The organism is Mesorhizobium sp. WSM4844, assembly GCF_055811775.1.
In genome coordinates this window covers 1-224,935 of record NZ_JBVVQB010000004.1, presented here as the reverse complement: position 1 = coordinate 224,935, position 224,935 = coordinate 1, and the positions used below count along the sequence as shown (strand labels likewise).

Genomic DNA, 224,935 nt, shown 5'->3' with positions numbered 1-224,935 from the left:
CCGAATGACCGGCTTCCATCGAAAAGCCTTTCTCATTCGACGGTGTCCGCAAATACAATCCGAGAGGGGAAGAAGGAGAAGATAGCGAACCTGAGCTTGAGCGAGAGGCATGATGCCTTTGAGTGCCTGACCTAAGAGCGCGACGGCGTCCGACTGACTTCACTCGCAAGCAGAGTGGCGAGGACGCCGAAGTCGGACTGGCTGGTTGGTAATCGGCATGGAAGTTCGACCGGCTCGAACGTGAAGCCAGGCCTCTGATCAAAGCGGAACTGGCCGATATCCTCCGGCAGCGGAGGCCGATAAAGACGAACAGGAAGCGCGCACTCTATCGAGAAACAAAGGGATCATGCAGTCCTTCAGTGCATTCGTCGTCAACAATGTCCGCTGGCTCGCGGGCGCCTTTTTGCTGACCCTCGTCTCGTCCTTCGGGCAGACCTTCTTCATCGCCTTGTCGAACGGCGATATCCGCGAGACGTTCGGGTTGAGTCACGGCGAGTTCGGCGGGCTTTACATGCTGGCAACGCTGCTTAGCGCGGCGACCCTGCCGTTCCTGGGGCGGCCGCTGGACCGGTATTCGACAATGACCATGGCGATCGCGACGATGCTCATGCTTGCCTGCGCCAGCATTGCGATGGGGTTCGCCGGGTCGCTGCCAACGCTGCTCCTTGCGCTCTATTTGCTGCGCCTTTTTGGCCAGGGGATGATAACCCAGACGGCTCTGACGGCGACTGGTCGCTGGTTCGCCGCGAACCGGGGCCGCGCCGTCTCGGTCGTCACGCTTGGCTTTCATTTCGGCGGCGCTCTGCTACCTTTCCTGTTCGTCCTCGTGGCCGGCCTCGTCGGCTGGCGGGGAAGCTGGTTCGTCTGCGCAGCCTTCATCCTGGTCGTGGCCTTGCCTCTGGTTTGTGCGCTGGTCCGGAAGGAACGCAATCCGCAGAGCGAGGCCCAGCCGAGCGCGCAACGCGCAGTGAAGCACTGGACGCGGACTGAAGTCCTGCGCGATCCGACGTTCTACGCCATCTGCCTGGGGGTTCTGGCTCCCGCCTTGCACGACCATCTTCTTTCACCAGGTCTATCTAACCGAGCTCCGGGGCTGGCCGCTGCAACTCTTCGCCAGCGGCTTCGCCGTCCTGTCCGCCACGACGATGGGTTTTGCGCTTCTGGCCGGGTGGCTGATCGACCGCTTCTCGGCGGTCCAGCTGCTGCCTCTATTCCTTCTGCCGCTGGCGCTGGCATGCTTCGCGGCTGCCTATCTGACGGCGCCTTTCGCCATCTTCGTCTTCATGGCGCTGCTTGGCATCAGCTACGGCTTCTCCTCGACCCTGGAGGGCGCCATGTGGCCGGAGATCTACGGCACCGCGCATCTCGGTGCGATCCGCTCGGTTGTGGTGGCCGTGATGGTTCTGGCCTCGGCGATGGGTCCCGGCATCACCGGATATCTGATCGACGCCGGCGTCGACTACTCGCTGCAACTGGCCTTGATGGGCGTCTACAGCCTGGCCGCCGCCTTGCTGATGTGGAGGGTATCGCGGAAGCTGACGCGAGGCCTGTCTCGCGGCTGGAATCTTTCCAGCTCCTGATCGGTCCTGAAATCGTCGACACCAACATTTATGTCGCTACCTGCGGAATGAAGTGCTGGTCCGCGTCAGGCTGCTAATCGGATAAGGTGAGAAGCAAGATGCGAATTGGACGTCGGCGATTTCTTGTCCTGTCGCTCGGAGCGGCTGCCTTCGGCACGGCCCAAGCCTCCGGGCCACTCTGGGCAGCCCTGCGATCCGGAGAAGCCATTGCGCTGCTGCGCCATGCCGCGGCCCCAGGCTCCGGCGATCCGCCTGGCTTCAGGCTCGGTGACTGCAGCACCCAGCGGAATCTGTCGGAAGAAGGTCGTGCGCAGGCCGGCGCGATCGGCGACCTGTTCCGTGCGAACGGCATCTCGTCGGCAGCCGTCTATTCGAGCCAGTGGTGTCGCTGCCTGGATACCGCTCGCCTGCTCGGGATCGGCGACGTCGTGCCTGTTGAGCTGCTCAATTCCTTCTTTGGCGACAGTTCGGCCGCAGAAGTGCGCACCGCTGCCCTTTTGGCCTGGCTCCGCGGGCAGCGTTTCGGCTGGCCTGTGGTGCTTGTCACGCATCAGGTCAACATCACCGGTTTGACCGGCGAGGTGCCGGATAGCGGCGAAATGATCATCGTCCGTATTCATGAAGCTGAGCCCGTGCAGGTCATCGGGCAGGTTGCCACGCCGGCTTGAGCATCATGGCCATCGACCCCATCTCGTGCAGCACCGCTTCAGTCGCGGAACAACGACGTGCGAGGAGAAATTAAAGGGAGTGACGGCATGGCTATCGATTTCAACCATACAATACTGCCGGCCCGCGACAGCGAGGCGTCGGCAAAATTCCTGGCGGAAATGCTTGGCCTTCCAGCCGCGAGGCGCTGGGGTCCTTTCCAGATGGTCACCACCGAAAACGGTGCCAACCTCGACTATATGGATACCTCAGGCGAAATCAGGCCGCAGCATTACGCCTTCCTGGTCAGCGAAGCCGAGTTCGACGAGATCTTCGCCAGGATTCGTGAACGGAACCTCTCGTACTGGGCTGATCCTGGCCGGACGCAGCTGGGCGAGATCAACCACCACGACGGCGGCCGCGGCGTTTATTTCGAGGACCCGAACGGTCATCTTCTCGAGATCATTACCCGTCAGTACGGCAGCGGCGGATGGAACCCGTGATCGCTCGGTGGTGTAGTCAGGCGGCGAACGTTCTGCGAGCCTTGTCACGGTGTTCTGCCGCAGCCAGCTGATCAGTCTGCTGAAATCGCGTCCAAAACTCGTCGCGGTCGTGACCCGCTCGGTCGAAGCGGTCACCGTGTGCCAGGCAGGTGCTGTGGAAGGCTTCCAGTGCGCGCTCGACATCGACACCGGCGTGCACCGATGATGCCGGATAAAGGGCGGCGAATAACGTCAGCAGGAAGCGAGGCGACATTTCACGCTCCGAGCCAGCTCAAAACGGTCGACACCTTTCAAACGCTTTGCCGCCGCGATCGATCCCTCCTGGCTAAACGCCCCAAACCGACAAGGCTGGCCTCACCGCTCCTCTGGGGGCTTCAAGTGCCGGAACTGCAGCAGCAGCAGCAGGTCATAAATGATCTTCAATGCACCGCAGATGAGGAGGGGCCAAGCTCGGAAAGAGGCAGCAAGCAGAGCGCCCGCCAGCGCCGGACTGGCTGCCGCGGCCAGACTGCGCGGGACAGATGTGAAGCTCGCGGCCGCCGCCCGCTCCGCTTCCGTGACAACGGCCATGACGTAAGATGAGCGCGTCGGGACGTCCATCTGCGAAAGCGCAGCGCGGACCAGCAGCAGGGCCAGTGTCAGAGGTAGCGTCGGCGCAAGCGCCGCCAGCATCAGGGCGATGCTGGACGGAATGTGTGTGAACACCATCGTGTTGATGAGTCCGATGTGCCGGGACAGCCAAGCTGCAACGGGGAATGAGAACGCCGAAAGCACGCCGGACCAGAAGAAGAAAAATCCCGCTTCCGAAAGCGACAGGTCGAATTTTTCGAACAGCCATAGGGCAAGCAGCGACTGGACGACAAAGCCGCCGGCGAAAGCATCAAGGCTAAAAAGAGCCGCAAGCTTGAGAACGATATTGCGCGAGGGGCCGAGCGCGGACGCGGTACCTGTGTCCGACGTGGGACGGCGCTGCGGGATCCGCGCGTAGAAGAGGCCGCCGAGCAGGCCGAGCAACGCGTAGAGCACGAACATGGCCTTGATGCCGGTGAGTTGGTCGAGGCCGGATGGAGCAACAAGATCAGGGGTCGCCGAAGCGAGTGCGCCAACGGCGCCTGCAAGCGCGCCCACCAAGCTGTAACGCGCGAACATCTTGGTCCGGGCTGCATCAGTGACTTCGCGTGTGAGCACGGCATGCTCTAATGGCACGAACACGCTGACGCTGCCGGCCGACGGGTTGATGGTGCCTGCGAACGCGATCACCAAAAGCAGCGCGTAGTCATGAACCAGGGCAAAGGCCACACCCGTGGCGACCATCAGACTGGTGGCGGCAAGCAGGAGACGGCGGTGATCGTGTCGGGCACCAAGGACTCCGACGGCGATGGTCAAGAGCGCTGAACCGAGTAGCGATGCGGTCGCGATGATGCCGACCTGCAGAGGCGTGAAACCCAATGCGAGCAGGTAGACTGGCAACAGAACGGCCACGAACCCATCGCCCATATCGCGCAGGGCTCGGGCCGCAAAAAGAAAGGTCGTCGGGTGGATCCGCTGCACTGGCCTAGCCTACTCTCATGACCTGCGTCGGCGTCACCGCGCTCGGCAGCGACGCTCGGCAAGGCGGAAAGATCATGACGGAGTCGCGTTAGATATTCCAGCGAGGCGAGTATCGGTTTTGTTGGACTGGAACAGAGAGAACCTGTTCCGGGTAGATGGACGGGCGTTTGCGGTACGGATGGATGGATGAAGGAACTTGTTAGGGCCCGTGAGCTCGCGCGGTCACTTCATCGAACGGCCGATGCCGAGCGCGTCCGTTTCGCGTGGGCACCTTCTCGCTCGCTCCACGCCTGCGAAATCCGCGGCAAAAATGGTATCAGACCGATTGGTGCTCCAATATGGACATGTAGAGTTGTTGTCTTCGAGCGTTCCGTGAGAAATGGCATCCAGGCAATGACAGACTGCCAGAGGGGGAATAAATGCGTCGCATCGCTCGGATCTCGCTTGCCATCATCCTTTCGCTGGCCGTCGCAATCCTGACTGCCTGGGCCGGACTTGCCATGTGGTATCGTCTGCCTGTGGCTGAGCTTGGACGGGCTCTGGCCGGCGTCCTGTTCATCTTGTTCGGCCTCGCCACTATCATCGCCCTCTTCAGCCGGTTTCGCATCAGGGCGCTTGTCCTGTTTGCGGCTGCGTTAGCTGTGGTTCTGGTTTGGTGGAGCACCATCAGGCCTTTCGATCACGCGGACTGGGCGCCCGACGTCGCCCGTCAGGTAACCGGCACACGCGACGGAAACCTGTTGACGCTGACTGATGTGCGCGACTTCGAGTGGCGTAGCGCTACTGATTTCACCGAACGCTGGACAACGCGGACCTACGACCTCTCCAGCGTTCAGACGGTGGATCTCTTCATGTCTTATTGGTCCGGGACCAAAATCGCCCATGTCATCATAAGCTTCGGCTTTGCAGGAGGCGACTATCTTGCCTGGTCGATTGAGGTGCGGCGCCATGGAGGCGGCAAGTTTTCACCCATGGCAGACCTGTTCAAGAGCAATCCCCTGGTCATTATTGCGGCTGATGAGCGAGACGTCGTCGGCGTCAGGTCAAACGTTCGCGGAGAGGATGTCCAAATCTATCGGCTAAAAGTGTCACCGGAAGCGGCCCGGGCGCTCTTGCTGGAATACGTCTTGGACGCAAATGCACTTTCCACGACTCCAGAATTCTATAATTCCATCACGACGAACTGCACGACCACGATCGTCAAGATGATGCGAGCCGTCGGTGACGTGGTGCCTCTTGACTGGCGCCTCATCGTTAACGGCTATCTTCCCGAATATGCGTATGCACGGGGTGCGCTCGATGTCAGCTTGCCGATGTCGGTTTTGAGGGAGGCAGCCCACATTGACGGCCGTGCGCGGGAGTCGGGCCTTTCGCCAGATTTTTCGAGATCGATCCGGATTGGCGTGCCATCCCCCGGTCCAATTTATTGATCTCTGGAACCATGTTTGGAAACGCTGGGCGGTTCGAACCGGATCTCATCCCGGCTTCACGGCGCACTTCTACTTTCTCCACCTGTCGACTCGCATTGGCGGACGCCGCGCCTAGATAAGCACTGCGCTGGGCGGAGCGATGCAGAAGGACCTGAGCATGCCTGAACAAATTACCCTGACTAAAGCTGAGCAGATCACATTGAACGATGGCTCAGCCATTCCCCAGATCGGCCTTGGCGTTTGGCAGGTCGATCCAGCCATTACGGCCCAAGTCGTGAGTTGGGGAATCGAGGCCGGCTACAGACTGATCGACACCGCCGAAGGCTACCAGAACGAGGAAGGCGTCGGGCAGGCGATCCGCACGGCTGGCGTGCCGAGGAGCGAACTGTTCATCACCTCGAAACTGCGCAACGGCGCGCATCAGCGTGACGCCGCCCGGCGGGCTTTCGACGAGACGATGAACAAGCTCGGCATCGAACAGATCGACCTGTTCCTGATCCACTGGCCGGTGCCCAGCCAGGGCAAATATGTCGAGGCGTGGAAGACGCTGATCGAACTCAGGCAATCCGGCCGGATCAAGTCGATTGGTGTTTCGAATTTCAACCAGGACCATCTGGAGCGGATCATCGGCGAGACTGGTGTCACACCCTCAGTCAACCAGATCGAACTCCATCCCCGGTTTCAACAGCGCCAGACCAGAGAATTTCACAGCACGCACAACATCCGCATCGAAAGCTGGAGCCCGCTGGGCAGCGGCCGGCTGTTGAGCGACCCGACCCTCGAAAAGATCGCCGGAAAACACCGCAAGTCCGTGGCGCAGGTGATCATCCGCTGGCATCTTCAGGAAGGGCTGATCGTCATTCCAAAGTCGATCCACCAGGATCGGATTGCCGCCAATTTCGACGTCTTCGAATTCGAGCTGGATTCAAAGGACCTCGAGCTCATTCGAGGCATGGATTCATCAGACGGCCGTACGGGCGCGAACCCGGCCACGGCTGCGTTCCTGTTCTAAGCAAGCTTGAAGAGAAGGAGCCGACGGGCGAACTGCCAATCTCCCCCACTTGGGGGGAGATTGGCAGCTGTGACGATCGCGCTCAGCCTCATATCCCCGATCCATCCAGCAGCGGGACATCTTCTTCGTCCCAGGGGCTCGGCAATGAACCCTTGCTCAGATTGGCTGTCGGCAGTGGCATCCAGCATTTCAGCTCGGGCTCGGCGTATTCAACCACGCGTCCGGGCGACGAGTCGGAAGCGCGCCAGCCTTCGCTGCCGAACTGGTCGGCTCGAGACCAGTAAGCCAGGTCGACTTCCGCTGGCCCCTGCTCAGACGGCCGAACTGTGACCAGGATTCGGCTGCCATCCCTTGGCGCGCTCGACATGTGACGCCAGCGATCGGGCTCGTCCATCGTAATCTCCTCGCGCAATCTGCATCTCGGCTGTCCAGACGAATAGTCGCTTCGCGCACAAGGCCGGTCAACCCGAACTTTGCGCCGGCAGTCTATGATTGGCCGCCTGCCGGTTTGGCGCGACATGGCTGCCGGTCATCAGCGCACCTTCGCCTTGACTGCCCAGGCTCTGGTTTTCAGGGGAATGGACCCGCCCTCGCCGCGCGGCAGACTGTCGCGGAGCCTCTCCATCAATCTCTGGCGAGCTGCGGGGTCGAGACTCATGCAGTAGCCGGGCGCCGGTCCCGCACCCAGGGTGAAGGGGCGCCAGTAGTCCTCAAAGTCCTTGAACACGGCCGGCATTTCAATCCGGGTGGAGTCGATGGAGCCCAGGCCTGCCTTCTCCGCGAGATCGGTCAATCCATCTTGTGTGCAAAATGGAAAACGCCTGTCTTCGGTAAGGTCGATGGCACCGGGGTCAAGCGCCGTCGCAGCGGTCCAGAAGGCCCGCATGAATTCCACCCCGCCGCCGGGATAATCCCACACATAGAATCCAATAGTCGCTCCAGGGCGGGCCACCCGCCGCATCTCGGCGAGCGCCTTTTGCCTGTCGGGAACGAAGTTGAGAACGAGCGCCGAAACGACCATGTCCATGCCGCCCGATTCGACTGCCAGGGCCTGCGCATCGCCTGCGAAAAACGCGACACGTTCGTCCGGCACGTTCGCGCGCGCCTTGGCGAGAAAGCCCTCCGACAGGTCTATGGATACCAGGCTCCTGGGATTGCAGCGCGCCAGGATGGCTGCCGACAGCGCCCCGGTTCCGCAACCCACCTCCAGCCAGTCCAGACCCTCCGCCGGATCGAGCCAAGCCAGGAACGGTGGAGCGATCTGACGGCTCCATCGTCCCATATAGAGGTCGTAGCTATCCCCGGCCTGCCAGGCGTCGTGGCGCGTTGCCTCAGCCATCGCAATCTCCTCCCCTGATGATTTCGACCCGTCGGACCGGGAGAATACGCCCGCCGCGCTCCCGGGAACAGGGGCCAGGAAGGTCTGCCCGGAATCGTACTCGGATGCCCACACGCTCGGCCGAAACGGGCCGGCAAGGCAGACGATCCGCGTTCTTGCTCAGCCTGCCCGGAAGGCGAGGCTCCGCCTCATCAGTTGGATGCTGAGCGCCAGGTCTCCGCTTCCGATGAACCAGGGCGACAGTATCCGGGACGATCTCAGTCCGCGATAGAGCAGATAGGGAAGTCCGAGCGACAGGGCGATCAGCACCAACTCGGAAGACATTCCGAAGTCCCGCAGCGTGAAATGAACGAACTGATGGACGAACATGATCACCAGGGAGGCTGCGCCGATTTCCGCCAACGGAGCGATGCGCAAGCTCGGCATCGCCATGAAGCGGACGAGGCCGAGGATAAAGGTCGAGATCGCCAATGCAACGAGCAGGCCGAGAAGCGGCGGGCCGAAGATGGCGTTCTTCATGCTGAAGGTAAAGTCGGAACCCGTCCGCGCCGCCGCGAGCGCGACCCCGGCAACCGCCACGACAAACACCGCCGACCACAGCGCGCTCATGCCGCGTTCGCGCAGGAAATGTCCGAACCAGAATGCGCCGATGGCGAGCGGCACGTTCGTCAGAGCCAGCGGCGCGCGCACCTCCTGCCAGTAGGCCTGGATTGAATAGGCGAGGCCGACGGATGCGCCGACAAAGATCAGCATGCCGGGATCGGTCGGTCCGCTGGTCCTGATCGCGACCTCGTTGTAGACGAGTTGCGTGGCGACGAGGCAGGTGACGAACCAGAACACGCCGAGTTCGCGCGTCAGGTGCCGTCCGCCCAGCAGCGCGTCGGTGATGAGTTCCCTGATCTGCCAGGGCGCCGGGGTGTCGCCGCGCAAAAAGTCCACAACGAGCACGCTCGCCATGATCGCGCCGAGAAACATCACATAGGGAATGAGCAGGCCCTGGACGCGCTTCCGGAAAAGCGCCTTCCTCTCCGTCACGGCAAAAAGATAGCCTGAAATGATGAAGAAGAACGGCATGAAGAACAGCGATGCCGTAAAGTAAATCGGGTGCGCCCAGCGCCAGGTGCTGTGGTCGAGGACGTGGGCCATGACGACGAGGGTGATTCCCAAGCCCTTGGCAGTGTCCAGCCAGGTCTCACGTATGGGAAGGTTCAACTTCAGCGTTTCCTGGATACGGCTTATCGGCCGGCCCGGTCCTTCGGTTTCGATGGCGATTGTGCACCGCATCATACTTTGTGGCAAGCGCGAATTGGCTCGGATGCTCCGGATTGCCGATAGTCCCATTCAGTCGGGCGATACCATTCGGCTTCTACGCCTACATGTTCGTAGGGGGCGTCAACATCCGGAAAGAGCCCTTCCGAGACCTTCGGGGGCCGTTTTCCGTTCAAAAATCCGACATGCGCGCGACCAGCGCTGCTGACCCGTTGGCGACATTCAAGTTTCGGAGGCAGAGCAAGTCGCGACCCCAATTCGGACGTCGGCGAGGCTCCACAAGCTGTTGTGATGTCGATGCGGCCGCGGAGAGTCGGATCCTGGCGTTCGCGCGGGATCTAAGTGGCTACCTCCACACGCCGGAATACTCCCTCGACGCACCATCGGCCGCTGAGCTGCCTTTTGCCATCTTGAACCGGAGAAAAAGTTAACCTTCTACGGACTAATGGCCGCCGCGAAGGCGCGCTCACCATCCTGTTCGCGATATCCTCAAAAGGTCACGAGCGTCCGGATGCCTTGGACAGGACCACTATGCCGCAGGCTTCCATAGTCGTACACAATCAGCCCATGCTAATCCTCGAAGCGGTGGCTTCACTTAAGGCGCAATCCCTCGCCGACTGGGAAGCCATTCTCGTTGACGACGGGTCAACCGATGGAACACCCGCCGTGCTTCAGAATCTCGCGTCCCATGACCCCAGAATTTCGCTCTGGTTGCAGACACAGCGAGGTGCTGCTTCGGCCAGAAACACAGGGGCGGCAAAAGCAAAGGCAGATTGGTTGCTTTTTCTCGACAGCGACGACTGGCTCGCTCCTAATGCCCTTGGCTCCCTATTGCGCGTTGCCGGCCAGGATGTGCATCTTGTGCACGCCTTAGGCCTTCGCGTGTGCGGGAGCCGCAGCCAGGATCGATCGCAGGTACACCTGCCCGGGGGCGACTTATTCCATCGCCTTGCATCAACGGCAACGTTTATGGTCCATGCATGCATTTTGAAAAACTCGACCTTTCACGAGCTTGGCGGTTTTGATGAAACATTGATGGGCTGCGCAGACTGGGATCTCTGGCAACGTGTCATCCGGTATGGCGCCCTCTGCGGGGGCGTTGATGAGTTCGTGGCCTTTTATCGCCAAACAGAATCCTCGCTCAGTACCTATTACGAGCAGGAGTTTCGAGACGGTCTCATCGTCATCGCCCGCGGGCACGGCCCCGATCCCCGAGTTCCAAGACCCCATCCCATGTATGCCGAAGGCGTATCCCCTGCAGAGTTCCCCGCTGCGGCATATCGCTTTGCCAGTTGGTTGGCGGGTCTTGCAATCGCACGCAAGCACTCACTCCAGGGCGTCTTGAGAGGAATGCAAGTTCTTCCTGCCGAGCCCTTGGCAGCTTCTGATATCGGAGCAGCCTTGTTCGACGCCATTCCCATCGGATTAGGCGACTTCAGGCCCAATTGGGAAACCTGCTGGCCTACACTGAAACCTCACCTTCAAGAGTTCATAGAAAAAATTGGCACGATTGCTCACTGCGGGCCTTCTTTCGTGAACGACGTGCTGGACCATACAGAACGTCTCGCCGCTACCGCTAATGCGTCCGACATCATCGGCATTGTTGGAAGTGTGGCCCCGCGGGTCGTCCGAATTCCCGGAGCCATTCCGCAGATCAATCTTGGTCCAGGCATCAGGTCTTTCATTGCCGTCGTTCGCTCCGATCGAGCCGAGGTCGAACAATTGAAGTCCTCGTTGACCAGAATTTCTCTAGTGCACGTGTTAGGGAGATGAACATCGAGCGATACTTACGAGAGGTGTTGTTGACTTATTTCAAAAGAGCTCCGTTTTCTATGATTTTTGGAACGACCCCACATTTAATCGTTCAGAAGATACTTATCTCATCTTTTCCAAAGTTTCTACGAGAGCGCTCGGTGGGCCCTTTGCTCAAGAAGCAGATCTGCCAAGCCTTGATGGCGCAGAATTTCGTACTTCCGATCGTGGAGACTGGCGTGACCTCGACCCGACTGAAGGCCAGATCACGAGCTGAACAATGACCCCGCGACCGCGCTCGCCGAACATGGGCTTATGCATCAATTTGCGTCCAGATATCCGACAATGCTCTTGTTCGTCATCATGATCCGCGGCAGCACCAGAGGGAGGTCCGTGTTCGCCACAGGTCTGGGGTAGGCCGACACGGCGCAAACCAGCCCCGACTCTTTTGCGCATTCGATGGTCAGGTCGGAATAGTCGCCATAGGGGTAGGCGAATGTGGTGCATGGGCGGGACGACAGGTCCTCGCACGTCCGGCAGCTTTTTTGGATCTCCTTCAGCTGGATGTGCCGATCCCACAATGGGAGGGAAACGTGGGTGTCCGTGTGACCTGAAATGTCCAAGCGCGACCTTCGCGAGAGCATTCGGGCTTCATCAATTGTCATGGGTCGGTGGCTGGTTCGAGGTGCCAAGTCACTGCCGACCTGGCGAGCGAGTGATTCGATTGCTTGGTACTGCACATCAAAAGAGGCCGGCTTCAGAACCTTCCAAAGCTTGAGATAAGCCTGTTCGCGCGCAGTTCGGGGCGGCTCATGCATAGCTCGCCAACCTCGGCCCAATTGGTAGTCATCGGCCTGTTCACTCAGATCAACATGAGCATCGCGACCGGCGACGACGATGGAGGCTGGTCCTGCGGCCCTAGGATCGAAGATAACCCGTTCGAGAGCATCGTTCCAGAACTCGTCGGTTTTCCCGAGCATGGACGTTACCAGAAAGAACGTAGCTGGAAGACCGAGCGTTTCCAGGACAGGCGCCGCGATTAAGGCATTGCACGCGTAGCCGTCGTCGAAAGTAATGGCTGCAGCGTCAGGTGGAAGGCTTCCTTCAATGTGCCTCGATGCGAGTTCGCGCAACGGCAGCACACGTCTCGTCTTTGCGAGGTCCCGCACCTGCTTCTCGAAATTGGTTGGCGAAACGGCGAGTTCCCACGGGTCCAAGTCCGTTGCAGCGATGCGATGGTACATCAGGATCACCGGCTTGAAGACGCAGCGACGTAAAACGCGGCGCAACCTTGTCTTGAGCGTCCAAGCCATTCTATTAGCCCTTTGTGGCGCATATCCCGATGGTGACAGGAAAGTGATGATCCTGCTCGTGTAGCATTTCTGGCTTGAGCTCTTCCGCAGCAATACCTTCGAGAAAGCATACCGCAGAGCAGACGTTTCCATAGACAGCAATATGCGTCGAGTCCGCCCCAAAGACATCCGAGAACAATCGGCGAGCGGAAGCTTCCGTCAGCGACCAATACCAGGTTTCATATTCCTGATGATGATCAATGGGCGTCAGGCCTGGCACCGTTACAAGTACGGTTCCACCGCTCTTGAGGAGCCGGAAGAGCGCAGAAACGGCCTTCTGCAGATCAAAGATGAGATGCAGAGTCTGGGTCAGTACGATCGCATCGAACTTATCGTTCCATTCTGCGCCCAGGCTCGTGAGGTCGCCAACGATCGTCGCGCGGGTATTTTCAGGGCGCAAGTCGACGATATCACGCTGTGTCGTTCTCGGTCCTCCGAAGCGAGCCGTGTAGTCGTCGTCCACGACTTCAAGCGTTCTACCGTGGATGCTTGACGCGTGTTCCGCCAGAAATCTTTCGATGTAGATACGATCAATTGGTGTTCCGCGATCATACCCGAAATTTCGACTGATCGGATCGGTCCGCTCAAAGTCGCCAAAGCGCACCCTTCCGACGCCGGGTCGGTCATATCTCATCAGCCGCCTCAATCGTTTCTTGACGATTTTCGGCAAGAGGCGATGGGCAAATATCCTACATTTTGCGTAGCGAACTCCCCAGGCGCTCTCAGGCATCACATACTGTCGGGTCCTGCCAAATGGTTTCACGCCTTGGCTTCGCGCTACTGGGGCTGCTGCCCTCTGAACGGTGAGCACCGTACCTTGGTCATCGACCTAGCTCCCGAGGGATGCGAACTCGGCATGACCACCTTTCGACGTGATTGCAACCCCATGTTACGGGTGTCAGTCGCGGGGCGCAAGACCTTCGTAACCTGGCGAGTACCCCGCGCCTCTCAGGATCACGCCAAGCTGGGAAAAGATGTTGCGATAATACTCCAGCAGCTTTTCACGATGGCGCATATCGTGGCGCACGCTGTGTGCCACACGAATATTGACGATCAGCGAAAGGATCAGGAGCCCGGCACCGACCAGGATGAAGCCGCCGATGAGGAAATAGCCATGGCCAGAGTTGAAATCCATGCGTATGCCGCGTCCCTGAACCCCAGACCGCGCAGACTAAAATTCAGCATTCCGCTTGATTTTTCGCCGATCCTCACGCATTGTTGCACTGCACAATATCGGGACAGTGCCGATGTGTCAGTTCAAGGCCTTTCGATAGGAAACGTTGACCGGCACCGGTTACCGTTATTGCGAAAGGCAGCGGGCTGTTGAAATCGATCGCGCTTTGACGTCGGATCGACCAGGTCCGTACCAAGCAGCAAAGGACCAAAATGCTTCGCGACTTGTCCGCCTACAAGAAAATGTTGATGCTCGGCATTGTCGGGCTGGTGCTCGTCGCTGCCTTCGACGCCTTCAGCAACCTGCCCGTCGTTTCCGGCTGCGGGTTCTACAGCAATTGCGCGATCGATGGCTCCGGAGAAGCACCGATCGAGACCAGTCAGGACGCGACGGTGCAATGAAGTCCCCCGGCAAGACGGCGCTTATCGTCTATGACGGCGACTGCATCTTCTGCCAGAGCTATGTCCGCTTTGCCCGGCTGCGCGACGCCGTCGGTCCTGTCGAGCTGCTCGACGCGCGCTCCGGCGATCCGCGCGTTGTCGGGTTTCAGCGCCAGGGCTTCGACCTGAACGAGGGCATGCTCTTCGTTTTCGAGGACCGCGTCTACCACGGCGAGGAAGCCATCAATCTCCTGGCGATCCTCAGTTCCTCTTCGACGTTTTTCGGCTGGCTCAACCGCAGGATTCTCTCAAACAGGACGGCCGCGCGGCTGATCTATCCGGCGCTTAAGCTCGGACGCCGGGCCACCCTGAGGCTTCGCGGCCGCTCGCTGATCCCTGCAGACCTCGAACGGCGCTAAAGCATGTCGCCCAAAAGCATGCCCTCGGGCCCTGACCCGAGGGTGCGCAGCGGTTTTGCGATAGCGACCATGGACTTAAAGCGGCGCGTTAATCTTACAGGCGCGACGCGCTTTGGACATTTCCTGACGAAATGGATGGCTTAAGTCGACGGCCCGGCGACATCTACCAATTTCATTCGTGAGAGCGGCGTTCAGTGGGTGCAGGCCTTCGGCCGCGAGAAATCCACCAACTTGAACACAAGCAGCTTGCGTTCGAGGAGGCTGGGCATTTCGCCTGCGAAGGTCGAGGCGTTGGCGCGGGTAATCGTCTCGCCATCCTTCACGTAAGTCACCCAAGCCTCGGGCTTCCGGCGCAGTTGTTTCTTCACATCGAGGAGGACGTGGTAATTGCCCGCCCGCGACTGCCGGACCAGATGGGGCTCCGAGGAATCAACGATCTTCACCACCTCGTTCTGATAGTTGAACAGGTATGGTGGCTTCGGAAAGAGCAGATGGTTGGTCTGGCCGGCTTCCGTGTGCAGATTGCTGAACATGTTGATGGAACTCTCCGTCTTGAGCCCGACATAGGGTGACAGGCAGGAGAGGAAGAACAAGCCCGGCACCAAATAGACCCAGAGCGGCTGGCGCGGCGAGGAGACGGTCCGGCAAGGCAGGTTCTGCAGGGCCACATGGGACAGCACGACCATCGCCGCGCCGCCCACTACCGCCCAAATGAGGATCCAGACGGAGTGGACCATCATGTCGAAGGAGCGCCCGGGAAAAGCATAGGTGAGCAGAATGACGAGAGTGACCGCCAACAGCATCATGGCCGCGCCCGGCAGCAAGATCCCGACCCGGCCGAACGTCTCGCGCAGCGGATTGGTAAACTCCAGCGAGCTGCGATAGAGCGCTTCGCTGGCGGGCGTAGGGATGCTCAGCACATACAGCGCGAACACTAGGCTGGAAAAGTCCATGTACCAGGAATAGGCCGAGATCGGAATCACGTAATGGAAGACGAGTGCGAGAATGAATCCCACGGCGAAATAGCGCTTCCAGTAGAGAGACACGATCGCGATCGCCTCTATGACGAAGGTTGCGAAGATCGCAAGATACCGGCCGAAAAGATTGTCCTCGAGGCCGAACGGACGAGCCAGAGGAGCGTAGAGGCCCACCGCGCAACTCACGGAAGGATCGAGGAAATCGGTGTTGATCTTGTGGAAGATGCCGTAGAAATACATGATGGCGAGCAGCGCCCGGGCGACGACCCGGATCTGCTGGTAAAGGGCCATCCGGTCCAGGGCGGCGCCGCGGCCGGCGGCCCGTAGATAGAGCACCGCTGCGCTGAGCAGGATAGCCCCATTCATCACCGCCGTGATCGTCTTATTGTTCGAAGCGACCGGCATGCGCAGCGCGTACAGCACCAGCGATACCATCACGAGCCCCATCAAAAGCTCGGTTCGCCGCGGGTACAGCAGGAGTAGCAGGCTGAACAGGACGACCGACCAGCTCAGGGCGGCAAAAAGCGGCCCCTTGTAGCCAAGCATGGAATAGATATCACCGGCGATACTGAAGATCGCCGCCATTGCCCAGAAAGGGGCAAATGCGGACAACCCGTCAAATGTGGTGTCCCGTCCGCTGACTTTCGTGATCTTGCCGAGACCAACGTTCCATAACGGCGTCGTGCTCGAGTACTGTGGCTGCCCAATAAACACCAGTTAAGCCCCCTCAAGTTCCCCTGCAGGTTCTTTGGCGTCCAACTGGGGACCACTTGCCGCCTTCGGAACCGTTGCTCTATGTTGCACTGCAACATCAGCACGGGCGCAGAGTAAGAGTCAATCCGGCGTTGTCGGTAGCTCCTGCTACCGAGCATCAGCCATTGGGAGAGGGTACGGCGGACCCAAAGCGGTATGCGTTTGATTTGAACTGGCCATCCCGCTCCATTTGTTTCGCCCGCACCTGCATGTCACCCAAGGCATGCCCTCGGGCCTGACCCGAGGGCGCGCAGCAGTATCAAGACAACGACATGTCAAGAAACAAGAACTTGAAGCGGCGCATTAATCCTGCGGATGCGCCGCGCTTCGCCGACTAACGCTGCTTTGCCGTTCTGGGAAATTCCACCACGTCCGCGGGCGGGCGCTTGTACTGGGCTGCGACGATTGCATCGATCAGGATGTCCAGGGCGGCGCGCGCCGCGCTGCTCGTCTCGTCATCGCCGCGCAAATAGTGGCAGGCTCGTTCAAGATGGAGGTGGGCTGCGGCAAAGTCACTGGTCATGGATTCTCCTTTTGCCCGCCGCTGGACAAGGATGGCCCATTTCGATTTACCCAAAGGCGAACATCCACAGCTGGATTTGAATCAAATATGGCGGGTTAACCAGATCTTCAGCATCGCGAGGCGACCTTGCGGCTGCGGACATGTGTTGAGTTCCGCCTCAGGCAACAGACCCGCTCCGGAGACCGGGGCGGGTTTTTGCTTGAATGGTGCTTCGGGTCGAAGCCGGCACCCGCAATCGGCGCAGGCAGGCGTCGGTTGCGGTTCGACAGAAGCGGATGCCGAACTGCTGATCCAAAGCACCCGTGGGCGTGCGCGGCAGAGCGACGAACCCATTACCACCGTAGGCCTCGGTTCCCAGGCCGGGGTCTGCCTGCACCAGGCCGCTTTACGCTGCGATTTCCATGCCTCGTGGTGCTTGCCCCAGGCCGACATGACTGTCACCGCATCGTTCAGGCTAAAGCCGAGCGGCGTGATCGAGTATTCCACGCGAGGCGGCACCTCGTCATAGGCGCGCCGGCTGATCAGCCCGTCGGCTTCCATCTGCCGCAATTGTTGGGTGAGCACCTTTTCGCTGACGCCAGCCAACAAGCGGCGCAGTTCGGCAAAGCGGTAAGGCCGCAGGTGCAGTTCCCATAGCAGCGAGGTTTTCCACTTTCCGCCTATGGCCTGCAGCGCGGCAGCAAAACCGCGGCTGTCTGGTTCCTTGCGCCTCATTTGGCAGCTCCTGTCATGATGGCGATAGCTTACCTCAAGGTGCGTACTCTCAGGGAACGAACGGAAGTTCTGAGTACTCGCGCCCTATCTCAGAAATGTACAGGGCCAGGGCGGCGGTCGAAATATCGCTGAGGGAATGTCGCCGCTCAAGATCTTCGAGTATATGGCGCACGGCAAACCGATAGTATCCTCCGACCTGCCAGTTATCCGTGAAGTTTTGAGGGATAGAGTTAACAGCCTTCTGGTGTCCCCAGACAACTTGTCGGACTGGGTCAAAGCCCTTCAGCGCCTGCGCGAAAACAAGGTGTTTCGGGATCAGATTGGGCTGCAGGCGAAGACGGACTTTCTGGCCAAGCATAGCCGCATCGCACGCGCAACCAACATATTAAAGGAAATCGAAAAGCGGATGCCGTCGAGCGGAAGCTTATAGGGCTGCACAGTTTGTCTTGTTTGGCGGCCGTTGATCCAAGTGTCGGGCATCGCGCCTGCAGTCAATGTCGTCTGCTACGCCATCAAGTCCATTGCGGGCAGCGAGATTTCGAACGAGGTTGCCGAGGTCGCAATGTCGTCTTTTCGATAAAGGATCTCGTGGACGGAGTGGACCGACACGCCTGCGGCTATGGCTACCAGATCAACGTCAGCCAATTGATGCACTCGGGCAGCGGCGAACCCTACCGGATCGCGATCTGCGGCGGCGAGTCGACGGAACCGTGGCCGGAACCGACGTCTCCGGTCGAGGCCGGCCTGCGCGAGAAGGCGATGGACTTGGTCGGGTGGAGCTACGAGGAAGCAGGGCTGAGGCCGCAGCCGGACCTCGAAGTCGGCGGAACGCAATGTCCCACCTGTTTGTTGCACTTGACCTGGCTTCCGGAGGGGCTTACGCCGTGGCGATGGCGAGCAACGCCTAAACGCGACCAGAGCGGACCGTAAACCCTCTTCACCGCGAGGAGTCCCGTCATGGCTAGAGAACAGTTTCTGAGAAGATCGACATCGGTGTTGACTAGGGCTCGGCGGCTCGGACGAAATATCCTGCGCTGGCTGGAGGGAGACAGCCGATCCCAACAGCTCAGCGACGAAGTTCTGTTTTGGAGACACTGGTTCTCCACTCAGGGATCATTCTGGCCAGAGGACTACAAGCAACGTCTCTTGACCCCAATTTACCAATTCAGGATCACGTTGGTCGATATGTCGACAGGTTGATGACCAACCCAGTTTGCATACTCGATGTGGGCGCTGGCCCCTTAACGAAGCTCGGCAAAGTGCATGCCTCGAAAGAGGTGATTACTGCAACTGACCTGTTGGCATCAGAATATGATCAAGTTCTGAGGGATTTTGGGATCCAACCTCTTGTGCGAACAGTCTTTGGTGACGCCGAAAACCTTAGCAGCCAATTTGGAGATAACAGTTTCGACATCGTGCATGGACAGAATTGTATAGATCACACGGCTAGTCCACTCAAGGCAATACAACAAATGCTCTCGGTCACAAAACATGATGGTTTCGTCGTGCTTTATCATGCTGAAAACGAAGGAAAGACGAAATCGTACAAGCAGCTGCACAAGTGGGACTTCACATGTGAGAAAGGACATTTCGTTATCAGAGGGCCTGGACCGGGCGGGGAGTCGGTCGATGCCACTGACGCGCTGGCCGCGGTAGGTTCTGTTGAATGTAGCTTGGATGACGGCGCGGTGCTTGCTGCAATCCGAAAGCATCCGCAAAGACGTCAGTGATATCTGGTCAACTTGCTCGCAGGCGGCCTCCTATTTCGGGGGCATGGGTTCAGATAGCGGTCACCTGAGGTATCGCGGGGTAACACTTCGGTTCCGCTTCGCTCCACCTCCAATCCTTGGCACCCACTGCACGCCTAGTTGAGGAGACCACACCAACTTGCTATAATGGTTAGCCTGCTTTTCCTGGACTGCCAACGGGATACTACCCCGCATTCGGGTATTGGACCCTCTCCAGGATTGAGGCACTTCAGAAATGTCGAGCATAACGCCACTTGCCAAACAGGAACGGAAGTACTTGGTGGAATCGCATCGTCCCCTGGTCTCGATCATAACCCCGTTTCTAAACGCAGGTTCCTTCTTACAGGAGGCAGTCGAGAGCGTGTTGGATCAAACTTACACAAATTGGGAATTAGCCCTTATTGACGACGGCTCTACAGATGAGAGCACAGACGTCGCCAAACGTTACGCGGAGCAGTCGCCGGGTAAAATTCGATACTTAGAGCATTTCGGGCATCGAAATCTGGGGGCGAGTTCATCGCGCAATCTAGGGCGCGAACATTCGTCAGGCGAGTACATTGCATACTTGGATGCCGATGACGTTTGGCTTCCAGATCGACTGGAGCAACAATTATCAATTTTTGAAATGATAGCAGAAGCCGGTATGGTGGTTGGGTCGACGGTATATTGGCATCGGTGGACGGGTCGCGCTGAAGACAAAGACAAAGATGAGTTTGTGCTCGTCGGTGCACCTCAGAACAGCTTGGCGCGGCCTCCTGCTCTGCTCTCAGCGTTGTACCCTTTGGGCGAAGGCGCGTCGCCGTCGATGAATTCTGTGCTGGTGAGATCGGATGTTGTCGACCGAATTGGGGGTTGGAACGATGAATTCAAACGGGTATTCACAGACCAAGTGTTCCTGGCGAAGGTATACACCTCGACGCCTGTTTACGTTTCCAGCGCCTGTTGCGACTATTACAGACAGAGGTCTACGTCGAGCAGCCAAATCGTACGCCAAGAAGGTGAGTTTCATAAGTGCCGGCACCAGTTTCTCGTTTGGTTGGAAGGTCATATGATATCTGTTGGGATGGAGCAATCAAACGAGTGGAGAAAACTTCAGCGCGCACTTTGGCGGTATCGGCACCCAGTAATGGGTCGAGTCGCGAGAACGTTGACCCGCGCGTACAGCAGTCTGACGAGCTCGAGCGCGCCGTGAATACGAGGTGCGTCTAGAGATAGAGAGGAAGCTTACCGTGGGCGAGCGGGATCCACTCGTTAGTATTGTTATCACATGCTTCAACCACGGCACCTTTTTGCAAGATGCCTTTCACAGTGCTCGACGGCAAACCTATCGAAATGTCGAGATACTGGTGGTTGACGATGGGTCGACTGACAACTCGCTTGAGGTGGCGAACAAGTTAGAACATGCCATTGTTCTTCACCAGAGGAACGCCGGATTGCCGTCAGCGCGCAACGCCGGGTTGCTTAAGTCGACTGGTGCCTACGTGACGTTTTTAGACGCCGATGATATTCTGTTGCCCAATGCAGTCGAGCTGGGCGTGGCCGCACTCATCACGCGGGCTGGATACGCGTTTGTATGTGGCGGGCACCGTGGGGTGTCGCTGGATAGAGTTGCCCTGTGGGAACGGTCGCCCGCATACGAAGGCGATCCTTATAAAGGATTTCTTAGGGGCAATTTTATCGCGATGCACGGTACGGTACTCTACGATCGCTCTATCCTGGTTCGGGAGGGAGGTTTCGATCCGGGATTGGAAGCCTGCGAAGATTATGACGTTTACCTGCGCCTTGCTCGAAAGTACCCGATCGAAGTGTACAGCGAAATAGTTGCCGAGTACCGCCAGCACGACTATAACATGTCACGTAATTACCAAAAGATGCTGCGGAGCGCATTGTTGGTTTTAAGGCGCCAAAAGATGCACACCGGCAGCGACCGATCCTATAAAGCAGCTTATAGAGACGGCATAGGCTTTTGGAAAAGATTGTACGGTAGGCAAATGATCAAGGCAGCTGTGCGGGATCTAAACAGAAGCGGGAAATTCAGGAGCGCAATTCTGACCCTTGCGTGGGCTGGCCAGCACGCGCCGGCTGCTTACATCGATCTGATAGCATCATCACTAGGTTATCCCCGGGGACCCCATTGACGTGCTGAGCAGGTGGCGTCAGGTGCCGCGCCTCTCGCAGGCGACTGATTTGCTAGGTCGGAGCTTCTAAACCAATACCAGGGCAGGGAAGCCAGTGAATTGTAGTGTGGTTTTGGATTTGAATTTCCTGAACGCTGATGTCACCAAGATGGCAGCAAACTATCACCACTAGATTCAGGTGCGGTTGATCCATGGCCAATCTGAGTGATGAATCCGCTGCGCTAGTATCCGTGGTGATACCGGTCCATAATGGCTGTGGGTTCGTAGAAAACGCTGTTCGATGCGCAGCGGAGCAGACATGGCCCTCAATTGAGATCATCGTGGTTGATGATGGGTCGACGGACGCCACCGCCAGCGTCGTGCGTGAGTGTGCTGCTCGCGACAAGCGAGTGCGATTGATACATCAGGCGAATGGAGGCGTCGCTGTCGCCCGGAATGCCGGGATCGCGTCTGCGCAAGGCGATTACGTTGCTTTCCTCGACGCGGATGACCTCTGGCACCGTGAAAAGATTTCTAAGCAGATGGAGGTCATGCAGCGCGGGGGCGCCGACATTGGTATAGTCTACTGCAGGTACCGAGAGGTCGATTCCGATGGAGCGATTATAAATAGCCCACACTTCCCACCCTATGAGGGGTACGTTTACCCATTGCTCGTTTTGTTCAATTTCATGGGCGGGGGCAGCGCGGTATTGGTAAGGCGGAAATGCCTGCTGGAGATAGGAGGATTTGATCCCAGTCTTCGGGCCAGGGGAGCACAAGGGGCAGAGGACACAAGGGCGTTTCTCGCCATCTCGGAGCGATACACGGTACGAATAGTCGATTCCTATCTCATGGGGTACCGCCTCTCGGATGGCAGTATGTCTAGCAATATCTTCAAAATGTTTAAATCGCGGCAGATTGTCCTGCGCGAAGTACGGAATCGGCACCCCGAACTCCCGGCCTTTCTCTTCCGCTGGGCGGTGGGCGAGAACGCTAGCTGGCTAGCAGAGGGGTCGCTGCGTGAAGGGAAGTTTCGTCAAGGCCTGGCGCTTCTAGCGAGAACGATATTGATCGATCCTCAATCCGCATTAAATTTGAGAATAGCGCGATCGTTGACGCGAGGGATTTCGCGCCGACTGAAAGATTGGTTCGGCTGGACGTCTTCAGATCACTCCGTCAAAAGCAAGAGACAGCATATCCGCCATTTTCATGAAATATCGCCGGAGGAGGGATTGCAGACTGAACCGCGTATTCCGGATAGGCACGACCGACGCCGGGCGGTAGCCGCACGATTGGCCGTTGCTGGCGTGGTACCGACATCGTGAACCACGCCTACGCATATTTCCTAAGATCCTTTCTGAGACCACACTTGTGGGCATTCCCAACACTGGTCATGCTCGGCGTAGCTTCTGCTGCGGTTGAGGGCATCGGGGTTGCGATACTCGTTCCGCTTATATCCTACCTGTTTCGATCGCCCGATGTGGCTGTAGTATTCCCTTTACTTGGTCGCGCAACGGATATTTGGCCGGCAGCTAATCAGACAACCGTTTTACTATCATTGCTATTTGGTGTATTACTCCTGTTCGCAAGCAAGGCTGCTATTCAATACTTATATTCTTTTGTTGCGCTAATTATCAGCAAAAAGATTGTTTTAGACCTGCGTGCGTCACTATTTGACAGTTTGCTTCGCGCCGATTTTCAGTTTGTCAGCAGTAGCAGTTCTGGCCGAATGTTCAACATCGTCCAGGGAGAGACGTGGCTCGCAGGTGAGTTCGTGGTTGCAGTAGCGAAAGGATTAGTTAGCCTGTTCTCCATTACTGCATTTTGCGTAATTCTATTTCTTCTGTCTCCGCGACTGACTGTAGTCTCCCTAGCTGGTTTAGCGCTCATTGGTGTTGTTACTATCATTCTTACTAGGAGAGTGAGGCGTCGAGCCGCTATCGCAAAAGAAACCAGCGCAGAGCTCTCATCGAGGCTGATCGAAACGTTGGAGGCTCTAAAGGTAATTAAACTATTTTCTCGAGAGAAGCGGGAGTTTAGAAGATTCGCTAATATAGCAGCGCGTGATCGTGCAGCGTCAGTTGACGTGGAAAAAGCTGCCGCGATAATAGGCCCCATTACAGAAGTTCTTTTTGCGCCGCTCCTTTTGGTTATCGTAGCTTATTCCTGGAGCATGGGTATCCCCGCGGGTACGCTAGTCGCCTTTCTCGTCCTTCTGTACCGACTGCAGCCTCACGTTCGAATGCTGAATCATGTGCGAGTCGAATTGTCCCGAGCTTTGCCGACGCTGGATCATATCAGGGACGTGCTTCAAAAGCCGGAGGAATCAAGCGGGTCACGGGCATTCAGTGGGCTGGCCAGGAGCATTCGATTTGAGAACGTGAGCTTCACCTACGTGGGTAGCGACACGGCAGCTATTTGTGACGCAAGTTTTGAAATAGTGAAGAACCGTCTGACTGCATTCGTCGGCTCTTCTGGATCTGGAAAAAGTACTGTGGCAGCTCTGTTGTGCCGTTTTTTTGACCCCACCCGGGGTACGATGTTGGTCGATGAGGTAGATGTTCGTTCCATTAGATTAACAGACTGGAGAGAGCGGATCGCATTTGCCGGGCAGGACGCTGAACTTCTTGGGGACACTATTTTAGATGTGATAAGCTATGGAGCAGAAGATTGGGATCGCGACAGCGTGCAAGATGCCGCGCGGGCTGCGCAGGTTCACGAGTTTGTTGCCCTCCTTCCGGATGGGCTTGATACTCCAGTCCGTAGGCGAGGTCACCGTTTTTCAGTAGGTCAGCGACAGAGAATCGCTATTGCCCGAGCATTGAGAAAAAACTCAGAAATCTTGATCCTGGATGAGGCGACAAGCGCCTTAGACGCTGCTTTGCAAACAGCAATAGAGACTAGCATAGACGAGCTAAGGGGCAAAAGGACGATCGTTGTCATCGCACACCGTCTCAGCACGATACAGTCTGCCGATCATGTTATTGTTCTGCATCAGGGCCGAGTTATTGAACAGGGGTCTCCTAGAGAATTGCTCAGCGACGAAGACAGCTCGTTCTACCACATGTGGAAGTTGGAGCATGCCGGCGCTTCGCGCTAACAGGTATTGGAGTTCTTGAACGCAGCGAGAATTTATATCTTCCGATCGAGCGCGCCGAACATAAAACGGACCCTCGTCGAAAGGGCCATCAGTCTATCGGAGAAGTAATTATGACATCGAATGTCTGCGTGCTCGGCGCGGGCCGAATGGGCTCGTCCATTGCTCGAACGCTGCTCGATCGCGGCTATCCAACATGGGTCTGGAATCGGACCGCGGCAAAGTGCGATCCATTGGCGGCCCTTGGCGCGAAGGTAGCCCCTTCAGTGGAGGATAGGATCCGAGCGGCCGACGTCGTGATCATCAATGTTCTCGACTATGCCGCCAGCGACGCTTTGCTGAAGCGGGTTGGCATCGCTTCGGCATTGGCCGGCAAAGCCGTCGTGCAACTCACCTCCGGCTCACCGCGTCTGGCGCGGGAAGAAGCCCGGCTGGGTGGAAGCGCATGGTGCCGGCTATCTGGACGGAGCGATCATGGCCACTCCGGACTTTATCGGCAAATCAGAGACCGCACTGCATTATTCGGGTTCCCGTGACGTTTACGAGAAGCACAAGCCCCTGCTTTTCGCACTCGGCGGCGCCACGAGCTATGTCGGGGAACTGCCGGGTCAAGCCTCAGCGCTTGATACCGCTCTGCTCACGCAGATGTGGGGCGGGCTCTTCGGAGCACTCCAGGGCATGGCCGTCGCCGAGACCGAAGGTCTCGACCTGGCGACGTTCAGGAACCATCTTTCCGGATTCAAGCCTGTTGTCGATGCCGCTCTGTTCGACCTGGTGGATAGAACGAATGCACGCCGTTTTGCCGGCGACGACGCGACGCTGGCGTCGTTGGGCGCCCACTACAGCGCCTTCCAGCATCTGCTTGAGGCATGCGAGGAGCGAGGGCTCGACGCGGCTATGCCGCGCGCCATGGATATGATCTTTCGACAGGCGCTTTCGCTCGGGCGCATAGAAGATGATTGTGCATCTCTGGCACCCCTGTTTCGAAATGGCTCGTCGCGCCACAGCCGGGAGACAGCGGAATGCATAGCGGCAACACAAAGCGAACCGCAACCTGCTCATGCCGGAGCGTGGAACTTGTCCTCGCCGGCGAGCCGCGACGCGTCTATGCGTGCAGTCGCATGGAGTGCCAGCGCTGCACCGGAACGGCGTTCTCGTACCGGGCCATCTACGCCGGTTCTGCCCTCGTCGACCAGAAAGGCGAGACCAGATCCTGGCGCAGAACCGGCTCGTCGGGACAATGGCTGGAGCAGACATTCTGCACCACATGCGGCTCGGTCGTCTTCATGCGGGCAGAAGGGCTCAAGGATGCGCTGTCGGTATCGGTCGGCTGCCTGGAGGACCGGGAATTCCCACCCCCGATAATGCTCCATGGCCTCAAAGAAAGCATGGATGGCTTTGTTTGGAAGGCGTGCCCGAAGCAGCCGCCTCTTGAGGAGCGGATCACCAAACGATGCCTGGCTTGCAGCAGGCTCGGCATCGTGAGTTCGGCAACGTCTCCTTCGGCAATCGATTTCCGTTCAAGACGGTCCTGATTGGGCGGATAGCTGTCGCGGGCGACTGCGAATCCCAAGGCTCCCTCGCAGCACTCCTTGCAACACTTTGCGCTCCCCGACGTTCTCCCAAGGCACGCTCCGAAGCCGATTGTCGCGGCTCCAATGGCAAATCCAATTGCTGGAGCGAGGGAGCCATAACGGCTTCGCGGCTGGCCACGCCACCCCGCGGGCGGTGGCGGTTCGGCGACCTACTTCGATATGACGCTGGAGGAGACGCCATGGACATGGGCAACAGGAAGACGCAGTTCAATATCTGGTACTGGATCGTCGCCTTCGTCGGGCTGATGATGTTCCAATATGTCTACACTGCCACGCAGAATATCGCGCAGATTCCCTACAGCCAGTTTGAGACCCTGCTGCGCGACGGCAAGATCGCCGACGTGCAGGTGTCCGATCGCTTCATCCAGGGCCGCTTCAAGGAACCGCAGGACGGCAAGCCGCTGTTCATCACCACGCGCGTCGAGCCGAATCTCGCGCGGCAGCTGCAGGAACACGGCGTCACCGTCACTGGCCAGATCGAAAGCACCTTCCTGAGCGACCTGCTCTCCTGGATCGTCCCGATCCTCGTCTTCTTCGGCTTGTGGATGCTGCTGATGAGGCGAATGGGTGGCGGTTTGATGCAAATCGGCAGGAGCAAGGCCAGGGTCTATGTCGAGGCCAATACCGGGGTCAGATTCGAGGACGTGGCGGGTGTCGATGAAGCCAAGGCCGAGTTGCAGGAAATCGTGGATTTTTTGAAAAGCCCGCAGGAATACGGCCGTCTTGGCGGGCGCATTCCCAAGGGCGTGCTGCTGGTCGGACCGCCCGGCACCGGCAAGACACTGCTGGCGAAAGCCGTTGCAGGCGAGGCAAAAGTTCCGTTCTTCTCGATCTCGGGCTCAGAATTCGTCGAGATGTTCGTAGGCGTCGGCGCCGCCCGTGTGCGCGACCTGTTCGAACAGGCACGCGCCAAGGCCCCAGCGATCATCTTCATCGACGAGCTCGACGCGCTGGGCCGCGCCCGCGGTGCGAGCCCGATGATGGGCGGCCACGACGAAAAGGAGCAGACGCTCAATCAACTCCTGGTTGAGCTCGACGGTTTCGATCCGAAGATCGGCGTCGTGCTGCTCGCCGCGACGAACCGCCCGGAAATCCTTGACCCGGCACTGCTTCGCGCCGGCCGTTTCGATCGGCAGGTGCTGGTCGACCGCCCGGACAAGCAAGGCCGCGTCCAGATACTCCAGGTCCACATGAAGAAGGCGAAGCTGGCAGCGGATGTCGAGGCCGAGAAAGTTGCCGCGCTGACGCCGGGCTTTACCGGCGCCGACCTCGCCAATCTGGTCAACGAGGCGACCCTGCTTGCCACGCGCCGGAAGGCAGATGTCGTGACGATGGACGATTTCAACAATGCGGTCGAGCGCATCGTGGCGGGGCTCGAGAAGCGCAACCGGCTGTTGAACCCGAGGGAACGTGAGGTCGTCGCCTATCACGAAATGGGCCATGCTCTGGTAGCCATGGCGCTGCCCGGCGTCGACCCGGTGCACAAAGTATCGATCATCCCACGCGGCGTCGGCGCGTTGGGCTACACGATCCAGCGGCCGACCGAGGACCGATTCCTCATGACTCGCGAGGAACTGGAGAACAAGATGGCGGTGCTGCTCGGCGGCAGAGCGGCCGAGCAGATCGTGTTCGGGCATCTGTCGACGGGGGCCGCCGATGACCTGGCCAAAGTGACCGATATCGCCCGCGCCATGGTTACGCGTTATGGCATGTCGGAAAAGCTCGGCCAAGTGGCGCTGGAAAAGGACCAGCGCTCCTTCCTGAGTCCCAACCCACTCGCCGGCGGTCCGTGCGAGCACGATTACGGCGAGGCCACCGCCGAAGCTATCGACGCGGAAGTTCGCAGCATCGTCGACACAGCTTTCGCGCGAACCGTCGGCCTGCTCACCGAGCGACGGGATCTGCTGGAAAAGACGGCGCGCAAGCTGCTCGAAATCGAGACGCTCAGCGAGGCTGAACTTGCATCGCTCGTCGGAAACCTCTCGGCACCGGATCGTGCGACAACGGAGGCATCCGATCCGCAATCGGGGAAGCGACCGGTACGACGAGGCAAGGCTGCGGCGACAAACGTCTCGCGCCCGGCCGAGTGATGACCTTCCTCGTCCCAACGTGGTCCCCAGGTCCCAACCACCGCTCGTCCAAAAGCCCGATACGGGCTGCAAGATCGCCGTACATCGTCATGTTGCAGCCCAGGACAAAGCCGCCGGGATGGACATCAGGGTCAGTCGCTCGCGGACCGGCGACCGTTTGATCGTGAACGGCAGATCGCTGGCATCGCCAATCTGGACGCGGCCTCCCAGGTGACCCGTTCCCAGTGGCATAGTGTCGCTGCCAATCACTGAGATAGTCGCCGAGGACCTGGCAATCATCAACAACGAAGACCGGCACGGCCTCTCGCACGCGCCCGGCCGGCGTTGCGGGCCGCCGCCATTCGGCGCCGCGCGGCGGCGCCGGTTGACCAATAAGGCAGCGTTACGCGACCGATCCTTGTCTGTTTTTCGGATTTGGCATTGCTTCGTCAAGGTCCGAACCCGTCAGCTACGATAGGCCAGGCTGAATGACCGATATCATTTGCCTCGAATTCGCCCCGATCTGCGATGGTTGACCCGCCTTGATGGCATGTTCGCTTTCGTGCTGGCGACGCCGGAGCGGATCATCGCGGCGCGCGACCCACGCGCGGCATCAAGCCGCTCTACGTGGCGCGGCTCGGAGAGGGGCTCGCCTTCGCGCCTCCGAGTTGAAGGCCTTCGACGGGATCGGGGTCGAGCCCGTCGAGGCAATCCCGCCCGGCGCCCTGCTCGACAGTCTTCACGAACCGCGGCGCTGGTTCGCACGCCCCACGGCGATGCCGAGGGGACGGGGTGTATTGGCAGCTTGGGTCGACATGACGTTGAAGCTTGCCCATTCCCAGGCCAAACTCGATCACCCTCGCCCCAGGTAGCACTAACCGGGCAATGATTTTCGTCCTTTCCTCCCAGTCCTCGAATTCCGATGCATCGGTCCACCGCTCAAAGTCGGTCTTTCCGAACAGCTTGCATCTGAGCGCTTTTAGTCTTGTCGACCAACTGTTGTATTCCAGCATGGCGGCCCCTGATTCAGCCTTGGTCCCCGATCGCGTCGCGAATGCGACGGTAAGCGGTATGGCCGGCAGCGATTTGAGCTTCGGCCCTGGCCAATATCGCCGGGCGAATAGCGGGCGCCTCTTCCCACAGGCGCCGGAGCGCCGATCGAAGCTTCTCGGCAGAGTTCGGATGATCGAGTGCCACCATCTCGCAGCCCGTGCCGAACATATCGGCGAGGCCAAGGAACTTGTCGACATAGTAGTCGGATCTGGCTAGCCCGATCGTCGGGATACCGTTGGCCAACGCGAAAACGCCGGCGTGGTAGCTGCCAGTGACTACGACCCGACAGCGCTGGATTTGCCGAATGAGGTCGATCGGTGTGCGGATCGCGAGTGCCCGGTTCAGCTCGGTCTCATCGGTGGGCATCAGTCCACGAATTGCGTCGATGTCCGCTTCGCCAGGCACCCATGAGACTGGAACGGCGATCAAGGGTGCCTCGAGCGAATCCGATGTGGCGCCTAAGACATGTCGCAGCCCTTCGAGAATATCCGCTGATACTCCTGAATAGGAGGAAAGACGTAGATTGACGCCAATGCCGGTGCCAAGCTCATCCACTCGCATCTCATGCGCCATTTCGATGGCGTCATCGCCGGTTGCGCAGATCCTGTCCTTGGAAACACCCAGCTCCGCGAGCAGAGGAAGCCCGGCTCGCGTTTCGCGAAGCGCGATCAAGTGGAGCCTTGGCAATATGGCCGATGCACGCGCTTTCAGCTCGGCATTGGCAAGCGGGCCCATCCCCTGGCCGACCATGACCACCGGCCGTCCTTTCCTTGCAAGCGCGAGATTCAGAGTTTCGAGTACCGACAGGGCATATTCTGGGAAAGCGTCTGTGATTCCGCCCATTCCACTTACAAGCACAAGGTCTGCCCTGTCCACAGCATCGGTGAAGCGAAGAAGTGCCGCGCGCGCATCCGGCATGTGCCTAAACTTAAGGCGCCAGAACAGAGAAACGAGCCTCGGCGCGTGTCGGCGAATGCGATCGGGCCAGTGCTTGGGCACGAACCGCTTCAACTTGGCCGGCCTGAAATCAGGCTTGAGCCATAGGGCGCGCCCTTCGGCGGACAGGGGGGTGGCAAAGGGACAGAAGCGGCGAAGGGCGTCCGGATCGTCAGTCAGAACGTTGATCGTCGAATTGTCGCACAGCCGCGCAAGCCGCTCCGTGGCAGCATAGAGCATCGCCATGTCACCGATATTACGCAGCACATAGTCGCTCGGCTCTACGAGTATCTGGATTGGGCGATGATTAAAGGGCATCCTTTTCCCCTAGATCCGAGTGGGGACCGAAGGTTAGCACAACGTCTGAGGCAATCGAGCCCATTTGCGCGACGCCGGATTTTACTGACACGTCTGCTTGGATCAGATCACGATGATGCTTGCGCCGACCTGAAGATCCGCTCTTGATATTCGAGGCCAGAAGCGGCGGGTCTGCTACCGGCCCCAAATCTACCCCAGAGCTGTAGCTCGGGCATTGTTCGTTTCTCCATCGGCCAATCAACGCCAAGGAGAACGGAAATGGGTTACTCTCAATACGATCCTGCAATTCAAGGACGCGCTGCTTGGAATGCCGGAAAGTCAGTAGGCACGAAGCGGCCTTTCACACAAAAGCAAATCTGGGCGATCCGCTTCTTCCTCGATCGCGAAGGACGCCTTCGTGACCGGCCGCTGCTGTCACGCGATCGAACTGAACGCAGCCTATGTCGATGTCGCGGTGCTGCGTTGGCAGGACTTCACCGGCCAGGCAGCAGTGCTGGAGGGCGACGAACCGACCTTCGCCGAGATCGCTGCGGCAGAGCTGGAGGAGTGGCATGACCAGGAGGGAGCTTGCCCGGGTTTGGCCACCGACTCGCGATGCTGCTGGCCTTGCCGGCCATAAGCCAATGAGCCCGGTCGAAGCGATTCGACGAGAGTGCCTGGACTGCTCAGGCCAGCATCTGGACGAGGTAAAGCTCTGCGAGACGGTGACCTGTCCGCTCTGGCCATTCAGAGCCGGCCGCCATCCCTACACCAGAATGTGCCTCCTGGAGGTCAATTCTGAGCAACGGCCCTTTCACCGGCACTCCGGTGGCCCAAAATCGCTCTTCGTCGGGAATTGGCCTCCAGCAGCATGATTGCCGGGAAGGCGAGGCCAAGGCAGGCTAGGCGGCGAGTGTGGTATCTGGTGAGGCAGGCTGATGGCCCACCCCAGCCATCAGCCCGATGCTTTTCATCGCCGTCAGGTAGAGGCGCTGGCAGGCTAGGGGCAAGGTTGCACGCCGGCTCAGCCGGTTGACCCAGGTCCGCAGATTGAACACGTCGACTGAACGGCATCAGCCGAACACCCCGACTACGAAGGTGATCGCGGATCCGCGGAGAAGGTTGGATTTCAGGTCCTCTCCCTCCGCAACTCGTCACATTTCGCATTCCATCGACACCAAGTACCCGGAAAACCGCGCGTATCGGGAGCGAAGCGATCATGACAGCGTTGGTTGATGCGCCTGTTCAGGGGGAACTAATATTGCCTCGGGGCGCGGCGGATCCGCGCCGCGTTCCGGATCCCGGCCGGACAAGCAAGGCCGCGTCCAGATACTCCAGGTCCACATGAAGAAGGCGAAGCTGGCGGCGGACGTCGATCCCGAGAAGGTTGCCGCGCTGACGCCGGTTTTTACCGGCGCCGACCTTGCCAATCTGGTCAATGAGGCAACCCTGCTCGCCACGCGCCGGAGGGCCGATGTCGTCACGATGGACGATTTCAACAATGCGGTCGAGCGCATCGTGGCCGGGCTCGAGAAGCGCAACCGGCTGTTGAACCCGAGGGAACGCGAGGTCGTCGCCTATCACGAAATGGGCCATGCCTTGATAGCCATGGCGCTGCCCGGAGTGGACCCCGTGCACAAGGTATCGATCATCCCGCGCGGCGTCGGCGCGTTGGGCTACACGATCCAGCGGCCGACCGAGGACCGCTTCCTCATGACCCGCGAGGAACTGGAGAACAAGATGGCGGTGCTGCTCGGCGGCAGGGCGGCCGAGTGGATCGTGTTCGGGCATCTGTCCACGGGGGCCGCCGACGACCTGGCCAAAGTGACCGATATCGCCCGCGCCATGGTGACGCGTTACGGCATGTCGGAAAAGCTCGGCCATGTGGCGCTGGAAAAGGACCAGCGCTCCTTCCTGAGCCCCAACCCACTTGCCGGCGGTCCGCGCGATCACGATTACGGCGAGGCCACCGCCGAAGCTATCGACGAGGAGGTTCGCGGCATCGTCGACACAGCTTTTTCGCGAACCGTCGGCCTCCTCACCGGGCGACGGGACCTGCTGGAAAAGACGGCGCGCAAGCTGCTCGAGATCGAGACGCTCAGCGAGGCCTAGCTCGCATCGCTCGTCGGAAACGTCGCGACACCGGATCGCACAGCGGCATCCGAACCGCAATCAGGGAAGCGACCGATACGGCGAGGCAAGGCTGCGGCGACAAATTTTTCGCGCCGGGCCGAGTGACGGCCTTCCTGTCCCGACGTGGTCCGGAGTCGACTGCCGAAAAACCGCAGCCCCACATCAGAGATACTGCCTGCGGCGGGAAGGCGACCGCGGCAAGCAGAATCGCAATCCCTCATCAATCTATTGATTCATGCTGGTAAAGCTCATCCATGCTGAGCGTCGCCAGAGCTGCGAAAGGCGCCTGCTTTTTCACGCGACCGCCGCTGAGGATCACCACGTCGTCGCAGAATGAGATGGTGCTGTGATGATGACTGATCACTATGGTCGTGCGGCGGCCTGCCCTCGACTTCAAGGTCTCGACAATTGCCGCTTCCGACAGTCCGTCCACCGCATTGGTAGCTTCGTCCAGGATGAGGATATCGGGATCGCGCACCAATGCTCTCGCCAGTGCGATCCGCTGCCGCTGTCCGGCTGAAAGATTGACGCCCCTGTAGCCGACGACCGTCTGGTAGCCTTGCGGCAGATGTTCAATGAATTCATGCGCTTCGGCCAGCTTTGCAGCACGCTGGGCGTCGCCGGCCGAGGCTGCGTCCTGCCCGTAGATTATGTTCTCAAAAATGGTGCCATCCACCAGTTCCAAATCCTGGCTGGCAAGTGCGATATGCCTTCGCCAGTGGCTGGGATCGATCTGGTCGAGGGGTGATCCATCGACGAGAATTCTACCGGCATCAGGCTCGACGAAGCGGCACAGGAGATTGACGATCGTCGTCTTGCCTGCGCCTGAGCGGCCGATGAGCGCCGTCGAGCGGCCGCTGCGGATCTCGAATGCCGCCGAATGCAGCACCACCGCACGCTGGTCCTTGCCGGAATAGGTAAAGGTCACGTCATCGAACTTGATCCCTTGCGCCAAGCCCTGGAACGGTCGGTGTCCTCGCGGAGGTTCGGGCTTGTCGGTCGGGTCCAGCATCCAGACCACCTCTTCAAGCGATCCGCTCAAGCCTTGCAGCTGGCTCCAGGCCATTTGCAAGGCCCGCATATACGGCTGCAGCCTGTAGAGCAGGATGACGAACGCGACGATCAGCGGGAAACTCACGCCCACGAACCAGGCTCCGATCACTACCGCCAGAAACAGCATCGCGTGGAGAATCTCGGTCAGCGGCGGCAACGCGCCCTGACGCGTAAGCAGGACGAAAGCAGCCCGGCGAACCGCGTCCGACGCCTGATCGAACGTCGCCTTCTCGCGGCTCTCCTGTCCGAAAATGCGGATCAGACGCCCGGCATGCACGAGGTGGAGCATCTGCGATGCAAGATCGCTGTTGCGCGAGGCGACGCTGCGGCTGGGCGCCTTCAAATTGGCTGACAGCACGGCGTGCGCGATCTGAACGACGACCAACCCCAGCGTGACCAACAGTGTCATCTGCCATGAAAGCAGCAGCAGAAAAGCCAGCAGAATGATTGCGGCCGATGCGCTGACGATGGCCGTCAGCATGATCTGGATCGCATCCGATGCCCGCCAGGATTCGTTGGAGATGATGTTGAGCAGCCGTCCGGGACTTTGCTGCAGGAAGAATGGATAACCGACCCGCAGCAACTGCTCCGACAGTGCGCTGCGGATCGAATGGCTGGCCTTGCCATAGATTAAGGTCGTCAGCAGCGTGTTTGCGAAGGCGAAGACGTTCTTCAGGACGATCGAGCCGAGAATGGCGGCCGAAATGACGATCAGCCGTTCGCGCTCGCTCAGGTCAGATCCGAAATGCTGGAGCACGGCAGAAAAGCCGGCCATTCCGGTTTGATCCCCCTGGCCCATGATGATGCCCAGCAAGGGGATGATCAGGCCTATGCCGAAGCCTTCAAGAGCCGCGCTGACAAGACCCAGCATCACCACGGCAGGAAGCAGCCGCAGTTGCTTCCTTCCAAGCGCGCGGCGCAGCATCGGCAGGCTCGGCGGTACCAGTCGCATTATGGCGTATTCACCCTCGCCTCGGCATTTGCCTGTTGATGCTGTGCTTGTTGATCCTGCCGCACTTGCGGCGCCTCTGGCCGTCTCGCCAACGAGAGAACCGCGAACTTGGCCGCGCCGAGCAGATTCATGACGACGATCGGCCAGTGCGACAGCTTGAGTTCGCAATCGAACCGAGGCCCCTTCACCAATTCCCGGAAAGCCGATCGCACGGCCCAGTAGAAATGGCGAAGCAGCCAAGGCGCATGGCGAACATGTTTCAGGCACAGCCCGCCATTGCCCAGGCAGTAGTCGCGGTGGAGCTTTTCGATCGCCTTGTGATCTCGCCGGCCGTGATGGTGGAAAATCGTCATGTCGGGCACATATTCGACCGGGATTCCGAGCAGCACCGCTCGCACAAGATAGTCCGTATCTTCCGCGGAGCGCAGCGGGCCGCCTGCGCCGAACCGCTCGTCGAAAAGGCCGATACGGGCAGCAGCATCGCGGTGCATCGTCATGTTGCAGCCGAGCACAAAGCCGCCGGGATGAACATCCGATGTAAGCCGCTCGCGGACCAGCGATCGCTTGATCGTGAACGGCAGATCCCTGGCATCGCCGATCTCGACGCGGCCTCCCCGGACGACCCGTTCCCCGGTCCCATAGTGTCGCTGCAAATCACTGAGGTAGTCGCCATGGACCTGGCAATCATCATCGACGAAGACCAGCACACGGCCCCGTGCGCGCGCCAGACCGGCGTTGCGGGCCGCCGCCAATCCGCGTCGTGGCTCGCAAACAGCCGTAAATGGCATGTCCGACAGTTCGGCGATGCTGGCCAGGCGTTCTGCCGTGCGGTCAGTCGAGCCGTTGTCGACAACCACGAGTTCGGCCGCGAAGGCAGGATGGGCACGGCACGCGGCCTGGATCGACTTGATGCAAGGCTCGAGCACCGCAACGCGGTTGCGCGTGCAGACGATGAAGCTGACCTCCGGCGCCGGGCCGTGCTGCGGCCGGGGATCGGCCGAAATGGGCGCAAGCATACTCGAGCGACTGTGCTCCAGAGGCTGGTGGGATTTGACTGTCATTCTAGCTCGACCCAAGGGAAGGCAGAACCGCCGCGGCCGGCACGGATTGCAAGTACCGCGACAAGGCGTCTACCTGCCTGGTCGCCGACATCGAGACGAGACTGAACCGCGGCGCGTAGGCGCCGGCACGCAATGCGTACCGCTCGCGACGCCGAATGCGGTCCCATTTGGCAGTCCGCGTCAGGAACTCATGCGTCAACAGCGGTTGCATCTCATCGCCTACGAGTTGGTAGAGGAAATAAAACAGGTTCAGCGTGCCGGCCTCATAGCTCGGCCTCGTTTCCGCCGGCAGTCCGGAAATCCTCTCCTGCAGCGCAAGCATCCAATCGGCGGCACGGCGGACCGTGTCCATTGAGGCAGTATCACCGATGTCGCGGAGGTCCCGCGCGTTTGGCGCGAGGCCTTCCCGCTCAAGGGTTTCGGCCACGATCTTCAAATGCGTCCTTCGCAGCTCCCGCTTGTGCCGGTTCGTCACGCTGTCGCCATGGATACGATAGGCGATCAGGTTTTCGGGGATCATAGCCGCCGGGTAACGGTCGGTGAGCCGTCTGAAGAGATCGAAATCTTCGGCATGGGTATAGCTCTCGTTGTAATATAGATCGCCGTCCTTTATGGCGTTCCTATTAAAAACTACCGTAGGATGCATGAATATCGTGAAGAACATTGATAATATGCCCAAGATATTTTCCTGAAGAACTGGATCAGGCAGGCCTTTGACGATGCGTTTGCCAAGCAGGAAATCGACACCTGCGCCGCACAGGGCGAGGTCGGGCCGCTGGTTGAAGAGTGCGACCTGACGCGATAGGCGCCAGGGATAGGCGATATCGTCGGCGTCCATCCTGGCGACCAGATCACCCCGAGCCACCGCCAGCCCTTCATTCAGGGTTGCGATGAGGCCCCGGTTTTCGCGTGAGACGATGGAGATGCGGTTGTCAGATCTGCGGAAATTCTGCAGGATCTGCAGGGAATTATCCGTCGATCCGTCATCGGTCGCGATGATCTCCAGGCGATCGTAATCCTGCCGCAGGATGCTGGCGAGCGCGGCAGCCAGATAAGGTCCGGCATTATAGATCGGCAGCAGAACGGACACCAAGGGAGCAGCCATGGTCAGCTCCGATCCGTTCGCGGGAGGTCGCGTGCCAGGGATGCTTTGCGGCCATCGAGCGGGCCGCTGAAATAAACTCCTGTTGTCCTTCCAAGCCACCCGGCGTCATTCGTTTTGGCACCTGCCAGGATGACGGCGCCAGTTCCTGGAGCAACATAGGGGAAGTAGCGCTTGAGGCTGTTGAGCGGCTTTTCGAAAAGCAGCCATGAGACCGAAGCCACGATGATGGTCGCCGCTCCCGCAACCAGGAATCGCCCCGGCCCTTGCTCAGAGACGTTGAACGGAATCCAGGGCTGGGACATGACCGCGAGCGACAGGACGATGGGATGGTAGAGATAAACGCCGTAGCTGACGCGACCAAGGGCCAGCAGCGGTGGCAGGTTGAGAAACTTCCCCCGATAACCGCCAATGCCGGAGGAACAGCTCGCAACGACCACGACCAGCGGCGCGAGAGGCAGGACTTCCAAGAGCAGCCAGCGGACCCATTCCTGCACGGAATTTGCCGGCGTCGGAGCAAACCACTGCAGGACGAAAAAGGCGGCCGCGAGCGCCGGCCAGCCAAATCGCAACCACTGCGGCAAGACAGCGGTTCTGGTTCGGTAGACTGCAAGCAGCGCACCTGATGCCAGCGCGTCCATCGATGCCTGCGGAAGCAGGTCGCGCGCGAGGTCGGGACTTCCGGTGATCGGCCAATAAAAGCGATACGACAACGACAACAGGATGACGCCGATGCAGATCGACTGAAGACGCCGGAGCGGCGCCAGAAAAACGATCAATGGCCAGACGATATAGAACTGCTCCTCAATGCTCAGGCTCCAAAGATGGGCGAGGACCCAAGGCGTCCATTCGTTGCGCAGTGCAAACCAGAAATTCGACAGATAAAGCGCATGCCAGACCAGCGATCCCCTCGACTGCTCCAGGTCGACCAGCCAAACGAAAGCCAACACGGCAAAGTAGGGAGGGAATATACGCAGCGCCCGCCTGATGTAGAAGGATTTGAGTGCGGGTGCGGTTTCGAATTCAGCGGCCGCGCGCGCGTCCAGAAGAAGCCGCGTGATCAGAAAGCCGCTCAGTACGAAGAACAGTCGCACGCCGATGTGGCCCCAGAAGGAAGACCCTCCCGCCGCAAAGAAATGCGAATGCATTACCATCGTCACGGCGATGGCCCTCAGCGCGTCCAATTGCGTGGCGCGTCTCATCGGCCGCTTCCGCCAGTTGGATGTCTCCGATGACATCGTTGCCGCGGGTCGCCGCTGCTCACTCTGCGGACAGCGGCGCCTGCGCAATGCGGCTGATCGTTTTCGCTCAAAGCGCTGCGTCTCGCGCGGGCTGCGGAGGTTCGGGCGGAGCGACCAAATGGCTCTGCGCCATCCCCCGCCAGTGGGCCCACCAGATTGCAGATTGCCTAAACACCACGGAATCTCTTCACGCCATCGAATGCCCCAGCGCGACGATAGGAAAAAAATGCTGCGTCGCAACACAAAATGTTAACGCGTTTGAAATAGTCGCGTGAGGCACGGCCTGAGAAATGCGCGAAATCCGCCCGAATCTGGCCATTTTTGACAGTTTTTGACCGAAGCTCGGACTTATTCACAGTTCATGTTGGCGCGACTGTGCTGCATTGCAGCGTGATCGATCGATAATAGGGATGACGTAATACTCGCCTAGGAATATGAATACACCCGGTTTGATGCGCTCGCCTGGCTGGCGCGCAGCATGCACATTCCCCTACACATTGTCCGGATCGAGGCGATCGCCCGGCAGGCATCGCTTCGCGCTTGCAGCGGCCTGATCGTCGCATCGGCTGCTGAGCGCGAACGGCTCAGCAAAGCCTACCCGCGCATTCGACTCGACATGGCCAATATCGCCAACCCGATCGACGTCGAGGAATGGAAAGCGATCGCACGCCAGGAAGCGCGGAAAAGCCTCGGCTTGCCGAGTGAGACGTTTATTGCCGCAATCACGGGCGCATCGACATCCGCCGGAAAGGGCTCGATGTGCTCTTGAAAGCCTGTCTTCCTTTTTGGGGACGCGTCATCCGAACTGGTGATAATCGGCTCCGGTCAGGACCGAGATATATTTGCCAGGCTCTTGTGCGAGGCCGGACTGCCGAATGTGAGATGGCTTTCCGATTATACTACGGACCGGTCGCTGATCCGACACTGGCTTTCGGCGGCGGATGCCTACGTCACGACGTCCCGCATCGAAGGCATGCCGGTCGCACCGCTGGAGGCGATGGCTTGCAGTCTTCCCATCGTCGCCACCGATGCACAGGGGCTTCCCGACATTTGGCAAATGGCCGAGAGTCGGGTGGCCTGATGGTTCGAAAGGATCGCCCGGACGAAGTCGCGCAGGCCCTGAAGCGCCTGAAGCACGATCTGCACTTGCGGGAACGCCTTGGTCGGGCGGCCCGAAAGCGGATAGAGGAAAATTTTTCGCTTGCCGCAGTCGCCGCCGCTCTCGATTGCTTGTTTGACCATGCGGTAGGGCTCTTCCGCAAAAAGATCCTCACAACTGGCGGCGATACCAGGTCAGCGCCGTTTCGACGATCCGGTCGATTCCGGATTGCTCAGGCCTCCAGCCGAGTTCCCGGCTCGCCTTCCCGGCCGCGGCTACAAGCGCAGGCGGGTCACCCGCTCTGCGCGGACCGTAGGCTACGGGAAGGCGCGTTCCCGAAACCCGGCTCACCGCATCGACCAACTCGTTCACCGTCGTCCCGGTTCCGGTGCCGAGATTGTAGACGTGGACTCCCGGATCGCGCAGAAGCTTCTCCCCCGCCAGAACGTGCGCACGGGCGAGATCGGTGACGTGGACATAGTCCCGCACCGCGGTTCCGTCCCTTGTGTCGAAGTCGGTGCCATTAATGGTAAAAATCCGGCCCGATCTAACCGCCGCCTCGATAGCGAGCGGAATGACATGCGTTTCCGGTTCATGCCGCTCACCGACCTCGCCGTCCGGATCACATCCGGCCGCGTTGAAATACCGAAGCACAACCGCGTTGAGGCCATGGGCATCCGAAAGATTGTCCACCATTCGTTCTACAATGAATTTCGACCATCCATAGGGATTGATGGGCGACTGCGGATGCGTTTCGTCAATCGGGGAACGAATCGGAACGCCGTAAGACGCGCAGGTGCTCGACAAGATCAGCTTGTCGACGCCGATCTTCAGCATTTCCTCGAGCAAGACCAGCGTCCCAAAACTGTTGTTTCGGTAGTAGAGTTCCGGGCGCTCGACGGACTCGCCGACATAGGCGTAAGCGGCGAAATGCGCCACCACATCCGGCCGATACTGGTGCAGCGCTGCTGCCACCGCTACGCGATCGCAAATATCGCCCTCGACAAGCGGTCCCCATTTGACCGCATCGCGCCAGCCGCGCGAGAGGTTGTCATAGGCAATGACCGACCAATCGGATTCGGCGAATGCCTTGCAGCAGTGTGAGCCGATATAGCCCGCCCCGCCAGTGACCAAGACTGTTTTCATTCGGCTGCAGCGGACCGAGCGTATCCCGACGAGACCAAGCCTTCGAAATAGGCAATAGTCGTGGCGAGACCGTCGCGCAATGCGATTTTTGGCTTCCAATTGAGCTGGCGCAAGGCACACCCGATATCAGGCTTTCGCTGCCTTGGGTCATCGACGGGCAAAGGTAAAAACCTGATCTTGGATCGGCTTCCGGTAAGTTCGATCACGAGATTGGCAAGTTCGAGCATCGTGAATTCGACCGGGTTGCCGAGATTGATTGGGCCGGTAACATCGTCGGCCGTGTGCATCAGGCGAACCAGACCGTCGATGAGATCATTGACGTAGCAAAATGAGCGTGTCTGCTCGCCGGTGCCGTACACGGTTATCGGTTTGTTTTGCAGTGCCTGCATGATGAAGTTGGAAATGACGCGGCCGTCGTCCGGACGCATCCTCGGACCGTAGGTGTTGAAGATGCGCGCTACCTTGATCCGCAGCCTGTGCTGCCGCCAATAGTCGAAAAACAGGGTTTCGGCACACCGCTTGCCTTCGTCGTAACAGGAACGGGGACCTATCGGGTTTACCCTGCCCCAATAGTCCTCGGTCTGCGGGTGAATCTCGGGATTTCCGTAGACTTCAGACGTGGACGCCTGAAGGATCTTTGCGCGAACCCGCTTGGCGAGTCCCAGCATATTGATCGCCCCATGAACGTTGGTCTTTGTCGTCTGGACCGGATCGAACTGATAGTGAACCGGGCTTGCCGGGCAAGCAAGGTTGTATATTTCATCAACTTCTACGTAGAGCGGAAATGTCACGTCGTGGCGAATGATCTCAAAGGATCTGTTGTCGAGCAAATGCGAGACGTTTCTCCGACTTCCTGTGAAGAAATTGTCGACGCATACAAGCTCGTGGCCTTCAGCAAGCAACCGCTCGCATAAGAACGATCCCAGAAAACCTGCGCCCCCCGTCACCAAGACTCGCTTTGCCTGCGGCATTTTTGGGATCCTCACGCCAGTTCTTCACGCAATCGAATGCGCAAAGCCCTGGGGGGAGGATAGGAAAAAAATGCTGCGCCGAAAACACAAAATGTTAACGGACCTGAAATAGTCGCGTGAGTGCGCGGCGCACGATCCATGAAAAAGCCCCTTTTGCCATTCTTTGACGGTTTTCGTCCGAACCTCAGCCTACCGGCAATCGACATTTGGACGTGAATGCGCTGCGTTGCATCATGATCGTAATAAAGGGAGATGGGTCCTGCACAGTCTTGACCCGGCTCCTATCGCTGCCGATGAACGCCTCGCAGCTTGGGGGTCAAAAGCTGACATAGCCGATGTCCACTTTCGACCTCTGCGTGCTCCTTCGCCAACCCTACGCCGGTTTCAATTGCCTGCGCGGCAGCCGCGGGAAGGCCATCGCCACCGCCACCGCGCCGAGCCCGACAAGGGCCGAGCCGATGAACAGCCAGGAATAGCTGGCATAGGCGTCGAACACCATGCCGCCGGCGAGCGGGCCGAAAGCCATGCCGATGCTGGACAGCATGGTTACGGCACCAAACACCGTGCCGAGGATGCGCTGGCCGAAATATTCGCGTGCCAGCACCGCATAGAGCGGCATCACGCCGCCATAGGTGGCGCCGAAGATAACGGCAAGCGTGTAGAATTGACCAAGCTCGCTGACGGCGAGATAGGCAGCGATGACCACCGACTGTATCGCCAGTCCGGTAATCAGCACCGGCTTGACCCCCATCCGGTCGGCAAGCACGCCGTATAAAAGCCTGCCGCCCAGCCCCGCCAGGCCCTCGATGCTGTAGATGCTGACCGCCGCCATCGGCGCTATGCCGCACAGCATCGCATAGCTCACCATATGGAAGATTGGCCCGGAATGCGCCGCGCAGCAGGCAAAAAAGGTCAGTGCCAGAACGATGAATTGCGGCGAGCGCAGCGCCTGTGGAACCGACATGCCGGTATCGTCGGCGGCAAGATCGGAGGCGGCGCCGTCCGCGGCAGGCTTGGGCGGCTGGCGCACCAGCAATGCGGCCGGCACCAGCAGCGCCCACGCCGCGATGCCGATGACCAGCATGGCGGTGCGCCAGTCATAGGCCGAGATCAGCCAGCGCGCGAAGGGCGAGATCGTCATGGGTGCCACGCCCATGCCGGCCGAAACCAGCGAAACCGCAAGGCTGCGGTTCTTGTCGAACCACGCCGTGGTCAGCGCGATCATTGGCGCAAAAAAGGCGCTTGCCGCGAGGCCGACGAGCACGCCATAGGTGATCTGGAAGACAAGCAGCGAGCCGGTGCGGCTGGCCAGCACCAGCGCCAGCCCGAGCAGCATCGCCCCTGTCACCACGACAATGCGAGCGCCGTAGCGATCGTAAATGGCGCCCCAGGCGAAACCGCCGAGACCCATCACTAGGAAGTTCAGCGTCATCGCGCTCGATATGCCGGCGCGCGACCAATCCGTGTCGAGCGCCATCGGTTCGAGGAAGATCGCCAGCGAGAACATCGCCCCGAGGGCGACGCAGGTCATCAGGGCGCCAGCCGCGACGATGATCCAACGATAGGAAAGGCTCATGCTTTTTCTCCCGAGATCGTTTGGACACGGCGCGACTTCGTTCGAACTTCGTCACACCGCTTGCGTCCGAAGGACGATGCCGACATTTCCAATCCTACAATCCGGTTGCATTTTTTATCCAGTCGCGAAATCGCGCCACTCGATTGCTCCAATGCCTACTCGATTGGTCCATTGCATTGACCGTGCGCCGCCCTGAGCTAGATTTCCAACCTGGCGATCAGGAGCTATCAGGCATGGAACTTCATCGCGGCCGTCTCATCGACCACGTCCAGCTGGTGGTCAGCGACCTTGCGGCAAGCCGGCGCTTCTACGAGGCGGTTTTCAAGGTGCTCGATGTTCCCATCGGCGGCAGCGCCGAGGATTATTTCTGGGCCGACGAGCTATTCGTCTCCAGCATCGACAGTCGGGCGGCCAGCGGACAACTGACGGGGCGCCACCACCTTGCCTTCCAGGCCAAGGACCGCGCGATGGTCGACGCCTTCTACAAGGCCGGCCTCGACGCCGGCGGCGCGGACAACGGCGCGCCGGGTGAGCGGCAGCACTACCATCCCGGCTACTATGCCGCCTTCCTGCTCGATCCCGACGGCAACAACATCGAGGCCGTCTTTCACGGGCCGGCCAACCGCAGCGCCGCTTCGGTGGAGATTACGTTTTAGCTCGATGACAGGTATTCTCGTTACGTCGCGCCGCGCCAACGCTTAATATTCAACTTCAACGCAGCGACGCTCAAAGGCTACCGCATGGCCATCGACGAAGCGCCGCTGTCTTTGCCACGGAGCTCCCGCCCTATCGCGTCAGCGCCGCCATCCGGCCCGCCAGGAACTCGACGAACAGCCGGGCGCGGACCGGTAGCTGTCGCCCATACGCATGGACGATGTGCACCGGCATAGTCGGCATCGCCACCTCGGGCAGAATGCGGACCAGACGGCCGGTGTCGAGATCGTCCTGCACGGCAAACTGCATCAGATGCGCGATGCCGGCTCCGGCCAGCGCCGCTTGCCGGATGGCGCCGCCGTCGTCCGTATCGAGCCGCCCGTTTGGCACGATCACCGCGCCGTCGGCTAATGTGACGGGATAAGGTCGGCCGGCCGTCTGGTAACGGACGAAGTCGTGGCTCTGCAAATCCTCGATTGAGGCCGGCCGGCCGCGCCGTTCGACGTAGGTCGGCGATGCCACCAGCACGATCGGCAGATTGGCGATCTTGCGCGCGATGAGCCCGGTGTCCGACAGCGTCCCCATGCGCACCGCTACATCATAACCTTCGCGGATCAGGTCGGCGTGACGGTCGGTGACACTGAGCTCGAGTTTCACTTCGCCGTGCTGCGCCAGGAATGCTTGCGCCCATGAGGCAATCAGGCCGCGCCCGAGTTCGACGGATGCCGTGACGCGCAGCAGGCCGCGCGCAGTATCCGCCATCTGGACGATGTCCTCGGCATCGTCCAGCGCTCTGAGCAAAGGCGCGGCCCGCTCGTAATAGGCGAGGCCTTCGCTGGTCAGTGCCAGCCGGCGCGTCGAGCGCTGGATCAGCCGCACGCCCAGCCGCCACTCGAGCCGCGCCACGCTCTTCGACACCGCCGACGGGCTGGAGCCGACCAGCCGGCTGGCGGCATGGAACGAGCCGGCATCGACCGTGCGCACGAAGGCGACGAGACCGGCGGTCTTTTCGAGGATGGTGGTCATTCAAGAATTCCAGGCACGAAAGAACCGATCGAGGTGATCCTAAATACGCTATCCGATCACCATTAAATACCGCTCATCATCGACAAAGGAGAGATTTGATGAGCAAGCTGAACGGCAAGGTCGCCATCATCACCGGCGCCTCCAAGGGTATCGGCGCCGGCATCGCCAAGGGTCTTGCGGCGGCCGGTGCCGCCGTGGTCGTCAACTATGCCTCGTCGAGGGAAGGTGCGGACCGCGTCGTTGCCGAGATCAAGGACGCAGGCGGCCGAGCCGTTGCCGTCCATGGCGACGTGTCGCAAGTGGCCGACGTGCGCCGCCTGTTCGAGGCCGCCAAATCGTCGTTCGGCGCGGTGGACATCCTGGTCAACAATGCCGGCGTCTTCGCATTCGAGCCGCTGGAAGCGGTGACCGAGGCCGAATTCCACCGTGAGTTCGACACCAATGTGCTGGGCACCATCCTGACCATCCGGGAAGCGGTGAACCATTTCGGCGCCGGAGGCGGCAGCGTCATCAACATAAGCTCGGTCGCCAGCCTCAACCCGCAGCCGAGCTCGCTGGTCTACGCCGCCACCAAGGGCGCAGTGGATTCGATCACGCTCTCCATGTCGAGAGAGCTCGGCGCCCGCAACATCCGCGTCAACGCCATCGCGCCCGGCGGCGTCGACACCGAAGGCCTGCAGCGGATCGGCATCGTCGGCAGCGAGTTCGAGAAGCAGGTCATCGCCATGACCCCGCTCGGCCGCTTCGGCCAGCCCGACGACATCGCCCGCATCGCGGTGTTCCTCGCCTCCGACGACGCATCCTGGCTGACCGGCGAGCGCATCACCGCCTCGGGCGGTTGGAGATAGGCATAGACCTGCCGTTTCACGGACCATCCCACGCAGCGCGACGTCGATAAAACCCTGCAATCGATGACGAGAGCGATCTGAGCCCTATGTTGCGGCGATGGAGGAGCGCCGTGCGGTATCGATGACGGCGAGAAGCCAGGGAGGCAACGGATGACGGACGACGAAAGAGCAATCCGAAAGCTGGTCGAGACGTGGATGGATGCGAGCAAGCGTGGAGACACCGCGACCGTCCTCAGATTGATGACGGACGACGCGATCTTCATGGTTCCCGGCCGGGAGCCCTTCGACAAGGAGATCTTCGCGGCAGCCGCGCAGGAGATGGCCGGCGTTCATGTCGACGGCACGAACGAGATCGTTGAACTACAGCTTCTTGGCGACTGGGCCTTCATGCGCGGTCGTATCGATATGACCGCAACGCCGCCGAACGGGAAGCCGGTGCGTCAATCGGGATATACGCTGACGCTCCTGCGCAAGGAGGCTGATGGTGCGTGGCGGCTGGCCCGCGATGCGAACCTGCTGACCGCGCAAGGCTAGAGCCGGTCTCCGGCATCTCTGCACCGGAAGGCGCGCCAGGGAGCGACAGGATGGCGAAGATGCGTGCAGGTCGCCCTGAACAGCGTTCCCCTCCTCCACTGATCACACCGGCAAGAGGGCGTTCGGCTTGACATCGGCGATGGAGGCGAAGGTGTGCGTTTCGCGCACGCCGGGCAGTGGCAGGATGACCCGCTGCAGGAAATCCTTGAACACCGCCATATCGGCGATCCGCGCCTTGACCAGATAATCGAAACCGCCAACCACCATATGGCACTCCAGAACCTCCGGGGCCTTCGCCACGGCTTCGGCGAAACGGTCAAAGACATGCGGCGCCGTGTGGTCAAGCCGGACCTCGATGAACACCAGCGTTCCCCTGCCGACCTTGCGCGGATCGAGCACCGCCCTGACCGCGGTGATGAACCCGTCGCGGAACAGGCGCTTCACCCGCTGGCTCGTTCCGGTCGGCGACAGCCCGACACGCCCGGCAAGATCAAGCGTCGTCCGGCGCCCATCCTCCTGCAGCAGCCGGAGCAGGCTGCGGTCTATCTGGTCGAGGTCGTCCATTTTCACAATCCACTCTATCTCAGGGATTTGTGTGCTGATTTTACGCAGAGATATCAAAATCAACGTATTTCATCACATAAAACCTCGCAATAGCCTGCGCTTCCCTCACCCACTCAAAGCAACCGTGGTGAGCCGATTTCGGCAAACAAAAGGAGTGCAAGATGACCAAGGAAGCGTTCAGCCCAGCCGGCAGGAGTGCGGCGGAAATCAGCAAGGGAGCGACCGAGATCCTGGTGCTGAGCGAAGTCGACGTGATGGCGTGCATCGATCTCAGCAAGCTTCTCGATGTTCTGGAAGACGGCTTCAAGGCGCTGTCACAAGGCAGGGTCGTCAATCCACCCCGACCACAGCTCAACATCCCAGGGGCCGGCTACAGCCTCGCCATGCCGGCCTGGATGGAGGGCATGAACCTGACCGTCAAGGTCGTCAACGTCTTCGAAGGCAATTTGGCCAAGACCCTGCCCAGCCACCTCGCCACCATCAGCCTGTTCGATCCGCTGTCCGGCCTGCCGGTCTGCATCATGGACGGCACCTTCATAACCGCGGTGCGAACCTCCGGCTCCGCCGTGCTGTCGGTGCGCGCGCTCGCGCGCCGGGACGCCAGGATAGCGACAGTGGTCGGCGCCGGCGTGCAGGCCAACCAGCACCTGCATCTGTTGCCGCTGGTGCGCGACTTTGCCGAAATCCGGGTCGCTTCGAAGAGCTTCGACGATGCGGCAGCGCTTGCCCGGCTGCATCCGTCGGTGGTGGCGGTCGCCGACCTCGAGGCGGCAGTGCGCAGTTCCGACGTGGTGTGCCTGGCGACGCATTCCTACGAGCCGGTGATCGAGGCAGACTGGGTTCGGCCGGGCACGCACGTCTCGTCGGTCGGGGTGGCACCACCCGGCGGTGAAATGGCGATCGAGCTCATCGGCAAATCCAGTCTTTTTGTCGAGACCAGGGATGCGTTCAAACCGACCCCGGTCGGTTCTTGCGAGCTTGCCGGCTTCGACCCGGATTTCGGCACCGAGCTTGGCGCCATGCTGCTCGACCGCGCGCCGGGCCGCGTTTCGGATCAACAGATCACCACCTACAAGGCGATGGGCATTGCCATGGAAGACATGGTCGCCGCCGATCTCGCCTATCGTTGCGCCAAGCGTCTGCACAAGGGAAAGCTCATCGTGCTGTAGGCGTGCCGCGAGCCAGGCGGGATCGACGTTGCTGACAATGGCGCTTTCGCGGAAGCGGCCGGGCTAAAGGGCGGTCCCTCAGCCCGGCACACGCTTCAGCGCCTGCGCCATGCAGTGGATGCCGCCGCCGGTCTTCGAGATCTCGCTCATGTCGATGGCCGCCACTTCGAAGCCGCGCGCCTTGAGCTGGCCGATCAGCGTCTGGCTGGAGGTCGGCGCGATCACCCGGTCCTTGCCCAGCGACATGAAGTTGCAGCCGAGCGCCATCGTGTCCTGGAACGGCACGTCGATGATCTCGTGGCCCTTGCCCTTCAGCCAGTCGACGATGCCCGGCTCGGTGCAGGCGAGGCAGACGGCGGTCAGTTTGTCGGCGATCGGCACCACCATCAGGTCGATATGGACATAATATTCGTCGATGAAGGCGATGCGGGTTTCCCAGCCCTCCTTGTCGAACCAGGCCTGGACCTGGCGCGCGCCCTCCTCCTGGGTGCGGGCGCCGCCACAGCCGATCAGCACCACGCCGTCCTCGATGACGTTGAAGTCGCCGCCTTCGAAAGTGCCCGCGGTGACCATGTCGTAGATCGGGATGCCGAGCTTCTCATAGGTGCGGATCGCCGCATAGTTCTCGCCGCGCCGCCACCATTGGGACATCGCGGTGATGATGGCGCCATACGGCGTCATGACGCTGGAATCGCGCGAATAGACCTGCATCGGCAGCTCCGGCGTCGGCTCGTGCCAGTGGATGTTCACGCCGAAATGCTCATAAGCGGCGACCAGGTCCTTGTGCTGCGCCTGCGCGATCTGGACGTTGCACGGCGCCTCACGCAGATGCTTGCGCGACAGCGAGCTGGTCGAGAGATGGCGCAGGAAATTCGACGAACCGAGCAGCACGTCGGTCAGGACGTCGGTCTCGTTGGCAAAGCCCCAGGCGGTCAATGGCTTGGTGCCGCCGGTCGGGTTGCGGCGCTGCAATGAAAACGGCTCTGCTACGATGCGGTCGTGAACGGTCATGGCATTCTCCTGGCTTCGAGTGATCACGCGGCTTGCGGGTTGCCTGGTATCCACCAGTCCCGTCCGCGCGGGGTGGTGACATATTCCGGCCAGCGGAAATGGATCGGCGGTTCGTAGTCGCAAAGCGGCGCCAGCCAATTGCTGCCACCAATGCCGCCGCCGGTGCGGGCGACGAATTCGTCCATCGCCGCATCGCGGGCGGCCTTGTCTTCCAGCAGGCGAAGAGCTGCCAACGCAATCGTCTTCGACGCGCAGGCAACCATCGGATCGATGGTGGCGGAAATGCCGCCCAGCGCATTCATCGCCCAGGACGGATATGCCTGGCCGTTTTGCGAACGCAGCGCCGGCCGGGCGACATAGAACCGCGCCGTCGGCGTCTGCCACGACATGTCGGTGTAATCGTCGGAGGTCGAATTGAGCTGCGACGGCGGCAAGTCGCGACGCAGCAACGCCTCCGCCTCCTCAGGCGCAATCAGCTGCTCCAACTCGGCGATGAACGGCTCGCCGGTCGCCGCGCCGCCGGCATTGACCTGGATTTCGCGGGCAATCGCCTTGGCCGTCTCGTCCCAGCGTGGCGGCCCAACCGTCGACAGCGCATCGTAGGCAATGTCAGCCATGGCATGATTGGCGAGCCCTGGCCGCGACTTCGACACCCAGTGCCGCTCATGGCGGCAGCCGCTCATCGTCGCGGCGGCTTCGGCATTGCGGTCGAGCACGGCGGTGACCTGCTCGGCCATGGCAAGCGTCGGCACGCGGATCATGTACTGGATCTCGGCCAGTCCGGCCGGCAGATTGTCGGCGGTCGCCTGCCCCGCGGTCAGGATCGCCTCGCTGATCGACCAGCCGCCCTGATGCGGCAGCATGGAATCACGCAGCGCCTTGGACGCCATGTACATCATGACAAGCGCGTCGTTGGCGCCGGGCGCCCGCACCGCGGAATGCGCCTGCGGAATCGGTGCACAATCGCTTGCGCGAACCCAATTTTCGGGTTCGTCGCACACAAAGCGATAGATCATCGCATAGGCCGCGCCGCAATGCGTGTCCCAGCGCGCCGTGTTGCAGAGCGGCAGCATGTAAAAGGGATGGAAGGAGATCATGCCGGCGAGGCCATCGTAGTAGCCCTTTGCGGCATGGATCGGCTTCGACCCCCGCACCTTCTCCGCCGGCTCGCCGGTGAAGCGCAGCGTGCCCGATATGCCGTGGCGCTGCATCGCCGCCTTGGTCGCCAAAAGCCCGCCCAGGCTGGCAATGCCGAGGCCGGAATGCGGATCGGTGTGGCCGCCGGCCTCAGCGCCGAGCCCCGGGCGCGGTCGCTTGACGGTCGCCGCATCCTGGCAATTGCCCGGCACCGCGTCATACTCGGCATACATGCCGATCGTCGGCCCGGCGCCGTTGGTCCAGTGGGCGCAAAAGGCGGTCGGCATCCCGCCGGAGCCTTCCTCGACCGAAAAGCCCTCGTGCTTCAGACGCTCGACATACCAGGCGGCCGACTGGTATTCGCGCCAGGCGGTCTCGCCGAAATCGAAGATCGTCCGCGTCCACGCCGACAGCGACGGCTGGATGTCGTCCAGGCAGGCAAGCGCGGTTGCTTGGGCCGAGGTGGTCACCGGATCCTCCATCGGTCAAAGAAAGCAGTGAAGCGCCTCGCCAAAAAGTGATATGTTTTCCCGGCTCATGCAAATTCGGTTCACCTCTTGAGAATTCCCTCGACGCAGGCGCTGCGCGCCCTCGACAGTTTCGCCCGCCACGGCAGCGTCTGGCGCGCTGCCGACGAACTGCATCTGACCCGCAGCGCGGTCAGCCACCAATTGCGGCTGCTCGAACGCGATCTCGGCTTCGACCTGCTCGAGCGCATCGGCAAGGGCGTGGCGCTGACGCCGCGCGGCCAGCGTTACGCCAGTGACGTGCGCAAGGCGCTGACGGTGCTCGGCGATGCGGTAACGCGCCATGCCGGCACCGGCGTCGGCGGCTCGTTCAGCGTCAGTTGCACGCCGGGCTTCGCCTCGCTGTTCCTGTGCACGCACATCGGCGAATTCCGGCAGATGTACCCCGATGTCGCGCTGCGCATCCTGACGCCGCGGCGGCTGGACGACGTCAGCAATGCCGACGCCGACGCCTTCATCGCCTTCGGCGTCGGCAACTGGCCGAACCGGGCGGTCGAGCTGTTGTGCGAGATCTCGTTCACGCCGCTGTGCAGCCCGACGCTGCTCAACAAGATCGGCGGCTTTTCCAGGCCGGCCGACGTGCTGCGCGCCAATCTCCTGCATCTCGGCGACACCGAGGACTGGGCGCGCTGGCTGGCGCTGTCGAAGGTCGAGAATCCCGACACCGAGGGCGGCATCTTCTTTTCCGACATGAACCTGGTCTTTTCGGCCGCCATCGCCGGCCAGGGCATCGCCATGGGCGACGAACTGACCAGCCGCCGGGCGCTGAGCGAAGGCCGGCTGGTGCGCCCCTTCGACATCGCAATCAGTTCGCCACGCTCGTATTTTCTCGTTTCCGAGCATGCCAAGGCGGCGCATCCCGTGCTGGAGGCGTTCGGGAGGTGGCTGAGGTCGAAACTGTCGGAGATTAGCTAATCTCCCCCCTCGAGGGGGAGATGTCGCCGAAGGCGACAGAGGGGGTCGCCGCGCGTGAAGCCCCAGCCTCCATCTGCAGCAGCAGGCCGAGCCCAGTCGGACCGACCCCCTCTGGCCGCTTTGCGGCCATCTCCCCCTCGAGGGGGGAGATTGGCGCCATAGATGAATCAAATTTGCCGATCAGGCGAAAACTATTCGGTTGCGGTGAGCCGCGGGCCTGCCTACGATTTCAATCACATTGAGGACAAGGCAGGATGCAGCAACCCGGCCGTGCCGCAGAGATCAAGGCAATCGGGATCGGCAAGAGCTTCGGCTCGTTCCGTGCGCTGGACGATCTGACGCTCGATATCGGCCGCGGTGAGTTCCTGACCCTGCTCGGGCCGTCGGGTTCGGGCAAGACCACCTTCTTGATGATCCTTGCCGGTTTCGTGCAGCCGACCGACGGCCGCCTTTACAGCGACGGCGTCGATATCACCGAGCGGCCGGCCGAGCAGCGTGCCGCCGGCATGGTGTTCCAGGGCTATGCCCTGTTCCCGCATATGAGCGTCGAGGCCAACATCGCCTTCCCGCTCAAGGTGCGCAAGAAGTCGGCGGCCGAGATCAAGCGTCGCGTCGGTGAGATGGTCGAGCGCGTCGGGCTGAAGGGCCACGAGAAGAAACTGCCGTCGCAATTGTCCGGCGGCCAGCAGCAGCGCGTGGCGCTGGCGCGTGCCCTGGTGTTCGAGCCGGGTGTGCTTTTGCTCGACGAGCCGTTCTCGGCGCTCGACAAGGGCCTGCGCGGCCAGATGCAGGCCGAGATGAAGCGGCTGCACCAGGAAACCGGCACCACCTTCGTCTTCGTCACCCATGATCAGAGCGAGGCGCTGGCGCTATCGTCGCGCGTCGCCATCTTCAACCACGGCAAGTTGCTGCAGGTCGGGGCGCCTGACGAGGTCTACGACCGGCCGGCCAACCGCTTCGTCGCCGAGTTCCTCGGCGAGATCAACATGCTGCCGCTGAAGGGCGTGCGCAACGCCGACAACGGCGCCACCGGCCTGTGCGAAGACCGCACGATCACCCTGCGCGGCAATGCAAGCGCCGTCGGCAGCAACGCCATCCTGGCGATCCGGCCCGAATACATGTCGATCGCCCCCGAAGCGACAGCCGGGGAGAACGGCATCGCCGCGACTGCGGTCGCCTCGACCTATCTCGGCGCTGCGACGCGGCTCGATCTCACCACGCGCCAAGGTGCCAAGGTGACGGTCTCGGTGCCGAACGAGGTCGCCGCTTCGGCACTCAGCAAGGGCAATTCCGTATGGCTGACATGGCCGGCGGAAAAAGGTTTCCTCCTTCCGGACGGAGGATGACGACCAGAGTGACGAATGCAAATTCGCACCGACTACCGGGATAAAAACAACGACAAAAAAGGGGAACTGACATGACAAACAATTCAGAGATGAGCGAAACCAGGAAACACGCCATCGAGACACTGTCCGCCAGGGCGGTGCGCGGCGAGATCTCGCGCCGGCAGTTCACGCAGCTGGCTGCGCTCGTGCTGGCCGGCACGCCGATGCTGCTGCGCTCGACCGGCGCCTTCGCGCAAGCCAAGGAACTGGTGCTGGTCAACTGGGGTGGTGACGCCATCACCGCCTATGACGCGGCCTATGGCCAGGCGTTCACCAAGGAGACCGGCATCACCGTCAAAATGGACGGCTCCGGTCCGACCGAGGGTGCGATCGCCGCACAATTCAAGAGCGGCGCCCCGACCTGGGACCTGGTCGACGTCGACCCGTTCTCGGCGATCACGCTCGGCGCGCAGGGCATGCTCGAGCCGATCGACTATTCGATCGTCGACAAGAACAAGATGCGGCCTGGCTTCGGCTGGGAGCACGCCGCCTCGACCTATTTCTTCTCCTATGTCATCGCCTATGATTCCGAGAAATTCGGCAGCCAGGCACCGACCGGCATGGCCGACTTCTTCGACGTGACGAAATTCCCGGGCAAGCGCTCGCTCTACAAATGGGGCGTGTCGAGCTGGGAAGCGGCGCTGCTCGCCGACGGCATCGCGCCGGCCTCGCTCTATCCGCTCGACCTCAAGCGCGCGCACGACAAGATCGCCGCCTTCAAGGAGAATGTCGTTGCCTATTGGGGCGGCGGCGCCGAGAGCCAGAGCGTGCTGCTCGACGGCGAGGCTTCGATGGCCATCGTCTGGTCGACGCGAGCCTCGCTGATCGAGCAGGATTCCGGCGGCAAGATCAAGTTCATCTGGGACCAGGGCCTGATCTCGCCCGGCGCGCTCGCCGTGCTCAAGGGAAATCCCGGCGGCAAGGACGCGGCGATGAAGTTCATCGCCAGCGCCCAGGATCCGGAGAAGCAACTGATCATGTTCGACAAGCTCGGCCAGGGCCCGGCCAATCCGGCCACCGACGCGCTGATCCCCGCCGACAAGAAGCGCATCAACCCGGTCGACCCCGAAAACATGAAGAAGCAGATCCCGCTCGACATGGAGTGGTACGCCAAGAACTACGGGGCCGCACTCGACGAATACACGAAGATCATCTCCGCCTGATAGACCGGGATAACCGGAGCCGAGATGAAAGCATATCTCTCCGACAGGATGGGCGCGGCGCTGCTGATGGCGCCGCTGCTGCTGTTCCTTGGCGCCGCCTACGCCTGGCCATTCTTCGGCGTCGTCAACTGGAGCTTCACCCTGCCCGAGCCGGGGCTCGGGCAATATGGCACGCTGCTTAGCGACCCGCTGGTGCAGTCGGTGTTTGTCCGCACGCTGCGCATCGCTGCGATCGTCACGATTGTTTCGGTTGCCGCCGCCTACGCCATCACCCTGGTGTGGGTGCGCGGCACGCCGGCGCAGCGGGTGATCGCCGAGTTCTGCATCCTGGTGCCATTCTGGATCTCGGTGCTGACGCGCGCCTTCGGCTGGGTGGCGCTGCTTTCCAATCGCGGCCTGTTCAACACCTGGCTGCAGGCGATCGGCTTCATCTCGGAACCGCTGACGCTGGTGCGCAACGAATTCGGCGTCATCGTCGGCATGACGCATTTCCTCATTCCCTTCGCCGTGTTTCCGCTGGCGTCTTCGATGCGCAGCCTCGACGACCGCGTGCTGCTGGCGGCGCGCGGGCTCGGCTCCAGCCGCATGCGCACCTTCTGGTCGGTGTTCGTGCCGATGACCCGCTCCGGCATCATCGGCTCGGCGCTCATCGTCTTCGTCTTTTCGCTCGGCTTCTTCGTGACGCCTGCGATCCTCGGCGGCGGCCGCAGCGTTATGGTCGCCGAGCTGATCTATCTGCGCATCTTCCAGAGCCCGGACTGGGGCCTGGGGGCGGCGATCAGCGTCGTGCTGGTGCTGTTCGTCGGCGCGCTGATGGCGCTGCTGTTCCGCTATGTCAGACCGAAGCAGCTGATCTGATGCCGACCTACCGCCCCGGCCCCGTCTCGCTGGTCCTCGCCGCCCTGGTGGCGCTGTTCCTGCTGTTGCCGCTGCTTGCCGTGATCCCGGTGTCGCTGACGCCGACCCGCATGCTGGCGATGCCGTCCGGCGAATTGTCGCTGCGCCACTACCGGGCGCTGATCGAGGATCCGCGCTGGATCAATTCGATCCTGCTCTCGATCAGGATCGGCGTCGTCAGCAGCGCCTTTTCCACCGTGCTGGCGCTGTGCTTCAGCCTCGGTGTGTGGATGTTCCAGCCGCGCTTCACCGCCGCGCTGGTCGGCTTCGTGCTGCTGCCAATGGTGGTGCCGCCGGTGGTCTCGGCGATCACGCTCTACTTCCTGCTGACCTCGATCTCCGGCGTCTCTTCGTTCTTCGGCTACGACACCTGGCTCGGTGTCGCCATGGCGCATGCGGTGATGACGGTGCCGTTCGCAACGGTGCTGATCCTGGTGTCGCTCAGCCAGCTCGACCGGCGCATCGACCTTGCCGCGCGCGGTCTCGGCGCCACCGTGTGGGAACGCGCCACCCGCATCATCATGCCCAACATCAAATTCGGCATCGTCACTGCCGCCCTGCTGTCCTTCGTGCTGTCCTGGGAAGAGATCGGCGTCACCCTGTTCATCACCTCGGTCAACGCCATCACGCTGCCCAGGCTGATGTGGATGGGCCTGCGCGACAACATCGACCCGGCGATCGCCGCCCTCTCGGTGATCCTGATCATCATCACGGTGCTGGTGCTGGCGGCGCGCAGTGCCGTGGTCAAGCTGCGCGCGGGGCAGTAGGGCGACCAAAGCGGTGCGCATATCCGCTCGACAGTTGGCGGGACAGCGCCCCCTCTGGCCTGCCGGCCATCTCCCCCACTTGGGGGGAGATCGGCAGCTTTCGGCGACGGCTCCCTCCTTCGGCGGTAGTGATTGGCGAAAGCGGAGATGACGGCCAATCTCCCCCCAAGTGGGGGAGATGTCCGGCAGGACAGAGGGGGGCGCGAAGGATTGCCAACCTTTGAAAGCTTCTTCTACCCCATTGCATGGCGGATTGTCTTCGACAGACGGCTCAGGAATGCCGGTCTAGACGATGCGTCGAGCTTCCACGACAGCACCGCCGTCGCCAGTTTCCGCGGCAGCACCCCGACCGACAGGAACCAGGCGGCAAGGACGGCGCGCCGGCGTAGCGATGCGGTCATTTCGAGGCTGGCGACGGCGCCCGCTGCCCCAAGCGCCAGCCGGGAATCATTGGCCACGGGGTGCCGGCGCCTGTCCGCGCACAGCGATGCCAGCCGCTCTTCCAGGTGGACCGGATCGTGGCGGACAGCCTCCGACGGGACGATGGTCAGGCCGATCCCGGAGGCTTGGTCCGACAGCGCCTGCATGCGGCGGAAGTCGTGGGTTACCCGCCAGCGTGCCCGCTCGGCGAGCTTTTCACCGAACACCGAATGGTTGGCGCCGTGGATCCGGTAGGCGCCGACGCATTCGTCAATGGACTGGACGTGTCCGTACATGGGCGCCAGCGTTACAAGGTAGCCATCGGCGCCCTGGCGGAACTCCGCCTCCGGTATAGGCATGATCGATTCGAGGGTTGTGCGATCAAAGGCCAGCCCGCTGGTCACAGTCGTCTGATAGCGGCCCTTGTGCAGGAGTTTCGGCATGACGTCACCGCTGTCGAAGGGCAGTTCGGGCGGCGGAAAGACGTCCTTGACGCGTTGTCGTTCGTCGACGATATGCAGCCTTGATTGCACCTGGGCGGTTGCCGCATCCCAGGTGTCGACGATCTTGGAAACGGCGGTCGGATAAAGAAAATCGTCGGCGTCGAGGAACAGGACGATCTTGCCCGAGCTTGCCGCGAACCCGGTGTTGAACGCCGCCGCATGCCCGCCGTTTTGCGCGCGCGGGCAGGCGAGGATCCTGTCCCCATATGATTTCATGATTGTCGTGGAATTGTCCTGCGAGGCATCATCGACGACGATGACTTCGACATCCGCGTAGTCCTGCTCGAGAGCGCTGTCGATGCTGCGTTTGAGGAAACGCGCGTAATTGTAATTCGGGATGATGATCGATACCGGAATCCTCGGGACAGACTGCATCGCATTTGACCTCGCATCTTGCTTTGGTTTCAGCAAACCCGCGCGCGGGCCTGGTTCCTCCTCAAGCGCGTCCCACGAATTCCTGGGAGAAGGCTCGCGCCTTTCGTCAGGACGGGTCACGTCTCTTGCTTTGCGACTTCATTTTGAGGCCGCCATTGCCTTCAAGAGCTGCCGCCGAGATCATGGTCGACGGCAGCAAGGGCTCCGACGGTTCGGCTCGGATGACACGACAACCGAGCCTGACGGAAAGGCTTCGGTCGTGATCAGGTCGGGATCGAAGCGGACAGGCACCTTGAAGGCATGGCGGATACTGGCCTTCAAATGCGGCTGGAGCAAGCCCCACGCCAAGACCAAAGGCTCACAAGCCTGTTACGTCTCAGGCGGCATGCAGCGTTGGAATGGCGCTGACATCCACTTCGCGCTCCGCGTGCCAGGCATCATACGCGGCCGCGACCATCGGCTTACAAGGCCAATCGTCTTTTCCCGGAGCCGGCGAACCGGCTCCGGGCCGTATGGGGGCAGGCCTGATCAGTCACGCAGCCTGCAGCCCCGGCAGCGACAGATCGGCTTCCTCAGGCAAGTCGCCGGCCATCGCGGCAGCGAACCTGGTCTGGTCGAGTTCCCCTTCCCAGCGCGCCACGACCACGGTCGCCACCGCATTGCCGATGAAGTTGGTCAGCGCCCGGCATTCCGACATGAAGCGGTCGACGCCGAGGATCAGCGCCATGCCGGCGACCGGCACTGCCGGCACGACCGAGAGCGTCGCGGCCAGCGTGATGAAGCCGGCGCCGGTAATGCCGGCGGCGCCCTTGGAACTCAGCATGGCGACGGCGAGCAGCAGGATCTGGTCGCCGAGGGTGAGCGGCGTGTCGGTCGCCTGGGCGATGAACAGCGCAGCCAGCGTCATGTAGATATTGGTGCCGTCGAGGTTGAAGGAATAGCCGGTCGGGACGACCAGCCCGACCACCGAGCGGTTGCAGCCGGCGCGCTCCATCTTGGCCATCAGGCCCGGCAGTGCCGCTTCCGAGGAGGAGGTGCCGAGCACCAGCAGCAGCTCTTCCTTGACGTAGCGGATCAGCGCCAGGATCGAGAAGCCGTTGTAGCGGGCGACCGCGCCGAGCACCACCAGCACGAACAGCAGCGAGGTCAGGTAGAATGTGCCGATCAGCATGGCGAGGTTGGCGATCGAGCCGATGCCGTATTTGCCGATGGTGAAAGCCATGGCGCCGAAAGCGCCGATCGGCGCGGCCTTCATCAGGATGGCGACGAGGCGGAAGATCGGCGTGGTCAATGCCTGCAGGAAATCGACGACCGGGCGGCCGCGATCGCCGACCGCGGCAAGTGCGAGCCCGAACAACACCGAAAAGAACAGCACCTGCAGGATGTCGCCCTTTGCGAAAGCGCCGGTGATCGTGTCGGGGATGATGTTCATCAGGAAACCGACGATGCTGGTGTCGTGGGCTTTTTCGGTGTAGGTCGCCACCTTTGTGGCATCGAGCGTGGCCGGATCGATATGCATGCCGGCGCCCGGCTGGACGACGTTCGAGACGACAAGGCCGACGACAAGCGCCAGCGTCGAGAAAGCCAGGAAGTAGATCATCGCCTTGCCGGCGACGCGGCCCACCTTCTGCAGGTCGGAAACGCCGGCGATGCCGGTCGCCACCGTCAGGAAGATCACCGGTGCGATCACCATCTTCACCAGCTTGATGAAGGCGTCGCCGAACGGCTTCATCGCCTCACCGGTTTCGGGATAGAAGTGGCCGAGCAGCACGCCGGCGGCGATCGCCGCCAGCACCTGCACATAGAGATGCCGGTAGAACGGAAGTTTGCCGCGCGGCGCGGCGGCAGCGAATGCTGTCTGCATGACGTCCTCCATTGTGCTCCGATCGAAAGCTCGACCTCCCGGAGCGTTTGCATTTGACCCAGCAGCCTCGCGACCGCTGAAGTCGTGTCTGCAACTGCCGTGCCAAGTGCGCGGAAAAGAGCCTCTCCCTTTGATTTTATTGAGTATTCCAGAACTGGCAGTTCGTTTCGCACACACACAAAGTGCGGATGTTCGCATGGCCGAATTGTGCTTTGTGCGAAATCATGCACAAATGGGCGATGCTGCAACGCCCCGCCGCTGCCTTGCCGTCGACGCCCGAGCAACTCGGCAGGCGAGCGCGCCGTGCCTGGCTGCTGTTTGCGGCCATCGCCCTTGCGACGGCCACGGCCGCACTTTACGGCGCTGGTCTCTATGGCCGTACCACGGAGCTCAGGGGACTGGCGGCGCAGGGCCGCACCGACGCCAATCTGAAGGTCGCGCTATTGCGCGCCGTTCTGGAAAGCCCGCGCGCCCTGCCCCTGCTTTTGTCGGAAGACCAGCAGGTGCGCGACGCGCTGGCGCAGAAAAGTGCTGCTGCAATCGATGTGCTGAATCGCAAGCTTGAAGGGCTGGTCTCCGGCACCAAGGCCTCGGTGCTCTATGTCATCGGCACCGACGGGCTGGCGATCGCCTCCAGCAACTGGCGCGACCCGAGCAGCTTTGTCGGCAACGACTACCGGTTCCGCGACTATTTCTCCGCGGCGATGCAATCTGGAACCGCCGAATATTTCGCGCTCGGCAATGTCAGCAAACGCCCAGGCCTCTACATCTCGCGGCGCGTCGGCAACGCCGCCGCACCGCTGGGCGTCGTCGTCGTCAAGGCGGAGTTCGATCAGCTCGAGGCCGACTGGCACGAGGTGAACCGCCCGGCCTATGTCAGCGACGAGCGTGGTATCGTCCTGATCACCAGCGTGCGGTCCTGGCGCTTCATGACGACGGCGCCGCTTGCCGCGTCTGATCGTGCCGCCATCCAGAACAGCCAGCAGTTCGGCGATGCACCGCTGATGCCGTTGCCGATCACGCGCCCGCAGGCGCTCAGCCCGGACGTGTCGATCGTCCACGCGGTGACGCCCGGCGGCAGCGACGCGGAATATCTGAGACTTTCAGCCCCGGTTCCTTCGACCCCCTGGCGGCTCGACTATCTCGTCCCGGCCGAGGCGCCGATCGCCGCCGCGGCCCGTGAAATGCGGCTCCTTGCGCTCGGCGTCTTGGTCCCGTTGCTCGGCCTTGCTGCGTATCTGTTGTGGCGCCGGCAGTCGGGACAAATGCGGATCGCCGCCGAACAGGCGGCGCGCACCGAACTCGAGCGCCGCGTCGTCGAACGAACCGAGGATCTGAGCCGTGCCCGCGATCGGCTGCAGGCGGAGATATCAGACCATCGCAGCACGGAAGCCAAGCTGCAGGTTGTGCAGCAGGATCTGGTCCAGGCCAACCGCCTCGCCATCCTCGGCCAGGTCGCCGCCGGCGTCGCCCATGAGATCAACCAGCCGGTTGCCACCATACGCGCCTATGCCGACAACGCCCGCGTCTTCCTCGACAGGAAGCAGACTGCGCCCGCCGGGGAAAACCTCGGTGCCATCGCAGCACTGACCGAGCGCATCGGCACCATCACCGAAGAATTGAAGGCCTTTGCCCGCAAGGGCCGCACCGCCGCCGAGCCTGTCGCATTGCGCGGTGTCATCGAGGGCGCCGTCGTGCTGTTGAGAAGCCGCTTTGCCGGCCGGCTCGACGCACTGGCGATCGACCTGCCACCGCCGAGCCTCAAGGTCATGGGCAACCGGGTCCGGCTCGAACAGGTGCTGATCAACCTCTTCCAGAACGCGCTTGAAGCGCTGGACGGCCGCAACGACGCTCATGTGCGGGTTGCGGTCGAGGAGACCGCGGACGGCGTGATGGTCGGCGTGTCCGATAACGGACCTGGCATTCCGCCAGGGATTCTCAAATCGCTGTTCACGCCGTTCAATACATCCAAGGAAAAAGGCCTCGGTCTTGGCCTTGTCATCTCGAAGGATATCGTCGCCGACTACGGCGGACGCATCGAGGTTTCGAGCGACGGCAGCGGCACCCGCTTCGCCATCCATCTCTTGAAAGCAGCATAGTGGCCAAGGCAGCATGACGAACGACGACGCAGCGCCGGTCATCTTGGTCGATGACGATAGCGATCTCCTCAAGGCCACCGCGCAGACGCTGGAGCTTGCCGGCTTTTCGGTCTCGGCTTTCTCGGTGGCGACCGAGGCGCTGGCCAGGCTCGACACCGGTTTTGCCGGCGTGGTGGTGTCGGATATCCGCATGCCTGAGATTGACGGCTTGCAGCTTTTCAACCGCATCCTGCGGCTGGACCCGGACATCCCGGTCATCCTCGTCACCGGGCATGGCGACATCGCGGTTGCCGTCAAGGCGATCAAGGACGGCGCCTACGACTTCATCACCAAACCCTTCGCCGCCGACCGGCTGGTGCAGAGCGTGCGCCGCGCCGCGGAAAAGCGCCGCCTGGTGATGGAGAACCGCGCCTTGCGCGAGGCGGCCGGAGAGGCGCAGGACGGCCTGCCGCTGATCGGCCAGACGCCGGCGATGGAAAGGCTGCGCCGCACGCTGCGCCAGATCGCCGACACCGATGTCGACGTGCTGGTGACCGGCGAGACCGGTTCCGGCAAGGAAGTGGTAGCCAGCCTTTTGCATCGCTGGAGTCGCCGCGCCAAGGGCAATTTCGTCGCGCTGAATTGCGGCACGCTGCCGGAGACGGTCATCGAGAGCGAATTGTTCGGCCATGAGGCAGGCGCCTTCACCGGGGCGCAGAAGAAGCGGATCGGCCGTATCGAGCACGCCAGCGGCGGCACGCTGTTCCTCGACGAGATCGAAAGCATGCCGGTCTCGACACAGGTGCAGATGCTGCGCGTGCTGGAAATGCGCGAGGTCACCCCGCTCGGCACCAACGAAATGCGGCCGGTCGACCTGCGCGTCGTTGCGGCCGCCAAGGTCGATCTCGGCGATCCGCGCCAGCGCGGCGCTTTCCGCGAGGATCTCTATTACCGGCTCAACGTGGTGACGATCTCCATTCCGCCGCTGCGCGAGCGCCGCGACGACGTCGCACTGCTGTTCTTCTACTTCGCCGAGCGCGCCGCCGCCCGCTTCCGGCGCCCGTTGCCGGCGGTGCCGGCCGCGGTGCACCGCCATCTCAGGGAGCATGACTGGCCGGGCAATGTGCGCGAGCTCGCGCATTTCGCCGAACGCTTCGTGCTTGGACTCGAGGAAGACGCAGGAGTGGCATCCCCTGCCCCAGCCGAGCCGGATGCCGCCATGAAACTGCCGGAACGGCTGGAGCGCTACGAGGCCGACATCATCCGCGAGACGCTTAACCGCAACGAGGGCGACGTCAGGCGCACGATCGAAGCGCTGGGGATTCCGCGCAAGACCTTTTATGACAAGCTGCAGCGCCACGGCATCGTGCGCAGCGAGTTTTCGAGGTAGAGGCCAACAGGCTAGGGCTGCCCTCATCTGCCCTGCCTCCAGCGCTGGTGGTTGGCGAAAGCCGAAGCGGCATCCAATCTCCCCCCTTGCGGGGGAGATGCCTGGCAAGGCAGAGGGGGGTGCTGTCCCTCCGACCTGCCATGCCCTTAGGCTGTTTCCGGTTGAGAATGGCTGAAGTCGAGGTTGGTGATCCTTCCCACCCCCCTCTGTCCTGCCGGACATCTCCCCCGCAAGGGGGGAGATCGGCAGCTTCGCCGATGGCGCTACGCTGAAAGCCTTAAGGTAAGGCTGCAGCAGAGGGATGAGGGGAAGCGCCAACGTCTGCAAACGTCGCTCCCGCAGCAACTCTCCTGACGCGAACCGATTCCGGTTTTCGCCATCCTGCGCTACACTTGGTCCACTTCAACCGGACCACTCTCATGATTGTCCAGACCTGCATCAATGGCGCGCGCAGCGCCGATTTCCATCCGCAGCTGCCACTCGATCCTGAAGCCATGGCGCGTGACGGCGCGTCCTGCGTGGCCGCCGGTGCGGCCGAGCTGCATATCCATGCACGCGGGCTCGACGGCCGCGAAAGCCTTGCCCCGGCGACGATGGACCGGACCGTGTTGGCGCTGCGCGGCGCCTGCCCGGGAACGCTGATTGGCGTGTCGACCGGCGCCTGGATCGAGAACGACGACGAGCGCACACTTGACGCGATCGCCGGCTGGAGCGAATTGCCTGACTACGCCTCGGTCAATCTGAGCGAGAAGGCCGCGCCCGAGGTCATGCAAAGCCTGCGGCAGCGCGGCATCGGTATCGAGGCCGGGCTCGCCTCCGTCGCTGATGCCGAGCGCCTGGTCCGCCTCGACCATGGCAACCAGGTGCTGCGCATCCTGATCGAGATTTCCGAGCAGGCGCTGGACGCGGCGCTGGAAGCCTGCGACGGCATCGCCGCCGTGCTCGACCGCGCCGGACTGCGTCGCGCCATCCTGCTGCACGGTGCCGACGCCACGGTGTGGCCGTTCGTGCACCGGGCGGCGGAACGCAACTGGTCGACGCGCGTCGGGCTGGAAGACGGCAAGGCGCTTCCGGACGGCACTACGGCATCCGGCAATGCCGCACTGACGGCTGCTGCGGTTGCGATCTTCCGGGCCGGTCGTTGATTCATCCCGTCGGCTTCGGGCGCCTTGCCGATCTTCTCGGGATGCTGCGTCAGGCCACGTCCCGCAAAGTCGAACGCGGCGTCGCCGATTTCGCGGTTGCGCGATCCTCGTGAAGCGCAAACCCTGCTGCGCCCGGGTCGCCCAGCTCAGAGCGGAGCTGCATGCTCGGGATGTGGTAGTCGCCGCCATTCTGCTGCCGGTAGGGAATGGGGCGGGTTGTCTCGAGCGTCCGCATCCTTTCGCGCAGGCGCTCCGCGACAGGCTCGAAATCGGCCTCCCCAAAACGATCCACTCTGTAGACGACGAACGGCGGAAGCACGTCATAGCCCGGATAGTAAAGGATCCCGTGATTGATCGGGAACAGCAGGTCGTCGATCGGGCCGTTGACGCCGCGGGCGGAGTAATGCTCCTCCCAGCCGCCGGCGGTCACGATCAGCATCGCGCGCTTGCCGGCGAGCGTTCCCTCGCCAAAGCGGTCACCCCACCGCTTGTCGCTATGCTCGCCGACCCCATAGGCGAAGCCGTAGGCGTACACCCGATCGACCCAGCCCTTGAGGATTGCCGGCATGGCGTACCACCACAGCGGGAACTGGAGGATCAGCGTGTCGGCCCACAGCAGCTTGTCGATCTCTGCCTTAACATCTTCGGTTAGCGTGTTGGTCGCAAAAGCATTTTTGGATGCCACAGCCGGCAGGAAGCGTTCTTCGGGCGGCCACGACGGAAAGTCGGCACGGTCCACCTCGGATTTCCAGCCATCGGCATAGAGGTCCGATATCAGCACTTCATGGCCCTGGGCCTCGAGTTCCCTGATGGCGACGTCACGCAGTGCTCCGTTGAGCGAACGCGGTTCAGGATGAGCAAAAACAAGCAGGACTTTCATGGGGCCACTCCGATGAAGGATGATGGCACTGAAGGTAGCTAGGCCGGAGATGATCCGCTATATCTGAGCAATGCATAAGATTATGCCGAATAATGGATAGATCTGATGTGACCCTCGAGCGCATGCGCACCTTTGTTCGCGTCGCCGAGCGCGGCAGCCTGTCGGCGGTGGCGCGCGAGCTCGGGGTTGGGCAGTCGACGGTCACGCGGCATTTGCGCGAGCTCGAAGACGCCGTCGGGGTGCCCTTGCTCAGCAGGACCACCCGGCGTGTCACCATGACCGATGAAGGCAGCCGTTACTATGCCGACAGCGTTCAGATCCTGCGCCTCGTCGAGCAGGCCGGCGACGAGGCGCGGGGCACACGCGGCGCGTCGGCCGGCACGATCCGGATATCCTGCACGGCGGCGCTCGGGGTCTTGCACGTCAGCCGGCTGATCTTCGCCTTTCAGGACCGCTATCCCGACATCGGTGTCGATCTCAGCCTCACCGACGAGCGCATCGACCTTGTGCGGGAGGGCGTCGACATCGCGCTTCGCCTCGGTCCGCTCACCGACAGCTCGATGAAACTTCGGGCGCTCGGCCAGTCCCGGCGTCTGCTGGTGGCGGCACCGGCCTATCTGGCGGCGCGGGGCAGACCGGCCGTCCCACAGGACCTGCCTGGCCACGAAGGCATCCGGATGTCGAACATCGCGGGAAGCGACACGCTCGCCCTGGAGGGGCCGGGCGGCGAACGCCACGCGGTGCCTTTTGGCGGCCGGTTTCGGGTCGACCATGGGCTTGCCGTGCGCGAAGCCCTCGTCGCCGGGCGCGGTATTGCACCTGCCCATCACTGGCTTGTCGACGATCTCCTCGCCGCCGGCCGGCTGGAAGTGATCCTGCCGGACTACGCCCCGCCTCCCATTCCGCTGAGCATGCTGATCGTCCCGGAGCGCGCCGGCATTGCCAGGGTCCGGCTGCTGGTCGATTTTCTCGCCGAGCGGATCGGCGGCATTCCAGGGATCGAGAAACCGCGTTAGTCGGCATGCCCTCGGTCGGCTGCGGCTGGCAAAACCCTTCTGTCTTCCAGGATGCGGCCTTGTTGACAGCGCCGAACGCTCTTGCGATTTAAAAAGATACACCCTAAGCTGTTTTCATATCAGAAAGAAAAGTCGATAAATTCTTTCCATTTATGAAAGCCTGAGTTTTTGCGGGAACATCTCGATCAGACCGACCGGCGACTGGTCAAGCTGCTGTCGCAGGATGCGCAGCTTGGCGTCAATCGCCTCGCCGAGAAGATGGCCGTCTCGGTGCCCACGGTGCGCATGCGGCTGCGCAACCTGCTTGACCGCAACCTGCTCAAGATCGTCGGGCTGCTCAACCTGACCGAGCGCCCAGAATTGATCTCGGCGATCGTCGGCATCAATGCGCAGGGGCGCGGCCGCGCCCGGGAACTGGCGCAGCGCATCGCCGAACTGCCTTTCGTGAACTCGGCCTCCGTCGTCACCGGACGCTTCGACATCATCGTCGACGTGACGGTGGCTGGCGATGTCGCCGATCTCTATCGCGTCACCAGCGAGCTGATCCCCGGCGCCGGCGAGCCGGGCGAAGTCGTGCGCAGCGAGACATTCGTCGTCATGGCCTCCTGCAACAAATGGGTCAGCCTGCCGGAAGGCTGCTGGTCGGACGAGACCAAGCGCGACGAAACTGGGCGCGAAGAAACCGGGCGAAAGGAAATACCATGAAGATCGCGGTTCTCGGCGGCCTCGGCCTGCAAGGCCGGGCGGCGATCGCCGATCTTGTCGCCAGCGCCGATGTCGAAGAGGTCGTCTGCGTCGATACTGCGCCGAATGGGGCAGCCCGGCTTGGCGGCCTGACCGACCTTGCCCGCGTGCGTTTCGTCGTGCCCGAAGGCGCGATCGCCCCTGTGTTGGCGAGCGTGCTGGCGGGTGTCGACGCCGCCATCGATCTGTTGCCGCAGCCGCTGATGCGCGAGGCGGTGCTGGCCGCGATCGCGACGCCCACGCCGCTGGTCACCACCAATTACGGCAAGACGATCGCCGACCTTGCCCCCGCAGCGGAAGCGGCCGGCGTTTCGATCATGACCGAATGCGGGCTCGACCCCGGCATCGACCTTGTGCTCTACGCGCGCGCCGCAAGGCAATTCGACGCCATCACGGCGATCGATTCCTATTGCGGCGGTATCCCCGAGCCGAGGGCTATGGCCAAGCCGCTGTGCTACAAGGTGAGTTGGAATTTCGACATGGTTCTGATGAGCCAGAACCGCGACAGCGTGCTGGTCGAGAACGGCAAGCGGGTCGATGTGCCGGCCGGCCAGCAACATGAAAATCGCTTTATCCACGAGATCGAGGTCGCGGGGCTCGGCAGGCTGGAAGCCTTCCCCAATGGCGATGCGCCGCATTATGCCGGCATGCTTGCCGCCGCCAAGGGGCTGCAGCGCTCCGGCCGCTATTCGTTGCGCTGGCCGGGTTGGTCGGCGTTCTGGGCGCCGCTGAAGGAGCTTGGCTTCCTTTCCGAGGACAAGGTGCCCGGCGTTGGCGCCAGCCCACGTGAATTTCTCGGCCGGCTGCTCGGTCCGCAACTGCAATACGGCGCCGGCGAGAAGGACTTGTGCGTGATGCGCAATGTCTTTACCGGCACCCAGCATGGCCGCCGCAAGACGGTGATGTCGGACCTGGTCATCGAACGCGACCTCGCCTCCGGCCTGTTCGGCATGAGCCTTGGCGTCGGCTATCCCGCCAGCATCGTGGCGCAGATGCTGGCGCGGGGCGAAATTACCGAGCCCGGCCTGCTCAATCCGCTGCTGCATGTGCCCGACGGCCGCTTTCTCGATGAACTGGCCAGACGCGGTATACGCGTATCCGAAACGATCGACTGGGACTGAAGGATTTTCGAACGGTGGCCGCCGCCGGCAACGGCGCTGCCGCTCAAAAAGCACCCCCAAGGGTGGGACAACAAAGCGAAAATAACAAACAACAACAAGGAGGAATGCCCAATGACTATTGCCAAGCTTTTCATCGCCGGCCTTGCGCTCGCCGGCCTCACTGCCGCGGCCAGTGCCGGAACGCTCGACGAGATCACCAAGCGCGGCGAGTTGCGCGTTGCCGTGCAGACGCAGGGACCGCCCTTCTCGCTGGTCGGTGCTGCCGGCGAGCGCACCGGCAGTTCGGTCGAGCTTGCCGAACTGATGGCCAAGGAAATGGGCGTCAAGATCACCTTTTTGGATTTCGATTGGGACGGCCTGATCCCGGCGCTGCTGTCGGGCAAGGCCGATCTTCTGGTCGCCGACATGACGCCGACGCTGGCGCGGGCGATGAAGGTCGCCTTCACCAAGCCTTACATGTACACCGGCAGCACCGTCTTCACCAAGGCCGACGGCAAGTTCAAATCCACCGAGGATTGCAAGGCCAAGGGCACCAAGATCGCCGTGCTGCTCGGCGCCACTGGCGAGAAGGAGGCCAAGAAGGCTTTCCCGGACGCCGACATCAAGAGCTACAAGGGCGGCGGCCCGCTGCTGCTTGACGCCGTCAACAACGGCCAGGCCGATTGCGGCGTCAACGACGTCTCGGCGGTCAAGGGCCAGTCGACCGCCTACCCGGCCGGCAGCTTCACCATCATGCCGGACATGCTGTCGAAGGAGCCGCTGGCCTTCGCCACGCGCTATGACGAGCAGGACCTGCTGACCTGGATGAACCTGTTCCTCGACCAGGTCAGCCTCGACGGCCGCCTGCAGAAGAACCTCGACTACTGGGTCAATTCAGACGACTGGAAGAAGGATCACTGAGCATAGTGAATAGTGAATAGTGAATAGTGAATAGTGAGTAGTAAATCGCTACTCGCTATTCGCTAATCCCTATTCACCATTCACTAATCCCTATTCACCATTCACTATTCACCATTCACCGCCCCACCCATGCTCGAACATTTCAGCTTCCGCACCATTGTCGAATATCTGCCCCTGTTCGGGCAGGGCCTCGTCACGACCGTGTGGCTGTCTGTCCTCGCCTTTGCCGGCGCGCTCGCCGTCGGCATCGTGCTCGCCGCCATGAACCTGCAGCGCGGCCGGCTGTTCCGCATGCCGGCCAAGGCCTATATCGACGCGGTGCGAGCAACGCCCTTGCTGGCGCAGCTTTATTTCCTCTATTTCGGCCTGCCGCGGCTCGGCATCATCCTGCCTGAGCTCGTCGTCGGCATCCTTGCTTTGTCGCTGAACAGCGGCGCCTATGTCGCCGAGATCATCCGCGCCGGAATCCTGTCGATCCCGCGCGGCCAGGTCGAGGCCGGCGTCGCCTCCGGCATGACCTACATCCAGCGCATGCGCCTGGTCATCCTGCCGCAGGCGTTCAAGGTGACGATCCCGCCGCTGCTCGGCCAAGCGATCGTGCTGGTCAAGGATTCGGCCCTGCTGTCGCTGATCGCGGTCGCCGAACTGACGCGCGCCGGGCAATTGCTCGCCTCCGACCGCTTCATGCCGGCGGAAGGTTTCATCACCATCGCCGCCTTCTACCTGCTGCTCTATTACGGGCTGAAGGGACTGGCGGCGCTGTCCGGGCGCTGGCTCGGCCTCGCGGGGGCACGGACATGATCTGGCAGCAGCTGCAAAGCATAGCCGGCAGCTATCCCCTCGCCCTGCGCGGCCTCGGCATGACCGTGATGCTGTCGCTGGTCAGCCTGGTGCTGGGCACGCTGATCGGCTTTGGCCTCGGCATCCTGCGGACCGGCGGCAACCGGCTGATCAGCGGCGTGATCGGCGCCTGGGTCGACCTGATCCGCGGCACGCCGTTCCTGGTGCAGATCTTCCTGATCTTCTTCATCCTGCCGGAACTCGGCATCGAGCTGGATGCCTTCACCGCCGGCATAATCGCGCTGACCAATCTGGCCGCCTGCTTCATCTGCGAGATCGTCGTCGCCGGCATCCGCTCGGTGCCGACCGGCCAGGTCGAGGCGGCGCTGGCGTCCGGCCTGTCGCGCTGGCAGCACATGCGCCAGGTGGTGCTGCCGCAGGCGATGCGCATCGTGCTGCCGCCGCTGGTCGGGCAATATGTGCTGCTGATCAAGGATTCCTCTGTTGTTTCGGCTATCGGGCTCACCGACCTCACCCGCGTCGGCTGGCTGGTGGTGCAACGCGTGCCAAACGGCCTGCTGGTCTTCTTCCTCGTCGGCCTCGGCTATTTCATCGTCTGTTATCCGCTGATCCTGCTGGCGCGCCGGCTTGAGCAGCGCATGGGTGCGGCCCATGGCGAGGTGCAGATATGACGTTGAACCTCAGCAAAAATGGTACCGGCATGATCGAGTTTCGCGGCGTCAACAAATGGTTCGGCACGCTCAATGTGCTGAAAGACATCACGCTCAGCGTCGAGCCGCGCGAAGTGGTCGTTGTCTGCGGCCCGAGCGGCTCGGGTAAGAGCACGCTGATCCGTTGCATCAACGGGCTGGAGACGATCCGCGACGGCGACCTGGTGGTCGACGGCCAGCGCCTCGGCGACCCCGCCACCAACATGACGCGGCTGCGCACCGAGATCGGCTTCGTCTTCCAGTCGTTCAACCTCTATCCGCACAAGACCGCGCTCGAGAACGTCACGCTGGCACCGATCCACGTCCGCAAGATCCCGCGCGCCGAAGCCGAAAAGGCCGGGCGCGAGCTGCTTGCCAAGGTCGGCCTTGCCGACAAGGTCAATGCCTATCCCGCACAACTCTCCGGCGGCCAGCAGCAGCGCGTGGCGATCGCCCGCTGCCTCGGCATGCGCCCCAAGATCATGCTGTTCGACGAGCCGACCTCGGCGCTCGATCCAGAGATGATCTCGGAGGTGCTCGACGTCATGGTCGCGGTGGCAGAGGAAGGCATGACCATGATGGTGGTGACCCACGAAATGGGCTTTGCCCGCAAGGTCGCCCAGCGCGTGGTGTTCATGGATGCCGGCGCCATCGTCGAGAGCGGCACGCCGGATGAATTCTTCTCGCACCCCAAGACCGACCGCAGCCGCGCCTTCCTGAGCAAGATTCTGCGGCATTAGAGTCAAAACTCAACCAGCTGGCTGTCGCCAATGGCCGAGACGGGTGGAATGCTGCCATTCGTCTCGTCGATGGGAACGAGCAATTAGCGCCATGTTCAGACATTCGCGGTGCTTCTCCAGAGCGGACGTTAGCTCATCGGTAGGAGGCGACCTGCGGACCATGCCTGATGGTAGATGTAGGGAACGGCGTGACCCCCATGCGATGAAGCGGCGGTAGGCCGCCGCTCCGAATTTGAGCGGCCCGTCCGGCGCTATAATTGACCGGCAGGGGACGTTATTCGACGACGCAAATCAGAGCCATGACTGAGCAGGACGTGCCGTCGGTATCGCTGCTCATTGGAGAGTCTTGGCGCAGGACGTACTCGCCAATCATGGGTGCCGAGACCGCGGCCTTGATTTCGGATGAAGATCACACGCTGCAGCGGATTGCGGCGGAACTGACAGACACCAACAAAATGTCGTTCGTCGCAGAACGGCCAGACGGCTCGATTGCCGGCTACGCGATGGCTAAGATGAATGAAGCCGGCGACGTCATGCTTGACCGGCTCCACATCGATCAAAGCGAGTACGGCACCGGGCTAGCCGCTAATATATTGCACGCTGTCTTTGCCGCCCATTCCGGCATCCTGAGCATCCCACTCGAAGTGCTCGAGGGAAACGACCGGGCAATGGCCTTTTACCGCAAACATGGTTCGAAGTGGCCGCGTTGCACGGTGCAGAAGGCCATGCATCGTTGATTATGCGCAAACTGCTATCGCGCGCCTAGTCGGAACTCGCGCATCGAACAGTACATCACGTCTTCCGTCCCCAGCGCACCGGCGGCCTCCCCGTTCGCAATCCAAATAGACGTCTTTCAGCTGTTTGATTGGCATGTCAGCGTGAGCGAGCGCGAGGGACTTAACAACTGACATGATCATTTTGAGATCCTCCCCAGTTCCCGTCGGTCAACATTCAGTCCTTGGGGTCGCAGGTATAGTGCCGTTCGAAGGTCCCGTCCGCGCGCCGCTGCTTGTCGAAGCCGCGATGTAAGGCTCGGTCGCGCGCTCGTGGACCAGCCAAAGGGGATCTCGGCCGAGGCGTAGCTGCTGCCGGCGGCCAACCGTTTCGGGATCGAGGCCGGAGCGATCCTGGTGCGCTCGATCGTCGTGCCGGCCGCGCCTGCCTCCGCATGACGGATGGCGCGGCTTCGCAAAGCGCACATGATTTCGTCACGTGAGATGCCGATGTCGACAAGAACGTCATCGGGTAAACGGCTCAACTGGTCCGTTGCCGACAAGAGAGCTTTTCGCTCGGCGCGGAGGCGTAACCACCTGCGAAATGGACCGATGGCGGCAGCATGAATTATAACCATGATCAGATCGTACCTTCATTGATCTGAATTGACCGGTACGGAACGGCGCGAACGGCACTCCGGGCGAGAGCGTCAGCCGTCCGCGAGGCAAGTTAGGCGTAGTGATCGATGGATTGGTTTTGCCGCGGCGTGCCCGCATGGCGGGCGGTGGCTGGCCCCGGGCCACGCATATAATAAAGCTCCGGCCGGTAGCGCGGCGCGGCGAATTTGCGAAACGCCGCAGCAAGTTTTGTGACGGGAGCCAAGAATTTCATGACCGTTCCCTTTCCCTTCGCCGGCTTGAACACGAGCCGGCAGGCCTGGATGTTTGCAAACAAGGATATGCCAGTCGAACCAGGCTCGGCTGTGGGAATTCCCACACCGGGAAAACATTGGAAAAATCCGCTCCCAGTTTGCTTTCCGGAAAGCGGGGCCTGCGGCCATCAAATTTCCTTGGATAGGGAGTAAGATGAGGTACACCTGATTGAACAAGAGGCTGTTGTGACAGGCTCTCCGGCCTTCATCTCAAGACTTTGCGATGCCGACCTCGCCGCGCTGACCAAACGGTGGCACGAGCGCAGCTATCGACACAACGAGCTGATCATTTCCCACGGCGACACTGGTCGCGATGTCTTCTTCCTGCTGGAAGGACGGGCTCGCGTGACACTGGTTTCAGCGGACGGCAGGGAGATAGCGTATCGCGATGTCGAACCGGGTGACATTTTCGGGGAGCTCGGAGGCATTGACGGGATTGCACGCTCTGCCAGCGTAGTCGCGCTGGAGGCAACCCGCGCTGCACGGCTGTCCGGCACAGCATTCCGAGATATCGTGATGACCCACCCGACTTTTGCCTGGATGCTGCTTGAGCATCTGTCTGCCCAGCTCCGGCGCATGACCGAGCGGGTATTCGAATACAGCACTCTGGTCGTGCGAAAACGGCTGATCGTCGAGCTCCTGCATCGGGCGGAGAAAGCCGCACTCGTGGACGGCGAGGTGTCCATAAGCCCGGCACCGACGCATTCCGAGCTGGCGGCAACGATGAGCACGCACAGGGAAGCGGTCTCGCGCGAAATGAGCGACCTCGCCAAGAGGGGCCTGATCGAAAAGCGCGGCAGCAGGTTATTGCTGCATGACGTCTCGGCACTACGGGCGCTGGTCGACAAGAAGGAATAGCGAAGGCTGTCGCTGCGGCGGGGGGCACCGCACGTTTCATACTCCTCGGCCGCAAGTGATTATTCCTTCCGGCAAACCGGGCAACCTAGCGTGCCAGCGCGCGGGTCGGGCTTTGATCGCTTCACCCCTTGCAAGAATCATGACTCGGCTTCTTGATGCGGCACGGAACGTCGATCGACCCGATCTCTCTCGTCGTCTCGCGATAGTCCACCAGCCACGCAAGCTGCCGCTGGTGCTGAGCGCCGAGGAGGTAGCGCGGCTGCTCGAAGCCGCGCCGGGGCCGGAATACAATGCGGCGCTCGGCACGGCCTATGGCGCCGGGCTGCGGGTTTCCGAGGTGGCGGCGCTCAAGGTGACCGACATCGATTCGGCGCGCATGCTGATCCGCGTCGAACAAGGCAAGGGCCGCAAGGATCGCCACGCCATGCTGTCGCCGCAATGTGACGAGCATACCATTTCGCATTGAACCGGGCGACCTGCAGCCGCGATACATCACTGAACGCGAACGGCCTCCGCAAAGAGGCTGTTCGATGCATGGGCTGCTTTTCCGCGTTCCACCCGGCTGAGATGTTGAACGCTCTTTGCCTGCGCGGCTTAGGCGAATGCCTTGGCCGGCTCGGTAGCGCCATATGCGGACGTCGCTCAATGCCGGATTAGGTCTGCTTAGGACGCCGTTCGATGCCTGTGGCCGCGAGGGACTCTCAAGGTCGGGCGAGGACAGGAAGTTCAGCAACTGTCTAGCGGCGCCTGTGTTCGTGGCGGCACTTATGGCGAGGTCGAAGTCGACGTGGCTCTGGAGTTGCACAGGGAAAGGACCAATGAGAATAACGTCAGGGGCGGCAGCGAGGATGGAGGTTACCGGAACAACTGCCAACTCGGCTTCGCCACGAGCCACGCTGGTCGCCGTCTGCCCTCCCAATATAGGCACTAGTTTTGGCCTCACCTCAGCCGCCAGTCCCAGCCGTTCGAGCAGGCCGGTGAAGTAGCCACCGCTGGTTCCGTCGCTAGCGTAGGCGATCGACTTGGCATTCTTCAGGGCGTACTCGAACGCTTCGATGGAGTCGACGCGGAACGCACGGCCGCCCGCCTTTGCCGCCACGCCCATGCTGATCCGGCCAAATGGCACTTGGCTCCCCGCCAGCACCCATCCGGTTGCAGTCAGGTCCCGAACTAGATTCGGATTGGTGATGACCAAGTCGAAGGGCTGTCCTCGTTCGATCTGAGCCTTCACCGTCGGGTTGAGTTCCCACTTGTTCGCTACGCTGAGCCCAGTCGCCGTTTCGAACGACGCGATGATAGGGAGGACTGCCGGCCGGACCGCAATGGCTCCAAAGAGCTGGATCTCATCGCCCATTAACGCGCCCCTTCTGCGCTGGATGCTCTCTCACCATATACGGAATGTCCGCATCGGGTCATCAGTGCTGGTTGCCGCGAATGTCGGCTATCGGGTAGCAAAACGGGTTGATGAAGGTCGGCTTGGGGTCAGAACTTGCCGTAGAAGTTCTCCGAACGAAGGGCAGACAAGGATTGAACTCGGTCGTTCAGAGTGATTGGATTCTGCCCTAGTCTGGAAAGAGCAGGCCGGCGTCTTCAGCCGAATGTCGCCAGAGGCTCAGTGCGAACCTCAACCCACTTGCCGTCCTAGTTGGCCTGCTAGCCGGCCTGCCTGCATCCCTCAGAGCGTCGCCAGCCGCGAATTTGTCATGGCCGTTCCATAGGCTTGCCGCAGCGTCCGCTTCTCCTCCAGCGCAATGATGACGCTTGTGGCAAAATCCGTCTTGTACATGACGGCGAGCCGTGTCAGCCCGCCTGGCGTGAAGACGTTGATCTCCAGAAGCTTGTCCCCGACGATGTCGAGCCCAACCAGAAACATGCCGTCATTGATCAATTTGGGGCGCACCATCTCGGCAATGCCCAACATCGTGCCTGTTACCTTGACTTTGCGGGCTGTTCCGGCGGCATGGATATTGGACCGGACGTCGCCCTTGGCTGGAAGGCGGCGAAAGGCTGCGTAATTGCCGTCGCGCACCAGCGGCAGACCGTTCATCAGGAAAAGACGCACGTCACCAGCCTTGGCCTCCGGAATGTAGACCTGCGCGATGAGATAGCCGTCACCGCTGGCCGCTTCGAAAATCTGGTTGAGGTTGGAATCGGTGGGCGTTGCAATATGGAAGACGTTCTTGCCACCCGATCCTTGGAGTGGCTTGACGATGCAGCCCTTCGAGTGTTTGTCGATAAATGCGCGGATCTCGGTAATGCTGCGCGATATCAGGGTAGCCGGCCTGACCGCCTCGGGAAAAGACTGAAGGTAGAGCTTGCTCTGCGCCTGTCCCAGGCCATCCGGATCGTTGACGACAATCGCGCCGCGAGCCGCCGCGAGCCGCCCGAACATAACGCCTGCGTTGGCGGCCCATGGCCGATCGGTGGCGTCCAGCGATGGATCGTTGCGCAGAAACACAATGTCGATATCGCTTATCGCCAAAGTCTTTTTCTGCTTCGCTGCATCCTTCAGGGCAGCATGCAGTCTGTCGGACGTCTTGTAGGAAGCATCCGGCAGAACCGCTACGCTGACAGCCAGACCGTCATCCGGACGCAGTATGAAGTCGCCTGGTTCAACATAGACAACGGAATGGCCGCGCTGGACGGCGGCCAGCGCCAACGCTGTCGTCGTGTAGGCGGGCGTCTCGCTCTCAATGGAATTGACAAAGAACGCAATGCGCATCGAGGAGACTCCGCTCAAGTTTCAACCATATCGATCGGACCGATTCCCGCCATCGCTTTCTTGAGACGCGGACGCGCCGCGTCGGAAGAGAGGAACGCGGGCTCGAGGCGCGGCGCCCGCAGCAAGCCGCGCGCGTTGAGTTCCTGGATCGCTCCGAAATGCGCGGCGGAGATCTTGCCGATCCAGAACGGCGTGAGGCTGCCGCCGTCCTTCAGATGATCGAGGATCTGCACCATGCCCCGCAGATAGATGGCGTCCTTTGCAAGGCCCCCGCCTCGATAGACACGCAGAACGACGTTGAAGGCGCCGCGATCATCGAGACCGAAATCCCTGTGGAGGATGCGGAAGGTCTCTTCGAATGTTGCTCCGTCGAGCATCGCCTGACAGGCGATAACCCTGGCCGCGATCAGCCTCAACCGCGCTGCGGTCATGCCGCCTACCAGATATTCCGCCAGCACGGCCAGTCCCTCCTGCATGCCCTCATAGCCGGCGAGTCCGTTGCGGAAAATGGCGAGCCCCTGCGCATCGCCGTTGAAATAGGTCAGCAGATGGACACCGATCTCGTGACTGAGCAGCGCAGTCAGACGCTCCGGTGGAAGGTTGGTATCGCGTGAAACCAGCAGCCGGTTTCGAGAGACGAGGAGGCCGGCCGGCAGGTCGCCGCGGATCTCCACGGAGGCATCGAATTCGGGATAGGCTGCCCGGTAGCCGGCGATCATGTCTCGCGCGGCCGCGGCGACAGCGTCGGCGCCCAGGCCCTTCTGCCGGGTGGCCGACGCAACGCTAGGCGCCTTTTCGAGAATGGCGCGTGCTCGCGCCGCCAGGCTCGGCTCGACGCTACCATAGAGAGCTCGTCCGAGTTCGACGAAGCGAGGCGTTTCGCGCGCCGCGAGCATCGACAGCTGGAGATCGAGTTCCTGCTGCTTTTGCGAGAGCAGCGTGGTCAGCAGCGGATCTTCCAGATGATCGAGCGAGACCGAATAGAGCTTCCGTTTCTGGCCGGCGACCTCGAACTCGAGCGGCCTGTAGAGCAGTACGGGCACACGCTCGAAGGCGCCTGCCTGGAATTCCAGCCAGGCTGGTTCGGCATTGATCGGTGTGACGGCAAGCAGAAAATCGAATGTCGACGCGACGTTGTCGATCGCCCGATCAGCGCGCACCACCGCGTCGATATAGGCGCGCCGCCCCAGCGAACGATGGGTTGCCGGCTGTTCCAGCCTTGATGCCTTCAGGAAGGCGCTGACGGCCTGAAGCGCGGAATCGACCATGTTGGCGACGACAAGGTCGTGGAGTTCGGGGTAGACGCGCTTGGTTCCAGGCACCCGGTAAATCGGTGCGAAACGTACCGTCAAGCACGCCGCATCGCCGAGATCATCCAGAAGCCGTGCTTCGGCGCGTGTCGTGGGGTTGAGTTCGTCGACGCGGGGCGTGCGGTATTTTGCTTCGCGTGCGGACGCAGCGGTGGCGAAGCGCTTCAGTGCCGCCTTCTCCGCCGCCGTGTCACCGCAGGCCAGCGCAATCTCGAAGGGCGGCAGGAACGGAACATCTTCGGTCAGGAACCGGTCTTCGGCCAACTCGCCGATGTCCAGCATGAGGAAGGCGCCGCAGTGATCGCGCAGCCTTCGCACCACCAGCCGCGCGGCCTCGCGGGCGAGGCCGATGTCGGCCGCGATCAGATAGGACGCGTTGGCGGAGACGGCATGGAATGCCGCATCCTGATGCGACCCAACATGGACACACAGAAAGGGCAGCGGCCGATCCATGTGCAAACGGTTGCCATTGCCGAAATCGCGGCGGATTGGCTTGCCGTCCCGCAAAAGCGCGTCCAGGTCCGATTCGATTTGCGCCAATGGAGGCGCGGGCTCAACGAGCTTGGGCTTCATCGCATGGCCCGCAGCGCCGACTCCAGGACGGGCACCGTAGACGCCAGCATGGCGCGCAGCCGCTCGATTGTTCCCCAGTCGGGTTCGCCACTCCATTCGTCCATGAAAATCTTCTTGAACTCGACGGCGATGGCACACCCGGTTTCCGGAAAATTGGCATGGACGAAACGAGTCTGTTCGCCCTTGCCCTGGAAGGACACATTCTCGCGCACATCGATTGGCTCGCCGTTGAGACGCTGGCCGCGAAGCGTCTCGATGAAAGCGTCGACGACCGGTGCCCAGCGCTCGCGGTCCATGGAAGACGTACCGATGTTGATGTCGGGCGCGACGTCACGGGACGTAGGCATAGCCTCCCGTCCGTCGCGCCGGTGATTATAACTATGGACGTCGATGAGAACGAACCCGCCATGGCGCTTCTCGATACCGGCAAGGACACGGTTCAGCTCACTGTAGAAGGCGTCGTGAAAGGAGAGAGACTCCGTAACGATGTCCTCGTCCGGCTGCTCTCGCCAGACTTTCAGGCCCCAGGACTGGTCCGGCGACCGGTAGACCGCAGCGTCTCGCGCACGGTTCAGATCCACTTGGAAGCGTGACCGATGAACGATGATCTGGGTAGGAAAATCGGCGATGAAACGCTCGGTGAACGGGTCCTCTTCTCGACGCCGGTCGGGATCGGAGAGACACATGAGCGATCGACAAGCCCTGCCAACGTCGGTGCCGCTGTGGATAGCTGTACCGACTATAGGCGACTCTCCGAGCTTGATCGTCCAGCCTGCCGGTGATCCACCCGGATCATTGTTGCCCGGATCATTGTTGGAAGTCATCGTGTTCACAGTCCATCGAATGCGTGGAGAGTGTGGACGGTTCCAATTCATCGAACAAGCGATCGTTGGCTCGCCCTGGATCAGCAGGCTGAACCGTCCAAAAACGTCAGCCGAAGGTGGCCGACGGCTTCAGCCGAACGTCGCCAGAGGCTCAGTGCGGACCTCGACCCACTCGCAGCGCCGGCTGTCGTGATAGAACGACAGGAAGGGCCGCGGGAACGATGGGTCGGCGAAAGCCCCCACCGGAATGGCGATCAGACCGGGCTGGACATCGATCCGGTAATGGACAGTGGTGCCGCAATCCGGGCAGAAACTGTAGATGACACGGCCGCCTTCGTCGCCAACGCGCGTGAACTCCGCCGCTCGTCCCTGGATCGACACATCATTCTCCGCAAACCGCGCATTGAAGCTGAACGCGCTGCCGGTGCGCCGCTTGCAAGCCAGGCAATGGCAGACAGAGACGCGTACAGGCTCGCCCGAACAGGTGGCTGACAGCTGACCGCAGGAACATTGGGCGCGGCGCGTGACCATGGCTGGCCCCTTTCAGCGAACATCAATGGGTTTCGGCATGGGTCCTGAGCTCAGCCCTCTTCTGGTCGGAGACGACGGCAAGGTCGAGCACCTTCTGCAATTCGGCCGCGTGGCGGAACGACGGCTCGGCCTGGACGCGGTTGCGCACCGCATCGACAAAACGCTGGTAGTTGGTCGGCACCGTTCCGGCATCGAGAACCTGCCATTTTGCGTTCTCGATGTCCTCGCCCATGCACGCTTTCAGTTCCGAGTTGGTCAGATTGTGCACGACCTCGATCCCACCCTTGTCGCCATAGATGCGCAGCCGCAATTCGTTGAGATGGCCGGTTGCCCAGCGGCTGGCATGGACGACGCCAAAAGCGCCGTTGCTGAAATCCAGCGCCATGGTGAAACTGTCGTTGGCGTCGAGCTCGTACTCGCCGATCCGGTTGCCGGGCGCCTTGTCGAAGGACCTGAGGCGGCAGAACACATGGTCGATGTCGAGCGCCGCGCCATAGCTGGCGAAATCGAGTATGTGGATGCCGACATCGCCCAGCACGCCATTGGAGCCGTGGCCGCGCGACAGCCGCCACAGCCATTTCGGATCCGTGCGCCAGTCGCCCCAGAACTTGGAGACCAGCCAGCTCTGCAGATAGGATGCTTCGACATGCCTGACCTGGCCGATCTCGCCGGCAAGCACCATGGTGCGCGCCCGCTGCAGCGGGGCGACGTTGCGATAGGTCAGGTTGACCATGTTGATGATGCCGGCTTGCTCGGCGGCATCGGCCATTTCACTGGCCCGCTGGTAATTTTCGGCCAGCGGTTTTTCGCACAGCACTGGCTTGCCCGCCGCGATCAGCATCATGGTGGTCGGATGGTGGATGCGGTCTGGCGTCACGTTCGCCACCGCGTCGAACTTGTCCCATGCGAGCGCGTCTTCCAGCGACGCGAACCTGTTGGGGATTGCGTAGCTGTCCGAAAACTTGTCGACACGCGCGCGGTCGAGATCGACGGCGCCGACCAGTTCGACGCCTTCGATCCTGCTGAACTGCCTGGCGTGTTCCTCCGCCATCCAGCCGGTGCCGAGTATCAGGAGACGCATGATTCTTATCCTTAGGATGAGGCCTTATCTTCTTGTTCGATCATGGTTTTTCAGAACCGAAGGTTCGCGACAGCGGTCTAGCGAAAACCGGCTTCGCCCGCGGCATGGAGCTTTCCGCCGCGCTCGACGATCGGCTCGAGCGCCTTTTCCACCGGCACGTTCGGCGCATCGAGGATGGCTGGATGCGCGCCCTGCGGGTTGTGCGCCCATTTCACCGCATTGCGCAGCACCTTTTGGACATTCGCGTCGTGATAGGTCGGATAGGTCTCGTGGCCGGGCCTGAAATAGAAGATGTTGCCGGCGCCGCGGCGCCAGGTCAGCCCCGACCGGAACACTTCGCCGCCCTGGAACCAGGAGATGAAAACCGTTTCCAGCGGTTCCGGCACGGCGAACTGCTCGCCATACATCTCCTCGTTCTCGAGCTCGAAATACTCGCCGATCCCGGCGGCGATCGGGTGGTTGGGGCTCGTTACCCAGAGCCGCTCGCGCTCGCCGGCCTCGCGCCATTTCAGCGTGCAGGGCGTGCCCATCAGCTGCTTGAAGATCTTCGAGAAATGGCCGGAATGAAGCACGATCAGCCCCATGCCTTGCCAGACGCGGCGCGCCACGCGCTCGACGACTTCGTCGGCGACGGCGCCATGGTCCTTGTGTCCCCACCACACGAGGACATCGGTTTGCGCCAGACGGTCGGCCGGCAGGCCATGCTCCGGTTGCTCAAGCGTCGCCCACGATACGGAAATTTCGGGGTCGAGCTTCAGCGCGTCGGCGATCGTTGCATGCATGCCCTCGGGGTAGATCCCCGCCACCACCTCATTGGTCCGCTCATGGATATTCTCGCCCCAAACGACAGCGCGTATCGTCATGACATTCCTCTTGATCGGTTGAAGCCGCCGCCCCGGTCAGGTCAGTCATAGTATCCTCGGCCGGGAATGAAAACGGTTTCGAGGCTGGCTGCTGACAATTGGCTGGAATTCCGGCGGGACAGCGCCCCCTCTGTCCGGCAGGACAGATGGGGGCGCGAAGGAGCGCTACATCAGCGGCTTGCTTAGCCGCGCACGACGAGGCGTTTGATCTTGCCCTTCTTGAACGCGGCGAGGAAGCTGGCGTAGTCCTTGAAGACGACGCAGCCGCTCGATTCCCCGCGGCGGCCGCGCAGCAGGTAGGTGTGCGCAAGAAAGCCGTCCCGGCCAAATTTGTTCTTGCCGTCGATAGGAGTGAGACGCAGCGCCTCCACCCCATGGAAGCGCGATTCACGCAGCCTCAGATCGTAGGTGTGGGGCGGCGTCGGGCCGGCATTCTTCCGGTTGGCGTAGCGCGCCTGGTCGGCCATCGAGCCCAGTCCCGAATGCGCCTCGAGCCGCGAGCCGTCCGGCATATAGACGGTTTTCGCCGAGATGTCGTAGACGGCGACGCCGCTGCCGGGCTTGGTGAACAGGTTGCCGAAGACCCCGCCGCCCCCCGCCGGGCTGTCGGGTTTGGCATAGGCCATCATGTCTGCGGCCTTCGATCGCTTGGCCGGCTTGCCCGGCTTGCCCGGGCTGCCCTGCATGTCCTCTTGCATGCTTGGTTTCGCCGCCGGTGACGAACTCCTCGGCGACAAGGCTGGCGCCCGGGGCATCTCGACCTGCGGCGCGGCGGCGGTCTCCACCCTGTTGGCTTTGGATGGCTGAGACTGGGCTTTGGCGGCCTTCGATGCCTGGACCTTGGGCGCATTGGCCTTGGGTGCCCTAACCTCGGGTGCCCTAACCTCGGGTGCCTTGACCTCGGGCGCCTCGTCTGACTGATCGATTTCCGCCTGCGGACGCCAAGTCGGCAAGGGAACGCTGCCGGGCATTGCGTCCTGCGGCGGCAGCGACGCCATCTGCACCTCGCCCTCTTGCGTGGCAGCAGGATCGGCCGTCGTCGCCTGCGGCAGCACGTCGATCATCGCTTCCGGCAATGCATTCGCAAGCGCCAGCGCCAGCCGGGAGGATCGGTCGATTTCCGCAATCTCGGGCCCGAAGCGCACGGACGCGGGACCATGCTGATCGGCCAGGCGCACCGGCTCCGCAAAGCGCTGGTCCGTCGGCAGACTGACGACCGCAAACCGCGCGGCCCCGCCGGAGGCGCGGGCAAAGGCAGCAGCAATCTTTTGCGGCGATAGCGCCGCTTTCGCCACCACGCTGTCGAAGCGCGATTGCGGTGAGATTTCGGCGACAAGCTGCACAGCATCCGGCCGCGCTAACGGCTTGAGACGCCCTACCTTGTCTTCATGCACGAAGCTCGCGGCGGCCTGCGCGCAGCCGGCATTGCATCGGCCGAGCAGCGACGCCTCACGCTGCCGGCTTGCCAGTGACGGCGCCCACGAATTGGCCCGTGGATTGACAAGTGTGTGTCGGGGATCGGCGAGCGCCATGGAGCGCGGCGCGAGCAGGTTTTGCGGAAGACTGCTGGAGGCGGCGGTGAGCGAAGTTCCCACCGAATGGAGGCCGGCCACGGTCGCAGCCGACCACAGCGCGATCGCAGCGCCAACAACTGGAATCGCGACCCAGCGCAAGCCGGGCCTCATCGAGGGCAATCCACTGTCAGGATTGTCACCCCGGTTATTAAAACGCATCAACGCCATACAACCAAACCTCAATCGGCCTTGCGGCATGCGGGCTCGCAGCCGTCACAATCACAGTCGCCTGGTGCCCCCCGGCACGCTTCACGTCTGTTGCCGATTGAATCAAAAGATGGACAAACTTGGTTAACCAATCCCTCTACCGATCGCCGATTGGGCGAAGGTCGATATCAAAAAAAGTTCCCTCCAAAACTATGAAAATGGCGGAAATGCCCGCCGTATCAGGCTTTGCTGCCCGTTTTTGCCGGTCGAGTCAAGAAACCGAAAGGATTAGACCTTGCCTGGCCGGCCAACTGAAGGCCGTTTCGGGATAAAAAAGCCTCGCATCACCATGGTCGTCTCCGCGGAGGCCCAGTTGCCGGCGCCGCCTTGCATACAGGTAAATTCGCTTGTGCTAATATACTTCGGTCATGCACATTTGTGCGTCAACAAAGGGAGGATGCGATGGAAACCATGACTCGCAGGTCTGCAATTGCGCTCGGCGTCACGGCCGCCGCGGTAACGCCATTGTTCGCTTTGGGGACGCCTGCAAGTGCAGCCAAGCAATACGGCCCGACTGAAGGCAAGGAGGTTGCGCCCGGCGTCAGAGTGGTGGAGGTCGGCACTGGCAACTCCGACATTCCCGCTTACAAGAGCATCTCAATCGTCGACTTTGTCTTTCAGCCCGGAGCAGTGGCTCCTGAAGAGGTCATGGACAACGACATGGTCTGCACGATCGCTGCCGGCGAATTCACGATCAAGAAAGCAGACAAGGAGTTCAAACTCAAGGAAGGCGACATGTACACTTGCGCCAAGGGCAAGACCGACGGTGCCACCAACACAAGTGCCGTGGTCGGCGTGCATCGAATTGCGATCTTGATACCTGCCTAGAGCAATTCCAGGAAAAGTGTGCTACGGTTTTCCTGGCAAAAGCGCATAGCGCTTTCCCTAGGGAATTGCGAAAAAACAAATAGCTAGAGCGGTTCAGCGAACGGCTCTAGCGCATGATCCGAAACGAGGCCCGCGTCCTCCGTTGGAGGCGCGGGCCTTGTCATGCCTGCGCAGACTATGCGGCACGCTGCGCTTCCATCGGCCGCAAATTCTGGTTCATGCGGAACAGGTTCAGCGGATCATATCGCTGCTTGATTTCCAGCAGCCGCCGATAGTTGCCGCCATAGGCTGCTTCGACCCTGTCGACCTCGTCCCCGGGCATGAAGTTCACATAGGCCGTACCGGCGGCATAGGGCTTGGCTGCTTCATAGAGACCCCGCGCCCAGTCGATGCAGGCCTGGTCCATTTCCGGTTCGCGCCAGCGGGCGTGGACATTCATGACGTAGTGCGCGCTGCGTTGCGGAAACGCCGTTGCATCCGCTGTCACCCGGCCCGCGGCACCGCCGACATGGCCAATGAAAATCTCGCATTCGGGGCCGGGAAGCCTGGGTATCGCCGCCGTGACGACCCCCACCGCGCTGTCGGAAAGCTCGGTGAAGTCATGGCTCTTCCAATAGTTGCGGGCGCCAGGCGTCAGCAACGGATCGAATGCCTGCTGCCAGCCGGTGAACGGGTTGGGACCGACCACGTCTGCAATCGGTGTGCCGATGGCGCGAAGCGTCTGTGTCGCCTTCTCACCCTCCTCAAGGTCGCCGCAATAGCACATGGCCAGGACCAGCACCTCCTTGCCATGCCATTCGGCCGGCAGGAACGGCAGCGGCGGCGCCTGCCGCATGACCACCCAGCAGGTCAACTCATTGGGCGCTGCTTCGAGCGCCGCTCGGTATTCCCGCAACACGTTTTCGGCATCGGCGAAGGGATGAACGACAAGCCCCGACAGCACCTGCGGACCGACTTGGTGGAGCTTGAACTCGAAAGCCGTGACGATGCCGAAATTGCCGCCGCCGCCGCGCAGCGCCCAGAACAGATCCGGATTTTCGGTCTGGCTGGCGCGCAGCAGCTTGCCGTCGGCGGTAACCACATCGGCGCAGAGAAGATTGTCGATGGTCAGGCCGAATTTCCGCGTGATCCAGCCGAAGCCGCCGCCCAGCGTCAGGCCCGAAATGCCGGTGGTCGAGTTGATGCCGGTCGGCACCGCCAGTCTGAAGGCCTGTGTCTCCGCGTCGACGTCGGCGAGTGTCGCGCCAGGTTCCACCCATGCCCGCCGCGTCGCCGGATCGACCCGCACCGACTTCATCGGCGACAGATCGATCATCAGGCCGCCGTCGCAGACTGCGCTGCCGGCGATGTTGTGGCCGCCGCCGCGAACCGCGACGAGCAGCCTGTTTTCCCTGGCAAAATTCACGGCGGCGATAACGTCGGCGGCACCGGCGCAGCGCACGATCAGCCCGGGACGCCGGTCGATCATGGCGTTCCAGATGCTGCGTGCCTCGTCATAGGCGGCGTCGCCTTCCCTCAGCACGGTGCCACGCAATTGCGCCGAAAGCGCCTCCAGGGCCGCGGCATCGACCGTCGTCTTGCCGGGTTCAAGCGTGGTGAGGCTCATACTGTCCATGGCTTTCCTCCCGATGTTTTTGAGCCGTTTTTCCCTACACCCGTCTCGAAGTGTGCCCTTATATTAGAAGCCGCGCAAGTTCCTAGTCGCTTGCTGAACGGTATCGCGCAACGCGCATAACGGTCAGCTCTCATTGAGGTAAAAAGCCGGGCAGGCCAGGCCGAGATGAGTGCTGGATCGCTGTAGACGATCTCGTCGGTTCGATCGGAGGAACTACGCAGCGGTCGGCGGAGTTAGGCGTATGAGCAACCAATGCAGAGGAGAGCTCTGATGGCACCGCGCAAAAAACCCGACGTTTCGCCCGAAGGCCCGACCATCGAACAGCAGGATTGGGACGCGATCAAAGGCGGTAAGATTCTGCCAGACAGCGTGCCGGGAAACGGCGACATCCGTTACGACCTCGAGAAGGAGGCTGAACTGCCCGAGGAAGACGACGACAATCCGTACCAGGAGAGCGACGAGGCGCTGCCGGACGACGAAGAGGAACGCGCCCTCTCGCGCAACCCCTCGAAGCAGGATATCGACGAGCCGTGAACGGGGCAACATTCAATAGCGCGGCCAGCCGCGCGGTTCCGGTCCAAATTCCGTGAAAGTTCGCTCCAGCGACAGAAAAGGCCCACGGGGAGGAAGCGCGGGGCCTTTGTCCGAATGCCGGTGCGAACGGCATTCACAGTCGCTGGAGTAGAACGACTGCGCTTCCAACCGTGGCCGGCGGATGTTTGTTCCATCGAAACCGAAAAGAGATGGTGCTCGTTCGCTGTTTCGCCAGCATTGCTGCCCAGCATTGCTGCTTGGATTGCCATCGGCCCCGACCCGTCGATCACGATTTCTGTCTGACGGAACAACTCCAAAAAAAGCTCGTTGGATAATCATGATCGCGCCCAGCGATGCAACTCCAATGGAGAGCCACCATGATGAAAAAAATTCTTTCTGCAACCGTACTCAGCATCGCCCTTGCCACTTCCGCGATGGCGCAATCAGACGGCACTGGATCCGGCACCACCGATCCGGGAGCGGCCACCGGGACAGGCACTGGCACCATGGCTCCCGGCACCGATAATGCAACTCCTGCCGATCCGAACGTAACCGGTTCAACAACCGACGGCGGCGACGGCATGGGTGATCGGTGCAAGGAAACCGCAGGCGCCGATGCGAATACAAACTCCGCCAGTGGCACTGCAACTGCAGACATGGAGAATTGCCCCAAGTGAGCTAGCGCTGTTGAGGTCGCGACTACCCTTGGGAGCGGACGAACCCGCACCACCTGTCAGACAAAGCCGGGAACCGGCTTTGTCTTTCCGCTCAGTTGCGCGCCTAAGGTCAGCGCTTGTGGGAAATTCCGGACAATCGCCGCCATCCAGGTTGCGCTGCCTGGACTAACGGCAATCCCGGCAAGTGCGGCGGCGGCGTAGACCCGCGTTGAAAACAGACTTTTCCAGGCCGCCTCGTAGCGTCTGCCGGCCATCTCCCGCCCTGCGCGGCCGTCTGGCGCGCAAGAGAGTTCGCAAGCCAGCAGCCAGCCGGACTGAAGCGCCATCGAGATGCCCTCGGCGATGACAGGGTGAGACTCTCCGGCTGCATTGCCGACGCGAAAGATGTCGCGTTCGTAGCCGGAGCGAATTCCCGGCCGGATCGGACCTGCGGCAAGCCACGGCCCGTCGACGTCAGCTGACTCTAGTGCATCCCTCACGCCCCGACAGGATTCCATCAGATGACGGGAGACCGCCTCGGCGGCCGACAAATGGCTCTGGTGGCCGGGGTGTTTGCGCAACTGTGCGAGCATATCGCGACGAATGCAGCAAGAGATCGACAGCCGGCCATGATCCGCCGAAACCATGCCGCCATAACCGCCAGGAAATATCAGCAGGGGCATGAAATCAGGCGCCAGGGACGACCCGGTGAAATGCGCCTTGAAGCCGAACAGGTCCGAAGGGCGGTTGGTCTTTCCAAGCTGGCTGGGCAGCGGTCCTGGCTCCCAGGAGCCGTGTGCGGCGACAATCACCGGCGCGCGCAACATCGTCGTTTCAATTTCGGCTTGAATTCGCACCAATTGCGCCTCGCCATCTGGGTCGATGGCGACGGCGCGGCAAGGCTGAAAGATCTCGACGCCAGCCGATCGCGCCGCCTGCAAAAGCAGACAGTCGAAAACATCCCGGCCGAGCGCCCTGCCGAAACCATCTTTTTTCTCGCGGCGCCCATCCTTTGCGGGAGGCCCGTCTTTTGCAGGAGGCCCGTCTTTTGCAGGAGGCCCGTCTTTTGCAGGAGGCCCATCCTCTGCGGGAGGCATTGGCGCCTCGGCGCAGGTCTCGCCGGAAAACAAGCCGACGCGGCGGATTTCGGGGCCGGCATTGGCACGCCAGGCATCGCCGATCTCCAGCTGGTCCAGAAGCGCAAGATTGCTTGCCGATATATATTCGCCGCAGACCTTGCGGCGCGGGAACACGCTCTTTTCCACAATAGCCACGGCCCATCCGCACCGGGCAAGCGTCAGCGCGACGGACGTGCCCGCCGGGCCGGCGCCTATGATGATCGCGTCATGGGTCGACAATCGCGTCATAGAACATGACCGGCGCTGGCGCCGACGAAAATGTGGGAAAAAAGGCCGGCGCGCCGTTCCTCGACCGGTTTGCCGTTTGCCGCGAGCCAGAGACCGGAAAGCTCGTTGCCGCGAAAGCCGGCACGCACACTTTGAGCCGCGTCGTTTCGTGTGACGTCATTGGCGCCGATCGCCGGGAGAAGACGGGTCGCGGCCAATGCGAATTTGGCCCGCAACGGTTCTGTCGCCAACAGCAGCGGAGCCTTCGGCGCCATCAGCGAAAACAGACGCACGAGCCCGGCATCGTCGAAATGATGCAGAAACAGATTGACGGTGATCGCGTCGAACCGCGTGCCCTCATTCTTTCTCGCCCAGTCGAAGACATCGGCGGCGACGCCTTCGACCGTCCATCCCAGCCCGGCGAAATCACCACGCAATTGCGCGGTGATGAGGTCGACGCGGTCGAGCATTACCAGTTCGACCCCAGGCCAATGCCCGGCCATGCGCCGCGCCAACGCCAGCATGAAGGAACCATCGCCGGCGCCGATCTCCAGAATCCGGCGCGGCGGCCCTGGCACGAATTTCCTGAGCAGCGACGCCATGATCCTGGCCTGAAACATCAGCGCGTTGATGCGGCGGAGGTCACGACGCGCCGCAAGCGCTCGCGGATCGTCGGCCGCAAGCCCGTCGAGGATTTCCGGCGCAAGCTGGCGGTGCTCCAGGCTGCTCATGACGCCGTTCGGAAAAGCATGGTTTCGGCCGCCAGCCCGGGTCCGAACGACATGCCGCAGCCGAGCATGCCTGGTGGCGCCTTCAGCATCTCTTTCATCACGAACATGACGGTCGCCGACGACATGTTTCCATATCGGCGCAACACCTCGCGCGATGGCTCCAGCGCGCTGGGCGCGAGTTCCAGGGCCCGTTCGACGGCGTCGAGCACCGAGCGTCCCCCCGGGTGCACGGCCCAGAGGTCGATCGCCTCGCTCGGCCGACCACCGAGGATGGCGTCGTGATTGCTCCGCAATGCTTCCTGGATTGCTGCCGGGACCTGGCCGGAAAGAACCATTTCGAAGCCGTGGTCACTAATGCTCCAGCTCATCAGATCCCGCCGCTCGTCCGCCACGATGCCGTAGAAGCTTTCGAGCTCGATGCCGTGCGGCTCGGCAGTGACGAGCGCAGCCGCACAGCCATCGCCCCAGAGGCAGAACGACAGCAGCTTTTCCAGTTCGCTGGTTTCCCGCAGGTGCATCGTGCAGAGTTCGATATTGACCAGCAGGACCCTGGCCTGCGGGTCGGAGCGGACGATGTGGCGGGCAAGCTTGAGGCCGTTGATCGCCGCGTAGCAGCCCATGAAACCGATCATCGTGCGTTCGACCGTGTCCGGCAGGCCGCATCGCGCAACCAGCTCCAGGTCGATGCCTGGCGCTGAAAAACCGGTGCAGGTGGTAACGATGAGATGGGTGATGCGGGAAGCGCCGCCACCAAGCTCCAATCCGTCGACGCCTTTTTGCGCGAGAACAGGTGCGGCATGACAGAACATTGCCATTCTCTCGGCCGTTCCAGGAAAGGCGCCCCGGATGAACTTCCCGGCCAGATCTGCTGATGGTCCTTCGGGGTCGCCGGCAGGTGCAAAGCAGGAATAGCGGTGCTCGATGCCGGCAACGTCAACCATGCGTTCGAAAATTCTTCGGCGATCGGCCGCAAGCATGGAGGCGGCGAAACGCAGATAGAATTGATGAACCTCGTGCTCCGGCACCGCTGTCGCGATCCGGTTAATATACGCTTTGGCCGGCATATTCGGTCTCCTCGGCGTCGCGCACGGTATTTTTCAGGACCACCACCGGAGGTGCTTGGTCATCGGCACCAGGTGTCGGGCAACAGGCATTGAGTGTTGTTGATGAACGTTTCTGAGAACTGATTTCATCCCACCTGTGCTGTTGCCAGGCGATGCTGCGGTTCGCCGGCATGTAGGAACATAGGCTCCATCACCGAGGCATCAACCGAAGTGCCCTCGCTTCGGGCCGCGGCGCCATTGCTTCCGGCCCTCGGTAGGCACTGTCTTTTTGCTGATCGATGGAACATTAGCGAATACTAACGATTGTAGGATGACAGCGAGTATCTCCCGGATATTGGCTGCTTGATCGGGCCCCCGGTCGGCCCGCGCTCCTCCAGAGGCGCGGGCCTCCAGTCCAAAGAGTAATTGGCGGCTTAAGGCTCAGTTTTGGAACGAGAATGCCGTGAGGGCGTTCGCCATAATTATCGCGAGCTGCCACAAGGCTCGCGGCAAAGAGAAGGAGAGCTGTCATGAACAATATCATCTGGCTGGTCGGGGCCGTCGTTATCGTAATTGCGATACTCAGCTTCCTTGGGCTTCGTTAGGTTTCGCCTTTAGCGACGCCTACGCCGAGCAAGTCGTAATTTGGGTCGTCTCTGGAAGCCTGAGGTTTGCAGGCGCAGCAGCTATTGGCGCTAACGAAACGACCCCGCTCTTTCACCGGCGAAGTTCCCTGCCCGATCCATACTCTCCCAGACCCAGCGCTCACGGGGATGAGCGGCGGCAGCCGGCTTGGCAAGCGGCCGGTTACGGTTGCTGCAGGACCAGATTGCGACTGGCCGGGTGCGGCGCCGATTGACGTTACTGTGCCTTTTCTTCATTCTCATACTGCTGCCTGCTCCGAGATTCAGCAATGAAGCGCAGTCTCGTTTTCGGTGTGATTGTGATCGCCGTCGTCGGCTTGCTGGGCGGCGCCGCACTTTTGATTGCCGGCCAGTCCAGAGTTTCGCAAGACGCGATCCAGTCGTCGGTTACCCGCACCGCTGAATTGATCGACAGCGCTTGGAAGCTGCCCGTGGCTGCCGCGTTCAATGCCGACGTCACATGGCAATCAAACGGATCAAGGTGTGGCCCGGCAAGTGTCGCCAACACATTCCGCTCCATCGGCGAGGAGGAGACAACCGAAGCCGAAGTCCTCGCTGGAACCGGAAAGTGCTGGACCGGCTTTTGCATCATCGGGCTCACGCTGGACGAGCTTGCCGAGGTCGCTCGAACGAACACCAAGCGGAAAGTCTCCGTGCTTCGGGATCTGAGCGCCGATGCATTTCGCGAGCACATGAAGCGCGCCAACGATCCCGGCCGCCGTTACATCGTCAACTTTACCCGTGAGAAGATTTTCGGCGCCGGCGCTGGCCATTTTTCCCCGGTCGGAGGATATCTGGAGGCCGAGGACATGGTTTTCGTCCTCGATGTAAACGAGGACTACAAGCCCTGGCTGGTCGAGCGAGAGCGCCTGTTCTCAGCCATGGACACAATCGATAGCGATGGCGACAAGAAACGCGGCTTGCTGCTGATCGAGTAGCATTGTCGCAAGCAGTGTCGATTGCCTCGCCTTCAATCGACCAGCACGGCGACCACGGCGGTGCAGTCGCCCGCCTTGACCAGTCCGGGGAAATGGCGGGCAGCCAATAGACCCGACATCCTTGCCTTGATCTCCTGAGGTGCGGCACCGGTGCGGCCAATGGAGTGGATGCGCGCCAGGACCTGGCCCTCCTCGACAGGCTCGCCGAGATCGATCATCGTTTCGATCATCCCGTCGTCCTCGGCGAACGAGAAGCAATCGCCCGACGGCATGTCGAGCCAGCGGGTCGGCTGCATCTCGACCGCACCGGCGACGATGCCGGCATGGCGCAGTACATTGAGCACGCCGCGACGGGCGATCCGCACCGTTTCCGCGCGCGAAGTCCCACCGCCGCCAAGCTCGGTGGTGATGAACAGCTTGCCCATCTCTTCGGCGGCAGTGTCGAACATGCCGACCGCATCGATCTCCAGCATCTTCATCGACCACGGCGCCGAGAACGCTTCGACCGCGGCGAACCCCTTCGCCTCCAACTCCTTGTCGGGCCGGATATGGGCGGCGCAGAACGGCACGAAGTCGAGCGTCTTGCCGCCGGAGTGGAAGTCGAGCGCGACGTCTGCGCGGGGGAGCAATTCTCGTTGAAAATAGTCCGCGATCTTCTCGGTCACCGTGCCGTCGGGCCGGCCGGGAAAGCTGCGGTTCAGATTGCCCTTGTCGATCGGCGAGGTACGGGTGCCGGCGCGGAACGCCGGATAGTTCATTGCCGGCACGATGATCACCGTCCCGCTGACTTGCTTGGGATCGAGCGTGCGGGCGAGATCGTAGAGCGCCAGCGGCCCCTCATATTCGTCGCCATGATTGCCGCCGGTGAGCAATGCGCTTGGCCCGCTGCCGTTGCGGATCACGCAGATCGGGATCATCACCGATCCCCAGGCGGAATCGTCACGGCTGTACGGCAGGCGCAGGAAACCGTGCTGCACGCCGTCGCGATCGAAATCGACGGTCGGCGTGATTGGCGATGGGCGAAGGCTGGACATCGGGCTCAATTCTTCACCACCAGTTTGCGCGGCACATTGGCCAGGCACTCGACCCCGGTCTCGGTGATCAGGATGGATTCGGTGATCTCCAACCCCATCGTCTCCAGCCACAGGCCGGTCATGAAATGGAAGGTCATCCCGGGCTTCAGCTCGGTGCGGTCGCCGGGGCGCAGGCTCATCGTGCGCTCGCCCCAATCCGGCGGATAGGAAAGCCCGATCGGATAGCCGGTGCGGTTGTCCTTGACGATGCCGTATCTCTTCAGCACCGCGAAGAAGGCGTTGGCGATGTCCTCGCATATATTGCCAGGCTTTGCCGCGGCCAACCCCGCCTCCATTCCCTCCAGTGTCGCCTTTTCGGCATCGAGGAATTCCTGCGTCGGCTTGCCGAGGAACACAGTCCGCGAAAGCGGACAATGGTAGCGGTTGTAGCAGCCGGCGATCTCGAAGAAGGTGCCCTCGCCCGATTTCATCGGTCGGTCGTCCCAGGTCAGATGCGGCGCCGACGCATCGGCGCCCGACGGCAGCAGCGGCACGATCGCCGGGTAGTCGCCGCCAATCTTTCCCTCTGGCCCGTCGACGCCGCGCGTGCCCGCATCATAGATCTCGGCGACCAGATCGCATTTGCGCATGCCGACTTCGATCTTGTCGACGATGCGCTGGTGCATCGCTTCGACGATGCGGGCGGCCTTGCGCATGTAATCGATCTCGGTCGGGCTCTTCACCGCTCGCTGCCAGTTGACGAGTGCCGTAGCGTCGACGAAGCGGGCGTTGGGCAGGTGTTTCTGCAGCGAAGCGAAGGCGGCGGCCGAGAACCAGTAATTGTCCATCTCGACGCCGATGCTGAGCTTGCCCCAGCCGCGATCGGCCAGCACCTGCGACAGAAAATCCATCGGGTGGCGTTCGGTCGACTGCACATAATGGTCGGCATAGCCAACGATGTTATCGTGCGCGAGATAGGCGGTGCGCTTGGCGCCGTTGGCGTCCTGGCCGCGCCCGTACCACACCGGTTCGCCCGACGGCGGCACGATGACGGCCTGGTGCACATAGAACGACCAGCCATCATAGCCGGTCAGCCAGGCCATATTGGACGGATCGCTGACAACAAGCAGATCGACGCCCTTGGCTTCCATGGCCTTCCGAGTCTTGGCGAGGCGATCCGCATATTCGCCGCGCGAGAATTTCAAATTGGGCTGCATTGTTCTTGGTCCTCGTTTGTTGGGCCTTGCGGCCGGTATCAGCTTTCGAAAATTGTCCCGGTGTTGGCCGCCTGGGCACGGTCGCGGGCGAGCGTGGCGATCGCCGTGTCCTGCACGCCGGTGCCGGTGAGGTCCGCGATGGTGATGTCGCTGTCCGAACGGCGGCCATGTCTATCGCCGGCGATGATCTGGCCGAGCTCTGTGATCTCGGCATCGGCTGCCATCACCCCCGTCGCGATGGCATGATGCAATTCGCCCAGCAGCCGCGTCTGCTTCGCGCTGTCGGCGACGTAGAGATCGGCCATGCGCAGGATCGCCGGCGCGATCTCGTTCTTGTGCTCGGCGTCCGAGCCCATAGCGGTGATGTGCTGGCCGGCCGAGACGAAGCCGGCCTTGATCAGCGGTTCGGTCGACGGCGTCGTGGTGACGATGATGTCGGCGCCGGCCGCCGCCGTGGCCGCGTCGGGCTCGGCGCGCACGACGATGCCCAGTCTTTCGCGCAATGCATCCGCCGCGGCTTCGGCCTTGACGGCGTCCCTGGCCCAGATGCGGGCCTCGGCGATCGGCCGCACCAGCATAAGCGCCTCGAGCTGCAGCCCCGCCTGGACGCCGGCGCCGAAGATCGCGGCGACAGAGGAGTCGGTTCGCGAAAGATGTTTCGCCGCGACCGCTCCGGCCGCCGCCGTGCGGATGTCGGTCAAATAGCCATTGTCGAGCAGCAGCGCCTCGACCAGCCCGGTTTTTGACGACAGCAGCACCATCATGCCGTTGACGCTGGGCAGGCCGAGCTTCGGATTGTCGAAGAAGCCGGGACTGATCTTGATGGCAAAACCGTCGATGCCAGGCACGTAGGCGGTCTTGACGTCGACCTCGCCGCGATGCTCGGGAATGTCGAGCCGCAGGATCGGCGGCATCGCCACCGGCAAGGTGGCAAGCGCTCGGAACGCATTTTCGACGCAGGCGACGGCATCGAGATCGAGCTTCACGATCGCGCGCAATTCGGCTTCGGTGAGTATCGTCATCCGGCTCATGCGGCGCTCTCCTCAATTGCTTCGCGACAAACGACTTTCCTGTGCAGCGTCATGTCGATGTTGCGGCCCGACAGAATGAGCACAGTGGGGCCGCTCGCCCCGACCTTGCCGGCAAGCACGGCGGCGATGCAAACCGCGCCGGCGCCTTCGACGATCTCGCGCTCCTGATCATAGGCATGGCGGATGCCGGTGGCGATCTCGTCCTCGCTGAGCAGGATTACGTCGTCGAGCAGGTCGCGGCACATCGAGAAGGTCAGCCGGTTGTCGAGGCCGATACCGCCGCCGAGCGAATCCGCCAGCGTCGGCAGTTCCTCGACCAAAACCGGATGTCCGGCATCGAGACTTGCCTTCATCGCCGCACCTCGCGTCATCGAAACGCCGATGACCCTGGTGCCGGGGCTGACGCCCTTCACGGCAACGGCGACACCCGCCGCCAGCCCACCGCCGGACAGCGGCACCAGCACCAGGGCGGCGTCCGCAACCTGCTCGATGATTTCCAGCCCGAGCGTGCCTTGCCCGGCGATGATATCGGGATGGTCGAAGGGCGGCAGCATGATCAGGCCGTCTTCCGCGACCAGCCGGTCGACCTCTTTCTGCGCATCGTCCTGGCTGTTGCCGACGATGCGGATCTCGGCGCCGAGCCGGCGGATTTCGTCGAGCTTATTCTGCGGCACCAGTCGTGACATGCAGATCGTCGCACGCATGCCTTCGAGCTTTGCCGCATGAGCCAGCGCCCGGCCGTGATTGCCGGTCGAGGCGGCGACCACGCCGCGCGCCTTCTCCTCGGCGTTCAGCGAAGCGATGGCGTTCGAGGCGCCGCGCAACTTGAAGCTGCCGGTCGTCTGCCGATGTTCGAGCTTGAGATAAACGGGCGCGCCCAAGTGCCCGGAAAGACTCGGGGAAAGCACGGTCGGCGTGCGCTCGACCTTGCCTGCGACGCGCTCGCGGGCGGCGCGGATATCGGCAAGGGTGATTGAGGTAAATGGCATGAGTTGGCGCTGCCCCTCACCTGCCTGCCGGCATCCTCTCCCCGTGAACGGGGAGAGGGGTGCTCTCATCGACGGCTTCGCCAACCAATGACGTCGCAGAATAGAGTGCGAAGCAGCAGCCAGTCCCCTTCTCCCCGTTCACGGGGAGAAGGTGCCGGCAGGCGGATGAGGGGCGGCGCTGACTTATCAAGCCTGACCTCCTCGCTTCGACATCTCACCTTCTGGCAACGGCAGCGTCATGAGACGGCCGAATTCGGCGCGCCGCTCCTCGTCGCCGCAAAGCCGCAGGCAGTTCCAGGCCGTTGCCTGATTGCTGGTGACGACCGGGCGGCCGATCGCCTCCTCCATGCCGACGACGGCAAGTGCGGCCCGCAACGCCGTGCAGGAGACGAACAGCGCGTCCGCTTGCGCGTCGGTCGTATTGGCTGCCAGATCGACCAGCGTGGCCGGTGCAATCCGCGCCATCTCGCGGTCGTCGTCGAAGCCGAGACAGGTAAAACTGGCGATCTCGAAACCGTGCGCCGCGAAATAGACGGACATCGGCCGGCTGGTCTCGACCGTGTAGGGAGTAAGAATACTGATCGTCCTGGCGCCCAGCGCCTTCAAGCCGTGCACCCCTGCCATCGGCGGCGTAACCACGGGTACGCCGGGCTTGGCCGCCTGCACCGCCGCCTCGATCTCGGCATCGCCGATGACGACCGAGGCTGAGGTGCAGGAATAGCAGACCGCGTCGAGCGGCTCATCGGGCAGGATGAGCGCGGCGCCCGCCGTCAGCGACGGCTGCATCTTGCGCAAATTGTCCGGCGTCGTCGGATTGGCATAGGGAATGCGCGCGACATAGACGCCGATCCGGTCGCTTGCCACCATGCGACGAAAATCCGGTTCGGTCGTATGGTCGGTGGCAAGGATGATCAGGCCGACGCGCTTTTCCAGCGGACGCGCGTCGAGCGCCGGCCGTGTCGAGTGCAAGCGGATGTCGACTGCAGCGGTCACCATGCGCTCCTTGCCAACGGTTTGGTCGAAGGAACTGTCATTTTTCAATGCGCCCGTAGCGGCGTTCCAGCCAGCGCAGCAGCACGACCGAGAACAGGCTGATGACGAGGAAGAAGGCGCCGACCAAGGTCATCGGCTCGACATAGCGGTAGTAGGTGTTGGCGACGCTCTTGGCCTGGTTCATCAGTTCCAGCACGGTGATCGCCGACAGCAGCGGCGTCTCCTTGAACATGGCGATAAAATAGTTGGCAAGCGCCGGGATCATCGGCGGGATCGCCTGCGGCATGATGATGTGGGTCCAGGTCTGCCTGGCGTTGAGATTGCAGGCCTTGGCGGCTTCCCACTGGCCGCGCGGCACATTGTCGATGCCGGCGCGATAGACCTCGGCCGTGTAGGTGCCGTAATGCAGCCCGAGGCCGATGACGCCCGCCACCAGTGGCGGCAGCAGGATACCGATGTCCGGCAGCACGTAGAAGATGAAATACAGCTGCACCAAGAGCGGCGTGCCGCGAATGAACTCGGCGAGGAAGCCGACGCTGCGCGACAAGCCCTTGTTCGGCGAGCGCCGCGCCAGCGCGATGGCCAACCCCACGATCGCGGCCAGGACCGAGCCGAGCAGCGTCGCCAGGATGGTGATCTTCACGCCCTCGATCAGGGTCGGCATGATCTCCCAGACGAAATTCCAATCCCACTCCATTACGAGGCCCGATCCATCAGACGCGCACCCCGTCGAGGCCGCGCGCCATGCGGCGTTCCAGCGAACGCACGCCCCAGGAAATGATCAGCGCAAGGGCGAAATAGATGACGAGAATGGTGGTGAACGGCACCAGCGTGTTGCCGGTCTGCGAGCGCACGACCTGGGCCTGGAAGGTCAGGTCGGTGAGCGAGATCAGCGAAACCACGGCGGTGGCCTTGAGCAATTCGATGGCGTTATTGCCGAAGGTCGGCAGCATCACCAGCAGCGCCTGCGGCAGGATGACATGGCGCATGGCTTGCCAGCGGCCGAGATTGACCGCGGTGCAGGCCTCGTACTGTTCGCGGCCGATCGACTGGATGGCGCCGCGCACCACCTCCGCGCCGTAGGCGCCGACATTGAGGCCAAGCGCCAGCACGCCGGCCTGCAGCGGCGTCAGCGAAATGCCGATGAAGGGCAGCACGAAATAGGCCCAGAACAGCTGCACGAAGATCGAGGTGCCGCGGAAGAATTCGATATAGGCGGTGGCCAGCGCCCGAATGGCGAAAAAACGCGACAGCCGCCCCAGCCCGGCGAGAAAGGCCATGATCAGGGCAAGCACCGACCCCATCAGCGTCAGCTCGATGGTAACAAGCGCTCCCTGCAATATCAGGCCGAAATAGCCGGACCATTGGGTCATGAAGTTCGAATTTCCAGCGTTTTACGGTTATAGTCTTGGCCTCTTCTCCCCGTTCACGGGGAGAAGATGCCGGCAGGCAGATGAGGGGCAGAGCCAATTTGGCAGAACTGGCGCTGCCCCTCATCCGGCCTTGTTTGTGCATGTCGTTATCCCAAAACCGCTGCGCACTTTTGGGCGACATGCATTCGTGACACCTTCTCCCCGTGAACGGGGAGAAGGAAAAAGGCGCCTATTTTGCCGAGCAGAGCTTGTCGCGGCTCGTCGACATCGCCGCCGCGGCCGAAAAACCGTAGGGCTCGATGATCTTGGCGAATTCGCCGGACTCCTTCAGCTTGGCCAATTCGACGTCATAGGCGTCGCGCAGCGCCTCATCGCCCTTCTTGAACGCCGCGCCGTCGCAATAGACCGGCGCGCCGACCACCGGGGCGACGACTTCGAGATTCGAATCGTTGGCCTTCTTGACCAGATCGTTGATCGACAGCACCGGCAGGGAATAGGCGTCGATGCGGCCGTCCTGCAGCATCTTCAGGCCGCTCTGGCCATCCGGCACGACGATGACGCGGTCACGCGGCACGCCGGCAGTGAGCGCCAGCTTCTCCTCGGTGCCGCCGCCCGGCGCCCCGATCGTTGCGGTGGCATCGTTGGCGACATCCTCATAGCTCTTGAAGCCCTTCGGGTTGCCCTTCTTGACCAGCATTGCCTCGGCGTCGCACAGCACCGGCTCCGAATAAGCGACAGCCGCGCAGCGCTCCGGTTTCATGAACAGGCCGGCGGTGACGACGTCGAAACGGCCGGCCTGCAGGCCGGGGATCATCGCGCCATATTCCGAAATCGAGGCGACGATGTCGTTGACACCAAGACGCTTGAAGATTTCACGGGCCACATCGGGCGCCGCACCCGAGACCTTGCCGTCGGCAGCAACCGCCGTATAGGGCGGCTCGTTGGCGATGGCGACACGGGCAAAGCCCTGTGCCTTGAGCTCTTCGAGCTTGCTGTCGTCGGCCGATCCCGCGGTCGAAGCGGCCAGGATTGCGGTCAGTGCAACACCGGCGACGCCGGCCAGAATGCCAAGTTTCTTCATTGTTCCCAACTCCTTGTTTCTCTTTTGGTTTGGTCGTTCCACGGGACGGCTTCGCCGCCCTGGGAGGACGGCGCTGCCGCCCGGGGCATGGCAGTCAGACGCGATGTCCGGCCGCGATGATCTTCTTCAGGAAAGCTTGCGTACGCTCCTGCTTGGGGTTGCGGAAAATCTCGTCCGGCTTGCCTTCCTCGACGATCTTGCCGCGGTCGAAGAACAGAACCCGGTCGGCGAAATCATGGGCAAAACCCATTTCGTGGGTGACCAGCAGCATGGTCATGTCGGTCTCCGAGCACAGCCGCCACAACACGTTCAGCACCTCCTCGACCAGTTCCGGATCGAGCGCCGATGTCACCTCGTCGAACAGCATGATCCTGGGCTGCAGCGCCAAGGCGCGAGCGATGGCAACGCGCTGCTTCTGGCCGCCGGAAAGCTGCGCCGGCATCGCTTTCGCCTTGTCGGCCATGCCGACCATATCGAGCAGTTCCATCGCCCGTTTTTCGGCGGTGGCGCGCGGCATGCCCTTGGTCAGGATCGGCGCCAGCGTGACGTTGTCGATGACGCTCTTGTGCGGAAACAGGTTGAACAGCTGGAAGACCATGCCGATCTTCTGGCGCATTCTTGCCAGATGCCGTTCGTCGGCAGGCAGCAACTGGCCGTTGCGCTCCATGTGGTAAAGCTGCTCGCCGTCGATCTGGATGTGGCCGCTGTCGATCCTCTCCAGCGTCATCAGGATGCGCAGGATCGTCGTCTTGCCGGAGCCGGATGGGCCGATCAGCGCAAGCTTTTCGCGCGGCATGACCTGCATCGACAGTCCGTCCAGCACCTTGAAGGTGCCGAAGCTTTTCGAAATGGCGTCGATCTTGATGATGGGCGCGGACAAAGAATTCCCCCGTGCTGGAGAAGCTGTGCCTTAACGATGGGGAACGCGCCAAATCATGTCAATCAGGAAAATAAACTCATGACAATGTTTCTGGCTCCGCAGAATTTCGCGGCAATGTCTGCCTAGATCGCCAGCAGCAGATGCTCCGGGTCGCCGAGCAGAAGCTTGGTGACAACGCTGAGGCCGGCGCGCAGCTCCCCCTCGGTTGTCGAGCCCAGCGAGATGCGCACTGCCGGTTGCCAGGGCGCCGCCGAGATGCGGAACGATGTGCCTGGTGCGATCGCAACGCCCTGCAGGCGGGCCTGTGAGACGAAGCCCTCCTCGGCGCGGTCGCCGGGCAGTTCCAGCCACAGATGCAGCCCGTCGCGATGGACGCGGTAGTCGACCCCGGCAAGCACCTGGGCGGCAATCTCCTGCCGCCGCCGCAGCGCCGACCGTTGCCAGCGGACGAGTTCCATCGCCGTGCCGTCGGTCACCCATTTTGTCGCGATCTCCGCCACCATCGGCGTCGCCATCCAGTTGGAGACGAGATGCCGGTTGGCGACGGCAGCGACATAGCGGTCGGGCGCCGCGAGATAACCGATGCGCAGGCCTGGCAGCACGATCTTGGTGAAGGAGGTGACGTAGAGCGTGCGCTCGGGCGCGAAGGCGGCGACCGGCGGCGGACGGCCCTCGACCAGCGGCCCGAGCACGTCGTTCTCGATGATGGCGATGTCGTGCCTGCGCGCCACCGCAGCGATCTGCTCGCGCCGCGCGGCATTCATCAATGTTGCAGTCGGATTGATCACCGAGGGCTGCACGAACACGGCGCGGATGTCGGAAAGCCGGCACGCCTCGTCGAGCGCCTCCGGGATCAGGCCGTTGTCGTCGATCGGCAGACCCTCGAGGTTGAAGCCGAGATAGCGCGCCAGCGGGATCAGCGTGTGATGGCCGATCGCCTCGGTGGCGACGGTCGAACCCGGCGGCGCCACGCTCATCAGCGCCACCGTCATGCCGGCCGTGGCGCCGTTGGTCAGGCTGACATTCTGCGCCGACACGTCGAGACCGCACAGCCGCAGCCATTCGACCGCCACGGCACGGTGGCGCGGAAACACCATGTTCGGCCGGAACGACAGCGCCGAGGTCGACGGCAGGTTCTCGGCGAGCCAGCCCAGCGCCTGCTTCAACCTCTCCAGATGCATCGGCTCGCAGACCGGCTTCAGGATCGACAGGTCGATGACCTCGCCAAGGCGCTCCGGCAGATAGGGCGGCTCCGGCTCGCGTCGCTGCGTCTGCACGAAGCTGCCGCGGCCGATCTCGCCGGAGACCAGGCCCCGGCGGATCAGCTCCTCATAGGCGCGGCTGACTGTCTGCACCGAAAGCTTCAAATCGTCGGCCAGCCGGCGATGCGTCGGCAGCCGCGCGCCGTTGGCCAGCCGTCCGTCATGAATGGCGCGCGCGAACTGGTCGGCGAGCGATTGATAGGCCGGCCGCCGGATAAGCGCGGGATCTGGACGCCACAATGTCATGACATATTAGAGATCGAAATCAGTGCAATTGACAATCGAAATAATGCGCCGTCATGGTGTCGCGGAAAAAAGTGGACGCTCATGGCCGCATTGAAACTGGATCAGATCGACCTGAAAATCCTCGACGCGGTTCAGCGCGACGGGCGCATCACCAAGCTGGCGCTCGCCGACAAGGTCGGCCTGTCGCCGACGCCGTGCTGGATGCGGTTGCGCAAGCTGGAAAAGGCCGGCATCGTCTCCGGCTATCACGCCAAGGTTGCAATGCGCGCCGTCGCGCCGGTCGCCATCGTCCTGATGGAGGTGACGCTGGCCAGCCACCGCCAAGCCGATTTCGACCGTTTTGAGCGCGTCATCCGCGACGTCCCCGAAATCGTCGCATGCTGGTCGGTGGGCGGCGGCGTCGACTATCTGCTGAAAGTGATGGCGCGCGACATCGACGCCTATCAGCGGCTGGTCGACGCCCTGCTCGAACGCGAGATCGGCATCGACCGTTATTTCACCTACATCGTCACCAAGACGGTGAAGGAGGAGGTCGCCTTGCCGGTGGCCGATCTGCTGCCGGTGTCAACGTGAGGCCTGGGGAAATCGAAAAGGGCCCCCTCATCCGGCCGCTTCGCGGCCACCTTCTCCCCGGTGGGGAGAAGAGGCTGGCGCCGGCGCTGGCAATCTCCTCTCCCCCGAGGGGAGAGGTCGGATTGCCCCGAATTGCCCTTTGCAATTCGGTTGGCAATCCGGGTGAGGGGGCACTTCCTCGATGAGATAGCCCAGCCTATAAGCTGAACAGATTGTCTGCCCGAGCAGCCCAATAGAGACAATCTCTCTACGCGTGCGCTCCGAAACAGCCTCTCTGTCTGCGCCGCGCGCATAGTCTCTCCGCATCACTCCGAAACCGGGAGACCTCGAACATGTCCGCGCATTTTGCCCGCCCACAACGCCACGAAGCGCTTGACCGGCTCGCCGACCGCCGGCTGCTGCGCCAACTCGCCTATGTCGACGGCCACTGGACGGCGAGTGAAGCCGCCGAGAGTTTTGGGGTGACCGACCCTGCTACAGGCGCCACCGTTGCCTGGGTTGCCGCGCTCGATGCCAGGCAGACGAGCAAGGCGATCGACGCGGCGGCGCGCGCCTTTCCCGCCTGGCGCGCGGCCCTCCCACAGGAACGCGCAAGAATCCTGCGAAAATGGTTCGATCTGATCATCGCCGCCAAGGACGATCTGGCGCTGTTGATGACGCTCGAGCAGGGCAAGCCGCTTAGGGAATCGCTTGGCGAGATCGACTACGCCGCCTCCTTCGTCGAATGGTACACCGAGGAGGCAAAGCGCCTCAACGCCGAAAGCGTCACCAGCCATTTGCCAAACGCCGAGATGATGGTGCGGCGCGAACCGCTCGGCGTCGTCGGCGTCGTCACGCCGTGGAATTTTCCCGCAGCCATGCTGACCCGCAAGGCGGCGGCCGCGCTTGCCGCCGGCTGCACCATCGTCGCGCATCCTTCGTCGGAAACGCCGCTGTCGGCACTGGCGCTGGCCGAGCTCGGCGAACGCGCCGGCCTGCCGGCTGGCGTCTTCAACGTTCTCACCGGCAAGGCCTCGACCATCGTTGGGCGGATGTGCGAAGATCCGCGCGTCCGCGCCATGAGCTTCACCGGCTCGACCGAGATCGGCAGGCTTATCGCCGCGCAAAGTGCGCCGACGATGAAGCGGCTGGTCATGGAGCTTGGCGGCCACGCGCCGCTGATCGTCTTTGCCGACGCCGATCTCGACAAGGCGGTGACGACAGCCGTCGACGCCAAATTCGCCACTTCCGGCCAGGATTGCCTTGCCGCCAACCGCATCTATGTCCAGCGCCCGATCTACGACCGTTTCTGCGCCGCTTTCGCCAGGCGCATCGAGGCGCTGCGGACCGGCAATGGCCTGGCCGGAGACACCGACATCGGGCCGTTGATGCATGAGCGCGGTGTCAAGAAGGTCGAGGAGCAAGTCGCCGATGCGCTCGCCCATGGCGCGCGCTGCCTCACCGGCGGCGGCAGACATCCGGCCGGACCGCTGTTCTACCGGCCGACCCTGCTCGCCGATGTCACCGACGATGCGCTGATCATGCGCGAGGAAACCTTTGGTCCGGTCGCCGCGGTGACGCCCTTCGACAGCGAGGACGAGGTCATCGCCCGCGCCAACGCCACCGAATACGGGCTCGTCGCCTATGTCGTCACCGAGAACGGCGGCCGCCAATTGCGCATGGGCCGTGCACTCGACTACGGTATGGTCGCCATCAACCGCGTCAAGATCACCGGCGCGCCGATTCCGTTCGGCGGCGTCAAGCAGTCCGGCATCGGTCGCGAGGGCTCGCGCCACGGGCTCGAAGCCTTTACCGATCTTAAATATCTCTGCCTGGACGTAGCGTAAGCCGCGCCGGAGACATTTCCTTAGGAGTAAAAAAATGCTCGACCAGTCCAACGAACTCGCCGCCTGGGATCGCGACCACTTCTTCCATCCCTCGACCCACATGGGCACGCATGCGCGGGGTGAATCGCCGACCCGCATCATCGCCGGCGGCGAAGGCGTCACCATCTGGGACAATAACGGCCGCAAGAGCATCGATGCCTTCGCCGGGCTTTATTGCGTCAATGTCGGCTATGGCCGCCAGAAGATATCAGACGCCATCGCCGCCCAGGCCAGGAACCTTGCCTATTACCATGCCTATGTCGGCCACGGCACCGAGGCGTCGATCACGCTTTCCAAGATGATCATCGACCGCGCCCCGCAAGGCATGTCGAGGGTCTATTTCGGCCTCTCCGGTTCCGACGCCAACGAAACCAACATCAAGCTGATCTGGTACTGCAACAACGTGCTCGGTCGTCCCGAGAAGAAGAAGATCATCTCACGCTGGCGCGGCTATCACGGCTCCGGTGTCATGACCGGATCGCTGACCGGGCTCGACCTGTTCCACAACGCCTTCGACCTGCCGCGTGCGCCGATCCTGCACACCGAGGCGCCCTACTATTTCCGCCGCGCCGACCGCTCGATGAGCGAGGAACAGTTTTCCCAACACTGCGCCGACAAGCTCGAAGAGATGATCCTGGCCGAGGGCCCCGACACGGTCGCCGCCTTCATCGGCGAGCCGATCCTCGGCACCGGCGGCATCGTGCCGCCGCCCGCTCTGTACTGGGAAAAGATCCAGGCGGTTCTGAACAAATACGACGTGCTGCTGGTCGCCGACGAAGTGGTCACCGGCTTCGGCCGGCTGGGCACCATGTTCGGCTCCGACCACTACGGCATCAAGCCCGACCTGATCACCATCGCCAAGGGACTGACCTCGGCCTATGCGCCGCTGTCGGGCGTCATCGTCTCGGATAAGGTCTGGCAGGTGCTGGTGCAGGGTTCGGACAAACTCGGCAGCTTGGGCCATGGCTGGACCTATTCGGCGCATCCGATCTGCGTTGCCGCCGGTGTCGCCAACCTGGAACTGATCGACGAGATGGACCTGGTGACCAACGCCGGTGAGACCGGCGCCTATTTCCGCGCCGAACTGGCGAAAGCCGTCGGCGGCCACAAGAATGTCGGCGAGGTGCGCGGCGACGGCATGCTGGCGGCAATCGAATTCGTCGCCGACCGGGACGACCGCGTGTTCTTCGATGCCGCGCAAAAAATCGGGCCGCAGGTCGCGACCGCGCTTGCCGAGCTTGGCGTCATCGGCCGCGCCATGCCGCAAGGCGACATCCTCGGCTTTGCGCCGCCGCTATGCCTCACCCGTGAAGAGGCCGACATCGTCGTGTCGAAGACGGCCGATGCGGTGAAGAGCGTGTTTGCCAGCATCTAATTATCGACCTTGGTGCCGCCCCTCATCCGCCCTGCCGGCACCTTCTCGGTAGAGAAGGGTCAAGCACTCGGCGCCGGCTGACCCCCTCTCCCCGTTGTTCACGGGGAGAGGGTAAGGGTGAGGGGCAGCGCCAACCTGGAATATCTGGAAGCAACATCAATGACCTCCAAAGCCCTCCCCGCCACCATGGCAGCCGTGCTTCTGACCGGTCACGGCGGGCCGGAAAAGCTTGTCTATCGCACCGATGTGAAAGTGCCCTCGCCCGCCCCCGGCGAGGTTCTGGTCAAGGTCACCGCTTGCGGCATGAACAACACCGATGTCTGGGTGCGCCAGGGCGCCTATGGCACGGTGGAAGATGCTGCCGCCGTGTCGACCTGGCGGCGTCAGGGCAATACGCTGACCTTCCCGCGCATCCAGGGCACCGACACCGTCGGCAACATCGTTGCCGTCGGCGAGGGTGTTTCTTCGGCCCGCATCGGCGAGCGGGTGATGGTCGATTTCTCCATCTACAACCGCGACGATGATTCACTCGCCGACATCGACTATATGGGCCATGGCCGCGACGGCGGCTATGCCGAGTACCAGGCCGTGCCGGCCGAGAACGCCCATGTCGTCGCCACCGACCTGACCGACATCGAGCTCGCCACCTTTTGCTGCGCTTACCTTACCGGCGAACAGATGCTGGAACGCGCCGCATTGAGGGCCGGCGAGCGCGTGCTGGTCACCGGCGCCTCGGGCGGCGTCGGCTCCGGCATCGTGCAGTTGGCGCGGGCGCGCGGCGCCATTCCCTATGCCGTCGTCGGCAAGGGCAAGGAACAGGCGGTGCTCGACATCGGCGCCGAGGCGGTGATCACCCGTGGCGTCGCCGATCTGCCCACCGCCGTCAACGACGCAACCGGCGGCCAGCCGATCGACGTGGTTGCCGACCTCGTCGGCGGTGCGATCTTCAACGACCTGTTGCGCATCCTTCGGCCCGAGGGTCGCTACACCACCGCCGGCGCGATTGCCGGCCCGGTCGTGCAGCTCGATCTGCGCACCATGTATCTCAAGCAATTGCAGCTGCACGGCTCCAGCCAAGGCACGCGACACGACTTCCGCCGTATCGTCCGCTACATCGAGGAGAAGAAAATCCGGCCGCTGGTCGGCGGTGTCTACAAGCTCTCCGATTTCCACCGCGCCCAGGCGGATTTCATCGCCAAAGATTTTGTCGGCAAGCTGGTGGTCGTTCCGGACGCCGTTGCGGATCTCGCTGCAACGCGTTGACAACCAAGGCTAACAAGGCAATTGCCGATCGCAGCGCCGCCTCCGAAGCTGCCGATCTCCCCCCTTGCGGGGGAGATGCCGGCAGGCAGAGGGGGGTGCTGTCCCTCCGACCTGTCAATCGATCGCAGCCACGCCCTCAAGCTGGGTTGGCAAGGCTGAAGTCGAAGTTGCGATCCTTCCCACCCCCCTCTGCCTGCCGGCATCTCCCCCGCAAGGGGGGAGATCGGCAGCTTCGGAGGCGGCGCTGCGATCGGCAATTGCCTTGTTAGCCTTGGTTGTCAACGCGTTGCAGCGAGATCCGCAACGGCGTCCGGAACGACCACCAGCTTGCCGACAAAATCTTTGGCGATGAAATCCGCCTGGGCGCGGTGGAAATCGGAGAGCTTGTAGACACCGCCGACCAGCGGCCGGATTTTCTTCTCCTCGATGTAGCGGACGATACGGCGGAAGTCGTGTCGCGTGCCTTGGCTGGAGCCGTGCAGCTGCAATTGCTTGAGATACATGGTGCGCAGATCGAGCTGCACGACCGGGCCGGCAATCGCGCCGGCGGTGGTGTAGCGACCCTCGGGCCGAAGGATGCGCAACAGGTCGTTGAAGATCGCACCGCCGACGAGGTCGGCAACCACGTCGATCGGCTGGCCGCCGGTTGCGTCGTTGACGGCGGTGGGCAGATCGGCGACGCCACGGGTGATCACCGCCTCGGCGCCGATGTCGAGCACCGCCTGTTCCTTGCCCTTGCCGACGACGGCATAGGGAATGGCGCCGCGCGCCCGCGCCAACTGCACGATGCCGGAGCCGACGCCGCCCGAGGCGCCGGTGACCAGCACGCGCTCGCCGGCCCTCAATGCGGCGCGTTCCAGCATCTGTTCGCCGGTAAGGTAAGCGCAGCAAAAGGTGGCGAGCTCGATGTCGGTCAGGTCGGTGGCGACGACATGGGCGTTCTCGGCCGGCACGGCCTGGTACTCGGCATAGCCGCCGTCGCGGCCATGGCCCATATAGTCGATGTCGGCGAGTGAATCATCGTCGCGGTTGTAGATGGAGAAATCGACCATCACCCGCTCGCCGATGCGGGCCGAAGAAACACCCTCGCCGACGGCAACGATGTTGCCGACGGTGTCGGTGCCCTGGATGCGCGGGAAGGTCAGCGTATTGCCCTGACGCCGCCAGGTCGACACGGCGGCAGCATCTTCCACCGTGCCATAGGCGCCCTGGCGCACCCAGACATCGGTGTTGTTCATGCCGCAAGCGGTGACCTTGACCAGAACCTCGCCGGGGGCGGGCGAGGGCACTTTCACATCGGTGCGATAGACAAGCTTTTCCGGCCCGCCGTGACCGGTCAGAAGCACGGCTGCCATGGTGGCGGGGAGGGCTTTGGAGGTCATTGATGTTGCTTCCAGATATTCCAGGTTGGCGCTGCCCCTCACCCTTACCCTCTCCCCGTGAACAACGGGGAGAGGGGGTCAGCCGGCGCCGAGTGCTTGACCCTTCTCTACCGAGAAGGTGCCGGCAGGGCGGATGAGGGGCGGCACCAAGGTCGATAATTAGATGCTGGCAAACACGCTCTTCACCGCATCGGCCGTCTTCGACACGACGATGTCGGCCTCTTCACGGGTGAGGCATAGCGGCGGCGCAAAGCCGAGGATGTCGCCTTGCGGCATGGCGCGGCCGATGACGCCAAGCTCGGCAAGCGCGGTCGCGACCTGCGGCCCGATTTTTTGCGCGGCATCGAAGAACACGCGGTCGTCCCGGTCGGCGACGAATTCGATTGCCGCCAGCATGCCGTCGCCGCGCACCTCGCCGACATTCTTGTGGCCGCCGACGGCTTTCGCCAGTTCGGCGCGGAAATAGGCGCCGGTCTCACCGGCGTTGGTCACCAGGTCCATCTCGTCGATCAGTTCCAGGTTGGCGACACCGGCGGCAACGCAGATCGGATGCGCCGAATAGGTCCAGCCATGGCCCAAGCTGCCGAGTTTGTCCGAACCCTGCACCAGCACCTGCCAGACCTTATCCGAGACGATGACGCCCGACAGCGGCGCATAGGCCGAGGTCAGTCCCTTGGCGATGGTGATCAGGTCGGGCTTGATGCCGTAGTGGTCGGAGCCGAACATGGTGCCCAGCCGGCCGAAGCCGGTGACCACTTCGTCGGCGACCAGCAGCACGTCGTATTTGTTCAGAACCGCCTGGATCTTTTCCCAGTACAGAGCGGGCGGCGGCACGATGCCGCCGGTGCCGAGGATCGGCTCGCCGATGAAGGCGGCGACCGTGTCGGGGCCCTCGGCCAGGATCATCTCTTCGAGCTTGTCGGCGCAGTGTTGGGAAAACTGTTCCTCGCTCATCGAGCGGTCGGCGCGGCGGAAATAGTAGGGCGCCTCGGTGTGCAGGATCGGCGCACGCGGCAGGTCGAAGGCGTTGTGGAACAGGTCGAGCCCGGTCAGCGATCCGGTCATGACACCGGAGCCGTGATAGCCGCGCCAGCGTGAGATGATCTTCTTCTTCTCGGGACGACCGAGCACGTTGTTGCAGTACCAGATCAGCTTGATGTTGGTTTCGTTGGCGTCGGAACCGGAGAGGCCGAAATAGACCCTCGACATGCCTTGCGGGGCGCGGTCGATGATCATCTTGGAAAGCGTGATCGACGCCTCGGTGCCGTGGCCGACATAGGCATGGTAATAGGCAAGGTTCCTGGCCTGGGCGGCGATGGCGTCTGATATCTTCTGGCGGCCATAGCCGACATTGACGCAATAAAGCCCGGCGAAGGCATCGATGCTCTTGCGGCCGTTATTGTCCCAGATGGTGACGCCTTCGCCGCCGGCGATGATGCGGGTCGGCGATTCACCCCGCGCATGCGTGCCCATGTGGGTCGAGGGATGGAAGAAGTGGTCGCGATCCCAGGCGGCGAGTTCGTTGGACTGGTCGAGCATTTTTTTACTCCTAAGGAAATGTCTCCGGCGCGGCTTACGCTACGTCCAGGCAGAGATATTTAAGATCGGTAAAGGCTTCGAGCCCGTGGCGCGAGCCCTCGCGACCGATGCCGGACTGCTTGACGCCGCCGAACGGAATCGGCGCGCCGGTGATCTTGACGCGGTTGATGGCGACCATACCGTAGTCGAGTGCACGGCCCATGCGCAATTGGCGGCCGCCGTTCTCGGTGACGACATAGGCGACGAGCCCGTATTCGGTGGCGTTGGCGCGGGCGATGACCTCGTCCTCGCTGTCGAAGGGCGTCACCGCGGCGACCGGACCAAAGGTTTCCTCGCGCATGATCAGCGCATCGTCGGTGACATCGGCGAGCAGGGTCGGCCGGTAGAACAGCGGTCCGGCCGGATGTCTGCCGCCGCCGGTGAGGCAGCGCGCGCCATGGGCGAGCGCATCGGCGACTTGCTCCTCGACCTTCTTGACACCGCGCTCATGCATCAACGGCCCGATGTCGGTGTCTCCGGCCAGGCCATTGCCGGTCCGCAGCGCCTCGATGCGCCTGGCGAAAGCGGCGCAGAAACGGTCGTAGATCGGGCGCTGGACATAGATGCGGTTGGCGGCAAGGCAATCCTGGCCGGAAGTGGCGAATTTGGCGTCGACGGCTGTCGTCACCGCCTTGTCGAGATCGGCGTCGGCAAAGACGATCAGCGGCGCGTGGCCGCCAAGCTCCATGACCAGCCGCTTCATCGTCGGCGCACTTTGCGCGGCGATAAGCCTGCCGATCTCGGTCGAGCCGGTGAAGCTCATGGCGCGGACGCGCGGATCTTCGCACATCCGCCCAACGATGGTCGAGGCCTTGCCGGTGAGAACGTTGAAGACGCCAGCCGGCAGGCCGGCGCGTTCGCCGAGCTCGGCCAGCGCCAGTGCCGACAGCGGCGTTTCCGACGAAGGATGCGCGACGATGGTGCAGCCGGCGGCAAGCGCGGCCGCCGCCTTGCGGGTCAGCATGGCTGCGGGAAAATTCCACGGCGTGACGACGCCGACGACGCCGAGCGGTTCGCGCCGCACCATCATCTCGGCGTTTGGCAAATGGCTGGTGACGCTTTCGGCGTTGAGGCGCTTTGCCTCCTCGGTGTACCATTCGACGAAGGAGGCGGCGTAGTCGATCTCGCCAAGCGATTCCCTAAGCGGCTTGCCCTGCTCGAGCGTCATCAACAGCGCCAGATCGTCCTTGGCGGCGATGATCAGATCGAACCATTTTCGCAGGATTCTTGCGCGTTCCTGTGGGAGGGCCGCGCGCCAGGCGGGAAAGGCGCGCGCCGCCGCGTCGATCGCCTTGCTCGTCTGCCTGGCATCGAGCGCGGCAACCCAGGCAACGGTGGCGCCTGTAGCAGGGTCGGTCACCCCAAAACTCTCGGCGGCTTCACTCGCCGTCCAGTGGCCGTCGACATAGGCGAGTTGGCGCAGCAGCCGGCGGTCGGCGAGCCGGTCAAGCGCTTCGTGGCGTTGTGGGCGGGCAAAATGCGCGGACATGTTCGAGGTCTCCCGGTTTCGGAGTGATGCGGAGAGACTATGCGCGCGGCGCAGACAGAGAGGCTGTTTCGGAGCGCACGCGTAGAGAGATTGTCTCTATTGGGCTGCTCGGGCAGACAATCTGTTCAGCTTATAGGCTGGGCTATCTCATCGAGGAAGTGCCCCCTCACCCGGATTGCCAACCGAATTGCAAAGGGCAATTCGGGGCAATCCGACCTCTCCCCTCGGGGGAGAGGAGATTGCCAGCGCCGGCGCCAGCCTCTTCTCCCCACCGGGGAGAAGGTGGCCGCGAAGCGGCCGGATGAGGGGGCCCTTTTCGATTTCCCCAGGCCTCACGTTGACACCGGCAGCAGATCGGCCACCGGCAAGGCGACCTCCTCCTTCACCGTCTTGGTGACGATGTAGGTGAAATAACGGTCGATGCCGATCTCGCGTTCGAGCAGGGCGTCGACCAGCCGCTGATAGGCGTCGATGTCGCGCGCCATCACTTTCAGCAGATAGTCGACGCCGCCGCCCACCGACCAGCATGCGACGATTTCGGGGACGTCGCGGATGACGCGCTCAAAACGGTCGAAATCGGCTTGGCGGTGGCTGGCCAGCGTCACCTCCATCAGGACGATGGCGACCGGCGCGACGGCGCGCATTGCAACCTTGGCGTGATAGCCGGAGACGATGCCGGCCTTTTCCAGCTTGCGCAACCGCATCCAGCACGGCGTCGGCGACAGGCCGACCTTGTCGGCGAGCGCCAGCTTGGTGATGCGCCCGTCGCGCTGAACCGCGTCGAGGATTTTCAGGTCGATCTGATCCAGTTTCAATGCGGCCATGAGCGTCCACTTTTTTCCGCGACACCATGACGGCGCATTATTTCGATTGTCAATTGCACTGATTTCGATCTCTAATATGTCATGACATTGTGGCGTCCAGATCCCGCGCTTATCCGGCGGCCGGCCTATCAATCGCTCGCCGACCAGTTCGCGCGCGCCATTCATGACGGACGGCTGGCCAACGGCGCGCGGCTGCCGACGCATCGCCGGCTGGCCGACGATTTGAAGCTTTCGGTGCAGACAGTCAGCCGCGCCTATGAGGAGCTGATCCGCCGGGGCCTGGTCTCCGGCGAGATCGGCCGCGGCAGCTTCGTGCAGACGCAGCGACGCGAGCCGGAGCCGCCCTATCTGCCGGAGCGCCTTGGCGAGGTCATCGACCTGTCGATCCTGAAGCCGGTCTGCGAGCCGATGCATCTGGAGAGGTTGAAGCAGGCGCTGGGCTGGCTCGCCGAGAACCTGCCGTCGACCTCGGCGCTGTCGTTCCGGCCGAACATGGTGTTTCCGCGCCACCGTGCCGTGGCGGTCGAATGGCTGCGGCTGTGCGGTCTCGACGTGTCGGCGCAGAATGTCAGCCTGACCAACGGCGCCACGGCCGGCATGACGGTGGCGCTGATGAGCGTGGCGCCGCCGGGTTCGACCGTCGCCACCGAGGCGATCGGCCATCACACGCTGATCCCGCTGGCGCGCTATCTCGGCTTCAACCTCGAGGGTCTGCCGATCGACGACAACGGCCTGATCCCGGAGGCGCTCGACGAGGCGTGCCGGCTTTCCGACATCCGCGCCGTGTTCGTGCAGCCCTCGGTGATCAATCCGACTGCAACATTGATGAATGCCGCGCGGCGCGAGCAGATCGCTGCGGTGGCGCGCAGGCACGACATCGCCATCATCGAGAACGACGTGCTCGGGCCGCTGGTCGAGGGCCGTCCGCCGCCGGTCGCCGCCTTCGCGCCCGAGCGCACGCTCTACGTCACCTCCTTCACCAAGATCGTGCTGCCAGGCCTGCGCATCGGTTATCTCGCGGCGCCCGACCGCTATGTCGCTGCCGTCGCCAACCGGCATCTCGTCTCCAACTGGATGGCGACGCCGATGGTGGCGGAGATCGCGACAAAATGGGTGACCGACGGCACGGCGATGGAACTCGTCCGCTGGCAACGGTCGGCGCTGCGGCGGCGGCAGGAGATTGCCGCCCAGGTGCTTGCCGGGGTCGACTACCGCGTCCATCGCGACGGGCTGCATCTGTGGCTGGAACTGCCCGGCGACCGCGCCGAGGAGGGCTTCGTCTCACAGGCCCGCCTGCAGGGCGTTGCGATCGCACCAGGCACATCGTTCCGCATCTCGGCGGCGCCCTGGCAACCGGCAGTGCGCATCTCGCTGGGCTCGACAACCGAGGGGGAGCTGCGCGCCGGCCTCAGCGTTGTCACCAAGCTTCTGCTCGGCGACCCGGAGCATCTGCTGCTGGCGATCTAGGCAGACATTGCCGCGAAATTCTGCGGAGCCAGAAACATTGTCATGAGTTTATTTTCCTGATTGACATGATTTGGCGCGTTCCCCATCGTTAAGGCACAGCTTCTCCAGCACGGGGGAATTCTTTGTCCGCGCCCATCATCAAGATCGACGCCATTTCGAAAAGCTTCGGCACCTTCAAGGTGCTGGACGGACTGTCGATGCAGGTCATGCCGCGCGAAAAGCTTGCGCTGATCGGCCCATCCGGCTCCGGCAAGACGACGATCCTGCGCATCCTGATGACGCTGGAGAGGATCGACAGCGGCCACATCCAGATCGACGGCGAGCAGCTTTACCACATGGAGCGCAACGGCCAGTTGCTGCCTGCCGACGAACGGCATCTGGCAAGAATGCGCCAGAAGATCGGCATGGTCTTCCAGCTGTTCAACCTGTTTCCGCACAAGAGCGTCATCGACAACGTCACGCTGGCGCCGATCCTGACCAAGGGCATGCCGCGCGCCACCGCCGAAAAACGGGCGATGGAACTGCTCGATATGGTCGGCATGGCCGACAAGGCGAAAGCGATGCCGGCGCAGCTTTCCGGCGGCCAGAAGCAGCGCGTTGCCATCGCTCGCGCCTTGGCGCTGCAGCCCAGGATCATGCTGTTCGACGAGGTGACATCGGCGCTCGATCCGGAACTGGTCGAGGAGGTGCTGAACGTGTTGTGGCGGCTGTGCTCGGAGACCGACATGACCATGCTGCTGGTCACCCACGAAATGGGTTTTGCCCATGATTTCGCCGACCGGGTTCTGTTCTTCGACCGCGGCAAGATCGTCGAGGAAGGCAAGCCGGACGAGATTTTCCGCAACCCCAAGCAGGAGCGTACGCAAGCTTTCCTGAAGAAGATCATCGCGGCCGGACATCGCGTCTGACTGCCATGCCCCGGGCGGCAGCGCCGTCCTCCCAGGGCGGCGAAGCCGTCCCGTGGAACGACCAAACCAAAAGAGAAACAAGGAGTTGGGAACAATGAAGAAACTTGGCATTCTGGCCGGCGTCGCCGGTGTTGCACTGACCGCAATCCTGGCCGCTTCGACCGCGGGATCGGCCGACGACAGCAAGCTCGAAGAGCTCAAGGCACAGGGCTTTGCCCGTGTCGCCATCGCCAACGAGCCGCCCTATACGGCGGTTGCTGCCGACGGCAAGGTCTCGGGTGCGGCGCCCGATGTGGCCCGTGAAATCTTCAAGCGTCTTGGTGTCAACGACATCGTCGCCTCGATTTCGGAATATGGCGCGATGATCCCCGGCCTGCAGGCCGGCCGTTTCGACGTCGTCACCGCCGGCCTGTTCATGAAACCGGAGCGCTGCGCGGCTGTCGCTTATTCGGAGCCGGTGCTGTGCGACGCCGAGGCAATGCTGGTCAAGAAGGGCAACCCGAAGGGCTTCAAGAGCTATGAGGATGTCGCCAACGATGCCACCGCAACGATCGGGGCGCCGGGCGGCGGCACCGAGGAGAAGCTGGCGCTCACTGCCGGCGTGCCGCGTGACCGCGTCATCGTCGTGCCGGATGGCCAGAGCGGCCTGAAGATGCTGCAGGACGGCCGCATCGACGCCTATTCCCTGCCGGTGCTGTCGATCAACGATCTGGTCAAGAAGGCCAACGATTCGAATCTCGAAGTCGTCGCCCCGGTGGTCGGCGCGCCGGTCTATTGCGACGGCGCGGCGTTCAAGAAGGGCGATGAGGCGCTGCGCGACGCCTATGACGTCGAATTGGCCAAGCTGAAGGAGTCCGGCGAATTCGCCAAGATCATCGAGCCCTACGGTTTTTCGGCCGCGGCGGCGATGTCGACGAGCCGCGACAAGCTCTGCTCGGCAAAATAGGCGCCTTTTTCCTTCTCCCCGTTCACGGGGAGAAGGTGTCACGAATGCATGTCGCCCAAAAGTGCGCAGCGGTTTTGGGATAACGACATGCACAAACAAGGCCGGATGAGGGGCAGCGCCAGTTCTGCCAAATTGGCTCTGCCCCTCATCTGCCTGCCGGCATCTTCTCCCCGTGAACGGGGAGAAGAGGCCAAGACTATAACCGTAAAACGCTGGAAATTCGAACTTCATGACCCAATGGTCCGGCTATTTCGGCCTGATATTGCAGGGAGCGCTTGTTACCATCGAGCTGACGCTGATGGGGTCGGTGCTTGCCCTGATCATGGCCTTTCTCGCCGGGCTGGGGCGGCTGTCGCGTTTTTTCGCCATTCGGGCGCTGGCCACCGCCTATATCGAATTCTTCCGCGGCACCTCGATCTTCGTGCAGCTGTTCTGGGCCTATTTCGTGCTGCCCTTCATCGGCATTTCGCTGACGCCGCTGCAGGCCGGCGTGCTGGCGCTTGGCCTCAATGTCGGCGCCTACGGCGCGGAGGTGGTGCGCGGCGCCATCCAGTCGATCGGCCGCGAACAGTACGAGGCCTGCACCGCGGTCAATCTCGGCCGCTGGCAAGCCATGCGCCATGTCATCCTGCCGCAGGCGCTGCTGGTGATGCTGCCGACCTTCGGCAATAACGCCATCGAATTGCTCAAGGCCACCGCCGTGGTTTCGCTGATCTCGCTCACCGACCTGACCTTCCAGGCCCAGGTCGTGCGCTCGCAGACCGGCAACACGCTGGTGCCGTTCACCACCATTCTCGTCATCTATTTCGCCCTTGCGCTGATCATTTCCTGGGGCGTGCGTTCGCTGGAACGCCGCATGGCGCGCGGCCTCGACGGGGTGCGCGTCTGATGGATCGGGCCTCGTAATGGAGTGGGATTGGAATTTCGTCTGGGAGATCATGCCGACCCTGATCGAGGGCGTGAAGATCACCATCCTGGCGACGCTGCTCGGCTCGGTCCTGGCCGCGATCGTGGGGTTGGCCATCGCGCTGGCGCGGCGCTCGCCGAACAAGGGCTTGTCGCGCAGCGTCGGCTTCCTCGCCGAGTTCATTCGCGGCACGCCGCTCTTGGTGCAGCTGTATTTCATCTTCTACGTGCTGCCGGACATCGGTATCCTGCTGCCGCCACTGGTGGCGGGCGTCATCGGCCTCGGGCTGCATTACGGCACCTACACGGCCGAGGTCTATCGCGCCGGCATCGACAATGTGCCGCGCGGCCAGTGGGAAGCCGCCAAGGCCTGCAATCTCAACGCCAGGCAGACCTGGACCCACATCATCATGCCGCAGGCGATCCCGCCGATGATCCCGGCGCTTGCCAACTATTTTATCGCCATGTTCAAGGAGACGCCGCTGCTGTCGGCGATCACCGTGCTGGAACTGATGAACCAGGCCAAGAGCGTCGCCAACACCTACTACCGCTATGTCGAGCCGATGACCTTGGTCGGCGCCTTCTTCCTCGTCATCAGCCTGTTCTCGGTCGTGCTGCTGCGCTGGCTGGAACGCCGCTACGGGCGCATTGAAAAATGACAGTTCCTTCGACCAAACCGTTGGCAAGGAGCGCATGGTGACCGCTGCAGTCGACATCCGCTTGCACTCGACACGGCCGGCGCTCGACGCGCGTCCGCTGGAAAAGCGCGTCGGCCTGATCATCCTTGCCACCGACCATACGACCGAACCGGATTTTCGTCGCATGGTGGCAAGCGACCGGATCGGCGTCTATGTCGCGCGCATTCCCTATGCCAATCCGACGACGCCGGACAATTTGCGCAAGATGCAGCCGTCGCTGACGGCGGGCGCCGCGCTCATCCTGCCCGATGAGCCGCTCGACGCGGTCTGCTATTCCTGCACCTCAGCCTCGGTCGTCATCGGCGATGCCGAGATCGAGGCGGCGGTGCAGGCGGCCAAGCCCGGCGTACCCGTGGTTACGCCGCCGATGGCAGGGGTGCACGGCTTGAAGGCGCTGGGCGCCAGGACGATCAGTATTCTTACTCCCTACACGGTCGAGACCAGCCGGCCGATGTCCGTCTATTTCGCGGCGCACGGTTTCGAGATCGCCAGTTTTACCTGTCTCGGCTTCGACGACGACCGCGAGATGGCGCGGATTGCACCGGCCACGCTGGTCGATCTGGCAGCCAATACGACCGACGCGCAAGCGGACGCGCTGTTCGTCTCCTGCACGGCGTTGCGGGCCGCACTTGCCGTCGTCGGCATGGAGGAGGCGATCGGCCGCCCGGTCGTCACCAGCAATCAGGCAACGGCCTGGAACTGCCTGCGGCTTTGCGGCGACGAGGAGCGGCGCGCCGAATTCGGCCGTCTCATGACGCTGCCGTTGCCAGAAGGTGAGATGTCGAAGCGAGGAGGTCAGGCTTGATAAGTCAGCGCCGCCCCTCATCCGCCTGCCGGCACCTTCTCCCCGTGAACGGGGAGAAGGGGACTGGCTGCTGCTTCGCACTCTATTCTGCGACGTCATTGGTTGGCGAAGCCGTCGATGAGAGCACCCCTCTCCCCGTTCACGGGGAGAGGATGCCGGCAGGCAGGTGAGGGGCAGCGCCAACTCATGCCATTTACCTCAATCACCCTTGCCGATATCCGCGCCGCCCGCGAGCGCGTCGCAGGCAAGGTCGAGCGCACGCCGACCGTGCTTTCCCCGAGTCTTTCCGGGCACTTGGGCGCGCCCGTTTATCTCAAGCTCGAACATCGGCAGACGACCGGCAGCTTCAAGTTGCGCGGCGCCTCGAACGCCATCGCTTCGCTGAACGCCGAGGAGAAGGCGCGCGGCGTGGTCGCCGCCTCGACCGGCAATCACGGCCGGGCGCTGGCTCATGCGGCAAAGCTCGAAGGCATGCGTGCGACGATCTGCATGTCACGACTGGTGCCGCAGAATAAGCTCGACGAAATCCGCCGGCTCGGCGCCGAGATCCGCATCGTCGGCAACAGCCAGGACGATGCGCAGAAAGAGGTCGACCGGCTGGTCGCGGAAGACGGCCTGATCATGCTGCCGCCCTTCGACCATCCCGATATCATCGCCGGGCAAGGCACGCTCGGGCTGGAAATCATCGAGCAGGTTGCGGACGCCGCCCTGGTGCTGGTGCCGCTGTCCGGCGGTGGGCTGGCGGCGGGTGTCGCCGTTGCCGTGAAGGGCGTCAGCCCCGGCACCAGGGTCATCGGCGTTTCGATGACGCGAGGTGCGGCGATGAAGGCAAGTCTCGATGCCGGACATCCGGTTTTGGTCGAGGAACTGCCGACGCTGGCGGATTCGCTCGGCGGCGGTATCGGCCTCGACAACCGGCTGACCTTCTCGATGTGCCGCGACCTGCTCGACGACGTAATCCTGCTCAGCGAGGACGAGATCGCCACCGGCATCCGCCATGCCTATGATCAGGAGCGCGAGATCGTCGAAGGCGCCGGCGCGGTTTGCATCGCCGCCGTGCTTGCCGGCAAGGTCGGGGCGAGCGGCCCCACTGTGCTCATTCTGTCGGGCCGCAACATCGACATGACGCTGCACAGGAAAGTCGTTTGTCGCGAAGCAATTGAGGAGAGCGCCGCATGAGCCGGATGACGATACTCACCGAAGCCGAATTGCGCGCGATCGTGAAGCTCGATCTCGATGCCGTCGCCTGCGTCGAAAATGCGTTCCGAGCGCTTGCCACCTTGCCGGTGGCGATGCCGCCGATCCTGCGGCTCGACATTCCCGAGCATCGCGGCGAGGTCGACGTCAAGACCGCCTACGTGCCTGGCATCGACGGTTTTGCCATCAAGATCAGTCCCGGCTTCTTCGACAATCCGAAGCTCGGCCTGCCCAGCGTCAACGGCATGATGGTGCTGCTGTCGTCAAAAACCGGGCTGGTCGAGGCGCTGCTGCTCGACAATGGCTATTTGACCGACATCCGCACGGCGGCGGCCGGAGCGGTCGCGGCGAAACATCTTTCGCGAACCGACTCCTCTGTCGCCGCGATCTTCGGCGCCGGCGTCCAGGCGGGGCTGCAGCTCGAGGCGCTTATGCTGGTGCGGCCGATCGCCGAGGCCCGCATCTGGGCCAGGGACGCCGTCAAGGCCGAAGCCGCGGCGGATGCATTGCGCGAAAGACTGGGCATCGTCGTGCGCGCCGAGCCCGACGCGGCCACGGCGGCGGCCGGCGCCGACATCATCGTCACCACGACGCCGTCGACCGAACCGCTGATCAAGGCCGGCTTCGTCTCGGCCGGCCAGCACATCACCGCTATGGGCTCGGACGCCGAGCACAAGAACGAGATCGCGCCGGCGATCCTGCGCATGGCCGATCTCTACGTCGCCGACAGCGCGAAGCAGACGCGGCTGCTGGGCGAATTGCATCATGCCATCGCGACGGGGGTGATGGCAGCCGATGCCGAGATCACAGAGCTCGGCCAGATCATCGCCGGCGATAGACATGGCCGCCGTTCGGACAGCGACATCACCATCGCGGACCTCACCGGCACCGGCGTGCAGGACACGGCGATCGCCACGCTCGCCCGCGACCGTGCCCAGGCGGCCAACACCGGGACAATTTTCGAAAGCTGATACCGGCCGCAAGGCCCAACAAACGAGGACCAAGAACAATGCAGCCCAATTTGAAATTCTCGCGCGGCGAATATGCGGATCGCCTCGCCAAGACTCGGAAGGCCATGGAAGCCAAGGGCGTCGATCTGCTTGTTGTCAGCGATCCGTCCAATATGGCCTGGCTGACCGGCTATGATGGCTGGTCGTTCTATGTGCACCAGGCCGTCATCGTGCCGCCGTCGGGCGAACCGGTGTGGTACGGGCGCGGCCAGGACGCCAACGGCGCCAAGCGCACCGCCTATCTCGCGCACGATAACATCGTTGGCTATGCCGACCATTATGTGCAGTCGACCGAACGCCACCCGATGGATTTTCTGTCGCAGGTGCTGGCCGATCGCGGCTGGGGCAAGCTCAGCATCGGCGTCGAGATGGACAATTACTGGTTCTCGGCCGCCGCCTTCGCTTCGCTGCAGAAACACCTGCCCAACGCCCGCTTCGTCGACGCTACGGCACTCGTCAACTGGCAGCGAGCGGTGAAGAGCCCGACCGAGATCGATTACATGCGCAAGGCCGCCCGCATCGTCGAAGCGATGCACCAGCGCATCGTCGACAAGATCGAAGTCGGCATGCGCAAATGCGATCTGGTCGCCGAGATCTATGATGCGGGCACGCGCGGCGTCGACGGGCCAGAGGGAAAGATTGGCGGCGACTACCCGGCGATCGTGCCGCTGCTGCCGTCGGGCGCCGATGCGTCGGCGCCGCATCTGACCTGGGACGACCGACCGATGAAATCGGGCGAGGGCACCTTCTTCGAGATCGCCGGCTGCTACAACCGCTACCATTGTCCGCTTTCGCGGACTGTGTTCCTCGGCAAGCCGACGCAGGAATTCCTCGATGCCGAAAAGGCGACACTGGAGGGAATGGAGGCGGGGTTGGCCGCGGCAAAGCCTGGCAATATATGCGAGGACATCGCCAACGCCTTCTTCGCGGTGCTGAAGAGATACGGCATCGTCAAGGACAACCGCACCGGCTATCCGATCGGGCTTTCCTATCCGCCGGATTGGGGCGAGCGCACGATGAGCCTGCGCCCCGGCGACCGCACCGAGCTGAAGCCCGGGATGACCTTCCATTTCATGACCGGCCTGTGGCTGGAGACGATGGGGTTGGAGATCACCGAATCCATCCTGATCACCGAGACCGGGGTCGAGTGCCTGGCCAATGTGCCGCGCAAACTGGTGGTGAAGAATTGAGCCCGATGTCCAGCCTTCGCCCATCGCCAATCACGCCGACCGTCGATTTCGATCGCGACGGCGTGCAGCACGGTTTCCTGCGCCTGCCGTACAGCCGTGACGATTCCGCCTGGGGATCGGTGATGATCCCGATCTGCGTGATCCGCAACGGCAGCGGGCCAAGCGCATTGCTCACCGGCGGCAATCATGGCGACGAATATGAGGGGCCGCTGGCGCTCTACGATCTCGCCCGCACGCTCGATCCCAAGCAAGTCAGCGGGACGGTGATCATCGTGCCGGCAATGAACTATCCGGCGTTCCGCGCCGGCACCCGTACCTCGCCGATCGACAAGGGCAATCTGAACCGCAGCTTTCCCGGCCGGCCCGACGGCACGGTGACCGAGAAGATCGCGGACTATTTTCAACGAGAATTGCTCCCCCGCGCAGACGTCGCGCTCGACTTCCACTCCGGCGGCAAGACGCTCGACTTCGTGCCGTTCTGCGCCGCCCATATCCGGCCCGACAAGGAGTTGGAGGCGAAGGGGTTCGCCGCGGTCGAAGCGTTCTCGGCGCCGTGGTCGATGAAGATGCTGGAGATCGATGCGGTCGGCATGTTCGACACTGCCGCCGAAGAGATGGGCAAGCTGTTCATCACCACCGAGCTTGGCGGCGGTGGGACTTCGCGCGCGGAAACGGTGCGGATCGCCCGTCGCGGCGTGCTCAATGTACTGCGCCATGCCGGCATCGTCGCCGGTGCGGTCGAGATGCAGCCGACCCGCTGGCTCGACATGCCGTCGGGCGATTGCTTCTCGTTCGCCGAGGACGACGGGATGATCGAAACGATGATCGATCTCGGCGAGCCTGTCGAGGAGGGCCAGGTCCTGGCGCGCATCCACTCCATTGGCCGCACCGGTGCCGCACCTCAGGAGATCAAGGCAAGGATGTCGGGTCTATTGGCTGCCCGCCATTTCCCCGGACTGGTCAAGGCGGGCGACTGCACCGCCGTGGTCGCCGTGCTGGTCGATTGAAGGCGAGGCAATCGACACTGCTTGCGACAATGCTACTCGATCAGCAGCAAGCCGCGTTTCTTGTCGCCATCGCTATCGATTGTGTCCATGGCTGAGAACAGGCGCTCTCGCTCGACCAGCCAGGGCTTGTAGTCCTCGTTTACATCGAGGACGAAAACCATGTCCTCGGCCTCCAGATATCCTCCGACCGGGGAAAAATGGCCAGCGCCGGCGCCGAAAATCTTCTCACGGGTAAAGTTGACGATGTAACGGCGGCCGGGATCGTTGGCGCGCTTCATGTGCTCGCGAAATGCATCGGCGCTCAGATCCCGAAGCACGGAGACTTTCCGCTTGGTGTTCGTTCGAGCGACCTCGGCAAGCTCGTCCAGCGTGAGCCCGATGATGCAAAAGCCGGTCCAGCACTTTCCGGTTCCAGCGAGGACTTCGGCTTCGGTTGTCTCCTCCTCGCCGATGGAGCGGAATGTGTTGGCGACACTTGCCGGGCCACACCTTGATCCGTTTGATTGCCATGTGACGTCGGCATTGAACGCGGCAGCCACGGGCAGCTTCCAAGCGCTGTCGATCAATTCAGCGGTGCGGGTAACCGACGACTGGATCGCGTCTTGCGAAACTCTGGACTGGCCGGCAATCAAAAGTGCGGCGCCGCCCAGCAAGCCGACGACGGCGATCACAATCACACCGAAAACGAGACTGCGCTTCATTGCTGAATCTCGGAGCAGGCAGCAGTATGAGAATGAAGAAAAGGCACAGTAACGTCAATCGGCGCCGCACCCGGCCAGTCGCAATCTGGTCCTGCAGCAACCGTAACCGGCCGCTTGCCAAGCCGGCTGCCGCCGCTCATCCCCGTGAGCGCTGGGTCTGGGAGAGTATGGATCGGGCAGGGAACTTCGCCGGTGAAAGAGCGGGGTCGTTTCGTTAGCGCCAATAGCTGCTGCGCCTGCAAACCTCAGGCTTCCAGAGACGACCCAAATTACGACTTGCTCGGCGTAGGCGTCGCTAAAGGCGAAACCTAACGAAGCCCAAGGAAGCTGAGTATCGCAATTACGATAACGACGGCCCCGACCAGCCAGATGATATTGTTCATGACAGCTCTCCTTCTCTTTGCCGCGAGCCTTGTGGCAGCTCGCGATAATTATGGCGAACGCCCTCACGGCATTCTCGTTCCAAAACTGAGCCTTAAGCCGCCAATTACTCTTTGGACTGGAGGCCCGCGCCTCTGGAGGAGCGCGGGCCGACCGGGGGCCCGATCAAGCAGCCAATATCCGGGAGATACTCGCTGTCATCCTACAATCGTTAGTATTCGCTAATGTTCCATCGATCAGCAAAAAGACAGTGCCTACCGAGGGCCGGAAGCAATGGCGCCGCGGCCCGAAGCGAGGGCACTTCGGTTGATGCCTCGGTGATGGAGCCTATGTTCCTACATGCCGGCGAACCGCAGCATCGCCTGGCAACAGCACAGGTGGGATGAAATCAGTTCTCAGAAACGTTCATCAACAACACTCAATGCCTGTTGCCCGACACCTGGTGCCGATGACCAAGCACCTCCGGTGGTGGTCCTGAAAAATACCGTGCGCGACGCCGAGGAGACCGAATATGCCGGCCAAAGCGTATATTAACCGGATCGCGACAGCGGTGCCGGAGCACGAGGTTCATCAATTCTATCTGCGTTTCGCCGCCTCCATGCTTGCGGCCGATCGCCGAAGAATTTTCGAACGCATGGTTGACGTTGCCGGCATCGAGCACCGCTATTCCTGCTTTGCACCTGCCGGCGACCCCGAAGGACCATCAGCAGATCTGGCCGGGAAGTTCATCCGGGGCGCCTTTCCTGGAACGGCCGAGAGAATGGCAATGTTCTGTCATGCCGCACCTGTTCTCGCGCAAAAAGGCGTCGACGGATTGGAGCTTGGTGGCGGCGCTTCCCGCATCACCCATCTCATCGTTACCACCTGCACCGGTTTTTCAGCGCCAGGCATCGACCTGGAGCTGGTTGCGCGATGCGGCCTGCCGGACACGGTCGAACGCACGATGATCGGTTTCATGGGCTGCTACGCGGCGATCAACGGCCTCAAGCTTGCCCGCCACATCGTCCGCTCCGACCCGCAGGCCAGGGTCCTGCTGGTCAATATCGAACTCTGCACGATGCACCTGCGGGAAACCAGCGAACTGGAAAAGCTGCTGTCGTTCTGCCTCTGGGGCGATGGCTGTGCGGCTGCGCTCGTCACTGCCGAGCCGCACGGCATCGAGCTCGAAAGCTTCTACGGCATCGTGGCGGACGAGCGGCGGGATCTGATGAGCTGGAGCATTAGTGACCACGGCTTCGAAATGGTTCTTTCCGGCCAGGTCCCGGCAGCAATCCAGGAAGCATTGCGGAGCAATCACGACGCCATCCTCGGTGGTCGGCCGAGCGAGGCGATCGACCTCTGGGCCGTGCACCCGGGGGGACGCTCGGTGCTCGACGCCGTCGAACGGGCCCTGGAACTCGCGCCCAGCGCGCTGGAGCCATCGCGCGAGGTGTTGCGCCGATATGGAAACATGTCGTCGGCGACCGTCATGTTCGTGATGAAAGAGATGCTGAAGGCGCCACCAGGCATGCTCGGCTGCGGCATGTCGTTCGGACCCGGGCTGGCGGCCGAAACCATGCTTTTCCGAACGGCGTCATGAGCAGCCTGGAGCACCGCCAGCTTGCGCCGGAAATCCTCGACGGGCTTGCGGCCGACGATCCGCGAGCGCTTGCGGCGCGTCGTGACCTCCGCCGCATCAACGCGCTGATGTTTCAGGCCAGGATCATGGCGTCGCTGCTCAGGAAATTCGTGCCAGGGCCGCCGCGCCGGATTCTGGAGATCGGCGCCGGCGATGGTTCCTTCATGCTGGCGTTGGCGCGGCGCATGGCCGGGCATTGGCCTGGGGTCGAACTGGTAATGCTCGACCGCGTCGACCTCATCACCGCGCAATTGCGTGGTGATTTCGCCGGGCTGGGATGGACGGTCGAAGGCGTCGCCGCCGATGTCTTCGACTGGGCGAGAAAGAATGAGGGCACGCGGTTCGACGCGATCACCGTCAATCTGTTTCTGCATCATTTCGACGATGCCGGGCTCGTGCGTCTGTTTTCGCTGATGGCGCCGAAGGCTCCGCTGCTGTTGGCGACAGAACCGTTGCGGGCCAAATTCGCATTGGCCGCGACCCGTCTTCTCCCGGCGATCGGCGCCAATGACGTCACACGAAACGACGCGGCTCAAAGTGTGCGTGCCGGCTTTCGCGGCAACGAGCTTTCCGGTCTCTGGCTCGCGGCAAACGGCAAACCGGTCGAGGAACGGCGCGCCGGCCTTTTTTCCCACATTTTCGTCGGCGCCAGCGCCGGTCATGTTCTATGACGCGATTGTCGACCCATGACGCGATCATCATAGGCGCCGGCCCGGCGGGCACGTCCGTCGCGCTGACGCTTGCCCGGTGCGGATGGGCCGTGGCTATTGTGGAAAAGAGCGTGTTCCCGCGCCGCAAGGTCTGCGGCGAATATATATCGGCAAGCAATCTTGCGCTTCTGGACCAGCTGGAGATCGGCGATGCCTGGCGTGCCAATGCCGGCCCCGAAATCCGCCGCGTCGGCTTGTTTTCCGGCGAGACCTGCGCCGAGGCGCCAATGCCTCCCGCAGAGGATGGGCCTCCTGCAAAAGACGGGCCTCCTGCAAAAGACGGGCCTCCTGCAAAAGACGGGCCTCCCGCAAAGGATGGGCGCCGCGAGAAAAAAGATGGTTTCGGCAGGGCGCTCGGCCGGGATGTTTTCGACTGTCTGCTTTTGCAGGCGGCGCGATCGGCTGGCGTCGAGATCTTTCAGCCTTGCCGCGCCGTCGCCATCGACCCAGATGGCGAGGCGCAATTGGTGCGAATTCAAGCCGAAATTGAAACGACGATGTTGCGCGCGCCGGTGATTGTCGCCGCACACGGCTCCTGGGAGCCAGGACCGCTGCCCAGCCAGCTTGGAAAGACCAACCGCCCTTCGGACCTGTTCGGCTTCAAGGCGCATTTCACCGGGTCGTCCCTGGCGCCTGATTTCATGCCCCTGCTGATATTTCCTGGCGGTTATGGCGGCATGGTTTCGGCGGATCATGGCCGGCTGTCGATCTCTTGCTGCATTCGTCGCGATATGCTCGCACAGTTGCGCAAACACCCCGGCCACCAGAGCCATTTGTCGGCCGCCGAGGCGGTCTCCCGTCATCTGATGGAATCCTGTCGGGGCGTGAGGGATGCACTAGAGTCAGCTGACGTCGACGGGCCGTGGCTTGCCGCAGGTCCGATCCGGCCGGGAATTCGCTCCGGCTACGAACGCGACATCTTTCGCGTCGGCAATGCAGCCGGAGAGTCTCACCCTGTCATCGCCGAGGGCATCTCGATGGCGCTTCAGTCCGGCTGGCTGCTGGCTTGCGAACTCTCTTGCGCGCCAGACGGCCGCGCAGGGCGGGAGATGGCCGGCAGACGCTACGAGGCGGCCTGGAAAAGTCTGTTTTCAACGCGGGTCTACGCCGCCGCCGCACTTGCCGGGATTGCCGTTAGTCCAGGCAGCGCAACCTGGATGGCGGCGATTGTCCGGAATTTCCCACAAGCGCTGACCTTAGGCGCGCAACTGAGCGGAAAGACAAAGCCGGTTCCCGGCTTTGTCTGACAGGTGGTGCGGGTTCGTCCGCTCCCAAGGGTAGTCGCGACCTCAACAGCGCTAGCTCACTTGGGGCAATTCTCCATGTCTGCAGTTGCAGTGCCACTGGCGGAGTTTGTATTCGCATCGGCGCCTGCGGTTTCCTTGCACCGATCACCCATGCCGTCGCCGCCGTCGGTTGTTGAACCGGTTACGTTCGGATCGGCAGGAGTTGCATTATCGGTGCCGGGAGCCATGGTGCCAGTGCCTGTCCCGGTGGCCGCTCCCGGATCGGTGGTGCCGGATCCAGTGCCGTCTGATTGCGCCATCGCGGAAGTGGCAAGGGCGATGCTGAGTACGGTTGCAGAAAGAATTTTTTTCATCATGGTGGCTCTCCATTGGAGTTGCATCGCTGGGCGCGATCATGATTATCCAACGAGCTTTTTTTGGAGTTGTTCCGTCAGACAGAAATCGTGATCGACGGGTCGGGGCCGATGGCAATCCAAGCAGCAATGCTGGGCAGCAATGCTGGCGAAACAGCGAACGAGCACCATCTCTTTTCGGTTTCGATGGAACAAACATCCGCCGGCCACGGTTGGAAGCGCAGTCGTTCTACTCCAGCGACTGTGAATGCCGTTCGCACCGGCATTCGGACAAAGGCCCCGCGCTTCCTCCCCGTGGGCCTTTTCTGTCGCTGGAGCGAACTTTCACGGAATTTGGACCGGAACCGCGCGGCTGGCCGCGCTATTGAATGTTGCCCCGTTCACGGCTCGTCGATATCCTGCTTCGAGGGGTTGCGCGAGAGGGCGCGTTCCTCTTCGTCGTCCGGCAGCGCCTCGTCGCTCTCCTGGTACGGATTGTCGTCGTCTTCCTCGGGCAGTTCAGCCTCCTTCTCGAGGTCGTAACGGATGTCGCCGTTTCCCGGCACGCTGTCTGGCAGAATCTTACCGCCTTTGATCGCGTCCCAATCCTGCTGTTCGATGGTCGGGCCTTCGGGCGAAACGTCGGGTTTTTTGCGCGGTGCCATCAGAGCTCTCCTCTGCATTGGTTGCTCATACGCCTAACTCCGCCGACCGCTGCGTAGTTCCTCCGATCGAACCGACGAGATCGTCTACAGCGATCCAGCACTCATCTCGGCCTGGCCTGCCCGGCTTTTTACCTCAATGAGAGCTGACCGTTATGCGCGTTGCGCGATACCGTTCAGCAAGCGACTAGGAACTTGCGCGGCTTCTAATATAAGGGCACACTTCGAGACGGGTGTAGGGAAAAACGGCTCAAAAACATCGGGAGGAAAGCCATGGACAGTATGAGCCTCACCACGCTTGAACCCGGCAAGACGACGGTCGATGCCGCGGCCCTGGAGGCGCTTTCGGCGCAATTGCGTGGCACCGTGCTGAGGGAAGGCGACGCCGCCTATGACGAGGCACGCAGCATCTGGAACGCCATGATCGACCGGCGTCCCGGGCTGATCGTGCGCTGCGCCGGTGCCGCCGACGTTATCGCCGCCGTGAATTTTGCCAGGGAAAACAGGCTGCTCGTCGCGGTTCGCGGCGGCGGCCACAACATCGCCGGCAGCGCAGTCTGCGACGGCGGCCTGATGATCGATCTGTCGCCGATGAAGTCGGTGCGGGTCGATCCGGCGACGCGGCGGGCATGGGTGGAACCTGGCGCGACACTCGCCGACGTCGACGCGGAGACACAGGCCTTCAGACTGGCGGTGCCGACCGGCATCAACTCGACCACCGGCATTTCGGGCCTGACGCTGGGCGGCGGCTTCGGCTGGATCACGCGGAAATTCGGCCTGACCATCGACAATCTTCTCTGCGCCGATGTGGTTACCGCCGACGGCAAGCTGCTGCGCGCCAGCCAGACCGAAAATCCGGATCTGTTCTGGGCGCTGCGCGGCGGCGGCGGCAATTTCGGCATCGTCACGGCTTTCGAGTTCAAGCTCCACCAAGTCGGTCCGCAGGTGCTGTCGGGGCTTGTCGTTCATCCCTTCGCCGATGCCGAAAACGTGTTGCGGGAATACCGAGCGGCGCTCGAAGCAGCGCCCAATGAGTTGACCTGCTGGGTGGTCATGCGGCAGGCGCCGCCGCTGCCGTTCCTGCCGGCCGAATGGCATGGCAAGGAGGTGCTGGTCCTGGCCATGTGCTATTGCGGCGACCTTGAGGAGGGTGAGAAGGCGACACAGACGCTTCGCGCCATCGGCACACCGATTGCAGACGTGGTCGGTCCCAACCCGTTCACCGGCTGGCAGCAGGCATTCGATCCGTTGCTGACGCCTGGCGCCCGCAACTATTGGAAGAGCCATGACTTCACCGAGCTTTCCGACAGCGCGGTGGGGGTCGTCACGGCGGCGATACCCAGGCTTCCCGGCCCCGAATGCGAGATTTTCATTGGCCATGTCGGCGGTGCCGCGGGCCGGGTGACAGCGGATGCAACGGCGTTTCCGCAACGCAGCGCGCACTACGTCATGAATGTCCACGCCCGCTGGCGCGAACCGGAAATGGACCAGGCCTGCATCGACTGGGCGCGGGGTCTCTATGAAGCAGCCAAGCCCTATGCCGCCGGTACGGCCTATGTGAACTTCATGCCCGGGGACGAGGTCGACAGGGTCGAAGCAGCCTATGGCGGCAACTATCGGCGGCTGCTGGAAATCAAGCAGCGATATGATCCGCTGAACCTGTTCCGCATGAACCAGAATTTGCGGCCGATGGAAGCGCAGCGTGCCGCATAGTCTGCGCAGGCATGACAAGGCCCGCGCCTCCAACGGAGGACGCGGGCCTCGTTTCGGATCATGCGCTAGAGCCGTTCGCTGAACCGCTCTAGCTATTTGTTTTTTCGCAATTCCCTAGGGAAAGCGCTATGCGCTTTTGCCAGGAAAACCGTAGCACACTTTTCCTGGAATTGCTCTAGGCAGGTATCAAGATCGCAATTCGATGCACGCCGACCACGGCACTTGTGTTGGTGGCACCGTCGGTCTTGCCCTTGGCGCAAGTGTACATGTCGCCTTCCTTGAGTTTGAACTCCTTGTCTGCTTTCTTGATCGTGAATTCGCCGGCAGCGATCGTGCAGACCATGTCGTTGTCCATGACCTCTTCAGGAGCCACTGCTCCGGGCTGAAAGACAAAGTCGACGATTGAGATGCTCTTGTAAGCGGGAATGTCGGAGTTGCCAGTGCCGACCTCCACCACTCTGACGCCGGGCGCAACCTCCTTGCCTTCAGTCGGGCCGTATTGCTTGGCTGCACTTGCAGGCGTCCCCAAAGCGAACAATGGCGTTACCGCGGCGGCCGTGACGCCGAGCGCAATTGCAGACCTGCGAGTCATGGTTTCCATCGCATCCTCCCTTTGTTGACGCACAAATGTGCATGACCGAAGTATATTAGCACAAGCGAATTTACCTGTATGCAAGGCGGCGCCGGCAACTGGGCCTCCGCGGAGACGACCATGGTGATGCGAGGCTTTTTTATCCCGAAACGGCCTTCAGTTGGCCGGCCAGGCAAGGTCTAATCCTTTCGGTTTCTTGACTCGACCGGCAAAAACGGGCAGCAAAGCCTGATACGGCGGGCATTTCCGCCATTTTCATAGTTTTGGAGGGAACTTTTTTTGATATCGACCTTCGCCCAATCGGCGATCGGTAGAGGGATTGGTTAACCAAGTTTGTCCATCTTTTGATTCAATCGGCAACAGACGTGAAGCGTGCCGGGGGGCACCAGGCGACTGTGATTGTGACGGCTGCGAGCCCGCATGCCGCAAGGCCGATTGAGGTTTGGTTGTATGGCGTTGATGCGTTTTAATAACCGGGGTGACAATCCTGACAGTGGATTGCCCTCGATGAGGCCCGGCTTGCGCTGGGTCGCGATTCCAGTTGTTGGCGCTGCGATCGCGCTGTGGTCGGCTGCGACCGTGGCCGGCCTCCATTCGGTGGGAACTTCGCTCACCGCCGCCTCCAGCAGTCTTCCGCAAAACCTGCTCGCGCCGCGCTCCATGGCGCTCGCCGATCCCCGACACACACTTGTCAATCCACGGGCCAATTCGTGGGCGCCGTCACTGGCAAGCCGGCAGCGTGAGGCGTCGCTGCTCGGCCGATGCAATGCCGGCTGCGCGCAGGCCGCCGCGAGCTTCGTGCATGAAGACAAGGTAGGGCGTCTCAAGCCGTTAGCGCGGCCGGATGCTGTGCAGCTTGTCGCCGAAATCTCACCGCAATCGCGCTTCGACAGCGTGGTGGCGAAAGCGGCGCTATCGCCGCAAAAGATTGCTGCTGCCTTTGCCCGCGCCTCCGGCGGGGCCGCGCGGTTTGCGGTCGTCAGTCTGCCGACGGACCAGCGCTTTGCGGAGCCGGTGCGCCTGGCCGATCAGCATGGTCCCGCGTCCGTGCGCTTCGGGCCCGAGATTGCGGAAATCGACCGATCCTCCCGGCTGGCGCTGGCGCTTGCGAATGCATTGCCGGAAGCGATGATCGACGTGCTGCCGCAGGCGACGACGGCCGATCCTGCTGCCACGCAAGAGGGCGAGGTGCAGATGGCGTCGCTGCCGCCGCAGGACGCAATGCCCGGCAGCGTTCCCTTGCCGACTTGGCGTCCGCAGGCGGAAATCGATCAGTCAGACGAGGCGCCCGAGGTCAAGGCACCCGAGGTTAGGGCACCCGAGGTTAGGGCACCCAAGGCCAATGCGCCCAAGGTCCAGGCATCGAAGGCCGCCAAAGCCCAGTCTCAGCCATCCAAAGCCAACAGGGTGGAGACCGCCGCCGCGCCGCAGGTCGAGATGCCCCGGGCGCCAGCCTTGTCGCCGAGGAGTTCGTCACCGGCGGCGAAACCAAGCATGCAAGAGGACATGCAGGGCAGCCCGGGCAAGCCGGGCAAGCCGGCCAAGCGATCGAAGGCCGCAGACATGATGGCCTATGCCAAACCCGACAGCCCGGCGGGGGGCGGCGGGGTCTTCGGCAACCTGTTCACCAAGCCCGGCAGCGGCGTCGCCGTCTACGACATCTCGGCGAAAACCGTCTATATGCCGGACGGCTCGCGGCTCGAGGCGCATTCGGGACTGGGCTCGATGGCCGACCAGGCGCGCTACGCCAACCGGAAGAATGCCGGCCCGACGCCGCCCCACACCTACGATCTGAGGCTGCGTGAATCGCGCTTCCATGGGGTGGAGGCGCTGCGTCTCACTCCTATCGACGGCAAGAACAAATTTGGCCGGGACGGCTTTCTTGCGCACACCTACCTGCTGCGCGGCCGCCGCGGGGAATCGAGCGGCTGCGTCGTCTTCAAGGACTACGCCAGCTTCCTCGCCGCGTTCAAGAAGGGCAAGATCAAACGCCTCGTCGTGCGCGGCTAAGCAAGCCGCTGATGTAGCGCTCCTTCGCGCCCCCATCTGTCCTGCCGGACAGAGGGGGCGCTGTCCCGCCGGAATTCCAGCCAATTGTCAGCAGCCAGCCTCGAAACCGTTTTCATTCCCGGCCGAGGATACTATGACTGACCTGACCGGGGCGGCGGCTTCAACCGATCAAGAGGAATGTCATGACGATACGCGCTGTCGTTTGGGGCGAGAATATCCATGAGCGGACCAATGAGGTGGTGGCGGGGATCTACCCCGAGGGCATGCATGCAACGATCGCCGACGCGCTGAAGCTCGACCCCGAAATTTCCGTATCGTGGGCGACGCTTGAGCAACCGGAGCATGGCCTGCCGGCCGACCGTCTGGCGCAAACCGATGTCCTCGTGTGGTGGGGACACAAGGACCATGGCGCCGTCGCCGACGAAGTCGTCGAGCGCGTGGCGCGCCGCGTCTGGCAAGGCATGGGGCTGATCGTGCTTCATTCCGGCCATTTCTCGAAGATCTTCAAGCAGCTGATGGGCACGCCCTGCACGCTGAAATGGCGCGAGGCCGGCGAGCGCGAGCGGCTCTGGGTAACGAGCCCCAACCACCCGATCGCCGCCGGGATCGGCGAGTATTTCGAGCTCGAGAACGAGGAGATGTATGGCGAGCAGTTCGCCGTGCCGGAACCGCTGGAAACGGTTTTCATCTCCTGGTTCCAGGGCGGCGAAGTGTTCCGGTCGGGGCTGACCTGGCGCCGCGGCGCCGGCAACATCTTCTATTTCAGGCCCGGCCACGAGACCTATCCGACCTATCACGACGCGAATGTCCAAAAGGTGCTGCGCAATGCGGTGAAATGGGCGCACAACCCGCAGGGCGCGCATCCAGCCATCCTCGATGCGCCGAACGTGCCGGTGGAAAAGGCGCTCGAGCCGATCGTCGAGCGCGGCGGAAAGCTCCATGCCGCGGGCGAAGCCGGTTTTCGCTAGACCGCTGTCGCGAACCTTCGGTTCTGAAAAACCATGATCGAACAAGAAGATAAGGCCTCATCCTAAGGATAAGAATCATGCGTCTCCTGATACTCGGCACCGGCTGGATGGCGGAGGAACACGCCAGGCAGTTCAGCAGGATCGAAGGCGTCGAACTGGTCGGCGCCGTCGATCTCGACCGCGCGCGTGTCGACAAGTTTTCGGACAGCTACGCAATCCCCAACAGGTTCGCGTCGCTGGAAGACGCGCTCGCATGGGACAAGTTCGACGCGGTGGCGAACGTGACGCCAGACCGCATCCACCATCCGACCACCATGATGCTGATCGCGGCGGGCAAGCCAGTGCTGTGCGAAAAACCGCTGGCCGAAAATTACCAGCGGGCCAGTGAAATGGCCGATGCCGCCGAGCAAGCCGGCATCATCAACATGGTCAACCTGACCTATCGCAACGTCGCCCCGCTGCAGCGGGCGCGCACCATGGTGCTTGCCGGCGAGATCGGCCAGGTCAGGCATGTCGAAGCATCCTATCTGCAGAGCTGGCTGGTCTCCAAGTTCTGGGGCGACTGGCGCACGGATCCGAAATGGCTGTGGCGGCTGTCGCGCGGCCACGGCTCCAATGGCGTGCTGGGCGATGTCGGCATCCACATACTCGATTTCGCCAGCTATGGCGCGGCGCTCGACATCGACCATGTGTTCTGCCGCCTCAGGTCCTTCGACAAGGCGCCCGGCAACCGGATCGGCGAGTACGAGCTCGACGCCAACGACAGTTTCACCATGGCGCTGGATTTCAGCAACGGCGCTTTTGGCGTCGTCCATGCCAGCCGCTGGGCAACCGGCCATCTCAACGAATTGCGGCTGCGCATCTATGGCGACAAGGGTGGGATCGAGGTCGTGCACAATCTGACCAACTCGGAACTGAAAGCGTGCATGGGCGAGGACATCGAGAACGCAAAATGGCAGGTTCTCGATGCCGGAACGGTGCCGACCAACTACCAGCGTTTTGTCGATGCGGTGCGCAACCGCGTCCAGGCCGAGCCGTCGTTCCGCCACGCGGCCGAATTGCAGAAGGTGCTCGACCTTGCCGTCGTCTCCGACCAGAAGAGGGCTGAGCTCAGGACCCATGCCGAAACCCATTGATGTTCGCTGAAAGGGGCCAGCCATGGTCACGCGCCGCGCCCAATGTTCCTGCGGTCAGCTGTCAGCCACCTGTTCGGGCGAGCCTGTACGCGTCTCTGTCTGCCATTGCCTGGCTTGCAAGCGGCGCACCGGCAGCGCGTTCAGCTTCAATGCGCGGTTTGCGGAGAATGATGTGTCGATCCAGGGACGAGCGGCGGAGTTCACGCGCGTTGGCGACGAAGGCGGCCGTGTCATCTACAGTTTCTGCCCGGATTGCGGCACCACTGTCCATTACCGGATCGATGTCCAGCCCGGTCTGATCGCCATTCCGGTGGGGGCTTTCGCCGACCCATCGTTCCCGCGGCCCTTCCTGTCGTTCTATCACGACAGCCGGCGCTGCGAGTGGGTCGAGGTCCGCACTGAGCCTCTGGCGACGTTCGGCTGAAGCCGTCGGCCACCTTCGGCTGACGTTTTTGGACGGTTCAGCCTGCTGATCCAGGGCGAGCCAACGATCGCTTGTTCGATGAATTGGAACCGTCCACACTCTCCACGCATTCGATGGACTGTGAACACGATGACTTCCAACAATGATCCGGGCAACAATGATCCGGGTGGATCACCGGCAGGCTGGACGATCAAGCTCGGAGAGTCGCCTATAGTCGGTACAGCTATCCACAGCGGCACCGACGTTGGCAGGGCTTGTCGATCGCTCATGTGTCTCTCCGATCCCGACCGGCGTCGAGAAGAGGACCCGTTCACCGAGCGTTTCATCGCCGATTTTCCTACCCAGATCATCGTTCATCGGTCACGCTTCCAAGTGGATCTGAACCGTGCGCGAGACGCTGCGGTCTACCGGTCGCCGGACCAGTCCTGGGGCCTGAAAGTCTGGCGAGAGCAGCCGGACGAGGACATCGTTACGGAGTCTCTCTCCTTTCACGACGCCTTCTACAGTGAGCTGAACCGTGTCCTTGCCGGTATCGAGAAGCGCCATGGCGGGTTCGTTCTCATCGACGTCCATAGTTATAATCACCGGCGCGACGGACGGGAGGCTATGCCTACGTCCCGTGACGTCGCGCCCGACATCAACATCGGTACGTCTTCCATGGACCGCGAGCGCTGGGCACCGGTCGTCGACGCTTTCATCGAGACGCTTCGCGGCCAGCGTCTCAACGGCGAGCCAATCGATGTGCGCGAGAATGTGTCCTTCCAGGGCAAGGGCGAACAGACTCGTTTCGTCCATGCCAATTTTCCGGAAACCGGGTGTGCCATCGCCGTCGAGTTCAAGAAGATTTTCATGGACGAATGGAGTGGCGAACCCGACTGGGGAACAATCGAGCGGCTGCGCGCCATGCTGGCGTCTACGGTGCCCGTCCTGGAGTCGGCGCTGCGGGCCATGCGATGAAGCCCAAGCTCGTTGAGCCCGCGCCTCCATTGGCGCAAATCGAATCGGACCTGGACGCGCTTTTGCGGGACGGCAAGCCAATCCGCCGCGATTTCGGCAATGGCAACCGTTTGCACATGGATCGGCCGCTGCCCTTTCTGTGTGTCCATGTTGGGTCGCATCAGGATGCGGCATTCCATGCCGTCTCCGCCAACGCGTCCTATCTGATCGCGGCCGACATCGGCCTCGCCCGCGAGGCCGCGCGGCTGGTGGTGCGAAGGCTGCGCGATCACTGCGGCGCCTTCCTCATGCTGGACATCGGCGAGTTGGCCGAAGACCGGTTCCTGACCGAAGATGTTCCGTTCCTGCCGCCCTTCGAGATTGCGCTGGCCTGCGGTGACACGGCGGCGGAGAAGGCGGCACTGAAGCGCTTCGCCACCGCTGCGTCCGCACGCGAAGCAAAATACCGCACGCCCCGCGTCGACGAACTCAACCCCACGACACGCGCCGAAGCACGGCTTCTGGATGATCTCGGCGATGCGGCGTGCTTGACGGTACGTTTCGCACCGATTTACCGGGTGCCTGGAACCAAGCGCGTCTACCCCGAACTCCACGACCTTGTCGTCGCCAACATGGTCGATTCCGCGCTTCAGGCCGTCAGCGCCTTCCTGAAGGCATCAAGGCTGGAACAGCCGGCAACCCATCGTTCGCTGGGGCGGCGCGCCTATATCGACGCGGTGGTGCGCGCTGATCGGGCGATCGACAACGTCGCGTCGACATTCGATTTTCTGCTTGCCGTCACACCGATCAATGCCGAACCAGCCTGGCTGGAATTCCAGGCAGGCGCCTTCGAGCGTGTGCCCGTACTGCTCTACAGGCCGCTCGAGTTCGAGGTCGCCGGCCAGAAACGGAAGCTCTATTCGGTCTCGCTCGATCATCTGGAAGATCCGCTGCTGACCACGCTGCTCTCGCAAAAGCAGCAGGAACTCGATCTCCAGCTGTCGATGCTCGCGGCGCGCGAAACGCCTCGCTTCGTCGAACTCGGACGAGCTCTCTATGGTAGCGTCGAGCCGAGCCTGGCGGCGCGAGCACGCGCCATTCTCGAAAAGGCGCCTAGCGTTGCGTCGGCCACCCGGCAGAAGGGCCTGGGCGCCGACGCTGTCGCCGCGGCCGCGCGAGACATGATCGCCGGCTACCGGGCAGCCTATCCCGAATTCGATGCCTCCGTGGAGATCCGCGGCGACCTGCCGGCCGGCCTCCTCGTCTCTCGAAACCGGCTGCTGGTTTCACGCGATACCAACCTTCCACCGGAGCGTCTGACTGCGCTGCTCAGTCACGAGATCGGTGTCCATCTGCTGACCTATTTCAACGGCGATGCGCAGGGGCTCGCCATTTTCCGCAACGGACTCGCCGGCTATGAGGGCATGCAGGAGGGACTGGCCGTGCTGGCGGAATATCTGGTAGGCGGCATGACCGCAGCGCGGTTGAGGCTGATCGCGGCCAGGGTTATCGCCTGTCAGGCGATGCTCGACGGAGCAACATTCGAAGAGACCTTCCGCATCCTCCACAGGGATTTCGGTCTCGATGATCGCGGCGCCTTCAACGTCGTTCTGCGTGTCTATCGAGGCGGGGGCCTTGCAAAGGACGCCATCTATCTGCGGGGCATGGTGCAGATCCTCGATCATCTGAAGGACGGCGGCAGCCTCACGCCGTTCTGGATCGGCAAGATCTCCGCCGCGCATTTCGGAGCGATCCAGGAACTCAACGCGCGCGGCTTGCTGCGGGCGCCGCGCCTCGAGCCCGCGTTCCTCTCTTCCGACGCGGCGCGTCCGCGTCTCAAGAAAGCGATGGCGGGAATCGGTCCGATCGATATGGTTGAAACTTGAGCGGAGTCTCCTCGATGCGCATTGCGTTCTTTGTCAATTCCATTGAGAGCGAGACGCCCGCCTACACGACGACAGCGTTGGCGCTGGCCGCCGTCCAGCGCGGCCATTCCGTTGTCTATGTTGAACCAGGCGACTTCATACTGCGTCCGGATGACGGTCTGGCTGTCAGCGTAGCGGTTCTGCCGGATGCTTCCTACAAGACGTCCGACAGACTGCATGCTGCCCTGAAGGATGCAGCGAAGCAGAAAAAGACTTTGGCGATAAGCGATATCGACATTGTGTTTCTGCGCAACGATCCATCGCTGGACGCCACCGATCGGCCATGGGCCGCCAACGCAGGCGTTATGTTCGGGCGGCTCGCGGCGGCTCGCGGCGCGATTGTCGTCAACGATCCGGATGGCCTGGGACAGGCGCAGAGCAAGCTCTACCTTCAGTCTTTTCCCGAGGCGGTCAGGCCGGCTACCCTGATATCGCGCAGCATTACCGAGATCCGCGCATTTATCGACAAACACTCGAAGGGCTGCATCGTCAAGCCACTCCAAGGATCGGGTGGCAAGAACGTCTTCCATATTGCAACGCCCACCGATTCCAACCTCAACCAGATTTTCGAAGCGGCCAGCGGTGACGGCTATCTCATCGCGCAGGTCTACATTCCGGAGGCCAAGGCTGGTGACGTGCGTCTTTTCCTGATGAACGGTCTGCCGCTGGTGCGCGACGGCAATTACGCAGCCTTTCGCCGCCTTCCAGCCAAGGGCGACGTCCGGTCCAATATCCATGCCGCCGGAACAGCCCGCAAAGTCAAGGTAACAGGCACGATGTTGGGCATTGCCGAGATGGTGCGCCCCAAATTGATCAATGACGGCATGTTTCTGGTTGGGCTCGACATCGTCGGGGACAAGCTTCTGGAGATCAACGTCTTCACGCCAGGCGGGCTGACACGGCTCGCCGTCATGTACAAGACGGATTTTGCCACAAGCGTCATCATTGCGCTGGAGGAGAAGCGGACGCTGCGGCAAGCCTATGGAACGGCCATGACAAATTCGCGGCTGGCGACGCTCTGAGGGATGCAGGCAGGCCGGCTAGCAGGCCAACTAGGACGGCAAGTGGGTTGAGGTTCGCACTGAGCCTCTGGCGACATTCGGCTGAAGACGCCGGCCTGCTCTTTCCAGACTAGGGCAGAATCCAATCACTCTGAACGACCGAGTTCAATCCTTGTCTGCCCTTCGTTCGGAGAACTTCTACGGCAAGTTCTGACCCCAAGCCGACCTTCATCAACCCGTTTTGCTACCCGATAGCCGACATTCGCGGCAACCAGCACTGATGACCCGATGCGGACATTCCGTATATGGTGAGAGAGCATCCAGCGCAGAAGGGGCGCGTTAATGGGCGATGAGATCCAGCTCTTTGGAGCCATTGCGGTCCGGCCGGCAGTCCTCCCTATCATCGCGTCGTTCGAAACGGCGACTGGGCTCAGCGTAGCGAACAAGTGGGAACTCAACCCGACGGTGAAGGCTCAGATCGAACGAGGACAGCCCTTCGACTTGGTCATCACCAATCCGAATCTAGTTCGGGACCTGACTGCAACCGGATGGGTGCTGGCGGGGAGCCAAGTGCCATTTGGCCGGATCAGCATGGGCGTGGCGGCAAAGGCGGGCGGCCGTGCGTTCCGCGTCGACTCCATCGAAGCGTTCGAGTACGCCCTGAAGAATGCCAAGTCGATCGCCTACGCTAGCGACGGAACCAGCGGTGGCTACTTCACCGGCCTGCTCGAACGGCTGGGACTGGCGGCTGAGGTGAGGCCAAAACTAGTGCCTATATTGGGAGGGCAGACGGCGACCAGCGTGGCTCGTGGCGAAGCCGAGTTGGCAGTTGTTCCGGTAACCTCCATCCTCGCTGCCGCCCCTGACGTTATTCTCATTGGTCCTTTCCCTGTGCAACTCCAGAGCCACGTCGACTTCGACCTCGCCATAAGTGCCGCCACGAACACAGGCGCCGCTAGACAGTTGCTGAACTTCCTGTCCTCGCCCGACCTTGAGAGTCCCTCGCGGCCACAGGCATCGAACGGCGTCCTAAGCAGACCTAATCCGGCATTGAGCGACGTCCGCATATGGCGCTACCGAGCCGGCCAAGGCATTCGCCTAAGCCGCGCAGGCAAAGAGCGTTCAACATCTCAGCCGGGTGGAACGCGGAAAAGCAGCCCATGCATCGAACAGCCTCTTTGCGGAGGCCGTTCGCGTTCAGTGATGTATCGCGGCTGCAGGTCGCCCGGTTCAATGCGAAATGGTATGCTCGTCACATTGCGGCGACAGCATGGCGTGGCGATCCTTGCGGCCCTTGCCTTGTTCGACGCGGATCAGCATGCGCGCCGAATCGATGTCGGTCACCTTGAGCGCCGCCACCTCGGAAACCCGCAGCCCGGCGCCATAGGCCGTGCCGAGCGCCGCATTGTATTCCGGCCCCGGCGCGGCTTCGAGCAGCCGCGCTACCTCCTCGGCGCTCAGCACCAGCGGCAGCTTGCGTGGCTGGTGGACTATCGCGAGACGACGAGAGAGATCGGGTCGATCGACGTTCCGTGCCGCATCAAGAAGCCGAGTCATGATTCTTGCAAGGGGTGAAGCGATCAAAGCCCGACCCGCGCGCTGGCACGCTAGGTTGCCCGGTTTGCCGGAAGGAATAATCACTTGCGGCCGAGGAGTATGAAACGTGCGGTGCCCCCCGCCGCAGCGACAGCCTTCGCTATTCCTTCTTGTCGACCAGCGCCCGTAGTGCCGAGACGTCATGCAGCAATAACCTGCTGCCGCGCTTTTCGATCAGGCCCCTCTTGGCGAGGTCGCTCATTTCGCGCGAGACCGCTTCCCTGTGCGTGCTCATCGTTGCCGCCAGCTCGGAATGCGTCGGTGCCGGGCTTATGGACACCTCGCCGTCCACGAGTGCGGCTTTCTCCGCCCGATGCAGGAGCTCGACGATCAGCCGTTTTCGCACGACCAGAGTGCTGTATTCGAATACCCGCTCGGTCATGCGCCGGAGCTGGGCAGACAGATGCTCAAGCAGCATCCAGGCAAAAGTCGGGTGGGTCATCACGATATCTCGGAATGCTGTGCCGGACAGCCGTGCAGCGCGGGTTGCCTCCAGCGCGACTACGCTGGCAGAGCGTGCAATCCCGTCAATGCCTCCGAGCTCCCCGAAAATGTCACCCGGTTCGACATCGCGATACGCTATCTCCCTGCCGTCCGCTGAAACCAGTGTCACGCGAGCCCGTCCTTCCAGCAGGAAGAAGACATCGCGACCAGTGTCGCCGTGGGAAATGATCAGCTCGTTGTGTCGATAGCTGCGCTCGTGCCACCGTTTGGTCAGCGCGGCGAGGTCGGCATCGCAAAGTCTTGAGATGAAGGCCGGAGAGCCTGTCACAACAGCCTCTTGTTCAATCAGGTGTACCTCATCTTACTCCCTATCCAAGGAAATTTGATGGCCGCAGGCCCCGCTTTCCGGAAAGCAAACTGGGAGCGGATTTTTCCAATGTTTTCCCGGTGTGGGAATTCCCACAGCCGAGCCTGGTTCGACTGGCATATCCTTGTTTGCAAACATCCAGGCCTGCCGGCTCGTGTTCAAGCCGGCGAAGGGAAAGGGAACGGTCATGAAATTCTTGGCTCCCGTCACAAAACTTGCTGCGGCGTTTCGCAAATTCGCCGCGCCGCGCTACCGGCCGGAGCTTTATTATATGCGTGGCCCGGGGCCAGCCACCGCCCGCCATGCGGGCACGCCGCGGCAAAACCAATCCATCGATCACTACGCCTAACTTGCCTCGCGGACGGCTGACGCTCTCGCCCGGAGTGCCGTTCGCGCCGTTCCGTACCGGTCAATTCAGATCAATGAAGGTACGATCTGATCATGGTTATAATTCATGCTGCCGCCATCGGTCCATTTCGCAGGTGGTTACGCCTCCGCGCCGAGCGAAAAGCTCTCTTGTCGGCAACGGACCAGTTGAGCCGTTTACCCGATGACGTTCTTGTCGACATCGGCATCTCACGTGACGAAATCATGTGCGCTTTGCGAAGCCGCGCCATCCGTCATGCGGAGGCAGGCGCGGCCGGCACGACGATCGAGCGCACCAGGATCGCTCCGGCCTCGATCCCGAAACGGTTGGCCGCCGGCAGCAGCTACGCCTCGGCCGAGATCCCCTTTGGCTGGTCCACGAGCGCGCGACCGAGCCTTACATCGCGGCTTCGACAAGCAGCGGCGCGCGGACGGGACCTTCGAACGGCACTATACCTGCGACCCCAAGGACTGAATGTTGACCGACGGGAACTGGGGAGGATCTCAAAATGATCATGTCAGTTGTTAAGTCCCTCGCGCTCGCTCACGCTGACATGCCAATCAAACAGCTGAAAGACGTCTATTTGGATTGCGAACGGGGAGGCCGCCGGTGCGCTGGGGACGGAAGACGTGATGTACTGTTCGATGCGCGAGTTCCGACTAGGCGCGCGATAGCAGTTTGCGCATAATCAACGATGCATGGCCTTCTGCACCGTGCAACGCGGCCACTTCGAACCATGTTTGCGGTAAAAGGCCATTGCCCGGTCGTTTCCCTCGAGCACTTCGAGTGGGATGCTCAGGATGCCGGAATGGGCGGCAAAGACAGCGTGCAATATATTAGCGGCTAGCCCGGTGCCGTACTCGCTTTGATCGATGTGGAGCCGGTCAAGCATGACGTCGCCGGCTTCATTCATCTTAGCCATCGCGTAGCCGGCAATCGAGCCGTCTGGCCGTTCTGCGACGAACGACATTTTGTTGGTGTCTGTCAGTTCCGCCGCAATCCGCTGCAGCGTGTGATCTTCATCCGAAATCAAGGCCGCGGTCTCGGCACCCATGATTGGCGAGTACGTCCTGCGCCAAGACTCTCCAATGAGCAGCGATACCGACGGCACGTCCTGCTCAGTCATGGCTCTGATTTGCGTCGTCGAATAACGTCCCCTGCCGGTCAATTATAGCGCCGGACGGGCCGCTCAAATTCGGAGCGGCGGCCTACCGCCGCTTCATCGCATGGGGGTCACGCCGTTCCCTACATCTACCATCAGGCATGGTCCGCAGGTCGCCTCCTACCGATGAGCTAACGTCCGCTCTGGAGAAGCACCGCGAATGTCTGAACATGGCGCTAATTGCTCGTTCCCATCGACGAGACGAATGGCAGCATTCCACCCGTCTCGGCCATTGGCGACAGCCAGCTGGTTGAGTTTTGACTCTAATGCCGCAGAATCTTGCTCAGGAAGGCGCGGCTGCGGTCGGTCTTGGGGTGCGAGAAGAATTCATCCGGCGTGCCGCTCTCGACGATGGCGCCGGCATCCATGAACACCACGCGCTGGGCGACCTTGCGGGCAAAGCCCATTTCGTGGGTCACCACCATCATGGTCATGCCTTCCTCTGCCACCGCGACCATGACGTCGAGCACCTCCGAGATCATCTCTGGATCGAGCGCCGAGGTCGGCTCGTCGAACAGCATGATCTTGGGGCGCATGCCGAGGCAGCGGGCGATCGCCACGCGCTGCTGCTGGCCGCCGGAGAGTTGTGCGGGATAGGCATTGACCTTGTCGGCAAGGCCGACCTTGGCAAGCAGCTCGCGCCCGGCCTTTTCGGCTTCGGCGCGCGGGATCTTGCGGACGTGGATCGGTGCCAGCGTGACGTTCTCGAGCGCGGTCTTGTGCGGATAGAGGTTGAACGACTGGAAGACGAAGCCGATCTCGGTGCGCAGCCGCGTCATGTTGGTGGCGGGGTCGCCGAGGCGCTGGCCGTCGACCACCAGGTCGCCGTCGCGGATCGTCTCCAGCCCGTTGATGCAACGGATCAGCGTGCTCTTACCCGAGCCGCTCGGGCCGCAGACAACGACCACTTCGCGCGGCTCGACGCTGAGCGTGATGTCTTTCAGCACATTGAGCGTGCCGAACCATTTGTTGACGCCGCGAAACTCGATCATGCCGGTACCATTTTTGCTGAGGTTCAACGTCATATCTGCACCTCGCCATGGGCCGCACCCATGCGCTGCTCAAGCCGGCGCGCCAGCAGGATCAGCGGATAACAGACGATGAAATAGCCGAGGCCGACGAGGAAGAAGACCAGCAGGCCGTTTGGCACGCGTTGCACCACCAGCCAGCCGACGCGGGTGAGGTCGGTGAGCCCGATAGCCGAAACAACAGAGGAATCCTTGATCAGCAGCACATATTGCCCGACCAGCGGCGGCAGCACGATGCGCATCGCCTGCGGCAGCACCACCTGGCGCATGTGCTGCCAGCGCGACAGGCCGGACGCCAGCGCCGCCTCGACCTGGCCGGTCGGCACCGAGCGGATGCCGGCGACGACGATCTCGCAGATGAAGCAGGCGGCCAGATTGGTCAGCGCGATTATGCCGGCGGTGAAGGCATCCAGCTCGATGCCGAGTTCCGGCAGGATGAAGAAGATCAGGAAGATCTGCACCAGGAACGGCGTGCCGCGGATCAGGTCGACCCAGGCGCCGATCACGCCGCTGATCAGCCGGTTGCCGCCGGTCCGCAGGATGCCGAGGCCAAAGCCGATCAGCGTGCCCAGCACCAGGCTGACCAGCGACAGCATCACGGTCATGCCGAGGCCGCGCAGGGCGAGGGGATAGCTGCCGGCTATGCTTTGCAGCTGCTGCCAGATCATGTCCGTGCCCCCGCGAGGCCGAGCCAGCGCCCGGACAGCGCCGCCAGTCCCTTCAGCCCGTAATAGAGCAGCAGGTAGAAGGCGGCGATGGTGATGAAACCTTCCGCCGGCATGAAGCGGTCGGAGGCGAGCAATTGCCCGGCGCGCGTCAGTTCGGCGACCGCGATCAGCGACAGCAGGGCCGAATCCTTGACCAGCACGATCGCTTGGCCGAGCAGCGGCGGGATCGTCACCTTGAACGCCTGCGGCAGGATGACCAGGCGCATGCGCTGGATGTAGGTCATGCCGGAGGCGACGCCGGCCTCGACCTGGCCGCGCGGGATCGACAGGATTCCGGCGCGGATGATCTCGGCGACATAGGCGCCGCTGTTCAGCGACAAAGCAAGGATGCCGACGACGAGCTCAGGCAGGATGATGCCGAGCCGCGGCAGGCCGAAATAGAGGAAATAAAGCTGCGCCAGCAAGGGCGTTGCTCGCACCGCGTCGATATAGGCCTTGGCCGGCATGCGGAACAGCCGGCCGCGCTGCAGGTTCATGGCGGCGAGCACGATGCCGACGGCGAGCGCGCCGGCAAAGGCGAGGACAGACAGCCACACGGTCGTGACGAGGCCCTGCCCGAACAGGGGCAGATATTCGACAATGGTGCGGAAGCTGAAATGTTCGAGCATGGGTGGGGCGGTGAATGGTGAATAGTGAATGGTGAATAGGGATTAGTGAATGGTGAATAGGGATTAGCGAATAGCGAGTAGCGATTTACTACTCACTATTCACTATTCACTATTCACTATTCACTATGCTCAGTGATCCTTCTTCCAGTCGTCTGAATTGACCCAGTAGTCGAGGTTCTTCTGCAGGCGGCCGTCGAGGCTGACCTGGTCGAGGAACAGGTTCATCCAGGTCAGCAGGTCCTGCTCGTCATAGCGCGTGGCGAAGGCCAGCGGCTCCTTCGACAGCATGTCCGGCATGATGGTGAAGCTGCCGGCCGGGTAGGCGGTCGACTGGCCCTTGACCGCCGAGACGTCGTTGACGCCGCAATCGGCCTGGCCGTTGTTGACGGCGTCAAGCAGCAGCGGGCCGCCGCCCTTGTAGCTCTTGATGTCGGCGTCCGGGAAAGCCTTCTTGGCCTCCTTCTCGCCAGTGGCGCCGAGCAGCACGGCGATCTTGGTGCCCTTGGCCTTGCAATCCTCGGTGGATTTGAACTTGCCGTCGGCCTTGGTGAAGACGGTGCTGCCGGTGTACATGTAAGGCTTGGTGAAGGCGACCTTCATCGCCCGCGCCAGCGTCGGCGTCATGTCGGCGACCAGAAGATCGGCCTTGCCCGACAGCAGCGCCGGGATCAGGCCGTCCCAATCGAAATCCAAAAAGGTGATCTTGACGCCCATTTCCTTGGCCATCAGTTCGGCAAGCTCGACCGAACTGCCGGTGCGCTCGCCGGCAGCACCGACCAGCGAGAAGGGCGGTCCCTGCGTCTGCACGGCAACGCGCAACTCGCCGCGCTTGGTGATCTCGTCGAGCGTTCCGGCACTGGCCGCGGCAGTGAGGCCGGCGAGCGCAAGGCCGGCGATGAAAAGCTTGGCAATAGTCATTGGGCATTCCTCCTTGTTGTTGTTTGTTATTTTCGCTTTGTTGTCCCACCCTTGGGGGTGCTTTTTGAGCGGCAGCGCCGTTGCCGGCGGCGGCCACCGTTCGAAAATCCTTCAGTCCCAGTCGATCGTTTCGGATACGCGTATACCGCGTCTGGCCAGTTCATCGAGAAAGCGGCCGTCGGGCACATGCAGCAGCGGATTGAGCAGGCCGGGCTCGGTAATTTCGCCCCGCGCCAGCATCTGCGCCACGATGCTGGCGGGATAGCCGACGCCAAGGCTCATGCCGAACAGGCCGGAGGCGAGGTCGCGTTCGATGACCAGGTCCGACATCACCGTCTTGCGGCGGCCATGCTGGGTGCCGGTAAAGACATTGCGCATCACGCACAAGTCCTTCTCGCCGGCGCCGTATTGCAGTTGCGGACCGAGCAGCCGGCCGAGAAATTCACGTGGGCTGGCGCCAACGCCGGGCACCTTGTCCTCGGAAAGGAAGCCAAGCTCCTTCAGCGGCGCCCAGAACGCCGACCAACCCGGCCAGCGCAACGAATAGCGGCCGGAGCGCTGCAGCCCCTTGGCGGCGGCAAGCATGCCGGCATAATGCGGCGCATCGCCATTGGGGAAGGCTTCCAGCCTGCCGAGCCCCGCGACCTCGATCTCGTGGATAAAGCGATTTTCATGTTGCTGGCCGGCCGGCACATCGACCCGCTTGCCGTTCTCGACCAGCACGCTGTCGCGGTTCTGGCTCATCAGAACCATGTCGAAATTCCAACTCACCTTGTAGCACAGCGGCTTGGCCATAGCCCTCGGCTCGGGGATACCGCCGCAATAGGAATCGATCGCCGTGATGGCGTCGAATTGCCTTGCGGCGCGCGCGTAGAGCACAAGGTCGATGCCGGGGTCGAGCCCGCATTCGGTCATGATCGAAACGCCGGCCGCTTCCGCTGCGGGGGCAAGGTCGGCGATCGTCTTGCCGTAATTGGTGGTGACCAGCGGCGTGGGCGTCGCGATCGCGGCCAGCACCGCCTCGCGCATCAGCGGCTGCGGCAACAGATCGATGGCGGCGTCGACACCCGCCAGCACGCTCGCCAACACAGGGGCGATCGCGCCTTCGGGCACGACGAAACGCACGCGGGCAAGGTCGGTCAGGCCGCCAAGCCGGGCTGCCCCATTCGGCGCAGTATCGACGCAGACGACCTCTTCGACATCGGCGCTGGCGACAAGATCGGCGATCGCCGCCCGGCCTTGCAGGCCGAGGCCGCCGAGAACCGCGATCTTCATGGTATTTCCTTTCGCCCGGTTTCTTCGCGCCCAGTTTCGTCGCGCTTGGTCTCGTCCGACCAGCAGCCTTCCGGCAGGCTGACCCATTTGTTGCAGGAGGCCATGACGACGAATGTCTCGCTGCGCACGACTTCGCCCGGCTCGCCGGCGCCGGGGATCAGCTCGCTGGTGACGCGATAGAGATCGGCGACATCGCCAGCCACCGTCACGTCGACGATGATGTCGAAGCGTCCGGTGACGACGGAGGCCGAGTTCACGAAAGGCAGTTCGGCGATGCGCTGCGCCAGTTCCCGGGCGCGGCCGCGCCCCTGCGCATTGATGCCGACGATCGCCGAGATCAATTCTGGGCGCTCGGTCAGGTTGAGCAGCCCGACGATCTTGAGCAGGTTGCGGTCAAGCAGGTTGCGCAGCCGCATGCGCACCGTGGGCACCGAGACGGCCATCTTCTCGGCGAGGCGATTGACGCCAAGCTGCGCATCCTGCGACAGCAGCTTGACCAGTCGCCGGTCGGTCTGATCGAGATGTTCCCGCAAAAACTCAGGCTTTCATAAATGGAAAGAATTTATCGACTTTTCTTTCTGATATGAAAACAGCTTAGGGTGTATCTTTTTAAATCGCAAGAGCGTTCGGCGCTGTCAACAAGGCCGCATCCTGGAAGACAGAAGGGTTTTGCCAGCCGCAGCCGACCGAGGGCATGCCGACTAACGCGGTTTCTCGATCCCTGGAATGCCGCCGATCCGCTCGGCGAGAAAATCGACCAGCAGCCGGACCCTGGCAATGCCGGCGCGCTCCGGGACGATCAGCATGCTCAGCGGAATGGGAGGCGGGGCGTAGTCCGGCAGGATCACTTCCAGCCGGCCGGCGGCGAGGAGATCGTCGACAAGCCAGTGATGGGCAGGTGCAATACCGCGCCCGGCGACGAGGGCTTCGCGCACGGCAAGCCCATGGTCGACCCGAAACCGGCCGCCAAAAGGCACCGCGTGGCGTTCGCCGCCCGGCCCCTCCAGGGCGAGCGTGTCGCTTCCCGCGATGTTCGACATCCGGATGCCTTCGTGGCCAGGCAGGTCCTGTGGGACGGCCGGTCTGCCCCGCGCCGCCAGATAGGCCGGTGCCGCCACCAGCAGACGCCGGGACTGGCCGAGCGCCCGAAGTTTCATCGAGCTGTCGGTGAGCGGACCGAGGCGAAGCGCGATGTCGACGCCCTCCCGCACAAGGTCGATGCGCTCGTCGGTGAGGCTGAGATCGACACCGATGTCGGGATAGCGGTCCTGAAAGGCGAAGATCAGCCGGCTGACGTGCAAGACCCCGAGCGCCGCCGTGCAGGATATCCGGATCGTGCCGGCCGACGCGCCGCGTGTGCCCCGCGCCTCGTCGCCGGCCTGCTCGACGAGGCGCAGGATCTGAACGCTGTCGGCATAGTAACGGCTGCCTTCATCGGTCATGGTGACACGCCGGGTGGTCCTGCTGAGCAAGGGCACCCCGACGGCGTCTTCGAGCTCGCGCAAATGCCGCGTGACCGTCGACTGCCCAACCCCGAGCTCGCGCGCCACCGCCGACAGGCTGCCGCGCTCGGCGACGCGAACAAAGGTGCGCATGCGCTCGAGGGTCACATCAGATCTATCCATTATTCGGCATAATCTTATGCATTGCTCAGATATAGCGGATCATCTCCGGCCTAGCTACCTTCAGTGCCATCATCCTTCATCGGAGTGGCCCCATGAAAGTCCTGCTTGTTTTTGCTCATCCTGAACCGCGTTCGCTCAACGGAGCACTGCGTGACGTCGCCATCAGGGAACTCGAGGCCCAGGGCCATGAAGTGCTGATATCGGACCTCTATGCCGATGGCTGGAAATCCGAGGTGGACCGTGCCGACTTTCCGTCGTGGCCGCCCGAAGAACGCTTCCTGCCGGCTGTGGCATCCAAAAATGCTTTTGCGACCAACACGCTAACCGAAGATGTTAAGGCAGAGATCGACAAGCTGCTGTGGGCCGACACGCTGATCCTCCAGTTCCCGCTGTGGTGGTACGCCATGCCGGCAATCCTCAAGGGCTGGGTCGATCGGGTGTACGCCTACGGCTTCGCCTATGGGGTCGGCGAGCATAGCGACAAGCGGTGGGGTGACCGCTTTGGCGAGGGAACGCTCGCCGGCAAGCGCGCGATGCTGATCGTGACCGCCGGCGGCTGGGAGGAGCATTACTCCGCCCGCGGCGTCAACGGCCCGATCGACGACCTGCTGTTCCCGATCAATCACGGGATCCTTTACTATCCGGGCTATGACGTGCTTCCGCCGTTCGTCGTCTACAGAGTGGATCGTTTTGGGGAGGCCGATTTCGAGCCTGTCGCGGAGCGCCTGCGCGAAAGGATGCGGACGCTCGAGACAACCCGCCCCATTCCCTACCGGCAGCAGAATGGCGGCGACTACCACATCCCGAGCATGCAGCTCCGCTCTGAGCTGGGCGACCCGGGCGCAGCAGGGTTTGCGCTTCACGAGGATCGCGCAACCGCGAAATCGGCGACGCCGCGTTCGACTTTGCGGGACGTGGCCTGACGCAGCATCCCGAGAAGATCGGCAAGGCGCCCGAAGCCGACGGGATGAATCAACGACCGGCCCGGAAGATCGCAACCGCAGCAGCCGTCAGTGCGGCATTGCCGGATGCCGTAGTGCCGTCCGGAAGCGCCTTGCCGTCTTCCAGCCCGACGCGCGTCGACCAGTTGCGTTCCGCCGCCCGGTGCACGAACGGCCACACCGTGGCGTCGGCACCGTGCAGCAGGATGGCGCGACGCAGTCCGGCGCGGTCGAGCACGGCGGCGATGCCGTCGCAGGCTTCCAGCGCCGCGTCCAGCGCCTGCTCGGAAATCTCGATCAGGATGCGCAGCACCTGGTTGCCATGGTCGAGGCGGACCAGGCGCTCGGCATCAGCGACGGAGGCGAGCCCGGCCTCGATACCGATGCCGCGCTGCCGCAGGCTTTGCATGACCTCGGGCGCGGCCTTCTCGCTCAGATTGACCGAGGCGTAGTCAGGCAATTCGCTCCAGCCGGCGATCGCGTCAAGTGTGCGCTCGTCGTCGTTCTCGATCCAGGCGCCGGTCGACACGCCAATCAGCGTTCCCGGGCAGGCGCCGCGCAGCGCCAACACGGTCCGGTCCATCGTCGCCGGGGCAAGGCTTTCGCGGCCGTCGAGCCCGCGTGCATGGATATGCAGCTCGGCCGCACCGGCGGCCACGCAGGACGCGCCGTCACGCGCCATGGCTTCAGGATCGAGTGGCAGCTGCGGATGGAAATCGGCGCTGCGCGCGCCATTGATGCAGGTCTGGACAATCATGAGAGTGGTCCGGTTGAAGTGGACCAAGTGTAGCGCAGGATGGCGAAAACCGGAATCGGTTCGCGTCAGGAGAGTTGCTGCGGGAGCGACGTTTGCAGACGTTGGCGCTTCCCCTCATCCCTCTGCTGCAGCCTTACCTTAAGGCTTTCAGCGTAGCGCCATCGGCGAAGCTGCCGATCTCCCCCCTTGCGGGGGAGATGTCCGGCAGGACAGAGGGGGGTGGGAAGGATCACCAACCTCGACTTCAGCCATTCTCAACCGGAAACAGCCTAAGGGCATGGCAGGTCGGAGGGACAGCACCCCCCTCTGCCTTGCCAGGCATCTCCCCCGCAAGGGGGGAGATTGGATGCCGCTTCGGCTTTCGCCAACCACCAGCGCTGGAGGCAGGGCAGATGAGGGCAGCCCTAGCCTGTTGGCCTCTACCTCGAAAACTCGCTGCGCACGATGCCGTGGCGCTGCAGCTTGTCATAAAAGGTCTTGCGCGGAATCCCCAGCGCTTCGATCGTGCGCCTGACGTCGCCCTCGTTGCGGTTAAGCGTCTCGCGGATGATGTCGGCCTCGTAGCGCTCCAGCCGTTCCGGCAGTTTCATGGCGGCATCCGGCTCGGCTGGGGCAGGGGATGCCACTCCTGCGTCTTCCTCGAGTCCAAGCACGAAGCGTTCGGCGAAATGCGCGAGCTCGCGCACATTGCCCGGCCAGTCATGCTCCCTGAGATGGCGGTGCACCGCGGCCGGCACCGCCGGCAACGGGCGCCGGAAGCGGGCGGCGGCGCGCTCGGCGAAGTAGAAGAACAGCAGTGCGACGTCGTCGCGGCGCTCGCGCAGCGGCGGAATGGAGATCGTCACCACGTTGAGCCGGTAATAGAGATCCTCGCGGAAAGCGCCGCGCTGGCGCGGATCGCCGAGATCGACCTTGGCGGCCGCAACGACGCGCAGGTCGACCGGCCGCATTTCGTTGGTGCCGAGCGGGGTGACCTCGCGCATTTCCAGCACGCGCAGCATCTGCACCTGTGTCGAGACCGGCATGCTTTCGATCTCGTCGAGGAACAGCGTGCCGCCGCTGGCGTGCTCGATACGGCCGATCCGCTTCTTCTGCGCCCCGGTGAAGGCGCCTGCCTCATGGCCGAACAATTCGCTCTCGATGACCGTCTCCGGCAGCGTGCCGCAATTCAGCGCGACGAAATTGCCCTTGGCGCGGCGACTCCAGCGATGCAAAAGGCTGGCTACCACTTCCTTGCCGGAACCGGTCTCGCCGGTCACCAGCACGTCGACATCGGTGTCGGCGATCTGGCGCAGCGTGCGGCGCAGCCTTTCCATCGCCGGCGTCTGGCCGATCAGCGGCAGGCCGTCCTGCGCCTCTCCGGCCGCCTCGCGCAAGGCGCGGTTCTCCATCACCAGGCGGCGCTTTTCCGCGGCGCGGCGCACGCTCTGCACCAGCCGGTCGGCGGCGAAGGGTTTGGTGATGAAGTCGTAGGCGCCGTCCTTGATCGCCTTGACGGCAACCGCGATGTCGCCATGCCCGGTGACGAGGATGACCGGGATGTCCGGGTCCAGCCGCAGGATGCGGTTGAAAAGCTGCAAGCCGTCAATCTCAGGCATGCGGATATCCGACACCACCACGCCGGCAAAACCGGTGTCGAGCCTGGCCAGCGCCTCGGTCGCCACCGAGAAAGCCGAGACCGAAAAGCCGGCAAGCTCCAGCGTCTGCGCGGTGGCCTTGAGGAGATCGCTATCGTCATCGACCAAGATGACCGGCGCTGCGTCGTCGTTCGTCATGCTGCCTTGGCCACTATGCTGCTTTCAAGAGATGGATGGCGAAGCGGGTGCCGCTGCCGTCGCTCGAAACCTCGATGCGTCCGCCGTAGTCGGCGACGATATCCTTCGAGATGACAAGGCCAAGACCGAGGCCTTTTTCCTTGGATGTATTGAACGGCGTGAACAGCGATTTGAGAATCCCTGGCGGAATGCCAGGTCCGTTATCGGACACGCCGACCATCACGCCGTCCGCGGTCTCCTCGACCGCAACCCGCACATGAGCGTCGTTGCGGCCGTCCAGCGCTTCAAGCGCGTTCTGGAAGAGGTTGATCAGCACCTGTTCGAGCCGGACCCGGTTGCCCATGACCTTGAGGCTCGGCGGTGGCAGGTCGATCGCCAGTGCGTCGAGCCGGCCGGCAAAGCGGCTTCTCAACAGCACGACGGCGCCCTCGATGACACCGCGCAATGCGACAGGCTCGGCGGCGGTGCGGCCCTTGCGGGCAAAGGCCTTCAATTCTTCGGTGATGGTGCCGATGCGCTCGGTCAGTGCTGCGATGGCACCGAGGTTTTCCCCGGCGGGCGCAGTCTGCTTCCTGTCGAGGAAGACGCGGGCGTTGTCGGCATAGGCGCGTATGGTGGCAACCGGCTGGTTGATCTCATGGGCGACGCCGGCGGCGACCTGGCCGAGGATGGCGAGGCGGTTGGCCTGGACCAGATCCTGCTGCACAACCTGCAGCTTGGCTTCCGTGCTGCGATGGTCTGATATCTCCGCCTGCAGCCGATCGCGGGCACGGCTCAGATCCTCGGTTCGTTCGACGACGCGGCGCTCGAGTTCGGTGCGCGCCGCCTGTTCGGCGGCGATCCGCATTTGTCCCGACTGCCGGCGCCACAACAGATACGCAGCAAGGCCGAGCAACGGGACCAAGACGCCGAGCGCAAGGAGCCGCATTTCACGGGCCGCGGCGGCGATCGGCGCCTCGGCCGGGACGAGATAGTCGAGCCGCCAGGGGGTCGAAGGAACCGGGGCTGAAAGTCTCAGATATTCCGCGTCGCTGCCGCCGGGCGTCACCGCGTGGACGATCGACACGTCCGGGCTGAGCGCCTGCGGGCGCGTGATCGGCAACGGCATCAGCGGTGCATCGCCGAACTGCTGGCTGTTCTGGATGGCGGCACGATCAGACGCGGCAAGCGGCGCCGTCGTCATGAAGCGCCAGGACCGCACGCTGGTGATCAGGACGATACCACGCTCGTCGCTGACATAGGCCGGGCGGTTCACCTCGTGCCAGTCGGCCTCGAGCTGATCGAACTCCGCCTTGACGACGACGACGCCCAGCGGTGCGGCGGCGTTGCCGACGCGCCGCGAGATGTAGAGGCCTGGGCGTTTGCTGACATTGCCGAGCGCGAAATATTCGGCGGTTCCAGATTGCATCGCCGCGGAGAAATAGTCGCGGAACCGGTAGTCGTTGCCGACAAAGCTGCTCGGGTCGCGCCAGTTGCTGGAGGCGATCGCCAGCCCGTCGGTGCCGATGACATAGAGCACCGAGGCCTTGGTGCCGGAGACCAGCCCTTCAAGCTTGCGATTCAGCACATCGATTGCAGCAGCACTTTTCTGCGCCAGCGCGTCGCGCACCTGCTGGTCTTCCGACAAAAGCAGGGGCAGGGCGCGCGGGCTTTCCAGAACGGCGCGCAATAGCGCGACCTTCAGATTGGCGTCGGTGCGGCCCTGCGCCGCCAGTCCCCTGAGCTCCGTGGTACGGCCATAGAGACCAGCGCCGTAAAGTGCGGCCGTGGCCGTCGCAAGGGCGATGGCCGCAAACAGCAGCCAGGCACGGCGCGCTCGCCTGCCGAGTTGCTCGGGCGTCGACGGCAAGGCAGCGGCGGGGCGTTGCAGCATCGCCCATTTGTGCATGATTTCGCACAAAGCACAATTCGGCCATGCGAACATCCGCACTTTGTGTGTGTGCGAAACGAACTGCCAGTTCTGGAATACTCAATAAAATCAAAGGGAGAGGCTCTTTTCCGCGCACTTGGCACGGCAGTTGCAGACACGACTTCAGCGGTCGCGAGGCTGCTGGGTCAAATGCAAACGCTCCGGGAGGTCGAGCTTTCGATCGGAGCACAATGGAGGACGTCATGCAGACAGCATTCGCTGCCGCCGCGCCGCGCGGCAAACTTCCGTTCTACCGGCATCTCTATGTGCAGGTGCTGGCGGCGATCGCCGCCGGCGTGCTGCTCGGCCACTTCTATCCCGAAACCGGTGAGGCGATGAAGCCGTTCGGCGACGCCTTCATCAAGCTGGTGAAGATGGTGATCGCACCGGTGATCTTCCTGACGGTGGCGACCGGCATCGCCGGCGTTTCCGACCTGCAGAAGGTGGGCCGCGTCGCCGGCAAGGCGATGATCTACTTCCTGGCTTTCTCGACGCTGGCGCTTGTCGTCGGCCTTGTCGTCTCGAACGTCGTCCAGCCGGGCGCCGGCATGCATATCGATCCGGCCACGCTCGATGCCACAAAGGTGGCGACCTACACCGAAAAAGCCCACGACACCAGCATCGTCGGTTTCCTGATGAACATCATCCCCGACACGATCACCGGCGCTTTCGCAAAGGGCGACATCCTGCAGGTGCTGTTCTTTTCGGTGTTGTTCGGGCTCGCACTTGCCGCGGTCGGCGATCGCGGCCGCCCGGTCGTCGATTTCCTGCAGGCATTGACCACGCCGATCTTCCGCCTCGTCGCCATCCTGATGAAGGCCGCGCCGATCGGCGCTTTCGGCGCCATGGCTTTCACCATCGGCAAATACGGCATCGGCTCGATCGCCAACCTCGCCATGCTGATCGGCACATTCTACCTGACCTCGCTGCTGTTCGTGCTGGTGGTGCTCGGCGCGGTCGCCCGCTACAACGGCTTCTCGATCCTGGCGCTGATCCGCTACGTCAAGGAAGAGCTGCTGCTGGTGCTCGGCACCTCCTCCTCGGAAGCGGCACTGCCGGGCCTGATGGCCAAGATGGAGCGCGCCGGCTGCAACCGCTCGGTGGTCGGGCTGGTCGTCCCGACCGGCTATTCCTTCAACCTCGACGGCACCAATATCTACATGACGCTGGCTGCGCTGTTCATCGCCCAGGCGACCGACACGCCGCTCACCCTCGGCGACCAGATCCTGCTGCTCGCCGTCGCCATGCTGAGTTCCAAGGGCGCCGCCGGCATTACCGGCGCCGGCTTCATCACGCTGGCCGCGACGCTCTCGGTCGTGCCGGCAGTGCCGGTCGCCGGCATGGCGCTGATCCTCGGCGTCGACCGCTTCATGTCGGAATGCCGGGCGCTGACCAACTTCATCGGCAATGCGGTGGCGACCGTGGTCGTGGCGCGCTGGGAAGGGGAACTCGACCAGACCAGGTTCGCTGCCGCGATGGCCGGCGACTTGCCTGAGGAAGCCGATCTGTCGCTGCCGGGGCTGCAGGCTGCGTGACTGATCAGGCCTGCCCCCATACGGCCCGGAGCCGGTTCGCCGGCTCCGGGAAAAGACGATTGGCCTTGTAAGCCGATGGTCGCGGCCGCGTATGATGCCTGGCACGCGGAGCGCGAAGTGGATGTCAGCGCCATTCCAACGCTGCATGCCGCCTGAGACGTAACAGGCTTGTGAGCCTTTGGTCTTGGCGTGGGGCTTGCTCCAGCCGCATTTGAAGGCCAGTATCCGCCATGCCTTCAAGGTGCCTGTCCGCTTCGATCCCGACCTGATCACGACCGAAGCCTTTCCGTCAGGCTCGGTTGTCGTGTCATCCGAGCCGAACCGTCGGAGCCCTTGCTGCCGTCGACCATGATCTCGGCGGCAGCTCTTGAAGGCAATGGCGGCCTCAAAATGAAGTCGCAAAGCAAGAGACGTGACCCGTCCTGACGAAAGGCGCGAGCCTTCTCCCAGGAATTCGTGGGACGCGCTTGAGGAGGAACCAGGCCCGCGCGCGGGTTTGCTGAAACCAAAGCAAGATGCGAGGTCAAATGCGATGCAGTCTGTCCCGAGGATTCCGGTATCGATCATCATCCCGAATTACAATTACGCGCGTTTCCTCAAACGCAGCATCGACAGCGCTCTCGAGCAGGACTACGCGGATGTCGAAGTCATCGTCGTCGATGATGCCTCGCAGGACAATTCCACGACAATCATGAAATCATATGGGGACAGGATCCTCGCCTGCCCGCGCGCGCAAAACGGCGGGCATGCGGCGGCGTTCAACACCGGGTTCGCGGCAAGCTCGGGCAAGATCGTCCTGTTCCTCGACGCCGACGATTTTCTTTATCCGACCGCCGTTTCCAAGATCGTCGACACCTGGGATGCGGCAACCGCCCAGGTGCAATCAAGGCTGCATATCGTCGACGAACGACAACGCGTCAAGGACGTCTTTCCGCCGCCCGAACTGCCCTTCGACAGCGGTGACGTCATGCCGAAACTCCTGCACAAGGGCCGCTATCAGACGACTGTGACCAGCGGGCTGGCCTTTGATCGCACAACCCTCGAATCGATCATGCCTATACCGGAGGCGGAGTTCCGCCAGGGCGCCGATGGCTACCTTGTAACGCTGGCGCCCATGTACGGACACGTCCAGTCCATTGACGAATGCGTCGGCGCCTACCGGATCCACGGCGCCAACCATTCGGTGTTCGGTGAAAAGCTCGCCGAGCGGGCACGCTGGCGGGTAACCCACGACTTCCGCCGCATGCAGGCGCTGTCGGACCAAGCCTCCGGGATCGGCCTGACCATCGTCCCGTCGGAGGCTGTCCGCCACGATCCGGTCCACCTGGAAGAGCGGCTGGCATCGCTGTGCGCGGACAGGCGCCGGCACCCCGTGGCCAATGATTCCCGGCTGGCGCTTGGGGCAGCGGGCGCCGTCGCCAGCCTCGAAATGACCGCATCGCTACGCCGGCGCGCCGTCCTTGCCGCCTGGTTCCTGTCGGTCGGGGTGCTGCCGCGGAAACTGGCGACGGCGGTGCTGTCGTGGAAGCTCGACGCATCGTCTAGACCGGCATTCCTGAGCCGTCTGTCGAAGACAATCCGCCATGCAATGGGGTAGAAGAAGCTTTCAAAGGTTGGCAATCCTTCGCGCCCCCCTCTGTCCTGCCGGACATCTCCCCCACTTGGGGGGAGATTGGCCGTCATCTCCGCTTTCGCCAATCACTACCGCCGAAGGAGGGAGCCGTCGCCGAAAGCTGCCGATCTCCCCCCAAGTGGGGGAGATGGCCGGCAGGCCAGAGGGGGCGCTGTCCCGCCAACTGTCGAGCGGATATGCGCACCGCTTTGGTCGCCCTACTGCCCCGCGCGCAGCTTGACCACGGCACTGCGCGCCGCCAGCACCAGCACCGTGATGATGATCAGGATCACCGAGAGGGCGGCGATCGCCGGGTCGATGTTGTCGCGCAGGCCCATCCACATCAGCCTGGGCAGCGTGATGGCGTTGACCGAGGTGATGAACAGGGTGACGCCGATCTCTTCCCAGGACAGCACGAAGGACAGCAGGGCGGCAGTGACGATGCCGAATTTGATGTTGGGCATGATGATGCGGGTGGCGCGTTCCCACACGGTGGCGCCGAGACCGCGCGCGGCAAGGTCGATGCGCCGGTCGAGCTGGCTGAGCGACACCAGGATCAGCACCGTTGCGAACGGCACCGTCATCACCGCATGCGCCATGGCGACACCGAGCCAGGTGTCGTAGCCGAAGAACGAAGAGACGCCGGAGATCGAGGTCAGCAGGAAGTAGAGCGTGATCGCCGAGACCACCGGCGGCACCACCATTGGCAGCAGCACGAAGCCGACCAGCGCGGCGGTGAAGCGCGGCTGGAACATCCACACACCGAGGCTGAAGCACAGCGCCAGCACGGTGGAAAAGGCGCTGCTGACGACGCCGATCCTGATCGAGAGCAGGATCGAATTGATCCAGCGCGGATCCTCGATCAGCGCCCGGTAGTGGCGCAGCGACAATTCGCCGGACGGCATCGCCAGCATGCGGGTCGGCGTCAGCGACACCGGGATCACGGCAAGCAGCGGCAACAGCAGGAACAGCGCCACCAGGGCGGCGAGGACCAGCGAGACGGGGCCGGGGCGGTAGGTCGGCATCAGATCAGCTGCTTCGGTCTGACATAGCGGAACAGCAGCGCCATCAGCGCGCCGACGAACAGCACCAGCACGACGCTGATCGCCGCCCCCAGGCCCCAGTCCGGGCTCTGGAAGATGCGCAGATAGATCAGCTCGGCGACCATAACGCTGCGGCCGCCGCCGAGGATCGCAGGCGTCACGAAGAAGCCGAGCGAAAAGACGAAGACGATGAGCGCCGAGCCGATGATGCCGGAGCGGGTCATCGGCACGAACACCGACCAGAAGGTGCGCATGCGGCTGGAGCCGAGCCCGCGCGCCGCCAGCAGCACGCGGTCGTCGAGGCTGCGCATCGAAGACGCCAGCGGAAACACGGCGAAGGGAATGAGGAAATGCGTCATGCCGACGATGACGCCGAATTCGTTGCGCACCAGCGTCAGCGGTTCCGAGATGAAGCCGATCGCCTGCAGCCAGGTGTTGAACAGGCCGCGATTGGAAAGCAGCGCCACCCAGCCGAAGGCGCGCGTCAGCACCGAGATCCAGAATGGCACCAGGATGCAGAACTCGGCGATCACCCGCTGCGCCGGCGTGCCGCGCACCCACACCAGGGTGATGGCGTAGGCGGCGGCAACCGAAACAATCGTGACGATCGCAGCGATGCGCAGCGTGCGGACAAACACCGACTGCACCAGCGGGTCGCTAAGCAGCGTGCCATATTGCCCGAGCCCCGGCTCGGGCAGGGTGAAGCTCCAGTTGACGACGCCGAAGAATGGCCAGGCGTAGGCGGCGCCAAGGAACAGCAGCAGCGGCGCCATCAGCAGCGCCGCGCCCATCCTGTCGGAGAGATATGCTTTCATCTCGGCTCCGGTTATCCCGGTCTATCAGGCGGAGATGATCTTCGTGTATTCGTCGAGTGCGGCCCCGTAGTTCTTGGCGTACCACTCCATGTCGAGCGGGATCTGCTTCTTCATGTTTTCGGGGTCGACCGGGTTGATGCGCTTCTTGTCGGCGGGGATCAGCGCGTCGGTGGCCGGATTGGCCGGGCCCTGGCCGAGCTTGTCGAACATGATCAGTTGCTTCTCCGGATCCTGGGCGCTGGCGATGAACTTCATCGCCGCGTCCTTGCCGCCGGGATTTCCCTTGAGCACGGCGAGCGCGCCGGGCGAGATCAGGCCCTGGTCCCAGATGAACTTGATCTTGCCGCCGGAATCCTGCTCGATCAGCGAGGCTCGCGTCGACCAGACGATGGCCATCGAAGCCTCGCCGTCGAGCAGCACGCTCTGGCTCTCGGCGCCGCCGCCCCAATAGGCAACGACATTCTCCTTGAAGGCGGCGATCTTGTCGTGCGCGCGCTTGAGGTCGAGCGGATAGAGCGAGGCCGGCGCGATGCCGTCGGCGAGCAGCGCCGCTTCCCAGCTCGACACGCCCCATTTGTAGAGCGAGCGCTTGCCCGGGAATTTCGTCACGTCGAAGAAGTCGGCCATGCCGGTCGGTGCCTGGCTGCCGAATTTCTCGGAATCATAGGCGATGACATAGGAGAAGAAATAGGTCGAGGCGGCGTGCTCCCAGCCGAAGCCAGGCCGCATCTTGTTCTTGTCGACGATCGAATAGTCGATCGGCTCGAGCATGCCCTGCGCGCCGAGCGTGATCGCCGAGAACGGGTCGACGTCGACCAGGTCCCAGGTCGGGGCGCCGCTCTTGAATTGTGCGGCGATCGCACCCTCGGTCGGACCGGAGCCGTCCATTTTGACGGTGATGCCGGTCTCCTTGGTGAACGCCTGGCCATAGGCCGCGTCATAGGCGGTGATGGCGTCACCACCCCAGTTGACCAGCACCAGTTCCTTGGCTTGCGCGAAGGCGCCGGTCGAGCGCAGCAGCATCGGCGTGCCGGCCAGCACGAGCGCAGCCAGCTGCGTGAACTGCCGGCGCGAGATCTCGCCGCGCACCGCCCTGGCGGACAGTGTCTCGATGGCGTGTTTCCTGGTTTCGCTCATCTCTGAATTGTTTGTCATGTCAGTTCCCCTTTTTTGTCGTTGTTTTTATCCCGGTAGTCGGTGCGAATTTGCATTCGTCACTCTGGTCGTCATCCTCCGTCCGGAAGGAGGAAACCTTTTTCCGCCGGCCATGTCAGCCATACGGAATTGCCCTTGCTGAGTGCCGAAGCGGCGACCTCGTTCGGCACCGAGACCGTCACCTTGGCACCTTGGCGCGTGGTGAGATCGAGCCGCGTCGCAGCGCCGAGATAGGTCGAGGCGACCGCAGTCGCGGCGATGCCGTTCTCCCCGGCTGTCGCTTCGGGGGCGATCGACATGTATTCGGGCCGGATCGCCAGGATGGCGTTGCTGCCGACGGCGCTTGCATTGCCGCGCAGGGTGATCGTGCGGTCTTCGCACAGGCCGGTGGCGCCGTTGTCGGCGTTGCGCACGCCCTTCAGCGGCAGCATGTTGATCTCGCCGAGGAACTCGGCGACGAAGCGGTTGGCCGGCCGGTCGTAGACCTCGTCAGGCGCCCCGACCTGCAGCAACTTGCCGTGGTTGAAGATGGCGACGCGCGACGATAGCGCCAGCGCCTCGCTCTGATCATGGGTGACGAAGACGAAGGTGGTGCCGGTTTCCTGGTGCAGCCGCTTCATCTCGGCCTGCATCTGGCCGCGCAGGCCCTTGTCGAGCGCCGAGAACGGCTCGTCGAGCAAAAGCACACCCGGCTCGAACACCAGGGCACGCGCCAGCGCCACGCGCTGCTGCTGGCCGCCGGACAATTGCGACGGCAGTTTCTTCTCGTGGCCCTTCAGCCCGACGCGCTCGACCATCTCACCGACGCGACGCTTGATCTCGGCCGCCGACTTCTTGCGCACCTTGAGCGGGAAGGCGATGTTGGCCTCGACGCTCATATGCGGGAACAGGGCATAGCCCTGGAACACCATGCCGGCGGCACGCTGCTCGGCCGGCCGCTCGGTGATATCGACGCCGTCGCTGTAAAGGCGGCCGTCGGTCGGCTGCACGAAACCGGCAAGGATCATCAAGAAGGTGGTCTTGCCCGAACCCGACGGCCCGAGCAGGGTCAGGAACTCACCGCGGCCGATATCGAGCGTCAGATCGTCCAGCGCACGGAACGAGCCGAAGCTCTTGCCGATCCCGATTGCCTTGATCTCTGCGGCACGGCCGGGTTGCTGCATCCTGCCTTGTCCTCAATGTGATTGAAATCGTAGGCAGGCCCGCGGCTCACCGCAACCGAATAGTTTTCGCCTGATCGGCAAATTTGATTCATCTATGGCGCCAATCTCCCCCCTCGAGGGGGAGATGGCCGCAAAGCGGCCAGAGGGGGTCGGTCCGACTGGGCTCGGCCTGCTGCTGCAGATGGAGGCTGGGGCTTCACGCGCGGCGACCCCCTCTGTCGCCTTCGGCGACATCTCCCCCTCGAGGGGGGAGATTAGCTAATCTCCGACAGTTTCGACCTCAGCCACCTCCCGAACGCCTCCAGCACGGGATGCGCCGCCTTGGCATGCTCGGAAACGAGAAAATACGAGCGTGGCGAACTGATTGCGATGTCGAAGGGGCGCACCAGCCGGCCTTCGCTCAGCGCCCGGCGGCTGGTCAGTTCGTCGCCCATGGCGATGCCCTGGCCGGCGATGGCGGCCGAAAAGACCAGGTTCATGTCGGAAAAGAAGATGCCGCCCTCGGTGTCGGGATTCTCGACCTTCGACAGCGCCAGCCAGCGCGCCCAGTCCTCGGTGTCGCCGAGATGCAGGAGATTGGCGCGCAGCACGTCGGCCGGCCTGGAAAAGCCGCCGATCTTGTTGAGCAGCGTCGGGCTGCACAGCGGCGTGAACGAGATCTCGCACAACAGCTCGACCGCCCGGTTCGGCCAGTTGCCGACGCCGAAGGCGATGAAGGCGTCGGCGTCGGCATTGCTGACGTCGTCCAGCCGCCGCGGCGTCAGGATGCGCAGCGCGACATCGGGGTACATCTGCCGGAATTCGCCGATGTGCGTGCACAGGAACAGCGAGGCGAAGCCCGGCGTGCAACTGACGCTGAACGAGCCGCCGACGCCGGTGCCGGCATGGCGCGTTACCGCATCGCCGAGCACCGTCAGCGCCTTGCGCACGTCACTGGCGTAACGCTGGCCGCGCGGCGTCAGCGCCACGCCCTTGCCGATGCGCTCGAGCAGGTCGAAGCCGAGATCGCGTTCGAGCAGCCGCAATTGGTGGCTGACCGCGCTGCGGGTCAGATGCAGTTCGTCGGCAGCGCGCCAGACGCTGCCGTGGCGGGCGAAACTGTCGAGGGCGCGCAGCGCCTGCGTCGAGGGAATTCTCAAGAGGTGAACCGAATTTGCATGAGCCGGGAAAACATATCACTTTTTGGCGAGGCGCTTCACTGCTTTCTTTGACCGATGGAGGATCCGGTGACCACCTCGGCCCAAGCAACCGCGCTTGCCTGCCTGGACGACATCCAGCCGTCGCTGTCGGCGTGGACGCGGACGATCTTCGATTTCGGCGAGACCGCCTGGCGCGAATACCAGTCGGCCGCCTGGTATGTCGAGCGTCTGAAGCACGAGGGCTTTTCGGTCGAGGAAGGCTCCGGCGGGATGCCGACCGCCTTTTGCGCCCACTGGACCAACGGCGCCGGGCCGACGATCGGCATGTATGCCGAGTATGACGCGGTGCCGGGCAATTGCCAGGATGCGGCGACCGTCAAGCGACCGCGCCCGGGGCTCGGCGCTGAGGCCGGCGGCCACACCGATCCGCATTCCGGCCTCGGCATTGCCAGCCTGGGCGGGCTTTTGGCGACCAAGGCGGCGATGCAGCGCCACGGCATATCGGGCACGCTGCGCTTCACCGGCGAGCCGGCGGAGAAGGTGCGGGGGTCGAAGCCGATCCATGCCGCAAAGGGCTACTACGATGGCCTCGCCGGCATGATCTCCTTCCATCCCTTTTACATGCTGCCGCTCTGCAACACGGCGCGCTGGGACACGCATTGCGGCGCGGCCTATGCGATGATCTATCGCTTTGTGTGCGACGAACCCGAAAATTGGGTTCGCGCAAGCGATTGTGCACCGATTCCGCAGGCGCATTCCGCGGTGCGGGCGCCCGGCGCCAACGACGCGCTTGTCATGATGTACATGGCGTCCAAGGCGCTGCGTGATTCCATGCTGCCGCATCAGGGCGGCTGGTCGATCAGCGAGGCGATCCTGACCGCGGGGCAGGCGACCGCCGACAATCTGCCGGCCGGACTGGCCGAGATCCAGTACATGATCCGCGTGCCGACGCTTGCCATGGCCGAGCAGGTCACCGCCGTGCTCGACCGCAATGCCGAAGCCGCCGCGACGATGAGCGGCTGCCGCCATGAGCGGCACTGGGTGTCGAAGTCGCGGCCAGGGCTCGCCAATCATGCCATGGCTGACATTGCCTACGATGCGCTGTCGACGGTTGGGCCGCCACGCTGGGACGAGACGGCCAAGGCGATTGCCCGCGAAATCCAGGTCAATGCCGGCGGCGCGGCGACCGGCGAGCCGTTCATCGCCGAGTTGGAGCAGCTGATTGCGCCTGAGGAGGCGGAGGCGTTGCTGCGTCGCGACTTGCCGCCGTCGCAGCTCAATTCGACCTCCGACGATTACACCGACATGTCGTGGCAGACGCCGACGGCGCGGTTCTATGTCGCCCGGCCGGCGCTGCGTTCGCAAAACGGCCAGGCATATCCGTCCTGGGCGATGAATGCGCTGGGCGGCATTTCCGCCACCATCGATCCGATGGTTGCCTGCGCGTCGAAGACGATTGCGTTGGCAGCTCTTCGCCTGCTGGAAGACAAGGCCGCCCGCGATGCGGCGATGGACGAATTCGTCGCCCGCACCGGCGGCGGCATTGGTGGCAGCAATTGGCTGGCGCCGCTTTGCGACTACGAACCGCCGATCCATTTCCGCTGGCCGGAATATGTCACCACCCCGCGCGGACGGGACTGGTGGATACCAGGCAACCCGCAAGCCGCGTGATCACTCGAAGCCAGGAGAATGCCATGACCGTTCACGACCGCATCGTAGCAGAGCCGTTTTCATTGCAGCGCCGCAACCCGACCGGCGGCACCAAGCCATTGACCGCCTGGGGCTTTGCCAACGAGACCGACGTCCTGACCGACGTGCTGCTCGGTTCGTCGAATTTCCTGCGCCATCTCTCGACCAGCTCGCTGTCGCGCAAGCATCTGCGTGAGGCGCCGTGCAACGTCCAGATCGCGCAGGCGCAGCACAAGGACCTGGTCGCCGCTTATGAGCATTTCGGCGTGAACATCCACTGGCACGAGCCGACGCCGGAGCTGCCGATGCAGGTCTATTCGCGCGATTCCAGCGTCATGACGCCGTATGGCGCCATCATCACCGCGATGTCCCAATGGTGGCGGCGCGGCGAGAACTATGCGGCGATCCGCACCTATGAGAAGCTCGGCATCCCGATCTACGACATGGTCACCGCGGGCACTTTCGAAGGCGGCGACTTCAACGTCATCGAGGACGGCGTGGTGCTGATCGGCTGTGGCGGCGCCCGCACCCAGGAGGAGGGCGCGCGCCAGGTCCAGGCCTGGTTCGACAAGGAGGGCTGGGAAACCCGCATCGCCTTCATCGACGAATATTATGTCCATATCGACCTGATGGTGGTGCCGATCGCCGACAAACTGACCGCCGTCTGCCTCGCCTGCACCGAGCCGGGCATCGTCGACTGGCTGAAGGGCAAGGGCCACGAGATCATCGACGTGCCGTTCCAGGACACGATGGCGCTCGGCTGCAACTTCATGTCGCTGGGCAAGGACCGGGTGATCGCGCCGACCTCCAGCCAGACGCTGATCGGCCAGCTCAAGGCGCGCGGCTTCGAAGTGGCGGCCATCGACATGAGCGAGATCTCGAAGACCGGCGGCGGCATCCACTGCATGGCGCAGGCGCTGAAGCGTGTGCCGGGCTGAGGGACCGCCCTTTAGCCCGGCCGCTTCCGCGAAAGCGCCATTGTCAGCAACGTCGATCCCGCCTGGCTCGCGGCACGCCTACAGCACGATGAGCTTTCCCTTGTGCAGACGCTTGGCGCAACGATAGGCGAGATCGGCGGCGACCATGTCTTCCATGGCAATGCCCATCGCCTTGTAGGTGGTGATCTGTTGATCCGAAACGCGGCCCGGCGCGCGGTCGAGCAGCATGGCGCCAAGCTCGGTGCCGAAATCCGGGTCGAAGCCGGCAAGCTCGCAAGAACCGACCGGGGTCGGTTTGAACGCATCCCTGGTCTCGACAAAAAGACTGGATTTGCCGATGAGCTCGATCGCCATTTCACCGCCGGGTGGTGCCACCCCGACCGACGAGACGTGCGTGCCCGGCCGAACCCAGTCTGCCTCGATCACCGGCTCGTAGGAATGCGTCGCCAGGCACACCACGTCGGAACTGCGCACTGCCGCCTCGAGGTCGGCGACCGCCACCACCGACGGATGCAGCCGGGCAAGCGCTGCCGCATCGTCGAAGCTCTTCGAAGCGACCCGGATTTCGGCAAAGTCGCGCACCAGCGGCAACAGATGCAGGTGCTGGTTGGCCTGCACGCCGGCGCCGACCACTGTCGCTATCCTGGCGTCCCGGCGCGCGAGCGCGCGCACCGACAGCACGGCGGAGCCGGAGGTTCGCACCGCGGTTATGAAGGTGCCGTCCATGATGCAGACCGGCAGGCCGGACAGCGGATCGAACAGGCTGATGGTGGCGAGGTGGCTGGGCAGGGTCTTGGCCAAATTGCCTTCGAAGACGTTGACGACCTTGACGGTCAGGTTCATGCCCTCCATCCAGGCCGGCATGGCGAGGCTGTAGCCGGCCCCTGGGATGTTGAGCTGTGGTCGGGGTGGATTGACGACCCTGCCTTGTGACAGCGCCTTGAAGCCGTCTTCCAGAACATCGAGAAGCTTGCTGAGATCGATGCACGCCATCACGTCGACTTCGCTCAGCACCAGGATCTCGGTCGCTCCCTTGCTGATTTCCGCCGCACTCCTGCCGGCTGGGCTGAACGCTTCCTTGGTCATCTTGCACTCCTTTTGTTTGCCGAAATCGGCTCACCACGGTTGCTTTGAGTGGGTGAGGGAAGCGCAGGCTATTGCGAGGTTTTATGTGATGAAATACGTTGATTTTGATATCTCTGCGTAAAATCAGCACACAAATCCCTGAGATAGAGTGGATTGTGAAAATGGACGACCTCGACCAGATAGACCGCAGCCTGCTCCGGCTGCTGCAGGAGGATGGGCGCCGGACGACGCTTGATCTTGCCGGGCGTGTCGGGCTGTCGCCGACCGGAACGAGCCAGCGGGTGAAGCGCCTGTTCCGCGACGGGTTCATCACCGCGGTCAGGGCGGTGCTCGATCCGCGCAAGGTCGGCAGGGGAACGCTGGTGTTCATCGAGGTCCGGCTTGACCACACGGCGCCGCATGTCTTTGACCGTTTCGCCGAAGCCGTGGCGAAGGCCCCGGAGGTTCTGGAGTGCCATATGGTGGTTGGCGGTTTCGATTATCTGGTCAAGGCGCGGATCGCCGATATGGCGGTGTTCAAGGATTTCCTGCAGCGGGTCATCCTGCCACTGCCCGGCGTGCGCGAAACGCACACCTTCGCCTCCATCGCCGATGTCAAGCCGAACGCCCTCTTGCCGGTGTGATCAGTGGAGGAGGGGAACGCTGTTCAGGGCGACCTGCACGCATCTTCGCCATCCTGTCGCTCCCTGGCGCGCCTTCCGGTGCAGAGATGCCGGAGACCGGCTCTAGCCTTGCGCGGTCAGCAGGTTCGCATCGCGGGCCAGCCGCCACGCACCATCAGCCTCCTTGCGCAGGAGCGTCAGCGTATATCCCGATTGACGCACCGGCTTCCCGTTCGGCGGCGTTGCGGTCATATCGATACGACCGCGCATGAAGGCCCAGTCGCCAAGAAGCTGTAGTTCAACGATCTCGTTCGTGCCGTCGACATGAACGCCGGCCATCTCCTGCGCGGCTGCCGCGAAGATCTCCTTGTCGAAGGGCTCCCGGCCGGGAACCATGAAGATCGCGTCGTCCGTCATCAATCTGAGGACGGTCGCGGTGTCTCCACGCTTGCTCGCATCCATCCACGTCTCGACCAGCTTTCGGATTGCTCTTTCGTCGTCCGTCATCCGTTGCCTCCCTGGCTTCTCGCCGTCATCGATACCGCACGGCGCTCCTCCATCGCCGCAACATAGGGCTCAGATCGCTCTCGTCATCGATTGCAGGGTTTTATCGACGTCGCGCTGCGTGGGATGGTCCGTGAAACGGCAGGTCTATGCCTATCTCCAACCGCCCGAGGCGGTGATGCGCTCGCCGGTCAGCCAGGATGCGTCGTCGGAGGCGAGGAACACCGCGATGCGGGCGATGTCGTCGGGCTGGCCGAAGCGGCCGAGCGGGGTCATGGCGATGACCTGCTTCTCGAACTCGCTGCCGACGATGCCGATCCGCTGCAGGCCTTCGGTGTCGACGCCGCCGGGCGCGATGGCGTTGACGCGGATGTTGCGGGCGCCGAGCTCTCTCGACATGGAGAGCGTGATCGAATCCACTGCGCCCTTGGTGGCGGCGTAGACCAGCGAGCTCGGCTGCGGGTTGAGGCTGGCGACCGAGCTTATGTTGATGACGCTGCCGCCTCCGGCGCCGAAATGGTTCACCGCTTCCCGGATGGTCAGGATGGTGCCCAGCACATTGGTGTCGAACTCACGGTGGAATTCGGCCTCGGTCACCGCTTCCAGCGGCTCGAATGCGAAGACGCCGGCATTGTTGACCAGGATGTCCACCGCGCCGAACGACGATTTGGCGGCCTCGAACAGGCGGCGCACGTCGGCCACTTGCGACACGTCGCCATGGACGGCAACGGCTCGGCCGCCTGCGTCCTTGATCTCGGCAACGACGCGGTCCGCACCTTCCCTCGACGAGGCATAGTTGACGACCACGGCGGCACCGGCCGCCGCAAGACCCTTGGCGATGCCGGCGCCGATACCCTTGGAGGCGCCGGTGATGATGGCGACCTTGCCGTTCAGCTTGCTCATCAAATCTCTCCTTTGTCGATGATGAGCGGTATTTAATGGTGATCGGATAGCGTATTTAGGATCACCTCGATCGGTTCTTTCGTGCCTGGAATTCTTGAATGACCACCATCCTCGAAAAGACCGCCGGTCTCGTCGCCTTCGTGCGCACGGTCGATGCCGGCTCGTTCCATGCCGCCAGCCGGCTGGTCGGCTCCAGCCCGTCGGCGGTGTCGAAGAGCGTGGCGCGGCTCGAGTGGCGGCTGGGCGTGCGGCTGATCCAGCGCTCGACGCGCCGGCTGGCACTGACCAGCGAAGGCCTCGCCTATTACGAGCGGGCCGCGCCTTTGCTCAGAGCGCTGGACGATGCCGAGGACATCGTCCAGATGGCGGATACTGCGCGCGGCCTGCTGCGCGTCACGGCATCCGTCGAACTCGGGCGCGGCCTGATTGCCTCATGGGCGCAAGCATTCCTGGCGCAGCACGGCGAAGTGAAACTCGAGCTCAGTGTCACCGACCGTCACGCCGACCTGATCCGCGAAGGTTATGATGTAGCGGTGCGCATGGGGACGCTGTCGGACACCGGGCTCATCGCGCGCAAGATCGCCAATCTGCCGATCGTGCTGGTGGCATCGCCGACCTACGTCGAACGGCGCGGCCGGCCGGCCTCAATCGAGGATTTGCAGAGCCACGACTTCGTCCGTTACCAGACGGCCGGCCGACCTTATCCCGTCACATTAGCCGACGGCGCGGTGATCGTGCCAAACGGGCGGCTCGATACGGACGACGGCGGCGCCATCCGGCAAGCGGCGCTGGCCGGAGCCGGCATCGCGCATCTGATGCAGTTTGCCGTGCAGGACGATCTCGACACCGGCCGTCTGGTCCGCATTCTGCCCGAGGTGGCGATGCCGACTATGCCGGTGCACATCGTCCATGCGTATGGGCGACAGCTACCGGTCCGCGCCCGGCTGTTCGTCGAGTTCCTGGCGGGCCGGATGGCGGCGCTGACGCGATAGGGCGGGAGCTCCGTGGCAAAGACAGCGGCGCTTCGTCGATGGCCATGCGGTAGCCTTTGAGCGTCGCTGCGTTGAAGTTGAATATTAAGCGTTGGCGCGGCGCGACGTAACGAGAATACCTGTCATCGAGCTAAAACGTAATCTCCACCGAAGCGGCGCTGCGGTTGGCCGGCCCGTGAAAGACGGCCTCGATGTTGTTGCCGTCGGGATCGAGCAGGAAGGCGGCATAGTAGCCGGGATGGTAGTGCTGCCGCTCACCCGGCGCGCCGTTGTCCGCGCCGCCGGCGTCGAGGCCGGCCTTGTAGAAGGCGTCGACCATCGCGCGGTCCTTGGCCTGGAAGGCAAGGTGGTGGCGCCCCGTCAGTTGTCCGCTGGCCGCCCGACTGTCGATGCTGGAGACGAATAGCTCGTCGGCCCAGAAATAATCCTCGGCGCTGCCGCCGATGGGAACATCGAGCACCTTGAAAACCGCCTCGTAGAAGCGCCGGCTTGCCGCAAGGTCGCTGACCACCAGCTGGACGTGGTCGATGAGACGGCCGCGATGAAGTTCCATGCCTGATAGCTCCTGATCGCCAGGTTGGAAATCTAGCTCAGGGCGGCGCACGGTCAATGCAATGGACCAATCGAGTAGGCATTGGAGCAATCGAGTGGCGCGATTTCGCGACTGGATAAAAAATGCAACCGGATTGTAGGATTGGAAATGTCGGCATCGTCCTTCGGACGCAAGCGGTGTGACGAAGTTCGAACGAAGTCGCGCCGTGTCCAAACGATCTCGGGAGAAAAAGCATGAGCCTTTCCTATCGTTGGATCATCGTCGCGGCTGGCGCCCTGATGACCTGCGTCGCCCTCGGGGCGATGTTCTCGCTGGCGATCTTCCTCGAACCGATGGCGCTCGACACGGATTGGTCGCGCGCCGGCATATCGAGCGCGATGACGCTGAACTTCCTAGTGATGGGTCTCGGCGGTTTCGCCTGGGGCGCCATTTACGATCGCTACGGCGCTCGCATTGTCGTGGTGACAGGGGCGATGCTGCTCGGGCTGGCGCTGGTGCTGGCCAGCCGCACCGGCTCGCTGCTTGTCTTCCAGATCACCTATGGCGTGCTCGTCGGCCTCGCGGCAAGCGCCTTTTTTGCGCCAATGATCGCGCTGACCACGGCGTGGTTCGACAAGAACCGCAGCCTTGCGGTTTCGCTGGTTTCGGCCGGCATGGGCGTGGCACCCATGACGATCTCGCCCTTCGCGCGCTGGCTGATCTCGGCCTATGACTGGCGCACCGCCATGCTGGTCATCGGCATCGCGGCGTGGGCGCTGCTGGTGCCGGCCGCATTGCTGGTGCGCCAGCCGCCCAAGCCTGCCGCGGACGGCGCCGCCTCCGATCTTGCCGCCGACGATACCGGCATGTCGGTTCCACAGGCGCTGCGCTCGCCGCAATTCATCGTTCTGGCACTGACCTTTTTTGCCTGCTGCGCGGCGCATTCCGGGCCAATCTTCCATATGGTGAGCTATGCGATGCTGTGCGGCATAGCGCCGATGGCGGCGGTCAGCATCTACAGCATCGAGGGCCTGGCGGGGCTGGGCGGCAGGCTTTTATACGGCGTGCTTGCCGACCGGATGGGGGTCAAGCCGGTGCTGATTACCGGACTGGCGATACAGTCGGTGGTCATCGCTGCCTATCTCGCCGTCAGCGAGCTTGGTCAATTCTACACGCTTGCCGTTATCTTCGGCGCCACCTATGGCGGCGTGATGCCGCTCTATGCGGTGCTGGCACGCGAATATTTCGGCCAGCGCATCCTCGGCACGGTGTTTGGTGCCGTAACCATGCTGTCCAGCATCGGCATGGCTTTCGGCCCGCTCGCCGGCGGCATGGTGTTCGACGCCTATGCCAGCTATTCCTGGCTGTTCATCGGCTCGGCCCTTGTCGGGCTCGGCGCGGTGGCGGTGGCGATGGCCTTCCCGCGGCTGCCGCGCAGGCAATTGAAACCGGCGTAGGGTTGGCGAAGGAGCACGCAGAGGTCGAAAGTGGACATCGGCTATGTCAGCTTTTGACCCCCAAGCTGCGAGGCGTTCATCGGCAGCGATAGGAGCCGGGTCAAGACTGTGCAGGACCCATCTCCCTTTATTACGATCATGATGCAACGCAGCGCATTCACGTCCAAATGTCGATTGCCGGTAGGCTGAGGTTCGGACGAAAACCGTCAAAGAATGGCAAAAGGGGCTTTTTCATGGATCGTGCGCCGCGCACTCACGCGACTATTTCAGGTCCGTTAACATTTTGTGTTTTCGGCGCAGCATTTTTTTCCTATCCTCCCCCCAGGGCTTTGCGCATTCGATTGCGTGAAGAACTGGCGTGAGGATCCCAAAAATGCCGCAGGCAAAGCGAGTCTTGGTGACGGGGGGCGCAGGTTTTCTGGGATCGTTCTTATGCGAGCGGTTGCTTGCTGAAGGCCACGAGCTTGTATGCGTCGACAATTTCTTCACAGGAAGTCGGAGAAACGTCTCGCATTTGCTCGACAACAGATCCTTTGAGATCATTCGCCACGACGTGACATTTCCGCTCTACGTAGAAGTTGATGAAATATACAACCTTGCTTGCCCGGCAAGCCCGGTTCACTATCAGTTCGATCCGGTCCAGACGACAAAGACCAACGTTCATGGGGCGATCAATATGCTGGGACTCGCCAAGCGGGTTCGCGCAAAGATCCTTCAGGCGTCCACGTCTGAAGTCTACGGAAATCCCGAGATTCACCCGCAGACCGAGGACTATTGGGGCAGGGTAAACCCGATAGGTCCCCGTTCCTGTTACGACGAAGGCAAGCGGTGTGCCGAAACCCTGTTTTTCGACTATTGGCGGCAGCACAGGCTGCGGATCAAGGTAGCGCGCATCTTCAACACCTACGGTCCGAGGATGCGTCCGGACGACGGCCGCGTCATTTCCAACTTCATCATGCAGGCACTGCAAAACAAACCGATAACCGTGTACGGCACCGGCGAGCAGACACGCTCATTTTGCTACGTCAATGATCTCATCGACGGTCTGGTTCGCCTGATGCACACGGCCGACGATGTTACCGGCCCAATCAATCTCGGCAACCCGGTCGAATTCACGATGCTCGAACTTGCCAATCTCGTGATCGAACTTACCGGAAGCCGATCCAAGATCAGGTTTTTACCTTTGCCCGTCGATGACCCAAGGCAGCGAAAGCCTGATATCGGGTGTGCCTTGCGCCAGCTCAATTGGAAGCCAAAAATCGCATTGCGCGACGGTCTCGCCACGACTATTGCCTATTTCGAAGGCTTGGTCTCGTCGGGATACGCTCGGTCCGCTGCAGCCGAATGAAAACAGTCTTGGTCACTGGCGGGGCGGGCTATATCGGCTCACACTGCTGCAAGGCATTCGCCGAATCCGATTGGTCGGTCATTGCCTATGACAACCTCTCGCGCGGCTGGCGCGATGCGGTCAAATGGGGACCGCTTGTCGAGGGCGATATTTGCGATCGCGTAGCGGTGGCAGCAGCGCTGCACCAGTATCGGCCGGATGTGGTGGCGCATTTCGCCGCTTACGCCTATGTCGGCGAGTCCGTCGAGCGCCCGGAACTCTACTACCGAAACAACAGTTTTGGGACGCTGGTCTTGCTCGAGGAAATGCTGAAGATCGGCGTCGACAAGCTGATCTTGTCGAGCACCTGCGCGTCTTACGGCGTTCCGATTCGTTCCCCGATTGACGAAACGCATCCGCAGTCGCCCATCAATCCCTATGGATGGTCGAAATTCATTGTAGAACGAATGGTGGACAATCTTTCGGATGCCCATGGCCTCAACGCGGTTGTGCTTCGGTATTTCAACGCGGCCGGATGTGATCCGGACGGCGAGGTCGGTGAGCGGCATGAACCGGAAACGCATGTCATTCCGCTCGCTATCGAGGCGGCGGTTAGATCGGGCCGGATTTTTACCATTAATGGCACCGACTTCGACACAAGGGACGGAACCGCGGTGCGGGACTATGTCCACGTCACCGATCTCGCCCGTGCGCACGTTCTGGCGGGGGAGAAGCTTCTGCGCGATCCGGGAGTCCACGTCTACAATCTCGGCACCGGAACCGGGACGACGGTGAACGAGTTGGTCGATGCGGTGAGCCGGGTTTCGGGAACGCGCCTTCCCGTAGCCTACGGTCCGCGCAGAGCGGGTGACCCGCCTGCGCTTGTAGCCGCGGCCGGGAAGGCGAGCCGGGAACTCGGCTGGAGGCCTGAGCAATCCGGAATCGACCGGATCGTCGAAACGGCGCTGACCTGGTATCGCCGCCAGTTGTGAGGATCTTTTTGCGGAAGAGCCCTACCGCATGGTCAAACAAGCAATCGAGAGCGGCGGCGACTGCGGCAAGCGAAAAATTTTCCTCTATCCGCTTTCGGGCCGCCCGACCAAGGCGTTCCCGCAAGTGCAGATCGTGCTTCAGGCGCTTCAGGGCCTGCGCGACTTCGTCCGGGCGATCCTTTCGAACCATCAGGCCACCCGACTCTCGGCCATTTGCCAAATGTCGGGAAGCCCCTGTGCATCGGTGGCGACGATGGGAAGACTGCAAGCCATCGCCTCCAGCGGTGCGACCGGCATGCCTTCGATGCGGGACGTCGTGACGTAGGCATCCGCCGCCGAAAGCCAGTGTCGGATCAGCGACCGGTCCGTAGTATAATCGGAAAGCCATCTCACATTCGGCAGTCCGGCCTCGCACAAGAGCCTGGCAAATATATCTCGGTCCTGACCGGAGCCGATTATCACCAGTTCGGATGACGCGTCCCCAAAAAGGAAGACAGGCTTTCAAGAGCACATCGAGCCCTTTCCGGCGGATGTCGATGCGCCCGTGATTGCGGCAATAAACGTCTCACTCGGCAAGCCGAGGCTTTTCCGCGCTTCCTGGCGTGCGATCGCTTTCCATTCCTCGACGTCGATCGGGTTGGCGATATTGGCCATGTCGAGTCGAATGCGCGGGTAGGCTTTGCTGAGCCGTTCGCGCTCAGCAGCCGATGCGACGATCAGGCCGCTGCAAGCGCGAAGCGATGCCTGCCGGGCGATCGCCTCGATCCGGACAATGTGTAGGGGAATGTGCATGCTGCGCGCCAGCCAGGCGAGCGCATCAAACCGGGTGTATTCATATTCCTAGGCGAGTATTACGTCATCCCTATTATCGATCGATCACGCTGCAATGCAGCACAGTCGCGCCAACATGAACTGTGAATAAGTCCGAGCTTCGGTCAAAAACTGTCAAAAATGGCCAGATTCGGGCGGATTTCGCGCATTTCTCAGGCCGTGCCTCACGCGACTATTTCAAACGCGTTAACATTTTGTGTTGCGACGCAGCATTTTTTTCCTATCGTCGCGCTGGGGCATTCGATGGCGTGAAGAGATTCCGTGGTGTTTAGGCAATCTGCAATCTGGTGGGCCCACTGGCGGGGGATGGCGCAGAGCCATTTGGTCGCTCCGCCCGAACCTCCGCAGCCCGCGCGAGACGCAGCGCTTTGAGCGAAAACGATCAGCCGCATTGCGCAGGCGCCGCTGTCCGCAGAGTGAGCAGCGGCGACCCGCGGCAACGATGTCATCGGAGACATCCAACTGGCGGAAGCGGCCGATGAGACGCGCCACGCAATTGGACGCGCTGAGGGCCATCGCCGTGACGATGGTAATGCATTCGCATTTCTTTGCGGCGGGAGGGTCTTCCTTCTGGGGCCACATCGGCGTGCGACTGTTCTTCGTACTGAGCGGCTTTCTGATCACGCGGCTTCTTCTGGACGCGCGCGCGGCCGCTGAATTCGAAACCGCACCCGCACTCAAATCCTTCTACATCAGGCGGGCGCTGCGTATATTCCCTCCCTACTTTGCCGTGTTGGCTTTCGTTTGGCTGGTCGACCTGGAGCAGTCGAGGGGATCGCTGGTCTGGCATGCGCTTTATCTGTCGAATTTCTGGTTTGCACTGCGCAACGAATGGACGCCTTGGGTCCTCGCCCATCTTTGGAGCCTGAGCATTGAGGAGCAGTTCTATATCGTCTGGCCATTGATCGTTTTTCTGGCGCCGCTCCGGCGTCTTCAGTCGATCTGCATCGGCGTCATCCTGTTGTCGTTGTCGTATCGCTTTTATTGGCCGATCACCGGAAGTCCCGACCTCGCGCGCGACCTGCTTCCGCAGGCATCGATGGACGCGCTGGCATCAGGTGCGCTGCTTGCAGTCTACCGAACCAGAACCGCTGTCTTGCCGCAGTGGTTGCGATTTGGCTGGCCGGCGCTCGCGGCCGCCTTTTTCGTCCTGCAGTGGTTTGCTCCGACGCCGGCAAATTCCGTGCAGGAATGGGTCCGCTGGCTGCTCTTGGAAGTCCTGCCTCTCGCGCCGCTGGTCGTGGTCGTTGCGAGCTGTTCCTCCGGCATTGGCGGTTATCGGGGGAAGTTTCTCAACCTGCCACCGCTGCTGGCCCTTGGTCGCGTCAGCTACGGCGTTTATCTCTACCATCCCATCGTCCTGTCGCTCGCGGTCATGTCCCAGCCCTGGATTCCGTTCAACGTCTCTGAGCAAGGGCCGGGGCGATTCCTGGTTGCGGGAGCGGCGACCATCATCGTGGCTTCGGTCTCATGGCTGCTTTTCGAAAAGCCGCTCAACAGCCTCAAGCGCTACTTCCCCTATGTTGCTCCAGGAACTGGCGCCGTCATCCTGGCAGGTGCCAAAACGAATGACGCCGGGTGGCTTGGAAGGACAACAGGAGTTTATTTCAGCGGCCCGCTCGATGGCCGCAAAGCATCCCTGGCACGCGACCTCCCGCGAACGGATCGGAGCTGACCATGGCTGCTCCCTTGGTGTCCGTTCTGCTGCCGATCTATAATGCCGGACCTTATCTGGCTGCCGCGCTCGCCAGCATCCTGCGGCAGGATTACGATCGCCTGGAGATCATCGCGACCGATGACGGATCGACGGATAATTCCCTGCAGATCCTGCAGAATTTCCGCAGATCTGACAACCGCATCTCCATCGTCTCACGCGAAAACCGGGGCCTCATCGCAACCCTGAATGAAGGGCTGGCGGTGGCTCGGGGTGATCTGGTCGCCAGGATGGACGCCGACGATATCGCCTATCCCTGGCGCCTATCGCGTCAGGTCGCACTCTTCAACCAGCGGCCCGACCTCGCCCTGTGCGGCGCAGGTGTCGATTTCCTGCTTGGCAAACGCATCGTCAAAGGCCTGCCTGATCCAGTTCTTCAGGAAAATATCTTGGGCATATTATCAATGTTCTTCACGATATTCATGCATCCTACGGTAGTTTTTAATAGGAACGCCATAAAGGACGGCGATCTATATTACAACGAGAGCTATACCCATGCCGAAGATTTCGATCTCTTCAGACGGCTCACCGACCGTTACCCGGCGGCTATGATCCCCGAAAACCTGATCGCCTATCGTATCCATGGCGACAGCGTGACGAACCGGCACAAGCGGGAGCTGCGAAGGACGCATTTGAAGATCGTGGCCGAAACCCTTGAGCGGGAAGGCCTCGCGCCAAACGCGCGGGACCTCCGCGACATCGGTGATACTGCCTCAATGGACACGGTCCGCCGTGCCGCCGATTGGATGCTTGCGCTGCAGGAGAGGATTTCCGGACTGCCGGCGGAAACGAGGCCGAGCTATGAGGCCGGCACGCTGAACCTGTTTTATTTCCTCTACCAACTCGTAGGCGATGAGATGCAACCGCTGTTGACGCATGAGTTCCTGACGCGGACTGCCAAATGGGACCGCATTCGGCGTCGCGAGCGGTACGCATTGCGTGCCGGCGCCTACGCGCCGCGGTTCAGTCTCGTCTCGATGTCGGCGACCAGGCAGGTAGACGCCTTGTCGCGGTACTTGCAATCCGTGCCGGCCGCGGCGGTTCTGCCTTCCCTTGGGTCGAGCTAGAATGACAGTCAAATCCCACCAGCCTCTGGAGCACAGTCGCTCGAGTATGCTTGCGCCCATTTCGGCCGATCCCCGGCCGCAGCACGGCCCGGCGCCGGAGGTCAGCTTCATCGTCTGCACGCGCAACCGCGTTGCGGTGCTCGAGCCTTGCATCAAGTCGATCCAGGCCGCGTGCCGTGCCCATCCTGCCTTCGCGGCCGAACTCGTGGTTGTCGACAACGGCTCGACTGACCGCACGGCAGAACGCCTGGCCAGCATCGCCGAACTGTCGGACATGCCATTTACGGCTGTTTGCGAGCCACGACGCGGATTGGCGGCGGCCCGCAACGCCGGTCTGGCGCGCGCACGGGGCCGTGTGCTGGTCTTCGTCGATGATGATTGCCAGGTCCATGGCGACTACCTCAGTGATTTGCAGCGACACTATGGGACCGGGGAACGGGTCGTCCGGGGAGGCCGCGTCGAGATCGGCGATGCCAGGGATCTGCCGTTCACGATCAAGCGATCGCTGGTCCGCGAGCGGCTTACATCGGATGTTCATCCCGGCGGCTTTGTGCTCGGCTGCAACATGACGATGCACCGCGATGCTGCTGCCCGTATCGGCCTTTTCGACGAGCGGTTCGGCGCAGGCGGCCCGCTGCGCTCCGCGGAAGATACGGACTATCTTGTGCGAGCGGTGCTGCTCGGAATCCCGGTCGAATATGTGCCCGACATGACGATTTTCCACCATCACGGCCGGCGAGATCACAAGGCGATCGAAAAGCTCCACCGCGACTACTGCCTGGGCAATGGCGGGCTGTGCCTGAAACATGTTCGCCATGCGCCTTGGCTGCTTCGCCATTTCTACTGGGCCGTGCGATCGGCTTTCCGGGAATTGGTGAAGGGGCCTCGGTTCGATTGCGAACTCAAGCTGTCGCACTGGCCGATCGTCGTCATGAATCTGCTCGGCGCGGCCAAGTTCGCGGTTCTCTCGTTGGCGAGACGGCCAGAGGCGCCGCAAGTGCGGCAGGATCAACAAGCACAGCATCAACAGGCAAATGCCGAGGCGAGGGTGAATACGCCATAATGCGACTGGTACCGCCGAGCCTGCCGATGCTGCGCCGCGCGCTTGGAAGGAAGCAACTGCGGCTGCTTCCTGCCGTGGTGATGCTGGGTCTTGTCAGCGCGGCTCTTGAAGGCTTCGGCATAGGCCTGATCATCCCCTTGCTGGGCATCATCATGGGCCAGGGGGATCAAACCGGAATGGCCGGCTTTTCTGCCGTGCTCCAGCATTTCGGATCTGACCTGAGCGAGCGCGAACGGCTGATCGTCATTTCGGCCGCCATTCTCGGCTCGATCGTCCTGAAGAACGTCTTCGCCTTCGCAAACACGCTGCTGACGACCTTAATCTATGGCAAGGCCAGCCATTCGATCCGCAGCGCACTGTCGGAGCAGTTGCTGCGGGTCGGTTATCCATTCTTCCTGCAGCAAAGTCCCGGACGGCTGCTCAACATCATCTCCAACGAATCCTGGCGGGCATCGGATGCGATCCAGATCATGCTGACGGCCATCGTCAGCGCATCGGCCGCAATCATTCTGCTGGCTTTTCTGCTGCTGCTTTCATGGCAGATGACACTGTTGGTCACGCTGGGGTTGGTCGTCGTTCAGATCGCGCACGCCGTGCTGTCAGCCAATTTGAAGGCGCCCAGCCGCAGCGTCGCCTCGCGCAACAGCGATCTTGCATCGCAGATGCTCCACCTCGTGCATGCCGGGCGTCTGATCCGCATTTTCGGACAGGAGAGCCGCGAGAAGGCGACGTTCGATCAGGCGTCGGACGCGGTTCGCCGGGCTGCTTTCGTCCTGCTTACGCGTCAGGGCGCGTTGCCGCCGCTGACCGAGATTCTCCACGCGATGCTGTTTCTGGCGGTAGTGATCGGAGCCTGGTTCGTGGGCGTGAGTTTCCCGCTGATCGTCGCGTTCGTCATCCTGCTCTACAGGCTGCAGCCGTATATGCGGGCCTTGCAAATGGCCTGGAGCCAGCTGCAAGGCTTGAGCGGATCGCTTGAAGAGGTGGTCTGGATGCTGGACCCGACCGACAAGCCCGAACCTCCGCGAGGACACCGACCGTTCCAGGGCTTGGCGCAAGGGATCAAGTTCGATGACGTGACCTTTACCTATTCCGGCAAGGACCAGCGTGCGGTGGTGCTGCATTCGGCGGCATTCGAGATCCGCAGCGGCCGCTCGACGGCGCTCATCGGCCGCTCAGGCGCAGGCAAGACGACGATCGTCAATCTCCTGTGCCGCTTCGTCGAGCCTGATGCCGGTAGAATTCTCGTCGATGGATCACCCCTCGACCAGATCGATCCCAGCCACTGGCGAAGGCATATCGCACTTGCCAGCCAGGATTTGGAACTGGTGGATGGCACCATTTTTGAGAACATAATCTACGGGCAGGACGCAGCCTCGGCCGGCGACGCCCAGCGTGCTGCAAAGCTGGCCGAAGCGCATGAATTCATTGAACATCTGCCGCAAGGCTACCAGACGGTCGTCGGCTACAGGGGCGTCAATCTTTCAGCCGGACAGCGGCAGCGGATCGCACTGGCGAGAGCATTGGTGCGCGATCCCGATATCCTCATCCTGGACGAAGCTACCAATGCGGTGGACGGACTGTCGGAAGCGGCAATTGTCGAGACCTTGAAGTCGAGGGCAGGCCGCCGCACGACCATAGTGATCAGTCATCATCACAGCACCATCTCATTCTGCGACGACGTGGTGATCCTCAGCGGCGGTCGCGTGAAAAAGCAGGCGCCTTTCGCAGCTCTGGCGACGCTCAGCATGGATGAGCTTTACCAGCATGAATCAATAGATTGATGAGGGATTGCGATTCTGCTTGCCGCGGTCGCCTTCCCGCCGCAGGCAGTATCTCTGATGTGGGGCTGCGGTTTTTCGGCAGTCGACTCCGGACCACGTCGGGACAGGAAGGCCGTCACTCGGCCCGGCGCGAAAAATTTGTCGCCGCAGCCTTGCCTCGCCGTATCGGTCGCTTCCCTGATTGCGGTTCGGATGCCGCTGTGCGATCCGGTGTCGCGACGTTTCCGACGAGCGATGCGAGCTAGGCCTCGCTGAGCGTCTCGATCTCGAGCAGCTTGCGCGCCGTCTTTTCCAGCAGGTCCCGTCGCCCGGTGAGGAGGCCGACGGTTCGCGAAAAAGCTGTGTCGACGATGCCGCGAACCTCCTCGTCGATAGCTTCGGCGGTGGCCTCGCCGTAATCGTGATCGCGCGGACCGCCGGCAAGTGGGTTGGGGCTCAGGAAGGAGCGCTGGTCCTTTTCCAGCGCCACATGGCCGAGCTTTTCCGACATGCCGTAACGCGTCACCATGGCGCGGGCGATATCGGTCACTTTGGCCAGGTCGTCGGCGGCCCCCGTGGACAGATGCCCGAACACGATCCACTCGGCCGCCCTGCCGCCGAGCAGCACCGCCATCTTGTTCTCCAGTTCCTCGCGGGTCATGAGGAAGCGGTCCTCGGTCGGCCGCTGGATCGTGTAGCCCAACGCGCCGACGCCGCGCGGGATGATCGATACCTTGTGCACGGGGTCCACTCCGGGCAGCGCCATGGCTATCAAGGCATGGCCCATTTCGTGATAGGCGACGACCTCGCGTTCCCTCGGGTTCAACAGCCGGTTGCGCTTCTCGAGCCCGGCCACGATGCGCTCGACCGCATTGTTGAAATCGTCCATCGTGACGACATCGGCCCTCCGGCGCGTGGCGAGCAGGGTTGCCTCATTGACCAGATTGGCAAGGTCGGCGCCGGTAAAAACCGGCGTCAGCGCGGCAACCTTCTCGGGATCGACGTCCGCCGCCAGCTTCGCCTTCTTCATGTGGACCTGGAGTATCTGGACGCGGCCTTGCTTGTCCGGCCGGGATCCGGAACGCGGCGCGGATCCGCCGCGCCCCGAGGCAATATTAGTTCCCCCTGAACAGGCGCATCAACCAACGCTGTCATGATCGCTTCGCTCCCGATACGCGCGGTTTTCCGGGTACTTGGTGTCGATGGAATGCGAAATGTGACGAGTTGCGGAGGGAGAGGACCTGAAATCCAACCTTCTCCGCGGATCCGCGATCACCTTCGTAGTCGGGGTGTTCGGCTGATGCCGTTCAGTCGACGTGTTCAATCTGCGGACCTGGGTCAACCGGCTGAGCCGGCGTGCAACCTTGCCCCTAGCCTGCCAGCGCCTCTACCTGACGGCGATGAAAAGCATCGGGCTGATGGCTGGGGTGGGCCATCAGCCTGCCTCACCAGATACCACACTCGCCGCCTAGCCTGCCTTGGCCTCGCCTTCCCGGCAATCATGCTGCTGGAGGCCAATTCCCGACGAAGAGCGATTTTGGGCCACCGGAGTGCCGGTGAAAGGGCCGTTGCTCAGAATTGACCTCCAGGAGGCACATTCTGGTGTAGGGATGGCGGCCGGCTCTGAATGGCCAGAGCGGACAGGTCACCGTCTCGCAGAGCTTTACCTCGTCCAGATGCTGGCCTGAGCAGTCCAGGCACTCTCGTCGAATCGCTTCGACCGGGCTCATTGGCTTATGGCCGGCAAGGCCAGCAGCATCGCGAGTCGGTGGCCAAACCCGGGCAAGCTCCCTCCTGGTCATGCCACTCCTCCAGCTCTGCCGCAGCGATCTCGGCGAAGGTCGGTTCGTCGCCCTCCAGCACTGCTGCCTGGCCGGTGAAGTCCTGCCAACGCAGCACCGCGACATCGACATAGGCTGCGTTCAGTTCGATCGCGTGACAGCAGCGGCCGGTCACGAAGGCGTCCTTCGCGATCGAGGAAGAAGCGGATCGCCCAGATTTGCTTTTGTGTGAAAGGCCGCTTCGTGCCTACTGACTTTCCGGCATTCCAAGCAGCGCGTCCTTGAATTGCAGGATCGTATTGAGAGTAACCCATTTCCGTTCTCCTTGGCGTTGATTGGCCGATGGAGAAACGAACAATGCCCGAGCTACAGCTCTGGGGTAGATTTGGGGCCGGTAGCAGACCCGCCGCTTCTGGCCTCGAATATCAAGAGCGGATCTTCAGGTCGGCGCAAGCATCATCGTGATCTGATCCAAGCAGACGTGTCAGTAAAATCCGGCGTCGCGCAAATGGGCTCGATTGCCTCAGACGTTGTGCTAACCTTCGGTCCCCACTCGGATCTAGGGGAAAAGGATGCCCTTTAATCATCGCCCAATCCAGATACTCGTAGAGCCGAGCGACTATGTGCTGCGTAATATCGGTGACATGGCGATGCTCTATGCTGCCACGGAGCGGCTTGCGCGGCTGTGCGACAATTCGACGATCAACGTTCTGACTGACGATCCGGACGCCCTTCGCCGCTTCTGTCCCTTTGCCACCCCCCTGTCCGCCGAAGGGCGCGCCCTATGGCTCAAGCCTGATTTCAGGCCGGCCAAGTTGAAGCGGTTCGTGCCCAAGCACTGGCCCGATCGCATTCGCCGACACGCGCCGAGGCTCGTTTCTCTGTTCTGGCGCCTTAAGTTTAGGCACATGCCGGATGCGCGCGCGGCACTTCTTCGCTTCACCGATGCTGTGGACAGGGCAGACCTTGTGCTTGTAAGTGGAATGGGCGGAATCACAGACGCTTTCCCAGAATATGCCCTGTCGGTACTCGAAACTCTGAATCTCGCGCTTGCAAGGAAAGGACGGCCGGTGGTCATGGTCGGCCAGGGGATGGGCCCGCTTGCCAATGCCGAGCTGAAAGCGCGTGCATCGGCCATATTGCCAAGGCTCCACTTGATCGCGCTTCGCGAAACGCGAGCCGGGCTTCCTCTGCTCGCGGAGCTGGGTGTTTCCAAGGACAGGATCTGCGCAACCGGCGATGACGCCATCGAAATGGCGCATGAGATGCGAGTGGATGAGCTTGGCACCGGCATTGGCGTCAATCTACGTCTTTCCTCCTATTCAGGAGTATCAGCGGATATTCTCGAAGGGCTGCGACATGTCTTAGGCGCCACATCGGATTCGCTCGAGGCACCCTTGATCGCCGTTCCAGTCTCATGGGTGCCTGGCGAAGCGGACATCGACGCAATTCGTGGACTGATGCCCACCGATGAGACCGAGCTGAACCGGGCACTCGCGATCCGCACACCGATCGACCTCATTCGGCAAATCCAGCGCTGTCGGGTCGTAGTCACTGGCAGCTACCACGCCGGCGTTTTCGCGTTGGCCAACGGTATCCCGACGATCGGGCTAGCCAGATCCGACTACTATGTCGACAAGTTCCTTGGCCTCGCCGATATGTTCGGCACGGGCTGCGAGATGGTGGCACTCGATCATCCGAACTCTGCCGAGAAGCTTCGATCGGCGCTCCGGCGCCTGTGGGAAGAGGCGCCCGCTATTCGCCCGGCGATATTGGCCAGGGCCGAAGCTCAAATCGCTGCCGGCCATACCGCTTACCGTCGCATTCGCGACGCGATCGGGGACCAAGGCTGAATCAGGGGCCGCCATGCTGGAATACAACAGTTGGTCGACAAGACTAAAAGCGCTCAGATGCAAGCTGTTCGGAAAGACCGACTTTGAGCGGTGGACCGATGCATCGGAATTCGAGGACTGGGAGGAAAGGACGAAAATCATTGCCCGGTTAGTGCTACCTGGGGCGAGGGTGATCGAGTTTGGCCTGGGAATGGGCAAGCTTCAACGTCATGTCGACCCAAGCTGCCAATACACCCCGTCCCCTCGGCATCGCCGTGGGGCGTGCGAACCAGCGCCGCGGTTCGTGAAGACTGTCGAGCAGGGCGCCGGGCGGGATTGCCTCGACGGGCTCGACCCCGATCCCGTCGAAGGCCTTCAACTCGGAGGCGCGAAGGCGAGCCCCTCTCCGAGCCGCGCCACGTAGAGCGGCTTGATGCCGCGCGTGGGTCGCGCGCCGCGATGATCCGCTCCGGCGTCGCCAGCACGAAAGCGAACATGCCATCAAGGCGGGTCAACCATCGCAGATCGGGGCGAATTCGAGGCAAATGATATCGGTCATTCAGCCTGGCCTATCGTAGCTGACGGGTTCGGACCTTGACGAAGCAATGCCAAATCCGAAAAACAGACAAGGATCGGTCGCGTAACGCTGCCTTATTGGTCAACCGGCGCCGCCGCGCGGCGCCGAATGGCGGCGGCCCGCAACGCCGGCCGGGCGCGTGCGAGAGGCCGTGCCGGTCTTCGTTGTTGATGATTGCCAGGTCCTCGGCGACTATCTCAGTGATTGGCAGCGACACTATGCCACTGGGAACGGGTCACCTGGGAGGCCGCGTCCAGATTGGCGATGCCAGCGATCTGCCGTTCACGATCAAACGGTCGCCGGTCCGCGAGCGACTGACCCTGATGTCCATCCCGGCGGCTTTGTCCTGGGCTGCAACATGACGATGTACGGCGATCTTGCAGCCCGTATCGGGCTTTTGGACGAGCGGTGGTTGGGACCTGGGGACCACGTTGGGACGAGGAAGGTCATCACTCGGCCGGGCGCGAGACGTTTGTCGCCGCAGCCTTGCCTCGTCGTACCGGTCGCTTCCCCGATTGCGGATCGGATGCCTCCGTTGTCGCACGATCCGGTGCCGAGAGGTTTCCGACGAGCGATGCAAGTTCAGCCTCGCTGAGCGTCTCGATTTCGAGCAGCTTGCGCGCCGTCTTTTCCAGCAGATCCCGTCGCTCGGTGAGCAGGCCGACGGTTCGCGCGAAAGCTGTGTCGACGATGCTGCGAACTTCCGCGTCGATAGCTTCGGCGGTGGCCTCGCCGTAATCGTGCTCGCACGGACCGCCGGCGAGTGGGTTGGGACTCAGGAAGGAGCGCTGGTCCTTTTCCAGCGCCACTTGGCCGAGCTTTTCCGACATGCCATAACGCGTAACCATGGCGCGGGCGATATCGGTCACTTTGGCCAGGTCATCGGCGGCCCCCGTCGACAGATGCCCGAACACGATCTGCTCGGCCGCTCTGCCGCCGAGCAGCACCGCCATCTTGTTCTCCAGTTCCTCGCGAGTCATGAGGAATCGGTCCTCGGTCGGCCGCTGGATCGTGTAGCCCAACGCGCCGACGCCGCGTGGGATGATCGATACTTTGTGCACCGGGTCGACGCCGGGCAGCGCCATGGCTACCAGAGCATGGCCCATTTCGTGATAGGCGACGACCTCACGTTCCCTCGGGTTCAACAGCCGGTTGCGCTTCTCGAGCCCCGCCACGATGCGCTCGACCGCATTGTTGAAATCGTCCATCGTCACGACATCTGCCTTCCGGCGCGTGGCAAGCAGGGTCGCCTCGTTGACCAGATTGGCGAGGTCGGCGCCGGTAAAGCCCGGCGTCAGCGCGGCAACTTTCTCGGCCTCGACATCCGCTGCCAGCTTCGCCTTCTTCATGTGGACCTGGAGTATCTGGACGCGGCCTTGCTTGTCCGGGCGGTCGACCAGCACCTGCCGATCGAAACGGCCGGCGCGAAGCAGTGCCGGGTCAAGGATTTCCGGGCGGTTCGTCGCGGCGAGCAGCACGACGCCGATCTTCGGATCGAAACCGTCGAGCTCAACCAGGAGTTGATTGAGCGTCTGCTCCTTTTCGTCGTGGCCGCCCATCATCGGGCTCGCACCGCGGGCGCGGCCCAGCGCGTCGAGCTCGTCGATGAAGATGATCGCTGGGGCCTTGGCGCGTGCCTGTTCGAACAGGTCGCGCACACGGGCGGCGCCGACGCCTACGAACATCTCGACGAATTCTGAGCCCGAGATCGAGAAGAACGGAACTTTTGCCTCGCCTGCAACGGCTTTCGCCAGCAGTGTCTTGCCGGTGCCGGGCGGTCCGACCAGCAGCACGCCCTTGGGAATGCGCCCGCCAAGACGGCCGTATTCCTGCGGGCTTTTCAAAAAATCCACGATTTCCTGCAACTCGGCCTTGGCTTCATCGACACCCGCCACGTCCTCGAATCTGACCCCGGTATTGGCCTCGACATAGACCCTGGCCTTGCTCCTGCCGATTTGCATCAAACCGCCACCCATTCGCCTCATCAGCAGCATCCACAAGCCGAAGAAGACGAGGATCGGGACGATCCAGGAGAGCAGGTCGCTCAGGAAGGTGCTTTCGATCTGGCCAGTGACGGTGACGCCGTGTTCCTGCAGCTGCCGCGCGAGATTCGGCTCGACGCGCGTGGTGATGAACAGCGGCTTGCCGTCCTGCGGTTCCTTGAAGCGGCCCTGGATGAAGCGATCGGACACCTGCACGTCGGCGATCTTGCCGTCGCGCAGCAGGGTCTCAAACTGGCTGTAGGGAATCTGCGCGATATTCTGCGTGGCAGTGTAGACATATTGGAACATCATCAGCCCGACGAAGGCGACGATCCAGTACCAGATATTGAACTGCGTCTTCCTGTTGCCCATGTCCATGGCGTCTCCTCCAGCGTCATATCGAAGTAGGTCGCCGAACCGCCACCGCCCGCGGGGTGGCGTGGCCAGCCGCGAAGCCGTTATGGCTCCCTCGCTCCAGCAATTGGATTTGCCATTGGAGCCGCGACAATCGGCTTCGGAGCGTGCCTTGGGAGAACGTCGGGGAGCGCAAAGTGTTGCAAGGAGTGCTGCGAGGGAGCCTTGGGATTCGCAGTCGCCCGCGACAGCTATCCGCCCAATCAGGACCGTCTTGAACGGAAATCGATTGCCGAAGGAGACGTTGCCGAACTCACGATGCCGAGCCTGCTGCAAGCCAGGCATCGTTTGGTGATCCGCTCCTCAAGAGGCGGCTGCTTCGGGCACGCCTTCCAAACAAAGCCATCCATGCTTTCTTTGAGGCCATGGAGCATTATCGGGGGTGGGAATTCCCGGTCCTCCAGGCAGCCGACCGATACCGACAGCGCATCCTTGAGCCCTTCTGCCCGCATGAAGACGACCGAGCCGCATGTGGTGCAGAATGTCTGCTCCAGCCATTGTCCCGACGAGCCGGTTCTGCGCCAGGATCTGGTCTCGCCTTTCTGGTCGACGAGGGCAGAACCGGCGTAGATGGCCCGGTACGAGAACGCCGTTCCGGTGCAGCGCTGGCACTCCATGCGACTGCACGCATAGACGCGTCGCGGCTCGCCGGCGAGGACAAGTTCCACGCTCCGGCATGAGCAGGTTGCGGTTCGCTTTGTGTTGCCGCTATGCATTCCGCTGTCTCCCGGCTGTGGCGCGACGAGCCATTTCGAAACAGGGGTGCCAGAGATGCACAATCATCTTCTATGCGCCCGAGCGAAAGCGCCTGTCGAAAGATCATATCCATGGCGCGCGGCATAGCCGCGTCGAGCCCTCGCTCCTCGCATGCCTCAAGCAGATGCTGGAAGGCGCTGTAGTGGGCGCCCAACGACGCCAGCGTCGCGTCGTCGCCGGCAAAACGGCGTGCATTCGTTCTATCCACCAGGTCGAACAGAGCGGCATCGACAACAGGCTTGAATCCGGAAAGATGGTTCCTGAACGTCGCCAGGTCGAGACCTTCGGTCTCGGCGACGGCCATGCCCTGGAGTGCTCCGAAGAGCCCGCCCCACATCTGCGTGAGCAGAGCGGTATCAAGCGCTGAGGCTTGACCCGGCAGTTCCCCGACATAGCTCGTGGCGCCGCCGAGTGCGAAAAGCAGGGGCTTGTGCTTCTCGTAAACGTCACGGGAACCCGAATAATGCAGTGCGGTCTCTGATTTGCCGATAAAGTCCGGAGTGGCCATGATCGCTCCGTCCAGATAGCCGGCACCATGCGCTTCCACCCAGCCGGGCTTCTTCCCGCGCCAGACGCGGTGAGCCGGAGGTGAGTTGCACGACGGCTTTGCCGGCCAATGCCGAAGCGATGCCAACCCGCTTCAGCAAAGCGTCGCTGGCGGCATAGTCGAGAACATTGATGATCACGACGTCGGCCGCTCGGATCCTATCCTCCACTGAAGGGGCTACCTTCGCGCCAAGGGCCGCCAATGGATCGCACTTTGCCGCGGTCCGATTCCAGACCCATGTTGGATAGCCGCGATCGAGCAGCGTTCGAGCAATGGACGAGCCCATTCGGCCCGCGCCGAGCACGCAGACATTCGATGTCATAATTACTTCTCCGATAGACTGATGGCCCTTTCGACGAGGGTCCGTTTTATGTTCGGCGCGCTCGATCGGAAGATATAAATTCTCGCTGCGTTCAAGAACTCCAATACCTGTTAGCGCGAAGCGCCGGCATGCTCCAACTTCCACATGTGGTAGAACGAGCTGTCTTCGTCGCTGAGCAATTCTCTAGGAGACCCCTGTTCAATAACTCGGCCCTGATGCAGAACAATAACATGATCGGCAGACTGTATCGTGCTGAGACGGTGTGCGATGACAACGATCGTCCTTTTGCCCCTTAGCTCGTCTATGCTAGTCTCTATTGCTGTTTGCAAAGCAGCGTCTAAGGCGCTTGTCGCCTCATCCAGGATCAAGATTTCTGAGTTTTTTCTCAATGCTCGGGCAATAGCGATTCTCTGTCGCTGACCTACTGAAAAACGGTGACCTCGCCTACGGACTGGAGTATCAAGCCCATCCGGAAGGAGGGCAACAAACTCGTGAACCTGCGCAGCCCGCGCGGCATCTTGCACGCTGTCGCGATCCCAATCTTCTGCTCCATAGCTTATCACATCTAAAATAGTGTCCCCAAGAAGTTCAGCGTCCTGCCCGGCAAATGCGATCCGCTCTCTCCAGTCTGTTAATCTAATGGAACGAACATCTACCTCATCGACCAACATCGTACCCCGGGTGGGGTCAAAAAAACGGCACAACAGAGCTGCCACAGTACTTTTTCCAGATCCAGAAGAGCCGACGAATGCAGTCAGACGGTTCTTCACTATTTCAAAACTTGCGTCACAAATAGCTGCCGTGTCGCTACCCACGTAGGTGAAGCTCACGTTCTCAAATCGAATGCTCCTGGCCAGCCCACTGAATGCCCGTGACCCGCTTGATTCCTCCGGCTTTTGAAGCACGTCCCTGATATGATCCAGCGTCGGCAAAGCTCGGGACAATTCGACTCGCACATGATTCAGCATTCGAACGTGAGGCTGCAGTCGGTACAGAAGGACGAGAAAGGCGACTAGCGTACCCGCGGGGATACCCATGCTCCAGGAATAAGCTACGATAACCAAAAGGAGCGGCGCAAAAAGAACTTCTGTAATGGGGCCTATTATCGCGGCAGCTTTTTCCACGTCAACTGACGCTGCACGATCACGCGCTGCTATATTAGCGAATCTTCTAAACTCCCGCTTCTCTCGAGAAAATAGTTTAATTACCTTTAGAGCCTCCAACGTTTCGATCAGCCTCGATGAGAGCTCTGCGCTGGTTTCTTTTGCGATAGCGGCTCGACGCCTCACTCTCCTAGTAAGAATGATAGTAACAACACCAATGAGCGCTAAACCAGCTAGGGAGACTACAGTCAGTCGCGGAGACAGAAGAAATAGAATTACGCAAAATGCAGTAATGGAGAACAGGCTAACTAATCCTTTCGCTACTGCAACCACGAACTCACCTGCGAGCCACGTCTCTCCCTGGACGATGTTGAACATTCGGCCAGAACTGCTACTGCTGACAAACTGAAAATCGGCGCGAAGCAAACTGTCAAATAGTGACGCACGCAGGTCTAAAACAATCTTTTTGCTGATAATTAGCGCAACAAAAGAATATAAGTATTGAATAGCAGCCTTGCTTGCGAACAGGAGTAATACACCAAATAGCAATGATAGTAAAACGGTTGTCTGATTAGCTGCCGGCCAAATATCCGTTGCGCGACCAAGTAAAGGGAATACTACAGCCACATCGGGCGATCGAAACAGGTAGGATATAAGCGGAACGAGTATCGCAACCCCGATGCCCTCAACCGCAGCAGAAGCTACGCCGAGCATGACCAGTGTTGGGAATGCCCACAAGTGTGGTCTCAGAAAGGATCTTAGGAAATATGCGTAGGCGTGGTTCACGATGTCGGTACCACGCCAGCAACGGCCAATCGTGCGGCTACCGCCCGGCGTCGGTCGTGCCTATCCGGAATACGCGGTTCAGTCTGCAATCCCTCCTCCGGCGATATTTCATGAAAATGGCGGATATGCTGTCTCTTGCTTTTGACGGAGTGATCTGAAGACGTCCAGCCGAACCAATCTTTCAGTCGGCGCGAAATCCCTCGCGTCAACGATCGCGCTATTCTCAAATTTAATGCGGATTGAGGATCGATCAATATCGTTCTCGCTAGAAGCGCCAGGCCTTGACGAAACTTCCCTTCACGCAGCGACCCCTCTGCTAGCCAGCTAGCGTTCTCGCCCACCGCCCAGCGGAAGAGAAAGGCCGGGAGTTCGGGGTGCCGATTCCGTACTTCGCGCAGGACAATCTGCCGCGATTTAAACATTTTGAAGATATTGCTAGACATACTGCCATCCGAGAGGCGGTACCCCATGAGATAGGAATCGACTATTCGTACCGTGTATCGCTCCGAGATGGCGAGAAACGCCCTTGTGTCCTCTGCCCCTTGTGCTCCCCTGGCCCGAAGACTGGGATCAAATCCTCCTATCTCCAGCAGGCATTTCCGCCTTACCAATACCGCGCTGCCCCCGCCCATGAAATTGAACAAAACGAGCAATGGGTAAACGTACCCCTCATAGGGTGGGAAGTGTGGGCTATTTATAATCGCTCCATCGGAATCGACCTCTCGGTACCTGCAGTAGACTATACCAATGTCGGCGCCCCCGCGCTGCATGACCTCCATCTGCTTAGAAATCTTTTCACGGTGCCAGAGGTCATCCGCGTCGAGGAAAGCAACGTAATCGCCTTGCGCAGACGCGATCCCGGCATTCCGGGCGACAGCGACGCCTCCATTCGCCTGATGTATCAATCGCACTCGCTTGTCGCGAGCAGCACACTCACGCACGACGCTGGCGGTGGCGTCCGTCGACCCATCATCAACCACGATGATCTCAATTGAGGGCCATGTCTGCTCCGCTGCGCATCGAACAGCGTTTTCTACGAACCCACAGCCATTATGGACCGGTATCACCACGGATACTAGCGCAGCGGATTCATCACTCAGATTGGCCATGGATCAACCGCACCTGAATCTAGTGGTGATAGTTTGCTGCCATCTTGGTGACATCAGCGTTCAGGAAATTCAAATCCAAAACCACACTACAATTCACTGGCTTCCCTGCCCTGGTATTGGTTTAGAAGCTCCGACCTAGCAAATCAGTCGCCTGCGAGAGGCGCGGCACCTGACGCCACCTGCTCAGCACGTCAATGGGGTCCCCGGGGATAACCTAGTGATGATGCTATCAGATCGATGTAAGCAGCCGGCGCGTGCTGGCCAGCCCACGCAAGGGTCAGAATTGCGCTCCTGAATTTCCCGCTTCTGTTTAGATCCCGCACAGCTGCCTTGATCATTTGCCTACCGTACAATCTTTTCCAAAAGCCTATGCCGTCTCTATAAGCTGCTTTATAGGATCGGTCGCTGCCGGTGTGCATCTTTTGGCGCCTTAAAACCAACAATGCGCTCCGCAGCATCTTTTGGTAATTACGTGACATGTTATAGTCGTGCTGGCGGTACTCGGCAACTATTTCGCTGTACACTTCGATCGGGTACTTTCGAGCAAGGCGCAGGTAAACGTCATAATCTTCGCAGGCTTCCAATCCCGGATCGAAACCTCCCTCCCGAACCAGGATAGAGCGATCGTAGAGTACCGTACCGTGCATCGCGATAAAATTGCCCCTAAGAAATCCTTTATAAGGATCGCCTTCGTATGCGGGCGACCGTTCCCACAGGGCAACTCTATCCAGCGACACCCCACGGTGCCCGCCACATACAAACGCGTATCCAGCCCGCGTGATGAGTGCGGCCACGCCCAGCTCGACTGCATTGGGCAACAGAATATCATCGGCGTCTAAAAACGTCACGTAGGCACCAGTCGACTTAAGCAACCCGGCGTTGCGCGCTGACGGCAATCCGGCGTTCCTCTGGTGAAGAACAATGGCATGTTCTAACTTGTTCGCCACCTCAAGCGAGTTGTCAGTCGACCCATCGTCAACCACCAGTATCTCGACATTTCGATAGGTTTGCCGTCGAGCACTGTGAAAGGCATCTTGCAAAAAGGTGCCGTGGTTGAAGCATGTGATAACAATACTAACGAGTGGATCCCGCTCGCCCACGGTAAGCTTCCTCTCTATCTCTAGACGCACCTCGTATTCACGGCGCGCTCGAGCTCGTCAGACTGCTGTACGCGCGGGTCAACGTTCTCGCGACTCGACCCATTACTGGGTGCCGATACCGCCAAAGTGCGCGCTGAAGTTTTCTCCACTCGTTTGATTGCTCCATCCCAACAGATATCATATGACCTTCCAACCAAACGAGAAACTGGTGCCGGCACTTATGAAACTCACCTTCTTGGCGTACGATTTGGCTGCTCGACGTAGACCTCTGTCTGTAATAGTCGCAACAGGCGCTGGAAACGTAAACAGGCGTCGAGGTGTATACCTTCGCCAGGAACACTTGGTCTGTGAATACCCGTTTGAATTCATCGTTCCAACCCCCAATTCGGTCGACAACATCCGATCTCACCAGCACAGAATTCATCGACGGCGACGCGCCTTCGCCCAAAGGGTACAACGCTGAGAGCAGAGCAGGAGGCCGCGCCAAGCTGTTCTGAGGTGCACCGACGAGCACAAACTCATCTTTGTCTTTGTCTTCAGCGCGACCCGTCCACCGATGCCAATATACCGTCGACCCAACCACCATACCGGCTTCTGCTATCATTTCAAAAATTGATAATTGTTGCTCCAGTCGATCTGGAAGCCAAACGTCATCGGCATCCAAGTATGCAATGTACTCGCCTGACGAATGTTCGCGCCCTAGATTGCGCGATGAACTCGCCCCCAGATTTCGATGCCCGAAATGCTCTAAGTATCGAATTTTACCCGGCGACTGCTCCGCGTAACGTTTGGCGACGTCTGTGCTCTCATCTGTAGAGCCGTCGTCAATAAGGGCTAATTCCCAATTTGTGTAAGTTTGATCCAACACGCTCTCGACTGCCTCCTGTAAGAAGGAACCTGCGTTTAGAAACGGGGTTATGATCGAGACCAGGGGACGATGCGATTCCACCAAGTACTTCCGTTCCTGTTTGGCAAGTGGCGTTATGCTCGACATTTCTGAAGTGCCTCAATCCTGGAGAGGGTCCAATACCCGAATGCGGGGTAGTATCCCGTTGGCAGTCCAGGAAAAGCAGGCTAACCATTATAGCAAGTTGGTGTGGTCTCCTCAACTAGGCGTGCAGTGGGTGCCAAGGATTGGAGGTGGAGCGAAGCGGAACCGAAGTGTTACCCCGCGATACCTCAGGTGACCGCTATCTGAACCCATGCCCCCGAAATAGGAGGCCGCCTGCGAGCAAGTTGACCAGATATCACTGACGTCTTTGCGGATGCTTTCGGATTGCAGCAAGCACCGCGCCGTCATCCAAGCTACATTCAACAGAACCTACCGCGGCCAGCGCGTCAGTGGCATCGACCGACTCCCCGCCCGGTCCAGGCCCTCTGATAACGAAATGTCCTTTCTCACATGTGAAGTCCCACTTGTGCAGCTGCTTGTACGATTTCGTCTTTCCTTCGTTTTCAGCATGATAAAGCACGACGAAACCATCATGTTTTGTGACCGAGAGCATTTGTTGTATTGCCTTGAGTGGACTAGCCGTGTGATCTATACAATTCTGTCCATGCACGATGTCGAAACTGTTATCTCCAAATTGGCTGCTAAGGTTTTCGGCGTCACCAAAGACTGTTCGCACAAGAGGTTGGATCCCAAAATCCCTCAGAACTTGATCATATTCTGATGCCAACAGGTCAGTTGCAGTAATCACCTCTTTCGAGGCATGCACTTTGCCGAGCTTCGTTAAGGGGCCAGCGCCCACATCGAGTATGCAAACTGGGTTGGTCATCAACCTGTCGACATATCGACCAACGTGATCCTGAATTGGTAAATTGGGGTCAAGAGACGTTGCTTGTAGTCCTCTGGCCAGAATGATCCCTGAGTGGAGAACCAGTGTCTCCAAAACAGAACTTCGTCGCTGAGCTGTTGGGATCGGCTGTCTCCCTCCAGCCAGCGCAGGATATTTCGTCCGAGCCGCCGAGCCCTAGTCAACACCGATGTCGATCTTCTCAGAAACTGTTCTCTAGCCATGACGGGACTCCTCGCGGTGAAGAGGGTTTACGGTCCGCTCTGGTCGCGTTTAGGCGTTGCTCGCCATCGCCACGGCGTAAGCCCCTCCGGAAGCCAGGTCAAGTGCAACAAACAGGTGGGACATTGCGTTCCGCCGACTTCGAGGTCCGGCTGCGGCCTCAGCCCTGCTTCCTCGTAGCTCCACCCGACCAAGTCCATCGCCTTCTCGCGCAGGCCGGCCTCGACCGGAGACGTCGGTTCCGGCCACGGTTCCGTCGACTCGCCGCCGCAGATCGCGATCCGGTAGGGTTCGCCGCTGCCCGAGTGCATCAATTGGCTGACGTTGATCTGGTAGCCATAGCCGCAGGCGTGTCGGTCCACTCCGTCCACGAGATCCTTTATCGAAAAGACGACATTGCGACCTCGGCAACCTCGTTCGAAATCTCGCTGCCCGCAATGGACTTGATGGCGTAGCAGACGACATTGACTGCAGGCGCGATGCCCGACACTTGGATCAACGGCCGCCAAACAAGACAAACTGTGCAGCCCTATAAGCTTCCGCTCGACGGCATCCGCTTTTCGATTTCCTTTAATATGTTGGTTGCGCGTGCGATGCGGCTATGCTTGGCCAGAAAGTCCGTCTTCGCCTGCAGCCCAATCTGATCCCGAAACACCTTGTTTTCGCGCAGGCGCTGAAGGGCTTTGACCCAGTCCGACAAGTTGTCTGGGGACACCAGAAGGCTGTTAACTCTATCCCTCAAAACTTCACGGATAACTGGCAGGTCGGAGGATACTATCGGTTTGCCGTGCGCCATATACTCGAAGATCTTGAGCGGCGACATTCCCTCAGCGATATTTCGACCGCCGCCCTGGCCCTGTACATTTCTGAGATAGGGCGCGAGTACTCAGAACTTCCGTTCGTTCCCTGAGAGTACGCACCTTGAGGTAAGCTATCGCCATCATGACAGGAGCTGCCAAATGAGGCGCAAGGAACCAGACAGCCGCGGTTTTGCTGCCGCGCTGCAGGCCATAGGCGGAAAGTGGAAAACCTCGCTGCTATGGGAACTGCACCTGCGGCCTTACCGCTTTGCCGAACTGCGCCGCTTGTTGGCTGGCGTCAGCGAAAAGGTGCTCACCCAACAATTGCGGCAGATGGAAGCCGACGGGCTGATCAGCCGGCGCGCCTATGACGAGGTGCCGCCTCGCGTGGAATACTCGATCACGCCGCTCGGCTTTAGCCTGAACGATGCGGTGACAGTCATGTCGGCCTGGGGCAAGCACCACGAGGCATGGAAATCGCAGCGTAAAGCGGCCTGGTGCAGGCAGACCCCGGCCTGGGAACCGAGGCCTACGGTGGTAATGGGTTCGTCGCTCTGCCGCGCACGCCCACGGGTGCTTTGGATCAGCAGTTCGGCATCCGCTTCTGTCGAACCGCAACCGACGCCTGCCTGCGCCGATTGCGGGTGCCGGCTTCGACCCGAAGCACCATTCAAGCAAAAACCCGCCCCGGTCTCCGGAGCGGGTCTGTTGCCTGAGGCGGAACTCAACACATGTCCGCAGCCGCAAGGTCGCCTCGCGATGCTGAAGATCTGGTTAACCCGCCATATTTGATTCAAATCCAGCTGTGGATGTTCGCCTTTGGGTAAATCGAAATGGGCCATCCTTGTCCAGCGGCGGGCAAAAGGAGAATCCATGACCAGTGACTTTGCCGCAGCCCACCTCCATCTTGAACGAGCCTGCCACTATTTGCGCGGCGATGACGAGACGAGCAGCGCGGCGCGCGCCGCCCTGGACATCCTGATCGATGCAATCGTCGCAGCCCAGTACAAGCGCCCGCCCGCGGACGTGGTGGAATTTCCCAGAACGGCAAAGCAGCGTTAGTCGGCGAAGCGCGGCGCATCCGCAGGATTAATGCGCCGCTTCAAGTTCTTGTTTCTTGACATGTCGTTGTCTTGATACTGCTGCGCGCCCTCGGGTCAGGCCCGAGGGCATGCCTTGGGTGACATGCAGGTGCGGGCGAAACAAATGGAGCGGGATGGCCAGTTCAAATCAAACGCATACCGCTTTGGGTCCGCCGTACCCTCTCCCAATGGCTGATGCTCGGTAGCAGGAGCTACCGACAACGCCGGATTGACTCTTACTCTGCGCCCGTGCTGATGTTGCAGTGCAACATAGAGCAACGGTTCCGAAGGCGGCAAGTGGTCCCCAGTTGGACGCCAAAGAACCTGCAGGGGAACTTGAGGGGGCTTAACTGGTGTTTATTGGGCAGCCACAGTACTCGAGCACGACGCCGTTATGGAACGTTGGTCTCGGCAAGATCACGAAAGTCAGCGGACGGGACACCACATTTGACGGGTTGTCCGCATTTGCCCCTTTCTGGGCAATGGCGGCGATCTTCAGTATCGCCGGTGATATCTATTCCATGCTTGGCTACAAGGGGCCGCTTTTTGCCGCCCTGAGCTGGTCGGTCGTCCTGTTCAGCCTGCTACTCCTGCTGTACCCGCGGCGAACCGAGCTTTTGATGGGGCTCGTGATGGTATCGCTGGTGCTGTACGCGCTGCGCATGCCGGTCGCTTCGAACAATAAGACGATCACGGCGGTGATGAATGGGGCTATCCTGCTCAGCGCAGCGGTGCTCTATCTACGGGCCGCCGGCCGCGGCGCCGCCCTGGACCGGATGGCCCTTTACCAGCAGATCCGGGTCGTCGCCCGGGCGCTGCTCGCCATCATGTATTTCTACGGCATCTTCCACAAGATCAACACCGATTTCCTCGATCCTTCCGTGAGTTGCGCGGTGGGCCTCTACGCTCCTCTGGCTCGTCCGTTCGGCCTCGAGGACAATCTTTTCGGCCGGTATCTTGCGATCTTCGCAACCTTCGTCATAGAGGCGATCGCGATCGTGTCTCTCTACTGGAAGCGCTATTTCGCCGTGGGATTCATTCTCGCACTCGTCTTCCATTACGTGATTCCGATCTCGGCCTATTCCTGGTACATGGACTTTTCCAGCCTAGTGTTCGCGCTGTATGTGCTGAGCATCCCTACGCCCGCCAGCGAAGCGCTCTATCGCAGCTCGCTGGAGTTTACCAATCCGCTGCGCGAGACGTTCGGCCGGGTCGGGATCTTGCTGCCGGGCGCGGCCATGATGCTGTTGGCGGTCACTCTCGTCATTCTGCTCACCTATGCTTTTCCCGGGCGCTCCTTCGACATGATGGTCCACTCCGTCTGGATCCTCATTTGGGCGGTAGTGGGCGGCGCGGCGATGGTCGTGCTGTCCCATGTGGCCCTGCAGAACCTGCCTTGCCGGACCGTCTCCTCGCCGCGCCAGCCGCTCTGGGTCTATTTGGTGCCGGGCTTGTTCTTCCTCTCCTGCCTGTCACCCTATGTCGGGCTCAAGACGGAGAGTTCCATCAACATGTTCAGCAATCTGCACACGGAAGCCGGCCAGACCAACCATCTGCTCTTTCCGAAGCCACCATACCTGTTCAACTATCAGAACGAGGTGGTGAAGATCGTTGATTCCTCGGAGCCCCATCTGGTCCGGCAGTCGCGGGCGGGCAATTACCACGTCCTCCTCGATGTGAAGAAACAACTGCGCCGGAAGCCCGAGGCTTGGGTGACTTACGTGAAGGATGGCGAGACGATTACCCGCGCCAACGCCTCGACCTTCGCAGGCGAAATGCCCAGCCTCCTCGAACGCAAGCTGCTTGTGTTCAAGTTGGTGGATTTCTCGCGGCCGAAGGCCTGCACCCACTGAACGCCGCTCTCACGAATGAAATTGGTAGATGTCGCCGGGCCGTCGACTTAAGCCATCCATTTCGTCAGGAAATGTCCAAAGCGCGTCGCGCCTGTAAGATTAACGCGCCGCTTTAAGTCCATGGTCGCTATCGCAAAACCGCTGCGCACCCTCGGGTCAGGGCCCGAGGGCATGCTTTTGGGCGACATGCTTTAGCGCCGTTCGAGGTCTGCAGGGATCAGCGAGCGGCCGCGAAGCCTCAGGGTGGCCCGGCGTCCGAGCTTAAGCGCCGGATAGATCAGCCGCGCGGCCGTCCTGTTTGAGAGAATCCTGCGGTTGAGCCAGCCGAAAAACGTCGAAGAGGAACTGAGGATCGCCAGGAGATTGATGGCTTCCTCGCCGTGGTAGACGCGGTCCTCGAAAACGAAGAGCATGCCCTCGTTCAGGTCGAAGCCCTGGCGCTGAAACCCGACAACGCGCGGATCGCCGGAGCGCGCGTCGAGCAGCTCGACAGGACCGACGGCGTCGCGCAGCCGGGCAAAGCGGACATAGCTCTGGCAGAAGATGCAGTCGCCGTCATAGACGATAAGCGCCGTCTTGCCGGGGGACTTCATTGCACCGTCGCGTCCTGACTGGTCTCGATCGGTGCTTCTCCGGAGCCATCGATCGCGCAATTGCTGTAGAACCCGCAGCCGGAAACGACGGGCAGGTTGCTGAAGGCGTCGAAGGCAGCGACGAGCACCAGCCCGACAATGCCGAGCATCAACATTTTCTTGTAGGCGGACAAGTCGCGAAGCATTTTGGTCCTTTGCTGCTTGGTACGGACCTGGTCGATCCGACGTCAAAGCGCGATCGATTTCAACAGCCCGCTGCCTTTCGCAATAACGGTAACCGGTGCCGGTCAACGTTTCCTATCGAAAGGCCTTGAACTGACACATCGGCACTGTCCCGATATTGTGCAGTGCAACAATGCGTGAGGATCGGCGAAAAATCAAGCGGAATGCTGAATTTTAGTCTGCGCGGTCTGGGGTTCAGGGACGCGGCATACGCATGGATTTCAACTCTGGCCATGGCTATTTCCTCATCGGCGGCTTCATCCTGGTCGGTGCCGGGCTCCTGATCCTTTCGCTGATCGTCAATATTCGTGTGGCACACAGCGTGCGCCACGATATGCGCCATCGTGAAAAGCTGCTGGAGTATTATCGCAACATCTTTTCCCAGCTTGGCGTGATCCTGAGAGGCGCGGGGTACTCGCCAGGTTACGAAGGTCTTGCGCCCCGCGACTGACACCCGTAACATGGGGTTGCAATCACGTCGAAAGGTGGTCATGCCGAGTTCGCATCCCTCGGGAGCTAGGTCGATGACCAAGGTACGGTGCTCACCGTTCAGAGGGCAGCAGCCCCAGTAGCGCGAAGCCAAGGCGTGAAACCATTTGGCAGGACCCGACAGTATGTGATGCCTGAGAGCGCCTGGGGAGTTCGCTACGCAAAATGTAGGATATTTGCCCATCGCCTCTTGCCGAAAATCGTCAAGAAACGATTGAGGCGGCTGATGAGATATGACCGACCCGGCGTCGGAAGGGTGCGCTTTGGCGACTTTGAGCGGACCGATCCGATCAGTCGAAATTTCGGGTATGATCGCGGAACACCAATTGATCGTATCTACATCGAAAGATTTCTGGCGGAACACGCGTCAAGCATCCACGGTAGAACGCTTGAAGTCGTGGACGACGACTACACGGCTCGCTTCGGAGGACCGAGAACGACACAGCGTGATATCGTCGACTTGCGCCCTGAAAATACCCGCGCGACGATCGTTGGCGACCTCACGAGCCTGGGCGCAGAATGGAACGATAAGTTCGATGCGATCGTACTGACCCAGACTCTGCATCTCATCTTTGATCTGCAGAAGGCCGTTTCTGCGCTCTTCCGGCTCCTCAAGAGCGGTGGAACCGTACTTGTAACGGTGCCAGGCCTGACGCCCATTGATCATCATCAGGAATATGAAACCTGGTATTGGTCGCTGACGGAAGCTTCCGCTCGCCGATTGTTCTCGGATGTCTTTGGGGCGGACTCGACGCATATTGCTGTCTATGGAAACGTCTGCTCTGCGGTATGCTTTCTCGAAGGTATTGCTGCGGAAGAGCTCAAGCCAGAAATGCTACACGAGCAGGATCATCACTTTCCTGTCACCATCGGGATATGCGCCACAAAGGGCTAATAGAATGGCTTGGACGCTCAAGACAAGGTTGCGCCGCGTTTTACGTCGCTGCGTCTTCAAGCCGGTGATCCTGATGTACCATCGCATCGCTGCAACGGACTTGGACCCGTGGGAACTCGCCGTTTCGCCAACCAATTTCGAGAAGCAGGTGCGGGACCTCGCAAAGACGAGACGTGTGCTGCCGTTGCGCGAACTCGCATCGAGGCACATTGAAGGAAGCCTTCCACCTGACGCTGCAGCCATTACTTTCGACGACGGCTACGCGTGCAATGCCTTAATCGCGGCGCCTGTCCTGGAAACGCTCGGTCTTCCAGCTACGTTCTTTCTGGTAACGTCCATGCTCGGGAAAACCGACGAGTTCTGGAACGATGCTCTCGAACGGGTTATCTTCGATCCTAGGGCCGCAGGACCAGCCTCCATCGTCGTCGCCGGTCGCGATGCTCATGTTGATCTGAGTGAACAGGCCGATGACTACCAATTGGGCCGAGGTTGGCGAGCTATGCATGAGCCGCCCCGAACTGCGCGCGAACAGGCTTATCTCAAGCTTTGGAAGGTTCTGAAGCCGGCCTCTTTTGATGTGCAGTACCAAGCAATCGAATCACTCGCTCGCCAGGTCGGCAGTGACTTGGCACCTCGAACCAGCCACCGACCCATGACAATTGATGAAGCCCGAATGCTCTCGCGAAGGTCGCGCTTGGACATTTCAGGTCACACGGACACCCACGTTTCCCTCCCATTGTGGGATCGGCACATCCAGCTGAAGGAGATCCAAAAAAGCTGCCGGACGTGCGAGGACCTGTCGTCCCGCCCATGCACCACATTCGCCTACCCCTATGGCGACTATTCCGACCTGACCATCGAATGCGCAAAAGAGTCGGGGCTGGTTTGCGCCGTGTCGGCCTACCCCAGACCTGTGGCGAACACGGACCTCCCTCTGGTGCTGCCGCGGATCATGATGACGAACAAGAGCATTGTCGGATATCTGGACGCAAATTGATGCATAAGCCCATGTTCGGCGAGCGCGGTCGCGGGGTCATTGTTCAGCTCGTGATCTGGCCTTCAGTCGGGTCGAGGTCACGCCAGTCTCCACGATCGGAAGTACGAAATTCTGCGCCATCAAGGCTTGGCAGATCTGCTTCTTGAGCAAAGGGCCCACCGAGCGCTCTCGTAGAAACTTTGGAAAAGATGAGATAAGTATCTTCTGAACGATTAAATGTGGGGTCGTTCCAAAAATCATAGAAAACGGAGCTCTTTTGAAATAAGTCAACAACACCTCTCGTAAGTATCGCTCGATGTTCATCTCCCTAACACGTGCACTAGAGAAATTCTGGTCAACGAGGACTTCAATTGTTCGACCTCGGCTCGATCGGAGCGAACGACGGCAATGAAAGACCTGATGCCTGGACCAAGATTGATCTGCGGAATGGCTCCGGGAATTCGGACGACCCGCGGGGCCACACTTCCAACAATGCCGATGATGTCGGACGCATTAGCGGTAGCGGCGAGACGTTCTGTATGGTCCAGCACGTCGTTCACGAAAGAAGGCCCGCAGTGAGCAATCGTGCCAATTTTTTCTATGAACTCTTGAAGGTGAGGTTTCAGTGTAGGCCAGCAGGTTTCCCAATTGGGCCTGAAGTCGCCTAATCCGATGGGAATGGCGTCGAACAAGGCTGCTCCGATATCAGAAGCTGCCAAGGGCTCGGCAGGAAGAACTTGCATTCCTCTCAAGACGCCCTGGAGTGAGTGCTTGCGTGCGATTGCAAGACCCGCCAACCAACTGGCAAAGCGATATGCCGCAGCGGGGAACTCTGCAGGGGATACGCCTTCGGCATACATGGGATGGGGTCTTGGAACTCGGGGATCGGGGCCGTGCCCGCGGGCGATGACGATGAGACCGTCTCGAAACTCCTGCTCGTAATAGGTACTGAGCGAGGATTCTGTTTGGCGATAAAAGGCCACGAACTCATCAACGCCCCCGCAGAGGGCGCCATACCGGATGACACGTTGCCAGAGATCCCAGTCTGCGCAGCCCATCAATGTTTCATCAAAACCGCCAAGCTCGTGAAAGGTCGAGTTTTTCAAAATGCATGCATGGACCATAAACGTTGCCGTTGATGCAAGGCGATGGAATAAGTCGCCCCCGGGCAGGTGTACCTGCGATCGATCCTGGCTGCGGCTCCCGCACACGCGAAGGCCTAAGGCGTGCACAAGATGCACATCCTGGCCGGCAACGCGCAATAGGGAGCCAAGGGCATTAGGAGCGAGCCAGTCGTCGCTGTCGAGAAAAAGCAACCAATCTGCCTTTGCTTTTGCCGCCCCTGTGTTTCTGGCCGAAGCAGCACCTCGCTGTGTCTGCAACCAGAGCGAAATTCTGGGGTCATGGGACGCGAGATTCTGAAGCACGGCGGGTGTTCCATCGGTTGACCCGTCGTCAACGAGAATGGCTTCCCAGTCGGCGAGGGATTGCGCCTTAAGTGAAGCCACCGCTTCGAGGATTAGCATGGGCTGATTGTGTACGACTATGGAAGCCTGCGGCATAGTGGTCCTGTCCAAGGCATCCGGACGCTCGTGACCTTTTGAGGATATCGCGAACAGGATGGTGAGCGCGCCTTCGCGGCGGCCATTAGTCCGTAGAAGGTTAACTTTTTCTCCGGTTCAAGATGGCAAAAGGCAGCTCAGCGGCCGATGGTGCGTCGAGGGAGTATTCCGGCGTGTGGAGGTAGCCACTTAGATCCCGCGCGAACGCCAGGATCCGACTCTCCGCGGCCGCATCGACATCACAACAGCTTGTGGAGCCTCGCCGACGTCCGAATTGGGGTCGCGACTTGCTCTGCCTCCGAAACTTGAATGTCGCCAACGGGTCAGCAGCGCTGGTCGCGCGCATGTCGGATTTTTGAACGGAAAACGGCCCCCGAAGGTCTCGGAAGGGCTCTTTCCGGATGTTGACGCCCCCTACGAACATGTAGGCGTAGAAGCCGAATGGTATCGCCCGACTGAATGGGACTATCGGCAATCCGGAGCATCCGAGCCAATTCGCGCTTGCCACAAAGTATGATGCGGTGCACAATCGCCATCGAAACCGAAGGACCGGGCCGGCCGATAAGCCGTATCCAGGAAACGCTGAAGTTGAACCTTCCCATACGTGAGACCTGGCTGGACACTGCCAAGGGCTTGGGAATCACCCTCGTCGTCATGGCCCACGTCCTCGACCACAGCACCTGGCGCTGGGCGCACCCGATTTACTTTACGGCATCGCTGTTCTTCATGCCGTTCTTCTTCATCATTTCAGGCTATCTTTTTGCCGTGACGGAGAGGAAGGCGCTTTTCCGGAAGCGCGTCCAGGGCCTGCTCATTCCCTATGTGATGTTTCTCGGCGCGATCATGGCGAGCGTGCTCGTTGTGGACTTTTTGCGCGGCGACACCCCGGCGCCCTGGCAGATCAGGGAACTCATCACCGACGCGCTGCTGGGCGGACGGCACCTGACGCGCGAACTCGGCGTGTTCTGGTTCGTCACCTGCCTCGTCGCCACGCAACTCGTCTACAACGAGGTCGCGATCAGGACCAGCGGACCGACCGATCCCGGCATGCTGATCTTTGTCGGCGCATCCGTCGGCCTCGCCTATTCAATCCAGGCCTACTGGCAGGAGGTGCGCGCGCCGCTGGCTCTGACGAACGTGCCGCTCGCCATCGGCGCATTCTGGTTCGGACATTTCCTGCGCGAACGCGGCATGAGCGCGCTGTGGTCGGCGGTGTTTGTCGTGGCGGTTGCCGGGGTCGCGCTCGCGGCGGCGCGGACGGGTTCCGACTTTACCTTCAGCATGAAGAACGCCATCTTCGGCCCGCCGCTTCTCGGCCTGCTCGTTGCATTGGCGATCTCGACCTTTATCCTCGGCCTCGTCCGCTTCATGGCGATGCCGAGCTTGCGCATCGCTCCGTTGGCGGAAATCGGCGCAGCCTCCCTGGTGATCATGTTCGTCCATCAGTTCGTTCATTTCACGCTGCGGGACTTCGGAATGTCTTCCGAGTTGGTGCTGATCGCCCTGTCGCTCGGACTTCCCTATCTGCTCTATCGCGGACTGAGATCGTCCCGGATACTGTCGCCCTGGTTCATCGGAAGCGGAGACCTGGCGCTCAGCATCCAACTGATGAGGCGGAGCCTCGCCTTCCGGGCAGGCTGAGCAAGAACGCGGATCGTCTGCCTTGCCGGCCCGTTTCGGCCGAGCGTGTGGGCATCCGAGTACGATTCCGGGCAGACCTTCCTGGCCCCTGTTCCCGGGAGCGCGGCGGGCGTATTCTCCCGGTCCGACGGGTCGAAATCATCAGGGGAGGAGATTGCGATGGCTGAGGCAACGCGCCACGACGCCTGGCAGGCCGGGGATAGCTACGACCTCTATATGGGACGATGGAGCCGTCAGATCGCTCCACCGTTCCTGGCTTGGCTCGATCCGGCGGAGGGTCTGGACTGGCTGGAGGTGGGTTGCGGAACCGGGGCGCTGTCGGCAGCCATCCTGGCGCGCTGCAATCCCAGGAGCCTGGTATCCATAGACCTGTCGGAGGGCTTTCTCGCCAAGGCGCGCGCGAACGTGCCGGACGAACGTGTCGCGTTTTTCGCAGGCGATGCGCAGGCCCTGGCAGTCGAATCGGGCGGCATGGACATGGTCGTTTCGGCGCTCGTTCTCAACTTCGTTCCCGACAGGCAAAAGGCGCTCGCCGAGATGCGGCGGGTGGCCCGCCCTGGAGCGACTATTGGATTCTATGTGTGGGATTATCCCGGCGGCGGGGTGGAATTCATGCGGGCCTTCTGGACCGCTGCGACGGCGCTTGACCCCGGTGCCATCGACCTTACCGAAGACAGGCGTTTTCCATTTTGCACACAAGATGGATTGACCGATCTCGCGGAGAAGGCAGGCCTGGGCTCCATCGACTCCACCCGGATTGAAATGCCGGCCGTGTTCAAGGACTTTGAGGACTACTGGCGCCCCTTCACCCTGGGTGCGGGACCGGCGCCCGGCTACTGCATGAGTCTCGACCCCGCAGCTCGCCAGAGATTGATGGAGAGGCTCCGCGACAGTCTGCCGCGCGGCGAGGGCGGGTCCATTCCCCTGAAAACCAGAGCCTGGGCAGTCAAGGCGAAGGTGCGCTGATGACCGGCAGCCATGTCGCGCCAAACCGGCAGGCGGCCAATCATAGACTGCCGGCGCAAAGTTCGGGTTGACCGGCCTTGTGCGCGAAGCGACTATTCGTCTGGACAGCCGAGATGCAGATTGCGCGAGGAGATTACGATGGACGAGCCCGATCGCTGGCGTCACATGTCGAGCGCGCCAAGGGATGGCAGCCGAATCCTGGTCACAGTTCGGCCGTCTGAGCAGGGGCCAGCGGAAGTCGACCTGGCTTACTGGTCTCGAGCCGACCAGTTCGGCAGCGAAGGCTGGCGCGCTTCCGACTCGTCGCCCGGACGCGTGGTTGAATACGCCGAGCCCGAGCTGAAATGCTGGATGCCACTGCCGACAGCCAATCTGAGCAAGGGTTCATTGCCGAGCCCCTGGGACGAAGAAGATGTCCCGCTGCTGGATGGATCGGGGATATGAGGCTGAGCGCGATCGTCACAGCTGCCAATCTCCCCCCAAGTGGGGGAGATTGGCAGTTCGCCCGTCGGCTCCTTCTCTTCAAGCTTGCTTAGAACAGGAACGCAGCCGTGGCCGGGTTCGCGCCCGTACGGCCGTCTGATGAATCCATGCCTCGAATGAGCTCGAGGTCCTTTGAATCCAGCTCGAATTCGAAGACGTCGAAATTGGCGGCAATCCGATCCTGGTGGATCGACTTTGGAATGACGATCAGCCCTTCCTGAAGATGCCAGCGGATGATCACCTGCGCCACGGACTTGCGGTGTTTTCCGGCGATCTTTTCGAGGGTCGGGTCGCTCAACAGCCGGCCGCTGCCCAGCGGGCTCCAGCTTTCGATGCGGATGTTGTGCGTGCTGTGAAATTCTCTGGTCTGGCGCTGTTGAAACCGGGGATGGAGTTCGATCTGGTTGACTGAGGGTGTGACACCAGTCTCGCCGATGATCCGCTCCAGATGGTCCTGGTTGAAATTCGAAACACCAATCGACTTGATCCGGCCGGATTGCCTGAGTTCGATCAGCGTCTTCCACGCCTCGACATATTTGCCCTGGCTGGGCACCGGCCAGTGGATCAGGAACAGGTCGATCTGTTCGATGCCGAGCTTGTTCATCGTCTCGTCGAAAGCCCGCCGGGCGGCGTCACGCTGATGCGCGCCGTTGCGCAGTTTCGAGGTGATGAACAGTTCGCTCCTCGGCACGCCAGCCGTGCGGATCGCCTGCCCGACGCCTTCCTCGTTCTGGTAGCCTTCGGCGGTGTCGATCAGTCTGTAGCCGGCCTCGATTCCCCAACTCACGACTTGGGCCGTAATGGCTGGATCGACCTGCCAAACGCCAAGGCCGATCTGGGGAATGGCTGAGCCATCGTTCAATGTGATCTGCTCAGCTTTAGTCAGGGTAATTTGTTCAGGCATGCTCAGGTCCTTCTGCATCGCTCCGCCCAGCGCAGTGCTTATCTAGGCGCGGCGTCCGCCAATGCGAGTCGACAGGTGGAGAAAGTAGAAGTGCGCCGTGAAGCCGGGATGAGATCCGGTTCGAACCGCCCAGCGTTTCCAAACATGGTTCCAGAGATCAATAAATTGGACCGGGGGATGGCACGCCAATCCGGATCGATCTCGAAAAATCTGGCGAAAGGCCCGACTCCCGCGCACGGCCGTCAATGTGGGCTGCCTCCCTCAAAACCGACATCGGCAAGCTGACATCGAGCGCACCCCGTGCATACGCATATTCGGGAAGATAGCCGTTAACGATGAGGCGCCAGTCAAGAGGCACCACGTCACCGACGGCTCGCATCATCTTGACGATCGTGGTCGTGCAGTTCGTCGTGATGGAATTATAGAATTCTGGAGTCGTGGAAAGTGCATTTGCGTCCAAGACGTATTCCAGCAAGAGCGCCCGGGCCGCTTCCGGTGACACTTTTAGCCGATAGATTTGGACATCCTCTCCGCGAACGTTTGACCTGACGCCGACGACGTCTCGCTCATCAGCCGCAATAATGACCAGGGGATTGCTCTTGAACAGGTCTGCCATGGGTGAAAACTTGCCGCCTCCATGGCGCCGCACCTCAATCGACCAGGCAAGATAGTCGCCTCCTGCAAAGCCGAAGCTTATGATGACATGGGCGATTTTGGTCCCGGACCAATAAGACATGAAGAGATCCACCGTCTGAACGCTGGAGAGGTCGTAGGTCCGCGTTGTCCAGCGTTCGGTGAAATCAGTAGCGCTACGCCACTCGAAGTCGCGCACATCAGTCAGCGTCAACAGGTTTCCGTCGCGTGTGCCGGTTACCTGACGGGCGACGTCGGGCGCCCAGTCCGCGTGATCGAAAGGCCTGATGGTGCTCCACCAAACCAGAACCACAGCTAACGCAGCCGCAAACAGGACAAGCGCCCTGATGCGAAACCGGCTGAAGAGGGCGATGATAGTGGCGAGGCCGAACAAGATGAACAGGACGCCGGCCAGAGCCCGTCCAAGCTCAGCCACAGGCAGACGATACCACATGGCAAGTCCGGCCCAGGCAGTCAGGATTGCGACGGCCAGCGAAAGGATGATGGCAAGCGAGATCCGAGCGATGCGACGCATTTATTCCCCCTCTGGCAGTCTGTCATTGCCTGGATGCCATTTCTCACGGAACGCTCGAAGACAACAACTCTACATGTCCATATTGGAGCACCAATCGGTCTGATACCATTTTTGCCGCGGATTTCGCAGGCGTGGAGCGAGCGAGAAGGTGCCCACGCGAAACGGACGCGCTCGGCATCGGCCGTTCGATGAAGTGACCGCGCGAGCTCACGGGCCCTAACAAGTTCCTTCATCCATCCATCCGTACCGCAAACGCCCGTCCATCTACCCGGAACAGGTTCTCTCTGTTCCAGTCCAACAAAACCGATACTCGCCTCGCTGGAATATCTAACGCGACTCCGTCATGATCTTTCCGCCTTGCCGAGCGTCGCTGCCGAGCGCGGTGACGCCGACGCAGGTCATGAGAGTAGGCTAGGCCAGTGCAGCGGATCCACCCGACGACCTTTCTTTTTGCGGCCCGAGCCCTGCGCGATATGGGCGATGGGTTCGTGGCCGTTCTGTTGCCAGTCTACCTGCTCGCATTGGGTTTCACGCCTCTGCAGGTCGGCATCATCGCGACCGCATCGCTACTCGGTTCAGCGCTCTTGACCATCGCCGTCGGAGTCCTTGGTGCCCGACACGATCACCGCCGTCTCCTGCTTGCCGCCACCAGTCTGATGGTCGCCACGGGTGTGGCCTTTGCCCTGGTTCATGACTACGCGCTGCTTTTGGTGATCGCGTTCGCAGGCACCATCAACCCGTCGGCCGGCAGCGTCAGCGTGTTCGTGCCATTAGAGCATGCCGTGCTCACACGCGAAGTCACTGATGCAGCCCGGACCAAGATGTTCGCGCGTTACAGCTTGGTGGGCGCGCTTGCAGGCGCCGTTGGCGCACTCGCTTCGGCGACCCCTGATCTTGTTGCTCCATCCGGCCTCGACCAACTCACCGGCATCAAGGCCATGTTCGTGCTCTACGCGTTGCTCGGCCTGCTCGGCGGCCTCTTCTACGCGCGGATCCCGCAGCGCCGTCCCACGTCGGACACAGGTACCGCGTCCGCGCTCGGCCCCTCGCGCAATATCGTTCTCAAGCTTGCGGCTCTTTTTAGCCTTGATGCTTTCGCCGGCGGCTTTGTCGTCCAGTCGCTGCTTGCCCTATGGCTGTTCGAAAAATTCGACCTGTCGCTTTCGGAAGCGGGATTTTTCTTCTTCTGGTCCGGCGTGCTTTCGGCGTTCTCATTCCCCGTTGCAGCTTGGCTGTCCCGGCACATCGGACTCATCAACACGATGGTGTTCACACACATTCCGTCCAGCATCGCCCTGATGCTGGCGGCGCTTGCGCCGACGCTACCTCTGACACTGGCCCTGCTGCTGGTCCGCGCTGCGCTTTCGCAGATGGACGTCCCGACGCGCTCATCTTACGTCATGGCCGTTGTCACGGAAGCGGAGCGGGCGGCGGCCGCGAGCTTCACATCTGTCCCGCGCAGTCTGGCCGCGGCAGCCAGTCCGGCGCTGGCGGGCGCTCTGCTTGCTGCCTCTTTCCGAGCTTGGCCCCTCCTCATCTGCGGTGCATTGAAGATCATTTATGACCTGCTGCTGCTGCTGCAGTTCCGGCACTTGAAGCCCCCAGAGGAGCGGTGAGGCCAGCCTTGTCGGTTTGGGGCGTTTAGCCAGGAGGGATCGATCGCGGCGGCAAAGCGTTTGAAAGGTGTCGACCGTTTTGAGCTGGCTCGGAGCGTGAAATGTCGCCTCGCTTCCTGCTGACGTTATTCGCCGCCCTTTATCCGGCATCATCGGTGCACGCCGGTGTCGATGTCGAGCGCGCACTGGAAGCCTTCCACAGCACCTGCCTGGCACACGGTGACCGCTTCGACCGAGCGGGTCACGACCGCGACGAGTTTTGGACGCGATTTCAGCAGACTGATCAGCTGGCTGCGGCAGAACACCGTGACAAGGCTCGCAGAACGTTCGCCGCCTGACTACACCACCGAGCGATCACGGGTTCCATCCGCCGCTGCCGTACTGACGGGTAATGATCTCGAGAAGATGACCGTTCGGGTCCTCGAAATAAACGCCGCGGCCGCCGTCGTGGTGGTTGATCTCGCCCAGCTGCGTCCGGCCAGGATCAGCCCAGTACGAGAGGTTCCGTTCACGAATCCTGGCGAAGATCTCGTCGAACTCGGCTTCGCTGACCAGGAAGGCGTAATGCTGCGGCCTGATTTCGCCTGAGGTATCCATATAGTCGAGGTTGGCACCGTTTTCGGTGGTGACCATCTGGAAAGGACCCCAGCGCCTCGCGGCTGGAAGGCCAAGCATTTCCGCCAGGAATTTTGCCGACGCCTCGCTGTCGCGGGCCGGCAGTATTGTATGGTTGAAATCGATAGCCATGCCGTCACTCCCTTTAATTTCTCCTCGCACGTCGTTGTTCCGCGACTGAAGCGGTGCTGCACGAGATGGGGTCGATGGCCATGATGCTCAAGCCGGCGTGGCAACCTGCCCGATGACCTGCACGGGCTCAGCTTCATGAATACGGACGATGATCATTTCGCCGCTATCCGGCACCTCGCCGGTCAAACCGGTGATGTTGACCTGATGCGTGACAAGCACCACAGGCCAGCCGAAACGCTGCCCGCGGAGCCAGGCCAAAAGGGCAGCGGTGCGCACTTCTGCGGCCGAACTGTCGCCAAAGAAGGAATTGAGCAGCTCAACAGGCACGACGTCGCCGATCCCGAGCAGGCGAGCGGTATCCAGGCAGCGACACCACTGGCTCGAATAGACGGCTGCCGACGAGATGCCGTTCGCACGGAACAGGTCGCCGATCGCGCCGGCCTGCGCACGACCTTCTTCCGACAGATTCCGCTGGGTGCTGCAGTCACCGAGCCTGAAGCCAGGCGGATCGCCGGAGCCTGGGGCCGCGGCATGGCGCAGCAGCGCAATGGCTTCTCCGGATCGCAGGGCTGCCCAGAGTGGCCCGGAGGCTTGGGCCGTGCCGAAGGCAGCCGCTCCGAGCGACAGGACAAGAAATCGCCGACGTCCAATTCGCATCTTGCTTCTCACCTTATCCGATTAGCAGCCTGACGCGGACCAGCACTTCATTCCGCAGGTAGCGACATAAATGTTGGTGTCGACGATTTCAGGACCGATCAGGAGCTGGAAAGATTCCAGCCGCGAGACAGGCCTCGCGTCAGCTTCCGCGATACCCTCCACATCAGCAAGGCGGCGGCCAGGCTGTAGACGCCCATCAAGGCCAGTTGCAGCGAGTAGTCGACGCCGGCGTCGATCAGATATCCGGTGATGCCGGGACCCATCGCCGAGGCCAGAACCATCACGGCCACCACAACCGAGCGGATCGCACCGAGATGCGCGGTGCCGTAGATCTCCGGCCACATGGCGCCCTCCAGGGTCGAGGAGAAGCCGTAGCTGATGCCAAGCAGCGCCATGAAGACGAAGATGGCGAAAGGCGCCGTCAGATAGGCAGCCGCGAAGCATGCCAGCGCCAGCGGCAGAAGGAATAGAGGCAGCAGCTGGACCGCCGAGAAGCGGTCGATCAGCCACCCGGCCAGAAGCGCAAAACCCATCGTCGTGGCGGACAGGACGGCGAAGCCGCTGGCGAAGAGTTGCAGCGGCCAGCCCCGGAGCTCGGTTAGATAGACCTGGTGAAAGAAGATGGTCGTGCAAGGCGGGAGCCAGAACCCCCAGGCAGATGGCGTAGAACGTCGGATCGCGCAGGACTTCAGTCCGCGTCCAGTGCTTCACTGCGCGTTGCGCGCTCGGCTGGGCCTCGCTCTGCGGATTGCGTTCCTTCCGGACCAGCGCACAAACCAGAGGCAAGGCCACGACCAGGATGAAGGCTGCGCAGACGAACCAGCTTCCCCGCCAGCCGACGAGGCCGGCCACGAGGACGAACAGGAAAGGTAGCAGAGCGCCGCCGAAATGAAAGCCAAGCGTGACGACCGAGACGGCGCGGCCCCGGTTCGCGGCGAACCAGCGACCAGTCGCCGTCAGAGCCGTCTGGGTTATCATCCCCTGGCCAAAAAGGCGCAGCAAATAGAGCGCAAGGAGCAGCGTTGGCAGCGACCCGGCGAACCCCATCGCAATGCTGGCGCAGGCAAGCATGAGCATCGTCGCGATCGCCATGGTCATTGTCGAATACCGGTCCAGCGGCCGCCCCAGGAACGGCAGGGTCGCCGCGCTAAGCAGCGTTGCCAGCATGTAAAGCCCGCCGAACTCGCCGTGACTCAACCCGAACGTCTCGCGGATATCGCCGTTCGACAAGGCGATGAAGAAGGTCTGCCCGAAGGACGAGACGAGGGTCAGCAAAAAGGCGCCCGCGAGCCAGCGGACATTGTTGACGACGAATGCACTGAAGGACTGCATGATCCCTTTGTTTCTCGATAGAGTGCGCGCTTCCTGTTCGTCTTTATCGGCCTCCGCTGCCGGAGGATATCGGCCAGTTCCGCTTTGATCAGAGGCCTGGCTTCACGTTCGAGCCGGTCGAACTTCCATGCCGATTACCAACCAGCCAGTCCGACTTCGGCGTCCTCGCCACTCTGCTTGCGAGTGAAGTCAGTCGGACGCCGTCGCGCTCTTAGGTCAGGCACTCAAAGGCATCATGCCTCTCGCTCAAGCTCAGGTTCGCTATCTTCTCCTTCTTCCCCTCTCGGATTGTATTTGCGGACACCGTCGAATGAGAAAGGCTTTTCGATGGAAGCCGGTCATTCGGTGGATGTCGGCCGAACCGGAACAATGGTATCCTGCAGGGAGCATTCGGGGAGGCGACTGCATTGACCGAGAGCTTGGAAGTCGAAGGGGCGAGAGGTTGGTCGAATCTGCTGATCGCGGCAGAAAGCGGCGATGCGGGGGCCGTTCGAGCGGAATTGGCGGCCGGCGCCAATATCAACGAGGCGGACGGCGGCGGCTGGTCAGCCCTTCATCTCGCAGCCCTCAATGCCCGCACCGCGGCGGTCGAGGCGTTGATCGAACACCCAGCAATCGATGTGAATTCCAGAAACAAATGGAAGAGCACGCCTTTGAGCCTTGCTTCGGCCAAGGGCCACTACGCCCCTATTTTAGCCCTCATGAAACATCCCGAAATAGAGATTAATGCAAGAGCCGACTACTACGGCAGAACGGCCCTTATTGAAGCGGCAAAGAACGGGCATCTGGATGTCGTTAAGTTGCTTGTCGAGAATGGCGCCGACGTGAATCTTACTGACAAGACCGGAAGAAACAACGCGCTTATCGAGGCTATCAAGGGACGGCACTACGAGGTCGCGGGATACCTGCTTGATTCCCGGAAAATGAACTTTCTCAACAAGGATATGAGACTGAACGCCCTAATCTGGGCTGGAAGCTGCCATAACCCTCAACTCATCGAAAAGCTGGAAGTCTCGATTCATACTTTCTTCGAAGGCAAGTGAAGGTCCCGCTTCCGCCGCGGTGACCATGTCCGCGGCCCTTGCACTGGCCGAATGTCTTCGATCGCCGCAGACCGCCTGTGGAACTCCCTTCCAAGATCATTCAACCAATCGGTTGACAATTCGAAAGCGTGCCTCTATATTCAACTACATGGTTGAATTAGAAACGCCCCAGATCGACGCGGTTTTTCATGCGCTTGGCGACGCCACCCGCCGGCACATGCTTCGCGACCTCGCCGGCGGCGAGCGAACGGTGAGCCAGTTGGCGGAACCCTTCGCCATGTCGTTGGCGGCCGCCTCCAAGCACATCAAGACGCTGGAGAATGCAGGGCTTATTCGTCGAGAGGTGAGGGGCCGCACACATATTTGCCGCCTCGAACCCGGACCGCTGGCCAGCGCCCACCAATGGCTCGGCTTCTACGAGCGCTTCTGGACCAACCGTCTCGACGTCCTCGAGCGTCTGCTTCGCGAGCAGGACGCAGGCAAAGCTAGGGATGAATCCGAGAAATCGCCCGCCTCAAAAGAAGGAGACGACCAATGAACCAGATGAAAGCCATCGAAGCCTATGGCGAGCTGACCGAGCCCGCCACGTTCACCATCCAGCGGCTCTTGCCCGGCCCGATCGAGCGGGTCTGGGCCTATCTCACCGAGAGTGACCTGCGCCGGCAGTGGATGGCTGCCGGCCAGATGGAAATGAAGGCCGGCACCTCGTTCGAATTGGTCTGGCGTAACGACGAGCTGACCGATCCGCCCGGCCAGCGCCCTGCGGGCTTTCCCGAAGAGCATCGAATGGAGGGCCGGATCACCGAACTCGATCCGCCTTACAAACTTGCCATCACCTGGGGAAACACCGGCGGGGTTTCCTTCTTGCTGGAGCCGAAGGGCAATGATGTGCTGCTCACCGTCATCCATCGCCGGCTGCCGGAACGCGCAATCCAGCTCAACGTCACCGCCGGCTGGCACATGCACCTCGACGTGCTGGCTGCCCGCCTCGCCGGAAAGACGCCGACCTCTTTCTGGGAGGGCTGGAGCCGGCTGCGGGAAGAATACGACCGCCGCCTGCCGGCCTGACACGATCGCGTCGGCTGAAGTCACCGCCCAGCCTCCACCGGCATCGGCCTTGGAGGCTCGCACACCAGCAACGATGAAACGATGAAACGTGCTTGCATTTCGCAAGCCCGATGGAGGACGTCATGCGCAAATTGATCACCGGAATGAAGGTTTCCGTCGACGGCAAGATGGAGGGACCCGAGGGTTATGCCGATTGGGTCGACGCGTGGTCGGAGGAGTACGGGCTGACGCCGCAAATCGATGCCTGCCTGCTCGGGAGCGTCATGTACGCCGGCTACGAGCGCTACTGGAGCGCGATCCAGAATGAGCCGGACAAGCCGCTGCCGATGACCGGCAAATTGCCGACGCCGGCCGAGCTCGAATGGGCCCGCTTTGCCGAACAGACCGCGCATTATGTGCTGTCGAACACGATGAATTCGGCGGCCTGGCCAAAGACGCGCTTCGTGCGGAGCCTCGAAGACATCGCTGCGCTCAAGCAGCAGCCGGGCAAGGATATCTATCTCATGGGCGGTGCGCGAATGACCGCGAGCCTGATCGATGCCGGGCTGGTGGATGAACTGCGGCTTATCCTCTATCCGCTGCTCGTCGGCGAAGGGAAGGCGCTGTTTGGAGCAACGCAAAATCGTCGCGGGCTTGAACTGCGGCAGGTTCAGCAGCTCACAGATGGGCGCGTGAGCCTGGTCTATGGGATCGGCTAACGCAGCCGGTCTTCGCAGATTTCGCAGCGCTGCCTGGCTGAAATTTTTTTCTGAAAAGCACTTCGCCGGTCAGAGGGAAACCGATAGCCCACCGTCAACGGCCAGCGCATGGCCGTTGACGTAGGCGCCAGCGTCTGAGGCGAGAAACACCACGGCTCCGCCGAGTTCCTCAGGCTGGGCCCAGCGGCCCGCCGGGGTTCGTGCCTCGACCCATTTGGTGAAGGCCTCGTCGCTCATAAGTGCGGTGTTGAGCTCAGTAGCGAAATAGCCGGGGGCGATCGCGTTGACGGTGATGCCGCGACGGCCCAGTTCAGCGGCGGTCGAGCGTGTCAGCCCGTGCAGTCCTGCCTTTGAGCATCGAGAAGAATAGGACTTGCGAAGTTGTAGGATGACCGTATGATCTGACCCGATGATCACGGATCGCCCCTCTCAACGCGAAGCTTCCGGCGCAATTGCTGAGCTGCCTGCGCAGTTGGCTGGTGATGCGCTGATAGACGGCCAGTCGCACCAGGCGGAGCGCTACCTCATCGATTGGGGCCGCGACAGGTGCGGAAGTGCCCGCTTCATCGTGCGTCCAGGATCGGTGGAAGACGTCCAGGCGTTTGTGAGATGGTGCTCGCAGAGCGGTATCGCCATCGTCGTGCAGGGTGGCAATACCGGACTTGCCGGTGGCGCCATTCCAGACAATTCGGACTACGCAGTACTGTCGCTCGAGCGTCTCAATCGGATACGCCGCGTCGACCCGCTCGACTTCACGCTGCAAGCGGATGCCGGGGCCGTGCTGCAGGACGTCAAGGACGCCGCTGAAGCATCCGAGATGACCTTCCCGCTCGCGCTTGGCGCACAGGGATCGTGCACGATCGGCGGCAATGTCGCGACCAATGCCGGCGGCATCAATGTGCTGCGCTACGGCATGACGCGTGACCTGGTGCTCGGGCTTGAGGCGGTCCTGCCGGACGGCACCCTTTGGAACGGCATGAACGGGCTGCGCAAGGACAATCGCGGCTACAGCCTGAAGCAATTGATGATCGGCTCGGAAGGGACGCTGGGAGTCGTCACCGGCGTCGAAGTAAGGCTCTCGCCCCGGTCGACGCAGGTCGAGACCGCCTATGTCGGACTGGGCAGCTTCCGCCAGGCGTGCGAGCTGTTCCGGATGGCAAGACATCTCTGCTCCGACCTTCTCAGCGCGTTTGAGGTCATCGGCGAGGAGTGCCTGCCGCTGGTCCATCTCATCGATCCGAATCTGCGCTCGCCGCTGACGCAAGAATGTCCGGTTCACGCGATCGTCGAACTCGCCTGTGGGCCAGGGATAGATGCCGGCGGCCTTCTTGAAACGATGCTGGCGCGCGCCCTCGAGGCCGACCTGATCAGGGACGGCGTCGTCGCGCAAAGCCGCTCGCAGGCCGCCACATTCTGGGCCATCCGCGGGGGCCTGGTCGAGGGGCAGGCGCGGCGCGGCTTTCATGTCCGCACCGATCTCTCGGTTCGTCTCAGCCAGGTGCCGACGCTGATCGAGCAAGCACGCGCGTGTGTCTTGCGAGACTGGCCTGGCTGGACATCCCTGACCTATGGCCATGCGGGCGACGGCAACATCCATTTCAACGTGCTGCCTCCCATCGATTGCGACCCCGGCGAAGCGAGGACCGTGGGGCAGGCGGTTTTGACCCGGCTCTACGAGCTGGTCGGAGCGCTCGGCGGCTCGTTCAGCGCCGAGCATGGCGTCGGTCGCAGCCGCAGTCACGTGTTCTGGGCCGGCCTGTCGCAACGCGAACGGCAGCTTCATACCGCGATCAAGGCAGCCTTCGATCCGGCAGGCCTGTTCAATCCCGCGTGTCTCATGCCTGGTCCGGGCGATTTGTAGGGGAAAGCCGCATGAAGCAGCGTTCGTCCATCATCGGCAGCGTCGAGGCGCTTCCGCATCGCGTCGCTTCGCATCTGAGCCGCGAGATCGAGGGCGGCGACATCATCCCGGGAGCCCGGCTCCCCACCGAAAGCCAGCTCGCCGACAAGTTCGGCGTCAGCCGCAATGTTGTCAGGGAAGCGATCGCGCAGCTTCGCGCCGATGGCATGATCGAGGCGCGTCAGGGCGTAGGCGCATTCGTCATGGCGCCGGAACAGCGGACCGCCATCCGGATCGACCGTGAGGCGCTGAAAGACCAGCGCAACATGGAGCAGCTCTTCGAGCTGCGCAGCATCCTGGAGACCGAGTCCGCCACGCTGGCCGCGGCGCGCTGTACATCCGATGATCTTGACGCAATCAAGGCTGCGCTGGACCGCATGGGCGGCGAGGAGCGCTGGGAGGATGGCAGCATCGAGGCCGATCTGCTTTTCCATCGGGCGATCGCCCGGGCGACCGGCAATAGTTACATCTACACCTTCATTTCCTTCGTCTGCGAGCAGATCCGCCAGTCGATCCACTATGCCCGCCTCACCAACCCGCTCCACGACCTGGTCGAGGTCAATGTCGCCGAGCACGTGCGGATCTACGACGCGCTCGCCGCGCATGATCCGCAGGCTGCCGGCGAGGCGATGCGCCGGCACATCGAAGGCGCCGCATCGCGCGTAGGCGTCGAGCTCACCGCGATCAATCGAGGCAAATGACCATGTCGCTCGGGCAGACCAAGGCAATCACCGATATCTGCCTGCTCGTAGAGGATATCGACCGCACCATCGACTTCTACACGCAGAAGCTTGGCTACCGGATCAGACGCCGCGCCGAGGGCTTTGTCGATTTTCATTCCGAGCGCGTGACGCTCGCTGCATGGCAATTGGACCACATCAATCGCCACTGCGGCGTCTCGAATGTCCGCTCACCGAAGCAGGCGCACAAGGCATGCGTCGCCATGGAACTCGAAAGCGCCGGCGAGGTCGACCGGCTCTACGCCGAACTGTCGGACAAGGGCGTGCCGTTCGTCGGGCCGCCCGGCGACTATGTCTGGAACGCGCGCTGCGCCTACTTCCACGATCCGGACGGGACGCTGTGGGAACTCTATGCCTGGACCGGCGCGGGACCGGGCGACTATCACGACACGCAAGTGTGATTGGATCGCGACGGCCTCGCAAGAAAGGGCCGCGCCGCATGCAAGCAGTCCAACAAAGGAGCAAGAAGATGAGTGGGAACGCATCGCAGTGGAATCGCAGATCGATCCTGAAGGCCGGCGCCGCCGGCCTGGCGGCTTTCGGGCCGGGACTTCAGCTGTTTGGCGCCAGCGCCTCGGCAGCCGCCAAGCTCGTCGTCCAGTATGACTGGCTGATGTCGAACGGCCAGATCGGCGACGTCGCAGCCGTCGCCAATGGCTACTTCAGTGAAGCCGGGCTTGAAGTGGAGTTCAGCCCCGGCGGGCCGAACGCCGCCACCGTGCCGCCAGTCGTGTCCGGTGCCGCCCAGCTCGGCCAATTCTCCGAATCGCCTCAACTCTATGCCGCGCGGGCGAGCGGCGTTCCGGTGAGGATCATCGCCTGCGGCTATCGCACCGGGCCCTATGCGCTGACGTCGAAACCGGAGAAGCCGATCCGGTCGGTTGCGGATCTGAAGGGGATGCGGATCGGCACGCAGCCGACCGCGCGCTTTGCCATCGACGCGATGCTCGCGAAGAACAAGATCGACCCTTCCGAGGTCACCATCGTCAATGTCGGGTTCGACAAGGCGCCGCTGGTTCGTGGCGACGTCGATGCGATCGGCGGCTGGATCACCAACACGCAGGCGCTCAGCGTCGTCGGTGACGATCGCATCGATCTGCTGTTGTCGGAGCTCGGCCTGGCGTCCTATGCCAATGTCTACTTCGCGACCGACAGCGCCATCGAATCCGATTCCGCGACCCTGGCGAAATTCATCGGCGCGGTCGCCAAGGGGTGGGGCTGGGTCTACGCCAATCCCGAGCAGGCGGTCGACAAGCTTGTCGCGGCCTATCCCGAGATCGACGCAGGCTGGGAAAAGAAGACGATCCCCCTGGTGCTGAAACTGTCGTTCGACGACAACACGAAAAAGGATGGATGGGGCACCTTCGATCCTGCCTCGATCGAGAGCCAGATCGCGCTGCTTGACCAGATTGGCCAATACCCGAACGGCAGGCCGAAGGCCGAGGACGTCTATACGACGAAGCTTCTCGAACTCACGGCGGCTGAACGGCCGAAGCTCGGCGCGCCCGCCTCTTGATGGCCGCGCCGGCCATCGAAACCTCCGGGCTCGACGTCGGCTATCCCGGCCGGCGCTCGCCCGTGACGGTGATCTCCGGCCTCGAACTGACAGTCGAGGCCGGGACGTTCCTGTCGATCCTCGGGCCTTCGGGGTGCGGAAAGTCGACGTTTCTGCGGGTTGTCGCCGATCTTCTGGCGCCGCTCGCGGGCACGATACGCGTGATGGGCGAAACGCCGTCGGCGGTGCGCTCCGGCCGCGGCGTGGGTTTTGTCTTCCAGGACTCGACCCTTTTGCCGTGGCGCACGGCGCGCGAGAATGTTCGGCTGCCGATCCAGGTCGGCCGCCGCAGCCTGTCGCGCATGATAGACGACCGGGCCGACGAGCTGCTCGAACTCGTCGGACTGTCGGCCCTCAGTGAGCGCCTGCCGCATCAGCTTTCCGGCGGACAGCGCCAAAGGCTGGCGATCGCCCGGGCGCTGCTTGGCGAGCCACGTCTGCTTCTGATGGATGAACCCTTTGGCGCACTTGACGAGATCACCCGCGATCGCCTCAACGACGAACTGCTGAACCTTTGGCGGCGGACCGGAACGACCGTGCTGTTTGTCACGCATTCCATTGCCGAAGCGGTCTATCTCGGACAGCGTGTGATCGTGCTTGCCGCCCATCCCGGCCGGATCGTCGCCGACCACGACCTTCGTCCGCTGAAGGGGCCGGACAACAGATGCTCGCGCGAGGATCCGGCGATCGTCGCGGCAATGGCCAGGATGCGCTCCGCCCTCGGAGCGGCGTCGTGAACCAGGGCGCGCTTTCGCCATTCGCACAGGCTGCGCTGCCGATCCTCGGCGCCGGCTCGCTTATTCTCGCATGGCAATTCCTGCTGCCGCTCGCCGGCGTGCCCGCTTACATCGTTCCGACGCCGACCGCGATAGCGGGCGTGTTTGCCGGGAACGGATCGCTTCTCCTGTCGAACCTCTGGCCGACGGCCATCGAGGCGCTCTCCGGCTTCGTGCTCGGCAACCTCGCCGCAGTGCTGCTGGCGATCGTCTTCGTTCACAGCCGTACGCTGCAGGCGGCCTATTTTCCGGTCGTGCTGTTCTTCAATACGATCCCGGTGCTGGCGCTGGCCCCGGTCGTCATCCTCATCTTCGGCCTCGGCATGCTGCCCAAGATCGTGATCGCGGCGGTGATCTGTTTCTTCCCAACGCTCATCAACATGATCCGGGGTCTGGAATCGGCGAGCCCCAGCGAGCACGAGCTGTTCCGCGTGCTGTCGGCGACGCGCTGGGAGGTATTCTGGCGCCTGCGCCTGCCGCGCGCGCTGCCAATGCTTTTCGCTTCGCTGCGGATCGCCTCAGCGACCGCGGTGATCGGCGCGATCGTCGGCGAGTGGATCGGCTCCGACAAAGGTCTCGGCGCGCTGATCATCCAGGCGACCTTCAACTACCAGTCCGACCGGCTCTACGCCGCCATCGTGCTCTCATCGCTGTTGTCGATCGGGTTCTTCATGACCGTCGTCGCCGCTGAGCGATGGTCGGTTCGATACCGTTAGAGGCGGCTGAACGCGTCGGCGACGGACGTAGCATCATTTGTTCCCGCGAAGGCAGGGCGCCTCCTTGAGAGCCGCCCTGTTGCTTGTGTTTCTGGCGATGATTAGAGCTTTCCCGCTGCGAGCAGTTCGCGGGTCCGCTTCAGCGTCGACAGCAGGGCGGCCTTGTAGCCGTTTTCGCTGGCGAACTGAGCCTGCTCGGCCTGCTCCTCGCGACCGTTTGGCTCTTTGCCGCGCAGGCCAATGTAGCAGTAGAAGCGAAGCTGCAGTGCGCCTTCTCCATCTTCGAACAGTTCGTTGACAATCGCTCCCTCGCGCGGACCGGATGCCTGGAAGAAGGTGACCTTGCTTTCCGGCTCGAGCGTGACGATTTCGCGCAGGTCGTGGCCACCGATCGTGGCCTCACGCACGAAGTGGGTAGCGCTTTCCTCCACAACGTCGCAACGGGTGCAGAGACCCGTGACAAGGAACAAGCGGGCGTCGCGTGCTTTCAGCTCGAGACCCTTCCACACTTGAGCGCGCGTCAATGGGACTTCGCCTTCCGGGTTCACCGGAACTGTGGCAGTTGAATAAATCATGATGACAGTCCTTGTGATCAGACAGGGGCTGCGCTTCCGTCAGGCGGAGGCAGCGGTTTCCGAGGCGAAGGCTCGATATGGGCGCAGTGGACGTCCGAGCAGGGCAGTCAGGCGCTCGACGTCGCCGGCCCCAGGCAGCATCCCGTCGGTGAAGAAGCGCTCGCCCATCAGACGCATGTCGTAGGCCATCCAGGCGGGCACGAACTGCTTGAGATTTTGCTCAAAATCCTCGGTATTGTCGCCGCCGTAGTTGATCGGGCGGGCGAGCACGTCTGACCAGATGGCGGCGATATCCGCCCCAGTCAGTGTCTCTGGACCGACGAGGTTGATCCAGTCGATCGCAAGCGGCTCTGCGGCCTGTTCACGGCGCAGCAGCTCAAGGGCGGCGATCTCGGCGATATCACGGACGTCGATCATGGCGAGACCCTTGTCGCCGATCGGCATTGTGTAGGTGCCATAGCCGGTGATGACGTCTTTGATCATCAGATCGTTCTGGATGAAGTAAGCTGGGCGCAAGATCGTAGCCTTGAAGTCCATCTGCTCGATCATTCGCTCGACGCCGAACTTGCCAGCGAAATGGGGCACGTTCACGTAGCCGTCAGCGTGGATCACCGACAGATATACGATCCGCTCGATACCGGCCGATCGGGCGACGTTCAGCGCGACCAAAGCTTGGGTGAATTCGTCCGGAACTACGGCGTTCAAAAGGAACAGAGTGGAAACTCCAGACATGGCTTTGCGCAGCGAATCGACATCAAGAAAGTCGCCTTGCACGACGGATACGCCTGCCGGGAAGTTGGCTTTCGACGGATCGCGGACGAGAGCACGTACATCAGCGCCGCGCTTGACGAGGTGTTCGACGACTTGGCGGCCAATATTGCCTGTGGCCCCGGTAACGAGAATGGTCATGAAATTTCTCCTGTTGGGTTGCTTGACACGGCCAATATGTGTGGCTCACTGAGCGTCCAACAGGCTGAAATTTTAGACGCATCGTCTCGCTGGTGGAACACACATGGATCTTCTTGCCCTCGCCGATTTTAATCTCGTTGCCCGCCACGGTGGTTTCGGCAAAGCGGCAAGGGCCACCGGCCGGCCTAAGGCGACCCTGTCCCGGCGCGTTGGAGAATTGGAAAGCAGCCTTGATCTGCGCCTGTTTGAACGGGGTGCGCGTAGCCTGAAGCTCACCGAAGAAGGACGGGCGCTCTTCGAGCGGACAGGGGCGCTGCTTGCCGAACTGGACGAGACGGCTTCGGCGATTGCCTCGGGCGGTCAGAGACCCAGGGGCAGATTACGGATTAGCGCACCTTTGCTTTTTTCTCAGACCGCAATGGGGAGGATTGCTGCGGGGTTTGCCCTTAAATATCCGGAGGTGAGGCTGGAGGTTACGACTGAGGATCGGCCTGTTGACATGATCGAGGAAGGCTACGATCTGGTAATCCGAGTCAATCCAGATCCCGACGAAAGCCTGGTTGGACGGGCGTTTCTCCGCGACCGCCTGGTCGTAGTGGCGAGCCCTGGCCTTCCTCGCGCGAGTGGTGGACTCGCCGCTCCTGGCGTCGCGCGCTGGGCGGGCGATCGGCAAACATGGCACGTGAAGACACAAGGTGGCCGGTCAACAATTGCAATCGAGCCTGTCCTCGCTTTGTCGATGCTCATCATGGTCCGGGATGCGGTGCGAGCCGGCGTCGGTGCAGCACGTCTTCCCATTTCGTTGGTGGCCCACGACTTGGCTGACGGCACGCTGGTACTATGGGGGGATATCGACGGCCCCGAGATCGCTCTATGGGCGCTCTACCCATCTCGGCGGCTACTCAGCGCGCGAGTGTCGGCGTTCTTGAATTTTCTAAAACAGGCCTTCCCAAATGGGACGCCGGACGAACTAGCCGCCTATATTGGCAGGTGATGACCGGACCCGCGTTCGGGCGTAGAAAGTCCTATGCAACAAAAAAACGAAAACTGAGAAGCGCTTTGCCAGCGTCATGGATGAACTCACGTCCCATGCCAGCCTGCTTAGCAAAATGTGCTGGAACTATGGCCTGTCTTCCGATGCACTTTGTCAACAGAACCTAGTGGTGAAAGTCTGACGCTTGGTGCCGGTGGACGGCAAGAACCGACCCTTTGCGGACGAACAGAGGTGCTCTTCCAAGGTGTTCATCTATGGGCCGACCGTTTCCGCAGCAGGAAGTAGAAGTCGCCCACGAATACGAGCCCAACCAGCATACCAAGCGTAGAGCCGACTACATCGGACCAGCCAATCTCGGACCAACTCAATATGATTTTGGACAGGGCATATAGTGGGATTAGGAATGACAGTCCGGTGAAACAGGCTGTTACCGCAAACCAATTTTTTTCGAAGGAGAGCGCTTGCTGCCTATCAAAACCACGAATTCGAGCGAACCGCGAAAGCAACTGGCTGTAGGGTTCATCGCCTTGTCGTCGCAGGTTCGGAATAATCACCGCGACGGTACAGAGGTAGGCTGCATACATTGCCAGCAGACCTCTGAAAATCCGACCTTGAGGGTCACTGTCGAACGGAGCAAAGCAGTAGAGCGCCCCGAGGAAGGCCGCAGCCAGAAACCCGTAAAGACAAAGCCGGATGGGATGCCACCGGCCTAGCGATGCAAGAAACATCTTGGCCCAAAACCCGCTGTCAGCCACTTTCAGGGAGCTTCTCCCGTAGATGTTAATTTCCGCTTTCCACCCTGAGCTGCCCTACGCGTCGGGTAGCAAGCGTCAGGCTTTCACCACTAGGCGCCGCCTCCGGCGGCTTACCGCCGCGATGCGACCGCGGTGATCGGCGCGATCGTTGGCGAATGGATCGGGTCCGACAAGGTCTTGGCGACGATCGTCGACGCGACCTTCAACTATTGGTCCGACCGGCTCGACGCCGCTATCGTGCTCTCATCGCTGTTGTCGTCGGGTTCTTCATGACGGTCGTCGCCGCCGTGCGATGGTCCGTTCGATATTTTTGACCGGTTGGCTCCGGGGGATGGCCGCTTGGCGTCGCGCAGCGGACTTGCTGTATCGCGCAGGCTAGGGCTGGCCTTCCCTGCGTCGGCCTGTAGTATGACAGTGCTTGCAGGGGAGGAGCTCGAGCGTGGGGTTGGGTCGGAATTTCCGCCGTTGGGGGACGTTGGCCTTCATCGCCGTCATGGTGCTTTCGCCGCAGGCGGCGTCGGCCGACAGCCTTACGCCCGACCGGATCACTGCCGCCCTGTCGAAGCTCGAACTGCTCGCCGAAGGTGTCGTCGCGGACGGTGCCGTACCCGGTCTCGCCATCGGGGTCGTGCATGGCGACGAGGTGGTCTTTCTCAAGGGGTTCGGGCATCGCGAGGCCGGCAAGTCGGAGACCGTCGACGCCGACACGGTGTTCCAGATTGCCTCCCTCTCCAAGCCGGTCTCGGCAACGATAGTGGCGGCGCTGGTCAGCGAGGGCATCGTTTCCTGGGATACGAAAATAGTCGATCTCGATCCGGCCTTCCGGCTCGCCGAGCCCTATCCGACCAGTGAACTCACGGTCCGCGACCTGTTTTCGCACCGCAGCGGGCTTCCCGGCACCGCCGGAGACGATCTTGAGGACATTGGCTACGATCGCGCGGAGATCCTGCGTCGTCTGCGGTTCGTGTCGCCATCGTCGAGCTTTCGCGCCGGCTACTCCTACAGCAATTTCGGACTGACCGAGGGTGCCGTCGCGGCCGCGAAGCCGACGGGCAAGTCCTGGGAAGAGGTCGCCGAGGAGAAACTCTACCGGCCGCTTAAAATGGTTTCGACCAGCTCCCGTCATGCGGACTTCATCAAGCATGCCAATCGCGCTGCGCTCCACGTCAAGATCGACGGCGTCTGGGCCGCGAAGGTAAAGCGCGATCCGGATGCGCAGGCGCCGGCGGGCGGTGTCAGCTCCACGGCGCGCGATCTCTCGCAATGGGTGCGCCTCGTGCTCGGCAATGGGGTCTATGCCGGCGAGACGCTCATTAAGGCCGATGCGCTGGACCAGACGCATGTTCCGCTGATGGCGCGCGGCAAGAACCCCGTCTCAGGCGGCACGTCCTTCTACGGCCTCGGCTGGAATGTCGAATTCGGCCGTCACGGCCTGAGCTGGGGCCATGCCGGCGCCTTCAGCGTCGGCGCCCGCACCTTGGTGACGCTCTTCCCGGAGGAGAAGCTTGGCATCGTCATCGTCGCCAATGCCTTTTCGACAGGCGTGCCGGAAGGCCTGTCCGAAAGCTTCGCCGATCTCGCCTTTGACGGAAGGGTCGAGAAGGACTGGGTCAAGGCATGGGACGATGCCTATGCGAGCCTGTTCGGCCCGGCAATCGCGGCGGCCAAGGCCACCTATGCCGCGCCACCGTCTCCGGCAAGTCCGGCCCGGCCAGCCAGTGCCTATGCAGGCCGTTACTTCAACGATTTCATCGGCGATGCGGTCGTGTCGACTGCGGGAGACGCTCTTGTGCTCAAGGTCGGGCCGGCCGGCGCCCGGTCCTATTCATTGAAGCATTTCGACGGCGACCTCTTCCTGACCTTCCCGGACGCCGAGACGCCGGACAGGCCCTCGGGCGTAGGCTTCGACATCGGCCCCGACGGCAAGGCGTCGGCCATGACCATAGAGTTTCTCAACGATAACAATCTCGGCACGCTGCAGCGCGTCGGAGACTAGAGTTCCTCTGCGCCTTCGTCATCCTGGGGCGGAGCAAGGAGCGAAGCGACGCGGCGCAGACCCTTTGGATATGCAGCGGCCCAGGATAAATGCTGATCTGTAGTGATCCTTCGCGCCCCCTCTGTCCTGCCGGACATCTCCCCCAC

216 protein-coding genes and 11 pseudogenes are annotated in these 224,935 nt (G+C 61.9%); 118 read left to right on the top strand and 109 right to left on the bottom strand.

Translation table 11 applies throughout. The annotated features are described in order from the left end of the window. Window positions 1-346 precede the first annotated feature (346 nt). From AC0L2A_RS06075 to AC0L2A_RS06060, 4 genes and pseudogenes are all read left to right on the top strand, one after another. Window positions 347-979, top strand: a pseudogene (locus tag AC0L2A_RS06075) (MFS transporter); the annotation flags it as partial. Between the two features lie 7 nt (window positions 980-986). Next, on the top strand, window positions 987-1,580 hold the full coding sequence (locus AC0L2A_RS06070; protein ID WP_473607948.1) for an MFS transporter: 594 nt from the start codon (window positions 987-989) through the stop codon (window positions 1,578-1,580). Window positions 1,581-1,678: 98 nt separating this feature from the next. Then, window positions 1,679-2,248 carry a histidine phosphatase family protein gene (locus AC0L2A_RS06065; protein ID WP_473607845.1) on the top strand — a complete coding sequence of 190 codons (570 nt, stop codon included), beginning with the start codon at window positions 1,679-1,681 and terminating at the stop codon, window positions 2,246-2,248. An 87-nt stretch (window positions 2,249-2,335) separates the two neighbouring features. Next, window positions 2,336-2,728 (top strand): VOC family protein, encoded by a 393-nt coding sequence (locus AC0L2A_RS06060; protein WP_473607847.1) that lies wholly within the window; start codon window positions 2,336-2,338, stop codon window positions 2,726-2,728. A gap of 16 nt (window positions 2,729-2,744) precedes the next feature. On the opposite strand, the gene AC0L2A_RS06055 is transcribed toward AC0L2A_RS06060, so the two are convergent. Beyond that, complete coding sequence (locus AC0L2A_RS06055) at window positions 2,745-2,981, bottom strand: hypothetical protein (RefSeq protein ID WP_128173053.1); 237 nt, start codon at window positions 2,979-2,981, stop codon at window positions 2,745-2,747. A gap of 101 nt (window positions 2,982-3,082) precedes the next feature. Further along, a complete protein-coding gene (locus AC0L2A_RS06050) occupies window positions 3,083-4,225 on the bottom strand; it encodes an MFS transporter (RefSeq protein ID WP_210334896.1) in 1,143 nt (380 codons plus the stop codon). Window positions 4,226-4,698: 473 nt separating this feature from the next. Here AC0L2A_RS06050 and AC0L2A_RS06045 point away from each other — a divergent pair, with 473 nt between their 5' ends. Together AC0L2A_RS06045 and AC0L2A_RS06040 are read left to right on the top strand one after the other, a co-directional pair. Next, window positions 4,699-5,709: an Lnb N-terminal periplasmic domain-containing protein gene (locus AC0L2A_RS06045; protein WP_473607848.1), complete on the top strand. Its 1,011-nt coding sequence runs from the start codon at window positions 4,699-4,701 to the stop codon at window positions 5,707-5,709. Window positions 5,710-5,866: 157 nt separating this feature from the next. Beyond that, on the top strand, window positions 5,867-6,721 hold the full coding sequence (locus tag AC0L2A_RS06040) for an aldo/keto reductase (RefSeq protein ID WP_091599410.1): 855 nt from the start codon (window positions 5,867-5,869) through the stop codon (window positions 6,719-6,721). An 88-nt stretch (window positions 6,722-6,809) separates the two neighbouring features. Here AC0L2A_RS06040 and AC0L2A_RS06035 read toward each other — a convergent pair whose 3' ends face one another. From AC0L2A_RS06035 to AC0L2A_RS06025, 3 genes are all read right to left on the bottom strand, one after another. After that, entirely contained in the window at window positions 6,810-7,115 is a 306-nt protein-coding gene (locus tag AC0L2A_RS06035) for a hypothetical protein (RefSeq protein WP_023799134.1), read from the bottom strand. Between the two features lie 138 nt (window positions 7,116-7,253). Beyond that, window positions 7,254-8,060, bottom strand: coding sequence for a class I SAM-dependent methyltransferase (locus AC0L2A_RS06030; protein WP_473607849.1), 807 nt, complete (start codon window positions 8,058-8,060; stop codon window positions 7,254-7,256). 159 nt (window positions 8,061-8,219) lie between these two features. After that, a complete protein-coding gene (locus tag AC0L2A_RS06025) occupies window positions 8,220-9,272 on the bottom strand; it encodes an acyltransferase family protein (RefSeq protein WP_287230061.1) in 1,053 nt (350 codons plus the stop codon). A gap of 588 nt (window positions 9,273-9,860) precedes the next feature. Between AC0L2A_RS06025 and AC0L2A_RS06020 the strand changes: the two genes are divergently transcribed. After that, on the top strand, window positions 9,861-11,102 hold the full coding sequence (locus tag AC0L2A_RS06020; protein ID WP_473607851.1) for a glycosyltransferase family 2 protein: 1,242 nt from the start codon (window positions 9,861-9,863) through the stop codon (window positions 11,100-11,102). Between the two features lie 299 nt (window positions 11,103-11,401). On the opposite strand, the gene AC0L2A_RS06015 is transcribed toward AC0L2A_RS06020, so the two are convergent. The 3 genes from AC0L2A_RS06015 to AC0L2A_RS06005 form a co-directional block, all read right to left on the bottom strand. Further along, the gene (locus AC0L2A_RS06015; protein ID WP_473607852.1) at window positions 11,402-12,394 is read right to left on the bottom strand and encodes a polysaccharide deacetylase family protein; all 993 of its coding nucleotides are present in this window, start codon (window positions 12,392-12,394) and stop codon (window positions 11,402-11,404) included. A 4-nt stretch (window positions 12,395-12,398) separates the two neighbouring features. Beyond that, window positions 12,399-13,067, bottom strand: coding sequence for a class I SAM-dependent methyltransferase (locus AC0L2A_RS06010; protein ID WP_473607854.1), 669 nt, complete (start codon window positions 13,065-13,067; stop codon window positions 12,399-12,401). A gap of 264 nt (window positions 13,068-13,331) precedes the next feature. After that, window positions 13,332-13,568, bottom strand: coding sequence for a hypothetical protein (locus AC0L2A_RS06005; RefSeq protein WP_473607855.1), 237 nt, complete (start codon window positions 13,566-13,568; stop codon window positions 13,332-13,334). A 287-nt stretch (window positions 13,569-13,855) separates the two neighbouring features. Between AC0L2A_RS06005 and AC0L2A_RS06000 the strand changes: the two genes are divergently transcribed. Beyond that, complete coding sequence (locus tag AC0L2A_RS06000) at window positions 13,856-14,008, top strand: hypothetical protein (RefSeq protein ID WP_473607856.1); 153 nt, start codon at window positions 13,856-13,858, stop codon at window positions 14,006-14,008. Continuing rightward, window positions 14,005-14,406 carry a DCC1-like thiol-disulfide oxidoreductase family protein gene (locus tag AC0L2A_RS05995; RefSeq protein ID WP_236377303.1) on the top strand — a complete coding sequence of 134 codons (402 nt, stop codon included), beginning with the start codon at window positions 14,005-14,007 and terminating at the stop codon, window positions 14,404-14,406. Before AC0L2A_RS06000 ends, AC0L2A_RS05995 begins: the two co-directional genes overlap by 4 nt. A 191-nt stretch (window positions 14,407-14,597) precedes the next feature. On the opposite strand, the gene AC0L2A_RS05990 is transcribed toward AC0L2A_RS05995, so the two are convergent. The 3 genes from AC0L2A_RS05990 to AC0L2A_RS05980 form a co-directional block, all read right to left on the bottom strand. Beyond that, window positions 14,598-16,097, bottom strand: coding sequence for a thiol-disulfide oxidoreductase (locus AC0L2A_RS05990; RefSeq protein ID WP_473607858.1), 1,500 nt, complete (start codon window positions 16,095-16,097; stop codon window positions 14,598-14,600). Between the two features lie 373 nt (window positions 16,098-16,470). Then, the gene (locus AC0L2A_RS05985; RefSeq protein ID WP_023799140.1) at window positions 16,471-16,659 is read right to left on the bottom strand and encodes a hypothetical protein; all 189 of its coding nucleotides are present in this window, start codon (window positions 16,657-16,659) and stop codon (window positions 16,471-16,473) included. Between the two features lie 81 nt (window positions 16,660-16,740). Further along, window positions 16,741-17,373 carry a winged helix-turn-helix transcriptional regulator gene (locus AC0L2A_RS05980; protein WP_473607859.1) on the bottom strand — a complete coding sequence of 211 codons (633 nt, stop codon included), beginning with the start codon at window positions 17,371-17,373 and terminating at the stop codon, window positions 16,741-16,743. A 136-nt stretch (window positions 17,374-17,509) separates the two neighbouring features. On the opposite strand from AC0L2A_RS05980, the gene AC0L2A_RS05975 reads away from it, so the two are divergent. The 11 genes and pseudogenes from AC0L2A_RS05975 to ftsH (AC0L2A_RS05925) all read left to right on the top strand — a co-directional run bounded on the left by AC0L2A_RS05975 (window position 17,510) and on the right by ftsH (AC0L2A_RS05925) (window position 28,020). Next, window positions 17,510-17,803 carry a glycosyltransferase gene (locus tag AC0L2A_RS05975; RefSeq protein WP_473607940.1) on the top strand — a complete coding sequence of 98 codons (294 nt, stop codon included), beginning with the start codon at window positions 17,510-17,512 and terminating at the stop codon, window positions 17,801-17,803. Between the two features lie 167 nt (window positions 17,804-17,970). Beyond that, window positions 17,971-18,303, top strand: a complete 333-nt coding sequence (locus AC0L2A_RS05970; protein ID WP_473607861.1) for a hypothetical protein — start codon at window positions 17,971-17,973, stop codon at window positions 18,301-18,303. A gap of 269 nt (window positions 18,304-18,572) precedes the next feature. After that, the gene (locus tag AC0L2A_RS05965) at window positions 18,573-19,103 is read left to right on the top strand and encodes a class I SAM-dependent methyltransferase (protein WP_473607862.1); all 531 of its coding nucleotides are present in this window, start codon (window positions 18,573-18,575) and stop codon (window positions 19,101-19,103) included. Between the two features lie 253 nt (window positions 19,104-19,356). Then, on the top strand, window positions 19,357-20,313 hold the full coding sequence (locus AC0L2A_RS05960) for a glycosyltransferase family 2 protein (protein WP_473607863.1): 957 nt from the start codon (window positions 19,357-19,359) through the stop codon (window positions 20,311-20,313). 37 nt (window positions 20,314-20,350) lie between these two features. Beyond that, on the top strand, window positions 20,351-21,259 hold the full coding sequence (locus tag AC0L2A_RS05955) for a glycosyltransferase family 2 protein (protein WP_287292327.1): 909 nt from the start codon (window positions 20,351-20,353) through the stop codon (window positions 21,257-21,259). Between the two features lie 191 nt (window positions 21,260-21,450). Further along, the gene (locus tag AC0L2A_RS05950; protein ID WP_353842965.1) at window positions 21,451-22,563 is read left to right on the top strand and encodes a glycosyltransferase family 2 protein; all 1,113 of its coding nucleotides are present in this window, start codon (window positions 21,451-21,453) and stop codon (window positions 22,561-22,563) included. A gap of 44 nt (window positions 22,564-22,607) precedes the next feature. Next, complete coding sequence (locus AC0L2A_RS05945) at window positions 22,608-24,338, top strand: ABC transporter ATP-binding protein (RefSeq protein ID WP_473607865.1); 1,731 nt, start codon at window positions 22,608-22,610, stop codon at window positions 24,336-24,338. 110 nt (window positions 24,339-24,448) lie between these two features. Continuing rightward, window positions 24,449-24,871, top strand: a complete 423-nt coding sequence (locus AC0L2A_RS05940) for an NAD(P)-binding domain-containing protein (RefSeq protein WP_473607866.1) — start codon at window positions 24,449-24,451, stop codon at window positions 24,869-24,871. Then, window positions 24,810-25,262, top strand: a pseudogene (locus AC0L2A_RS05935) (imine reductase family protein); the annotation flags it as partial. The gene AC0L2A_RS05940 and the pseudogene AC0L2A_RS05935, both read left to right, overlap by 62 nt. Window positions 25,263-25,357: 95 nt before the next feature. Next, a complete protein-coding gene (locus AC0L2A_RS05930) occupies window positions 25,358-25,870 on the top strand; it encodes a GFA family protein (protein WP_473607867.1) in 513 nt (170 codons plus the stop codon). 239 nt (window positions 25,871-26,109) lie between these two features. Further along, complete coding sequence (gene ftsH, locus AC0L2A_RS05925) at window positions 26,110-28,020, top strand: ATP-dependent zinc metalloprotease FtsH (RefSeq protein WP_473607869.1); 1,911 nt, start codon at window positions 26,110-26,112, stop codon at window positions 28,018-28,020. A 37-nt stretch (window positions 28,021-28,057) separates the two neighbouring features. On the opposite strand, the pseudogene AC0L2A_RS05920 reads toward ftsH (AC0L2A_RS05925), so the two are convergent. From AC0L2A_RS05920 to AC0L2A_RS05910, 3 genes and pseudogenes are all read right to left on the bottom strand, one after another. Then, window positions 28,058-28,370: pseudogene (locus tag AC0L2A_RS05920) on the bottom strand (glycosyltransferase family 2 protein); the annotation flags it as partial. A gap of 252 nt (window positions 28,371-28,622) precedes the next feature. Further along, a complete protein-coding gene (locus AC0L2A_RS05915; RefSeq protein WP_473607870.1) occupies window positions 28,623-29,012 on the bottom strand; it encodes a hypothetical protein in 390 nt (129 codons plus the stop codon). A 13-nt stretch (window positions 29,013-29,025) separates the two neighbouring features. Further along, entirely contained in the window at window positions 29,026-30,234 is a 1,209-nt protein-coding gene (locus tag AC0L2A_RS05910) for a polysaccharide pyruvyl transferase family protein (protein WP_473607947.1), read from the bottom strand. 469 nt (window positions 30,235-30,703) lie between these two features. Between AC0L2A_RS05910 and AC0L2A_RS05905 the strand changes: the two genes are divergently transcribed. Together AC0L2A_RS05905 and AC0L2A_RS05900 are read left to right on the top strand one after the other, a co-directional pair. Beyond that, window positions 30,704-30,925, top strand: a complete 222-nt coding sequence (locus AC0L2A_RS05905; RefSeq protein ID WP_473607873.1) for a hypothetical protein — start codon at window positions 30,704-30,706, stop codon at window positions 30,923-30,925. 662 nt (window positions 30,926-31,587) lie between these two features. Beyond that, window positions 31,588-32,397 (top strand): annotated as a pseudogene (locus AC0L2A_RS05900) (ATP-dependent metallopeptidase FtsH/Yme1/Tma family protein); the annotation flags it as partial. 241 nt (window positions 32,398-32,638) lie between these two features. Here AC0L2A_RS05900 and AC0L2A_RS05895 read toward each other — a convergent pair. Genes AC0L2A_RS05895 through AC0L2A_RS05880 form a run of 4 tightly spaced genes read right to left on the bottom strand, consistent with a single transcriptional unit; the run spans window position 32,639 to window position 37,788 of the window. Continuing rightward, window positions 32,639-34,423, bottom strand: coding sequence for an ABC transporter ATP-binding protein (locus tag AC0L2A_RS05895; RefSeq protein WP_473607874.1), 1,785 nt, complete (start codon window positions 34,421-34,423; stop codon window positions 32,639-32,641). Beyond that, window positions 34,423-35,439, bottom strand: coding sequence for a glycosyltransferase family 2 protein (locus AC0L2A_RS05890; protein WP_473607875.1), 1,017 nt, complete (start codon window positions 35,437-35,439; stop codon window positions 34,423-34,425). Before AC0L2A_RS05890 ends, AC0L2A_RS05895 begins: the two co-directional genes overlap by 1 nt. 46 nt (window positions 35,440-35,485) lie before the next feature. Beyond that, window positions 35,486-36,589: a glycosyltransferase family 2 protein gene (locus AC0L2A_RS05885; RefSeq protein WP_287238576.1), complete on the bottom strand. Its 1,104-nt coding sequence runs from the start codon at window positions 36,587-36,589 to the stop codon at window positions 35,486-35,488. 2 nt (window positions 36,590-36,591) lie between these two features. Then, window positions 36,592-37,788, bottom strand: a complete 1,197-nt coding sequence (locus AC0L2A_RS05880; protein WP_473607877.1) for an acyltransferase family protein — start codon at window positions 37,786-37,788, stop codon at window positions 36,592-36,594. A gap of 517 nt (window positions 37,789-38,305) precedes the next feature. Here AC0L2A_RS05880 and AC0L2A_RS05875 point away from each other — a divergent pair. Together AC0L2A_RS05875 and AC0L2A_RS05870 are read left to right on the top strand one after the other, a co-directional pair. After that, a complete protein-coding gene (locus AC0L2A_RS05875; RefSeq protein ID WP_473607878.1) occupies window positions 38,306-38,596 on the top strand; it encodes a hypothetical protein in 291 nt (96 codons plus the stop codon). A 39-nt stretch (window positions 38,597-38,635) separates the two neighbouring features. Continuing rightward, window positions 38,636-38,908: a glycosyltransferase family 4 protein gene (locus AC0L2A_RS05870; RefSeq protein WP_473607879.1), complete on the top strand. Its 273-nt coding sequence runs from the start codon at window positions 38,636-38,638 to the stop codon at window positions 38,906-38,908. Between the two features lie 189 nt (window positions 38,909-39,097). Here the strand turns inward: AC0L2A_RS05870 and galE (AC0L2A_RS05865) are convergent, their stop codons facing one another. The 3 genes from galE (AC0L2A_RS05865) to AC0L2A_RS05855 form a co-directional block, all read right to left on the bottom strand. Further along, a complete protein-coding gene (galE, locus tag AC0L2A_RS05865; protein WP_473607881.1) occupies window positions 39,098-40,072 on the bottom strand; it encodes a UDP-glucose 4-epimerase GalE in 975 nt (324 codons plus the stop codon). Then, window positions 40,069-41,043, bottom strand: a complete 975-nt coding sequence (locus AC0L2A_RS05860; protein ID WP_473607882.1) for a UDP-glucuronic acid decarboxylase family protein — start codon at window positions 41,041-41,043, stop codon at window positions 40,069-40,071. The genes galE (AC0L2A_RS05865) and AC0L2A_RS05860 overlap by 4 nt, the downstream gene beginning before the upstream one ends. A gap of 373 nt (window positions 41,044-41,416) precedes the next feature. Then, window positions 41,417-42,619: an MFS transporter gene (locus tag AC0L2A_RS05855; RefSeq protein WP_473607883.1), complete on the bottom strand. Its 1,203-nt coding sequence runs from the start codon at window positions 42,617-42,619 to the stop codon at window positions 41,417-41,419. Between the two features lie 233 nt (window positions 42,620-42,852). Here AC0L2A_RS05855 and AC0L2A_RS05850 point away from each other — a divergent pair, with 233 nt between their 5' ends. After that, a complete protein-coding gene (locus tag AC0L2A_RS05850; protein WP_473607885.1) occupies window positions 42,853-43,275 on the top strand; it encodes a VOC family protein in 423 nt (140 codons plus the stop codon). Between the two features lie 130 nt (window positions 43,276-43,405). Here AC0L2A_RS05850 and AC0L2A_RS05845 read toward each other — a convergent pair whose 3' ends face one another. Next, on the bottom strand, window positions 43,406-44,299 hold the full coding sequence (locus AC0L2A_RS05845) for a LysR family transcriptional regulator (protein WP_473607886.1): 894 nt from the start codon (window positions 44,297-44,299) through the stop codon (window positions 43,406-43,408). Window positions 44,300-44,397: 98 nt separating this feature from the next. Here AC0L2A_RS05845 and AC0L2A_RS05840 point away from each other — a divergent pair, with 98 nt between their 5' ends. Then, complete coding sequence (locus AC0L2A_RS05840; protein ID WP_473607887.1) at window positions 44,398-45,147, top strand: SDR family NAD(P)-dependent oxidoreductase; 750 nt, start codon at window positions 44,398-44,400, stop codon at window positions 45,145-45,147. Between the two features lie 195 nt (window positions 45,148-45,342). Next, window positions 45,343-45,681: a YybH family protein gene (locus tag AC0L2A_RS05835; RefSeq protein ID WP_473607889.1), complete on the top strand. Its 339-nt coding sequence runs from the start codon at window positions 45,343-45,345 to the stop codon at window positions 45,679-45,681. Between the two features lie 102 nt (window positions 45,682-45,783). Here the strand turns inward: AC0L2A_RS05835 and AC0L2A_RS05830 are convergent, their stop codons facing one another. Next, on the bottom strand, window positions 45,784-46,245 hold the full coding sequence (locus AC0L2A_RS05830) for an Lrp/AsnC family transcriptional regulator (protein ID WP_473607890.1): 462 nt from the start codon (window positions 46,243-46,245) through the stop codon (window positions 45,784-45,786). Between the two features lie 161 nt (window positions 46,246-46,406). Between AC0L2A_RS05830 and AC0L2A_RS05825 the strand changes: the two genes are divergently transcribed. Beyond that, window positions 46,407-47,414, top strand: a complete 1,008-nt coding sequence (locus tag AC0L2A_RS05825; RefSeq protein ID WP_473607891.1) for an ornithine cyclodeaminase family protein — start codon at window positions 46,407-46,409, stop codon at window positions 47,412-47,414. 78 nt (window positions 47,415-47,492) lie between these two features. Here AC0L2A_RS05825 and AC0L2A_RS05820 read toward each other — a convergent pair whose 3' ends face one another. Together AC0L2A_RS05820 and AC0L2A_RS05815 are read right to left on the bottom strand one after the other, a co-directional pair. Beyond that, on the bottom strand, window positions 47,493-48,425 hold the full coding sequence (locus AC0L2A_RS05820; protein ID WP_473607893.1) for a dimethylarginine dimethylaminohydrolase family protein: 933 nt from the start codon (window positions 48,423-48,425) through the stop codon (window positions 47,493-47,495). Between the two features lie 23 nt (window positions 48,426-48,448). Further along, window positions 48,449-50,044 (bottom strand): zinc-binding metallopeptidase family protein, encoded by a 1,596-nt coding sequence (locus AC0L2A_RS05815; RefSeq protein WP_473607894.1) that lies wholly within the window; start codon window positions 50,042-50,044, stop codon window positions 48,449-48,451. 75 nt (window positions 50,045-50,119) lie between these two features. Between AC0L2A_RS05815 and AC0L2A_RS05810 the strand changes: the two genes are divergently transcribed. From AC0L2A_RS05810 to AC0L2A_RS05790, 5 genes are all read left to right on the top strand, one after another. Further along, window positions 50,120-51,004, top strand: a complete 885-nt coding sequence (locus AC0L2A_RS05810; RefSeq protein ID WP_473607896.1) for a LysR substrate-binding domain-containing protein — start codon at window positions 50,120-50,122, stop codon at window positions 51,002-51,004. Between the two features lie 254 nt (window positions 51,005-51,258). Further along, complete coding sequence (locus AC0L2A_RS05805) at window positions 51,259-52,350, top strand: ABC transporter ATP-binding protein (RefSeq protein ID WP_287070095.1); 1,092 nt, start codon at window positions 51,259-51,261, stop codon at window positions 52,348-52,350. An 89-nt stretch (window positions 52,351-52,439) separates the two neighbouring features. Further along, on the top strand, window positions 52,440-53,552 hold the full coding sequence (locus AC0L2A_RS05800; RefSeq protein ID WP_027155092.1) for an ABC transporter substrate-binding protein: 1,113 nt from the start codon (window positions 52,440-52,442) through the stop codon (window positions 53,550-53,552). A gap of 24 nt (window positions 53,553-53,576) precedes the next feature. Then, window positions 53,577-54,410, top strand: a complete 834-nt coding sequence (locus tag AC0L2A_RS05795) for an ABC transporter permease (protein ID WP_473607897.1) — start codon at window positions 53,577-53,579, stop codon at window positions 54,408-54,410. Continuing rightward, complete coding sequence (locus tag AC0L2A_RS05790) at window positions 54,410-55,216, top strand: ABC transporter permease (protein ID WP_473607899.1); 807 nt, start codon at window positions 54,410-54,412, stop codon at window positions 55,214-55,216. The genes AC0L2A_RS05795 and AC0L2A_RS05790 overlap by 1 nt, the downstream gene beginning before the upstream one ends. 233 nt (window positions 55,217-55,449) lie before the next feature. Here AC0L2A_RS05790 and AC0L2A_RS05785 read toward each other — a convergent pair whose 3' ends face one another. After that, entirely contained in the window at window positions 55,450-56,514 is a 1,065-nt protein-coding gene (locus AC0L2A_RS05785; protein ID WP_473607900.1) for a glycosyltransferase family 2 protein, read from the bottom strand. A 532-nt stretch (window positions 56,515-57,046) separates the two neighbouring features. Next, the gene (locus tag AC0L2A_RS05780; protein WP_027155097.1) at window positions 57,047-58,378 is read right to left on the bottom strand and encodes a dicarboxylate/amino acid:cation symporter; all 1,332 of its coding nucleotides are present in this window, start codon (window positions 58,376-58,378) and stop codon (window positions 57,047-57,049) included. Between the two features lie 224 nt (window positions 58,379-58,602). Here AC0L2A_RS05780 and AC0L2A_RS05775 point away from each other — a divergent pair, with 224 nt between their 5' ends. From AC0L2A_RS05775 to AC0L2A_RS05765, 3 genes are all read left to right on the top strand, one after another. Next, window positions 58,603-60,477, top strand: coding sequence for a sensor histidine kinase (locus AC0L2A_RS05775; protein WP_473515628.1), 1,875 nt, complete (start codon window positions 58,603-58,605; stop codon window positions 60,475-60,477). A gap of 13 nt (window positions 60,478-60,490) precedes the next feature. After that, window positions 60,491-61,846, top strand: coding sequence for a sigma-54-dependent transcriptional regulator (locus tag AC0L2A_RS05770; RefSeq protein WP_473607901.1), 1,356 nt, complete (start codon window positions 60,491-60,493; stop codon window positions 61,844-61,846). A gap of 419 nt (window positions 61,847-62,265) precedes the next feature. Beyond that, window positions 62,266-62,991, top strand: coding sequence for a 3-keto-5-aminohexanoate cleavage protein (locus AC0L2A_RS05765; RefSeq protein WP_473607903.1), 726 nt, complete (start codon window positions 62,266-62,268; stop codon window positions 62,989-62,991). Window positions 62,992-63,040: 49 nt separating this feature from the next. On the opposite strand, the gene AC0L2A_RS05760 is transcribed toward AC0L2A_RS05765, so the two are convergent. Next, window positions 63,041-63,871 (bottom strand): NAD(P)H-dependent oxidoreductase, encoded by an 831-nt coding sequence (locus AC0L2A_RS05760; RefSeq protein WP_473520870.1) that lies wholly within the window; start codon window positions 63,869-63,871, stop codon window positions 63,041-63,043. A gap of 92 nt (window positions 63,872-63,963) precedes the next feature. Here AC0L2A_RS05760 and AC0L2A_RS05755 point away from each other — a divergent pair, with 92 nt between their 5' ends. The 8 genes from AC0L2A_RS05755 (at window position 63,964) to AC0L2A_RS05720 (ending at window position 70,619) form a co-directional block, all read left to right on the top strand. Beyond that, complete coding sequence (locus AC0L2A_RS05755) at window positions 63,964-64,887, top strand: LysR family transcriptional regulator (protein ID WP_473607904.1); 924 nt, start codon at window positions 63,964-63,966, stop codon at window positions 64,885-64,887. 168 nt (window positions 64,888-65,055) lie between these two features. Then, entirely contained in the window at window positions 65,056-65,592 is a 537-nt protein-coding gene (locus AC0L2A_RS05750) for an Lrp/AsnC family transcriptional regulator (protein ID WP_473607906.1), read from the top strand. Beyond that, on the top strand, window positions 65,589-66,752 hold the full coding sequence (locus AC0L2A_RS05745) for a saccharopine dehydrogenase family protein (protein WP_473607907.1): 1,164 nt from the start codon (window positions 65,589-65,591) through the stop codon (window positions 66,750-66,752). Before AC0L2A_RS05750 ends, AC0L2A_RS05745 begins: the two co-directional genes overlap by 4 nt. A gap of 111 nt (window positions 66,753-66,863) precedes the next feature. Further along, window positions 66,864-67,652: an ABC transporter substrate-binding protein gene (locus AC0L2A_RS05740; protein ID WP_023799181.1), complete on the top strand. Its 789-nt coding sequence runs from the start codon at window positions 66,864-66,866 to the stop codon at window positions 67,650-67,652. 129 nt (window positions 67,653-67,781) lie between these two features. Next, the gene (locus AC0L2A_RS05735; RefSeq protein WP_473607909.1) at window positions 67,782-68,453 is read left to right on the top strand and encodes an amino acid ABC transporter permease; all 672 of its coding nucleotides are present in this window, start codon (window positions 67,782-67,784) and stop codon (window positions 68,451-68,453) included. After that, entirely contained in the window at window positions 68,450-69,124 is a 675-nt protein-coding gene (locus AC0L2A_RS05730) for an amino acid ABC transporter permease (protein WP_473607910.1), read from the top strand. The genes AC0L2A_RS05735 and AC0L2A_RS05730 overlap by 4 nt, the downstream gene beginning before the upstream one ends. Before the next feature lie 29 nt (window positions 69,125-69,153). Continuing rightward, a complete protein-coding gene (locus AC0L2A_RS05725) occupies window positions 69,154-69,882 on the top strand; it encodes an amino acid ABC transporter ATP-binding protein (protein ID WP_287203663.1) in 729 nt (242 codons plus the stop codon). A 371-nt stretch (window positions 69,883-70,253) separates the two neighbouring features. Further along, complete coding sequence (locus AC0L2A_RS05720; protein ID WP_473607911.1) at window positions 70,254-70,619, top strand: GNAT family N-acetyltransferase; 366 nt, start codon at window positions 70,254-70,256, stop codon at window positions 70,617-70,619. 706 nt (window positions 70,620-71,325) lie between these two features. Here AC0L2A_RS05720 and AC0L2A_RS05715 read toward each other — a convergent pair. Beyond that, a complete protein-coding gene (locus AC0L2A_RS05715) occupies window positions 71,326-71,487 on the bottom strand; it encodes a hypothetical protein (RefSeq protein ID WP_473607913.1) in 162 nt (53 codons plus the stop codon). Between the two features lie 226 nt (window positions 71,488-71,713). Here AC0L2A_RS05715 and AC0L2A_RS05710 point away from each other — a divergent pair, with 226 nt between their 5' ends. Further along, window positions 71,714-72,385 (top strand): Crp/Fnr family transcriptional regulator, encoded by a 672-nt coding sequence (locus AC0L2A_RS05710; RefSeq protein WP_091600388.1) that lies wholly within the window; start codon window positions 71,714-71,716, stop codon window positions 72,383-72,385. Window positions 72,386-72,524: 139 nt separating this feature from the next. Next, window positions 72,525-72,851, top strand: a complete 327-nt coding sequence (locus AC0L2A_RS05705) for a tyrosine-type recombinase/integrase (RefSeq protein ID WP_473607914.1) — start codon at window positions 72,525-72,527, stop codon at window positions 72,849-72,851. Window positions 72,852-73,038: 187 nt separating this feature from the next. Here AC0L2A_RS05705 and AC0L2A_RS05700 read toward each other — a convergent pair. From AC0L2A_RS05700 to AC0L2A_RS05665, 8 genes and pseudogenes are all read right to left on the bottom strand, one after another. Beyond that, window positions 73,039-73,739, bottom strand: a pseudogene (locus AC0L2A_RS05700) (molybdate ABC transporter substrate-binding protein). 321 nt (window positions 73,740-74,060) lie between these two features. Further along, window positions 74,061-75,107: a glutathione synthetase gene (locus AC0L2A_RS05695; RefSeq protein WP_287174071.1), complete on the bottom strand. Its 1,047-nt coding sequence runs from the start codon at window positions 75,105-75,107 to the stop codon at window positions 74,061-74,063. Between the two features lie 14 nt (window positions 75,108-75,121). Further along, window positions 75,122-76,990 (bottom strand): flavohemoglobin expression-modulating QEGLA motif protein, encoded by a 1,869-nt coding sequence (locus tag AC0L2A_RS05690; protein ID WP_353682224.1) that lies wholly within the window; start codon window positions 76,988-76,990, stop codon window positions 75,122-75,124. Beyond that, the gene (locus AC0L2A_RS05685) at window positions 76,987-77,814 is read right to left on the bottom strand and encodes an N-formylglutamate amidohydrolase (RefSeq protein ID WP_473607916.1); all 828 of its coding nucleotides are present in this window, start codon (window positions 77,812-77,814) and stop codon (window positions 76,987-76,989) included. The genes AC0L2A_RS05690 and AC0L2A_RS05685 overlap by 4 nt, the downstream gene beginning before the upstream one ends. 129 nt (window positions 77,815-77,943) lie before the next feature. Then, entirely contained in the window at window positions 77,944-78,345 is a 402-nt protein-coding gene (locus AC0L2A_RS05680) for a GFA family protein (protein WP_473510447.1), read from the bottom strand. Window positions 78,346-78,367: 22 nt separating this feature from the next. Next, window positions 78,368-79,426, bottom strand: coding sequence for a Gfo/Idh/MocA family protein (locus AC0L2A_RS05675; protein ID WP_473510445.1), 1,059 nt, complete (start codon window positions 79,424-79,426; stop codon window positions 78,368-78,370). Window positions 79,427-79,503: 77 nt separating this feature from the next. Then, on the bottom strand, window positions 79,504-80,289 hold the full coding sequence (locus AC0L2A_RS05670; protein ID WP_128166634.1) for a ThuA domain-containing protein: 786 nt from the start codon (window positions 80,287-80,289) through the stop codon (window positions 79,504-79,506). Window positions 80,290-80,471: 182 nt separating this feature from the next. Beyond that, on the bottom strand, window positions 80,472-81,962 hold the full coding sequence (locus tag AC0L2A_RS05665) for a DUF2778 domain-containing protein (protein WP_473607917.1): 1,491 nt from the start codon (window positions 81,960-81,962) through the stop codon (window positions 80,472-80,474). Between the two features lie 510 nt (window positions 81,963-82,472). On the opposite strand from AC0L2A_RS05665, the gene AC0L2A_RS05660 reads away from it, so the two are divergent. Next, on the top strand, window positions 82,473-82,898 hold the full coding sequence (locus tag AC0L2A_RS05660; RefSeq protein WP_473607919.1) for a hypothetical protein: 426 nt from the start codon (window positions 82,473-82,475) through the stop codon (window positions 82,896-82,898). Between the two features lie 175 nt (window positions 82,899-83,073). Here AC0L2A_RS05660 and AC0L2A_RS05655 read toward each other — a convergent pair whose 3' ends face one another. After that, window positions 83,074-84,513 (bottom strand): FAD-binding oxidoreductase, encoded by a 1,440-nt coding sequence (locus AC0L2A_RS05655; RefSeq protein ID WP_473607920.1) that lies wholly within the window; start codon window positions 84,511-84,513, stop codon window positions 83,074-83,076. A gap of 270 nt (window positions 84,514-84,783) precedes the next feature. Between AC0L2A_RS05655 and AC0L2A_RS05650 the strand changes: the two genes are divergently transcribed. Both AC0L2A_RS05650 and AC0L2A_RS05645 read left to right on the top strand, forming a co-directional pair. Next, on the top strand, window positions 84,784-85,047 hold the full coding sequence (locus AC0L2A_RS05650; protein ID WP_292595669.1) for a hypothetical protein: 264 nt from the start codon (window positions 84,784-84,786) through the stop codon (window positions 85,045-85,047). Between the two features lie 377 nt (window positions 85,048-85,424). Next, window positions 85,425-85,724 carry a hypothetical protein gene (locus AC0L2A_RS05645; RefSeq protein ID WP_091600377.1) on the top strand — a complete coding sequence of 100 codons (300 nt, stop codon included), beginning with the start codon at window positions 85,425-85,427 and terminating at the stop codon, window positions 85,722-85,724. A gap of 56 nt (window positions 85,725-85,780) precedes the next feature. Here the strand turns inward: AC0L2A_RS05645 and AC0L2A_RS05640 are convergent, their stop codons facing one another. From AC0L2A_RS05640 to AC0L2A_RS05630, 3 genes are read right to left on the bottom strand one after another with little or no spacing between them, the layout of a single operon-like run. Next, window positions 85,781-87,070, bottom strand: a complete 1,290-nt coding sequence (locus AC0L2A_RS05640) for an NAD(P)/FAD-dependent oxidoreductase (protein WP_473607921.1) — start codon at window positions 87,068-87,070, stop codon at window positions 85,781-85,783. Beyond that, window positions 87,067-87,780, bottom strand: a complete 714-nt coding sequence (locus AC0L2A_RS05635; protein ID WP_473607923.1) for a methyltransferase domain-containing protein — start codon at window positions 87,778-87,780, stop codon at window positions 87,067-87,069. The genes AC0L2A_RS05640 and AC0L2A_RS05635 overlap by 4 nt, the downstream gene beginning before the upstream one ends. Next, a complete protein-coding gene (locus AC0L2A_RS05630) occupies window positions 87,777-88,844 on the bottom strand; it encodes a type III polyketide synthase (protein WP_473607924.1) in 1,068 nt (355 codons plus the stop codon). The genes AC0L2A_RS05635 and AC0L2A_RS05630 overlap by 4 nt, the downstream gene beginning before the upstream one ends. Window positions 88,845-89,736: 892 nt before the next feature. Between AC0L2A_RS05630 and AC0L2A_RS05625 the strand changes: the two genes are divergently transcribed. Continuing rightward, window positions 89,737-90,405: a phytochelatin synthase family protein gene (locus AC0L2A_RS05625; RefSeq protein ID WP_473607926.1), complete on the top strand. Its 669-nt coding sequence runs from the start codon at window positions 89,737-89,739 to the stop codon at window positions 90,403-90,405. Between the two features lie 32 nt (window positions 90,406-90,437). On the opposite strand, the gene doeB (AC0L2A_RS05620) is transcribed toward AC0L2A_RS05625, so the two are convergent. The 10 genes from doeB (AC0L2A_RS05620) to ehuR (AC0L2A_RS05575) form a co-directional block, all read right to left on the bottom strand. Continuing rightward, window positions 90,438-91,439, bottom strand: a complete 1,002-nt coding sequence (gene doeB, locus AC0L2A_RS05620) for a N(2)-acetyl-L-2,4-diaminobutanoate deacetylase DoeB (RefSeq protein WP_473607927.1) — start codon at window positions 91,437-91,439, stop codon at window positions 90,438-90,440. 5 nt (window positions 91,440-91,444) lie between these two features. Then, a complete protein-coding gene (gene doeA, locus AC0L2A_RS05615) occupies window positions 91,445-92,635 on the bottom strand; it encodes an ectoine hydrolase DoeA (RefSeq protein WP_473607928.1) in 1,191 nt (396 codons plus the stop codon). A gap of 38 nt (window positions 92,636-92,673) precedes the next feature. Further along, the gene (gene eutC / locus AC0L2A_RS05610; RefSeq protein ID WP_473607930.1) at window positions 92,674-93,666 is read right to left on the bottom strand and encodes an ectoine utilization protein EutC; all 993 of its coding nucleotides are present in this window, start codon (window positions 93,664-93,666) and stop codon (window positions 92,674-92,676) included. Then, window positions 93,663-94,655, bottom strand: a complete 993-nt coding sequence (gene eutB / locus AC0L2A_RS05605; protein ID WP_473607931.1) for a hydroxyectoine utilization dehydratase EutB — start codon at window positions 94,653-94,655, stop codon at window positions 93,663-93,665. Before eutB (AC0L2A_RS05605) ends, eutC (AC0L2A_RS05610) begins: the two co-directional genes overlap by 4 nt. 186 nt (window positions 94,656-94,841) lie before the next feature. Further along, window positions 94,842-95,648 carry an ectoine utilization protein EutA gene (eutA, locus tag AC0L2A_RS05600; protein WP_473607932.1) on the bottom strand — a complete coding sequence of 269 codons (807 nt, stop codon included), beginning with the start codon at window positions 95,646-95,648 and terminating at the stop codon, window positions 94,842-94,844. 37 nt (window positions 95,649-95,685) lie between these two features. Next, window positions 95,686-96,345 carry an ectoine/hydroxyectoine ABC transporter permease subunit EhuD gene (gene ehuD / locus AC0L2A_RS05595; protein WP_091600368.1) on the bottom strand — a complete coding sequence of 220 codons (660 nt, stop codon included), beginning with the start codon at window positions 96,343-96,345 and terminating at the stop codon, window positions 95,686-95,688. A gap of 16 nt (window positions 96,346-96,361) precedes the next feature. Beyond that, entirely contained in the window at window positions 96,362-97,021 is a 660-nt protein-coding gene (ehuC, locus tag AC0L2A_RS05590; protein ID WP_287174034.1) for an ectoine/hydroxyectoine ABC transporter permease subunit EhuC, read from the bottom strand. A 229-nt stretch (window positions 97,022-97,250) separates the two neighbouring features. Next, entirely contained in the window at window positions 97,251-98,102 is an 852-nt protein-coding gene (ehuB, locus tag AC0L2A_RS05585) for an ectoine/hydroxyectoine ABC transporter substrate-binding protein EhuB (protein ID WP_473607933.1), read from the bottom strand. A 94-nt stretch (window positions 98,103-98,196) separates the two neighbouring features. Beyond that, entirely contained in the window at window positions 98,197-98,982 is a 786-nt protein-coding gene (gene ehuA / locus AC0L2A_RS05580) for an ectoine/hydroxyectoine ABC transporter ATP-binding protein EhuA (RefSeq protein ID WP_473607934.1), read from the bottom strand. Between the two features lie 122 nt (window positions 98,983-99,104). Then, a complete protein-coding gene (gene ehuR / locus AC0L2A_RS05575; protein WP_023797845.1) occupies window positions 99,105-100,490 on the bottom strand; it encodes a MocR-like ectoine utilization transcription factor EhuR in 1,386 nt (461 codons plus the stop codon). Between the two features lie 90 nt (window positions 100,491-100,580). Between ehuR (AC0L2A_RS05575) and AC0L2A_RS05570 the strand changes: the two genes are divergently transcribed. The 4 genes from AC0L2A_RS05570 to AC0L2A_RS05555 all read left to right on the top strand — a co-directional run bounded on the left by AC0L2A_RS05570 (window position 100,581) and on the right by AC0L2A_RS05555 (window position 105,566). Next, a complete protein-coding gene (locus AC0L2A_RS05570) occupies window positions 100,581-101,063 on the top strand; it encodes an Lrp/AsnC family transcriptional regulator (protein ID WP_473607946.1) in 483 nt (160 codons plus the stop codon). Window positions 101,064-101,395: 332 nt separating this feature from the next. Beyond that, window positions 101,396-102,889, top strand: coding sequence for an NAD-dependent succinate-semialdehyde dehydrogenase (locus tag AC0L2A_RS05565; protein WP_473607935.1), 1,494 nt, complete (start codon window positions 101,396-101,398; stop codon window positions 102,887-102,889). 34 nt (window positions 102,890-102,923) lie between these two features. Then, window positions 102,924-104,303: an aminotransferase gene (locus tag AC0L2A_RS05560; protein WP_473607937.1), complete on the top strand. Its 1,380-nt coding sequence runs from the start codon at window positions 102,924-102,926 to the stop codon at window positions 104,301-104,303. 159 nt (window positions 104,304-104,462) lie between these two features. Further along, window positions 104,463-105,566 (top strand): alcohol dehydrogenase family protein, encoded by a 1,104-nt coding sequence (locus tag AC0L2A_RS05555; RefSeq protein WP_473607938.1) that lies wholly within the window; start codon window positions 104,463-104,465, stop codon window positions 105,564-105,566. A gap of 278 nt (window positions 105,567-105,844) precedes the next feature. Here the strand turns inward: AC0L2A_RS05555 and AC0L2A_RS05550 are convergent, their stop codons facing one another. From AC0L2A_RS05550 to AC0L2A_RS05535, 4 genes are all read right to left on the bottom strand, one after another. After that, window positions 105,845-106,948 (bottom strand): alcohol dehydrogenase family protein, encoded by a 1,104-nt coding sequence (locus AC0L2A_RS05550; RefSeq protein ID WP_473607938.1) that lies wholly within the window; start codon window positions 106,946-106,948, stop codon window positions 105,845-105,847. Between the two features lie 159 nt (window positions 106,949-107,107). Then, window positions 107,108-108,487 (bottom strand): aminotransferase, encoded by a 1,380-nt coding sequence (locus AC0L2A_RS05545; RefSeq protein WP_473607937.1) that lies wholly within the window; start codon window positions 108,485-108,487, stop codon window positions 107,108-107,110. A 34-nt stretch (window positions 108,488-108,521) separates the two neighbouring features. After that, on the bottom strand, window positions 108,522-110,015 hold the full coding sequence (locus AC0L2A_RS05540; protein WP_473607935.1) for an NAD-dependent succinate-semialdehyde dehydrogenase: 1,494 nt from the start codon (window positions 110,013-110,015) through the stop codon (window positions 108,522-108,524). A 332-nt stretch (window positions 110,016-110,347) separates the two neighbouring features. Next, the gene (locus AC0L2A_RS05535) at window positions 110,348-110,830 is read right to left on the bottom strand and encodes an Lrp/AsnC family transcriptional regulator (RefSeq protein ID WP_473607946.1); all 483 of its coding nucleotides are present in this window, start codon (window positions 110,828-110,830) and stop codon (window positions 110,348-110,350) included. 90 nt (window positions 110,831-110,920) lie between these two features. On the opposite strand from AC0L2A_RS05535, the gene ehuR (AC0L2A_RS05530) reads away from it, so the two are divergent. The 10 genes from ehuR (AC0L2A_RS05530) to doeB (AC0L2A_RS05485) all read left to right on the top strand — a co-directional run bounded on the left by ehuR (AC0L2A_RS05530) (window position 110,921) and on the right by doeB (AC0L2A_RS05485) (window position 120,973). Beyond that, window positions 110,921-112,306: a MocR-like ectoine utilization transcription factor EhuR gene (ehuR, locus tag AC0L2A_RS05530; protein WP_023797845.1), complete on the top strand. Its 1,386-nt coding sequence runs from the start codon at window positions 110,921-110,923 to the stop codon at window positions 112,304-112,306. A gap of 122 nt (window positions 112,307-112,428) precedes the next feature. Next, the gene (gene ehuA, locus AC0L2A_RS05525; RefSeq protein ID WP_473607934.1) at window positions 112,429-113,214 is read left to right on the top strand and encodes an ectoine/hydroxyectoine ABC transporter ATP-binding protein EhuA; all 786 of its coding nucleotides are present in this window, start codon (window positions 112,429-112,431) and stop codon (window positions 113,212-113,214) included. A 94-nt stretch (window positions 113,215-113,308) separates the two neighbouring features. Beyond that, complete coding sequence (gene ehuB, locus AC0L2A_RS05520; protein ID WP_473607933.1) at window positions 113,309-114,160, top strand: ectoine/hydroxyectoine ABC transporter substrate-binding protein EhuB; 852 nt, start codon at window positions 113,309-113,311, stop codon at window positions 114,158-114,160. Window positions 114,161-114,389: 229 nt separating this feature from the next. Next, window positions 114,390-115,049, top strand: a complete 660-nt coding sequence (gene ehuC, locus AC0L2A_RS05515; RefSeq protein WP_287174034.1) for an ectoine/hydroxyectoine ABC transporter permease subunit EhuC — start codon at window positions 114,390-114,392, stop codon at window positions 115,047-115,049. Between the two features lie 16 nt (window positions 115,050-115,065). Continuing rightward, a complete protein-coding gene (ehuD, locus tag AC0L2A_RS05510; RefSeq protein ID WP_091600368.1) occupies window positions 115,066-115,725 on the top strand; it encodes an ectoine/hydroxyectoine ABC transporter permease subunit EhuD in 660 nt (219 codons plus the stop codon). A 37-nt stretch (window positions 115,726-115,762) separates the two neighbouring features. Then, on the top strand, window positions 115,763-116,569 hold the full coding sequence (eutA, locus tag AC0L2A_RS05505) for an ectoine utilization protein EutA (protein ID WP_473607932.1): 807 nt from the start codon (window positions 115,763-115,765) through the stop codon (window positions 116,567-116,569). 186 nt (window positions 116,570-116,755) lie between these two features. Then, entirely contained in the window at window positions 116,756-117,748 is a 993-nt protein-coding gene (gene eutB / locus AC0L2A_RS05500; protein WP_473607931.1) for a hydroxyectoine utilization dehydratase EutB, read from the top strand. Beyond that, window positions 117,745-118,737 (top strand): ectoine utilization protein EutC, encoded by a 993-nt coding sequence (gene eutC, locus AC0L2A_RS05495; RefSeq protein WP_473607930.1) that lies wholly within the window; start codon window positions 117,745-117,747, stop codon window positions 118,735-118,737. The genes eutB (AC0L2A_RS05500) and eutC (AC0L2A_RS05495) overlap by 4 nt, the downstream gene beginning before the upstream one ends. A gap of 38 nt (window positions 118,738-118,775) precedes the next feature. Beyond that, window positions 118,776-119,966: an ectoine hydrolase DoeA gene (gene doeA, locus AC0L2A_RS05490; protein WP_473607928.1), complete on the top strand. Its 1,191-nt coding sequence runs from the start codon at window positions 118,776-118,778 to the stop codon at window positions 119,964-119,966. A 5-nt stretch (window positions 119,967-119,971) separates the two neighbouring features. Continuing rightward, entirely contained in the window at window positions 119,972-120,973 is a 1,002-nt protein-coding gene (gene doeB / locus AC0L2A_RS05485) for a N(2)-acetyl-L-2,4-diaminobutanoate deacetylase DoeB (RefSeq protein WP_473607927.1), read from the top strand. A gap of 32 nt (window positions 120,974-121,005) precedes the next feature. On the opposite strand, the gene AC0L2A_RS05480 is transcribed toward doeB (AC0L2A_RS05485), so the two are convergent. Further along, a complete protein-coding gene (locus tag AC0L2A_RS05480; protein WP_473607926.1) occupies window positions 121,006-121,674 on the bottom strand; it encodes a phytochelatin synthase family protein in 669 nt (222 codons plus the stop codon). 892 nt (window positions 121,675-122,566) lie between these two features. On the opposite strand from AC0L2A_RS05480, the gene AC0L2A_RS05475 reads away from it, so the two are divergent. The 3 genes from AC0L2A_RS05475 to AC0L2A_RS05465 are packed head-to-tail and all read left to right on the top strand — an operon-like array spanning window position 122,567 to window position 125,630. Next, window positions 122,567-123,634 (top strand): type III polyketide synthase, encoded by a 1,068-nt coding sequence (locus AC0L2A_RS05475; protein WP_473607924.1) that lies wholly within the window; start codon window positions 122,567-122,569, stop codon window positions 123,632-123,634. After that, entirely contained in the window at window positions 123,631-124,344 is a 714-nt protein-coding gene (locus AC0L2A_RS05470) for a methyltransferase domain-containing protein (protein ID WP_473607923.1), read from the top strand. Before AC0L2A_RS05475 ends, AC0L2A_RS05470 begins: the two co-directional genes overlap by 4 nt. Further along, on the top strand, window positions 124,341-125,630 hold the full coding sequence (locus AC0L2A_RS05465; protein WP_473607921.1) for an NAD(P)/FAD-dependent oxidoreductase: 1,290 nt from the start codon (window positions 124,341-124,343) through the stop codon (window positions 125,628-125,630). The genes AC0L2A_RS05470 and AC0L2A_RS05465 overlap by 4 nt, the downstream gene beginning before the upstream one ends. 56 nt (window positions 125,631-125,686) lie before the next feature. On the opposite strand, the gene AC0L2A_RS05460 is transcribed toward AC0L2A_RS05465, so the two are convergent. Beyond that, on the bottom strand, window positions 125,687-125,986 hold the full coding sequence (locus AC0L2A_RS05460; protein ID WP_091600377.1) for a hypothetical protein: 300 nt from the start codon (window positions 125,984-125,986) through the stop codon (window positions 125,687-125,689). Window positions 125,987-126,363: 377 nt separating this feature from the next. Next, window positions 126,364-126,627, bottom strand: coding sequence for a hypothetical protein (locus AC0L2A_RS05455; protein ID WP_292595669.1), 264 nt, complete (start codon window positions 126,625-126,627; stop codon window positions 126,364-126,366). A gap of 270 nt (window positions 126,628-126,897) precedes the next feature. Between AC0L2A_RS05455 and AC0L2A_RS05450 the strand changes: the two genes are divergently transcribed. Further along, window positions 126,898-128,337 carry an FAD-binding oxidoreductase gene (locus tag AC0L2A_RS05450; protein WP_473607920.1) on the top strand — a complete coding sequence of 480 codons (1,440 nt, stop codon included), beginning with the start codon at window positions 126,898-126,900 and terminating at the stop codon, window positions 128,335-128,337. A gap of 175 nt (window positions 128,338-128,512) precedes the next feature. Here the strand turns inward: AC0L2A_RS05450 and AC0L2A_RS05445 are convergent, their stop codons facing one another. After that, window positions 128,513-128,938 (bottom strand): hypothetical protein, encoded by a 426-nt coding sequence (locus tag AC0L2A_RS05445; RefSeq protein ID WP_473607919.1) that lies wholly within the window; start codon window positions 128,936-128,938, stop codon window positions 128,513-128,515. A 510-nt stretch (window positions 128,939-129,448) separates the two neighbouring features. Between AC0L2A_RS05445 and AC0L2A_RS05440 the strand changes: the two genes are divergently transcribed. From AC0L2A_RS05440 to AC0L2A_RS05405, 8 genes and pseudogenes are all read left to right on the top strand, one after another. Beyond that, window positions 129,449-130,939: a DUF2778 domain-containing protein gene (locus tag AC0L2A_RS05440; RefSeq protein ID WP_473607917.1), complete on the top strand. Its 1,491-nt coding sequence runs from the start codon at window positions 129,449-129,451 to the stop codon at window positions 130,937-130,939. Window positions 130,940-131,121: 182 nt separating this feature from the next. Then, a complete protein-coding gene (locus tag AC0L2A_RS05435; protein ID WP_128166634.1) occupies window positions 131,122-131,907 on the top strand; it encodes a ThuA domain-containing protein in 786 nt (261 codons plus the stop codon). Window positions 131,908-131,984: 77 nt separating this feature from the next. After that, complete coding sequence (locus tag AC0L2A_RS05430; protein ID WP_473510445.1) at window positions 131,985-133,043, top strand: Gfo/Idh/MocA family protein; 1,059 nt, start codon at window positions 131,985-131,987, stop codon at window positions 133,041-133,043. Between the two features lie 22 nt (window positions 133,044-133,065). After that, window positions 133,066-133,467 (top strand): GFA family protein, encoded by a 402-nt coding sequence (locus tag AC0L2A_RS05425; RefSeq protein ID WP_473510447.1) that lies wholly within the window; start codon window positions 133,066-133,068, stop codon window positions 133,465-133,467. A 129-nt stretch (window positions 133,468-133,596) separates the two neighbouring features. Further along, the gene (locus AC0L2A_RS05420) at window positions 133,597-134,424 is read left to right on the top strand and encodes an N-formylglutamate amidohydrolase (protein ID WP_473607916.1); all 828 of its coding nucleotides are present in this window, start codon (window positions 133,597-133,599) and stop codon (window positions 134,422-134,424) included. Continuing rightward, a complete protein-coding gene (locus AC0L2A_RS05415) occupies window positions 134,421-136,289 on the top strand; it encodes a flavohemoglobin expression-modulating QEGLA motif protein (protein ID WP_353682224.1) in 1,869 nt (622 codons plus the stop codon). Before AC0L2A_RS05420 ends, AC0L2A_RS05415 begins: the two co-directional genes overlap by 4 nt. 14 nt (window positions 136,290-136,303) lie before the next feature. After that, window positions 136,304-137,350 carry a glutathione synthetase gene (locus tag AC0L2A_RS05410; protein ID WP_287174071.1) on the top strand — a complete coding sequence of 349 codons (1,047 nt, stop codon included), beginning with the start codon at window positions 136,304-136,306 and terminating at the stop codon, window positions 137,348-137,350. A gap of 321 nt (window positions 137,351-137,671) precedes the next feature. After that, a pseudogene (locus AC0L2A_RS05405) lies at window positions 137,672-138,372 on the top strand (molybdate ABC transporter substrate-binding protein). Window positions 138,373-138,559: 187 nt separating this feature from the next. On the opposite strand, the gene AC0L2A_RS05400 reads toward AC0L2A_RS05405, so the two are convergent. Together AC0L2A_RS05400 and AC0L2A_RS05395 are read right to left on the bottom strand one after the other, a co-directional pair. Beyond that, the gene (locus tag AC0L2A_RS05400; protein ID WP_473607914.1) at window positions 138,560-138,886 is read right to left on the bottom strand and encodes a tyrosine-type recombinase/integrase; all 327 of its coding nucleotides are present in this window, start codon (window positions 138,884-138,886) and stop codon (window positions 138,560-138,562) included. Window positions 138,887-139,025: 139 nt separating this feature from the next. Next, a complete protein-coding gene (locus tag AC0L2A_RS05395; protein ID WP_091600388.1) occupies window positions 139,026-139,697 on the bottom strand; it encodes a Crp/Fnr family transcriptional regulator in 672 nt (223 codons plus the stop codon). A gap of 226 nt (window positions 139,698-139,923) precedes the next feature. Between AC0L2A_RS05395 and AC0L2A_RS05390 the strand changes: the two genes are divergently transcribed. Then, window positions 139,924-140,085, top strand: coding sequence for a hypothetical protein (locus tag AC0L2A_RS05390; RefSeq protein WP_473607913.1), 162 nt, complete (start codon window positions 139,924-139,926; stop codon window positions 140,083-140,085). Window positions 140,086-140,791: 706 nt separating this feature from the next. On the opposite strand, the gene AC0L2A_RS05385 is transcribed toward AC0L2A_RS05390, so the two are convergent. The 8 genes from AC0L2A_RS05385 to AC0L2A_RS05350 form a co-directional block, all read right to left on the bottom strand. Next, window positions 140,792-141,157 (bottom strand): GNAT family N-acetyltransferase, encoded by a 366-nt coding sequence (locus AC0L2A_RS05385; RefSeq protein WP_473607911.1) that lies wholly within the window; start codon window positions 141,155-141,157, stop codon window positions 140,792-140,794. A 371-nt stretch (window positions 141,158-141,528) separates the two neighbouring features. Next, complete coding sequence (locus AC0L2A_RS05380) at window positions 141,529-142,257, bottom strand: amino acid ABC transporter ATP-binding protein (protein WP_287203663.1); 729 nt, start codon at window positions 142,255-142,257, stop codon at window positions 141,529-141,531. Between the two features lie 29 nt (window positions 142,258-142,286). Continuing rightward, window positions 142,287-142,961: an amino acid ABC transporter permease gene (locus AC0L2A_RS05375; protein ID WP_473607910.1), complete on the bottom strand. Its 675-nt coding sequence runs from the start codon at window positions 142,959-142,961 to the stop codon at window positions 142,287-142,289. Next, window positions 142,958-143,629 (bottom strand): amino acid ABC transporter permease, encoded by a 672-nt coding sequence (locus AC0L2A_RS05370; RefSeq protein ID WP_473607909.1) that lies wholly within the window; start codon window positions 143,627-143,629, stop codon window positions 142,958-142,960. Before AC0L2A_RS05370 ends, AC0L2A_RS05375 begins: the two co-directional genes overlap by 4 nt. 129 nt (window positions 143,630-143,758) lie before the next feature. Further along, window positions 143,759-144,547: an ABC transporter substrate-binding protein gene (locus AC0L2A_RS05365; RefSeq protein WP_023799181.1), complete on the bottom strand. Its 789-nt coding sequence runs from the start codon at window positions 144,545-144,547 to the stop codon at window positions 143,759-143,761. Window positions 144,548-144,658: 111 nt separating this feature from the next. Then, window positions 144,659-145,822 carry a saccharopine dehydrogenase family protein gene (locus AC0L2A_RS05360; RefSeq protein ID WP_473607907.1) on the bottom strand — a complete coding sequence of 388 codons (1,164 nt, stop codon included), beginning with the start codon at window positions 145,820-145,822 and terminating at the stop codon, window positions 144,659-144,661. After that, the gene (locus AC0L2A_RS05355) at window positions 145,819-146,355 is read right to left on the bottom strand and encodes an Lrp/AsnC family transcriptional regulator (RefSeq protein ID WP_473607906.1); all 537 of its coding nucleotides are present in this window, start codon (window positions 146,353-146,355) and stop codon (window positions 145,819-145,821) included. The genes AC0L2A_RS05360 and AC0L2A_RS05355 overlap by 4 nt, the downstream gene beginning before the upstream one ends. A 168-nt stretch (window positions 146,356-146,523) precedes the next feature. Further along, window positions 146,524-147,447 (bottom strand): LysR family transcriptional regulator, encoded by a 924-nt coding sequence (locus AC0L2A_RS05350; RefSeq protein WP_473607904.1) that lies wholly within the window; start codon window positions 147,445-147,447, stop codon window positions 146,524-146,526. 92 nt (window positions 147,448-147,539) lie between these two features. Between AC0L2A_RS05350 and AC0L2A_RS05345 the strand changes: the two genes are divergently transcribed. Continuing rightward, entirely contained in the window at window positions 147,540-148,370 is an 831-nt protein-coding gene (locus AC0L2A_RS05345) for an NAD(P)H-dependent oxidoreductase (protein WP_473520870.1), read from the top strand. Between the two features lie 49 nt (window positions 148,371-148,419). Here the strand turns inward: AC0L2A_RS05345 and AC0L2A_RS05340 are convergent, their stop codons facing one another. The 3 genes from AC0L2A_RS05340 to AC0L2A_RS05330 all read right to left on the bottom strand — a co-directional run bounded on the left by AC0L2A_RS05340 (window position 148,420) and on the right by AC0L2A_RS05330 (window position 152,808). Continuing rightward, complete coding sequence (locus AC0L2A_RS05340; RefSeq protein WP_473607903.1) at window positions 148,420-149,145, bottom strand: 3-keto-5-aminohexanoate cleavage protein; 726 nt, start codon at window positions 149,143-149,145, stop codon at window positions 148,420-148,422. Between the two features lie 419 nt (window positions 149,146-149,564). Continuing rightward, window positions 149,565-150,920: a sigma-54-dependent transcriptional regulator gene (locus AC0L2A_RS05335; RefSeq protein ID WP_473607901.1), complete on the bottom strand. Its 1,356-nt coding sequence runs from the start codon at window positions 150,918-150,920 to the stop codon at window positions 149,565-149,567. 13 nt (window positions 150,921-150,933) lie between these two features. Continuing rightward, window positions 150,934-152,808, bottom strand: coding sequence for a sensor histidine kinase (locus AC0L2A_RS05330; RefSeq protein WP_473515628.1), 1,875 nt, complete (start codon window positions 152,806-152,808; stop codon window positions 150,934-150,936). A 224-nt stretch (window positions 152,809-153,032) separates the two neighbouring features. Between AC0L2A_RS05330 and AC0L2A_RS05325 the strand changes: the two genes are divergently transcribed. Together AC0L2A_RS05325 and AC0L2A_RS05320 are read left to right on the top strand one after the other, a co-directional pair. Then, window positions 153,033-154,364 carry a dicarboxylate/amino acid:cation symporter gene (locus AC0L2A_RS05325; RefSeq protein WP_027155097.1) on the top strand — a complete coding sequence of 444 codons (1,332 nt, stop codon included), beginning with the start codon at window positions 153,033-153,035 and terminating at the stop codon, window positions 154,362-154,364. A gap of 532 nt (window positions 154,365-154,896) precedes the next feature. Continuing rightward, complete coding sequence (locus AC0L2A_RS05320) at window positions 154,897-155,961, top strand: glycosyltransferase family 2 protein (protein WP_473607900.1); 1,065 nt, start codon at window positions 154,897-154,899, stop codon at window positions 155,959-155,961. A 233-nt stretch (window positions 155,962-156,194) separates the two neighbouring features. Here the strand turns inward: AC0L2A_RS05320 and AC0L2A_RS05315 are convergent, their stop codons facing one another. The 5 genes from AC0L2A_RS05315 to AC0L2A_RS05295 all read right to left on the bottom strand — a co-directional run bounded on the left by AC0L2A_RS05315 (window position 156,195) and on the right by AC0L2A_RS05295 (window position 161,291). After that, window positions 156,195-157,001 (bottom strand): ABC transporter permease, encoded by an 807-nt coding sequence (locus AC0L2A_RS05315; protein WP_473607899.1) that lies wholly within the window; start codon window positions 156,999-157,001, stop codon window positions 156,195-156,197. Then, a complete protein-coding gene (locus AC0L2A_RS05310; RefSeq protein ID WP_473607897.1) occupies window positions 157,001-157,834 on the bottom strand; it encodes an ABC transporter permease in 834 nt (277 codons plus the stop codon). Before AC0L2A_RS05310 ends, AC0L2A_RS05315 begins: the two co-directional genes overlap by 1 nt. 24 nt (window positions 157,835-157,858) lie before the next feature. Then, entirely contained in the window at window positions 157,859-158,971 is a 1,113-nt protein-coding gene (locus AC0L2A_RS05305; protein WP_027155092.1) for an ABC transporter substrate-binding protein, read from the bottom strand. Between the two features lie 89 nt (window positions 158,972-159,060). Further along, a complete protein-coding gene (locus AC0L2A_RS05300; RefSeq protein ID WP_287070095.1) occupies window positions 159,061-160,152 on the bottom strand; it encodes an ABC transporter ATP-binding protein in 1,092 nt (363 codons plus the stop codon). A 254-nt stretch (window positions 160,153-160,406) separates the two neighbouring features. After that, a complete protein-coding gene (locus AC0L2A_RS05295; RefSeq protein WP_473607896.1) occupies window positions 160,407-161,291 on the bottom strand; it encodes a LysR substrate-binding domain-containing protein in 885 nt (294 codons plus the stop codon). Window positions 161,292-161,366: 75 nt separating this feature from the next. Here AC0L2A_RS05295 and AC0L2A_RS05290 point away from each other — a divergent pair, with 75 nt between their 5' ends. Together AC0L2A_RS05290 and AC0L2A_RS05285 are read left to right on the top strand one after the other, a co-directional pair. Further along, window positions 161,367-162,962, top strand: a complete 1,596-nt coding sequence (locus AC0L2A_RS05290; protein WP_473607894.1) for a zinc-binding metallopeptidase family protein — start codon at window positions 161,367-161,369, stop codon at window positions 162,960-162,962. Window positions 162,963-162,985: 23 nt separating this feature from the next. Continuing rightward, on the top strand, window positions 162,986-163,918 hold the full coding sequence (locus AC0L2A_RS05285; RefSeq protein WP_473607893.1) for a dimethylarginine dimethylaminohydrolase family protein: 933 nt from the start codon (window positions 162,986-162,988) through the stop codon (window positions 163,916-163,918). Between the two features lie 78 nt (window positions 163,919-163,996). Here AC0L2A_RS05285 and AC0L2A_RS05280 read toward each other — a convergent pair whose 3' ends face one another. Then, window positions 163,997-165,004, bottom strand: a complete 1,008-nt coding sequence (locus AC0L2A_RS05280; RefSeq protein WP_473607891.1) for an ornithine cyclodeaminase family protein — start codon at window positions 165,002-165,004, stop codon at window positions 163,997-163,999. A 161-nt stretch (window positions 165,005-165,165) separates the two neighbouring features. Here AC0L2A_RS05280 and AC0L2A_RS05275 point away from each other — a divergent pair, with 161 nt between their 5' ends. Next, window positions 165,166-165,627 (top strand): Lrp/AsnC family transcriptional regulator, encoded by a 462-nt coding sequence (locus AC0L2A_RS05275; RefSeq protein WP_473607890.1) that lies wholly within the window; start codon window positions 165,166-165,168, stop codon window positions 165,625-165,627. A 102-nt stretch (window positions 165,628-165,729) separates the two neighbouring features. Here AC0L2A_RS05275 and AC0L2A_RS05270 read toward each other — a convergent pair whose 3' ends face one another. Both AC0L2A_RS05270 and AC0L2A_RS05265 read right to left on the bottom strand, forming a co-directional pair. After that, window positions 165,730-166,068: a YybH family protein gene (locus tag AC0L2A_RS05270; RefSeq protein WP_473607889.1), complete on the bottom strand. Its 339-nt coding sequence runs from the start codon at window positions 166,066-166,068 to the stop codon at window positions 165,730-165,732. A 195-nt stretch (window positions 166,069-166,263) separates the two neighbouring features. Continuing rightward, window positions 166,264-167,013 (bottom strand): SDR family NAD(P)-dependent oxidoreductase, encoded by a 750-nt coding sequence (locus AC0L2A_RS05265; RefSeq protein WP_473607887.1) that lies wholly within the window; start codon window positions 167,011-167,013, stop codon window positions 166,264-166,266. 98 nt (window positions 167,014-167,111) lie between these two features. Here AC0L2A_RS05265 and AC0L2A_RS05260 point away from each other — a divergent pair, with 98 nt between their 5' ends. Beyond that, entirely contained in the window at window positions 167,112-168,005 is an 894-nt protein-coding gene (locus AC0L2A_RS05260; protein ID WP_473607886.1) for a LysR family transcriptional regulator, read from the top strand. Between the two features lie 130 nt (window positions 168,006-168,135). On the opposite strand, the gene AC0L2A_RS05255 is transcribed toward AC0L2A_RS05260, so the two are convergent. Continuing rightward, a complete protein-coding gene (locus AC0L2A_RS05255) occupies window positions 168,136-168,558 on the bottom strand; it encodes a VOC family protein (protein ID WP_473607885.1) in 423 nt (140 codons plus the stop codon). Between the two features lie 233 nt (window positions 168,559-168,791). Here AC0L2A_RS05255 and AC0L2A_RS05250 point away from each other — a divergent pair, with 233 nt between their 5' ends. The 3 genes from AC0L2A_RS05250 (at window position 168,792) to galE (AC0L2A_RS05240) (ending at window position 172,313) form a co-directional block, all read left to right on the top strand. Continuing rightward, a complete protein-coding gene (locus AC0L2A_RS05250) occupies window positions 168,792-169,994 on the top strand; it encodes an MFS transporter (protein ID WP_473607883.1) in 1,203 nt (400 codons plus the stop codon). A 373-nt stretch (window positions 169,995-170,367) separates the two neighbouring features. After that, complete coding sequence (locus AC0L2A_RS05245; protein WP_473607882.1) at window positions 170,368-171,342, top strand: UDP-glucuronic acid decarboxylase family protein; 975 nt, start codon at window positions 170,368-170,370, stop codon at window positions 171,340-171,342. Further along, entirely contained in the window at window positions 171,339-172,313 is a 975-nt protein-coding gene (galE, locus tag AC0L2A_RS05240) for a UDP-glucose 4-epimerase GalE (RefSeq protein WP_473607881.1), read from the top strand. Before AC0L2A_RS05245 ends, galE (AC0L2A_RS05240) begins: the two co-directional genes overlap by 4 nt. Before the next feature lie 189 nt (window positions 172,314-172,502). Here galE (AC0L2A_RS05240) and AC0L2A_RS05235 read toward each other — a convergent pair whose 3' ends face one another. Together AC0L2A_RS05235 and AC0L2A_RS05230 are read right to left on the bottom strand one after the other, a co-directional pair. Continuing rightward, on the bottom strand, window positions 172,503-172,775 hold the full coding sequence (locus AC0L2A_RS05235) for a glycosyltransferase family 4 protein (RefSeq protein ID WP_473607879.1): 273 nt from the start codon (window positions 172,773-172,775) through the stop codon (window positions 172,503-172,505). A 39-nt stretch (window positions 172,776-172,814) separates the two neighbouring features. Continuing rightward, window positions 172,815-173,105, bottom strand: coding sequence for a hypothetical protein (locus tag AC0L2A_RS05230; protein WP_473607878.1), 291 nt, complete (start codon window positions 173,103-173,105; stop codon window positions 172,815-172,817). 517 nt (window positions 173,106-173,622) lie between these two features. Here AC0L2A_RS05230 and AC0L2A_RS05225 point away from each other — a divergent pair. Genes AC0L2A_RS05225 through AC0L2A_RS05210 form a run of 4 tightly spaced genes read left to right on the top strand, consistent with a single transcriptional unit; the run spans window position 173,623 to window position 178,772 of the window. Next, window positions 173,623-174,819 (top strand): acyltransferase family protein, encoded by a 1,197-nt coding sequence (locus AC0L2A_RS05225; protein ID WP_473607877.1) that lies wholly within the window; start codon window positions 173,623-173,625, stop codon window positions 174,817-174,819. Between the two features lie 2 nt (window positions 174,820-174,821). Continuing rightward, the gene (locus AC0L2A_RS05220; protein ID WP_287238576.1) at window positions 174,822-175,925 is read left to right on the top strand and encodes a glycosyltransferase family 2 protein; all 1,104 of its coding nucleotides are present in this window, start codon (window positions 174,822-174,824) and stop codon (window positions 175,923-175,925) included. A 46-nt stretch (window positions 175,926-175,971) separates the two neighbouring features. Then, window positions 175,972-176,988: a glycosyltransferase family 2 protein gene (locus AC0L2A_RS05215; protein ID WP_473607875.1), complete on the top strand. Its 1,017-nt coding sequence runs from the start codon at window positions 175,972-175,974 to the stop codon at window positions 176,986-176,988. Next, on the top strand, window positions 176,988-178,772 hold the full coding sequence (locus tag AC0L2A_RS05210; protein WP_473607874.1) for an ABC transporter ATP-binding protein: 1,785 nt from the start codon (window positions 176,988-176,990) through the stop codon (window positions 178,770-178,772). The genes AC0L2A_RS05215 and AC0L2A_RS05210 overlap by 1 nt, the downstream gene beginning before the upstream one ends. A gap of 241 nt (window positions 178,773-179,013) precedes the next feature. Here AC0L2A_RS05210 and AC0L2A_RS05205 read toward each other — a convergent pair. Together AC0L2A_RS05205 and AC0L2A_RS05200 are read right to left on the bottom strand one after the other, a co-directional pair. Further along, a pseudogene (locus AC0L2A_RS05205) lies at window positions 179,014-179,823 on the bottom strand (ATP-dependent metallopeptidase FtsH/Yme1/Tma family protein); the annotation flags it as partial. 662 nt (window positions 179,824-180,485) lie between these two features. Next, the gene (locus AC0L2A_RS05200; RefSeq protein WP_473607873.1) at window positions 180,486-180,707 is read right to left on the bottom strand and encodes a hypothetical protein; all 222 of its coding nucleotides are present in this window, start codon (window positions 180,705-180,707) and stop codon (window positions 180,486-180,488) included. Window positions 180,708-181,104: 397 nt separating this feature from the next. Here AC0L2A_RS05200 and AC0L2A_RS05195 point away from each other — a divergent pair, with 397 nt between their 5' ends. From AC0L2A_RS05195 to AC0L2A_RS05185, 3 genes and pseudogenes are all read left to right on the top strand, one after another. Further along, entirely contained in the window at window positions 181,105-182,385 is a 1,281-nt protein-coding gene (locus AC0L2A_RS05195) for a polysaccharide pyruvyl transferase family protein (protein WP_473607871.1), read from the top strand. Between the two features lie 13 nt (window positions 182,386-182,398). Next, the gene (locus AC0L2A_RS05190) at window positions 182,399-182,788 is read left to right on the top strand and encodes a hypothetical protein (RefSeq protein ID WP_473607870.1); all 390 of its coding nucleotides are present in this window, start codon (window positions 182,399-182,401) and stop codon (window positions 182,786-182,788) included. Window positions 182,789-183,040: 252 nt separating this feature from the next. After that, window positions 183,041-183,353 (top strand): annotated as a pseudogene (locus AC0L2A_RS05185) (glycosyltransferase family 2 protein); the annotation flags it as partial. Between the two features lie 37 nt (window positions 183,354-183,390). Here the strand turns inward: AC0L2A_RS05185 and ftsH (AC0L2A_RS05180) are convergent. The 11 genes and pseudogenes from ftsH (AC0L2A_RS05180) to AC0L2A_RS05130 all read right to left on the bottom strand — a co-directional run bounded on the left by ftsH (AC0L2A_RS05180) (window position 183,391) and on the right by AC0L2A_RS05130 (window position 193,874). Further along, window positions 183,391-185,301, bottom strand: coding sequence for an ATP-dependent zinc metalloprotease FtsH (gene ftsH, locus AC0L2A_RS05180; protein WP_473607869.1), 1,911 nt, complete (start codon window positions 185,299-185,301; stop codon window positions 183,391-183,393). A gap of 239 nt (window positions 185,302-185,540) precedes the next feature. After that, on the bottom strand, window positions 185,541-186,053 hold the full coding sequence (locus tag AC0L2A_RS05175) for a GFA family protein (RefSeq protein WP_473607867.1): 513 nt from the start codon (window positions 186,051-186,053) through the stop codon (window positions 185,541-185,543). 95 nt (window positions 186,054-186,148) lie between these two features. After that, window positions 186,149-186,430: pseudogene (locus tag AC0L2A_RS05170) on the bottom strand (imine reductase family protein); the annotation flags it as partial. Between the two features lie 109 nt (window positions 186,431-186,539). Further along, window positions 186,540-186,962, bottom strand: a complete 423-nt coding sequence (locus tag AC0L2A_RS05165; protein WP_473607866.1) for an NAD(P)-binding domain-containing protein — start codon at window positions 186,960-186,962, stop codon at window positions 186,540-186,542. A gap of 110 nt (window positions 186,963-187,072) precedes the next feature. Beyond that, complete coding sequence (locus AC0L2A_RS05160; protein ID WP_473607865.1) at window positions 187,073-188,803, bottom strand: ABC transporter ATP-binding protein; 1,731 nt, start codon at window positions 188,801-188,803, stop codon at window positions 187,073-187,075. 44 nt (window positions 188,804-188,847) lie between these two features. Then, a complete protein-coding gene (locus tag AC0L2A_RS05155) occupies window positions 188,848-189,960 on the bottom strand; it encodes a glycosyltransferase family 2 protein (RefSeq protein WP_353842965.1) in 1,113 nt (370 codons plus the stop codon). A 191-nt stretch (window positions 189,961-190,151) separates the two neighbouring features. Next, window positions 190,152-191,060, bottom strand: a complete 909-nt coding sequence (locus AC0L2A_RS05150; protein ID WP_287292327.1) for a glycosyltransferase family 2 protein — start codon at window positions 191,058-191,060, stop codon at window positions 190,152-190,154. A 37-nt stretch (window positions 191,061-191,097) separates the two neighbouring features. Continuing rightward, window positions 191,098-192,054 carry a glycosyltransferase family 2 protein gene (locus tag AC0L2A_RS05145; protein ID WP_473607863.1) on the bottom strand — a complete coding sequence of 319 codons (957 nt, stop codon included), beginning with the start codon at window positions 192,052-192,054 and terminating at the stop codon, window positions 191,098-191,100. Between the two features lie 253 nt (window positions 192,055-192,307). Then, window positions 192,308-192,838 (bottom strand): class I SAM-dependent methyltransferase, encoded by a 531-nt coding sequence (locus AC0L2A_RS05140; RefSeq protein ID WP_473607862.1) that lies wholly within the window; start codon window positions 192,836-192,838, stop codon window positions 192,308-192,310. Window positions 192,839-193,107: 269 nt separating this feature from the next. Continuing rightward, window positions 193,108-193,440 carry a hypothetical protein gene (locus tag AC0L2A_RS05135; protein ID WP_473607861.1) on the bottom strand — a complete coding sequence of 111 codons (333 nt, stop codon included), beginning with the start codon at window positions 193,438-193,440 and terminating at the stop codon, window positions 193,108-193,110. A gap of 167 nt (window positions 193,441-193,607) precedes the next feature. After that, window positions 193,608-193,874, bottom strand: coding sequence for a glycosyltransferase (locus tag AC0L2A_RS05130; protein ID WP_473607944.1), 267 nt, complete (start codon window positions 193,872-193,874; stop codon window positions 193,608-193,610). A gap of 163 nt (window positions 193,875-194,037) precedes the next feature. On the opposite strand from AC0L2A_RS05130, the gene AC0L2A_RS05125 reads away from it, so the two are divergent. The 3 genes from AC0L2A_RS05125 to AC0L2A_RS05115 all read left to right on the top strand — a co-directional run bounded on the left by AC0L2A_RS05125 (window position 194,038) and on the right by AC0L2A_RS05115 (window position 196,813). After that, the gene (locus tag AC0L2A_RS05125; RefSeq protein WP_473607859.1) at window positions 194,038-194,670 is read left to right on the top strand and encodes a winged helix-turn-helix transcriptional regulator; all 633 of its coding nucleotides are present in this window, start codon (window positions 194,038-194,040) and stop codon (window positions 194,668-194,670) included. A gap of 81 nt (window positions 194,671-194,751) precedes the next feature. Beyond that, window positions 194,752-194,940 carry a hypothetical protein gene (locus tag AC0L2A_RS05120; protein WP_023799140.1) on the top strand — a complete coding sequence of 63 codons (189 nt, stop codon included), beginning with the start codon at window positions 194,752-194,754 and terminating at the stop codon, window positions 194,938-194,940. Window positions 194,941-195,313: 373 nt separating this feature from the next. Further along, entirely contained in the window at window positions 195,314-196,813 is a 1,500-nt protein-coding gene (locus AC0L2A_RS05115; RefSeq protein ID WP_473607858.1) for a thiol-disulfide oxidoreductase, read from the top strand. Between the two features lie 191 nt (window positions 196,814-197,004). Here AC0L2A_RS05115 and AC0L2A_RS05110 read toward each other — a convergent pair whose 3' ends face one another. Together AC0L2A_RS05110 and AC0L2A_RS05105 are read right to left on the bottom strand one after the other, a co-directional pair. Beyond that, the gene (locus AC0L2A_RS05110) at window positions 197,005-197,406 is read right to left on the bottom strand and encodes a DCC1-like thiol-disulfide oxidoreductase family protein (protein WP_236377303.1); all 402 of its coding nucleotides are present in this window, start codon (window positions 197,404-197,406) and stop codon (window positions 197,005-197,007) included. After that, entirely contained in the window at window positions 197,403-197,555 is a 153-nt protein-coding gene (locus AC0L2A_RS05105; RefSeq protein ID WP_473607856.1) for a hypothetical protein, read from the bottom strand. Before AC0L2A_RS05105 ends, AC0L2A_RS05110 begins: the two co-directional genes overlap by 4 nt. Before the next feature lie 287 nt (window positions 197,556-197,842). Here AC0L2A_RS05105 and AC0L2A_RS05100 point away from each other — a divergent pair, with 287 nt between their 5' ends. The 3 genes from AC0L2A_RS05100 to AC0L2A_RS05090 all read left to right on the top strand — a co-directional run bounded on the left by AC0L2A_RS05100 (window position 197,843) and on the right by AC0L2A_RS05090 (window position 200,009). After that, window positions 197,843-198,079: a hypothetical protein gene (locus AC0L2A_RS05100; protein ID WP_473607855.1), complete on the top strand. Its 237-nt coding sequence runs from the start codon at window positions 197,843-197,845 to the stop codon at window positions 198,077-198,079. Between the two features lie 264 nt (window positions 198,080-198,343). Next, window positions 198,344-199,012, top strand: a complete 669-nt coding sequence (locus AC0L2A_RS05095) for a class I SAM-dependent methyltransferase (RefSeq protein WP_473607854.1) — start codon at window positions 198,344-198,346, stop codon at window positions 199,010-199,012. 4 nt (window positions 199,013-199,016) lie between these two features. Then, window positions 199,017-200,009: a polysaccharide deacetylase family protein gene (locus AC0L2A_RS05090; protein ID WP_473607852.1), complete on the top strand. Its 993-nt coding sequence runs from the start codon at window positions 199,017-199,019 to the stop codon at window positions 200,007-200,009. Window positions 200,010-200,308: 299 nt separating this feature from the next. On the opposite strand, the gene AC0L2A_RS05085 is transcribed toward AC0L2A_RS05090, so the two are convergent. Further along, on the bottom strand, window positions 200,309-201,550 hold the full coding sequence (locus AC0L2A_RS05085; protein WP_473607851.1) for a glycosyltransferase family 2 protein: 1,242 nt from the start codon (window positions 201,548-201,550) through the stop codon (window positions 200,309-200,311). Between the two features lie 588 nt (window positions 201,551-202,138). Between AC0L2A_RS05085 and AC0L2A_RS05080 the strand changes: the two genes are divergently transcribed. From AC0L2A_RS05080 to AC0L2A_RS05070, 3 genes are all read left to right on the top strand, one after another. Next, on the top strand, window positions 202,139-203,191 hold the full coding sequence (locus tag AC0L2A_RS05080) for an acyltransferase family protein (RefSeq protein ID WP_287230061.1): 1,053 nt from the start codon (window positions 202,139-202,141) through the stop codon (window positions 203,189-203,191). A 159-nt stretch (window positions 203,192-203,350) separates the two neighbouring features. Next, the gene (locus tag AC0L2A_RS05075) at window positions 203,351-204,157 is read left to right on the top strand and encodes a class I SAM-dependent methyltransferase (protein ID WP_473607849.1); all 807 of its coding nucleotides are present in this window, start codon (window positions 203,351-203,353) and stop codon (window positions 204,155-204,157) included. A 138-nt stretch (window positions 204,158-204,295) separates the two neighbouring features. Further along, complete coding sequence (locus AC0L2A_RS05070) at window positions 204,296-204,601, top strand: hypothetical protein (RefSeq protein WP_023799134.1); 306 nt, start codon at window positions 204,296-204,298, stop codon at window positions 204,599-204,601. Between the two features lie 88 nt (window positions 204,602-204,689). On the opposite strand, the gene AC0L2A_RS05065 is transcribed toward AC0L2A_RS05070, so the two are convergent. Together AC0L2A_RS05065 and AC0L2A_RS05060 are read right to left on the bottom strand one after the other, a co-directional pair. Further along, window positions 204,690-205,544, bottom strand: coding sequence for an aldo/keto reductase (locus tag AC0L2A_RS05065; RefSeq protein WP_091599410.1), 855 nt, complete (start codon window positions 205,542-205,544; stop codon window positions 204,690-204,692). A gap of 157 nt (window positions 205,545-205,701) precedes the next feature. Next, the gene (locus tag AC0L2A_RS05060) at window positions 205,702-206,712 is read right to left on the bottom strand and encodes an Lnb N-terminal periplasmic domain-containing protein (RefSeq protein ID WP_473607848.1); all 1,011 of its coding nucleotides are present in this window, start codon (window positions 206,710-206,712) and stop codon (window positions 205,702-205,704) included. 473 nt (window positions 206,713-207,185) lie between these two features. On the opposite strand from AC0L2A_RS05060, the gene AC0L2A_RS05055 reads away from it, so the two are divergent. Further along, complete coding sequence (locus AC0L2A_RS05055; protein WP_210334896.1) at window positions 207,186-208,328, top strand: MFS transporter; 1,143 nt, start codon at window positions 207,186-207,188, stop codon at window positions 208,326-208,328. Between the two features lie 101 nt (window positions 208,329-208,429). Next, entirely contained in the window at window positions 208,430-208,666 is a 237-nt protein-coding gene (locus tag AC0L2A_RS05050) for a hypothetical protein (protein WP_128173053.1), read from the top strand. 16 nt (window positions 208,667-208,682) lie between these two features. On the opposite strand, the gene AC0L2A_RS05045 is transcribed toward AC0L2A_RS05050, so the two are convergent. The 4 genes and pseudogenes from AC0L2A_RS05045 to AC0L2A_RS05030 all read right to left on the bottom strand — a co-directional run. Further along, the gene (locus AC0L2A_RS05045; protein ID WP_473607847.1) at window positions 208,683-209,075 is read right to left on the bottom strand and encodes a VOC family protein; all 393 of its coding nucleotides are present in this window, start codon (window positions 209,073-209,075) and stop codon (window positions 208,683-208,685) included. An 87-nt stretch (window positions 209,076-209,162) separates the two neighbouring features. Beyond that, complete coding sequence (locus AC0L2A_RS05040) at window positions 209,163-209,732, bottom strand: histidine phosphatase family protein (protein WP_473607845.1); 570 nt, start codon at window positions 209,730-209,732, stop codon at window positions 209,163-209,165. 98 nt (window positions 209,733-209,830) lie between these two features. Next, window positions 209,831-210,310: an MFS transporter gene (locus AC0L2A_RS05035; protein WP_473607943.1), complete on the bottom strand. Its 480-nt coding sequence runs from the start codon at window positions 210,308-210,310 to the stop codon at window positions 209,831-209,833. Window positions 210,311-210,431: 121 nt separating this feature from the next. Next, window positions 210,432-211,064 (bottom strand): annotated as a pseudogene (locus AC0L2A_RS05030) (MFS transporter); the annotation flags it as partial. Between the two features lie 407 nt (window positions 211,065-211,471). Here AC0L2A_RS05030 and AC0L2A_RS05025 point away from each other — a divergent pair. The 4 genes from AC0L2A_RS05025 to AC0L2A_RS05010 all read left to right on the top strand — a co-directional run bounded on the left by AC0L2A_RS05025 (window position 211,472) and on the right by AC0L2A_RS05010 (window position 213,873). Beyond that, on the top strand, window positions 211,472-212,107 hold the full coding sequence (locus AC0L2A_RS05025; RefSeq protein WP_473607844.1) for an ankyrin repeat domain-containing protein: 636 nt from the start codon (window positions 211,472-211,474) through the stop codon (window positions 212,105-212,107). Window positions 212,108-212,255: 148 nt separating this feature from the next. Next, a complete protein-coding gene (locus tag AC0L2A_RS05020; protein ID WP_473607942.1) occupies window positions 212,256-212,645 on the top strand; it encodes an ArsR/SmtB family transcription factor in 390 nt (129 codons plus the stop codon). Beyond that, entirely contained in the window at window positions 212,642-213,175 is a 534-nt protein-coding gene (locus AC0L2A_RS05015) for an SRPBCC family protein (RefSeq protein ID WP_473607843.1), read from the top strand. The genes AC0L2A_RS05020 and AC0L2A_RS05015 overlap by 4 nt, the downstream gene beginning before the upstream one ends. A gap of 122 nt (window positions 213,176-213,297) precedes the next feature. Next, window positions 213,298-213,873 (top strand): dihydrofolate reductase family protein, encoded by a 576-nt coding sequence (locus tag AC0L2A_RS05010; protein WP_473607841.1) that lies wholly within the window; start codon window positions 213,298-213,300, stop codon window positions 213,871-213,873. 69 nt (window positions 213,874-213,942) lie between these two features. Here AC0L2A_RS05010 and AC0L2A_RS05005 read toward each other — a convergent pair whose 3' ends face one another. Next, window positions 213,943-214,290, bottom strand: coding sequence for an SDR family oxidoreductase (locus AC0L2A_RS05005; RefSeq protein ID WP_473607840.1), 348 nt, complete (start codon window positions 214,288-214,290; stop codon window positions 213,943-213,945). On the opposite strand from AC0L2A_RS05005, the gene AC0L2A_RS05000 reads away from it, so the two are divergent. From AC0L2A_RS05000 to AC0L2A_RS04975, 6 genes are all read left to right on the top strand, one after another. Continuing rightward, a complete protein-coding gene (locus AC0L2A_RS05000; protein WP_473607838.1) occupies window positions 214,283-215,734 on the top strand; it encodes an FAD-binding oxidoreductase in 1,452 nt (483 codons plus the stop codon). The two genes, AC0L2A_RS05005 and AC0L2A_RS05000, sit on opposite strands and share 8 nt — an antisense overlap. A gap of 11 nt (window positions 215,735-215,745) precedes the next feature. Next, window positions 215,746-216,474 carry a FadR/GntR family transcriptional regulator gene (locus AC0L2A_RS04995; RefSeq protein ID WP_128246959.1) on the top strand — a complete coding sequence of 243 codons (729 nt, stop codon included), beginning with the start codon at window positions 215,746-215,748 and terminating at the stop codon, window positions 216,472-216,474. A gap of 2 nt (window positions 216,475-216,476) precedes the next feature. Continuing rightward, window positions 216,477-216,914 carry a VOC family protein gene (locus tag AC0L2A_RS04990; protein ID WP_023799114.1) on the top strand — a complete coding sequence of 146 codons (438 nt, stop codon included), beginning with the start codon at window positions 216,477-216,479 and terminating at the stop codon, window positions 216,912-216,914. A 68-nt stretch (window positions 216,915-216,982) separates the two neighbouring features. Next, on the top strand, window positions 216,983-218,029 hold the full coding sequence (locus AC0L2A_RS04985) for an ABC transporter substrate-binding protein (RefSeq protein ID WP_473607837.1): 1,047 nt from the start codon (window positions 216,983-216,985) through the stop codon (window positions 218,027-218,029). Continuing rightward, a complete protein-coding gene (locus AC0L2A_RS04980) occupies window positions 218,029-218,805 on the top strand; it encodes an ABC transporter ATP-binding protein (protein WP_473607836.1) in 777 nt (258 codons plus the stop codon). The genes AC0L2A_RS04985 and AC0L2A_RS04980 overlap by 1 nt, the downstream gene beginning before the upstream one ends. Beyond that, window positions 218,802-219,560: an ABC transporter permease gene (locus AC0L2A_RS04975; RefSeq protein ID WP_473607834.1), complete on the top strand. Its 759-nt coding sequence runs from the start codon at window positions 218,802-218,804 to the stop codon at window positions 219,558-219,560. The genes AC0L2A_RS04980 and AC0L2A_RS04975 overlap by 4 nt, the downstream gene beginning before the upstream one ends. Window positions 219,561-219,661: 101 nt before the next feature. On the opposite strand, the gene AC0L2A_RS04970 is transcribed toward AC0L2A_RS04975, so the two are convergent. Together AC0L2A_RS04970 and AC0L2A_RS04965 are read right to left on the bottom strand one after the other, a co-directional pair. After that, window positions 219,662-220,135, bottom strand: coding sequence for an SRPBCC family protein (locus AC0L2A_RS04970; protein WP_128170319.1), 474 nt, complete (start codon window positions 220,133-220,135; stop codon window positions 219,662-219,664). A 39-nt stretch (window positions 220,136-220,174) separates the two neighbouring features. After that, the gene (locus tag AC0L2A_RS04965; protein WP_091599220.1) at window positions 220,175-221,044 is read right to left on the bottom strand and encodes an SDR family oxidoreductase; all 870 of its coding nucleotides are present in this window, start codon (window positions 221,042-221,044) and stop codon (window positions 220,175-220,177) included. 103 nt (window positions 221,045-221,147) lie between these two features. Here AC0L2A_RS04965 and AC0L2A_RS04960 point away from each other — a divergent pair, with 103 nt between their 5' ends. Further along, window positions 221,148-222,038, top strand: coding sequence for a LysR family transcriptional regulator (locus AC0L2A_RS04960; RefSeq protein ID WP_473607833.1), 891 nt, complete (start codon window positions 221,148-221,150; stop codon window positions 222,036-222,038). A gap of 248 nt (window positions 222,039-222,286) precedes the next feature. Here the strand turns inward: AC0L2A_RS04960 and AC0L2A_RS04955 are convergent, their stop codons facing one another. Further along, a complete protein-coding gene (locus AC0L2A_RS04955; protein WP_473607832.1) occupies window positions 222,287-222,793 on the bottom strand; it encodes a hypothetical protein in 507 nt (168 codons plus the stop codon). 126 nt (window positions 222,794-222,919) lie between these two features. Between AC0L2A_RS04955 and AC0L2A_RS04950 the strand changes: the two are divergent. After that, a pseudogene (locus AC0L2A_RS04950) lies at window positions 222,920-223,066 on the top strand (ABC transporter permease); the annotation flags it as partial. Window positions 223,067-223,232: 166 nt separating this feature from the next. Next, complete coding sequence (locus AC0L2A_RS04945) at window positions 223,233-224,789, top strand: serine hydrolase (RefSeq protein WP_473607830.1); 1,557 nt, start codon at window positions 223,233-223,235, stop codon at window positions 224,787-224,789. The last annotated feature ends 146 nt before the right edge of the window (window positions 224,790-224,935 follow it).

Coding starts and splice junctions, on each gene's coding strand:
- AC0L2A_RS06065 (WP_473607845.1), top strand. CDS start 1,679: ATGCGAATTGGACGTCGGCGATTTCTTGTCCTGTCGCTCGGAGCGGCT.
- AC0L2A_RS06060 (WP_473607847.1), top strand. CDS start 2,336: ATGGCTATCGATTTCAACCATACAATACTGCCGGCCCGCGACAGCGAG.
- AC0L2A_RS06055 (WP_128173053.1), bottom strand. CDS start 2,981: ATGTCGCCTCGCTTCCTGCTGACGTTATTCGCCGCCCTTTATCCGGCA.
- AC0L2A_RS06050 (WP_210334896.1), bottom strand. CDS start 4,225: ATGGGCGATGGGTTCGTGGCCGTTCTGTTGCCAGTCTACCTGCTCGCA.
- AC0L2A_RS06045 (WP_473607848.1), top strand. CDS start 4,699: ATGCGTCGCATCGCTCGGATCTCGCTTGCCATCATCCTTTCGCTGGCC.
- AC0L2A_RS06040 (WP_091599410.1), top strand. CDS start 5,867: ATGCCTGAACAAATTACCCTGACTAAAGCTGAGCAGATCACATTGAAC.
- AC0L2A_RS06035 (WP_023799134.1), bottom strand. CDS start 7,115: ATGGACGAGCCCGATCGCTGGCGTCACATGTCGAGCGCGCCAAGGGAT.
- AC0L2A_RS06030 (WP_473607849.1), bottom strand. CDS start 8,060: ATGGCTGAGGCAACGCGCCACGACGCCTGGCAGGCCGGGGATAGCTAC.
- AC0L2A_RS06020 (WP_473607851.1), top strand. CDS start 9,861: ATGCCGCAGGCTTCCATAGTCGTACACAATCAGCCCATGCTAATCCTC.
- AC0L2A_RS06015 (WP_473607852.1), bottom strand. CDS start 12,394: ATGGCTTGGACGCTCAAGACAAGGTTGCGCCGCGTTTTACGTCGCTGC.
- AC0L2A_RS06010 (WP_473607854.1), bottom strand. CDS start 13,067: ATGAGATATGACCGACCCGGCGTCGGAAGGGTGCGCTTTGGCGACTTT.
- AC0L2A_RS06005 (WP_473607855.1), bottom strand. CDS start 13,568: ATGGATTTCAACTCTGGCCATGGCTATTTCCTCATCGGCGGCTTCATC.
- AC0L2A_RS06000 (WP_473607856.1), top strand. CDS start 13,856: ATGCTCGGCATTGTCGGGCTGGTGCTCGTCGCTGCCTTCGACGCCTTC.
- AC0L2A_RS05995 (WP_236377303.1), top strand. CDS start 14,005: ATGAAGTCCCCCGGCAAGACGGCGCTTATCGTCTATGACGGCGACTGC.
- AC0L2A_RS05985 (WP_023799140.1), bottom strand. CDS start 16,659: ATGACCAGTGACTTTGCCGCAGCCCACCTCCATCTTGAACGAGCCTGC.
- AC0L2A_RS05980 (WP_473607859.1), bottom strand. CDS start 17,373: ATGAGGCGCAAGGAACCAGACAGCCGCGGTTTTGCTGCCGCGCTGCAG.
- AC0L2A_RS05975 (WP_473607940.1), top strand. CDS start 17,510: ATGTCGCCGCTCAAGATCTTCGAGTATATGGCGCACGGCAAACCGATA.
- AC0L2A_RS05965 (WP_473607862.1), top strand. CDS start 18,573: ATGACCAACCCAGTTTGCATACTCGATGTGGGCGCTGGCCCCTTAACG.
- AC0L2A_RS05960 (WP_473607863.1), top strand. CDS start 19,357: ATGTCGAGCATAACGCCACTTGCCAAACAGGAACGGAAGTACTTGGTG.
- AC0L2A_RS05950 (WP_353842965.1), top strand. CDS start 21,451: ATGGCCAATCTGAGTGATGAATCCGCTGCGCTAGTATCCGTGGTGATA.
- AC0L2A_RS05940 (WP_473607866.1), top strand. CDS start 24,449: ATGACATCGAATGTCTGCGTGCTCGGCGCGGGCCGAATGGGCTCGTCC.
- AC0L2A_RS05930 (WP_473607867.1), top strand. CDS start 25,358: ATGCATAGCGGCAACACAAAGCGAACCGCAACCTGCTCATGCCGGAGC.
- ftsH (WP_473607869.1), top strand. CDS start 26,110: ATGGACATGGGCAACAGGAAGACGCAGTTCAATATCTGGTACTGGATC.
- AC0L2A_RS05915 (WP_473607870.1), bottom strand. CDS start 29,012: ATGCTGGAATACAACAGTTGGTCGACAAGACTAAAAGCGCTCAGATGC.
- AC0L2A_RS05910 (WP_473607947.1), bottom strand. CDS start 30,234: ATGGCGATGCTCTATGCTGCCACGGAGCGGCTTGCGCGGCTGTGCGAC.
- AC0L2A_RS05895 (WP_473607874.1), bottom strand. CDS start 34,423: ATGCGACTGGTACCGCCGAGCCTGCCGATGCTGCGCCGCGCGCTTGGA.
- AC0L2A_RS05890 (WP_473607875.1), bottom strand. CDS start 35,439: ATGCTTGCGCCCATTTCGGCCGATCCCCGGCCGCAGCACGGCCCGGCG.
- AC0L2A_RS05885 (WP_287238576.1), bottom strand. CDS start 36,589: ATGGCTGCTCCCTTGGTGTCCGTTCTGCTGCCGATCTATAATGCCGGA.
- AC0L2A_RS05880 (WP_473607877.1), bottom strand. CDS start 37,788: ATGAGACGCGCCACGCAATTGGACGCGCTGAGGGCCATCGCCGTGACG.
- AC0L2A_RS05875 (WP_473607878.1), top strand. CDS start 38,306: ATGCACATTCCCCTACACATTGTCCGGATCGAGGCGATCGCCCGGCAG.
- galE (WP_473607881.1), bottom strand. CDS start 40,072: ATGAAAACAGTCTTGGTCACTGGCGGGGCGGGCTATATCGGCTCACAC.
- AC0L2A_RS05860 (WP_473607882.1), bottom strand. CDS start 41,043: ATGCCGCAGGCAAAGCGAGTCTTGGTGACGGGGGGCGCAGGTTTTCTG.
- AC0L2A_RS05855 (WP_473607883.1), bottom strand. CDS start 42,619: ATGAGCCTTTCCTATCGTTGGATCATCGTCGCGGCTGGCGCCCTGATG.
- AC0L2A_RS05850 (WP_473607885.1), top strand. CDS start 42,853: ATGGAACTTCATCGCGGCCGTCTCATCGACCACGTCCAGCTGGTGGTC.
- AC0L2A_RS05845 (WP_473607886.1), bottom strand. CDS start 44,299: ATGACCACCATCCTCGAAAAGACCGCCGGTCTCGTCGCCTTCGTGCGC.
- AC0L2A_RS05840 (WP_473607887.1), top strand. CDS start 44,398: ATGAGCAAGCTGAACGGCAAGGTCGCCATCATCACCGGCGCCTCCAAG.
- AC0L2A_RS05835 (WP_473607889.1), top strand. CDS start 45,343: ATGGATGCGAGCAAGCGTGGAGACACCGCGACCGTCCTCAGATTGATG.
- AC0L2A_RS05830 (WP_473607890.1), bottom strand. CDS start 46,245: ATGGACGACCTCGACCAGATAGACCGCAGCCTGCTCCGGCTGCTGCAG.
- AC0L2A_RS05825 (WP_473607891.1), top strand. CDS start 46,407: ATGACCAAGGAAGCGTTCAGCCCAGCCGGCAGGAGTGCGGCGGAAATC.
- AC0L2A_RS05820 (WP_473607893.1), bottom strand. CDS start 48,425: ATGACCGTTCACGACCGCATCGTAGCAGAGCCGTTTTCATTGCAGCGC.
- AC0L2A_RS05815 (WP_473607894.1), bottom strand. CDS start 50,044: ATGGAGGATCCGGTGACCACCTCGGCCCAAGCAACCGCGCTTGCCTGC.
- AC0L2A_RS05805 (WP_287070095.1), top strand. CDS start 51,259: ATGCAGCAACCCGGCCGTGCCGCAGAGATCAAGGCAATCGGGATCGGC.
- AC0L2A_RS05800 (WP_027155092.1), top strand. CDS start 52,440: ATGAGCGAAACCAGGAAACACGCCATCGAGACACTGTCCGCCAGGGCG.
- AC0L2A_RS05795 (WP_473607897.1), top strand. CDS start 53,577: ATGAAAGCATATCTCTCCGACAGGATGGGCGCGGCGCTGCTGATGGCG.
- AC0L2A_RS05790 (WP_473607899.1), top strand. CDS start 54,410: ATGCCGACCTACCGCCCCGGCCCCGTCTCGCTGGTCCTCGCCGCCCTG.
- AC0L2A_RS05785 (WP_473607900.1), bottom strand. CDS start 56,514: ATGCAGTCTGTCCCGAGGATTCCGGTATCGATCATCATCCCGAATTAC.
- AC0L2A_RS05780 (WP_027155097.1), bottom strand. CDS start 58,378: ATGCAGACAGCATTCGCTGCCGCCGCGCCGCGCGGCAAACTTCCGTTC.
- AC0L2A_RS05775 (WP_473515628.1), top strand. CDS start 58,603: ATGCACAAATGGGCGATGCTGCAACGCCCCGCCGCTGCCTTGCCGTCG.
- AC0L2A_RS05770 (WP_473607901.1), top strand. CDS start 60,491: ATGACGAACGACGACGCAGCGCCGGTCATCTTGGTCGATGACGATAGC.
- AC0L2A_RS05765 (WP_473607903.1), top strand. CDS start 62,266: ATGATTGTCCAGACCTGCATCAATGGCGCGCGCAGCGCCGATTTCCAT.
- AC0L2A_RS05760 (WP_473520870.1), bottom strand. CDS start 63,871: ATGAAAGTCCTGCTTGTTTTTGCTCATCCTGAACCGCGTTCGCTCAAC.
- AC0L2A_RS05755 (WP_473607904.1), top strand. CDS start 63,964: ATGGATAGATCTGATGTGACCCTCGAGCGCATGCGCACCTTTGTTCGC.
- AC0L2A_RS05745 (WP_473607907.1), top strand. CDS start 65,589: ATGAAGATCGCGGTTCTCGGCGGCCTCGGCCTGCAAGGCCGGGCGGCG.
- AC0L2A_RS05740 (WP_023799181.1), top strand. CDS start 66,864: ATGACTATTGCCAAGCTTTTCATCGCCGGCCTTGCGCTCGCCGGCCTC.
- AC0L2A_RS05735 (WP_473607909.1), top strand. CDS start 67,782: ATGCTCGAACATTTCAGCTTCCGCACCATTGTCGAATATCTGCCCCTG.
- AC0L2A_RS05730 (WP_473607910.1), top strand. CDS start 68,450: ATGATCTGGCAGCAGCTGCAAAGCATAGCCGGCAGCTATCCCCTCGCC.
- AC0L2A_RS05725 (WP_287203663.1), top strand. CDS start 69,154: ATGATCGAGTTTCGCGGCGTCAACAAATGGTTCGGCACGCTCAATGTG.
- AC0L2A_RS05720 (WP_473607911.1), top strand. CDS start 70,254: ATGGGTGCCGAGACCGCGGCCTTGATTTCGGATGAAGATCACACGCTG.
- AC0L2A_RS05715 (WP_473607913.1), bottom strand. CDS start 71,487: ATGAAATTCTTGGCTCCCGTCACAAAACTTGCTGCGGCGTTTCGCAAA.
- AC0L2A_RS05705 (WP_473607914.1), top strand. CDS start 72,525: ATGACTCGGCTTCTTGATGCGGCACGGAACGTCGATCGACCCGATCTC.
- AC0L2A_RS05695 (WP_287174071.1), bottom strand. CDS start 75,107: ATGCGCATTGCGTTCTTTGTCAATTCCATTGAGAGCGAGACGCCCGCC.
- AC0L2A_RS05690 (WP_353682224.1), bottom strand. CDS start 76,990: ATGAAGCCCAAGCTCGTTGAGCCCGCGCCTCCATTGGCGCAAATCGAA.
- AC0L2A_RS05685 (WP_473607916.1), bottom strand. CDS start 77,814: ATGACTTCCAACAATGATCCGGGCAACAATGATCCGGGTGGATCACCG.
- AC0L2A_RS05680 (WP_473510447.1), bottom strand. CDS start 78,345: ATGGTCACGCGCCGCGCCCAATGTTCCTGCGGTCAGCTGTCAGCCACC.
- AC0L2A_RS05675 (WP_473510445.1), bottom strand. CDS start 79,426: ATGCGTCTCCTGATACTCGGCACCGGCTGGATGGCGGAGGAACACGCC.
- AC0L2A_RS05670 (WP_128166634.1), bottom strand. CDS start 80,289: ATGACGATACGCGCTGTCGTTTGGGGCGAGAATATCCATGAGCGGACC.
- AC0L2A_RS05660 (WP_473607919.1), top strand. CDS start 82,473: ATGGAAACCATGACTCGCAGGTCTGCAATTGCGCTCGGCGTCACGGCC.
- AC0L2A_RS05655 (WP_473607920.1), bottom strand. CDS start 84,513: ATGGACAGTATGAGCCTCACCACGCTTGAACCCGGCAAGACGACGGTC.
- AC0L2A_RS05650 (WP_292595669.1), top strand. CDS start 84,784: ATGGCACCGCGCAAAAAACCCGACGTTTCGCCCGAAGGCCCGACCATC.
- AC0L2A_RS05645 (WP_091600377.1), top strand. CDS start 85,425: ATGATGAAAAAAATTCTTTCTGCAACCGTACTCAGCATCGCCCTTGCC.
- AC0L2A_RS05640 (WP_473607921.1), bottom strand. CDS start 87,070: ATGACGCGATTGTCGACCCATGACGCGATCATCATAGGCGCCGGCCCG.
- AC0L2A_RS05635 (WP_473607923.1), bottom strand. CDS start 87,780: ATGAGCAGCCTGGAGCACCGCCAGCTTGCGCCGGAAATCCTCGACGGG.
- AC0L2A_RS05630 (WP_473607924.1), bottom strand. CDS start 88,844: ATGCCGGCCAAAGCGTATATTAACCGGATCGCGACAGCGGTGCCGGAG.
- AC0L2A_RS05625 (WP_473607926.1), top strand. CDS start 89,737: ATGAAGCGCAGTCTCGTTTTCGGTGTGATTGTGATCGCCGTCGTCGGC.
- doeB (WP_473607927.1), bottom strand. CDS start 91,439: ATGTCCAGCCTTCGCCCATCGCCAATCACGCCGACCGTCGATTTCGAT.
- doeA (WP_473607928.1), bottom strand. CDS start 92,635: ATGCAGCCCAATTTGAAATTCTCGCGCGGCGAATATGCGGATCGCCTC.
- eutC (WP_473607930.1), bottom strand. CDS start 93,666: ATGAGCCGGATGACGATACTCACCGAAGCCGAATTGCGCGCGATCGTG.
- eutB (WP_473607931.1), bottom strand. CDS start 94,655: ATGCCATTTACCTCAATCACCCTTGCCGATATCCGCGCCGCCCGCGAG.
- ehuD (WP_091600368.1), bottom strand. CDS start 96,345: ATGGAGTGGGATTGGAATTTCGTCTGGGAGATCATGCCGACCCTGATC.
- ehuC (WP_287174034.1), bottom strand. CDS start 97,021: ATGACCCAATGGTCCGGCTATTTCGGCCTGATATTGCAGGGAGCGCTT.
- ehuB (WP_473607933.1), bottom strand. CDS start 98,102: ATGAAGAAACTTGGCATTCTGGCCGGCGTCGCCGGTGTTGCACTGACC.
- ehuR (WP_023797845.1), bottom strand. CDS start 100,490: ATGACATTGTGGCGTCCAGATCCCGCGCTTATCCGGCGGCCGGCCTAT.
- AC0L2A_RS05565 (WP_473607935.1), top strand. CDS start 101,396: ATGTCCGCGCATTTTGCCCGCCCACAACGCCACGAAGCGCTTGACCGG.
- AC0L2A_RS05560 (WP_473607937.1), top strand. CDS start 102,924: ATGCTCGACCAGTCCAACGAACTCGCCGCCTGGGATCGCGACCACTTC.
- AC0L2A_RS05555 (WP_473607938.1), top strand. CDS start 104,463: ATGACCTCCAAAGCCCTCCCCGCCACCATGGCAGCCGTGCTTCTGACC.
- AC0L2A_RS05550 (WP_473607938.1), bottom strand. CDS start 106,948: ATGACCTCCAAAGCCCTCCCCGCCACCATGGCAGCCGTGCTTCTGACC.
- AC0L2A_RS05545 (WP_473607937.1), bottom strand. CDS start 108,487: ATGCTCGACCAGTCCAACGAACTCGCCGCCTGGGATCGCGACCACTTC.
- AC0L2A_RS05540 (WP_473607935.1), bottom strand. CDS start 110,015: ATGTCCGCGCATTTTGCCCGCCCACAACGCCACGAAGCGCTTGACCGG.
- ehuR (WP_023797845.1), top strand. CDS start 110,921: ATGACATTGTGGCGTCCAGATCCCGCGCTTATCCGGCGGCCGGCCTAT.
- ehuB (WP_473607933.1), top strand. CDS start 113,309: ATGAAGAAACTTGGCATTCTGGCCGGCGTCGCCGGTGTTGCACTGACC.
- ehuC (WP_287174034.1), top strand. CDS start 114,390: ATGACCCAATGGTCCGGCTATTTCGGCCTGATATTGCAGGGAGCGCTT.
- ehuD (WP_091600368.1), top strand. CDS start 115,066: ATGGAGTGGGATTGGAATTTCGTCTGGGAGATCATGCCGACCCTGATC.
- eutB (WP_473607931.1), top strand. CDS start 116,756: ATGCCATTTACCTCAATCACCCTTGCCGATATCCGCGCCGCCCGCGAG.
- eutC (WP_473607930.1), top strand. CDS start 117,745: ATGAGCCGGATGACGATACTCACCGAAGCCGAATTGCGCGCGATCGTG.
- doeA (WP_473607928.1), top strand. CDS start 118,776: ATGCAGCCCAATTTGAAATTCTCGCGCGGCGAATATGCGGATCGCCTC.
- doeB (WP_473607927.1), top strand. CDS start 119,972: ATGTCCAGCCTTCGCCCATCGCCAATCACGCCGACCGTCGATTTCGAT.
- AC0L2A_RS05480 (WP_473607926.1), bottom strand. CDS start 121,674: ATGAAGCGCAGTCTCGTTTTCGGTGTGATTGTGATCGCCGTCGTCGGC.
- AC0L2A_RS05475 (WP_473607924.1), top strand. CDS start 122,567: ATGCCGGCCAAAGCGTATATTAACCGGATCGCGACAGCGGTGCCGGAG.
- AC0L2A_RS05470 (WP_473607923.1), top strand. CDS start 123,631: ATGAGCAGCCTGGAGCACCGCCAGCTTGCGCCGGAAATCCTCGACGGG.
- AC0L2A_RS05465 (WP_473607921.1), top strand. CDS start 124,341: ATGACGCGATTGTCGACCCATGACGCGATCATCATAGGCGCCGGCCCG.
- AC0L2A_RS05460 (WP_091600377.1), bottom strand. CDS start 125,986: ATGATGAAAAAAATTCTTTCTGCAACCGTACTCAGCATCGCCCTTGCC.
- AC0L2A_RS05455 (WP_292595669.1), bottom strand. CDS start 126,627: ATGGCACCGCGCAAAAAACCCGACGTTTCGCCCGAAGGCCCGACCATC.
- AC0L2A_RS05450 (WP_473607920.1), top strand. CDS start 126,898: ATGGACAGTATGAGCCTCACCACGCTTGAACCCGGCAAGACGACGGTC.
- AC0L2A_RS05445 (WP_473607919.1), bottom strand. CDS start 128,938: ATGGAAACCATGACTCGCAGGTCTGCAATTGCGCTCGGCGTCACGGCC.
- AC0L2A_RS05435 (WP_128166634.1), top strand. CDS start 131,122: ATGACGATACGCGCTGTCGTTTGGGGCGAGAATATCCATGAGCGGACC.
- AC0L2A_RS05430 (WP_473510445.1), top strand. CDS start 131,985: ATGCGTCTCCTGATACTCGGCACCGGCTGGATGGCGGAGGAACACGCC.
- AC0L2A_RS05425 (WP_473510447.1), top strand. CDS start 133,066: ATGGTCACGCGCCGCGCCCAATGTTCCTGCGGTCAGCTGTCAGCCACC.
- AC0L2A_RS05420 (WP_473607916.1), top strand. CDS start 133,597: ATGACTTCCAACAATGATCCGGGCAACAATGATCCGGGTGGATCACCG.
- AC0L2A_RS05415 (WP_353682224.1), top strand. CDS start 134,421: ATGAAGCCCAAGCTCGTTGAGCCCGCGCCTCCATTGGCGCAAATCGAA.
- AC0L2A_RS05410 (WP_287174071.1), top strand. CDS start 136,304: ATGCGCATTGCGTTCTTTGTCAATTCCATTGAGAGCGAGACGCCCGCC.
- AC0L2A_RS05400 (WP_473607914.1), bottom strand. CDS start 138,886: ATGACTCGGCTTCTTGATGCGGCACGGAACGTCGATCGACCCGATCTC.
- AC0L2A_RS05390 (WP_473607913.1), top strand. CDS start 139,924: ATGAAATTCTTGGCTCCCGTCACAAAACTTGCTGCGGCGTTTCGCAAA.
- AC0L2A_RS05385 (WP_473607911.1), bottom strand. CDS start 141,157: ATGGGTGCCGAGACCGCGGCCTTGATTTCGGATGAAGATCACACGCTG.
- AC0L2A_RS05380 (WP_287203663.1), bottom strand. CDS start 142,257: ATGATCGAGTTTCGCGGCGTCAACAAATGGTTCGGCACGCTCAATGTG.
- AC0L2A_RS05375 (WP_473607910.1), bottom strand. CDS start 142,961: ATGATCTGGCAGCAGCTGCAAAGCATAGCCGGCAGCTATCCCCTCGCC.
- AC0L2A_RS05370 (WP_473607909.1), bottom strand. CDS start 143,629: ATGCTCGAACATTTCAGCTTCCGCACCATTGTCGAATATCTGCCCCTG.
- AC0L2A_RS05365 (WP_023799181.1), bottom strand. CDS start 144,547: ATGACTATTGCCAAGCTTTTCATCGCCGGCCTTGCGCTCGCCGGCCTC.
- AC0L2A_RS05360 (WP_473607907.1), bottom strand. CDS start 145,822: ATGAAGATCGCGGTTCTCGGCGGCCTCGGCCTGCAAGGCCGGGCGGCG.
- AC0L2A_RS05350 (WP_473607904.1), bottom strand. CDS start 147,447: ATGGATAGATCTGATGTGACCCTCGAGCGCATGCGCACCTTTGTTCGC.
- AC0L2A_RS05345 (WP_473520870.1), top strand. CDS start 147,540: ATGAAAGTCCTGCTTGTTTTTGCTCATCCTGAACCGCGTTCGCTCAAC.
- AC0L2A_RS05340 (WP_473607903.1), bottom strand. CDS start 149,145: ATGATTGTCCAGACCTGCATCAATGGCGCGCGCAGCGCCGATTTCCAT.
- AC0L2A_RS05335 (WP_473607901.1), bottom strand. CDS start 150,920: ATGACGAACGACGACGCAGCGCCGGTCATCTTGGTCGATGACGATAGC.
- AC0L2A_RS05330 (WP_473515628.1), bottom strand. CDS start 152,808: ATGCACAAATGGGCGATGCTGCAACGCCCCGCCGCTGCCTTGCCGTCG.
- AC0L2A_RS05325 (WP_027155097.1), top strand. CDS start 153,033: ATGCAGACAGCATTCGCTGCCGCCGCGCCGCGCGGCAAACTTCCGTTC.
- AC0L2A_RS05320 (WP_473607900.1), top strand. CDS start 154,897: ATGCAGTCTGTCCCGAGGATTCCGGTATCGATCATCATCCCGAATTAC.
- AC0L2A_RS05315 (WP_473607899.1), bottom strand. CDS start 157,001: ATGCCGACCTACCGCCCCGGCCCCGTCTCGCTGGTCCTCGCCGCCCTG.
- AC0L2A_RS05310 (WP_473607897.1), bottom strand. CDS start 157,834: ATGAAAGCATATCTCTCCGACAGGATGGGCGCGGCGCTGCTGATGGCG.
- AC0L2A_RS05305 (WP_027155092.1), bottom strand. CDS start 158,971: ATGAGCGAAACCAGGAAACACGCCATCGAGACACTGTCCGCCAGGGCG.
- AC0L2A_RS05300 (WP_287070095.1), bottom strand. CDS start 160,152: ATGCAGCAACCCGGCCGTGCCGCAGAGATCAAGGCAATCGGGATCGGC.
- AC0L2A_RS05290 (WP_473607894.1), top strand. CDS start 161,367: ATGGAGGATCCGGTGACCACCTCGGCCCAAGCAACCGCGCTTGCCTGC.
- AC0L2A_RS05285 (WP_473607893.1), top strand. CDS start 162,986: ATGACCGTTCACGACCGCATCGTAGCAGAGCCGTTTTCATTGCAGCGC.
- AC0L2A_RS05280 (WP_473607891.1), bottom strand. CDS start 165,004: ATGACCAAGGAAGCGTTCAGCCCAGCCGGCAGGAGTGCGGCGGAAATC.
- AC0L2A_RS05275 (WP_473607890.1), top strand. CDS start 165,166: ATGGACGACCTCGACCAGATAGACCGCAGCCTGCTCCGGCTGCTGCAG.
- AC0L2A_RS05270 (WP_473607889.1), bottom strand. CDS start 166,068: ATGGATGCGAGCAAGCGTGGAGACACCGCGACCGTCCTCAGATTGATG.
- AC0L2A_RS05265 (WP_473607887.1), bottom strand. CDS start 167,013: ATGAGCAAGCTGAACGGCAAGGTCGCCATCATCACCGGCGCCTCCAAG.
- AC0L2A_RS05260 (WP_473607886.1), top strand. CDS start 167,112: ATGACCACCATCCTCGAAAAGACCGCCGGTCTCGTCGCCTTCGTGCGC.
- AC0L2A_RS05255 (WP_473607885.1), bottom strand. CDS start 168,558: ATGGAACTTCATCGCGGCCGTCTCATCGACCACGTCCAGCTGGTGGTC.
- AC0L2A_RS05250 (WP_473607883.1), top strand. CDS start 168,792: ATGAGCCTTTCCTATCGTTGGATCATCGTCGCGGCTGGCGCCCTGATG.
- AC0L2A_RS05245 (WP_473607882.1), top strand. CDS start 170,368: ATGCCGCAGGCAAAGCGAGTCTTGGTGACGGGGGGCGCAGGTTTTCTG.
- galE (WP_473607881.1), top strand. CDS start 171,339: ATGAAAACAGTCTTGGTCACTGGCGGGGCGGGCTATATCGGCTCACAC.
- AC0L2A_RS05230 (WP_473607878.1), bottom strand. CDS start 173,105: ATGCACATTCCCCTACACATTGTCCGGATCGAGGCGATCGCCCGGCAG.
- AC0L2A_RS05225 (WP_473607877.1), top strand. CDS start 173,623: ATGAGACGCGCCACGCAATTGGACGCGCTGAGGGCCATCGCCGTGACG.
- AC0L2A_RS05220 (WP_287238576.1), top strand. CDS start 174,822: ATGGCTGCTCCCTTGGTGTCCGTTCTGCTGCCGATCTATAATGCCGGA.
- AC0L2A_RS05215 (WP_473607875.1), top strand. CDS start 175,972: ATGCTTGCGCCCATTTCGGCCGATCCCCGGCCGCAGCACGGCCCGGCG.
- AC0L2A_RS05210 (WP_473607874.1), top strand. CDS start 176,988: ATGCGACTGGTACCGCCGAGCCTGCCGATGCTGCGCCGCGCGCTTGGA.
- AC0L2A_RS05195 (WP_473607871.1), top strand. CDS start 181,105: ATGCCCTTTAATCATCGCCCAATCCAGATACTCGTAGAGCCGAGCGAC.
- AC0L2A_RS05190 (WP_473607870.1), top strand. CDS start 182,399: ATGCTGGAATACAACAGTTGGTCGACAAGACTAAAAGCGCTCAGATGC.
- ftsH (WP_473607869.1), bottom strand. CDS start 185,301: ATGGACATGGGCAACAGGAAGACGCAGTTCAATATCTGGTACTGGATC.
- AC0L2A_RS05175 (WP_473607867.1), bottom strand. CDS start 186,053: ATGCATAGCGGCAACACAAAGCGAACCGCAACCTGCTCATGCCGGAGC.
- AC0L2A_RS05165 (WP_473607866.1), bottom strand. CDS start 186,962: ATGACATCGAATGTCTGCGTGCTCGGCGCGGGCCGAATGGGCTCGTCC.
- AC0L2A_RS05155 (WP_353842965.1), bottom strand. CDS start 189,960: ATGGCCAATCTGAGTGATGAATCCGCTGCGCTAGTATCCGTGGTGATA.
- AC0L2A_RS05145 (WP_473607863.1), bottom strand. CDS start 192,054: ATGTCGAGCATAACGCCACTTGCCAAACAGGAACGGAAGTACTTGGTG.
- AC0L2A_RS05140 (WP_473607862.1), bottom strand. CDS start 192,838: ATGACCAACCCAGTTTGCATACTCGATGTGGGCGCTGGCCCCTTAACG.
- AC0L2A_RS05130 (WP_473607944.1), bottom strand. CDS start 193,874: ATGGCGCACGGCAAACCGATAGTATCCTCCGACCTGCCAGTTATCCGT.
- AC0L2A_RS05125 (WP_473607859.1), top strand. CDS start 194,038: ATGAGGCGCAAGGAACCAGACAGCCGCGGTTTTGCTGCCGCGCTGCAG.
- AC0L2A_RS05120 (WP_023799140.1), top strand. CDS start 194,752: ATGACCAGTGACTTTGCCGCAGCCCACCTCCATCTTGAACGAGCCTGC.
- AC0L2A_RS05110 (WP_236377303.1), bottom strand. CDS start 197,406: ATGAAGTCCCCCGGCAAGACGGCGCTTATCGTCTATGACGGCGACTGC.
- AC0L2A_RS05105 (WP_473607856.1), bottom strand. CDS start 197,555: ATGCTCGGCATTGTCGGGCTGGTGCTCGTCGCTGCCTTCGACGCCTTC.
- AC0L2A_RS05100 (WP_473607855.1), top strand. CDS start 197,843: ATGGATTTCAACTCTGGCCATGGCTATTTCCTCATCGGCGGCTTCATC.
- AC0L2A_RS05095 (WP_473607854.1), top strand. CDS start 198,344: ATGAGATATGACCGACCCGGCGTCGGAAGGGTGCGCTTTGGCGACTTT.
- AC0L2A_RS05090 (WP_473607852.1), top strand. CDS start 199,017: ATGGCTTGGACGCTCAAGACAAGGTTGCGCCGCGTTTTACGTCGCTGC.
- AC0L2A_RS05085 (WP_473607851.1), bottom strand. CDS start 201,550: ATGCCGCAGGCTTCCATAGTCGTACACAATCAGCCCATGCTAATCCTC.
- AC0L2A_RS05075 (WP_473607849.1), top strand. CDS start 203,351: ATGGCTGAGGCAACGCGCCACGACGCCTGGCAGGCCGGGGATAGCTAC.
- AC0L2A_RS05070 (WP_023799134.1), top strand. CDS start 204,296: ATGGACGAGCCCGATCGCTGGCGTCACATGTCGAGCGCGCCAAGGGAT.
- AC0L2A_RS05065 (WP_091599410.1), bottom strand. CDS start 205,544: ATGCCTGAACAAATTACCCTGACTAAAGCTGAGCAGATCACATTGAAC.
- AC0L2A_RS05060 (WP_473607848.1), bottom strand. CDS start 206,712: ATGCGTCGCATCGCTCGGATCTCGCTTGCCATCATCCTTTCGCTGGCC.
- AC0L2A_RS05055 (WP_210334896.1), top strand. CDS start 207,186: ATGGGCGATGGGTTCGTGGCCGTTCTGTTGCCAGTCTACCTGCTCGCA.
- AC0L2A_RS05050 (WP_128173053.1), top strand. CDS start 208,430: ATGTCGCCTCGCTTCCTGCTGACGTTATTCGCCGCCCTTTATCCGGCA.
- AC0L2A_RS05045 (WP_473607847.1), bottom strand. CDS start 209,075: ATGGCTATCGATTTCAACCATACAATACTGCCGGCCCGCGACAGCGAG.
- AC0L2A_RS05040 (WP_473607845.1), bottom strand. CDS start 209,732: ATGCGAATTGGACGTCGGCGATTTCTTGTCCTGTCGCTCGGAGCGGCT.
- AC0L2A_RS05020 (WP_473607942.1), top strand. CDS start 212,256: ATGGTTGAATTAGAAACGCCCCAGATCGACGCGGTTTTTCATGCGCTT.
- AC0L2A_RS05015 (WP_473607843.1), top strand. CDS start 212,642: ATGAACCAGATGAAAGCCATCGAAGCCTATGGCGAGCTGACCGAGCCC.
- AC0L2A_RS05010 (WP_473607841.1), top strand. CDS start 213,298: ATGCGCAAATTGATCACCGGAATGAAGGTTTCCGTCGACGGCAAGATG.
- AC0L2A_RS05000 (WP_473607838.1), top strand. CDS start 214,283: ATGATCACGGATCGCCCCTCTCAACGCGAAGCTTCCGGCGCAATTGCT.
- AC0L2A_RS04995 (WP_128246959.1), top strand. CDS start 215,746: ATGAAGCAGCGTTCGTCCATCATCGGCAGCGTCGAGGCGCTTCCGCAT.
- AC0L2A_RS04990 (WP_023799114.1), top strand. CDS start 216,477: ATGTCGCTCGGGCAGACCAAGGCAATCACCGATATCTGCCTGCTCGTA.
- AC0L2A_RS04985 (WP_473607837.1), top strand. CDS start 216,983: ATGAGTGGGAACGCATCGCAGTGGAATCGCAGATCGATCCTGAAGGCC.
- AC0L2A_RS04980 (WP_473607836.1), top strand. CDS start 218,029: ATGGCCGCGCCGGCCATCGAAACCTCCGGGCTCGACGTCGGCTATCCC.
- AC0L2A_RS04970 (WP_128170319.1), bottom strand. CDS start 220,135: ATGATTTATTCAACTGCCACAGTTCCGGTGAACCCGGAAGGCGAAGTC.
- AC0L2A_RS04965 (WP_091599220.1), bottom strand. CDS start 221,044: ATGACCATTCTCGTTACCGGGGCCACAGGCAATATTGGCCGCCAAGTC.
- AC0L2A_RS04960 (WP_473607833.1), top strand. CDS start 221,148: ATGGATCTTCTTGCCCTCGCCGATTTTAATCTCGTTGCCCGCCACGGT.